A 230,686-nucleotide genomic window follows, 5' to 3' on the forward strand; every position below is an offset into this window, starting at 1 on the left:
CGTCGACTAGATTTCCGCCGGCTGGATCGTTGTCCGGACCTGCGCGGCTCTGCCCGCACCGGGGTTATCCACAGGGCGGAATCCAGTGTCAGCCCCACCGCCTAGACTTGTAGTCACCATGGATATGTTGTTTGACCCCTACGCTGACGGTCCGTTCAAGGCTGGTTCCCACGCCGGTGCCATCACCAAGTCGCGCCCCGAAACAGGGCTGATGACGCCCGCATTCGGCGGTGGCCCGGGTGAATCCGCGCCCCGCCCGGCAGCTGGCCCCGCCGCCGGACCGGCTGGCGGGAGCCCGGGAGAGGAGCACGCCCGGCACCAGCTCCCTGACGCCGGGGCGCTGCTGGCCGGCCTGAACCCGCAGCAGGAGGAAGCGGTCAAACACTCCGGCAGCGCACTGCTGATCGTGGCCGGAGCAGGCTCCGGGAAGACCCGTGTCCTCAGTAACCGGATCGCCTACCTGATTGCCACCAAGCGGGCCCACCACGGCGAGATCCTGGCCATTACGTTCACCAACAAGGCCGCCGCGGAAATGCGTGAACGCATCGAGGCCCTCGTGGGCGCCAGGGCCAAGGCCATGTGGATCTCCACGTTCCACTCATCCTGCGTCCGGATCCTGCGGCGCGAGGCCGCCAACGTCGGGCTGAACTCCAACTTCTCCATCTACGACTCCGCCGACTCCCTGCGGCTGATCACGCTGGTGGCCAAGAACCTGGACCTCGACCCCAAGAAGTTCGCGCCCAAAGCCATCCAGCACAAGATTTCCGCGCTCAAGAACGAACTGATCGACGACGACTCCTTCGCGTCCGCCGCCAACCACAGCGACCCGTTCGAAAGCGCCGTGGCCGACGTCTTCAAGGGCTACACGCAGCGGCTGCGCCAGGCCAACGCCATGGACTTCGATGACCTGATCGCGCAGACGGTCTACATGTTCCGGGCGTTCCCGGCGCTCGCGGATTCCTACCGGCGCCGGTTCCGGCATGTCCTGGTGGACGAATACCAGGACACCAACCATGCGCAGTATGCCCTGGTCCGGGAAATCGTCGGTGAGGGACCGGGGGCGGCGGAACTGACCGTCGTCGGCGACTCGGACCAGTCGATCTATGCGTTCCGCGGCGCGGACATCCGGAACATCGTGGAGTTCGAGAAGGACTACCCCGCCGCCCGTACCATCAAGCTGGAACAGAACTACCGCTCCACCCAGAACATCCTGAGCGCAGCCAACTCCGTGATCTCCCGCAACCCCAACCGCCCCGAGAAGCGGCTCTGGACCGCGGAGGGCGAAGGCCACAAGATCATCGGCTACGTGGGCGAGAACGAGCACGACGAAGCTCAGTTCATTGCCAAGGAAATCGACCGGCTCCAGGACGAGGACAACCTCCGCCCCGGCGACGTCGCCATCTTCTACCGCACCAACGCCCAGTCCCGTTCCATCGAGGACGTCCTGGTGCGGGTGGGGCTGCCGTACAAAGTGGTGGGCGGCACCAGGTTCTACGAGCGCAAGGAAATCAAGGACGCCCTGGCGTACCTGCGCGTGCTGGTCAACCCGGACGACGACGTCAACCTCCGCCGCGTCCTCAACGAACCCAAGCGCGGGATCGGGGACCGGGCCGAGGGTGCCGTGGCGGCCCTCGCCGAGCGGGAGCGTACGTCCTTCATGGCTGCGGCCCGCCGCGCCGACCAGGCGCCCGGCATGGCCACCCGCTCCGTCAACGCGGTGCTCGGCTTCGTGAAGCTCCTGGACGACCTCGCCGAGGTCGCCGCAGGTTCCGGCGCCGCGGCCGCGCTCGAGGCGGTGCTGGAACAGACCGGCTACCTCGCCACGCTGCGCTCCAGCAACGATCCGCAGGACGAGTCCCGGGTGGAGAACCTCGCCGAGCTTGTCGCCGTCGTCCGTGAATACGAGCGCGACAATCCCGAAGGATCCCTGGGTGCCTTCCTCGAGCAGGTGTCCCTGGTGGCAGACGCCGACCAGATCCCGGACGCCCCCGGCGCGGACATCGACGCCGCGGTGGCTGAGGCCAAGCGGCTGGGCGTGGTCACGCTTATGACGCTGCACACGGCCAAGGGCCTCGAATTCCCCGTGGTGTTCCTGACCGGCATGGAGCACGGGCTCTTCCCGCACCAGCGTTCCGCAACAGACCCCAAGGAACTGGCGGAGGAACGCCGGCTCGCCTACGTGGGACTGACGCGCGCCCGGAAGCGCCTCTACGTCACGCGCTCCGAGGTCCGCAACATGTGGGGGCAAAGCCAGTACAACCCGGCCAGCCAGTTCCTGGAGGAAATCCCCTCCGAACTCGTCGAATGGAAGCGCGAAGGCACCAGCCGGCAGGCCGGCGGCTGGGGCAGCGGCGCCGCCATCGGATCGAACCGGTACAGCGGATCCTTCTGGGGCGCCGGCACGGCCCGCGGAACCCGGGCCGATTCCTCCGCGGGCTTCAACGCCGACGTTCCGGCCGCCGTCGCCAAAAACCGCGTGCAGCCGCAGAAGGAAGTCATTGCGGTCAGCGTGGGGGACAAGGTCAACCACACCAGCTTCGGCAACGGCACCGTGCTCGCCGTCGAAGGCGCCGGGGACAAGACCGTCGCGAAGGTGAAGTTCGACATCGGCGAGAAGCGGCTGCTGCTCCGTTACGCCCCGCTGACCAAGATCGACGCCTGAGCGTGCCGGTAAGGCGCCTGGATCGCGTTGCTGCAGGCCGGGCCCTGCTGTTCTCGATGGCCCTGGTCCCGGTGGCCCTGTTGTCGATGACCCTGGCCGGCTGTTCGGTAACGGTCGCGGATCCGGAGTACACCCCTCCGCCGCCGCTCCCGGCCCTTGAGCAGCTCAAACAGGCGCCGCTCACAGACCCGGTGGGGTTTGCCGCAGGGGAAGACGTGCTGGCGTTTGTTACCGCGGACCGGAACGTGGTGTGCGCCCTGACCTCGGCCCGTGGGCCCCACCTGAATCTGCCCTACGAAACCAACAACTTCAGCGATTCCGACAACCAAAAACTGGCTACCGTGCCCGTGGCGCACTGCGAGCTCGCCGTGTATCCCGCACCGGCACCAGCGGACGTCCGTGACGACTGCTCGGGGACCGGACTCGGCTATCTGGGCGGCGTGGCACTCATGACGCCCAGCCGTGCCGGGTACGGTGAATGTCGGTCCGGCGTCACCCAGATGGAGGCCGAGTACGGTCCCAAGGGCACGCGCAACGGGCCCGTCTCCAAGTTTCCCGTCCTGCCCGAGGGCGGCAACCTCGAACGGAACGGCCTGCGGTGCTCCGCATACCGCTCCGGAGTGGCCTGCGGAAACGTCTCAGGCGGCGTCGGTTTCTTTATCAGCCGGGATCATTACGAACTCATCTCCGCGAACGGCAAAAACGTCCAAACGGCGGCCGCGAAGGCCTCAAAAACCCCGTAATCACGGGGTTTTTCTACGATCCATAGAATAGTGTCCTTACTCACAGAACAGGTAGTCTGGAACGGGCCGGTCCCTCCAAAGGACTAGAGTTCCCAAAGGAGCATTGCGCCGCGTGGCTCGTTTCCGGACCTGCCGCAGGGCGCGTTAATTCCGCAGCCCGGTCCGCACCTTTGGTGTTGTCCGGCTGTACAGAAACTACTTCGACGTAGAAGGACACAAACCGTGGACCTGTTTGAATATCAGGCGCGCGATATGTTCGAAGCGCACGGTGTACCCGTGCTCGCCGGCATCGTGGCGCACACCCCTGAAGAAGCAAAGGCAGCTGCCGAGAAGATCGGCGGCGTAACTGTCGTCAAGGCACAGGTTAAGGTCGGTGGCCGCGGCAAGGCCGGCGGCGTCAAGGTTGCCAAGTCCGCCGACGAGGCACTTGAGCACTCCACCAACATCCTGGGCATGGACATCAAGGGCCACACCGTCAACAAGGTGATGATCGCCCAGGGTGCGGACATCGCCGAGGAATACTACTTCTCCGTCCTTCTGGACCGGGCCAACCGCAACTACCTGGCCATGTGCTCGGTTGAAGGCGGCATGGAGATCGAGCAGCTCGCCGTTGAGCGGCCCGAGGCCCTGGCCAAGGTAGCCATCGACCCCGCCGTGGGCATCGACCAGGCCAAGGCTGATGAAATCGTCGCCGCCGCCGGCTTCGCTGAAGAACTGCGCGGCAAGGTCGCCGGCGTCATTCTGAAGCTCTGGGACGTCTTCAAGAAGGAAGACGCCACCCTCGTGGAGGTCAACCCGCTGGTCAAGACCGGTGCGGGTGAGATCGTTGCCCTCGACGGCAAGGTCACCCTCGACGAGAACGCCGAATTCCGCCACCCCAAGCACGCCCAGCTTGAGGACAAGGAATCCGCAGATCCGCTGGAGGCCAAGGCCAAGGCGCAGGACCTGAACTACGTCAAGCTGGACGGTGAAGTCGGCATCATCGGTAACGGTGCAGGCCTGGTCATGTCCACCCTGGACGTCGTCGCCTACGCCGGCGAGAACCACGGCAACGTCAAGCCCGCCAACTTCCTGGACATCGGCGGCGGAGCCTCCGCCGAGGTCATGGCCGCAGGCTTGGACGTCATCCTGGGTGATGAGCAGGTCAAGTCCGTGTTCGTCAACGTCTTCGGCGGCATCACCGCCTGTGACGCTGTTGCCAAGGGCATCGTGGGCGCGCTGGCCGAGCTGGGCCACTCCGCCAACAAGCCGCTGGTTGTCCGCCTCGACGGCAACAACGTCGAAGAAGGCCGCCGCATCCTCGCCGAGGCCAACCACCCGCTGGTTACCCTGGCCGCCACCATGGACGAGGGCGCCGACAAGGCCGCCGAGCTCGCCAACGCCCGCTGATCGAGCCTGTCGAGATCTAGGAAAGAAAACATGTCTATTTATCTGAACAAGGACTCCAAGGTCATCGTCCAGGGCATCACGGGCGGCGAGGGCACCAAGCACACCGCCCTCATGCTCAAGGCCGGCACCAACATCGTGGGCGGCGTCAACGCCCGCAAGGCCGGCACCACCGTCCTGCACGGCGAAAACGAGATCACCGTTTTCGGCACGGTCAAGGAAGCCATGGCAGAGACCGGCGCCGACGTCTCCATCGTCTTCGTCCCGCCGGCATTCACCAAGAACGCCGTTGTTGAAGCCATCGAGGCCGGCATCGGCCTGGTCGTCGTCATCACCGAAGGTGTGCCGGTTCAGGACTCCGCCGAGTTCTGGGCACTGGCACAGTCCAAGGTCGACGCCGACGGCAACCAGGTCACCCGCATCATCGGACCGAACTGCCCCGGCATCATCACCCCGGGTGAGGCCCTCGTTGGCATCACCCCGGCGAACATCACCGGCAAGGGCCCCATCGGCCTGGTGTCCAAGTCCGGCACGCTGACCTACCAGATGATGTACGAACTGCGCGACCTCGGCTTCTCCACCGCCATCGGCATCGGCGGTGACCCCATCATCGGCACCACCCACATCGACGCCCTGGCTGCGTTCGAGGCTGACCCGGAGACCAAGGCCATCGTGATGATCGGCGAAATCGGCGGCGACGCCGAAGAGCGTGCCGCCGACTTCATCAAGGCCAACGTCACCAAGCCGGTTGTCGGCTACGTGGCTGGTTTCACCGCGCCGGAAGGCAAGACCATGGGCCACGCAGGCGCCATCGTCTCCGGTTCCGCCGGTACCGCCCAGGCGAAGAAGGAAGCCCTCGAGGCTGCAGGCGTCAAGGTCGGCAAAACGCCGTCCGAGACCGCCAAGCTGCTGCGCGAAGTCTACGCAGCGCTCTAAGCACCACCTCAGGCAACGCGGGGTCACTCCCAGCCCAATCCACCCCCTGGATTGGGCGCAGGGTGACCCCGCGTTTCTTCGTTTAACCCTTGTCAGTCAGTGAGGCGAGGTCTATCGTGGTTATCAACCAGATGGTTGATAAACAATTAGGTTGATTATAGGGCCACGGCAATGACAGTGGACATGAGCAATGACGACGACGACCTCTTGGACGCGGCCTTCCTGGCCCTGTCGGATCCGGTGCGCCGCCAGCTTATCTCCCGGCTCAGCCGGGGACCCGCCACCGTCAATGAACTGGCCGAGCCCTTCGCGATCTCCAAGCAGGCGGTCTCGAAGCACATCCAGGTCCTCGAGCAGGCGCAGCTGGTCACGCGAAGCCGTGACGCGCAGCGCCGGCCCGTGCACCTGAACCCCGCACGGCTCGAAGCACTCACCGCGTGGATCGACCAGTACCGGCTGGTCCGCGAGGCGCAGTTCCGCAGTCTCGATGCCGTACTCCGTACCAACACCGCCCCACGCGGCAGTAGTCAAAAGGACAGACAATGAGCAACGCGCTGAAACTCACCGTTCCCGACGGCGTCCCGTTCATCGATTTCGAGCGTGAGTTCGATTTCCCGGTCGCTGAGGTGTTCCGTGCCCACAAAGAACCGGAGCTGATTACCCAGTGGCTGGGGCCGCGTGGAACCACTGTGGACATCGACCACTATGACTTCCGCAGCGGCGGCAGCTACCTGTACAACCACACTGGCCCCGATGGCGTGTCCTACGCCTTCAGTGGCATCTTCCACACCGTCCGGGAAAACGAGTTTGCCATCCAGACTTTTGAGTTCAGCGGCTACCCGGACATCGTCAGCATCGAATTCATGAACTTCGAGGATCTCGGCGGCGGCCGGTGCAGGCTTCGCGGCCATTCGGTCTATCCCACCATGGAGGCCCGCGACGGCATGGCCCAGTCGGGCATGGAAAGCGGCTTGAGCGACGGCTACGAGCGCCTCGAGGAGGTGCTGGCCAAGTAGGGCCTGCACCGCAACCAAATCGTCCGACGGCGGCCGGTGACCTTCATCTGAAGGTCACCGGCCGCCGTCGGCCATTTAAGCCAGGCCCGCACCCAAGTAGGTAGCAGCAGATGGCGTTCCCAGCGCTGAGAACCCCCTGTGCTGCTACCTACTTGGGCGGACGAACGCGAAAGTCTTGCGCGCCGCCGACGCTTTGATAGTATGTCAGGACAAACTATCAAAGGAGAACATATGCCGCTCGTACGAATCGACGTCCACTCGGGGCGCAGCCGGGACGAACTCAGCCGCCTCAGCCGGGGCATTCATGATGCCATCCTGGCCGAGTATGGCGTCCCGGAGCGCGACTACTTCCACATTGTCACCGAACATGCGCCGGGCCAGATTGTGGCGCAGGATGCGGGCCTTGGCTTTGAGCGCACCCGCGACGTCATCATGATCCAGATCTTTACCCAGGGCGGGCGCAGCCAGGAGGCGAAGCAGAGCCTCTTTGCGGCAGTGGCGGCGAAGCTGGCGGGGCTGGGGGTCGCCGGTGAGGACGTTTTCATCGGGTACGTCGAGAACACGGCGGGGGACTGGTCCTTTGGGTTCGGCCGCGCCCAATACGTTACCGGCGAGCTCGCCGTGCCGAAGAAATAAGTGCACAACAGCACCCCTGCCGGCCCGTGCCGGCAGCTCCGCAATGCCCCGGTTTGGGCCGAGTTCTGCTTGTTGTAAGTATGTCAGTACAAACCTTTGACAGGACATAAATTCTAGGGCACAGTAGTTCATGTGGTCCCGCTCACGGGGCCGCGGAACGCCGGAGCCTTGGCCGTTCGGCTGCTTAGAGGTTGAGATCCAAAAGAAAGGTCCACGATCACCGTGACCCACGAACTGCTCACGATCGGGCGAATCAGCGTTGATATCTACCCGAACGACATCGGGGTGGGACTGGAGGATGTCACGTCCTTCGGCAAGTACCTCGGCGGCTCGCCATCGAACGTTGCTGTTGCCGCCGCCCGCCATGGCCGCCGGACCGGCGTCATCACCCGCACCGGCGATGACCCGTTCGGGCAGTACCTGCACCGCGAACTGCAGAAGTTCGGCGTTGACGACTCCTTCGTCAGCCCGGTCCAGGGGCTCCAGACGCCGGCCACGTTCTGCGCGATCCAGCCGCCGCATGATTTCCCGCTGTACTTCTACGGCCGTTTCCCCACGGCGCCTGACCTGCAGATCAAGGCTGACGAGCTCGATACGGACGCCATCCGGAACGCACGGATCTTCTGGTCCACGGTGACCGGCCTGTGCCAGGAGCCGAGCCGCGAGGCGCACATCAAGGCCCACGAAGCACGGCCCCGCACCGGCCTGACGGAAGGCCAGTACACGATTCTGGACCTCGACTACCGCCCGATGTTCTGGGCCTCCGAGGAGGAAGCCCGCGAGCAGGTGGCCCGGATCCTGCCGCACGTCACGGTGGCCATCGGCAACGACCAGGAATGCTCCGTGGCTGTGGGCCCGGGGACCCCGGATGAACAGGCGGACCGCCTGCTGGACGCAGGCGTGGAAATCGCCGTCGTCAAGCTCGGCCCGGAAGGCGTGATGGCCAAGACCCGCACCGAGCGCGTGGTCTCCGCCCCCGTCCCGGTGGAGACCGTCAACGGCCTGGGTGCCGGCGACTCCTTCGGCGGCGCCTTCGTGCACGGGCTCCTGTCCGGCTGGCCGCTGGCCCAGGTCCTGGACTACGCGAACGCTGCCGGCGCCATTGTTGCCTCCCGGCTGTCCTGCGCGGATGCCATGCCCACCCCGTCCGAGGTCACCTCCCTGCTCGCCGAGCGCGGACGGCTTGTTCCCGGCACCCCCATCCCCGAAGGAGCGGCCCTGTGAGCCTCAACCCCGGCACCGCGACCCTCGCGGTGGATGACAACCCCCGCCGCTACGAGCACCTGAGCACCATCCGGCTCGAAGACCCGGACGCGGTGGCCCGGGCCGCCAAGGCCCGCCGCCGCCACCCGGGCCTGAAGTACGGCCGGCAGAACTTCATCGTCGCCGCCGACCATCCGGCCCGCGGAGCCCTCGCCGTCGGCAACGACCCGGTGGCCATGGCGGACCGCCGCCAGCTGTTGGACCGGCTGCAGATTGCACTGGCCAATCCGGCTGTGGACGGCGTCCTGGCGTCCCCGGACATCATGGATGACCTGCTGCTCCTGGGGGCGCTGGAGGGCAAGCTCGTGTTCGGTTCGATGAACCGCGGCGGCCTCACCGGCCTGGTCAACGAATTCGACGACCGGTTCACCGGCCACACCGCCGCCGCGCTGGAAGAACTGGGCGCGGACGGCGGCAAGATGCTCACCCGCATCTGCCTCGGCGACCCGGACACGGTCTCACTGCTGGAGGCCACGGCGAAGGCGATCGATTCGCTCGCCGAACGCAAGCTCATCGCCATGGTGGAGCCCTTCCTGTCCGTCCGGGAGAACGGCCGGGTCCGCAACGACCTGTCCCCGGACGCCGTCATCAAGTCCATCGCCATCGCCGAGGGCCTGGGGTCCACGAGCGCCTACACCTGGATGAAGCTGCCGGTCGTGGCCGAGATGGAACGCGTCATGGCCGCCACCACCATGCCCACCGTGCTGCTGGGCGGGGACCCGGCAGGCACCCAGGACGAGGTGTTCGCCACCTGGGGAGCAGCCCTCGCCCTCCCCGGCGTGCAGGGACTCACCGTCGGCCGGACCCTGCTGTACCCGCAGGACGGCGATGTTGCCGGAGCTGTCGCCGCGGCCGCTTCACTCCTCCACCACACCACATCAGCCCACACCGCAGAAGTATCGGAGTAAACGATGGGAACAGGAACCCGCCGGATGACCGTGGCGCAGGCCGTGGTCGAATACCTTTCCAAGCAGTACACCGTTGATTCCGTTGGCGGGGTCGATTTCCGCGAGCGGCTGATCCCGGGCACGTTCGGCATTTTCGGGCACGGCAACGTGGCCGGTGTGGGCCAGGCCCTGAAGCAGTACCAGGCCAAGGACCCGCGCATCATGCCGTACTACCAGGGCCGCAACGAGCAGGCCCAGGCGCACCAGGCCGTCGGTTACGCCCGCCACACCCGCCGCCGCCAGACATTCGCGATCAGCACCTCGATCGGCCCGGGCTCGTCCAACCTGCTCACCGGTGCCGCCCTGGCCACCACCAACCGGCTGCCGGTCCTGCTGCTGCCGTCCGACACGTTCGCCACCCGCGCCGCGGACCCGGTGCTGCAGCAGCTCGAACAGCCCTACGCCTACGACCTCACGGTCAACGACGCCTTCCGGCCGCTGTCCAAGTTCTTCGACCGGGTCACCCGCCCGGAACAGCTGTTCTCCGCGTTCCACCACGGCCTGCGCGTCCTCACGGACCCGGCCGAGACCGGCGCGGTGACCATCTCGCTGCCCCAGGACGTCCAGGCGGAAGCCTTCGACGTGCCCGAGGAATTCCTCGCCGAACGTGAATGGCGGATCCGCCGCCCCGAAGCCGACGACGACGACATCCGCCGCGCCGCCGAAGCCATCCGGGCCGCGAAGCGGCCCCTGATCATCGCCGGCGGCGGCGTCCTGTACGCCTACGCCAATGAGGAACTCGCTGCCTTTGCCGAGCTGACCGGCATCCCGGTGGGCAACACGCAGGCCGGCGTCGGCGTCCTGCCCTGGGACCACCAGTTCTCCCTCGGCGCCATCGGCTCCACGGGCACGACGGCGGCCAACGCCCTGGCAGCCGAAGCGGACCTGATCATCGGCATCGGCACCCGCTACGAGGACTTCACCACCGCGTCCCGGACCGCGTTCCAGAACCCGGACCTGAAGTTCATCAACATCAACGTCGCAGCGATCGACGCGTACAAGCACGGCACCTCGCTGCCGATCGTCGCCGACGCCCGCAAGGCGCTGGTCAAGCTCAACCAGGCCCTTGGCGGCTACCGCGTCGGCGCCGACCTGGAGCAGAAGATCGCCGCCGAGAAGCAGCGCTGGAACACCACGGTGGATACGGCCTTCGACACCCGGTTCAGCCCGCTGCCGGCGCAGAACGAGATCATCGGCGCCACCAACCGGGCCATGGACGCCTCCGACGTGGTCATCTGCGCCGCCGGTTCCCTGCCGGGTGACCTGCACAAGATGTGGCGGGTCCGCGACCCGTTCGGCTACCACGTCGAATACGCCTACTCCTGCATGGGCTACGAAATCCCCGGCGGGCTGGGCGTCAAGCGCGCAGCGCTTGCCGAGGCCGCCAAGGGCGGGACCCAGCGCGACGTCGTCGTCATGGTGGGGGACGGCTCCTACCTGATGATGCACACCGAACTGGTCACCGCCGTCGCCGAACGGATCAAACTGATCGTGGTCCTGATCCAGAACCACGGCTACGCCTCCATCGGTTCGCTGTCCGAATCGCTCGGCTCGCAGCGCTTCGGCACCCAGTACCGGGTGTTGGACGAGGAGCAGCACAGCTTCGACGAGGGCGAGACCCTCCCGGTAGACCTGGCCCTGAACGCCGAATCCCTGGGCGTGAAGGTGATCCGGATCGAGCCGGGGGAGAAGGCCATCGCCGAGCTCGAGCAGGCCATCCGCGACGCCAAGGCCGCCCCGGAACGCGGCGGCCCGATCGTGATCCACGTCGAATCCGACCCGCTGCTGGACGCACCGAGCTCCGAATCCTGGTGGGACGTGCCCGTCTCCGCCGTTTCCGAACTGGAATCCACCCAGCAGGCCTACCAGACCTACACCGGCCACAAGAACCGCCAGCGCAAGCTGCTCGGCTAACCTCCCTCAAAGCCAGCCCCAAAAGCCTCAGACCAAGGAAGTCATCTCTATGTCAACGACGACCGTCACCACCACCATCAACCACTTCATCAACGGTGCCGAAACCGCCGGCGAAGGCGACCGCACCCAGCCCGTCTACAACCCGGCCACCGGCCAGGTCACCGCCGAGCTGCGCCTGGCCAACCGCGCCGACCTGGACACCACCGTCGCCGCCGCCCGCGCCGCTGCCGACTCCTGGGGCGACATCTCCCTGGCCAAGCGCACCGCCGTGCTGTTCAAGTTCCGCGAACTCGTGGCTAACCACATCGATGAGCTTGCCGAGCTGATCACCGCCGAGCACGGCAAGGTCCTCTCCGACGCCAAGGGCGAGATCGGCCGCGGCCTGGAAGTCATCGAGTTCGCCTGCGGCATCCCGTCCCTGCTCAAGGGCGACTACTCCGATCAGGTCTCCACCGGCATCGACGTCTTCTCCTTCCGCGAACCCCTCGGCGTCGTCGCCGGCATCACCCCGTTCAACTTCCCCGTCATGGTGCCGCTGTGGATGGCCCCGATGGCGATCGCCACCGGCAACGCCTTCATCCTCAAGCCCTCCGAACGCGACCCCTCCGCCTCCCTGCTGCTGGCCAGGCTCTGGAAGGACGCCGGTCTGCCCGACGGTGTGTTCCAGGTCCTGCACGGCGACAAGGAAACCGTTGACGGGCTGCTGACCCACCCGGACGTGGACGGCATCTCCTTCGTGGGCTCCACCCCGATCGCCAAGTACGTCCACGAGACCGCCACCGCCCACGGCAAGCGCGTCCAGGCCCTGGGCGGGGCGAAGAACCACGCCATCATCCTGCCCGACGCCGACCTGGACAACGCCGCCGACCACCTCGCCGCCGCCGCGTTCGGCTCCGCCGGAGAACGCTGCATGGCCATCTCCGTCGCCGTCGCCGTCGGCGACGCCGCGGACCTGCTGGTCAAGAAGGTCGAAGAACGCGCCGTCGCCGTGAAGGTCAACAACGGCACCGTGTCCGGCGCCGAAATGGGCCCGGTCATCACGCCGGCGTCCAAGGAACGGATCGTACGGATCGTCACCGAGGCCGAAGCCGCGGGAGCTGCGATGGTCGTGGACGGCCGCGACCTCGTCGTTCCCGGCCACGAGGACGGCTTCTGGGTCGGGCCCACCGTCCTGGACCACGTCAAGACCGAAATGACCGCCTACAGCGAGGAAATCTTCGGACCCGTCCTCGTCGTCGTCCGCGTTGACACCCTGGAGGACGGCATCACGCTGATCAACTCCAACCCCTACGGCAACGGCACCGCCATCTTCACCTCCTCCGGCGCCGCCGCCCGCAAGTTCCAGCGCTCCGTCACGGTCGGCATGATCGGCATCAACGTGCCCCTGCCCGTCCCGGTCGCCTACCACTCCTTCGGCGGCTGGAAGGCCTCGCTCTTCGGCGACAAGCACATCTACGGCCCCGAAGGCGTCTCCTTCTACACCCGCGGCAAGGTGGTCACCAGCCGCTGGCCCGAACCAACCCACGCCTCCGGCGCCTCCTACAACTTCCCGTCCAACTAGCCCGCATTCCGCTGGTCGAGCTTGGTCCAACGCCCGCCGGGTTCCCTAGCCGAGCTTGCGAGGCTTGGGAACGGGTGGGGAGCGAGACCCATGGTTTCGACAAGCTCAACCAACAGAGAGAAAGACAACGCTGTCATGACTGAGAACAAGCTGATCATCGGCACCGCGCCCGACTCCTGGGGCGTGTGGTTTGCGGATGACCCCAAGCAGACCCCGTGGGAGCGCTTCCTGGACGAGGTGGCCGAATCCGGCTACAAGTGGATCGAGCTCGGCCCTTACGGCTACCTACCCAACGACCCCACCCGCCTCGCCGAGGAGCTCAAGCAGCGCGACCTGAAGGTCTGCGCGGGCACGGTCTTCACCGCGTTCCACCGCGGACTGGACCAGTGGGAGACGGCCTGGGAGCCGGCCCGCAAGGTCGCCGAACTGACAGCAGCCATGGGCGGCGAGCACATCGTGGTCATCCCCGCCATGTGGCGCGACGACGTCACCGGCGAGGCCGTGGAAAGCGGCCAGCTCACGGAGAAGGCGTGGAGCGACCTGTTCGCCGGCCACAACCGGCTCGGAAAGACGCTGCTCGAGGACTTCGGCCTGAAGCAGCAGTTCCACTCCCACGCTGATTCCCACGTCGGAGCCCAGGAAGACATTGAAACGCTCCTTGGAGCGACCGATCCGAAGTACCTCAGCCTCTGCCTGGACACCGGCCACGCGGAATACTGCGGCGCCTCCAGCCTGGAGCTCATCAAGAACTACCCGGACCGGATCGGGTACCTGCACCTGAAGCAGATCAACCCGGACGTCCTCAAGATGGTCAACGAGGAAAACATGACCTGGGCAGCGGCAAACCTGGCCGGCGTCATGACGGAACCGCCCAACGGCCTGCCGGACCTGCGTGCGGTCATTGAAGCAGTTGAGGCCCTCGACCGGCCGATCTTCGGCATCGTGGAACAGGACATGTACCCGGTGGCCTTCGACGTTCCGATGCCCATCGCCAAGCGCACCCGCAACTACCTGCTGTCATGCGGCTCCCGCACCGCGGTCAGCTAACCTCCCGCCCCGGCAATCCAAACCTAAGGAAAGAAAAATGACTGAAACCCTTCGCGTCGCCGTTATCGGCGCCGGCCGCATGGGCGCGGACCACATCCAGCGCCTCAGCAAGCGCATCCACGGCGCTGAAGTGGCCGCCGTCGTCGACGTTGACCTCGCCCGCGCCCAGGCCGCCATCGAAGGCATCCCCGGGGCCGTTGCCCTGGCCGACGCCGAAGAGGCGCTGAACAACGGCGACGTCAACGCCGTCCTCATCGCCACGCCCGGCTTCCTGCACGAGGAGATCCTGCTCAAGGCCATCGCCAAGGACATTCCCATCCTGTGCGAGAAGCCGCTCACGCCGGATGCCGAGTCGGCCTGGAAGATCGTCCAGGCCGAGGAGAAGCTGGGCCGCAAGCGCATCCAGGTGGGCTTCATGCGGCGCTTCGACGCCGAATACGCCGCCCTGGGCCAGGTCATCCGCGACGGCGAACTCGGCGAGCTCCTGATGCTGCACCACCAGCACCGCAACCCCACCACCCCGGCAGGCTTCACCAACGAGATGCTCATCAACGACTCCGTGGTCCACGAGTTCGACGCGATCCGCTTCTTCACGGGCGAGGAGATTACCTCGGTCCAGGTCCGCCTCGGCAAGGCCACGAGGAACGCACCGGCCGGACAGCACGATCCCCAGCACGTCCTGATCGAAACCGAATCCGGTGTCCTGGCCGACGTCGAAATCTACGTGAACGCGAAGTTCGGCTACGAAGTGGCCACCCAGGCCTCCTTCGAGGACGGCATCGTCAGCATCGGCGGCGACAGCGGCCCGTACCTCCGCAGCAACGGCCGCTGGGGCGGCAAGGTCACCCCCGGCTTCGAGGAGCGCTTCGGCGCCGCGTACGACGTCGAAATCCAGGCCTGGGTTGACGCCGCGCTCCGCGGCGAAATCGGCGGACCCACCGCCTGGGACGGCTACGCCACGGCAGCCTGCTGCGAGGCCGGCGTGGAAGCGCAGAAGAACGGCGAGAAGGTGGCCGTGAAGCTGAACGCCAAGCCGGCCCTCTACAGCTAGGCCCCGCCCTTGGAGTTTTGTCCAGATAATGCGCCTTCGAGGCCCTCAAGGTTGCATTATCTGGACAAAACTCCGCTCGTCACCCGACTCTTTCCACAATGGAGTGTTCCTCGTGAAAATCGCCCTCGATCCCACCCCCTTCCACCACAGCCACAGCCTGCTGGAGTTCCCCAAGGTGGTGGCGGACCTCGGCTACAAGTACATGCAGATGACGCCGCACCCGGATTTCATTCCCTTCTACAACCACCCCAAGGCCGACGACGAACTGGTGGGTCAGCTGAAGAAGGCGTGCACCGACGCAGGGATCGAAATCGCGTCCATCCTGCCGGTGCTCCGCTGGTCCGGCCCGGATGAGGACGCCCGTGAGGCAGCCGTGCGCTACTGGAAGCGCGCCATCCAGATCGCCGTTGACCTGGGCGTCAGCACCATGAACACCGAGTTCAGCGGCCGCCCGGAACTGGCAGAGGAATCCGAGCGCGCGTTCTACCGCTCCATGGAGGAACTGCTCCCCATCATCGAGCGCGAAGGCATCGACCTGCTCATCGACCCGCACCCGGACGACTTCGTGGAAGAGGGCCTTGCCGCGATCCGCGTCATCCGGGGACTGAACTCCAAGAACGTCGGCATGGTCTACGTGGCCTCCCACAGCTTCCACATGAAGAACTCGCCGCTGGACATCATGCGCGCGGCGGGGGACAAACTCCGCCTGGTCCACGTCGCCGACACCATGGACCACCACGCCTCCCACGGACTGCGCTACATCACCAACCCGCCGGGCAACGCCGTCCGGGTGCACCAGCACCTGAAGATCGGCGACGGCGACGTGAACTGGGATGAGTTCTTCGGCGGCCTGAAGGAAATCGGGTTCCTGGACCGGGACGACACCGTGATGGTGTCCAGCGTCTTCGCCGAAAACGAGAACGCCGAGGAGGTTTCCCGCTTCCAGCTGGACACCATGAAGCAGTACGTGCAGAAGGTCAGCGTATGACGGCGGCGCCTTCTGGGAAGGCTGACTTAAAACACAACAGGGCACTGCGCACCGTCACCATCATCTCCACCTTCGGGGGCCTGCTCTTCGGCTACGACACAGGCGTCATCAACGGTGCCCTGCCCTACATGCAGGAGGACCTGGGCCTGACCCCGCTGGCCGAGGGCATGGTGACGTCGTCGCTGCTGTTCGGCGCCGCTTTCGGTGCCCTGTTCGGCGGCAGGCTGGCGGACCGCAACGGCCGCCGCAAGATGATCATGGTCCTGGCCGTCATCTTCCTGATCGGCACGCTGTCCTGCACCCTGGCCCCCAGCACCGAGTTCATGGTGGCGGCCCGGTTCATTCTGGGCCTGGCCGTGGGTGGTGCATCCGTGACGGTGCCGGTGTACCTCGCGGAGGTGTCGCCGTCGGCCCGGCGCGGGCGGATCGTGACGCAGAACGAGCTCATGATCGTCACCGGCCAGCTGCTCGCCTTCATCTTCAACGCCTATCTTGGCAACACCTTCGGCGAGGCCGGGGGCATCTGGCGCTGGATGCTGGTGATCGCCACACTGCCGGCCGTCGCCCTGTGGATCGGCATGGCCTTCATGCCCGAAAGCCCCCGCTGGCTTGCCTCGATGGGCAGCTTCGGTGAGGCGCTCGGCGTGCTTCAGCGCATCCGCTCCAAGGCCGAGGCCACGGCAGAATTCGAAGAAGTCAAGGCCATGGCCGTGGAGGACTACAAGTCCAAGATGGGGTCCTGGAAGGACCTGCAGGTGCCCTGGCTGCGGCGGATCTTCTTCGTCGGCGTCGGCCTGGCAGTGATCCAGCAGATCACCGGCGTGAACTCGATCATGTATTACGGCACGCAGATCCTCGCGGATGCCGGCTTCGGCCGGGAAGCGGCACTGAGCGCGAACATTGCCAACGGTGTCATCTCCGTGCTGGCCACCTTCGCGGGAATCTGGCTCCTCGGCAAGGTGGGTCGCCGGCGGATGCTCATCACCGGCCAGATCGGAACCACCTCGGCCCTGCTGCTGATCGGCCTGTTCTCGCTGGTCCTGCCCGAGGGCACCGGCCGCGGCTACGTGATCCTGGCGCTGACCGTCACGTTCCTCGCCTTCCAGCAGGGAGCCATTTCACCGGTCACCTGGCTCATGCTCTCGGAGATCTTCCCCTTGAAGCTGCGCGGCCTGGGCATGGGCGCATCGGCGTTCGTGCTCTGGATCGTGAACTTCCTGATCGGCTTCGGCTTTCCGCAGCTGCTCGCGGCCATCGGCATCTCCAACACGTTCTTCGTGTTCGCCGTCCTGGGTGTCGGGGCGATCCTGTTCGCGGCGAAGTACATTCCCGAGACCAAGGACAAGAGCCTCGAGGACGTGGAGCACTTCTTCAAGCACCAGGCCGGCCTCTCAACCGAAGCTAAAACCGTCATCGAAGCGGGAACCCCTGCCGAAGCGGGAACCCCGGTCCACTAAAGCCCGTCCTGCTCCGGAGTTTCGTACAGATAATGCCCTCTCGAGGCCTTCGAGGGGGATTATCTGTACAAAAACTCCGGCGCCGGAAGGGCTCCCAGAACGCGGCTAGACGCCGGCGTGAAGGCGGGGGAGGGCGTCCACCAGGGGCGCCAGCTCCGGCACCTGCTGCGCCTCGGCCAGGGTCCGCTCCAGCGCTGCGTCGTGAACGGGCCGCGCTTCTGCCAGCAGCTTGCTCCCGCTGTCCGTGAGCTCGGTGTAGATGCCTCGGCGGTCGTCCGCGCACAGGATGCGGGTCAGCAGGCCGCGGTCCTCCAGCCGGTTCACCAGGCGGGTGGTCGCGCTGGCACTGAGGGCCGTGGCCCGCGCCAGCTGCTGCATGCGCATGTGCCACCCGTCCTGCCGGCTGAGCGCGTCCAGCACGGTGTATTCGACGACGGAGAGCCGGGGCTGCCCCTGCAGCGACCGTTCCAGCTCCGCCTCGATCAGCCCGTGCAGGGCCGCCAGGGTACGCCACCCCTGGGCGCGCACCTCCACGGCGTCGTCCTTGATGCCCATGGGCTCTCCTCCTTCAGTTCTCCGGCTCACTCGGAACAGAGCACGGAACAGATAGTTGCTTGCGCGCTATATCTTTATATGCAATATTTGCTTGTGCAACAAAATATAGCGCGCTTGCAACTATTAGCTTACGTCGCGCTCCCCATTCAGTACAGTTCCGAAGGAGCACATCCATGCCTGTTGGCCTGATAGCCCTAGCCCTCGGCGGGTTTGGCATCGGACTCACCGAATTCGTCATCATGGGGTTGCTTCCCGAAGTGGCCGCGGACTTCCGGGTGAGCGAAGCCTCCGCCGGCTGGTTCATCTCCGGCTATGCCCTCGCCGTCGTGGTGGGAGCGCTGGGGCTCACCGCTGCCGTCTCCCGCTTCCAGCGCAAGCCCGTGCTGGCCATGCTGCTGGTGCTTTTCATCGCCGGCAATCTGCTGTCCGCCATTGCCCCTGACTACTGGGCGATGATGGCTGGCCGGGTGGTTGCCGCCCTCGCGCACGGCGCCTTCTTCGGCATCGGGGCGGTGGTGGCTGCCGGCATGGTCCCGGCGACGAAGAAGGCCGCCGCCATCGCCATCATGTTCACCGGCCTCACGGCCGCCAATGTCCTCGGAGTTCCGCTCGGCACGCTGCTGGGGCAGGCGGCAGGGTGGCGTTCCACCTTCTGGGCCATTGCGGGCATCGGTGTGCTTGCGCTTGCCGGCATCCTGGCCCTGGTGCCCAAGGCGGGGAACGGTGACACCGCAAGCGGCGGCCTCCGCGGCGAGCTGCGCGCCTTCCGCTCCGGCCAGGTGTGGCTCTCCATCTTGGTGACCATCCTCGGCTACGGCGGAATGTTCGGCGCCTTCACCTACATCGCCTTCACCCTCACGGAGGTTTCCGGATTCGCCGCCTCCACCGTGCCGTGGCTGCTGATCGTCTTCGGCGTCGGCCTCTTTATCGGCAATACCCTCGGCGGCAGGGCGGCCGACCGCGACGTTGACCGCACCCTGCTGGCCGTGCTCGCGGTCCTCGTCGTGGTGCTGGTGGTTTTCGCCCTGAGCGCGGGCAATCAGGTGCCCACCATTGCCTCGTTGCTGCTCCTGGGCGGTTTTGGGTTCGCCACTGTGCCCGGTCTGCAGATGCGCGTCATGAAGTACGCGGCCAAGGCGCCCACGCTGGCGTCCGGAGCCAACATCGGCGCGTTCAATGTGGGCAACGCCCTGGGCGCCTGGCTCGGCGGCGTGACCATCTCCGCGGGCCTCGGGTACACCTCGCCCATCTGGGCAGGGGCGGCGATCACCCTGCTGGGCCTGGTGGTGATGGCGGGCGCTGCCGCCCGGGCCAAGGCAGCGGCCCGCCAGGTTCCGGTTCCAGACATAACCGCCGCGTCCCCGGCCGTTGCTTCCCAAACGGTTGCGTCCCAGACGGGCGCGGAGGCGGAAGCGGCCGGTTCAGTCCAGGCTGAACCGGCCGACGTTGGAGCCGTTTCCGTCCGTTAGCCGTGCGCCGCGCCCTCTGCCCCCCGCGCCGCGCGCGGCGGCAAACGGCGCCAATTCGGGAGAGCCCGCCTACTTCGTCCCGAACGGCAGCCGGGGGTCCAGGTTCTGGCTGTCCCAGGTCTGGCGGACCCAGCCGTGGTGGGGGTCATCGCTGATGAGCCAGTCGCGCACGCGGCCGGGTCCGGCCATGACGTTGAGGTAGTACATGTCATAGCCGGGCGCGGCCATGGCCGGGCCGTGCCAGCCGTAGGGGACCAGCACCACGTCGCCGGTGCGGACTTCGGCGGCAACATCGATGGGCCGGTGGTCGGAGGCGTAGACCCGCTGGTAGCCGATGGCGTCAGCATTCTCGCCCGGCCCGGTGGAGCGGGGAACGTTAGCCACCTGCGTCTCGAAGTAGTAGATTTCCTCGAGCCGGGTCTCGCCCTCCTTCTCCTCGTCATGTTTGTGGGGAGGGTAGGAGGACCAGTTGCCGGCGGGTGTGAGGACCTCGCAGACGATGAAGCGGTCGGCTTCGAGCGCGGCGGGGGTGCCGAAGTTGTGGACCTGGCGCGAGCAGTTTCCGGCTCCGCGCAGTTCCACCGGCGTCTCGGCCGCGGTGATCAGGCGGGTGGGGTACTGGACCTTGGCGGGCGCCGTCGCAATGGCAACCCGGCCGCCGTCGGACGACGTGACCGTGACCGCCTTGTCCGTTCCGGAGTACAGCACGTCGGTGGGGCCGCTGAAGACGCTGGCCCGGCCGGCAAGGGGGTAGTCCAGCCCGTCAACGGAGGCGGTGAACGCCCCGCTCAGCGGGATGACGATTCGTTCCTCAGCCGCAGGTGGAAGTTCGACGGCGGCGCCCGGCGCCAGCGTGGCCACCTTCAGTCCCGTGTGTTTCCAGCCTTCCACGGCAACTTTCGAGTCCGACGTTCCCAGTGAAACGTCCCAGCAGCCTTCGGCTGCACTGCCCAGGGGGTATACCCATTCGGCCATAAGTTCATGTTCCTTTCGGATGTGTGGTGGTCGGTCCGGGGCATGACAGCCCGGCGCAGAGGGCAGGCATAACGCCGCCCCTGCGCTGAAGGGGCCTCTGCGGGCCTGGCCCCGTGCGGCTCAGCGCTCGACTGCCCTAGCGCTGGACCAGTGTCATTTCGAAGCTGTAGGAGTCACCGCGGTAGACGTGGTGGCCGGTCTCGACGTTCCGCCCCGTGTCGTCGACGGCGGTGCGTTCCATGGTGACCAGGGCGGAGCCGGCCTCGGTCTCCAGGAGCGGAGCCTGGTAGTCGTTGGCCACCATCGCGCCGATCCGCTGTGTGGCCAGGCGGAAGTTGACGCCGCCGCTGCGCAGGATGCTGTACAGGCCCTGCCTCTTCAACAGGTCCTCGTCGATGTGCGTGATGTCGTCGCGCACCCAGTTCTCCATCAGGGCCAGCGGCTTGCCGCCCACCTTCCGGAGCCTGGTGAAGTGGTAGACCTTGGCCCCGGCGGCGAGGTGCAGGGCCTCCCGGGTGGCGGCGTCGGCCTCGACGTGCGCAAAGGTGAGCACCTCGGTGGTGGGCTTGCTGCCGTTGTTGGTCAGATCGTCGTACAGGCTGGACAGCTCGAGCGGGCGGCGGACCTGGCTCGACACCACCTGCGTGCCGACCCCCCGCTTGCGCACAAGGAGCCCCGAGCGGACCAGTTCGTCCATGGCCTTGCGCATGGTGGGGCGCGAGAGGTTCAACTGGGCGGCGAGATCGATCTCGTTCTCCAACCGGCTGCCGGGTTCCAGCAGGCCGGTGTGGATGGCAGCTTCAATGCCCTGGACGACCTGATGGTACAGCGGCACCGGCGACGAGCGGTCGATGCTGAGGTGTAGTTGGTTCGCCATTGAGTGCTCCCTTTGTGCTGCAGGGTCCTGCGTCCAGTATGTCAGTGCATGTCCGTTTGTTAGGACATACTCTGATTTTGATCATAGCAGGGAGCCGCGGGCAGTCAAGGAGTGCAGGCAGCCAAGGAGCGCGGTCGGTCAGGCGGCCGGCGGTCAGGGAGTGCGGCAGGCCTCCACGAACACCCGGAACGGGGCAAGCCGTTGCTCTTCGGTCAGTTCCAGGGCCTCCGGATGCCACTGCACCGATGCGACCCACCGATCGGGGTCCTCCAGCGCCTCCACCGTGCCGTCATCAGCCACGGCGGTTACCAGCAGCCCCGGCGCCACCCGGTCCACAGCCTGATGGTGGCCGGAAGCGATCTTGACCTCGACGCCGCCTGCCGGCTCTGGTGCGCCTGCATCACCCGCGGCCTCACCTGCGTCGGCGGGCGCCGTCTCGCCGGCCTCCGGATTTTGGACGGCGGCGTACATCTTCGCCACCTTGGATCCCGGGGTGATGGTCACCTCGTGCCAGACCCAGGGCCTGTTGGCCGCTGCCGGGATCTGGCGGTGCGGCACCGTACCCGGCGTCATATCCTGGACCAGCGTCCCTCCGTACAGGACATTAAGCAGCTGGTGCCCGCGGCAGATTCCCAGCACCGGCGTGCCGGCGTCGAGCGCGCGCCGCGCCACCGCGATGTCCAGCCGGTCCTGCTCCGCGTTGACGTCATAGAGGGAGGGTCCGGGCTCCTGGCCGTAGAGGCGCGGGTCAACGTCACCGCCGCCGGGAAGTACGACGCCGTCAAGCGCCTCGGGCGCGTCCGGCACCGTCTCGCCGTCGGAGGTTCCGTCGTCGGCCGTTCCACTGTTGCGGGTTCCACCGTTGGATGTGCCGCTGCCGGGGGCGGCACTGCCCGTCGTTCCGCTGGTGGGTGGGCCGGCCAGGCCGCGCTCCAGCGACTCGGGGGTGAGCAGTACCGGCTCCCCGCCGACATCGCGGATGAGGCTGACGATGCAGCCGAAGAGGCTGTTGGCCTTTGCCACCCGCGGGTCCGGATCCGCCGAGCCGCTTAGCCGGACGGGAATGCCGATCCGCGGCCGGCGCACATCGCCCGCAGCCGCATTCAGGGTCGCGTCTGGGGTCTGCCCTGGTCCTGAATTCCGCGTTGAATTCTGCATCCTCAAATTCTGCCCCATATCCGGGCGGTTTAGGCTGGGCCGATGAACAACCGCTATCTGGTGTCCCGGGACCGTTTCATCGCCGCAGCACCGGACCGCATCTTCGAGGTCCTGGCCACTCCCGCGCTGCACAGTGAAATCGACGGTTCGGGCACTGTCAGGGGTGCCCAGCCGAGGGGCCCGCGGCGCCTCGGTCCGGGCGCCAAGTTCGGGATGGAAATGAAGATCAGGCTAAATTACCGGATCCTCAACACCGTCACGGAGTTCGAGGAGGGCCACAGGATCGCCTGGCGCCACTTCTATGGGCATGTGTGGCGATACCTGTTGGAACCGGCCACGGACGGCAGCGGCGTGCCCGGAACGCTCGTGACCGAACAGTGGGATGCCCGCCAGGTCCGCGGCAAGTTCCTGCTTCGGCTTGCCGGCTATCTTGGCCGCCATCCGGAGAATATTGACAGGACGCTCGCCAAGCTGGACTCCTACGTTACGGGCGCCCGGGCCACAAGCTGACGCACTTTGTGCCGTTTTTACTGCGTCCGGCCCCGGTTTCGGTAGTGTTGGCAGCAAGAGGCAAGGCGAAAGTAGGGCAGTCGGTGGGGCGCAGGACACTTGTTGACGACCTCGTTGACGGTTTGCTGGACGACATACTCGGCGGCAGGCTGAAGCCGCATGATGCATTGCCGCCGGAAGCCGACATCGCCAAAGCCTATGACGTCAGTCGGCTAACCGCCCGGGAAGCGCTGAAGGCACTCCGGGCGCAGAACATCCTTTACGTCAAAGCGGGCCGCGGGACGTTCGTGAATCCGGCGGACAACTGGACCGGCCTCGACGCCATCATCAAGGCGGCCTCGCACGGCAACGCGGACGACCAAGTTTCCCGCGGGCTGATCGAAGTCCGGCGCATGGTGGAAACCGGCGCCGCCGCGCTCGCGGCCAGACGCCACACCCCCGAGCATGCCGAGGAGATGCGGGCGTCCATCGCGGACATGAAACGGTATCACCAGGCCGGAGACCTTGACGGGTTCGTGGCGGCGGACATCGCCTTCCACGACACCGTGCTGAGGGCGTCCGGCAACCCGTTTGTCCGCGCGCTCCTGGCCCAGCTGGGCCAGTCCCTCTACCGCGCCCGCCGCGAGACGTCGGCCATCGAGGAAATCCAGCGCCACGCCATCGCCTTCCATCAGCGCGTGCTGGAGAGCATCCTCACCGGCGACGCCGAGCTGGCCCGCAAGGCCATGGACGAGCACATGGACCAGACGTTCGAGGATTACGAACGTTACGTCCACGGCCAGCGCTCCTAGGCTCGGGCTCTTCCTGGGTCCGGACTTCTGCTGGGCGGGACTTTTTGTTGGGCCCTGGCTTGCCTGTTACAGCACCGACCCCTCAGCCCGCCTTTTTCACCGGTCCCCCTTTTCGTCTTGACGTAATGCTCGTCACCCTCCTATGCTTTTGGTCATGTTCTTCCGTCAGATGTCTGACATCAGATAAATAAGACATAATCACTGAAGACCGGACAGAACCCCCACAAAGACAAGCAGCGGATTCCCCCCGCGAAGCCGCAGGGCAGGGAACCGCCAGACAGAAGGTCGATGATGACTTCATTAACCACAAAGTCCTTCGGACTCGGCGAGCTTGGCGACCGCACGCTTCGCAAAGTCCGCCGCCGCGTTATGCCGCTGATCGTTCTCCTCTACTTCGTCGCGTACCTTGACCGCAACAACGTAGGGTTCGCCAAGCTGACCATGAGCGAGGACATCGGCCTGACGGCTGCGGCCTACGGCCTCGGCGCAGGAATCTTCTTCCTCGGCTACGCCCTCCTGGAGGTGCCCAGCAACGCCGGCATGTACAAGTTCGGCGCCCGTAAGTGGCTGGCCCGCATTCTTATCACCTGGGGTCTCTTCGCCACCGCGATGGCCCTGGTGAACGGCGAAACCACATACTTCATCATCCGGTTCCTGCTCGGCGCCGCCGAGGCCGGCTTCTTCCCCGCCATCCTCTTCTACCTGACCCTGTGGTTCCCGGCCGCACAGCGCGTCACCGTGCTGGGCATCTTCATCCTGGCCCAGCCCATCTCCAACGCCCTGGGTGCACCTGTTTCAGGCCTCCTGCTCCAGATGGACGGCATCCTTGGGCTGCAGGGCTGGCAGTGGCTGTACATCATCGAAGGCATCCCCGCCATCCTCCTTGGCGTGCTGACCCCAATCCTCATGACGGACCGCCCGCGGGACGCCAAGTGGCTCAACGCCGACGAGCGCGAATGGCTCGCCACCACCATGGACGCCGAACTGGCTGCCAAATCCAAGGGCGGCAGCCACAACTTCCTGGCCGGCCTCAAGGACAAGCGCACCATCGTCTACTCGGCCCTGTACTTTGGCCTGGTCTGCGGCATCTACGGCCTGGGCCTCTGGATGCCCACGATCGTTGCCGCCCTCGGCAAGTTCTCCACCGCCCAGGTCGGGTTCATCGTCCTCATTCCGTACGCCATTGCAGCAGTCTTCGTCTACTTCTGGAGCAAGCGTGCGGACAAGACGGGCAAGCGGGCCTGGCACAGCTCCGTCAGCATGGTGCTCGCGGGTGTGGGCCTGCTGTCCGCAGGCTACCTGCTCCAGGTCAACCCCATCCTGGCCCTGGTTGCCCTCACGGCCGCGGCAATGGGTATCTACGGCGCCATCGCCCCGTTCCTGTCCATGCCGTCCGCAGCGCTGACCGGCGCAGCAGCAGCCTCCGGCCTTGCCATGGTGAACTCGCTGGGTAACCTCGGCGGCTTCGTTGCCCCCTACGCCGTCGGCCTGTTCAACGACGCCACGGGCAGCAACCAAAGCGGCCTCCTGTTCCTCTCCTTCTGCCTGTGCGTCACAGCTGTTGCCACCTACCTCTACGCCCGCAAGCGCCCCGAAGGCGACGCAGCCCTGGACCCGGCAGTCGAGGCCGCCGCAGATGCCCCGGCCAGCCACTAAAGACCCATCCGAGAACACCCGAAGGAATACCCGCAATGAGCTCAATTACCCCTTTCCCCGCAGAGCGCACCGTGGTGCTGACCGGCGCTGCGTCCGCCCGCGGCATCGGCCGCGCAGCAGCTGACCGCATGGCCAGCGAAGGCTGGTCCATCGCGATCCTGGACATCAACGCCGAGGACGCGAAGGCCGCTGCCGCGGAGATCGGGTCCAACCGTGCCGTGAAGGCTATCGGTGTCGGCGCCGATGTCTCCGACGAAGCATCCGTGGACCGGGCGATCACCGAGATCGAAGCATCCCTGCCGCCGATCGTGGCACTTGCCAACCTGGCCGGCATCAGCTCCCCGACCCCCTTCATGGAAACCACGGTTGCCGAGTGGGACAAGGTCTTCGCCATCAACATGCGCGGCACGTTCGTTGTTTCCCAGCGGGTGCTCAAGGGCATGATCGAACGCAAGCTCGGACGCATCGTGAGCATCTCCTCCATCTCCGCCCAGCGCGGCGGCGGCACCTACTCCAAGGTGGCCTACAGCGCCTCCAAGGCCGGCATCATCGGCTTCACCCGCGCCCTGGCCCGTGAAGTCGGCGAGTTTGGCGTGACCGTGAACGCCATTGCACCGGGTCCGATCGACACCGACATCATGGGCGGCACGCTGAGCGAGGAGCGCAAGGCCCAGATGTCCGAAGGCATCATGATGGGCCGCGTCGGTACCCGCGAAGAAGTGGCTGCGCTGATCTCCTTCCTGCTGGGTGCGGACTCGGGCTACATCACCGCCGCTACCTACGACATCAACGGCGGCCTCCAGGTTTCCTAACCCGGTTCCTGAGCCGTTCCTGATTTATCCGAAGTGCCCCGCCGGGATTCCCGGCGGGGCACTTCCGGCGGAACACCGCATTAGGCTGGGCAGCATGAACCCCTCCGGCAGCCTGAACCCCGGCCCGCGCACCCTTGAGGTGGACAGCATCGCCAGGTTCGACCGGCTGGTAAGCGCCGGGGCCAGGGCGATGCACGGCTGGCACGCACAGTCGCTTGACCTTCGCGGCCGGGGTGCAGCCCTGGCAGCCCTGGACGCCGAGGGTGCGGTTTTCCTGGGCTGCACCTTCGACCCGGGCGTGGAGGCTTCCCTCCGCAGCCGGGGCGCGCTGATCTTCCCGCGGCTCACCGGCGTTCCTTTCAATCCTTACCGGGCAGGGCTCTACACCCCGCAGGAACTGTACGCAGGCATCGTCGATGAACCGTACGAGAAAACACCCGACGGTTTGGTCTACCAATGGAGCATGCGGCCGGGCCAGCGGAACCGCCTCGATTCCACCCTCGCGGCAGCCCTGCACGATCACGCCGTCGGCGATGCCCTGGAGGAATTTGTCCGTACCCTGAACAGCGGGGGCCGTTCCATCGTCGGGGTCATGGGCGGCCATGCCCTGCAGCGGGGGACCGGCGGCTTCGCCGCGGCCGCCATGCTGGGCCGGCTCCTGGCCCGCCGCGGCCACCTGGTGGCCACCGGCGGAGGCCCAGGGGCCATGGAGGCCGCGAATCTGGGTGCCTACCTCAGCATGGCCGGCGACGACGATTTCCACGGTGTGCTTCGAGAGCTCGCGGCCGTCCCCGGCTTCCGCCCCTCGGTGTCCGCGTGGGCACGTGCTGCGGCAGCCGCCGTCGAACGCTTTCCTGGCGGGACCGCGTCCCTCGGCATTCCCACCTGGTTTTACGGCCACGAACCGCCCAACTACTTTGCCACCCACATCGCCAAGTACTTTGCCAACGCGGTCCGCGAAGCCATCCTCCTGGAGGTCTGCAACGGTGGGATCGTGTTCCTGCCGGGTGCGGCGGGTACCGTGCAGGAGATCTTCCAGGATGCCTGCGAGAACTACTACGGCGCCCCGGAGACCATGACCCCCATGGTGCTGGTCGGCAGGGAGCACTGGGAGCAGCGGTTCCCGGCCTGGCCGATGCTGCAAAGCCTCGCCGCGGGCCGGGCAATGGAGCAGCGGATCTTCCTGGTGGACAGCGTGGATGAGGCGCTCGCGGTCCTCGGCGGATGAACGCGGTGGATGAACGGGCCGGATGAACGCGCCGGGTGCCTACAGGTCCTTGCGGCAGGGCGTCTTGCCGAGCTGATAGAGGCCGTTCAGGTCGCCGGCCGCGAGGCCGTCGGGGGCGCCGATCTCCGGATACATGAGCTGCACGGGGTCGTTGACATGCTCGAGCCCCATCACGTGGCCCAGTTCATGGAGGATGACGGCGGTGGCGTAGTCGGTGCCGTCGGGGCGTTCCAGTTCCGCGGCCATCTGCGGGGCATCCAGCTCCAGGCTGCCGGTGACATAGCTCTTGGGCCCGTTCCCGTAGCTGTAATGCGTGCTGCCGCCGGTGCCGATGACCTTGCCGCCCAGCTTGGGGGTCACGTCCGGCGTGGTCCAGCTGATGAGCAGGGGTGCCCAGCGCTCGCCGTAAGCGTCCGGCTGGTAGGGGGCACGCTGGTCCGAGGGCTGCTCGTCGGTGGCGCCGTCGTCAACAAACTGGATGCCGGTGGCCCTCGAGATGGCCTGGATTGCCAGCGGAACCAGTCCTGCTGCACCCTCCGGCGCAAGGCTGGCATTCACCACGTAATGCAACGGACGGCATGGCGAGTAGCCCACGGGGGAGCCGTCACTGTTCACGGCCAGAAACTTGTACGAGGTGCTGGGCTCCGGAGGTGGCTCCGGGTTGCCCAGGGGAGTGGCTGCCTCCTCGCGGCCCGGCGGCGGTGCGCCCATGGTACCGTCCGGGCCAACAGGCGCACCGGTCTGGGCTCCACCGGACCGTCCGTCCAGCCCGCGTTGCCCCGCCTGCCCGGCCGGATCCTGCCCGGCCGTATCTTGGCCGGAATCATCCTGCCGGGACGCGGACTGGTCCCCGGACCCGAGGCGGAAGTTCAGCACGCCCGCAAAGCGGGGGTCCCCGTACGCCATTCCGGCTGCCAGAAACGCCGCACAACCAAGGGCAGCAAGTACGATCAGGCGGCGGATAAACCTCGCCGCCGCGATAGCCGGACCTGAGTGGCGCGGCTGGTGCCGGCGCTGACTGTGACCGCGGTCTTGACCCTCCATTGCACCCCCTTTCACGGCATTCCGCTGCCGCGTCCCCTCCGCCGGCGAATCAGGCGTCAGGCACCCAAGCACCAGGCAAACAGGCCTACTTTACAGTTCAGCTCACCGGCCCACGAAACCTGCCGGGCTATCCCCGGCAATCAGGCGATGACAGCGCCAAACGCCATGCCCAGGAGGTACGTGACGCCGGCCGCTCCCAGGCCGATGGCGAGCTGCCGCAGTCCGCGGGTCAGCGGCGAGGTGCCGGACAGCAGGCCGACGGTGCCGCCGGTGGCCAGCAGCGCGATGCCCACCAGGACGGCCGCCACGATGAGGGCGCCGATCCCGGTCATGCCGAAAAGGAAGGGAATGATGGGCACGATGGCGCCGGAGGCGAAGAAGCAGAAGCTGGAGAGCGCGGCGCCCCAGGCAGTGCCCACGGCTTCGTGCTCGTCCTCAGCCTCGGGCAGTTCGGGATGGAGCGAGAGGCTTGGATCGCAGTCGCACGTGAAGAGGCCCATGCGCTCGGCCACTCGGTGTTCGGCCGCCTCGCGGGACATGCCGCGGGCCAGGTAGACCAGCAGAAGCTCGTTGTGTTCGATGTCCAGCTGGGGTGCCGCCACCAGCGTCACCTGCGTGGGGCGTGTAGCATCCAGAAGTTCGCGCTGCGAACGGACCGACACGAATTCGCCGGCGCCCATGGAGAACGCTCCGGCCAGGAGCCCGGAGATGCCGCTGAGCAGGACCACGCCGCTGCCAACGCCCGTGGCAGCCATGCCCATGACCAGCGCGAGGTTGCTCACCAGTCCGTCGTTTGCGCCGAAGACGGCGGCGCGGAACGTGCCGGCCAGCCGGTTGCGGCCGCGTGTTGCCAGGCCGCGGACCACTTCCTCGTGGATCTGCTCGTCGGCCGCCATGGCCGGAGTGGCAGACGGCTCCCTGGTGTAGGGGGAGCGGCCCTCGGCCCGCTGCGCCAGCGCGAGCACAAATACGGACCCGAAGTGCCGGGCGAGGAAGCCCAGAAGGCGGCTGCGCAGGGAAGCGTGCCGGGGCTTGCCCGCATGCTCACCCAGCAGCTTCAGCCAGTGCGCCTCGTGGCGGCCTTCGGCCTCGGCGAGGGCCAGAAGGATGGCGCGCTCTTCGCCGGAGCGGTTCTGGGCGAGGTCGCGGTAGACGGCGGCCTCCGCCCGCTCGTCGGCGAGGTACTGGCGCCAGCGCTTGATGTCCGCTGCGCTGGGTTCCGTGCGGGCTGCGCCGCCGCCGGATGCCACGGCGCCGGCTGCGGGACCATTGGTTGAGCCGGACGCGTTGCCGGGGGTGTGGGGATCAGATTTTGCGTGCTGAGACACGGGAACTCCTGAGTAGATGGGGCGTGATGCGGCCCCATTGCATCGCCCACTTTACCGCGTAATTCCGCGGTTTTTCGGCCGGTAACCCTTAGTCCTAAGTTTAGGGAAACCTCAATAACTGCGCCTTGACGGGGCAAAGCCGCCGGCCCGCCCGGACACCCTTGACCGCCTGCACCCGCGGTGATCTGATGAAAATGTGCCCCGCCGCCGGCGGGTACGGAAGTCCAACCACACGGAGGTCTGCCTGATGAACACCAACGGATCGCGCCCCGAGCCGGACACCCGCAACACCATCGAGTCCGATCCCGCCTACGACTTTGCCGAGGACGCGCCGGTGGACGAAGACTGGGACACGGAAGACGAATTCCTTGATTCCGAGGAAAGGGTTGTTCCCGCCAACCCCGAGGCAGTGGACGGTGACGAAAGGGTGGTTCCGCGGGATGCGGACGACGAGTTCCGTGCGGGCGAAGGCTATGAAGACTAAAGCGTCCGTTCCAGCACTGACGTCCGTTTAGTCCCTGGACCGTTCGCTCCCGCTCTAGCCCAATCTTCTTTAAACCACGACGGCGGTGCCTCCCCGCGCTGGGAGGCACCGCCGTCGTCGTGCGCTTTTTGCTAAACCTGCCGGCGGCAGGTGGCCGGCCAGCTCAGTGGACGCAAGGTCACCTGGCAGCGGCCGAAACCGGCACTTCCTCGGTTTCCCTGCCGGCCACGCGGCGGTACCAGCGGCCCATGACCGCGGGGTCCGTGGGCTTGGTCAGGAGCGACGCTGCGACGTAGACCACGGCGGAGGCGATCAGGCCGTAGTAAATCGGCTCGTTCGCAAAGATGCCCTCCAGCGGTTCCTTGGCGTTGATCTCCAGGAAGATCATGGTCCCGAGCGTCACCACGGAACCCACGGCCATGGACGCCGCGGCCGCGATGCCAGTTCCGCGCTTCCAGATGAGGCCGCCGAGGATGGCGACAAGGAGGCCGCCCACCAGGATGTCGTAGGCGATGGTGAGGGCCGCGACGACGTCTTTGGTGATGATGGCGATGAGGATGGCCACGATGCCCAGCCCGAGGACCCACATGCGGTTGGCCTTGACGTCGTGCTCGGGGTTGTCGGAGTCGTCGGTGTTGATGGTCTTGCCGAACCAGCCGGCGACGAACGGCAGCACATCCGCGCGGGCCACGGTGGCGGCGGCGATCAGGGCACCGGACGCGGTGGACATCATGGCCGCGACGGCGGCGGCGAGCACCAGGCCGCCGATGCCGATGGGCAGCAGGTTCTGGGCCACCTCGGCGTAGACAACGTCCTTGCCTTCGGTGGCGACGTCGATGTTCGGCAGCGCCACCCTTGCGCCGAGGCCGATCAGTGCGCCGGCCGCGCCGTAGAGGATGCAGTAGATGCCGGCGGTGGCACCTCCCCAGCGGGCAACCCGTGGCGTTTTGGCGGTGAACACGCGCTGCCAGATGTCCTGGCCGATCAGCAGGCCCAGGGTGTAGACGACGAAGTAGGTGATGATCGTCTGGATGCCGATACCGTCGATCTGGAAGAAGCTGGCGTCCACGCGGCTGCGGATGCCGTCCAGGCCGCCGGCTGCGTTGAGCGTGAAGGGCAGCATCAGGATGAAGATGCCCACGGTCTTGATGACGAACTGGACCTGGTCGGCGAGGGTGATGGACCACATGCCGCCGATGGTCGAGTACACCAGCACTATGGCGCCGCCGATGGCGATGGCGAGCGCGCGGTCCCAGCCGAACAGCACCACGAAGATGGTGGCGTAGGCGCCGGTGGAGGTGGCGCACAGCATCAGGGTGTAGGCGAGCATGATGATGCCGGAGGTCCGTGTGGCCTGGCTGCCGTAGCGCAGGGACAGCATCTGGGAGACCGTGTAGATCTTCAGCTTCTGGATGGTGCCGGCGAAGAGAAGGCTCAGCAGCAGGACACCGGCACCGATCGCCACGACGAGCCACATGCCGGAGATGCCGAACTTGTAGCCCAGGCCGACGCCGCCAACGGTGGAGGCGCCGCCCAGGACGACGGCGGCCATGGTCCCGGTGTAGAGGAACGGCCCCAGGCGGCGGCCGGCCACGAGGAAGTCGCTGTTGTTCTTGGTGCGGGACTTGCCCCACCAGCCGAAGGCCAGCATGGCGGCCAGGTAGACCACCACGATGGCGATATTGACGAAACTTGCGTCCATGATTTGGGGATCCTTGGAGCTTTGGCAGCTTGCGGGCCGATCCGGGGAACTGGCTGCCCGGAGGGTGCTGCATTAACGGAAAATCGGGGGGAACGCTGGGTTCCTTGCTGACGTCTCCTCGTGGGAGTTGTTTCACAAGCAACACTTGTTGCATGAAAGCGTAGGCTGTGATTCGAGTAACAGTCAAGACGCAAAGCTCTGCGGCGCGGTTTGCCCCGCGTCACAGAAGGGGCGGGCCGATAATATGTCTCCAATGATGGGGCCGGGCGGCCGGCCGTGAAAGGTTCGTAAATGAAGGCACTACCAGTTGAGCCGAGCAATGTTCCGGTTGCCATCGGTTCAAGAATCCGTGCCGCGCGCCAGTCCCAGCGGCTCACCATCGAGCAGGTCGCTGACGCCACCGGATTGACCAAGGGCTTCCTCAGCCGCGTGGAACGGGACCTGACCTCGCCGTCCGTGGCGTCCCTCGTTACCCTGTGCCAGGTTCTGTCGATCTCCATTGGCGACCTGTTTGCCGCTCCGGAAACCCATCTGACCAAGCGGGATGCCGGTCCCCGCATCTCCCTTGGCGGGGAGGGGATTGTGGAGCGGCTGCTGACCGCGCGGTCCGAGCGGCGCGTGCAGATCATCCAGGCCGTCATCGATCCGCGGGGCCGCGGCGAATCGGAACTGTATGCCGTTGACTGCGACGTCGACGTCCTGCATGTGATCAAGGGGACCATCAAGCTCATCCTCACTAATGAGGAATATGAACTGACCACCGGCGATACCGTCACCTTCCCCGGCCGGGAACCCCACACCTGGGTCAACCCGACCGATGAGCCCGTCGAGGTTCTCTGGGTCCTGGTGCCGGCTGCCAGCCGGTAGTGCTCCTTGAAACCCCGGCCCGGGCTGCCTGTTGGGTGGTCCGGGCTTTTTTGTGCCCCCATCGGGAGATTCTTGTAAACAGCCGGTGCACATTGGGCAACTTCGAGTGTATGATGGCTGTCACAACCCACCTCGACAAATCATCCTCGAAGGAGAGGCGTTCCTTTGGAAGAGCTGCGCATCGAGGCCAACGGCAACCTTGGCCCCATCGATTCATCCCGTATTCCCCGCTACGCCGGGGCGGCAACCTATGCCCGCCTGCCGCGCCTGGACCAGGTGGCCAAGTCCGACATCACCGTGGTGGGCGTGCCCTTTGATTCCGGCGTCTCCTACCGCCCCGGTGCCCGCTTCGGCGCGAACCACGTCCGCGAGGCCAGCCGGCTGCTCCGCCCGTACAACCCGGCCTGGGACGTCAGCCCGTTCGAGAACTGCCAGGTGGCCGACGCGGGTGACATGGCCGTGAACCCGTTCAACATCAACGAGGCCATCGAGACCATCCAGCAGAACGCCCTTGACCTGACGGCGGGCGGGAGCAAGCTGCTTACGCTGGGCGGTGACCACACCATCGCGCTGCCGCTCCTGCGCGCAGCAGCCGAGCGCGCCGGCGGTCCGATCGCCATGCTGCACTTCGACGCCCACCTGGACACCTGGGACACCTACTTCGGCGCGGAGTACACCCACGGCACGCCGTTCCGCCGCGCCGTGGAGGAGGGCATCCTGGACACGGAGGCCATCAGCCACATCGGTACCCGCGGCCCGCTGTACGGGAAGAAGGATCTCGACGACGACCACCGCTTCGGGTTCGGCATCGTCACCTCCGCGGACGTTTACTACCAGGGCGTCCTTGAGACTGTGGCCAAAGTCCGGGACCGGATCGGCGACCGTCCCCTGTACATCTCTGTGGACATCGACGTTTTGGACCCCGCGCACGCACCCGGAACCGGCACGCCTGAAGCCGGCGGCATCACCAGCCGTGAGCTGCTGGAGATCATCCGCGGCTTCCGCGGCATGAACCTGGTCGGCGCCGACGTCGTGGAAGTGGCCCCGGCCTACGACCATGCCGAGATCACCGGCGTGGCCGCCAGCCACGTTGCCTACGAACTCGTCACCCTCATGGCGGACAACACCATCGCGGGCGACCGCTTCGGTGCCGAGACCGGCTACGCCGCCCAGGCGCTGGGCCGCGAAGCCCGCCGTCCGGCAGGGTTCGCGGCAGCATCGCCGGCGCCGGCAGGCAATGGCGCCGTCCGTGCCGCTGTGGGGGAGTACTCCAAGTGACCGCCGTCGAGTCCGGCACGGCGCCTCCTCCCGCAGGGGCGGGCGCCGGGGCCGGTGTCCGCAACGGCGGGGACCTCGTCGTCGAGACCCTGGAGGCGCTGGGCGCGAAGACGGTGTTCGGCATCCCCGGCCAGCATGCGCTGGGCCTCTTCGACGCGATGGGCCGGGGCAATCTGAAGTTCGTGTCCTCCCGCGTGGAGAACAACAGCGCCTTCGCCGCCGACGGATACTCGCGGGCCACGGGGGAGGTGGGCGTGCTGTTCCTGTCCACTGGGCCGGGTGCGCTGACGTCGCTTGCCGGGCTCCAGGAAGCCTACGCCACGGGGGTTCCCATGGTGGTGGTTGCCAGCCAGATCCCGCTCGAGGGCCTGGGCGCCCGCCGGAAAGGCATGCTGCACCAGCTGGATGACCAGAAGGCGTCGGCCGCGAATGTCACCAAGAGCCAGCGCCTGATCCAGCACGCGTCCGGCATTCCGTCCGCCATCCAGGATGCCTGGACCGAGGCGATTTCCTCGCCGCAGGGCCCGGTCTGGCTCGAGGTCCCGCAGAACGTGCTGCTGGACCCGATCATGGTGCCGCCCGTGGAAGATGCGCTGGCCGAAGCGGCGGACAACCCGCCGCGCGTCGAGCTTGTCCGGGAAGCCGTGAACTGGCTGTCGGCGGCGAAGCGTCCCGCCATCATCGCCGGCGGCGGAACCCGCCGGGGCCGGGCGGAAAAGTCGCTGCTCTCGATAGCGGAAAAGCTCCGGGCTCCCGTCATCTGCACGCCCGGCGGCAACGGGGCCTTCCCGTGGAACCACGAATTGTCGCTGCAGTCGTGGATCGAGGACCGGCACATGACGGACCTCCTCGAGGACGCTGACGTCCTGGTGGTCATCGGCTCGTCACTTGGCGAGGTCACCTCCAATTACTTCACTTTTGAACCGCGCGGCAGGATCATCCAGATCGACGCCGAACCGCGCGTGCTGGAATCCAACCGGCCGGGTCTGGGGATCCGCGCCGACGCCGGCCAGGCCCTCGCAGCCCTCGACGCCTCGCTTACAGTGCCCGCCGATACCCTGCCCGACTGGCACGGAACCTCGCCGGAGGACCTCGTGCGGGAGTCGCTGCGCAAGGTGAAGGAGCGGCTGGAATCGCAGGACCTGGCGAAGGAACTGCAGTTTATGGCCGATATCCGCGAGGCTGTTCCGGCCGAGATGCAGACATTCTGGGACATGACCATCTCGGCCTACTGGGGCTGGAGCTGCTGGGACGCCCGCGAGGGCCAGTTCCATTCGGCACAGGGCGCCGGTGGCCTGGGCTATGGCTTCCCGGCAGCGATCGGCGGAGCCGTGGGCCTGGAGACCGTGGGCAAGTCCGTGGCTTCGGCCCGCGTGCTCGCTGTTTCCGGCGACGGCTCGGCCATGTACTCCATCGCCGAACTCGCCACCGCGAAGCAGCATAACGTGCCCGTCACCTGGCTGATCGTGGACGACGGCGGCTACGGCATCCTGCGCGAATACATGGTGGGCGCGTTCGGCAAGGCCACCGCCACTGAACTCGCCCGGCCGGACTTCGTGAAGCTGGCCGAGTCCTTCGGCGTTCCCGCCACCCGGGTGGCACCGGAAAACGTGGGGGACGCGCTCAAAGCGGGCTTTGCCGCGGACGGCCCGAACGTCGTCGTCGTCGAAACGCTCCTCAGGATGTTCGCCCCAACCCACCTGGAAAGCTAAGCGCGAACGCACACTTAAGCCCCATGCTTCCAGCGCGAACGCACAGTTAAGCACCCGCTCTCAGCGCGAACGCACACTTGCGGCCCCATTTCCACCCGGAATGGGGCCGCAAGTGTGCGTTCGCGCTGCTGCCTTTTAACCGGACCGGACGCCTGTCCGGATTGCTTAGTTTCCTAAAGCAACCTTTTATTGTTATAGTTGCCTAAGGCAAGCAATAAGGGGTTTTTCCATCATGGCAGTTGAGCCAAACACGGCAGCTGAACTCGTGCGGCAGATCTTCGACCTCCAGCGCGTCGTGCGGTGCGTGGCCGTCTCCAACTCGCGCGGCCTGGAGGCGGGAGTTGCGCTGCAGGGCGTCCTGCGCTTCGTGGGGGAGAGGGAATCCCGCGCCACGCACTTGGCCGCGCGGCTGGGTGTCAGTGCGCCCGTCCTCAGCCGGCACATCGCGGAGCTTGAGGAACTCGGGCTGGTCCGTCGCAGGCCGGACCCCGACGACGGCCGCGCGCAGCTGGTGGCCCTCACCGGCGCCGGCCGCGCGAAGCTCATCGAGATCGAGGAGCACCGCGTGGCCACGCTGCAGGGATTCCTGCAGGACTGGAGCCAGCAGGACGCCGAGGAGACGGCGAAAGTGCTCTCCAAACTTGCGGAATCCCTTCGGGAATCCGCCCGGGCAACGACGGCCGGCACCATCACCGCCACTACCCAACGCAAGGAGCAGTTCATTGGCTAGCCATGCTGCCGTCCCCGTGACGGCCACGTCACGCCCTTCGGCCCACCCGGCCCAGGCCCCCATGACGCACCGGCAGATCATGGAGGCCCTGACCGGGCTCCTGGCTGCCTTCTTCACCGCGATCCTCAGCAGCACCATCGTGGCCAACGCGCTGCCCACCATCATGTCCGAGCTCAAGGGCACGCAGACGGACTTCGCGTGGGTCATCACCGCAGCACTGCTGGCCAACGCGGCCACCACCCCGATCTGGGGCAAGCTCGCTGACCTGTTCGACAAGAAGGTCCTGGTCCAGCTCAGCATCGTGATCTTCGTGGCGGGATCGGTGATGGCCGGCCTGTCCCAGACCATCCCGCTGTTGCTGACGGCCCGCGTTGTCCAGGGCATCGCCATGGGCGGCCTGACTGCCCTGGCCCAGGCGATCATCGGCTCCATGATCCCGCCGCGCGACCGCGGAAAGTACTCCGGCTACATGGGCGCAGTCATGGCCGTCGGCACGGCCGGCGGGCCGCTGCTTGGCGGTTTCATCGTTGACAGCCCGCTGGGCTGGCGCTGGACGTTCTTCGTCTGCGTGCCGCTCGCCGTCGTCGCCCTCATCCTGCTGCAGATCACCCTCAAGATCCAGCGCGTCAAGCGGCCTGCAAAGATCGACTGGCTCGGCTCCATCCTCCTCACCACCGGCGTCAGCCTCCTCCTCATCTGGGTGTCGTTCGCGGGCAACCCCGACTACTACGACTGGTGGTCCTGGCAGTCGGCACTCATGGTGGGTGGCGGCGTCGTGCTGCTGGCTCTGCTCGTCGTGGTGGAATCCAAGGTTTCGCAGCCCATCATCCCGCTGAAGATCATTTCCGAGCGCACCACCGCTCTTGCCATCTGGGCCTCCGTGGCCGTGGGCGTGGCGATGTTCGGTTCCTCGACCTTCCTGGGCCAGTACTTCCAGGTGGCACGCGGCGCAACCCCCACCGAGGCGGGCCTCCTGACCCTGCCCATGATCGCCGGCAACCTGATCGGCTCCGTGTTTTCCGGCCAGCTGATCAGCCGCACCGGCAAGTGGAAGCGCTACCTGATTGCCGGGTCGGTCCTGCTGATTGGCGGGCTGGGCCTCGCCGGCACCATGGATCACACCACGGAACTGTGGCAGTCCGGCGTCTTCACAGCGATCCTGGGCCTCGGGCTCGGCATGCTTATGCAGAACCTCGTCCTGGCCGTACAGAACACTGTCAGCGCCAGCGACATCGGCACGGCCAGTGCTTCTGTGGCGTTCTTCCGCTCCGTGGGCGGCGCGATCGGCGTATCCGTGCTGGGAGCGGTCATGAGCAACCGGGTCACGGAACTGGCCACCCAGGGGCTGGCCGACGCCGGCATCCGGGCAGGCTCCGGCGCTTCCGGCGCCAGCCTGGACCTGGCCGACATGCCTGCCCCGGTCCGGGACATCATGCGGGCGGCCTACGGTGACGCCACCGCAGAGATCTTCCTGATTGCCGGCGCCATCGCGGTTGTTGCCCTTATCGCCGTGCTCCTGATCAAGGAACAGCCGCTGCGCCGGACCGTTGATATCCGCCCGGATGCTGCTCCCGATTCCGCACCTGCCTCCGGGCTGCGTGCCGCTGAATATTCCGACGACGACCTCGAGCGTGAGTTCGCCGAGGTACTGACCCGCCAACTGGCCGACGACGCCAACGGCGCCTACTCCGGCAGGCAGCGGCCGGCGGAACCCGTCCTGCCGATGAACGAACCGCCGGCGCGGGCCCGGACCATGCTGGCTGAGATGCACAACAGGCCCGCGGACCTGGTGCCGCTCATCCAGGAAACGCAGGGGCTCCTCGCGGAACAGCAGCTTCAGCTGGCCACGGCACTGAACGCCGTCGCCCGGCAGGCCGAGCAGCAGCGGATCATCGCGCAGGAGCAGGCCCGGGTCGCCGCCGAACTGAAGGCACTGAGCCGGCGGCTGGCCAAGGAACGGAAGCTCCAGAGCGCCGCCGCCCACTACATCGCCTCGCACGGCAAGCACCGCGGCGAATAGCCATCCCGCGAATGGAGTTTTGTACAGGTAATGGCCTAATGGCCGCAAAACTCCGGCCAGAGGCCAGTATCTGTACAAAAACTCCAGTCGCGCGGGCAGGGCGTACGACGGCGGCGATTGGCTTGGGGGCTTGAATGTCCGCTCGCGCTCGGGCTTGGGTGGACCGGCGTCGTCCGTTGGGATGATCTTCGCCCGCGACGTTTCGCATGGGCAACAGATTTCGTAGAGTTGGAAGGCTTGGGCTGTCAGACCCGTCTGCTATTACTTCTCTTAACTCATTCGCGCTCTCCCGAAGGATCCGTGAGCATGCTCGTCACCCTCATACGGCGTTACTCCAGACCGTACTTACCGTACATCCTGGCTGTCATCGCCTTCCAGCTGGCATCCACCATTGCGGCGCTCTACCTGCCCAGCCTCAACGCCCAGATCATTGACGAGGGCGTCTCCCGCGGCGACACCGATTTCATCTGGCGCACCGGGGCCGTCATGCTCCTCGTGGCCTTCCTCCAGGTGGGCACCGCCATCGCCGGCGTCTACTTCGGATCGAAGACTGCCATGGCGGTGGGCCGCGACCTCCGCCGCGGCGTTTTCCACAAGGTGACAAGCTTCTCGGCCAAGGACGTCAACGCGTTCGGTGCGCCCACCCTGATCACCCGCGGCACGAACGACGTCCAGCAGGTCCAGATGCTGGTGCTGATGGGCCTGAACTTCATGGTGTCCACGCCGATCATGTGCATCGGCGGCATCATCATGGCCCTGCGCGAGGACATCAACCTCTCGTGGCTGGTCTGGGTCTCGGTCCCCATCCTCATCGTGGTGGTCGGCTACATCGTGGTGCGCCTCATGCCGCTGTTCCGCTCCATGCAGAAGAAGATCGACCGCATCAACGAGGTCCTGCGCGAGCAGATCATCGGCATCCGCGTGGTCCGCGCCTTCGTGCGGGAACCGTACGAAACCGAGCGCTTCGGCCAGGCCAACAAGGAACTGACGGACGTGTCGCTGAAGATCGGCGCGCTGTTCGTCCTGATGTTCCCTGCGATCGGCATGATCCTGCACCTGTCCACCGCCGCCGTGCTCTGGTTCGGCGGCCAGCGGGTGGACTCCGGCGACATGCAGGTCGGCTCCCTGACAGCGTTCCTGCAGTACCTGCTGCAGATCCTCATCGCGGTGATGATGGGCACCTTCATGGCCATGATGATCCCGCGCGCGTCCGTCTGCGCGGACCGCATCGGCGAGGTGCTCGACGTTGAACCGACCATCCATGACCCCGAGCGGCCGGTCACCCCGGGACGGCTGGAGGGCGTGGTGGAGTACCGCAACGTCACGTTCGCCTACCCCGGAGCCGAGGCCCCGGTCTTGAGCAACATCAGCTTTACCGCCCGGCCCGGGGAGACCGTGGCCATCATCGGCTCCACCGGTGCCGGCAAAACCTCCCTGCTGTCGTTGCTGCCGCGGCTCTACGACGTGGCCGACGGCGAAGTGCTCCTCGACGGCGTCCCCGTCAGCCAGCTGGACCGGGCGGAAATCACCAGGCGCGTTGCCCTGGTTCCGCAGCGGCCCTACCTGTTCTCCGGAACCATTGAGCACAACCTCCGCTTTGGAAAGCCGGAGGCTACCGACGACGAACTCTGGGATGCGCTGCATGTGGCCCAGGGCGACGGTTTCGTGAAGGAAAAGAAAAACGGGCTCGCGTCCCGCATCGCCCAGGGCGGCACCAACGTCTCCGGCGGCCAGCGCCAGCGGCTCTGCATCGCCCGCGCCCTGGTCACCAGGCCCAAGGTCTACCTGTTCGACGACTCCTTCTCGGCGCTGGACGTCGCCACCGACGCCCGGCTGCGAGCGGCGCTAAGGCGCACCACCTCAGACGCCACCGTCATCATCGTTGCGCAGCGCATCTCCACCATCACGGAAGCGGACCAGATCCTGGTGCTGGACAACGGCAGGATCGTGGACCGCGGAACGCATGAGGAACTCCTCGAAACGTCGCCCACCTACCAGGAAATTGTTGAGTCCCAGCTGAGCGTGGAGGAAGTGGCATGAGCGCCGACAAGAAGGGCACCAGCCTGAACCCCGCTGAGAGCTCCACGGGTGCCCAGGCAGCAAACGAAGCCGCCGTTCTTGAGGACGACGACTTCGTCGAGGAGGAATACAAGCCGGGCGAAGCCGACGGTGGCATGTTCGGCGCAATGCCCGCCAAGAAGGCCCAGCAATTCTGGCCGTCCGCCAAGCGGCTCATGGGCCTGCTGAAACCGGAAGCCGCCGGCATCTACGTCGTCGTCGGCATGGTGATCGTTTCCGTGATCCTCAACGTCATTGCGCCCAAGGTGCTGGGCCAGGCCATGGACGTCATCTTCGGCGGTGTGGTGGGCAAACAGTTGCCCTCCGGTGTCAGCAAGGACCAGTTCGTCGAGGGGTTGCGGGCGCAGGGCCAGAACAACTTCGCGGACATGGTCTCCCGGATGGAGCTGGTGCCCGGAACCGGCATCGATTTCCAGAAGCTGACCGTCCTGATTTCGGCCGTGCTGCTGATGTACTTCGTGGCCAACATTTTCCTGTGGCTCCAAGGCTACGTCCTCAACAGGATCGTCATGAAGGTGATCCGGCAGCTCCGCGACGATACGGAAAAGAAGCTCAACCGGCTGCCGCTGAACTACTTCGACACCCGCCAGCGCGGTGACGTGCTCTCCCGGGTGACCAACGACGTCGACAACGTCCAGCAGGCACTGCAGCAGGCGTTCGCCCAGCTCATCAGCTCCCTGCTGACCGTGATCGGCATCGTCATCATGATGTTCATCGTCTCGTGGCAGCTGGCACTGATCGCCCTCATCGCCCTGCCGCTGTCCGGCGCCGCGGCCGGCATGATCGGCGCACGCAGCCAGAAGCTGTTCGCAGCGCAGTGGAAGAACACCGGTGAGCTGAACGGCCAGATCGAGGAGTCCTTCTCCGGGCATGACCTGGTGCGGGTCTTCGGCCGCGACGCCGACATGCTGGAGCGCTTCGAGGAGCGCAACGAGGCCCTGTACAAGGCCAGCTTCGGCGCGCAGTTCGTGTCCGGCATCATCTTCCCCGTGATGCAGTTCGTCTCCTACCTCAGCTACGTCGGCATCGCGGTCGTGGGCGGCCTGCGGGTCGCTTCGGGCAGCATGAGCCTGGGCGACGCCACCGCCTTCATCCAGTACTCGCGCGAGTTCACCCAGCCGCTGGGGCAGATGGCGGGCATGGCCAACATGCTGCAGTCCGGCGTGGCGTCCGCCGAGCGCGTGTTCGAGTTCCTGGACGCGGATGAGCAGGACGCCGAGACCGCCACGCAGCACCTGCCGGCCAAGACCGACGGCCATGTGGAGTTCCGGGACGCCACGTTCAGCTACACGCCGGACAAGCCGCTGATCGAAAACCTGTCCTTCACCGCGGAGCCGGGGCACACCGTGGCCATCGTCGGTCCCACCGGCGCTGGCAAGACCACCCTGGTGAACCTGGTCATGCGCTTCTACGAGCTCAACTCGGGTGCCATCACGCTCGACGGCGTGGACGTCACCCAGCTGAGCCGGGCCGAGCTGCGCTCCAAGGTGGGCATGGTGCTGCAGGACGCCTGGCTCTTCGGCGGCACCATCTACGACAACATCCGGTACGGCAAGCTGGACGCCACCGAGGACCAGGTCATGGCGGCGGCCAAGGCCACGTTCGTGGACCGCTTCGTCCGGGCGCTGCCCGACGGGTACGACACCGTCATCGACGAAGAAGGCAACAACGTCAGCGCCGGCGAAAAGCAGCTCATCACCATCGCCCGCGCCTTCGTGGCCAACCCGTCGCTGCTCATCCTGGACGAGGCCACCAGTTCGGTGGACACCCGCACCGAACTCCTGGTGCAGAAGGCCATGGCTGCGCTGCGCACGGACCGGACCAGCTTCGTCATCGCGCACCGCCTGTCGACGATCCGCGACGCCGACACCATCCTGGTCATGGAGAACGGCAAGATCGTGGAGCAGGGCAACCACCAGACCCTCCTTGCCGCCGAAGGCGCCTACTACCGGCTGTACATGTCGCAGTTCGCCGGCGCGGATGCGGAGGAAACGCCCGTGGACGATTCGACGGCGGTGCACAGCTGACCGGCGCGAACCCTGGAGGCCACCCAGAGCCCCGGCGCATAGAGGTACTCGTGCCCATGCGCTGGGGGGACATGGACGCCTACGGGCACATCAACAACGTGGAGATCGTCCGCATGCTGGAGGAGGCGCGCATCGCCGCCTTCGGCCCGCCCGCCGGTGCCGGGCTCCCCGGGATCGATCCACACGTGTCGCTGTTCAACGACGTTCCGCAAGGGACCATGGCACTGGTGGTGGACCACCGCATCCGGTACGTGAAGACCCTCGAATACCGCAACGTTCCGGCGGCGGTCCAGGTGTGGGTCGGCGCCGTCAAGGGTGCGAGCTTCGACATTCACTACCTTGTGCAGGACCCCGTAACTGGCGACGATTGTGTGAAGGCCTCAAGCCATTTGGCCTTCGTCGATGAAGCCACCGGAAGGGTACTTCGGCTGACTCCGAAGCAGAAGCAGCTGCTGGAGCCCTTCCAGGAGCGCAAGGAGCATTGACCGTGCGAACCAAGAACCGGAGAACGAAAAAAGCGGCCTGGAAGAAAAAGAAGTCCTGGAAGGAACTTCCGCCTGCTGCCCGCATCGGCATCATCGTGATCGGAGCCGCGCAGCTCGCTTTCCTCGCCGCGGCCCAGCGGGACCTTTCGCGCCGCCCCGCCGAGCAGATCCGCGGCTCGAAGATGTTCTGGCGGCTGGCCACCCTGGTCAACTTCATCGGCCCGGGTTGCTATTTCGCCTTCGGCCGGAAGCAGCTTCCGGCCGTTACCCAGAGGTAGCTTTGGCGCCGACCATGGTGCTGGCGTTCAGGTTAACCCTGTAAATTTGAACGCATGACCCCCGCCCCAAAGCCTGCCATGTCCCGCGCCCTCGGAATCTCCAAAGAGATCGAGGACGCGGCGTGGTTCGTGCTCGGCGCCGGGCTGCAGGGCAAGCCGTCGGCGCTGGACGGCCGCACGCAGACGTGGACGGCGGAGGCCGCGGCGGAACTGCTGGAACGGCTTGAGCGGGGAGTCGCGGACGCCAAGGCGCCCATGATGACCAACCTGCGGCACAACCTGGCGGACGCGTCCCCTTCAGCGAAGCAGCTGGCCGTGGAACTCCTCTTCCTGCAGTCCCTGCCGCTGGCGCACGAGGTGAAGTCGCTCAAGGTCAAGCGGGCCCGCGTCGCCGAGGCGGCGTCCTGGCTGGAGCCGCCGCTGGAGCTCCCGGAGGAGCTCTATAAGGGCATGACCGACCATGGCGTCATCCGGGACCGGACTGCCGAATTCAACTGGACCATTTGGGACCACCTGAAATGGCTTTGCCGGTTCGTCCAGCACGTCGACCGGCAGTCCACGGCCGAAATCGGCAAGGCACTGAAGGATCCGCTGGCTTTCCACCTGCTCGCGGCGGGAACCCCCGATGACCAGCCCGCCATCCGCCGCAGCATCGAATACCTCGCGTGGCCCAGCTACTTCGAGCCGGTGGTGGCGGACATCGAACGCCAGGAGATCCGGGACGCCTTCGCCTCCCTGGTAGGCGGGGCGAAGGGAGACAGCGAGGAGGAAATCACCGCTGATATCCGCCGCATCCGCCTGCACCTCGATGAGCAGGCCGGCCAGCGCATCGACTGGTATGCCCGGCAGCTGGTGAGCCAGTGGCGGAAGGTCGGGGACCCGGGCCGCCGCGCCTGGCTGCTGCGCACCCACCACGACAACGCCGAGCTCCTGGCTACCTGGCAGGCAGAGGAGAAGGTGACGCTCGACGTCGAACACCTCCGCCTGCTCGACGCCGGCGTTACCGCCGGGCTGGTCCAGCACGCCGTCGATGAGGACTACAAGCACCTCGGCTACGTGGAGCGGGAGGACACCAAGACCGCCGTCTTCGCCTTCCTGACCGTCATGAAGCCGGGGGACCTCGCGCTGTACCAGAACGCCGGAGCCGTTCGGATCGGCGTCGTGCTTGGGGAGCCCGACCACAACGGGGACAGCCGGCGGATGCGCCGCAAGGTGCGCTGGTTCGACGAAGCCCATGCCATGACTGACCTGCCGCGGCACATCCAGCGCCAGCTGGCCACCCCGGGCATCGTCGTCGACGTCACCCGGGTGGTGCAGGCGCTGCAAGCGCTGCTGCCCGCCGAGGCGGAGACCGAACCCGACGCCGACACGTCGCCGGCCACCGTCGCCCTCCCCGTGCTGGGCGGCTTCCGCCCGGTGACGCGGGAGTTCGCGGACTCCCTCCACATGGAGGTGGAGCCGCTGCAGGAGATCGCCGACCTGCTCGAGGAGAACCGGCAGCTGGTGCTGTACGGCCCGCCGGGAACCGGCAAGACCTACCTCGCCAAGCACCTCGCGGCTGAACTTGCGCAGGACAGCACCGACGAGCGGGTGAAGCTCGTCCAGTTCCACCCGTCCTATGCCTACGAGGACTTCTTCGAGGGGTACCGGCCGGACAAGACGGACGAGGGGCAGGTCTCCTTCAAGCTCGTGGCCGGCCCGCTGCGCCGGCTGGCGGAGGAGGCGGCGAAACCGGGCAACGAGTCCAAGCCGTACTTCCTGATCATCGACGAGATGAACCGCGCCAACCTCGCCAAGGTGTTCGGTGAGCTGTATTTCCTGCTGGAATACCGCGATGACCGGATCTACCTTCAGTACAGCCCCAACGAGCCGTTCACGCTCCCGGACAACCTGTACATCATCGGCACCATGAACACCGCGGACCGCTCCATCGCTATGATGGACGCCGCCATCCGCCGCCGTTTCGCGTTCATCGAGCTGCACCCCCAGACCGAGCCGGTGAAGGGGTCGCTGCTGAGGTTCCTGGAGGCGCGGCAGCTGGACACCACGCCCGCGTTGCTGCTGGATGCGCTCAACCAGGCCATCGACGAGTGGGACCGCGACCTCATGATCGGGCCGTCCTACTTCATGAAGAAGGCCGCGCAGACCCCCGCCGGCCTGCGCCGGATCTGGAAGTACGAGCTCATGCCGCTCCTGGAAGAGCACTACCACGGGCAGCTGAACCGGGCCCAGCTGGAAGAGCGCTTCGGGTTGGACCAGCTGCTGGGACGCCTTGCGGCTCGCTAGCCCCGCGGGCTCCGGTGTGACCGCCGGTTTCGCGACGGCGGCCGGTTCCGCTGCCGGCGCCGCGCGCCGCCCGGCGGGCTCCACACCGGCACGGCGGCACATCGTTCTGGACGAGCTCTCCGGCGGCACCGTGGAGAAGCTCGACCCGGACAGCGCCGCGTTCCTCAACTCCAGCGGCCTGGCCAAGGCGACGCCCATGGGCATGGGACTGTTCCGGATCGAACCCGTCGGCATGGTGGGGTCGGTGCGCACTCCGCTGGTGCAGCTGGACGTGCGGCCCAAGGACCGGCTCGGGCTGAGCCGGCTGCTTTTCCTGCTGAGCTACGCCGGGGATCAGGGCTTCCGCGACGATACCGTTGCGGCCGACGAAGATGCCGAGCTGTGGAGCGCCCTGGCGGCGTCACTGGTGCAGCTCGCCGAACGGGCACTGCAGCGCGGCGTCCTGCAGGGCTACGTCACTGTCGATGATTCGCTCCGGACGGTCAAGGGCCGCATCCGCATTTCGGACCAGATATCGCGCCGGCCCGGGATGCTCGTGCCCCTGGAGGTGTCCTACGACGAGTTCACCGAGGACATCCCGGAAAACCAGATCCTGCGTACCGCGCTGGACCGCATGTCCCGCGTCCCGGGAGTGCGCCCCGATGTGCTGAGCCGCCTGCGGCAGCTGAAGGGAAAGCTCGACGGCGTCACCCTCCTCCACGCCGGCGCTCCGCTTCCGCCGTGGCAGGCCAGCCGGATGAACCTCCGCTATCACGGTGCATTGAGGCTCTCCGAGGTGGTCCTGCGCAATGCGTCCGCCGAGGCGGGGGAGGGCAAGCAGCAGACGGCGTCGTTCGTCGTCGATATGGGCAAGGTCTTCGAGGACTTCGTCGGCGCGGCACTGCGCCGGGCCATGGCGGCCTTCCCCGGCGAGATGAGGCTGCAGTACAACGCGATGCTGAACGAGGCAGTCCGGGATTCGGACCGGCTGACTGTCCGCCCGGATGCCGTGCACCTGCTGGGCGGCCGGCCGGTGGTGGTGTACGACGCGCAGTACCGGGCCGGTACCGACCAGGGCGCCTCGCTTTCGGCAGACCACTTCCAGATGCTGGCCTACTGCACGGCTTTGCGCGTGCCCACGGCCTGGCTGGTCTACGCCGGGGCGGGGGAGGTGAAGCTGAGGCGGATCCTCAACACCGATATCGACATCGTGGAATTCCCCGTGGATCTTTCCCGTCCGCCGTCGGAGATCCTGGCTGCCGTGGCCGACCTTGCGAAGCAGTCCTGGGGAGAAGTGGTGCGCCAGGCGAGCCTCGGGCGCTAGTCCTGCGGCTCCTCCGGCTCCCCATACAGCTCGGCATGTAGTCCGTCATGGCGACCGCTCGATACATCGACTTCCGCTATATCAGGCCCCTGGATGGGCCAAGGTTTCGGCCAGCAGAAAATGCACTGACCTGTGAGAACGATCTCCCAAGACAGACAGGTCTGTCTTGCAGTTTGGGTTAGACTGTTTGTAATGGCAGAGGTACCCAGCTCCAAGCCGTGGAGCGCCGGGAGAGTGCCTTCCGGAGGGCTTCAGACTGGACCGCAGCCGGCCGCCACGCCGGGTGACCCCATTAGGTCGGGAAACCCGTTGCGCGGCGAGGAAATTGCGGTATCCGGTGCTGCTGGAATGCGCGAACGGATCGTTGACGCCTCCTATGACCTTTTCGCCAGCCGCGGTGTCCGGGACGTCGGCATCAACGAACTCATCAGCTGTTCCGGGGTCGCAAAGGCCACGTTCTACCGCCATTTCGCTTCCAAGGACGAGCTCGTGCTCGCGTTCCTGGAGAAGCGCGACCAGGTATGGACGGTCAACGCCATCATGGGGGAGGCGCGGCGCCGGGCGGACACTCCCGAGCAGCAGCTACTGGCCATCTTCGATGTCTTCTCCGACTGGTTCCACCGCACCGACTTTGAGGCCTGTTCCTTCATCAACGTGCTGCTGGAGATGGGCGCCTCGCATCCGCTGGGACGGGCCAGCATTGATTACCTCGCCAGGATCCGTGGTCACGTAAAGCAGCTCGCGGACGAGGCAGGGCTGCAGCGGACCGACGATTTCTCCCGCTCCTGGCACATCCTGATGAAGGGCTCGATCATCTCTGCCGCGGAGGGGGACCTTGAGGCAGCCCATCGGGCCCGCAGGCTGGCCGGCTGGCTGATTGAGGACCACCGGACGTAAGCCGACAACTCAGTTCTGCACCGGCACGGCGAACGTGAACGTGGTGCCTTTCCCCACTTCGCTGCGGAGTGAGACGCGGCCCCCGTGGGCTTCCACAATGGCCTTGCTGATGGAGAGCCCCAGCCCGACGCCGGGAATCGCTGAATTGCGGACGGCTGCGGACCGGAAGAACTTGGCAAAGACTTCCTCCTGGTCCTGCTGGCTCATTCCCATACCTGTATCGCTCACGCTGCACACCATGCGGCCATCCTCGGACCGCAGCGATACCACCACGTCGCCGCCGTCGGGCGAGTACTTGATGGCATTGGAGACGAGGTTGTCCAGCACCTGGGAGATGCGCGCGGCGTCGATGTGGGCCTCCAGCCTGTCCGGGGCATCGGCGCGCAGGTGGATGCCGGATTCCGCGGCCCGCGGCAGGGCGGCGGTGACGCTGGTGCGCACGAGCTCTGCCACGTTCACGGCCTCTGGCGTGACGAGCAGCTGGCCGTTGCGGCTGGACAGCAGGTCCGAGACCAGCGTGAGCAGCCGCTCCGAATTCCGCCGGATGATTTCCAGGGGGCCACGCTGGGAGTCCGTGAGATCGTCGTCGTCGTCCAACAGAAGCTCGACGTAACCAAGAATCGAAGTGAGTGGAGTCCGGAATTCGTGGGAGACGTTGGAGACGAAATCGTCCTTGGCGGCCAGGGCGTTCACCAGCTCGGTGACGTCGCTGAACACGATGACGGAGCCGGCGAAATTCCCGTCCTGGTCCTTCATGGGCCTCGCGCTGGTGGAGATCGCGCGCTGTTCGGCGCCCGCTCCGAGCCACACCAGGTAATCGGTGAATTCCTCGCCGAGGACCGCGCGCCGGACCGGCCGCTGGTCGGTGGGGACCAGCGTAGTCCGGTCGGCGGAAAACACCAGCAGCTGGGACTCGTTGGGGTCGTCGATGGTTGGCGGCGAAGCCAGCTGGTGGTGCTTGCGCTGCTTGCGGTTCATCAGGATGTCATGGCCCTCCGCATCCACGGCGAGGACGCCCAAATGAACCGTGTCTAGGACCGTGTTCAGGAGCCGTTCCTGGCGCTTGCTTCCGGTCAGCACGCCGCGGAGCTGGGAGTCCTTTTCTTCCAGGTCCCGCTGCTGCTCCTCGAGGTCCCGCTGTTGCCGGACCATGCTGAGCGTCATGACGGACACGGTGACGCCGATGCCCAGCATCATCACCGGCAGCAGGAAGGAGCGCGCCAGGTCCTGGCCGGAGACAGCGCCGCGGAGAAACAGCGGCACCCAGATGATCCCCAAGGGAGCGAAGAAGGACAGTGCCACCGCCGTTTTAGGGAACAGCCCGGAGGCGCAGAGCCAGATGACCGGAAAAAACGGCCATGACGCTTAGCCCTGTCAGGCTGTCCTGGCCGCCTTCCCTGCCCAGGCAGATCGACACCAGGTCCAGGAGGGGTATTACCAGGAAAGAGGGATAGGGCAACCGGTGCCACGGCACGGCAAAGCAAAGGATCAGTATTACTGCCTGTGACAGCAGAAAACTGATGAAAAGGGGATTGAGCAGCGTTTCGGGGAAGAACGCCAGAATAAGAAAAGCTGTGATTCCTGCCGTCACAGAAAGCGGCATTTGGCTCAGCATTACCCTGCCCCGCAGGGAGTACTCGTGGAAGGGCCGCCGGAAGAGCAGGATCCGGCCGGAGGAATCTTTCCAGGCGATACTGCTCATGGGCGATGGTCCATCCGGACGGGGCGTGAGAAACGCATAGGAGCAGGATATCCGCCGGGAGCTATACTGCAGACGGGGATGTAGCGGGCTGAGGGGGCTGCGATGGGTGATACACGCGTGGGACTGGTCATCGAGGATGATCACGATATTCGCGAATTGGTTCGTGTTGTTCTGACGCAGGCCGGTTTTGAGGTGCGTGCCGCAAGCAGCGGAGCCGAGGGCGTCCTGGCCGCCAGGGAACTGGACCCGGCGGTCATCACGCTCGACCTCGGACTGCCGGATATCGACGGCTTCGAGGTGGCCCGGCAGATCCGCCAGTTCTCCGATGCCTACATCGTCATGCTCACTGCCCGTGCGGAAGAGCTGGATACCCTGATCGGCCTTGAGTCGGGCGCGGACGATTACCTCACCAAGCCGTTCCGTCCGCGTGAGCTGCGTGCCCGCGTTGCGGCCATGATGCGGCGTCCGCGTTCGACGCCGGATCTCGCCGAGGAGGGCGGCTCACCTGCCGCCGCCGCGGACGAGGGGCGTAAGTACACCCACAACGGCCTCGACCTAAGCTACGACTCCCGGACCGTGGCAGTTGATGGCCAGGAGTTGAGCCTGACCCGCACCGAGTTCGACCTGCTGCATGCCCTGCTGGAGGCGGGCCGCATGGTCCGTACCAAAGCGGACCTGGTGCGCCGGTTGCGGGACGAACCGTACGACGTCGGAAGCTACATCAGCGAGGCGGACGAGCGGTCCGTTGAGGTGCACATGGGCAACCTGCGCAAGAAACTCGGCGATTCGGCACAGAACCCGCGCTGGCTGCAGACTGTCCGTGGCGTGGGATACCGGCTGGCTCCGGCTGAGAACTGAGCACTCCTAGTTTGGGTCAGCCCGCCGTGAGGAACAGCTCCAGCTGTTTCTCGACGGCGGACAGGTCCCTGAGTTCGCACTCCCAGACGGTGAGTACCTCCCAGCCGTCGTTTTCCAGTTGCCTGCGCTGGCTGGCATCGCGGTCCCGGGTGCGGGCGCGTTTCGTTTCCCAAAATTGGGCATTGGCCTTGGGCGCGTGCTGGCCCACCTTGCAGTCATGGAAATGCCAGAAGCAGCCATTGACGAAGATGACCTTGCGCCGTCCGGCGAAGACGAGATCCGGGTTGCCGGGCAGCTTGATGCCGCGCGAGGCGCCGTGCAGGCGGTACCGGTAGCCCTTGGCGTGCAGGAGGCTACGCACGAGCAGTTCGGGCTTGGTGTTCTTGCCCCGGATCCGGGACATGTTCCAGCTGCGCTGCTCAGGTGTCAGCCGGTCCGCCATATTTCCAGTCTAGGCCGGCAACCCTGCTAGAAATCGCGCTCCGGCTGTTCGCCAAACTGGAAGTGCCGGCCGCTCACGGATCCGGGATCGATCTCCACATAGAAGTCCTTCAGCGTGGGCACCCAGGACGAGAGCCCCAGCTCTTCGGCCTCGGCAATCTCCGCCGACTTGCTCAGGACGCGGGCCGTGCCGCGGAGCACCACCGACCACGCCTGGTCCGACATGATTCCGTCCGTCTCGAACAGGACCCTGTCGTTGATGGTCACCTGGGCGAGCTTGTTGCCGGGCGCTGTGCGGAAGTACAGCTTCCTCCGGCTCGTCACGTAGTTGACGGGGAAGATATCCGGCTCGCCCGCCACGGTGACCACCAAGCGGCCGTGCGTGGTGCCCTCCAGAAGCTGCCAGCACTGCCCTTCGTCGAGGACCAGGATGGGATCGCCGTCGGCGTGGTTGAACATCATGTGCTCCATTCTTCTACAGCTTGTAGAAAAACGACAGGGGTATGGACAGATTTTCCCAGCAAGCGCGGAGCTGCGACACGGGGCAAGGGAGCGTTTGACGGGCGCGTAAGACACTTTACACCGCTGTAATCCCGCCGGAATCGTGCTGTCGCACGGTGTGACTAGCGTCGGCAAGGACAAACCGGTGACGAAAGCGGATGCCTAATGACTAATGACCTGAAGGACAGCGAACTGTTGGATAGCCCGGGCGGCGGTGCCGCCGTCGGAGGTTCCGGCGTCGGACTGGATACCAAGCGGCCACGGGCGGCCGGTAACCCGGCGGCCGGTAACGCAGACGCCTTGAGCGCCACGAAGGAAAGCCTGGAGGATTACACGCTCAGGTTCGCGCCGCGTTCCTACCGCAAGTGGAGCGCCGGCGTGGTGGCGACGAGTGCGCTGGGAGGCATTGCCTACCTGGCTGATTTCTCGATCGGGGCGAATATCGGGATTGCCTACGGCACGGTGAATGCGATCCTCGGAATTGTGGTGGCCGCCGTAATTATCTTCGCGACGGGTTTTCCCCTCGCCTATTACGCAGCCCGGTACAACATCGACTTGGACCTGATTACCCGCGGCTCCGGATTCGGCTATTACGGCTCCGTGGTGACAAACGTGATCTTTGCAACCTTCACGTTCATCTTTTTTGCGCTTGAGGGGTCGATCATGGCGCAGGGCCTCGAGCTGGGGCTGGGAATTCCGCAATGGCTGGGTTACGCCGCGTCCACGATCATCATCATTCCGCTGGTCATTTACGGGATGAACACGCTCGCTAAACTCCAGGTCTGGACTACGCCGCTGTGGCTGCTCCTCATGGTGGTTCCGGTCGGCTACCTGCTGGTGACCCACCCCGGCAGCATCGATGACTTCTTCGCCTACACCGGGAATTCCGGTGCGGCGGGCACCAATCTGGCCTCGGTCATGCTTGCCGCAGGCGTCTGCCTGTCGCTGATGGCACAGATTGCGGAGCAGATCGACTACCTGCGATTCATGCCGCCCAAGACCGCCGACAACAAGGGTGCATGGTGGCGCGCCGTGATTCTCGCCGGACCGGGCTGGGTTCTGTTCGGTGCCATCAAGCAGATCGTGGGAATGTTCATCGCCGTCTACCTGATCGCCAAGCTGGATCCGGCGGCCTCGGCCACTGCGAATGAGCCGGTGCACCAGTTCCTCGGCGTCTACGAGGAGATGATGCCGGCGTGGCTCGCGATGAGCCTGGCCGTGGTGCTGGTGGTCATTTCCCAGATCAAGATCAACGTCACCAACGCCTACTCCGGCTCGCTGGCGTGGACCAACAGCTTCACCCGCGTGACCAAGACCTACCCGGGGCGCATGGTGTTCGTGGCGGTGAACCTGCTGATTGCTTTGATCCTAATGGAAGCCAACATGTTCGACTTCCTCAACACGATTCTGGGCTTCTATGCCAACTGCGCCATGGCCTGGGTGGTCACGGTGGCCTCGGACATCGCCATCAACAAATACCTGCTGAAGATCTCACCCAAGACCCCCGAATTCCGGCGCGGCATGCTGCACGCCGTGAACCCGGTTGGGTTTGTGTCCATGCTGGTTTCCGCCGGGGTGTCAATCGCGGTGTTCTTTGGTGCCTTTGGTTCCGGAATCCAGCCGTACTCGCCGATTTTCGCAGTGGGCCTGGCGCTCGTCCTGCCGCCGGTTCTGGCGGTCCTGACCAAGGGCAGGTACTACCTGCGCCGCACGGATGACGGCATCGAGCTGCCGATGTTCGACGCCGACGGGAACCCCAGCGACGCAAAATTGCTCTGCCACGTGACCGGGATTGAGTTCGAACGCCCGGACATGGTGCGCTCTGCCCAGGACGGGCCCGACGGCGAACCCCAGTATGTCTCGTCGCTCGCGTTGTCGACGGATAAGACGGGGGAGCTGGTACTGCCGGCGCAGCTGGTCCTTCCGGCTCAGCCCCTCCGTCCGGGGCAGCCCAGGGGGTAGTGCCGTGTAGGGCGTGAGCGACGCCACGATGACGGCGTCGTGATGGGGGACTGAAGAGGGCCCGGTGAGATTCTCACCGGGCCCGCTTTGTGTGGTCCTGTTGCCCTGTGCTTTCGGGAACTTGGGCTGTGGATAACTTTGAACCGAAAAGTGTGACCTCGGTTACCCTTTAACCATTGTTTGGACACAGATGTCTTGAAACCTATCCGGGGGGATTAGCGCATGACTTCTCGTACCTGCATTTCTGAACGCCTCCGTCTGCCTGTGATTTCCGCTGTCGCTGTGTCCGTCCTTGCGCTCGCCGGCTGCAGCGGTGGCGGAGATCCCCAGGCCGGTCCAACTGCCACTGCCGTCGCCTCGCCAGCTGCGTCTGGTTCCGGGGCGGCAGCCGCCACGCCTAGTGCAACCGCTACGCCCAAACCCGTCTACAAGCCGGCCGACGCGAAGGGGAGGGCGCAGAACGTGCCGGTGCCGGTCAAGCCAGCCCTAGCGGATAGGAACACGAAGGAGGGGCTGGAGGCGTTTGCCAAGTATTGGTACGCCTTGCTGAATTACGGCTTCGAGACGGGTGACTTGTCATCCTGGGCAAAGCTAACTTCGACTTCCTGTGAGTTTTGCAACCTGCTCCAAAACAGTGTCGCAGTCGGCTACAAGGAGGGACGTTGGCAGGCTGGCGGCCGCCTTTCCGCTCGGTCTGCCGAGGCGAGGTTCAAGCCGGGGGCGGCAAGTCAGCAGGTTGTAGTGCAGGTGATTCAGGAGAAAACGCACTACTACAAAGCAGATAAAAGCGTCGGAAGAAGTCCTGCTCCTGGCTCGAATACTGCTTCTGTGGTTGTAGCGAAATATGCCGATGGCCATTGGGCTGTTTCCGACCTCCACCTTATTCAGTAGCCGGTGACGAAATGAGCCTTAGGGCGACTATTTCCGTGACTCTTGCCGCCGCTCTAGCGTTTAGCCTGCAGCAGCAAGCTCATGCATTTGACGACGATTACGGCGGTTCCGTCGACTATGGTGAAGCAGGCATCATTGTAGGTGGTTGGGTACGCGACGAGGCGACAGATGAATTCCTTCCTGCCCCGCCTGGCTATGTCAGTAGCGACCCCAACCAATACAACGCTTTTCCACAATGCCAGGTGGACGATGGCAACTTGGCTATTGATTGCTTGGCAAAGCAGCGCGTGTGTCCAGCGAGAGCCGATGGGAAGCCCGGCGTGCCCGTGATCTGGAAGGTCGCCCCTCGGGAAATAGAGAATCCGACCTGGACCGACTGGCAAGGCAACGGTGGCGGACCGACGTGTCTCTACGACAGGAATCCCGAGGATCTTCTTCCCCGAATCGCCGCTCTCATCCAGAGGGCATTCGATAGGCTCCCCGTCACTCCGGGAACCTTAACCGCACAGCCCAGCCCGCATACTCTCCGTGGCGCGGAGACCAACTTCTACGCCAAGGCTACAGAGCAGGCATTCGACATCACCATCCTGGCCCAGAAGGTTCACATCATCGCCAAGCCCGTGCAATACCGCTGGGACTACGGCGACGGCAGGGCGCTCGGCCCCACGACCACCATGGGCGGCCCGCTCCCGCAGGACCGCTGGGGTGAGAAGACTCGGACCAGCCACGCCTACGCCGCGACCGGCGACTTCAACGTCGTCCTCACCACGTACTTCCAGGGAACCTACTCCGTGAACGGCGGGCCGGACCTGCCAATTCCCAACCAGGGTCAGTTCAGTTCTGCGCCTCAGACCGTTAGCGTGTGGCGCTCAGTCACTCGCAATTATGCCGACGACTGCAACACCAACCCGCAAGGTGAAGGCTGCCCTCGCGCTGCTCCGGGGAACCGCTAGAACTGCGCCGACCCCTACGCCCGCAGTTCCCGGTCCAACCGTGCCATTTTGGCCCGCAGCAATTGAAAGCGCGGATCAGCCGCCCCGACCACTTGCTCAACCACCGCAACAGCGGCGGAGTCGGCGGCGCCCATGTCCGTGGAGCACCATCGCAGGACCAGATCGGCTTCACCGCTGGCGCGCACCGAGGCGCCCACGGCCTCGTTGAGTTCATCGCGCATGAGTTCAATGGCGAAGTTGGCTGAACGGGTGAGCAGCTTCGCGGGATACAACGCCAGTGCGTCGGCCACGCGCCCCGCACGCAGGTGGGCGGCCACCATCGACGCGTCGGTCTCAACCTGCACCTCCGCGGTGAACCGGTACGGATTGGGTTCCACAACGTTCCCAAGTAACCGGCGGATCCGGTGCATCTCAGTCCGCACCGATGCGGCGGCACCGTCCTCGCCATACAGCTCGTACGCCAGTTCCTCAGCGCTCCAGCCATCGGACCGGGAGGCGAGCAACGCCAGGATTTCCGCACGGCGCAGGGTCAGCGTACGCGGCGCACCGCCGTCGACCTCTGCAGTGGGCCTGTCACCCAGTATCCGCAGGGTCAACGTATGGGGCGTGCGGCTGGTTTGTGCTGCCGGAACCAGGCCTCTCCGCTCCGGCACTGCACCGATCGTTGGCGCGCCCGTAGACTTCAGCAGTTCCTCGGCCAGCCGGACTCCGCACCGCACCATCCGCAGGCTGTCTGGCGTCACGGATTCGATCGGGCCGGAGACATCCAGGACGCCCAGGACGTCGTCCGTGAACGGATCCCGGATCGGTGCCGCGGTGCAGGCCCAGTCATGGTGCGTGCGAACGAGGTGCTCCGCGGAGAACAGCTGAGCCGGGGTGCCGGTGACCAGGGCCTCGCTGATCGCGTTGGTTCCCACTCCGGACTCGGACCAGTCGGCGCCTTCCACGAACTCCAGGGCATCCGCCTGCCTAAGAGCGTGACGGCTGCCGATCCGCCAAAGAACCTCGCCGAGGTGGTCCGTGACAATGAGGAGGTGCCGCCCATCCGTCGTCTCGTCGGCAATCAACTGGGACAGTGCTGGCATCACAGCTGCCAGGCGGTGGTCGGCACCCAGCCGACGGGCTTCGCTGACGTCGTGGCGGTGGACGGGCCGGTGCCGGTCGGGATCAATGCCAAGCGCCAGGGACCGCTGCCAAGAGCTCACGAGTGACGGGGCGATGTACGGATCTGGGTGTCCGGAAATGGTGGCTTCATGGGCCTGTCGGAGCGCCCGGGCGTACTCGAGGGGCGAAGTAAAGCGGAGGTCGCGTGCCTGGGCGGCAGCATCAGACTTCGGCATACGCGTCCTCTCAACTCGCCATTGAATCGTGCCCCGACCGCCCATCACAGGACGAAAAACGTGCAACCCGATTGTAACCCTCCACGGCTTTTACTTGTGATGCGGGTCACGGAGGCGGCGGGGTGGCTGCCCCCGCATCAGCAACGTGGCACCCGGCCCATAAACGGCCGGGTCATCAAAGGAAAGAGGAATCATGCCCGAGACACCAAACGGCATCGTCGCCGGCTGGCTGGAGCAGTTCGACGAGGCGCTGCGCACGAAGGACACCGACGCCGCGCTCGAGTTGTTCGAGGAAGAATCGTACTGGCGCGACTTCGTGTCCTTCACCTGGAACCTCAAGACGATGGAAGGCAAGGACAGCATCAGGCGAATGCTCGATGCCACCCTCGACGACGTCGGGCCGCATAACTGGGCGCTCGCCGAGGATGCCACCGGCGATGCGTCCAGCACCGAGGCCTGGGTGACATTCGAGACTGCGCAGGCCCGCGGCTACGCCCACATGCGCCTTCGCAGCGGCAAGTGCTGGACCCTGCTCACCACCATGCAGGAGCTCAAGGGATTCGAGGAGAAGAAAGGTCCCAACCGCGAGCAGGGCGTGGCCCACCGCATCGAGAAAGGCCGACGGTCCTGGCTTGAACTCAAGGAGGAGCAGGCTGCCAAGCTTGGCTACGAGGAGCAGCCCTACACTGTGATCATCGGCGGCGGCCAGGGCGGCATCGGACTTGGCGCACGGCTTCGCCGGCTTGGTGTTCCCACCATCATCATTGAGAAGAACGCGCGGCCGGGTGACTCGTGGCGAAACCGCTACAAGTCCCTGCACCTGCACGACCCCGTCTGGTACGACCACCTGCCGTACATGAAGTTCCCCGACGACTGGCCCGTCTTCGCTGCCAAGGACAAGATCGGCGACTGGCTGGAGTACTACACCCGGATCATGGAGCTCAACTACTGGTCCAGCACCGAATGCACCAACGCACGCCGGGATGAAGACCGGGGCGAGTGGGAAGTCAGCGTGGTCCGCGACGGCGAACCGGTTACCTTGCGCCCGAAGCAGCTCGTCTTCGCGCTGGGCGTTTCCGGTTATCCGAACGTTCCAAAGTTCGACGGCGCCGAGTCGTTCCTGGGGGAGCAGTACCACTCGTCCAAGCACCCGGGCGGCGGGGACTGGACGGGCAAGAAAGCTGTGGTGATCGGGTCCAACAACTCGGCGCACGACATCTGCGCCGACCTCTGGGAGCACGGTGCCGACGTCACCATGGTCCAGCGCTCCTCCACGCACATCGCCCGCAGCGAGTCGCTCATGGACCTTGCGCTCGGCGACCTCTATTCGGAGAAGGCGCTCGCCAACGGGGTGACCACTGAGAAGGCCGACCTCCTGTTCGCCTCGCTGCCGTACCGGATCCTGCCCGAGGCACAGATCCCGGTCTACCAGGAGATGGCGCGGCGCGACGCCGACTTCTACTCCGAGCTTGAGGCCGCCGGCTTCGACCTTGACTTCGGCGTGGACGGTTCCGGGCTCTTCCTGAAGTACCTGCGGCGCGGTTCCGGCTACTACATCGACGTCGGCGCCTCGCAGCTGATCATCGACGGCAGGGTGAAACTCGCCAACGGCCAGGTCGGCAAAATCACGGGCAACGCCGTCGTCCTCGATAACGGCACGGAGCTGGAAGCTGACGTGATCATCTACGCCACTGGCTACGGATCCATGAACGGCTGGCTTGCCGATCTGGTGTCGCCCGAGGTGGCGGACACGGTCGGAAAATGCTGGGGGTTCGGTTCTGACACACCCAAGGACCCGGGTCCGTGGGAAGGGGAGCTGCGCAACATGTGGAAGCCCACCAACGTGGAAAACCTCTGGATTCACGGCGGCAATCTTCACCAGAGCCGGCATTACTCCAGCTACCTCGCGCTGCAGCTCAAGGCACGCATGGAAGGCTTGCCCACCCCGGTGTACGAGCTGCAGCCCTCCCACCACACCCGCTAAGAGGAGTACGTCATGAAAGCGGCACGTTTTCACGGCCAGCGCGACATCCGGATCGAGGACGTTCCGGAGCCGGAGCTGCGCCCGGGCGCGGTCAAAATCGCCGTGGCCTGGTGCGGCATCTGCGGAACCGACCTGCATGAATTCCGGGGTTCATCGGCCTGGGCGGCGGCGGGGGTGGACTCAGCGAAAAAATCGTCGTCGACTCGCGCTGGGTCCATCCCGTGGGCTCCATTCCGCTGGAGGAAGCTGCGCTGATCGAGCCGCTGTCCGTGGCCTATCACGCAGTCAGCCGCAGCGGGCTGACTGCGGGGAACGTGGCCGTCGTCGGCGGTGCCGGGCCCATCGGCCTGCTGACATCGGCCGTGCTCAAGGGACTGGGCATCACAACGATCGTCACGGAACTGTCCGCCGCCCGGAAGGAGAAAGCGGCCTCTTCGGGCGTCGCCGACCACGTCATCGATCCGAGTCAGGAGGACGTCAAGGCACGTGTGCTGGAACTGACCGCGGGGGAGGGCGCCGATGCTGCCTTCGAGTGTGCCGGCGTCAATGCGGTGCTGGACAGCATGCTCGACTTGGTGCGGCCAGCGGGTGTTGTGGTCAATTGGACGATCTCGTGGACAAGGGATTCGACACCCTGATCAACCACAACGACACCGCGGTCAAAATCATCGTGCACCCCTAGGGAAGCGGGCCAGCCAGCAGACATGTCCGACGGCGGCACCCAACTGGGGTGCCGCCGTCGGCATGCCTGAGGTGCTTTGCGCAGTGGACTCGACCACACCCGGAATAGTTGCACACGCTAGGCAGTTGGAGCTGGTGAACCTGATGCATTCTGAAAGGAACTCCGCATGCTGTTTTCCCCGCTGACACTCGGCGAGCTCGAACTTTCCAACCGCCTCGTCATGGCCCCGCTGACCCGTCTTCGCAACGGCGTGGAAGGCGTCCCCGGACCCCTGGTCGTGGAGCATTACCGCCAGCGCGCGTCGCTTGGCCTGATCGTCAGCGAGGGAACCTACCCCAGCCCGGCCGGCCGCTCCTACCCGGGACAGCCCGGGCTGGTGACCCCCGAGCAGATCGCCGGCTGGAAGAAGGTTACCGACGCCGTCCACGCCGAGGGCGGCCGAATTTTCGCCCAGATCATGCACGGCGGCCGCGTCTCGCATGAGGACATCAACGGCGGCCACCGCGTCGTGGCTCCCAGCGCCATCGCCGTCGAAGGTGAAACGCGGACCTACAACGGCAAGCAAGCGCACCCCGTCCCGCACGAGCTCTCCATTGACGAGCTGCCTATTGTCCGGGAAGAGATCGTCACGGCGTCGCGCAATGCCATTGAGGCAGGGTTCGACGGCGTTGAGCTGCACTCCGCTAACGGTTACCTTCTCCACGAGTTCCTGGCGCCCAACACCAACGTCCGCACCGACAGCTACGGCGGTTCGCCCGAGAACCGCGCCCGCTTCGTCATTGAGACGGTGAACGCAGTCGTGGAGGCGCTCGGCGCCAACCGCGTCGGAATCCGCATCTCGCCCGAACACAACGTTCAGGGCATCGAAGAGACCGACGCCGCCGACGTCCGGGCAACTTACGAGGTGCTGGTCAACTCCATCGCCCCGCTGGACCTGGCTTACCTGAGCATCCTGCACGCCGACCCGACCGGCGATCTGGTGCAGGACCTGCGGTCACGCTTCAACGGCACGTTCCTGGTCAACACCGGCTTCGGCGTCATCACCACACGCGAGGAAGCGCTGGCGCTCGTGGCTGACGGCCACGCGGACGCCGTCGTCGTGGGCCGGCCCGCCATCGCCAACCCGGACCTCGCCCGCCGCTGGCGCGAAGGCCTGCCGCTGAACGAACCGGACCAGTCCACGTTCTACGGCGAGGGCGCGAAGGGTTACACCGACTACCCGGTGTACCAGCCCGCCTGACCCTCGCGCTGGTGCAGCACGCCTTTTGAACAGCCAAAGGAACCACCCGTTCGCCGGGTGGTTTCTTTGGCTTAACGGGGCGTTTTTTCTTGAGTGAATCTTGACCCTTTGACGCATGGAGTCCTGAGTTAGCCCCTGCATTGTTCTGTTCAGCAGGAAAACTACTCAGCATTTACCCGAAGGGTCTCATCATGAAGAACAGCGCACTGATCAAGGGAACCGCTGCCATCGCCGTTGGAGCTGCATTGCTGCTGGGCGGCGGCGGCACCCTGGCATCCTGGAATGCATCCGACACCCAAACCCCGGGCACCGTCGTCGCCGGTGACTTGGACGTGGTGGCCGACACTGGCGTCTGGACGGACCGCAACGGCGCCCCCGTCACCATCTCCACCTACAAGGTTGTCCCCGGTGACAAGCTGACCTACACCCAGGTCCTGAACGTGACCCTGACGGGCAACAAGATGGCTGCGAACGTCACCGCTACAGGCACCGGCGCGGTGAACGGATTCACCGCCGCCAACGTCGTCGTCACCGACCCCGTCCTGACCGTCGGCGGTACGGCGGTCAGCAACCCGCTGACCACCAGCGGCACGGTCACCGCCACGATCACCTTCGAATTCAAGTCCAGCACCACGGGCCGTTCAGATGTGACCAAGACCTACAACTTCGGCAACGTCTCCTTCGCCCTAAACCAGGTCACTCAGACGGGTCTGTCCTAAGCCGCTTCCGGCCGTCGCTCAGGGCGGCCGGAAGTCCAAACGTCGGCAGTTATCGAATGAGGGTCAGGAGGAGCCATGCGCATCCCGCGCCACCTGCGGGCCGCGGCGCTCGTCGCCGTGGCAGTGCTCCTGGGCCTCCTGACCGTTGAGGGCAGCTATGCACTCTGGTCTGCTGCTGCCTCCGCGGCACCCGGAACCGTGACATCAGCCTCTTTCGACGTGAACCTCTCGGGGCCCTCAACGCCGTCGACCAACATGACACTGGCAGGGGGACAGTCGGCAATCGTGGCGGTAAATCCGTCCGGTTCGCTGACGCCGGGAAGCGCTGTCTATTCCAACGTTTCGGTTACCAACAATTCCGACGCCGGAGGCCAATTCAACCTCAGCGTCGCCACGGGCCCGGCGGCAAAGAGCAATGTTGCGCCGGGTGATATGGCGCAATATCTCACTGTCAGTGCCAAGTTCGCGGCAAATGCAGCCGCCTGCGGCACAACGGCGTACACCAACATCGCTGCTGCCGGACTAGCACCGGTGGCCGTCGCAAAATTGGCCAGCACAACGCTGTGTTTCGAAGTCAAACTCGCCTCCAACGCTCCAGCCACCGTGAAAGGACAATCCGTGACCATCACGATTCCCCTCACCGCCACGCAGCTCTGCGGGGTGCCCAGTGGCTGCGCCTAGTATTCTTCCGACGTCGGAGGCCGCAGTGGCCGGTCCGGCTGACGGTCCGGATTCCGGCGTCACCGGCGGGGCCGGTTCGGCGACCGGCGGTTCCAAGGGCAGCGTCCGCGGCGGCCGCAGGGCTGTCCGGTGGCTCGTGGCGGCAGGCAGAACCGTCAACTTCGTGCTGCTGGTGGTCGCGGTGTTTGCTGCACTGGTGCTCATCCTGGTCCCCAAGGCCGCGGGGTCCCAGACCTACGCGGTGCTGACGAACTCGATGGCGCCCAAGTACTCGCCGGGCACCTACCTGGTGGTCAAGCCCACCGCTTTCAGCGAACTGAAGGCCGGGGATGTCATCACGTTTCAGCTGGAGTCGGGAAAACCCGCGGTGGAGTCTCACCGCATCATTGGCTTTGGAACCACGCAAACGGGGGAGAACACCCTCATCACCAAGGGTGACAACAACGACATCACCGATCCCAATCCCGTTCGCGAGCCGCAGGTGAAGGGCAAGCTCTTCTACGCCGTCCCGTATGTGGGCTACGTGGCCAACGCACTGGGGAACGCAGACCGCGGCCTCTGGATGTCGGTGGGTGCTGCCGGCCTCTTCGGGTACGGCGCCCTGCTCATCTTCCGGCACATCCGCAGCCGGCGCCGCGAAACGGGTGCAGCGGCATGAAAACCCCCGACGTCGTCCAGGCCAGGGTCCCCGGCACGATGCTGGCCCTGTTCGCCTTCATGCTGACGGTGCTGCTGGGCATCGGCGGCACGTCCGCGGTCGCACTGTGGCAACAGTCAGCAACGGCGACGGTGTTGGTCTCCGCTGCCGCCAACTGGGGTCCCCCGACAATAACCTTGGCCTGCACGCCCAGCACCAACGAAAAGACTGCGACTCTCGCGGTAAGTTCTGCCCAGACGCCTACGCTGCTCACAATTGCTGCACGCCAAGCCAACGGCACCTATAGCCCACTCGCCATCGAGTACCCCGCCGACCTCAACGCGCAGACGTTCACGTTGACCGAGACCTCGCCCATCGTCATTGCCAACGCCGGTGCCACCTCAATGACTGTCCGCGTGACCGGTACCTTCTCGGACGGTCAGAAAGCGACCGCGGAATGGACCCTGGGCATCGTCACCACCGGCGGGAAGGTCAAGTGCGCGCCGTAACGTCTGCCTGAACCTGCCAGCCTTCCCCGAGGCGTCCCTATAGGATCTGATCATGCAAAAAGCGTCCAACGGCACCCGCGCCGGCAGCCGGCCCGAGGATCCGACCGGGCGCAAGGCAGGCCGGACTGTCAGCCGCCAGGTCCTGGCCGACCACGTATACGAGGAGCTGCTGGCCTCGCTCATGGACGGCCGGCTGGAACCAGGGGCGGCCGTCAGCATCGACGGAACTGCCCGCGAGCTGGACGTTTCCCCGACCCCCGTCCGCGAAGCATTGGCCCGCCTGGAACACACCGGCATGGTCCGCAGGGTGGCGCTCAAGGGTTACCGCGTGGCGCCGGTGTTCACCCGGGAGGACTTTGCGGATCTCATGGAGGCCCGCCTCGCGATCGAGCCAGTCAACGCCCGGCTTGCCTGCGCGCGCCTGAACCCGCACCGTCTCGCCGAGCTTGAGCAAACAGTCACCGACCTGAAGTCGGCGCCGCGCGGCCCGTCCTTTGCTGAGTACAAGGACTACCTCGAGGCCGACGAGCGCTTCCATCAGCTGATTGCCCAGCAGACGGACAACCAGTTCCTCGTCGGCGCCTACGCTGCACTCGGGGGACAAGTCCAACGCTTCCGGCTTTTCGGGGGAGTGGGGATCACCGATGCCGAGAATGCCATCGCTGAGCACCAGTCCGTCCTGGACGCATTGTCCGGCGGCGATCCCGAGAAGGCCGAAGCCGCCATGGCAGCCCACATCCAGAAGGTCCGCGAGCGCGCCATGGCGGACGCTCCGGAGGAGTAGCGGCACTCGCGCAGTAGCGACGGCGCACCCCAAGTAGGTAGCAGCAGCGGGCGTTCCCAGCCGTGGGAACGCCCGCTGCTGCTACCCAGTTGGGGGAGGCGTAGCGTGGGAGGTGCAATGACTTCATGCCTCGAACGTGAGGCCCTTCACATGCCGACGGCATCCCTATAGGATCTTCGATGGTCGGTAATCACGGCTGGCGGCGAAGTAGGTGTGACCTTGACAACTCCATATAGATAGTAAATCCTATAGGAAACAGGATCCACGAGGGAGTGAACACCATGGCTTACACCGCCGACAACTGGCCCATCACCGCGGCACTGCTGCAGTTCCCGGGCGTCGACGCTCAGGGCACCCACATCAACGACGCTGACGCCTCCGCCTGGGCGGAGGTCTTCACGGAGGTCAAGGAAGCCGGCTTCGCCAACGCCGATCTCACCGACAGCTGGGTCCGTCCCGGCGATCTGAGCAAGCAGCGCCTCGCCGAGTTCAAGCAGACCGCGGACAGCGTCGGCATCGGCATCCCGGTCATCTCCGCCATCCGCCAGAGCGTGATCGAGGAGGGCAAATGGGAGGACAACCTGGCCTACAGCCACCGCACGATCGACGCCGCCGCTGAGCTCGGCTGCGAAGTGGTTTCCTTCGGCCTGCACCAGGCCATCACCCCGGAACAGCAGAAGCAGCTCTGGTTCTGGACCGTCGAAGGCTACAAGGACCCGGTCGGCGACAAGGAAGCCTGGAACAATGCCGTTGCCCGTTTTCAGGAACTTGGCCGCCACGCGGCAGAGGTGGGCGTCCTGCTCTCGCTCGAGATGTACGAGGACACCTACATCGGCACCGCGGACTCCTCCGTGCAGTTCGTCCAGGACATCGGCCTGTCCAACGTCGGCCTCAACCCCGATCTGGGCAACCTGATCCGCCTGCACCGGCCGATCGAGGACTGGCGGGAAATGGTTGCCAAGACCCTGCCGTACTCCAACTATTGGCACATGAAGAACTACATCCGTGACGAGGACGTGGCACGCGACATGTACGTTGGCATGCCTGCCCCCATGGAAAGCGGCCTGATCAACTACCGCGAGGCGTTCAAGGTTGCCCTCTCCGTGGGCTTCCAGGGCATCCTCTGCACCGAGCACTACGGCGGCGACGGCCTCTCCGTGACGGCCAGCAACCAGGATTACCTGCGCCGCCACGTGCTGCCCAAGAAGGAAGGCTACGCCCTCGGCCAGAGCCAGGTGGCGCAGGGCCGTCAGCAGCCCGCCGCCGTCGCCCACTAAGACAGCCCGGCAGAACCGACCAACCAACCCGGATTCAATGAGGAACCATGACCCAGATCTTCGACAATCCCGCTGATTTCGCAGACGAGGCGCTCGACGGCTTCGTGGCCGCCAACCGCGGGTACGTTGCCCGCGTGGACGGCGGCGTCGTCCGCTCCACCGAGATCCCCGCCGGCCAGGTGGCCCTCGTGGTGGGCGGCGGCTCGGGACACTACCCGGCCTTCGCCGGCCTGGTCGGGCCTGGCCTGGCCGCCGGGTCCGCGTGCGGCAACATGTTCGCCTCGCCGGCTGCCGGACAGGTTTACCGCGTGGCCAAGGCGGCAAACGCCGGGGGCGGCGTGCTGCTGAGCTACGGCAACTACGCCGGCGACGTCCTGCACTTCGGCCAGGCACAGCTTCGGCTCAACGCCGAAGGCATCGAGACGCGCACCGTGCTGGTCACGGATGACATCGCCAGCGCGCCGCTGGACCAGATCGAGAAGCGCCGCGGCATCGCCGGCGACCTGACGGTCTTCAAGATCGCAGGCGCCGCGGCCGAGGCCGGTCTGAGCCTGGACGAGGTGGAGCGGCTCGCCATCAAGACGAACTACCGTACGCGTTCGCTCGGCGTCGCCTTCGACGGGTGCACCCTTCCCGGCGCATCCGAGCCGCTGTTCCACGTCCCGGCCGGGCAGATGTCGCTGGGCCTGGGCATCCACGGCGAACCGGGCATCTCCGAGCACCCCATGCCCACCGCGTCCGAGCTCGCCGAGTTGCTGGTCTCCCGGCTCCTCGAGGACAAGCCGGACGACGCCGGCGACCGAGTGGTTGCCATCGTCAACGGCCTGGGCACGGTCAAGTACGACGAGCTGTTCCTCCTTTTCGGCAAGGTCGAAAAGCTCCTCAGCGCCGCCAACCTGACCGTCGTGGAACCGGAGTGCGGCGAACTCGTCACGAGCCTGGACATGTCCGGACTCTCGCTCACCCTGCTGTGGCTCGACGACGAACTCGAGCAGTTCTGGGCCGCGCCGGCCGACACCCCTGCCTTCCGCAAGGGCAACACAGCGCCGCGCGCCCGCCGCGAACTCTCCAGAGTCGAAGACACAGCCGCCGAGGAGACCGAAAAGGCAACCGCGGCGTCCGCTGACCTGGGCCGGCTGGCAGCCGCCGTCCTCGCCCAGGTGCGGGACGTCGTCGTCGAGCATGAAGCGGAACTCGGCGACCTGGACGCGATCGCCGGCGACGGCGACCACGGCATCGGCATGCGCCGCGGCGTTGATGCGGCCGCCGCGGCCGGCGAGCAGAAGGCAGCAGCCGGAACCTCGGTTGAACGCGTGCTCACCGCCGCCGGCGAGGCGTGGAGCGAGCGCGCCGGCGGAACGTCGGGGGCGCTGTGGGGTACCGCCGTGATGGCAGCCGGCCTCGCGCTCGGCAACCGCGATTCGTACGCCGCCGGGGACGCGGCCGCCGCCGTGTCCGCCTTCAGCAACGCCATCACCGAACTCGGCAAGGCAGAGCCGGGGGACAAGACCATGGTTGACGCCCTCGTGCCGTTCCGGGACGCGTTCAAAGAAGCGTTCGACGGCGGGGCCTCCCTGGCGGGTGCGCTCACCACCGCCGCTGCCGCGGCGAACGAAGCAGCCCGCCGGACCGCGGACCTGCGACCCCTCAAGGGCCGCGCCCGCCCGCTGGCTGAAAAGAGCCTTGGCCACCCGGACCCCGGCGCAGTCTCGTTCGGACTGATCGCCGAGCGCGTGGCCACTTACCTCGCATCTGATGCGGCCGCTTCCACACCGGCCGCGTCCCACATGGCCTCGACGGCCGGAAAAGGAGCAACGGAATGAGCAGCACAGAAGGCTGGCGCATTGTCATCGGCAACGATGAGGCCGGCGTTGAATACAAGGAAGCACTGAAGGCCCTGCTGGAGGCGGACCCCCGCGTTGCCTCCGTCGAGGACATTGGCGTCGCGGCCAACGACTCCACCGCGTACCCGCACCTGGCTGTGGCGGCCGCCCGCAAGGTGGCCGAAGGAGAAGCGGACCGCGCGCTCCTGATCTGCGGCACCGGCCTTGGCGTGGCCATCGCCGCCAACAAGGTCCCCGGCATCCGCGCCGTCACGGCGCACGACAGCTACTCCGTGGAACGCTCCGTCCTCAGCAACAACGCCCAGGTCCTCACCATGGGTCAGCGCGTCATTGGGCTGGAACTTGCCAAGAAGCTCGTGGGCGAATGGCTGGAGCACCGCTTCGATGAAAACTCCTCCTCCGCCGCCAAGGTGGAGGCCATCTGCTCCTACGAACCCGACTACACGAAGGCCGACTGAACATGACCGAAACACCCACCAGCTCACGCAAGTTTGCCGTCGTCGGATCCGGCTACATGGGCGGCGGCATCGCCCAGGTCCTCGCCCTCGGCGGGGCACGCGTTGCCCTCGCCGACGTATCCGCCGAGGTGGCACAGAAGAACTACGAGCGCCTGCTCACCGAGTCCGACCAGTTCGTGGCGGACGGCCTGTTTCCCGAGGGATCCACCGAGATCCTGAAGCAGAACCTCTGGGCCGCGAAGGACATCGAGGAAGCCGTGGCGGACGCCGACTTCATCGAGGAGGCGGTGCCCGAGGTCATCGCCATCAAGCACGAGACGCTGGCCCGCATCAGCGCCGCCGCCCGGCCGGACGCCATCATCGGCTCCAACACCTCCACGATCTCCATCGCCGAGCTCTCCCAGCCGGTCGCCAACCCGGAGCGCTTCCTTGGCGTGCACTTCTCCAACCCGTCGCCGTTCATCCCCGGCGTCGAGATCATCCCGCACGAGGGCACCTCCACCGAGACGGTTGCCGCTGTCCGCGACCTGGTCCACTCCGCCAACAAGCAGACGGCCGTGGTCAAGGACGTCACCGGCTTCGTGCTGAACCGCCTGCAGTACGCGCTCTTCCACGAGGCCGCGCAGCTGGTGGAGCAGGGCATCGCGACGGCGGAGGACGTGGACACCCTGGTCCGCACCACCTTCGGCTTCCGGCTGCCGTTCTTCGGCCCCTTCGCCATCGCCGACATGGCTGGCCTGGACGTCTACAACTTCTGCTACAAGTCGCTGCAGACCGACTTCCCGGAGCGCTTCGCCACACCGAAGATCCTCACGGACCTTGTGGAGGCAGGCAAGCTCGGCACCAAGACCGGCGCGGGCTTCCTGAATGTCCCGGCCGAGCGCACCCCCGAGCTGATCGCCTACCGCAACAAGGCCTACGTCGCCATGCAGAAGCTCATCGAGGAACTCGGCCCGGCCCCGATTAACTAATCTCCACCCGCAAGGACCGTGCCCGCAGCCGGGCATGGTCCCGCTGCGCCATGCCCAAAATTCAACGCTTAGGAGCACATCCATGAGTACCTTTCCGCCCGAGCGCACAGCCATTGTCACCGGTGCCGTCTCGGAGCGCGGCATCGGCCGGGCCACCGCCAACTACCTGGCAGAGCAGGGCTGGAACATCGGCATCATCGACCTCGACGACGCCCTCTGCCGGGCCACGGCCAAGGAGATCGCCAGCCAGTACGGCGTCAAGGCCCACGGCGTGGGCGCGAACGTCGCGGACGAGGCATCGGTCCGGGCAGCGATCGACTCCATCGAGGCGGAGCTGCCCCAGATCGTTGCCCTTGCCAACGTTGCCGGTGTCAGCTCGCCGGTCCCGTACCTGGAACTCGACGCCGCCGAATGGGACCGCGTGCTCAACATCAACCTCAACGGCGTCCACTACGCCACCCGCCGCGTCGCCGAATCCATGGCCAAGCACCGGATCGGCCGCATCGTGAACATCTCCTCCGTCTCCGCGCAGCGCGGCGGCGGGACGTTCTCCAAGACCCCGTACTCCGTGGCGAAGGCCGGCGTGATCGGCCTGACCCGTGCCACGGCCCGTGAACTGGGGGAGTACGACATCACCGTCAACGCCATCTCGCCCGGCCCCATCGACACCGACATCATGGGCGGCACCCTGAGCCAGGAACGCAAGGACGAACTGGTCAAGGACCTCGTGGTCAACAGGGTCGGTTCCACCCGCGACATCGCCGCAGCCATCGCCTTCCTCATCAGCGAGGACGCCGGATACATCTCCGGCCAGACGCTGAATGTGGATGGCGGCCTCTACATGCACTAGGAAGGACCGATCATGGCTTCCAACCGGAACACCCAGTCCACCCGGCGGGCAACCGCACAAGCGGGTCCCCGCGGGCATCAGCTCGTGGACCAGGGAACGCAAGATCTACCTGGCCATCGGCGTCCTCGCCAGCTTGGCGGGCGTGCTGCTCATCGCCTTTTCGCTCTGAGGTCTTTCCCGCTAGCCACCCTGATTTGCTCACTTTTACTCAAAGAGGAGTTTGAATGACTGTCACCAACCCATCCACCACGAAGGAGCTGCTGGACTCGCCGGTTCTCAAATCGGCCATTTCCAAGGCGTCCTTCCGGCTCATGCCGATGCTCGTCATCCTGTACGTCGTGGCCTTCCTGGACCGCACCAACGTGGGCTTCGCCGAGGCCGTACTCGAAGCGGACAAGGGCATCAGCGCCGGTGCCTACGCACTGGGCGCCGGCATCTTCTTCATCGGCTACGCCCTGTTCGAAATTCCCAGCAACCTGCTCCTGACCAGGTTCGGTGCCAAGGTGTGGCTGGCACGCATCGCCGTCACGTGGGGCATCGTCTCCGCCTGCTTCGCCTTCGTGCAGGACGAGACCTCCTTCGTGATCCTGAGGTTCCTGCTGGGCGTGACCGAGGCTGGCCTCTTCCCGGGCGTCATCATGTTCCTCGCCGCCTGGTTCCCGAACAAGGTCCGCGTCAAGATGTTCGCCATCTTCTACCTGGCACAGCCGTTCTCCCAGATGATGGGTGCCCCGCTGTCCGGCTGGCTGATCAACATCGGCGACCAGGTTCCCGGCGTCCAGGGCTGGCAGGTCATGTTCTTCGTCGAGGGCATGCTCGCCGTGCTGGCCGGCATCGCCGCCTTCTTCTTCCTGATCAACAGCCCGCAGGACGCCAAGTTCCTCAACAAGGGCGAGAAGAAGGCGTTGCTGGACGTCATGGCCCTTGAGGACAACGTCAAGGAAGAGTCCGGCCCCCGCGGCGTCCTCGCAGCCATGAAGAACGGCCGCGTCTGGTACTTCACGGTCATCTACTTCTGCCTCCAGATCGCCGTGTACGGCGTGACTTTCTACCTGCCCCAGCAGGTGTCCCAGCTGACCGGCCAGAAGGTGGGCCTCGCCGTCGGACTCATGGCTGCCATCCCGTGGTTCTTCGGCATCTTCGCCTGCTACTTCATCGGCAAGGCCGCCAACACCGTGATCCGCCGCCGCGTCTGGGGAACCGGCCTGTTCATCTCCACCGGCCTGTGCATCTTCGGCTCCGCCTGGGCCGGTGCCAACCACCTGCCCGCGCTGGGCATCGTGTTCATCACCCTCGCGGTGTGCAGCTTCCTCTCCATCGGCCCCATCGCCTGGTCGTATCCGACGGCGTTCCTCACCGGAACGGCCGCCGCGGCCGGCATTGGGCTCATCAACTCGCTGGGCAACCTGGGCGGCTTCGTGGCCCCGATCCTGCGGACCACCGTCAACCAGGTCACCGCCTCGGACACCGGCACCATGGGCGTCTACGCACTCGGTGTGCTGCCGTTCCTCGCCGCGGTCATGATGATCGGCACGCGGAAGTTCAAGAACAAGGCCGACGACCTGCTCGAAACCAGCGCCACCGGGAAGGCAGGCACTGCCCAAGAAGAAGTAGTGCTGGAAAAGTAGTCAGCAGCAAAGCACAGAAGCGCAGTATCACCGGCAGTTACTAACTCCAGCAAAGGCAGGAACCCCCGTGACCCAGCTCAGCCAGGCCATCAAGGACCCCGGCACGACTTTCGTCGGCGTCAGCACCAAGATGTACCTGGGCTACGGGGACACCCTGCGCTGGCTGGAGGAACTGCGGCAGCAGGTGGACGCCCGCCCGGCCCTTGCGGCCGGGCGGGTGGTTCCGTTCGTGATTCCCTCCTTCCCCATGCTTCCGGCCGCCGGGGACATCGTTGCCGGGTCGCCGCTGGTCCTGGGTGCCCAGAACTGCGGCTGGGCGGACGGCCCGTGGACGGGTGAGCTCTCTCCGTCGCTGCTTGCCGAGCTGGGCGTGGGACTCGTGGAGATCGGCCATGCCGAACGGCGGCGGCACTTCGGCGAGGACGACGCCATGATCGCGCTCAAGGTCAGGGCGGCCGACGGCGCCGGCGTCACCCCGCTGCTGTGCGTGGGGGAGGGGTCGCGCGGCACGGAGACCACCTCCAGTGCCGGAGCAGCCGACGCCGACAGTACTGCGGGCGCGGAAGGCGCCGCCCGGTTCGTGTACGGACAGATCGAGGGCGCGGTCGGCGGCGACTGGGGGCTCGCCGCCCGGCTCGTCATCGCCTATGAACCCGTCTGGGCCATCGGAGCAGCCGAGCCCGCCAGCGCGGGGTACGTGTCCGCCGTCGTGCGTATTCTGCGGGAGCTGCTCGGGGCCCACGGCCTGCAGGAGTTGCCGGTCATCTACGGCGGCTCGGCGAAACCTGGCCTGCTGCCCTCGCTGGAGGGGGTGTCGGGGCTGTTCCTTGGCCGGTTCGCGCACGACGCCGCGAACTTCGGAAAAGTGCTGGACGAAGCACTGTCGCTGTCGGGCGCGGAGCGCTCCTGACAGCGAGCACTAAAGGAAAGCCTCCCGGCCCGTCCCTTCGCTGAGCACGAGCTCGCCGTCCTCAATGGACACCAGGAGGCTCCGTGGCCTGCCGTGGAGCTTCATTTCCGCACTGAGATTGCGGCTGGTGACCTCAACCCCCACCGTTGCGCCTTTTGCCGGCAGTTCAACGGAGACTTCCTCGGCCATGCCCAAAAGCTCCCGGGTGGTGACTTCGCGGTCGTACCGGGCCTCCTTGCCGTTGACCGTGATGGCGACTTCATCATCGTTGAAGCCGTCCTGAAGAATGATGAGCAATTCCTGCATGATGCGCCGCCTAAGTCGATGACCTCCGCTGCATAAAGTCACTACATCACTTAAGGGCCGTTGTGGGTAGTGCGGTTTAGTCGGCCCTCAAACACTGGAACGTCCCCGATGCGGGTGTGTAGGGCAAAATGTTCTGGTGACCCAACAGCCGCAGCACCCCGCCACGCCCACGCCCAGCCCGGCCTCCGCCGCCGGGACAAAGCCGAAGGATATCCCCGCACCGGTGCCGGCAGGCGGCCACGGCGCGGACGATGTCGCAGCCCGAATAGCGGAACAGATCGCCGCCGAGCTCAGCGTAAAGGCATGGCAGGTGAAGGCGGCTGTAGACCTGCTCGACGGCGGGTCGACGGTTCCCTTTATCGCCCGCTACCGCAAGGAAGCCACCGGTACGCTCGACGACGGCCAGCTCCGCGAGCTCGACGAACGCCTGCGCTACCTCCGCGAACTGGAGGACCGCCGTCGGACTGTCCTGGAGGCGATTGCCGCACAGGGGAAGCTGACCCCGGAACTGCAGGCCGCCGTCGTGGCCGCCGACACGAAATCCCGGCTTGAAGACATCTACCTGCCCTTCAAGTCCAAGCGGCGCACCAAGGCGCAGATTGCCCGCGAGGCCGGGCTGGAACCGCTCGCCGACGCCCTGCTCAAGCGCCCGGAACTTGATCCCGAACGCGAGGCGGCCAAGTACCTGAACGCCGAGCACGCCGTCGACGACGCCGCCGCGGCGCTCGCCGGCGCCCGCGCCATCATCGTGGAGCGCGTGGCCCAGGACGCCGACCTTGCCGAGAACCTGCGCGAGCGGCTGTGGACGCAGGGCCGGATGGTGTCCCGGGTGAAGAAGGGCAAGGAATCCGAGGGGCAGAAGTTCGCGGACTACTTCGAGTTTTCGCAGGCACCGTCGGGAATGCCGTCGCACCGCGTGCTGGCGCTGCTACGCGGTGAGAAGGACGGGGTGCTGGAGCTGGACCTCACCGAAGCGGACCCGGCCGACGACGACGCCCTCGCCGCCGCGCGCACCCGTTACGAATCCGCCGTGGCCCGGTTCCTCGGGGTTGCCGACCGCGGCCGGCCCGCCGACTCATGGCTGCTCCAAACCGCCCAGGTGGCATGGCGCTCCCGGGTGCTTGCCCGGCTGACGGCCGACCTGCGGGGACGGATGTTCGCCGCCGCGGAAGACGAAGCCGTGCGCGTCTTCGCCGCCAACCTGCGCGACGTGCTGCTGGCGGCGCCTGCCGGAAACCGCTCCACCCTTGGCCTGGACCCCGGGCTGCGGACGGGCGTGAAGGTGGCTGTGGTCGACAAGACCGGCAAGGTGGTGGCCACGGACACCGTCTATCCGCACGCGCCGGCGCGCAAGTGGGACGAAGCCTTGGCGACGCTGACCCGTCTGGCGCGGCAGCACGCCGTCGAACTCGTGGCCATTGGCAACGGGACGGCGTCGCGTGAAACGGACAAGCTCGCGGCCGAACTGATCAAGCAGCTGTCCGCAGCTGCCGGCACCGGTGGCGCTTCCGGGGCGGCCGCAGCGCCGCAGAAGCTGGTCGTGTCCGAGGCGGGCGCGTCCGTGTACTCGGCGTCCGCCCTGGCCGCTGCCGAACTCCCCGGCATGGACGTGTCCCTGCGCGGCGCGGTGTCCATTGCCCGCAGGCTGCAGGATCCGCTGGCTGAGCTGGTGAAAATCGATCCGAAGTCGATCGGCGTGGGGCAGTACCAGCACGATGTCACGGCCGCGAAGCTGGACCGCAGCCTGGATGCCGTGGTGGAGGACTGCGTGAACGCGGTAGGCGTGGACGTGAACACGGCGTCGCCGGCGCTGCTGAGCCGGGTGGCCGGCGTCGGACCGCTGCTGAGTGAGAACATCGTGGCGCACCGCAACGAACACGGACCGTTCGCCAAGCGCAGCGAGCTGAAGAAGGTGCCACGGCTCGGAGCGAAGGCGTTCGAACAGTGCGCCGGATTCCTGCGGATCACCGGGGGAGCGGAGCCGCTGGACGCCTCCAGCGTGCACCCCGAGGCGTACTCGGTGGCCCGGAAAATCCTGACTGCCGCCGGCGCCTTTCGCGGGTCTGGCGTTTCCGGGGGCACCGGAGGGGCAGCCGCCGGTCTTGCTCCGCTGGCCGACGCCGGACGGCTGAACCCTGCCGATTTCGTCGATGGCACCTTCGGGCTCCCCACCGTGCGCGACATCATCGCCGAACTCGAGAAGCCGGGCCGCGATCCGCGTCCGGCGTTCAAGGCCGCGGCGTTCTCCGAGGGCATCGAGAAGATCTCCGACCTGAAACCTGGCATGGTCCTCGAAGGAACCGTCACCAACGTGGCTGCCTTTGGCGCGTTCGTGGATGTGGGGGTCCACCAGGACGGGCTGGTTCACGTGTCTGCGCTCGCGAACCGGTTCGTCGCCGACCCGCGCGAGGTGGTGAAGTCCGGACAGGTGGTCCGGGTGAAGGTGCTTGAGGCCGATCCGGAGCGGAAGCGTATCTCACTCACGCTAAGGCTCGACGACGAACCGGCCCCTTCCGGCGGCCGCTCAGCTGGCGGACGCGCCGGCGGCGACCGCGACCGGGAAGGCGGCCGCGGCGCCGAACGTTCGGCAGGCGGCAACCGCGACGGCGGCCGGACCCGGACGGCTACTCCTGGCCAGGCTGCCGGAAAGCCCGGGGCACGCCAGGGGAGTGATTCAGGCCAGGCTACGGCAGAGCGCAACAACGGAAGGCGACAGCCGAAGCAGTCCGGCCAGCGGCCAGCTCCAGCGGATACAGCCATGGCCGAAGCCCTGCGCCGGGCCGGCCTGGGTAAGTAGGCTCCCGGTCGCGGGCAGCCGTGTCGCTGGCCGTATCCCGGGCTGGGCGGACGCCGGTGACTACAGTAGCCCCTATGAGTTTTACGAGGCCGGAGACTTTTACCACCCGTCCTACGCTGCAGGGCACGTTCGGCATGTCCGCCACGACCCATTGGCTCGCTACCGGCACTGCGCAGGCAGTGCTGGAGCGGGGCGGCAACGCGTTCGACGCGGCCACGGCCGCCGCCTTCGTACTGCATGTGGTGGAACCGCACCTCAACGGGCCGGGCGGTGACATGACCGGCGTCTTCAGCACGGCGGAGGAACAAGGGAAACCAGTGGTCCTGATGGGCCAGGGCCCGGCTCCCGCGGGCGCGACGGTCCAACACTTCCGCGCCGAGGGCCTGGAACTGGTGCCAGGCTCAGGTGCACTGGCCGCGGCGGTTCCCGGAGCCGTCGACGCCTGGCTCCTGCTGCTGCGGGACCACGGAACGTGGGAACTGGCGGAAGTCCTGGATTTCGCCATCCGATATGCACGCGACGGCCACCCGGTCCTGGCACGCGTCTGCAGCACGATCTCGGCAGTTGCCGAACTGTTCCGGGAGTACTGGCCGACGTCTGCCGCCCTGTGGATGCCGGAGGGACGTATCCCGGTGGAGGGCGAACTGGTCCGGAATCCCGCCCTTGCCCGCACCCTCCAGAAACTGGTCCAGGCCGGTGCCGGCCTCGGCGAGGCATTCGCCGCGGAGCCGGCGCACAGCCGCGAGGAGCGTATCGACGCCGCCCGGAGGGAGTGGGGCGAGGGCTTTGTGGCCCGTGCCGTGGCCGAAAGCGTCCGTACGCCGCACCGGCACTCGTCCGGGACCAACCACCGCGGCGTCATGACGATGGCCGACATGGCCGGGTTCCGCGCGTCGTACGAGGAAGCGGCCAGCCTCGAGTTCCGCGGGTACACCATCGCCAAAACCGGACCGTGGGGGCAAGGGCCGGCTCTGCTGCAGACGCTCGCGATCCTGGCCGGCTTCGATGACGACCACCTCGACCCGTCCACCGAGCTCGGGGCACACACCATCCTGGAGGCCCAGAAGCTCGCACTGGCGGACCGTGAGGCCTACTACGGCGACGCGGATGTCCCGCTCGATTACCTGCTGTCAGAAGAGTACGCGGCGTCGCGCCGGGAGCTGATCACGGAAAATGCGTCGCTCGAGTTTCGTCCGGGCTCCGTTCCCGGACGTGAGCCGTACATGCCCACTCTTCGCACCGAGTATGTCCCTGCCGCGCTGTCGGATGGCGACGGAGGTGTTGGCGAACCGACGATCGGTGAACCCACGCTCGGTGAACCCGGTGTGGCGTCCAACGGGGAAACCCGCGGCGACACGTGCCACATCGATGTTGTGGACCGGTGGGGCAACATGGTTTCAGCCACGCCGTCCGGCGGTTGGCTGCAGTCCTCGCCCGCGATCCCTGAGCTCGGGTTTTGTCTGGGCACGCGGCTGCAGATGACGTGGCTTGAGCCAGGAACGCCGTCCACGCTGACGCCCGGCAAGCGGCCGCGGACCACGCTGACGCCGACACTGGTCCTGCGTGATGGCGCTGCTGTCTCCGCGCTCGGCTCGCCGGGGGGAGACCAGCAGGACCAGTGGCAGTTGCTGTACCTGTTGCGGACCATCGTCGGCGGGTACACGCCACAGCAGGCCATCGATGCGCCGGCGTTCCACACGACGTCGATGCCCGGGTCTTTCTGGCCGCGCACATGGGAGCCCGGCGGTGCCGTCGTCGAGGATCGATTGGGCGACGACGTCATCGCCGGACTCGAGCGGCGGGGACACCGGATCACCAGGGCAGGCGACTGGACGCTGGGACGGCTGTCCGCCGTCGTACGCGATCCCAGTACCGGCGTGCTGCAGGCTGCCGCGAACCCGCGGGGTGCGCAGGGATACGCGGCAGGCCGGTAGGAGCGGAATTTCAGTTCCGCTCACGTTCCCGTTGAGTAGGCAGCGAATATTCGTGCCCCGCGGGCCGCGGGGCGGGGTTTCTGGCGTGGCGGTTATCTGCAAGGCTGGGGGCATGAACTACTTCCTGGAGTACACGATTCCCGCTGCCCCCGACGACGCCGAATTCGAGTTTCCGCACGACGAGATTCGACCCGGGACCACGATCCCGCTTTCGGAGACCAATGCCGACGTAGTGCACACTCCCGAGCTGCCCGCCCGTACCGGAATCATCGGTGCCACCGTGCCCGAGGCGAAGCTCGAAGCCGAGCAGCTCATCACCCACAGCCGGGCGACGGAGGCGTCCCTGTATGAGGACCCCTCGAATTCGCTTCAGGCAGGCGTGGGCACTCTCGTAGCTACCTTCACGGAAGGCAGTGGCTGGCAGGACGCGTAGCAGCTGCAACGATAGATTCACCGGAAGCGCCTGGCCCAGACTTGAGGGGCCGGGCGCTTCTGCTTTTGGTGGTGCGAACTTGGTGAACCCGTACTGGCAGGTCACCGCATGCGTGGATCTGCCAAAATCGTGGCATCTTCCGGTTTTCGGTTCCGCTACACGTGTATCTCGGCAGGCTGGTGACACAAACCGACCTCGCGTCCGGGCGCTGCGGCGCCGCCCCGCTACCGGTTCATGTTTTGTGGTGGTGGTTTTGTCGGGGTTGTTGGCGGGGGTCGATGTGCGGTGGCGGGATGAACCAGGGGGTCCCGTTTTTGACGTGGATTTTCCACTGTTCTTTGTGGATTAAATGGTGGTGGTGGGTGCAGAGTAGGACGCCGTTGTAGGTGCTGGTGGTTCCGCCTTGTGACCAGTAGGTGATGTGGTGGGCTTCGCACCAGGGTGCGGGGATGGTGCAGTTGGGGAAGGCGCAGCCTTGGTCTCGGGCGTTGAGGGCCTTGCGGATGTGGGGCGGGAAGATGCGGGTGGTGCGGCCGACGTCGAGGATGCGTCCTTCGGAGCCGAGGAGGACGGGGATGATGTCGGCGTCGCAGGCGATCTTGCGGATGGTGGAGGCGGTGACGGGGCCGGTGTAGGTGAAGGTTCCGCTGCCGGTGGGTGTGCCGAAGAGCGGGGTTCCGGGCCAGTTGATGCCGGGCGGGATGCCAAACAATGCGGTTCCGGGCAGGGGTTCGGGATCGCTGGTCTGCCAGGCGTCTGTGCCGGTACCGGGCTCGGGCCTGGAGTCGCTGGTCTGCCAGGTGCTGTCTGTTGGCCGGGTGCGGGGGCGGTTTCTGTTGTAGCGGGGGCCTTGCGCGGCGGTGGTTTCGATGCTGTTGAGGAGGTCCTCGTAGGAAACGGTGACCATGACTTGGGGGCGGAGTCCTCCGGTGGTGTGCAGGGTGCCTGCGGCGAGGGCTGCTTTGCAGCCGCCGACGAGGCCGTCGAGGCGTTGTTGGGCGAGGGTGCGCCGGTCCAGGTCCGGGTCCGGGGTGGCGGCGTTGAATGCCGCGTCCAGGTCGGCTGGTGCTGCGCCGTTGCCGTTGCTGGTCCCACCGTCACCGCTGCTGCCGCTGCCGCCGACGGCGTCGTTGCCGTCGTCGGTATTCCCGCAGGTGGTGGTGTTGGGGGTGGTGGTGCGGGGGTTGGTGGCGGTGTTCATGACGGTGGTGAGGACTTCGTATTGGTCGGTGGTCGCGTGGATTTCGACGTGGTGGAGGCCGCCGCGTTTGCGGTGGAGGAAGACGCCTTGGCGGTGACGGAGGTTTTCTTCGCTGGGTTCGGTGCCGTCCTGGTCGAGGGCATCGATCCAGCGGTGGGCGATGCGGGTGAGGAAGTCGTGGTCGTTTTCGATCGCGGTTTGGGTCAGGTTGTGTTCCATCTGGGCGATCGCGGCGGGGTCGGGGATGTGGCGGACTTTGTCCAGGGCGGTGGTGATGATGGTTCCGGCGCGGGAGGCGATGATCCCGGCGGTGAGGGCGGCGGCGGTCTCACCGCGCTCGGGTGGCATGGGCCGGCCGGCGAGTCCGGTGCGGGGGAGGGTGGCGGACGCGAGGGCGAGGCGCCGGCGGGCTTCGGTGGTGCTGATCCGGAGCCGGGTGCGGAGGAACTCGACGGTGTTCCGGGATCCGTCATCGGCCGGGGACCAGGTCACCGGACGCGCAGGGACGGCAGCAGAATCGTTGGGCTGAGTGTCAGGAGCCGGGGCGGGTACGGGGTCATTGCCCCAGCCGGTGGTCCAGCCGGCCGCGCGGCTGGCGGTCCCGGCGGCGTCGATCGCCTCGGTCCGTGTCCGGTCCACCGCCGCGGCGGCAAGCAGCTGAATGTACTCCACGCGGCGGGAGAGCTCCTCGGTGAGCTCTGCGAAATCGGCCGCCTGAAGGAAGTTGGCCGCGGTAAGCTCCTCCGGCGCCAAAGTGGTGGCGGAGTCCAGCAGTGCCAGGCACGCCTCCAGATCAGGTGTTGCCACGGTTCGGGACGCCGGCTCAGCAGGTGCCACGGCGGCCGCTACCGAATTTGGCTTTCCGAAAGGCGGAGTGGCAGAACCGGAGCGGGCGGCAGCACCGCCGTCGGACGTCTCCCTCATAGGGGCGGCAGAACGGGAATCAGCCGAGGGGACACTGCGAAGCCCGCGGCCCCGGAGCAAACCAGCGGCACTCAGGCCGGGGACGTCCGTCCCGGCTGCGGTATCCGCTCGCTGCTCCCCAATGGCTTCCATAGGAAAACTATCTCAACGGGGTCTGACATTTTTAGGGGTGATGAGGGTCACCGCGGGCGAAAAGGGAAAAAGTTTCTAAAAAACTTTTAGACCCGGCCATTTCAGCCGGATCACTTCCAACGGCGACGCGTGTACTCAGGGGTGGCGGACTCCGACGCCGGCCAGAATGTCGCGGTACCCCTCCCGAAAGGATGGGTAATTGAATGAAAACCCTGTTTCCCGAAGCAGCGCGTTGCTGCACCGCTTGTTGCCACCCCGCGCGGCGCCCAGAGAACCCGTCGGCGGTACGTCCAACCCCAACTCAGCCGCCAGGAAACGCAGGACGTCGCCCAACTCGGCCGGATCGTTGTCCACCCCCAGATAGACCGGCGACGGCACAGCACTCATGGTGCACAGATGCACGATGGCACCCGCGGCGTCGTCGCGGTGGATGCGGTTGGTGTGGCGCGGTTGGTCCGGAATGACGGCGGCGCCAGTTCGAACCTGGTCGATGAGCCGCGTGCGGCCCGGCCCGTAAATTCCGCCAAGCCTGAGCACGACAGGTAAGGTTTCGGTTCCATCCAGCCGCTTCAGCAGGAGCTCCTCAGCCTCACGCATGATGCGGCCAGAGAATCCGCCGGGTTCCGGCGTCGTGTTCTCATCGATCCATCCGCCGCCGGCGTCACCGTACACGGCCGTGGACGAGACGAAAAGGACGCGTGCGGGCGTGACATGGTCGCGTTCGAGGGCGTCGAGCACATGCGCCACGCCGTCCAGGTACGCGCTTCGGTATGCCTCTTCGGTGGACGCGTCCGCAGCCACCGCAATGACGACGGCGGTGGTGTCCGCCGGGACAGGCGGCAGTTCCGCGGTGCTTAGGTTCGCGGCGGCGCCCTCGATCTCGGCGGGGAGCTTTTCCGGCGAGCGGCGCCAGCCCACCACCCGGTGCCCCGCTGCGGCGAGCCGCAGACCCGCCTCGGTGCCGAGGTCGCCGCAGCCGGCGAGAAGGATAGTCATCCGCGGGTTCCGAGCGCCGGTACGGGGAAGAAGACGCGGGGGTCCTGCAGCAGCGCCGGGTAGTCGAACTCCGACCGGTCGACGATGTCGGTGAGCTGGAAGTTGCGGCCGAAGCGCCCGTCGTCGAGGGTGATGGGACGGCCCACGACCATTCCGAGGGCGAACCTGCTGCCGCCGTCGAAAGGCACGGCCACCGGCGATTTGCCCGGAAGTGTTGAGAAGGCTGCCTCCTGGCGCTGCCTTTTCCGGGACGGCTTCTTGACCAGCGGCTTGGGGGCGGCCTTCCGGGCGACCTTGGCGGGGCGGCGCGAAGTTTCCTCGGCGTAGACGAACTGGTAGTCGTCTGCGGAATCCCCGCCGGCGCCCGAACCAGCCCCGGCACCAGACCCAGAATCCCCGCCGCCCGAAGCAACAGCGGAACCCTGCGCCGCCCGCCCCACGGCAGGAAGACCGACCTTGTCCAGCTTCTCGGGGTCGCCGTGCCCGACGTGCTCGCGAAGAATCCACAGAACGTCACCCTCCGGATCCTCCGGCAGGAACTCGTGCCTGGGCTCCGGCCAGACGTACTCCAGCCCGTGCTCGGTGCCGGGGAACACCTGTTCGTAGAAGTGCGGGTCCTTGCGGATCAGGTTGGAGCGGTGGCTCAGGTGGAACTCGGGGTCGCCGAGCCACGGCGGAAGCAGGATCTTGGCGGCATAGTCCGGGTGCGCGGCCTGGGGTGCGAACTCTCGGATGTTGTCCCGGGTGTTGTCGTCGAAGCCGCGCTTGGTCCATTCGTCCACCATGGCCAGGCCGTACATGGTGAGCGCAGGCACGTGCCCCATCCACATACGGATGGCGGGGTGTGACTGCCACCCGTATTCCGGGATAACCAGCGCACGGAGTGTCTGCAGCGCTTCTACGCGCTGCTTGCCGAGCCGGGGGGTGTCCAGCGCGGCCGCGCTTTGCCGGAAATCGGGATAGGGAAGGAAGGTTTGCATCCCTTCAGTCTGCCGTCCCTGGCGCCCTGTGCCAATTGAAGTGCCGGACGGCACAGCCAGCGGCCAAAATGGACGGCCGGGTGTTCACATAGTGGACCCGTGCATACGGAAGGTTGATTAATCCACTAAGATATCCGAAACCTCACCAGCGTCTGGAAGCCACCTCATGACTCTTACCTCTCCCACACCACTGTTCTCCGTCCCCGCGGAGGCGAATTCACACCCGTCACAGGAGCCTCAGCTGTTCGTTCCGAAGTACGGCCAAATGCTGGGTGCCGACGCGAACGGGATCCTCGTTCTCGACGAGTTTACTCTGGACCCGGCGGCTGCGCGCAAGGACCAGCACCGTTTCCGCGCCGCGCTTGCTTCCGTTGCGCTGACCCTACGCCGCCTTGTGGCCCTGCGCGTTTTCATTGCAGTGGTGGCCGTCGCCAACCTGCCGCTCTTCCTGATGTCGACCGGCTGGTGGATCTACGCCGTGTCGCTGGCCCTGGTGATCGGCGTCCACGCCGCCGTGAACTGGCTGAACAAGCACGAGCCGCGCGTCAAGCAGCGCCACGAGCTCGAGCTGCACCTGCACCGCGAGCGCAGCGACAACTACCGCAAGGTGCGCGACGCCGTGAAGTTCGTCGTCGACAGCCCCGCCCGCGTCAACGAGCACCTCTACCTCGAGCTGCTGCACGCCAAGCGGGTTGCCCTGCACCTCGCGTCCGGCACCGTTGCCCTCCTGGACACCAGCGACGACGCCGCCTGGAAGGTGCGCATCGTCCGGGAACTTCCCGCCGCGGCCTGAGGCCGAACACGGACGCTTCCAGCCCCTACGCTGTAGAGAATAAATAACGACGCCGGGCGTCCCCACTCAGGGGGCCGCCGGGCGTCGTTGTTTCTATAGACGACACAGCGACGCGGCAACGCCGGGACACAACAACGCCGGGCGGCCCCTCGAAAGGGACCGCCCGGCGTCGTGCTTCTTTAGGGCAGTGCCGCTAAAGCGGGCTGACCAAGCAGGTTAGGCAGGGAGCTGCAGAACCTGGCCCACGAACACGAGGTTCGGGTTGCTGATGGTGTCAGCGTTGGCGTCGGCGAGGTGCTGCCAGCCGCCGTGGATGCCAAGCTTGTCGGCGATCTTGCTCAGGGTGTCGCCATCCTGGACGGTGTACGTCTCGCCGCTCACCGCGATGGCAGCAGCGTGACGGGCCTGGGCGGGAGCCTGGGCCACTTCGGCCACCGGGGCCTGGGCAACCGGAGCGGTCTGTACGGGAGCCTGGACCGGTGCGGCCTGGACGGGTGCGGCCTGGACCGGCGCGCTCTGCGGCAGGATCTGCGGTGCAGGAGCCCCACCGCCACCATTCAGGCCGAGCTTGGCGGAGCAGGCGGGCCATGCGCCCCAACCCTGGCTGGCCTGGACCTTTTCGGCCACGGCGATCTGCTGGGCTCGGGAAGCGTTCTGGGGCGAGCCCGTTCCGCCGAAAGCGGCCCAGGTCTGCGGGGTGAACTGCAGGCCGCCCGAGAAGCCGTTGCCGGTGTTGGTGGACCAGTTGCCGCCGCTCTCACACTGGGCGAGGGCGTCCCAGGTGGAGCCGTTCGTGGCGGTGGGCGTTGCAGCGTTGGCGGCAGTGGCGGAGAGTGCCAGAGTTGCGGCGGAAACGGCGGCCAGGGTGACTCCACGGCGCGCGACAGTGCTGAGAGTGGACTTCTTCATGGGGGATGCTCCTGAGGCCACCCGCGCTCGGTCCGTCCCCGGACGTTATCGCGCTACTGCCCGCCCCTGACGAACTAGAGGTCATTTCGGTGTCCGCCGGCCGGGCAGTAACTGGTGGAGGCGGCACCGGGCATTCATGGGCCCGCGTGCGCGGGCATGTGTCCCACCCTAAAGGTGTTACGCGCCGTTATCAAATCGAGATCTTTATTGACCGTCAAGTAGTTAAGGGGCACTCCGGCCGAGCGCGGAAGCCAGGTACTGCGCCGTCCGGCTGTCGGCTGAACCGGCGACGGCGGCCGGCGTTCCGGAGGCAACGATCTTTCCGCCGGCATCCCCACCGGCCGGCCCGAGGTCGATCACCCAGTCCGCTTCTGCCACCACGTCCATTTCGTGCTCCACCACGACCACCGTGTTTCCCGCGTCAACGAGGCGGTGCAGCTGGGCCATGAGGAGCCGGACGTCGGCCGGATGCAGCCCGGTGGTGGGCTCGTCCAGCAGGTACAGGGTGTGGCCGCGGCGGGCCCGCTGCAGTTCGGTGGCGAGTTTGATGCGCTGGGCCTCGCCGCCGGAGAGTTCAGTGGCCGGCTGTCCGAGCCGCAGGTAGCCCAGCCCGACTTCCCGCAGCGTCTGCAGGCTGCGGGCGGCTGAGGGAACGTCCTGCAGGAATTCGGCGGCGGCGTCCACGGTCATGCCCAGGATCTCGGCCACGTTCTTGCCGCGGTAGGTGACTTCAAGGGTTTGCGGGTTGTAGCGGGAACCGCCGCATTCCGGGCAGGGGCCGTAGCTGCCGGGCAGGAACAGCAGTTCGACGGCGACGAATCCCTCACCCTGGCAGGTCTCGCAGCGCCCGCCGGCCACGTTGAAGGAGAAACGTCCGGCGCCGTATCCGCGGGACCGGGCTTCGTCCGTGGCTGCGAACTCCTTGCGCACGGCGTCGAACAGTCCGGTGTAGGTGGCCAGATTGGACCGGGGCGTGCGGCCGATCGGTTTCTGGTCCACCGTCACCAGCCGGTCCACGTGGTGCAGGCCGGTCACCGTTCCGACACTCAGCGGGGTGCCGGGATCGACGGCGTCAACGGGCTGGTCCTCGCCGGCGCCCGCAGTCCCGCCGCCCGCGATGCCCCCGAGTTCTGCGCCCGCGTCGCCGTGCAGTTCCGATCCAACCACCTCGGCCAGAACGTGGCTGACCAGCGTGGACTTGCCCGAACCGGAGACTCCGGTGACGGCGGTCAGCACCTGCAGCGGGAAGGACGCGTCGAGGCCGCGGAGGTTGTGGCGCGTGATGTCGTTCAGTTCCAGCCAAGCACCAGGTTGCCGACGGCGGCCGGTTCGCTCGCTGCTGCCGGGCTCGCTGCTAGCAGACCCGCCGGCGTCGCGGGCGCCGGTGTCAGATGCGCCCCTGGCACCGTCCGGCACGAGGAACGGACGCGTGACGGAGGCCTCCACACAGGCAAGACCGGCCACCGGGCCGCTGTAAAGTACCTCACCGCCGCACTCTCCTGCCCTCGGCCCCACGTCCACGAGCCAGTCGGCCCGGCGCACGATGTCCATGTTGTGCTCCACCACGAACACGGAGTTGCCCGACGACTTCAGCTGCTCGAGCACCGTCAGGAGGGGCTCGGCGTCGGCGGGGTGCAGCCCGGCCGACGGCTCGTCCAGCACGTACACGACGCCGAACAGACCCGAGCGGAGCTGGGTGGCGATCCGGAGGCGCTGCATTTCGCCAGGGGAGAGGGTGGGCGTCGACCGGCCGAGGGCGAGGTAGCCGAGCCCCAGATCCAGCAGGACCGTGATCCGCTGCAGGAGGTCGCGCGTGATGGCCACGGCCACCTCGTTGCTTTCGCCCGAGGACAGCTTGCGGGAGGCGGTGTTGGCGTCCTTCAGCTCGGTCGTCGGGCGGATGATGTCCGCCAGTTCGGCCATCGGCACTGCGTTGAGTTCGGCGATGGTCCTTCCGGCGAAGGTCACGGCCAAGGCCTCCGGCGTGAGTCCGCTGCCGCTGCACCGCCGGCAGGGGCCGGTTTCCATGAAGCGGAGCACCCGTTCGCGCATCGTGCTGCTCTTGGAATCCGCGAGCGTGTGCAGCACGTGGCTCTTGGCGCTCCAGAACTTGCCCTTGTACGGTTTGGCCACGCGGTCGCGCTGCGGGGTGATTTCCACGACCGGCTGCTCTTCGGTGAAAAGGATCCAGTCGCGGTCCTTCCTGGGCAGCTCTTGCCAGGGGGTGTCGACGTCGTAGCCCAGGTGGGTGAGGATGTCGCGCAGGTTCTTGCCCTGCCACGCCGTCGGCCAGGCGGCGATGGCCCCGTCCCGGATGCTCAGGGAGGGGTCCGGGACCAGGGAGGCTTCGCTCACGGTGTGCGCAACGCCAAGGCCGTGGCACTCGGGGCATGCCCCGGCGGCCGTGTTGGGCGAGAAGGCGTCCGAGTCCAGCGTGCCGGCACCGGCAGGGTAGCTGCCGGCGCGCGAGAACAGCATGCGGAGGGAGTTGGACAGCGTGGTCACCGTCCCCACCGTGGAACGGCTGCTCGGTGTCCCGCGGCGCTGTTGAAGCGCGACGGCGGGAGGCAGCCCGGTGATCATTTCCACCTTGGGATTGTGGCCCTGCTGGATGAGGCGACGGGCGTACGGCGCCACGGATTCGAAGTATCGGCGCTGGGCTTCGGCGTAGATCGTGCCGAATGCCAGCGAGGACTTGCCTGATCCCGAGACGCCGGTAAACGCGACGATGGCGTCGCGCGGGACGGCCACGTCCACGTTGCGAAGATTGTTCTCGCGGGCGCCCCGCACGCGGACGAAGCCGTCCGCGGAATGGTGGGCACCGATGGAGGGGGCGATTCCGGGGCCGGTTTCCAGGCTCCAGTCCAGATCGGCCAAGGGGGCAGCATACTCTTCAGTCCGCATCTGTTCGACTCTAGCGGTCATGGCCGGTCCGGGGACTATTCTGTCGGGGTGAACACTTACGACGCCGCCGCCGAACCGATCGATCCCGCTGCTCTTTCAGGTCAGACTGGGCCTTCAGATCAAACTGCGCTTTCAGATCAAGAGGAGCTGGTGGCGGCCCCGTCGCCGATGCCTTTGGCGGAGCTCCACCTTCACATCGAGGGGACGCTGGAGCCGGAAACTGATCTTTGCGCTCGCTGAACGGAACGGGATCGAGCTGCCGTACGCGAACCTGGACGAGCTGCGGAGCCGTTACGAGTTCACCGACCTGCAGTCCTTCCTAGACCTGTACTACGCCAACATGGCAGTGCTGCGGACGGAGCAGGACTTCGCGGACATGACCAGGGCCTATCTGGCGCGGGCTGCGGCGGCCGGGGTGCGGCATGCCGAAATCATGATGGATCCGCAGGCGCACCTCTCGCGCGGTGTCTCACTGGAGACGTGCGTCAACGGCGTGGCCTCAGTACTCGCCACCTCTGAGGAGGAGTTCGGCATTTCCACGCTGCTGATCGCCGCCTTCCTGCGCGATCTTTCAGAGGACTCGGCGCTCGAGGTCCTGGAGGGGCTTCTTGCGATGAACGCGCCGATCGCCGGCATCGGCCTGGATTCCGCAGAGGTGGGCAACCCGCCGTCGAAATTCACTCGGCTGTTTGCCCGGGCCGGCGAAGCAGGCCTCCGGAAGATTGCGCACGCGGGGGAGGAGGGCCCGCCGTCGTACATCGTGGAGGCGCTGGACGTACTGGGCGTGGAGCGGATCGACCACGGGATCCGGTGCATGGAGGATCCCGAACTCGTGGAGCGTCTCGTCGACGACCACGTGCCGCTGACGGTCTGTCCGCTGTCGAATGTCCGGCTCCGCGCCGTGGACATGCTGGCCGCCCATCCGCTGCCGGCGATGCTGGCCGCCGGGCTCAACGTCAGCGTGAACTCGGACGACCCGGCGTACTTCGGCGGCTACGTGGACAGCAACTTTGCCCAGCTCGAGTCGGTTCTGGGCCTGTCCGAATTCGACCGGGTCAGGCTGGCAGCGAACTCGATCAGGTCGTCCTTTGCCAGCGAGGAGCGGAAGCAGGAGCTGCTGGCCGAGCTGTCGGGCTAGGGTACGGGAGGGCCGCTCGTCGCCGGGGCGCCGGTCGTGGAACCGCTCGGAGTCGCCGCCGTCGCGCCATTCCGGGTGATCCACCAGCCCAGCGCCGCCATGACAAGACCGACCGGGATCCCGTAGGGCGGCAGTCCGGCGCTTTAGCCGAGGAAACCGGCGACGACGAATGCCACGCCGATCCACGCGGGGAACATGCCTGAGCGCCAGCCGGTGATGCCGAAGACCATCCAGCCCAGAGCGAAAAGCACGTAGCTGGAGAGCCCGATGAAGACCACCCAGTGCAGGGCGTTCGTGACCTGGAAGGGCGTCTGCCGCATCATCTCGATCCGGTCCAGGCTCCGGTCGGCAGCGAGCAGGCGCGCCACGTCCACTGCGGCAAAGACAAGGCCCGACACCAGGGCAATAGGACCAGCGGCTCTCGTTAGCGGTGAGGACATTTTTCCTCCTGGATGGATGGATTGCCGATTCCTGGGAGCGCCGGCGCCGTTCGCTCTGTGCCGATCACCCAGCGCCAATCACCCGCCGTCGTTCACATGGGACGCATGCCGAGCGGGAAACGCCCGACGGCGGTGGCCGAGCGGGGTGCCTTGCGCCACGCCCGGCGGTCCAGTACCACGGTGGCAAGAACCGTGAGGACCACCGCCAGGAAGTAAATCAGCTCGGCGCGGCCAGCGGCAGCGGCGGTGAAACCGAAGGAACCAACGGTGAAGGTGCCCTGGCTGTTGTGGAACAACGGTCTGCAGGTGCTCCAATTGTCCGCCCCGTCCGCATCGACGCGCCAGCAGGCAGGACCCAGGCAGGACCGTCCACCCCGGCAGCGGGCCAAATGCTTGCAGGCGTCTTCCATAACTGCTAGTCCTGTGAGGGAGGCAAAACGGCGGCGATGGAGCCGCGGACAGCAGTACCTGGACGATGCCGAGTCAAGGAGTGTGCAGCATGCCGCGCAAGAACCCAGACGTTGAAGAGGCGGACGAGAAGGACCTCGAGGTAGGCAAGCCGAAGGAGTGGGCCGCCGGCATACCGGGCGTCCTGCACTCGATGCAGCCAGCCATCAAGCATATGGGCCTGGGCAGGACAGAGAAGACGCTGCTGGCCCTGAACCAGAAGCACGGTTTCGACTGCATGAGCTGCGCCTGGCCGGACCCGGACCACCGGAAGACTTTTGAATTCTGCGAAAACGGGGCCAAGGCCGTCACCTGGGAAGCCACGCCGGTGGTGATTGAGTCGGACTTCTGGGCGGAGCACCCGGTCAGTGAGCTGCGCCAGAGAACTGAGTACTGGCTCGGGATGCAGGGCCGCCTGACGGAGCCGGTGTACAAGCCGGCAGGGGAGGACCATTACCGTCCCGTCAGCTGGGACGAGGCGTTCGGGATCCTGGGCCGAAAGCTCAACGGATTGGCCAGCCCGGACGAGGCCGCCTTCTACACGAGCGGCCGGACGTCGAACGAGGCCGCCTTCATCTACCAGCTGTTCGTCCGGGCCTTCGGCACTAACAACCTGCCGGACTGCTCCAACATGTGCCACGAATCGTCCGGCTGGGCTATGGGCCAGACCATCGGCATCGGCAAAGCCACCATCACCTACGGCGACTTCGCCAAGGCGCAGCTCATCATCATCATGGGGCAGAACCCGGGCACCAACCACCCGCGCATGCTCACGGCGCTCGAGGAGGCCAAGGAGGCGGGCGCGGAGATTGTGGCCGTCAATCCGCTGCCGGAAGCCGGGCTGCTGCGGTACAAGAACCCGCAAAAGGTCAAGGGCATCATCGGCCACGGCACCGACCTTGCAGACCAGTTCCTGCAGATCCGCGTGGGCGGCGACATGGCGCTGCTGCAGGCCATTTCGAAGCGGGTCCTCGACGCCGAGGCGAAGAACCCGGGGACCGTGCTGGACCATCAATTCCTCGAGGAGCACTGCGAGGGCCTGGACGAACTCAAGGCGCACCTCGACGGGCTGGATGATGAGACAGTCCTCGCGGCCACCGGGCTCCGCAGCGACGAAATTGACGAGCTGGCGGCCCGGTATCTGAAAGCCGACCGGGTCATCATCACGTGGGCCATGGGGATCACCCAGCACAAGAAGGCTGTGGCCACCATCAAGGAGATCATTAACCTTCTCCTGCTGCGCGGAAACATCGGCAAGCCGGGCGCCGGCGCGTCGCCGATCCGCGGGCACAGCAACGTGCAGGGGGACCGGACCATGGGCATCTGGGAGCAGATGCCGCCCGCCTTCCTCGACGCGCTCGGCAAGGAGTTCAGCTTCGACCCGCCGCGCGAGCACGGCGCTGACGCCGTGGAAACCATCCGCAGAATGCGCGACGGCGGGATCAAGGTTTTCGTGGCATTGGGCGGCAACCTGGTGGCTGCCATTTCGGACACGCACGCCGCCGAAGCGGCAATGGAGAACACCGACCTCACCGTCCAAATCTCCACGAAGCTGAACCGCTCGCACACGGTGACGGGCAGGGAAGCCCTCATCCTGCCCACCATGGGGCGCACGGAAATCGACCTCCAGGAGTCCGGTCCGCAGTTCGTTTCCGTCGAGGACACTGTTTGCGCCGTTCATCCCTCGGCGGGGCGGGTACAGCCTGTTGCGCCGAACCTGCTGTCGGAGGTGGCCATCGTCTGTCGGATCGCCCGGGAGACGGTGGCGGGGAAGTCCAGCGCGGACTGGGCAGGGTTCGAGAAAAACTATGACCTCATCCGCGAGCACATTTCCCACGTGGTGGCTGGCTGCGAGAACTACAACGACAAGATCCGGCAGGAAGGCGGCTTCGTCCTGCCCAACGGCCCCCGCGATTCGCGGACCTTCCCCACGCCCACCGGCAAGGCCATGCTGACGGTAAATCATTTGGAGAGCATCGATCGGCCGGCCGGCACGCTGATACTGCAGTCCGTCCGTTCGCATGACCAGTTCAACACCACCATCTACGGGCACAACGACCGCTACCGCGGCATCAAAAAGGGCCGCGACGTGGTGTTCGTGAGTCCCGAGGACATCGCCGAACTGGGCCTCAGTGACGGCCAGTTCGTGGATGTCCACGGCGTGTATGAGGACAACGTGGAGCGGGTGATGAGGAAGCTGCGCGTCGTTTCGTATCCCACGGCCAGCGGCTGCGCGGCCACCTATTACCCGGAGGCCAACGTGCTGGTGCCCCTGGACAGCGTCGCGGAGGGAAGCAACACGCCGGCGTCCAAAGCCGTGCTCGTACGGTTGGAGCCCAGCGCGGAGCCTGCGTAGCGCCCACCGCCTCCTGACCCCGTCCCGGAGCTGGGCTACTGTCCCGGAGCGGGCTACTGGGTGGTGCCGGGGCTACTGGGCGGTGCTTGACCAGCCTTCGCTGTCCGGGCCGCCTTCCGTGCCGTGCTCACACAGCCGCAGGGCGACGTCGGCCGCCGATTGCACCGCCTCCTGCGGCGACGCGCTGCTGCCGTGTGCCCGGAGTCCGGCTGCATAGCCGACCAGCAGCGCAGTGACAGGAACGGCCTGTCCGCTCACCGCTCGGGAAGACTCGTCGGCCAGGCGAGCGACCAGCTGGTGGTCCACGTTCAGATCGAGGATCTGCAGCGCCTGGATGAGCCGATGGCTCCACTGTTCGAGTTCCTGGTCCGTGTCGCCGATGCCGGCCGCTCCGGCGGAGGCGGTGCCGCCGTCGCCTTCGGTAATGCCTGTCATTGGACTCCCTTTCCTGCTCGTCTCTTGCTCGTTGGTGTAGGTGCTCCCCGGCGGATGCGCCGGGTTCTAAGTGTCTATCGAGGACATGTGCGGGTAGCGCGCCCCTGCCGCAGCGCCCGCCGGGGCAAGTTCATCAAGGCGGGCAAGGTCGCCGGCTGAAAGTTCGACGGCGGCCGCGCCCACGTTCTCGGCCAGGCGTTCGCGCTTTTTGGTGCCGGGAATAGGGACGATGTGATCGCCCTGCGCGAGCAGCCAGGCCAGAGCGAGCTGCGTCGGACTGCACTGCTTCTCATCTGCGAGTTCCTTGACCCGGTCCACCAGCTGCAGGTTTCGGGTGAAGTTTTCGCCCTGGAAACGGGGAGAGTGCCGCCGGAAATCATCTTGGGCAAAGTCGTCGGGGCTGCGCAGCTGGCCGGTGAGGAAGCCCCGGCCCAGGGGGCTGTAGGGGACGAAACCGATACCCAACTCCGCCAGCACGGGGAAGACCTTCGTCTCCGGCTCCCGTTCCCAGAGTGAATACTCGGTCTGCAGCGCGGTGATCGGATGGACGGCGTGCGCCCGGCGGATGGTGTCGGCGCTGGCTTCGGACAGCCCCAGATGCCGGACTTTGCCGGCCTCGACGAGCTCCGCCATTGCCCCGACGGTGTCCTCGATGGGGACGGTCTTATCCACCCGGTGCTGGTAGTAGAGGTCGATGTGGTCCACGCCGAGTCGCTGCAGGCTTGCGTCGCAGGCGGCACGGACGTAGTCGGGGCGGCCGTTGATGCCCACCCAGGAACCGTCTTCCCGCCGCTCGTTGCCGAACTTCGTTGCCAAGACCACATTGGAGCGCCGGCCCGCGATGGCCCTGCCCACCAGCAACTCGTTCGTGAACGGACCGTACATGTCTGCGGTGTCCAGTAGGGTTCCGCCGGCGTCCAGGAAGGCGTGGATGGTGGCGATGGACTCGCTGTCATCGCCGGTTCCATAGAACTCGCTCATGCCCATGCAGCCGAGGCCCAGGCTGGAGACGGAAAGTGAACCAAGTGTGCGGGATTCCATGGGGCTCTCCTCAGGTAGGTTGCGGGAGTGGCTCAGGGAGGTGCGGTGTAGTCGCCACTATAAGTCGATTCGCGGCATTTTTGCTCCACTTTTGCGGCGCCGAAACGCCGCCAGCCCCGGGTCTCCCGCATGCTGGCGCGGTTTTCCCGGTGGCTGGCGGTGGTGCCGTTTCATGAAGTGGTGCAGAAATGCGCTGCAACCTGACGCGCGGAGCGGCCAATAGCTACGGTGTGGGGCTGCCGCCGTTGACGTTCAGGGTCTCGCCGACCACGAAGCTTGATTCCGCCGATGCCAGGAACACGTAGGCCGGGGCGAGTTCGGCGGGCTGTCCGGCACGGCCCAAGGGAGTGTCCTTGCCGAACTCGGGCAGCGCTTCCTTGGGCTGGCCGCTGCTGACCTGCAGGGGCGTCCAGATGGGCCCGGGAGCCACGGCGTTGACGCGGATGCCCTTCGGCGCCAGCTGCTGTGCCAGTCCCTTCGTGAAGTTGTTGATGCTCGCCTTCGTCGTGGCGTAGTCCAGGAGCGTCGGAGATGGGTTGTAGGCCTGGATCGACGTGGTGTTGATGATCGTGGAGCCGGCGGGAAGGTGCGGCACCGCGGCCCTGGTGAGCCAGAACATGGCGTATACGTTGGTCTTCTGGGTGTGGTCGAACTGCTCGTCGGTGACGTCGCCGATGTCTTCCTGTGCCACCTGCTTTCCGGCGTTGTTCACGAGGAGGTCCAGTCCGCCCAGTTCCTGAAGCGCCGTGTCCACCAGCTTCTGGCAGGTTGCGGCGTCCTTGAGGTCTCCGGGCACCTTCACGGCCTTGCGGCCGGCCTTTTCGATCAGGTTCGCGATCTTGGCGGCGTCTTCCTCCTCCTCGGGGAGGTAGGAAAGTACGACGTCGGCCCCTTCCCGGGCGAAAGCGATCGCCGTCGCTGCGCCGATGCCTGAGTCCGCGCCCGTGACGATCGCCTTCCGGCCGTCGAGGCGTCCGGTGCCGCGGTAGGTGTCCTCGCCCAGGTCGGCCTTGGGTTCAAGCTTGGCGTCCAGGCCGGGCTCGGGCTGGTGCTGCTTGGGCGGCTCGATGTGCTCGTAAGCGGTGACAGGATTCTTGAACGTGTACTGGTCGGTCATGGTTCTCCTCCAGATGGTGTTGAACGCGGTCGGGTTCATCGTGCTCGGGGGCGTGCTGGCATCGGAGCAATGCTAAGCATGCTTACCGTCTACCCTAACGAGACGACGGCGGTGCCGCCAGTGGTGCCGCAATTCGGATTGCGGGGGGCAGGCATCCCGCTGCGAAGGGCGCGCGGCAGCCTCTTCCGCGGGCTGCATCAGCTCACTAGGCTGGCAGTCCCAGCCCCGGCGAGCGGTCGCCGGCGGCGGTCCTCATGAATGAATCCGGCATGCGGTAACCAATACGCGGTAACCAAGGAGAAGGCGATGGACAACCAGGACATTCTGCAGCGCATCCAGGCGCTGGTTGACGAAGAGCACCAACTCCGTGAGCCGGCGGCGTCGGGCCCGGCCAGCGGCTCCGGCGGGAACGGTTCCGACGAGGACGAGGATGCTCGGGGTGAACGCCGCGCCCGACTGCGGCAGGTGGAGGAGTCGCTGGACCAGTGCTGGGACTTGCTGCGCCAGCGGCGCGCGAAGGCGAAGGCCGGCGAAAATCCCAACGAGGCGGATGCCCGGCCCGTCAATGAGGTGGAAGGCTACGTGCAGTAAGTCGCCGGTAAGGCGGAAGGGGCGGCCGCCGCTGGCAGTCGCCCTTCCGTATTGCTGATCTGCGGCTAGCGCACTACTTACTGTTCCTGGCCGCTGTGCAGTCCGTCGTCGCTGCTGTCTGAGGAAGCCGTGTCGCCGGTGTCGTCGGAAAGGTCCATGTTGCCGCGGGCTTCCTCCATGGTGGGCCCGCCGGGCGGGACGCTGTAGCGCTGCGGGCGGATGCCGTGTGACTGTTCCTCGATGAGCGCCTGCTCCTCGCTGAAGCGGATGGCGTTGGCGTCGTCACCCGCATCGCCGGGAACGTCGTCGCGGAGCTTCGAAGGGTCCGGAACGATAAAGCCGTCTGCCTTGCTGCTGTGTTCACTCACTAAATTCATCCCTTCCGACTAGTGCCTCACTCTGTATCGTAAGCCTACTTTCTATTTTCGCCGCCAGGAAATGCGAGGGGTAAGCTAGTCCCCGCAAATCTCCAAAAACCGAGATTTCCGGCTCAGTTCCGGTGTAATCCCCGTCATAGTCGGTCACGACACACAATGTTTACCGAACAAAGTCGCCAGATTTGCCCAGTACTTGGCAAACTACTGGGGGAACAATCGCTCTGTAAGGGGAACCATGCGCAAGACTGCCGCCGAAAACACCAACATCCGCCTTAAGGCCGTGCTGGACGTTCTGGCAGAGGGGGTGTTGTCCGGTGAGTCGCAGAACGCCGGCGCCGTGCTGGCTGAAGCCCTCGTCCGGGTTCCGCTGAACGCCTACGAAGCTGAACTCCTCAGCGGCGGCATTCCCCGTGGCCACAAATCACTGACCACGGCTACGGCCAAGCTGGTAAAGGCTGGCTGGCTGGTCAAGGGACGCTCCGGCTGGACCATCACCGAGGACGGACAGCGCGCTACGGTTGCTTTCCCGGATGCGGCCAGCTTCTCGGCAGCGCTCGACGCCGGTACTCCGGTCCCTGCCGACACGCCCCTTCCGGTGGCCGCACCTGCCAAGCCGGCAGCCAAGAAAGCGCCCGCGAAGGCCGCTGCAGCCAAGGCAGAGAAGGCTCCGTCCAAGGCGGCGAAGGTCGTCGACAAGGCAGCCAAGCTGATCGAGGACGCAGTCGCTCCCGTAGCGAAGGCTGTGCTGAAGAAGGCAGAGGCAAACGGCGAAGCTCACACTCCCGCCGTCGAAAACTCCGCGGAAACCATCGACCAGCCCGCCGCCGTAGCTGTGGCCGGCGACTTCAACACCCTGCTGGGAGCGCCGGAGAACTGGGCACCGCAGTACGACGAAGCGCAGATGAAGCTGGACGAGCTGGACCAGCTGTGGAAGCTCTCGGCTGAAATTCCGGCCGGCTACTACACCTTCAAGATCGCCCTCAACCGTTCCTGGGAAGAGAACTACGGCGCATTCGGCGCGTTCGATGGCGCCAACCACGAACTGCACCACTCCGGCGGACAGCTCACCATCCGCTACGACCACAGGACACGGGACATCACCGTCAACTGACTCCATCGGCCGAAGCCCCGCTGCAGCACCATGCTGCCGCGGGGCTTTGCCGTTCAGAAGGTCGTCTTGGGACTTCAGACCCGGTTCGTTATTGATGGCAACACTTTGGATGCGGTGGTTACGGATCCCTTTCCTAGTCGATGGACTGAAGCCCAAAATGGGGAGCACATTCGCAACTCAAGGAGGAGCTTTGCGCTATTCAGTGACTTTGTCTGGGGCCGCCGTTCTGGCCGCCGTCGTCGCACTCGCCGGCTGCGGGGCGCCTGCCACGCCCGGCGGAGGAAGATCTGCGGCACCAACGACTTCAGTCTCTTCCTCTGCTGCAGCCTCCGGAACGGGAAGTGGCACTGCCACGGCAACTGACAGCCCGGCGTCGGCCACCGCCACGCCGTCCGCAACGTTGCCTGAGGGCTGGAAGACGTTCACGACGTCGGACGGCAAGTTGGCGTTCGACCTTCCGTCCGAGTGGGTCGTCAAGGACCCCGCCGGACAGACGCCGCAGGGCGGTGGCGTATTTGTGGAGATCCGGAACCCTGCAGGAAAGTCGATGGCCACCCTGCGCACCAACATGGTGGTGGGCGCGGAATGCATGAAGAAGCAGCCGTACGGCATGTACGACTCCGAACAGCTCCCGGCCTTGAAGCAGGCCGGCGGCACCCCGCGGTTCACGTTCGAGTCCCGGCAGGATGACACCGCAACCGACCCGGCGAAGATGACAATGCTGGCCTACGGCATCACCTCGGCGCCCGAACCAACCGGTCCCACGGCGTGCCCGATGGCCCACTTCTTCAGTTGGCCGCCAAGTGGCGCAATGTTCGGTGGCGTCTACGACCCCTTCGACACGACTCCCGGAAATCCGCCGAACGTGGACACACCGGAGGCGTACATGGAAACCCCGGAATATAAGAACATCCGCACCATGATCACCTCGCTCCGGCCCGCAGCCTAAGTCCGCGGGCCCAACCCCGTTTCCGCCGGCCGAGCCTGTCGAGACCACAGCCGCCGGCGCTACATTGGTTCCATGACTGAGTCGAAGGCAGCAGACCCTGACAGCGTCCGCCTCACCGCACGCGTCACGGGAATGGTCCAGGGTGTCGGCTTCCGCTACTGGACCGCACGCAAGGCCGACGAGCTGGGGCTGACGGGTTCGGTCAGGAACGACGACGACGGTTCGGTCGCAGTCGTCGCGGAAGGCCCGCAGCCCGACATCGTCGAATTCAGGCGTTGGCTGGGCTCATCCCAGGCGCCAGGCAGGGTGGCCCATGTGGACGAGAAGGTCTCCCCGGCCGAGGGCGGATTCAGGAGCTTTCAGGTCGTCGGCTGAGTTCACGTGCTGATTCACTCCCGGCTGAGTTCACCGGGGCTGAGCCCCAGGAAGGCCCCTAGCTCCTCAAATGCGAAGGGGCGCGAGGGCATGTAGTTCGTGAGCTCGGGGGAGCGGACGATCACGGCCCGCCACTGGCCCCGCGACACAGCCACGTTGATCCGGTTACGGTTGAGCAGGAATTCGGCTCCGCGGGGTGCCTCGGCAATGGCCGAGCACGCCATGGACACGAGCACCACGGGAGCCTCCTGCCCTTGGAATTTGTCCACGGTACCCACCCGCACGCCCGGCAGGCCATCCTGGTCCAGGGCATGCCGGATGGTCTGCACCTGGGCGTTGTATGCAGCCACCACCAGGATGTCCTTGGCTTCCAGCCGACGGATCGGCTCGTCCTTGCCCGGCGTCCACTTGAGCCCGATATGTTCGCGTGCCAGTCTGACGACCGCGGCTGCCTCTTCCGCCGAACTCGTGGTGTGGCCGGCATGCGGCACCAGGACGGTTTCCACGCCCGGCGGCACCCCGTCGAGATGGCGCAGGGATGCTGCCGGCGCGGACTCCAGCCTGCCGTCGTAGCTGAGCACCGACACCTTGCGGCACAGGTCGGGATGCATCCGCCAGGAATCGGCGAGGAAGTAGCCCAGCTCGGCAGGCAACGTGGCGTGCCCTGCCGACAGCCAGCCCAGCGCCGATTCATCGACTGGCTCCGGATGGGAGCCCTGGGTGACCTGCGGAAGCTGCTGCGGGTCGCCGAGCAGCAGAAGCCGCTTCGCGGACCGGGCCACAGCTAGGGTGTTGGCCAGTGAATACTGGCCGGCCTCGTCAATGACCAGCAGATCCAGTGACCCTGCCGGCACGCATTTGCCCGTCATGGTCCAGGCGGTTCCGCCAACCAGGCAACCGCCGTCGGCGCCCAAGAGCCTCGCGATGTCCTCGTCGGCGACGCAGGTCCACGGGACGTCGTGCGGTTGGGCCAGCCTTTTGGCCACGACTGCAGAGTCCACACCGGCCTTTGCAATGGCCGTGCAGAGCATGTTCTCGACGACGGCGTGGGACTGGGCGACTACGCCCACCTTCCAGCCGGCCTCCACGAGCCGGGCAATGACGTGGGAGCCGACGAACGTCTTGCCGGTCCCCGGAGGTCCCTGCACAGCGAGATAGGACCGGTCCAGGTGCTGCAGCGCCTGGGTGATGGCTGAGACGTAGTCGGCGTGGCCCGCTTCATCATTGCCGACGGCAGGCAGATTCGGGAGGCCGGCCAACCTGGGTGCTGTGCGCCGCAGGATGTCCACGCCGGGATGCTTGGGGAGTTCTGGCAGCGTGGAGCCGACAAGCTGCGCGAGCTCTGTCAGGGCCGCCTCGATGCTGACGGTGGGAATGGGACGGTCGTCCGTCAGCGCCATGGGCAGCTGGAAGTACGGCGGCACCTTGCCCGTGGACTTCTCCGTGATGGTGATGACGGTCCGGCCGGGCTGATCAGGAAGGTCCTCGACGGCCGCCACGAGCGTGCCGAAGATGCCGTCACGGGAGGGCGGCATGGCGGCTTCATGGCGTGCTGTCGCCGTGCCTGCCGACGAGCCGGTCGCACCCGTGACCGTGTCCGTGCTTGCGCCGGTGCTCCCGGCCGCCGTCCCCGCGCCTGCAGACCGGCCGGTCCCCGCACGCCTCGGTGTCCGCCCGCCGTCGACCTCGCCCAGGCCGTCGGGCAGGGGGTCCTCGAACATCCGGAACCAGGTGGAGCCGGGCTTGAATTCCGAGCCCTCGCTCATGATCCCGGTGAGCCGCAAGGTGCGGGACTCTGTCCGGGCCCGGGAGGTGGGCGGCGCCCAGTCCGAGACCACCTCGGCCGCTTCCACGATGAAGACGTTGCGCTGGTCCCGCCACCTGTCGACCTCGGATTCGAGGCGGTCGAAGTGCTCCCACCAGAACTGCTTGCGCTCCCGCCGGTGATAGCCGGTGGCCGCCGCGACCATGGCCACGGCCTGCTCGTCCGGCCCCAGCTCGCGGTGCTCCGGAATGGCGTTCAGGAAGGCGCGCAGGCTTGCTTCCTCCGGCGAAGGTTCCGCGTCCGGAACTGCCTCCGGCGGCGTTTGGGAGCCTGCCGCCGTCCCCGGACCGGCAGCAGCTGCCCTCGCACCGGCCGTCTCCACCCCGGGCATCCCCGCGCCGGCGTCGGCTACGCCGGCCGCGCCAGGAGCGGCAGGCGCACCGCCACGCAGCTGCAGCAGCCAGTCCCGCAGGCGCAGCGTGGAAAGGCAGTCGTACTGGTTATAGTCGGAAATGGAGGCCAGAATGGCGGCCGCCTCCGCCTGCGTCTCGGGGCCGGCGTCGCGCGCCTCGCAGTAGGCGGCGTAGGCGACCACCGAAGCCCCGGCGTCCTTGACGTCCCCGGAGCGCAGGTTGTCCCCCATATACAGGGGCTCGAGCTTCTTGATGGAGTACGAGGCTTCGGAAATCCGGAGTGAATGCCGGACCGTGGCATAGAGGTCTACGAGGAGCCCGTCCCGCAGCCATGAATCCACCACATCCTCGCCGGCAACGTGGTTTAGGGAGAGGTTGCGCAGGGCTGTTTTTTCGTAGGGCGCGTAGTGGTAGACGTGCATGTCCGGATACTGCGCGCGCCGTTCCTCCACGTAGGCGAGGAAGTCCAGGAACGCTTGCCGTTCGCCCGCACGCGAGTGAGCCCAGAACGGGCGGAAGACCGGTTCCTTGCCTGGCGGATCGGTGGGTCGCGGGGCCTCAATCACGCCGAACAGATACTCCAGGCCCCACTGGCCCGCGGGATCCTGCCAGAGCGGGTCGCCCTCGAAGTCGAAGAAGATGTCGCCGTCACTCGGGGCAGGAATGCCGCCCAACGCGTTGTCCGCCAGCACCCTGTACGTGACGGTGTGTGGCTGTCCCTCCTTCACGAAGGTGCGTGAGCCGTCGGCTGCCTCAAGCCCGGTCTGCATCCTGGCCTGGTCACGCAGGCGCCGCCGCGAACCCGTTGCTTGGTGCAGCGGCAGTTCGGCGAGGGCGTCGATGGTGGTGATGCCATCCGCGACGAGCTTCTTCCGCTGGACGGAGGTCATGCCGGCCACCATCAACAGGTCCCGGTGCCCGGCCACCTGCTTGGCGCAGTAGTCGCACCTGCCGCAGTAACTGACACCTGGCTGCTGCCACGCCACGGAGCCCTCGCCGTGACGGTGCGCAGCGGTGAGCTCGCGGAAGCGCGCCCGGCGCTCGCGGTACACCGGCAGCAGATCGTCCAGTGAGTGCGAGCTGCGCTCCATGTTTCCCAGCACCAGGGTGACGCGCGGGGCGGGTTCCAGTCCGAGGCCGATCAGCTGGTCGCCGTAGGCGGCGAGTTGCAGCAGGGCCCCTACCTTGGCATGGCGCGCCAGCTTGGTGTCCCAGACCGCGTACCGCTGCGCACCCCGGTCGCCGCCAGGCAAGGCAGGCTCCTCACACACGAGGAAGTCCGCGTAGCCAAGGAATTCGCCGTCGAAGAAGGTGGCCTGGAAGACGACGTCGGCCCCGACTCGGAGCACAGTGGCGGTTTCGCGCGCCTTTTCCGTCAGGTCGGCCCGGTCCGGAGTTCCACGTTCTATGCAGTAGACCCCGGTTCCGCGGGAGGCATCCCATGTGCCGTGGCGGTCGATGAGGGCGGCAAGCACTTTGTTCTCGTGGACGTCGCCGAGCTTGCCTGCCCGCGCCTGCATCTCGTCGGCGGGGAAATAGGCTTTGGGGGAGCGGCCCAGCTTCTCGTCCAGGATCCGGAGCGTGCGGTACTCGCATTCGCTGGCGGCCACGAGGTCGCTGGCTGAGAACACCAGATCGGCCGGGGCTCCCGGCGTGGTTGGGTCGAGCAGGAACATGGGGCCTCCCCATTGGCAGCCTCGCTCCGGGACGGTTCCCGGTGCGCTGATTTGAATCTAGCAAGAGGCTATGACAATCACGCCGCACAGGTTGGGAGCTGCGCCAATGGGGACCCTACATGCCTTCGCGGGTTAGGTGACGGGCTGCTTGCCGTTGTGCGAGTAGGTGAGGCAGTCGGCGTTGTCCGGGCCGGGACCAACGTGGACTTCCGATGCGTTGCACATGAGGTGGTCGTTATGGACGCATTCCGCCCGCTGGCACGCGCCGACGCCTGCGAGGACCTTCGGCAGGCCGCCGTGTGTGCCGGTGTCGATGAACGTGGCGCATGAGGCATGGTCTGTGGTGCCGCCGACCGTGATGGCCTCGGCGTTACATTCAGAGTGGTCGTTGAAGGAGCAGTTGGTGACGCTGCAATCGGCTACGTGCGTGCTCATTGGGTTCCTCCAGGATTCCGGACGCCCCGGCTGGGCGGCTCGCTGTTCCCAACGTAGGCCCGATGGGCCGGATCAAAAAGACCCAATAGTGTTGCGTAATTGACGTAATTGCGCGATCTGCTCCGTAGTCGCCCGGCATGGCTTAGCCGGAGCCCCATGGACCCTTTGCGGGTACCGTTCTAGACTGGCAGGACCCTCCACTTTTAGGCCCGACGGCGTCGTCCGGCCTTTCAACGGAAATGCCCTGGAGGGCGCATCACATCACTCAGGAATTCACCGCCGACCCTTCACGGGGAAGGGTCCGTGACGCCAGGAGGAAAGAGATGGAAGGGAACAAAGCCGTTGCCTACAAGGGACCCGGCAAGGTGGAAGTCATCGATATCGACTACCCCACATTTGAACTCAAGGACGGGCCGGGCGTAAATCCGGCCAACGTGGGGCGGCAGGTTCCCCACGGCGCAATCATCAAAACTGTGGCCACCAACATCTGCGGGTCGGACCAGCATATGGTCCGCGGCCGGACCACGGCGCCGCCGGACCTGGTGCTGGGCCACGAAATCACCGGTGAAGTGGTGGAGGTGGGGCCCGGCGTCGAATTTATCAAGGTCGGGGACATCTGCTCGGTGCCGTTCAATATTTCGTGCGGCCGGTGCCGGAACTGCAAGGAACGCAAAACAGGCATCTGCCTCAACGTGAACCCGGACCGCCCGGGCAGCGCCTACGGCTATGTGGACATGGGCGGCTGGGTGGGCGGCCAAGCCAATTATGTCCTGGTGCCGTACGCAGACTGGAACCTGCTCAAGTTCCCGGACAAGGACAAGGCCATGGAGAAGATCCTGGACCTGGCCATGCTCTCGGACATCTTCCCCACGGGCTTCCACGGCGCCGTGACGGCGGGGGCCGGGGTGGGCTCCACCGTATACGTCGCGGGGGCGGGTCCTGTTGGACTGGCAGCGGCGACGAGCGCACACCTGCTGGGTGCCGCCGTCGTAATTGTTGGCGACATGAACAGTGACCGACTGGCGCAGGCCCGCACTTTCGGATGCGAGACGGTGGACCTCACCAAGGGCGGCCCGGCCGAGCAGATCGAGCAGATCCTGGGGGTTCCCGAGGTGGACTGCGCCGTAGATGCCGTCGGGTTCGAAGCGAAGGGCCACGGCGAGGGCGCCAAGGAAGCGCCGGCCACCGTGCTGAATTCGCTGATGGACATCACTGCGGCCGGTGGAGCGCTTGGCATTCCCGGGCTGTACGTGACGGGTGATCCCGGCGGCATCGACGACGCCGCAAAGAAGGGTGCTCTGAGCCTGAGCCTCGGGACGGGCTGGGCGAAGTCGCTGAGCTTCACCACGGGTCAGTGTCCGGTGATGAAGTACAACCGGCAGTTGATGATGGCCATCCTCAACGACCGCGTGCAGATCGCCAAGAACGTCAACGCCAAGCCGATCCTGCTGGAGGACGCACCGAAGGGGTACGCCGAATTCGACGCCGGCGCCGCCACGAAGTACGTGCTGAACCCGAACGGATACCTCAGCTGACGTAGGGCAGCGATGCGGGGCCGCATGCAGTTTTCCACCCAAAGGTGGGGCAGCACGCGGCCCCCATTGCCGTCGTCGTGGAGTAGGGCCAGACTCATGGAAGGACCAAACGAGCCGCAGGAGGAGATCCATGAACAGCCAGCCTGACGAGACACCGCTCGAAGTGCCGGAGGCCGACGCGTTTGAGCAGCGCCAGCCGGCGGGCGGGGAGTCCGGGGACGAGGAACAACAGCAGCCGCTGCCCGAGGACGTTCCCGAGGCGGACGCGCTGGAGCAGCGGACCCCGCTACGGCCCAACGGCTCGCCCGCGGCCCCGGACCTCTCCGCCGAGGAAGCGGCCGAGGCTGACGCCATTGAGCAGTCCGCGGGCACGCCTGGCAGCGACGAGGACGACTACCCGTTCGCCGGGGAAGTGGAGCCGGAACAGGGCTGAGGAGCGGCCCGTCTGGCCGGGCTTCGGGCGGCGGCGGGTCCGGCTACCTGGTGCCAGTTACTTGGTTCCAGCCGCCATGCCGCCAGCCACAGTGCCGCCGCACTGGGCCAGGACCGAGGCCATCGCGGTGCGTTCGGCCTGGGTCACCCACAGCTTGTACTTCGCCTTGACCGAAATCTGCCGCGCGACGTACGGGCAGCGGTAGGCGCGGCTGGCGGGCAGCCAGGTGGCGGCGTCGCCGTCGGACTTCTGCTGGTTGGCGGGGCCGGAAGCGGCGAGCAGGTTGAGGGGATCGTTGGCGAACGCGGTCCGCTGTGCCTTGCTGAGGCGCTGGGCGCCCTTTTGCCACGCATCGCTGAGGGCAACGACGTGGTCGATCTGGACCGCGCTGCTGGTTTTGCTGCCGCGGGTGAAGGCGATGGTGGTGGCGGTGTACGGATCCGCGAGGGTGCCGGTCAGGACGATGCAGTTCTTCGTTCCCGGCTTGAAGGTGGTCTTGGTAAGATCCCGGGCCAGGATGTCGTTGCGGGTGTCGCAGCCGTTGTGGTCCGTGTCCGACCAGGCTGGCCCAAACTCCTCCCGGTCGTAGCCGGTTTTCGGGGCGCGGCCTTTGACAGGCAGGGTGGCGAGGAGGTCGGCTGCCTTGACGGCATACCCGGGTGCGTTTCCGGCTGATCCGCCGGGGACAGCGTCCGACGACGGCTGCCGGGTTGCGCTGATAACGCCGCCGCAGGCGGTGGTGGCCAGGATGACGGCGGCAAGGGCGCCGGCGGCAAACCAGTTCCTTCTGCGGGGTGGTGCTTTCTGCAAGGCGGTTTACTCCCGTGGCGCTGGTTGTGGATTCAACGATCGATCGTACTGGCCGGCGGGACGGGCCTGGCGGTGCCACGCGGGAGACGCACCCGAAACGCAGAGAGCCCCGCACTGCCTGACGGCTTTGCGGGGCTTCTCCTAGCGGCAGGACCACCCCGGATGGGGGATACGCGGTGGGCCTGCTCCAAGGTTAGAGAAGTTTCCTGAAAATTGGCTAGGAATGTGGGGGTTTCCAGGTCGGTTCGCTTGCCGGTCGAATGCCCTCCGATGAAGCTGCTCGTCCTTGACTTCACCGCCGGGCTAAACCAGTGTTGAAATCGCACTGACCAGCAGGTTTTTCCTTCAAAGGAGATGCGTCATGACTCTTCCCGCAGGCCTGACTCCCGGCATTTGGACACTCGATATGTCCCACAGTGAGATCGGCTTCAGCGTACGGCACGCCGGGATCAGCAAGGTCCGCGGGCGGTTCCGGGAAGCAACCGGCGAAGCCCACGTGCGGGACTCCCTGGCCGATTCTTCGCTGCATGCCACCGTCAGCACCGCAAGCTTCGATTCCGGCGATGCCAACCGTGACGCGCACGTGAAGGGGGAGGACTTCTTCGACGTCGCGAAGTACCCGGAGATGACCTTCAATGGCACCCACATCGACGGCGACGGCGAGGACTACACTCTGACGGGCGACCTCACCATCAAGGGCATCACCAAGCCGGTTGAGCTGGAGGTCGAATTCACCGGCGTGGCCGTCGATCCCTTCGGCTCCACGCGCGCAGGCTTCTCAGCCGAGGCAGACATCAGCCGCAAGGAGTTCGGCCTGACCTGGAACGCCGCCCTGGAAGCCGGCGGACTTCTAGTCAGCGACAAGGTGAAGATCAACCTCGAAGCGGCCCTGGTAAAGCAGAGCTAAGGCCGGTCGGCGGGTCGAGCTTGTCGACACCGAGGCCCTCGAGGGGCCTTAGGAAAGCCGGGCGATGCTGCGGCGGACTGGGCGTGATGCTGTGCCGTCCGAGAAGAGCTCGGGCGACGATGCCTGGATGCGTTTGACGTCCTCGAAGACGCCGCGGAGGTGGACCCGCAGGGAGCTGTCCGCTTCGCGGCGGTTGTTGGCTTCGAGCGCGTCCACCACGGCGGTGTGCTGTTCAATCAGCGTGGCCACGGGCCGGGTGTCGATCAGGCTGAGCCGGCGGGCGCGGTCCAGGTGCGCCTTGGCCGAGTTGACCGCTGTCCAGGCCGACTCGTGCCCCGCCAGACGGAGCAGTTCGCGGTGGAAGTCCTCGTCGAGGCGGAAGAACTCCTCGACGTCGCCGGCGGATTCCGCGTCCCGCTGCGCAGCCAGAATCTCTCGCAGCCCGGCGAGCCCTGCGGCGTCAACGACAGCATCCTTCAGAGAGGCACACTCGATGGCCTCGCGCACAAACTGGGCCTCAGCGACCCGTCCCAGATCAACGAGTGAGACGAACGAGCCGATCTGCGGGAAGACCTGCACCAGCCCTTCCTCGCGCAGCAGAATGAGGCTTTCGCGCACGGGCGTCCGGCTGACACCGAGCTCCTGGGCGAGCTCGTTCTCGGACAGCGGCTCGCCGGGAGGGAGCTGCAGGGAGATGATGCGACGCCGGAGCGTATCCAGTGTCTGGTCCCGCACGGAAAGCCGCGGGGACTGCCCTTTTTCGGGTTTGCCGGTTGCCATGCATCCAGTGTAGCCATCGTTGACAAACTAGAATGGTAGTGCTTGTATGGTAGTCAGCAAACGGCCGCAGGACAGCTCTTCTGTCCGCCAAACCGGCCACATCCAGGCAGAACTCTCCACCTCCCCTTCTTCATCGCCTGCAAAGGAGCAACTGATGACCGAGAGCATCGCACCGCCCACCGCCAAGACCGAAACGAGGACCACTAAGGACCTCGCGAAGGTCGCGGTCTCCGGCTGGCTGGGAACGGCCATGGAATTCATGGATTTCCAGCTCTACTCGCTGGCCGCGGCCATCGTCTTCAACAAGATCTTCTTCCCCGACGTCAGCCCGGTCATCGGCCTCATCGCAGCGATGGCAACCTACGGCGTTGGCTACGTGGCCCGCCTGGTCGGTGCCGTCTACTTCGGCCGCATGGGCGACAGGATCGGCCGCAAGAAGGTCCTCTTCATCACCATCGCGCTGATGGGTGCATCCACCACGCTCATCGGTGTCCTGCCCACCTACGCCATGGTCGGCATCTGGGCCCCCATCCTCCTCGTGGCACTGCGACTGATCCAGGGCTTCGGTGCTGGCGCGGAAATCGCCGGCGCCACCGTGATGCTGGCGGAATACGCTCCCGCCCGCCGCCGCGGCCTGATCTCCTCGCTCGTCTGCCTCGGCACCAACTCCGGCACGCTCGCAGCCTCCGCGCTCTGGGCCATCCTGGTGGCGGTACTCTCCGAGGATCAGCTGCTGACCTGGGGCTGGCGCCTGCCGTTCCTGGCAAGCTTCCTGCTGATGATCTTCGCCGTCTGGATCCGCCGCTCGCTCAAGGAGAGCCCGGTCTTCGAACAGCGTGAGGACGTCGTCGACGGCGTAGCAATCACCAAGCGCGACCTCGCCGCCGAAGCAAACACGAACGAAGCAGACCAGCCCAAGCACAAGACCCAGTCCACCAGCACGATCGAAGCCGCACTGCACCAGCGCAAGGGCAAGTCCTTCCTGATCGCCCTCGGCCTCCGCTTCGGACAGGCCGGCAACTCCGGCCTCATCCAGACCTTCCTCATCGGCTACCTGGCCACGGTCCTGCTCATGAACAAGTCCGTCGGCACCACGGCCATCATGATCGGCTCGATCATCGGCTTCGCCACCATCCCGCTGATCGGCATCCTGGGTGACCGCTTTGGCCGCCGGCCCCTGTACATGATCCTGAGCGCCACCACGGCCGTCTTCGCGATCCCCATGATGCTCATGGTCACCAGCGGCAACCCGACCCTCGTCACCATCGCCGTCGTCGCCGGCCTGAACCTGGGTGTGCTGAGCCTCTTCTCGATGGAGAGCGTCACCATGGCCGAGTTCTTCGGAGCCCGCACCCGCTTCACCCAGCTCGCCCTGGCCAAGGAGATCGGCGGCATCCTCGCCACGGCCATCGGCCCGATCCTCGCCGCCACACTGACCGCCGTCACCGGGCACTGGTGGCCGCTGGCCGCCATGCTCGTCGGCTACTCGCTGATCACGCTGGTCTCCGCAGCTGTTGGCCCCGAAGTCCGCGGCCGCGACCTGGTCCGCCTGGAAGACGCCGCATGAAAGCAGTAGTCGTCCACGGCGCGAACGACCTCCGCATAGACGAACGCCCCGAGCCCGTCGCGGGGCCGGGGGAGGTTGTCCTCGACGTCGAATGGGGCGGAATCTGCGGCTCCGACCTTTCCTACTGGCGCCACGGCGCCTCCGGGACCGCGCAGCTGAAGTCCCCGCTCGTCCTCGGCCACGAGGTGGCCGGCCGGATCGCCCAGCTGGGCGACGGCGTCGAAAACCTCGACGTCGGCCAGCCGGTCACCGTCCATCCCGCGGAACTGGTGGGGGACGGGATCTTGCCCGAGCGGCTCAGCGGCCGGACCAACCTGTACCCCCGGATCCGGTACTTCGGATCGGCAGCCTTCGATCCGCACACCGACGGCGGTTTCAGCGAACGGAAGCTGGTCCGCGCGTCGCAGATCCGTCCGCTTCCCGACGGCGTGGACACCCTTCGCGGGGCACTTGCTGAACCGCTCGCCGTCGCACTTCACGCGGTGGGGCGTGCCGGTTCGCTGGCGGGCCGGGACGTGCTGGTCAACGGCGCCGGGCCGATCGGATCCCTGGTGATCGCGGCCGCCAGGTACGCCGGGGCACGGACCGTCATCGCTACGGACATCAACGACGCCTCGCTCCGGATCGCAAAGGCCATGGGCGCGGACGACGTCCGCAACCTCTCGGACGGGGCAACGCTGCCGGAGGACGTGGAGCTCGTGTTCGAGGCGACCGGGATCCCCGCGGTACTGGGCGGCATCCTCCGGGCCACCGCCCGGGGAGGCACCATCGTCCAGGTGGGCAACCTGCCCGGCGCCCCCGCCCCGGCCGCACTCGGGGACCTCGTGACACGGGAAATCACGTGGATCGGCTCTTACCGGTTCGCTGACGAGATCACCGACGCGCTCAAGGCGATGTCCGAAGGCCTGGACGTTTCACCGGTCATCACCCATAAGTTCGGCATCGACCAGGCCGCGGAAGCCATGCGGGTCTCCGCGGACCCGGCTGCCGGCAGCAGCAAAGTCATGCTCCGCCTCTCCTGACCCAACTAAGTAGCAGCAGATGGCGTTCTGAGGGCTCATAACGCCATCTGCTGCGACCTACTTGCAATACTCGACACACAAAAGGACCCCACCAGTGAAGATCACCGACGCACGCGTAGTGGTTTCGTCGCCAGGACGGAATTACGTCACGCTCGTTATCGAAACCGAGGACGGGATTACCGGTATCGGCGACGCCACCCTCAACGGACGTGAACTGGCCGTGGCGTCCTACCTGTCCGAGCACCTCTGCCCGCTGCTGATCGGCCGTGATGCCCGCCGCATCGAGGACGCGTGGCAGTACTTCTACAAGGGTGCCTACTGGCGGCGTGGCCCGGTGACCATGACCGCGATCGCCGCTATCGACGTCGCACTTTGGGACATCAAGGGCAAAGCCGCCGGCATGCCGGTGTACGAGCTGCTTGGCGGTGCGGCCCGCGAGGGGGTCATGGTCTACGGCCATGCCAGCGGCTCCTCGCTGGAGGACCTCAGCGCCGACTTCCAGCACCACCTGGACCTCGGCTACAAGGCCATCCGCGCGCAGGCCGCTGTGCCGGGGCTGGAGAAGACCTACGGGATCGGGCCTGTGGACGGCAAGACGTATGAGCCCGCCAGCGGCAACATTCCGCAGGAGGACCTGTGGGAGACGACGGCGTACCTGGACTTCGCGCCGAAGATGATGGCGCACGTGCGGGAACAGTTCGGCTACGGCGTGCACGTCCTGCACGACGTCCACCACCGGCTGACACCCATTGAGGCCGGCCGGCTGGGTGCCTCGCTTGAACCGTTCCGCCCGTTCTGGATCGAGGACCCGACGCCGGCCGAGGACCAGTCCGCGTTCCGCCTGATCCGCCAGCACACCACCACGCCGATCGCCGTGGGCGAGGTGTTCAACTCGATCTGGGACTGCCAGCAGCTGATCACGGAACGCCTGATCGACTACATCCGCACGTCCGTCTCGCACGCCGGCGGCATCACGCACCTGCGCCGCATCTTCTCGCTGGCGGACCTGTACGGCGTCCGCTCGGGCTCGCACGGCGCCGGTGACCTCTCGCCGGTGTCCTTCGCCACGGCGCTGCACGTGGACATGAGCATCCCCAACTTCGGCGTCCAGGAATACATGGGCCACCGCGACCCCGCCAACGAGGTGTTCAAGACCTCCTACAGCTTCACCGACGGCTACATGCATCCCGGCGACGCCCCGGGCCTCGGCGTTCAGTTCGACGAGGAAGCGGCCGCCGCCTTCCCGTTCGACCCGAAGTACCTGCCCATCAACCGCCGCCTCGACGGGTCGGTGCATGACTGGTGAGTAACCCGACAGAAGCACAGCCGTTCGACGTCGTCGCCATGGGGGAGATCCTCCTTGAGGTGGCCACCGACGTCCCGTTCGGGCACGGCGTCCCGGCACAGCTGGGCATCTCCGGCGACGCCCTGAACGTCGCGGCGGCTGCCGCTGCGGCCGGTGCCCGCACCGCGCTGCTGGCAGTACTGCCCGACGACGACCTCGGCCAGGCGGTCGCCGCCCGGATCGCTGGACTCGGCATTTCCACCGAGCTCCTGAAGTTCCGTCCCGGCCAGCAGGGCGTGTACCTGGTGCACTGCGACCCGGACGGGCAGCGCGAGTTTTCCTACGCGCGCAGCGGCAGCGTCGGCTCAACACTGGGGCCGGACGATGTGGACCCGAACGTGTTCGCAGCTGCCGGCGCCGTAATTGCCGGGGGCATCGCCTGCGCCATCTCGGCCTCGTCCCGCGCCGCCGTCTTCAAGGCCGCCGAGGTTGCCAACCGCTTTGTCTTTGACCCGAACTACCGGCCGCGGCTCACTTCCGTGGAGGATGCGACGGCGGCCGTGGTTGAGCTGGCACCAAAGGCATTCCTGGTGACGCCTTCCTTCCCGGGCGAGACGTCAGCCCTGCTGGGCACGTCCTCGCCGCAGGAGGCCGCCGCGAACCTGCGCTCGCTCGGCACCGCCAACGTCGCCGTGACCTGCGGGGCCGAGGGAATCCAGCTGGAAAGCGACACCGAGTCGGCCTGGATCGAAGCCATTCCTGCACCTGCCGTGGTGGACCAGACCGGAGCGGGCGACGCCTTCGTGGGCACGCTGACCGCGCGGCTGGTGCTCGGCGACAGCCTCGCCGAAGCTGTCCGGCATGGGGCAGCGGCGGCCTCACTCGTGGTGGGCGGCAAGGGCGGCACCGGCTTCATCCCGAGCTTCGAGCAGACCCGCGCCCACGCCCTGGGGGCACAGACCATTGGGATACCCGAAGGAGAGCTGTCATCGCGCGCCTGAGCAGTGCCAACCTGAGCAGCACCGCCGGAAACGCGGCCACGTTCCCGGGCGCCGCGCTCCGGACGAACGGACTGAAGCCCGCCATCGTGCACCTGGGCCTCGGCGCCTTCGCCCGCGCCCACACCGCTGTCTTCACTGAGAACGCCATGCTGGCCAGCGGAGAAACCGGCTGGGGGATCACCGGCGTCACCCAGCGCTCGGACACCGTGGCCCGGCAGCTCGCCCCACAGGACGGACTGTTCACCGTGGCTGAACGGGGCGAGGGTGCGGCACCGCTGCGGGTGGTGTCCAGCATCGTGGACGCCATCTCGGGACGGGACAACCCGGTCGCCGTCATGGACCGGATCGCCGCGCCGGAAACGCTGATGGTCACGCTGACCGTCACGGAGAAGGGCTACCGGATCGACCCGCATACCGGATCCCTCAACCTGGAGGATGCGGAGGTCCGCGCAGACCTCGAGGGCCGTGCCCCGCTCACTGCCATCGGCCAGATCGCGCGTGGCCTGCAGCAGCGGTCGCGCACCGGGGCCGGGCCGCTCACGGTGGTCTCATGCGACAACCTTCCCGCGAACGGCGAACTGACCCGGACGCTGGTGCACGCCTTCGCCGCGGCCCTGCCGCCCGAGGAGTCGGAACCGCTGCTGGCCTGGCTGGACGCCAACGTCACGTTCCCCAGCACCATGGTGGACCGGATAGTGCCGGCCACGACGGCGGGTGACCTGGACGCCGTCGAACGTGAACTGGGACTGCGGGACGAGGCCGCGGTGGTGGCCGAACCGTTCATGCAGTGGGTCATCGAGGACAATTTCGCCGCGGGACGTCCGCGGTGGGAGGACGCCGGAGCGCTGTTCAGCAGCGACGTCGCGGCCTGGGAAGCGGCGAAGCTGCGGCTGCTGAATGCCAGCCACTCGCTGCTGGCGTATCTCGGTCTCGCCGCCGGCAAGGTGACCATCAGCGACTCCGTGGCCGAGGGGGCGTTCTTCACTGCCGCCCGGCGCATGCTGGCCGAGGACGTCCTGCCCACCATCACCCTCCCGGAGGGTCTCGACGCGGACGAGTACTGCGCCCAGGTGCTGACGCGGTTCGCCAACCCCGCCCTGGGCCACACCACGGCGAAGGTGGGCAGTGACGGTTCACAGAAGATCGGCCTGCGCCTGCTCAGCACCGTGCGCGGAAACCTCGACGCCGGACGGGAACCCCGGTGGGCAGCGCTCGCCGTTGCTGCGTGGATGCGGCACGTCGCCACCACGCCTGCGGACCGACTAAACGATCCGCTGGCCGCCGAACTCCATGCCGCGCTGCCGGCCTCGGGGGACGCGGCGGATGTGGTCCCGGCGCTGCTGGGCTGCCGCAGTGTCTTCGACGCCGAATTGGCCCAGAATCAGGGGTTCGCAGACCTCCTCATCCACTGGTACAGCATCATCGACACGCACGGGCTTGAAGGCCTGAGAAAAGAGATCAACCATGGCTGACGCCACCAGCGTTTTGCATGTTTCTCCGGTCATCCCTGTGGTGACCATCGAGGACCCGCAGCATGCGGTTCCGGTTGCCCGGGCCCTGGCCGACGGCGGCGTCCGGATCATCGAGCTCACCCTGCGGACCGACACGGCGCTCACCTCGCTGAAGGCCATCGCCAACGAGGTTCCGGACATCCTCGTGGGCGCCGGCACGATCCTCACTCCCGGCCAGGCCGACGCCGCCGTGGCCGCGGGTGCGCAGTTCCTGGTCAGCCCCGGGGTGACGCCGTCACTGCTGGAGCACATGCTCTCCCTCGAGGTGCCGGTGCTTCCGGGCGTGGCCACGGTGGGCGAGGTGATGGCGGTGCTGGAGCGCGGGCTGGACACCATGAAGTTCTTCCCGGCCGGTCCTGCCGGTGGCCCGTCGTACCTGGCGGCCATCGGGGCACCCGTCCCGCAGGTGACGTTCTGCCCGACCGGCGGCATCAGCCTGGCCACGGCGCCGGACTACCTCAAACTGCCCAACGTCCGCTGCGTCGGGGGAAGCTGGCTGACGCCGCGTGCCGCCGTCGAAAGCGGGGACTGGCAGCTGATCACCGAACTGGCCCGGGAAGCGGCAGTCCTGTCCTGATGAAAGTTGCCCCGTTTCTACTTGACCGTAGATCTGCCTTCGGGACGGGCGTAGAGTCGGGAAAGACCGGTCCTAAAACCGGTCGCAGCCTGAACAGACGCACAACCTAAGGAGTTCATCATGAACTTGGGCAACATGATCAGGAATGCCGCAGGACGTATTTCCGGCCGGACCACGCACGGAACAACCGGTGGGTACACGAGGGGCACCAGGCCCTACACCACGGGACGGCCCTCAGCCATGGGCCGTGGCCGCACCGCTGGAGGACTTGGGGACAAGATCCGCCACATGCTTCACAGGCACTGACACTGGAGCGCCTGCCGGGTCCTGACGTCCACGGCGAGGCAGCACTGTCCGCAGGGGAGGTTGCCGCGGTGAGCCGCGGGGCCTCCCTTGCTGCTGACTTCGACCGGGTCCCCCAAGGGGAGCGCAGGGCTGCTGGCCGCTCCCGGTGCCCGGGACCGCCGCCCCTCTAACCGTTCCTGGATGGAGGCTGGTCATAATTTGATAAGTATGCTTATGATATGTCTCCTCATGACGGCATGCAGATCCCGTTGGTGAGTTCAGGAAGGCCACAGCCAGGGCTGGTTGTTAGGGGAGTGCATGTCATCGGCAAAGATTTACGACGTGGTGGTTATCGGAGGAGGAGCAGCCGGCCTCAGCGCAGCTGTCACTCTTTGCAGGTCACTGCGTTCGGTCCTGGTCATCGACGCGGGCGAGCCAAGGAACGGCCGTTCCTCGGGGGTGCACGGCTTCCTCACGCATGAGGGAATGCCGCCTGATGAGCTTCTTGCCGCCGGCCGTGCGGAAGTGCGGGTGCACGGTGGCGAGATCCTGCACGGCCGAGCAATCTCCGCTCGGGACGAAGGGGGTGTCTTCACCACTGAGCTGCAGGACCGGCAGAATCTCCGTTCGCGGCGACTACTCATCTCTTCCGGCTTTGAGGATGAGCTGCCGGAGGTGCCCGGTATCAGGGAGCGGTGGGGCCGCGACGTGCTGCACTGCCCGTACTGCCACGGCTGGGAGATCCGCCACCGGGCGATAGGAGTACTTGCGACAGAACCTGCCGCTGTAAAGGAGGCGCTGCTTTTCCGGCAGTGGAGCGGGAACGTCACCTTCTTCCAGCACCTCTCGGGGGACTTGGGCGGTGGCGAACGCGAACAGCTTGAGGCCCGGTCGGTCCACATTGTCGAAGGCGCCGTAACGTCGCTGGAGTTAGCAGGAGACGCCCTCGCCGGAGTGCGCTTGGCATCCGGTCTGGTTGTCGCATGTGAATACCTCGTCGTGAGCCCCAAGGCCAAGACGGAGTCGCCGCTGCTGCAGTCCCTCGGGCTTCAGCAAACAGGCGCCGGGCAAGGTCAGCATGTGACCACGGACCCGGATGGATTAACTGCCGTTCAAGGCGTCTGGGCCGCCGGAAACATCTGCGACCCAACAGCGCAACTAATAACGGCAGCCTCGGCGGGGGTCAAGGCAGCCACGGCTATCAACGCCGATCTTGTCGACGAGGACACCCGGCGTGCAGTTGAAGCCGCCAGGCGAGCTCCCTTCCCGAGGGCGGCTCTGTCTTAGTCCTAGAGGTTTTACTTCTCGCCGGCGCGCTCGAGTGCCTGGTCGTGCTCGGCGTGGGCCTGGCGGATGAGGTTCATGAACTGGGTTTCGTTGCGAATGAGGCGCTTGTACTTCTCCGGAAGCTTCCTCAGTTCCTGCTCCTCATGGACCAGCTTGTCGAAGATCCGCTCGCGCTCGGCAATGTCCGTCTCGTAGTTGAGGTCCACGTACGTGGTGGCGTGCCGCTTGGCGCCGGAGACCATGGTCTTGGCCTTGCCCTTGGGGCTGAGCACGGAGCCGATGATGGTGACTGCGAGCACGCCGAGGATCACACTGAGTGAGGTGCCGGTGCTGATTTCGATGACGTTCACGTGCTGACCGTCGTTGATGAACGGCAGCGTGTTCTCGTGCAGGGCGTGCAGGATCAGCTTTACGCCGATGAAGCCGAGGATGGCGGCGAGGCCGTAGGAGAGGTAGATGAGCCGGTCGAGGAGCTCATCGATCAGGAAGAACAGCTGCCGGAGGCCCATGAGCGAGAACGCCGTGGCCGTGAAGACGATGAACACGTTCTGCGTCAGGCCGAAGATGGCCGGGATGGAGTCCAGCGCGAAGAGAATATCCGTTCCGCCGATGGCCACCATCACCAGGAGCATTGGGGTAAGGACTTTCTTCCCGTCCACCACGGTGAAGAGCTTGTCGCCGTCGTAATGCTCGGAGGCGGGCAGAAACTTCTTGGCGAGCCGGACCACGAGGGTTTCGCTGTCGTCGTCGTGATTTTCCGGTCTGAGCAGGTTGCCGGCCGTGACCAGAAGGATCAGCCCGAAGATGTAGAACACCCACGCGAAGCTGTTGATCAGCGCGGCGCCGAGGAAGATGAAGCCGGTCCGGGCGAGCAGCGAGAAGACGATGCCGAACAGGAGCACCTTCTGCTGGTCTTTGCGGGGGACCCTGAAGCTGGTCATGATGATCAGGAAGACGAACAGGTTGTCCACGGACAGCGCCTTCTCGGTCACATAGCCGGCAAAGTACTCGGTGCCCATCTTGGAGCCGCCGAAGAACCAGACGCCGAGGCCGAACCCCAAGGCCAGGCCAACGTAGATGGCGGACCACGTGGCGGATTCCCTGAGGGACGGGGTGTGCGCCTTGCGGACGTGGAAGAAGAAGTCGAAGGCCAGGAGTGCGACGATTCCGGCGATCGTGAGGGTCCAGACGATAGGGGAAACTTCCATGCTGCCTCTTTCCTGAATGCGATTCGGGCGGAGCGCTTGGAATCAACCCTACCCAGCCTTCCCAACTGGCTGGCAGTTGTTGTCATTCTGAGTGCCCAGAACGACAACTATTGCCCGTCAGTTGGGCGGGAGGGGACCTAGCCGGGGGAGGGGCCTAACCGGCGGCCGGCCTCAGCCGTACATCAGCGAGCCCGGCGTGGTGAGCTTTTCCCCGGTCTCCAGCCAGGTCTTCAGGCCGGAGAGGATCATGGGCCAGCCGCCGTAGAGCTGTTCGTTGGCGCCTTCGCGGAGCTGGTCGTGGGTGACGGTGAGGTGGCAGGAGTCGTCGCCGACGGGTTCGATTTCCCAGGTGACGCGGGAGGTGCCCTCGGCCTTGACGTCCTCGCCCCAGAGCGCGCGCATGGTCTGCACCAGTCGCCGCGGGGGATCGACCTCCAGGTTTTCGCCCTCACCCAGGAGTGCCCCGGCTTTGGGGTTGCCCATCTCGAAACGGGAGCCCGGCGTCCAGTCCGACTTCAGCGTGTTCCCGAACTGGTACTTGCTGCGGATGTCGCTGTCCGTGATGGCTTCCCAGAGCCGTTCCGGAGTGGTCTTGATGTAGATTTCGAAGATCTTTTCCATGGGACTTTCCAATCGGGTTTTGAGGTCGCTGAGCGCAGCGGCCCATGGTTCTGAATATTTACTCACCCAGCGGTCGTGGACGAGCCTGATGGGCACCGGATTGAGGAAGTGCAGTTTCTCGCGGCCGCGGCGCCGGGTCACCACGAGGCCGGCCTCTTCCAGGATCTTCAGGTGCTTCATGACGCCGAAACGGGTGATCTCGAACCGTGCCTCCAGTGCGCTGAGGGTCTGGCCGTCCTCGCGGAAGAGCGCGTCCAGCAGGTCCCTGCGGATGGGGTCGGCGAGGGCCTTGAATACGGCGTCCACACGGTCAGGATAGGTGACCATATGGTCACATGTCAACGGCCAGTGGCTTCCCTGGTTCGCCCAACTAGGTAGCAGGTCAGGGCGTTCCCAGCGCTGAGAACGCCCTGAGCTGCTACCTACTTGGGCCGGGGCGCAGACGGTGAGGCCCGACGGCGTCACCTCGCCAAAGTCAGCAGCTTCCCGTCGGTCACGGCCTGGCGGGAGAGGGTCTTGTAGCCCTCCTGCTCGAAGAGCACGGTGATCACGTCCTCCTCGTGCCGCATCACGATGCCCGAGCCCCATTCCTTGTGCACCACGGCGGCCTGGAGCGGGAACGGTTCCCCGCCCGCGGCGGCCGCGGCGCCGTCGTCGTAGTCCTCTTCGTAGGCGGAACCGTCGGCGCAGTTGTCACAGTTGCCGCACGGCTCGGTCAGGTCCTCACCGAAGTAGCCCAGCAGGAACTGGCGCCGGCAGGCGTCCGTCTCCGCGTAGCCGCGCGCCATCTCGATCCGCGAGCGGTCCACGCGCTGCCGCGCTTCGGCGAGTTCGACGGCGTGTTCCACCACCTTGGGCAGTTTGGCGCCGGGTTCCAGCCGGATTCCGCGCTTGAGGGCCTTCACGGACCGGGTCTCCTGCAATTCATTCAGCAGTCCGGTGAGCCGGCGGCCGGGGATGCCTGTCTGCTCGGCGAGTGCCTTTTGGGTGACCGGCCCGTCGGCGGCGCGCAGGGCGGTGAGGACTGCGAGCAGCGCGTCCTCGTCCGGCTTGTGGGTGCCGAAGAACTTGCGCAGGCCGAGGTCCTCGGGCCGGTAGTGCAGGACGGCGGAAGCGGGCTGCCCGTCGCGGCCGGAGCGTCCGATCTCCTGATAGTAGGCGTCCAGGGACTCGGGGATGTCGGCATGGATCACGAAGCGGACGTTGGGCTTGTCGATGCCCATGCCAAAGGCGGTGGTCGCCACCACGACGTCGAGTTCGTCGTCGAGGAACTGCTCGTGGACCTGGTCCCGCTCACTCTGCTTCCGGCCGGCGTGGTACGCGGCGGCGCGGAGCCCGTGCCCGGCGAGTTCGGCGGCATAGGTTTCGGTGTCTTTGCGGGTGGCGGCGTAGAGCAGGCCGGGGCCCTTGAGCGCGGCGTGAAGTTCGGCCGCTTGCTCCACGACCGCGCGGTCCTTGTCCCTGTCCTCGAGGTGGCGGACGACGTCGAGCCTGATGTTGGGTCGGTCGAAGCCGTGGACCAGCACCAGCGGGTCCAACATGTGCAGGCGCTGCTGGATCTCGTCGCGCACCGGGGGAGAAGCGGTGGCGGTGAGCGCGGCGACGGGCGGGTTGCCCAGCTGCCCGCGGACCTCACCGAGGCGGAGGTAGTCCGGGCGGAAGTCGTGGCCCCAGGAGGAGACACAGTGAGCCTCATCCACCACGAACAGCGCCACGTCCATGGCGGCCAGCCGCTCCACCGTCTCGGCCTTGGCCAGCTGCTCGGGGGCCAGGAAGAGGAACGCGGCGTCGCCGCGCTCGGCGGCCTCCCAGGCGTCCTCCACCTCGGAGTCCTTCCGGCCGGAGTTGATGGCGACGGCGGACTCCCCGCCCAGGTCCTCCAGCAGGCCGTCCAGCTGGTCCTCCTGCAGCGCAATCAACGGGGAAACGACGACGGCGGGACCGCGCCTTGCGCTGTTGGCGGCGGTGCCGTCGGGGTGCTCCACGCCGCCGTGGCCGGCGTGGATGAACAGGGCGGCCACCTGGTAGATGGCCGACTTGCCGTAGCCGGTGGGCATCACGGCGAGGACGTCCCGGCTTTGGACGAGGGCGCGCATGCCGGCGAGCTGGCCGTCGCGGAGGTGGGGGAGGCCGAGCCTGTCGGCGGCGATGCGGCGGAGGGTGGACTCGTCGGCTCTATCGGTGGCGGCTGTGTCGGCGGCGTCGGTCATGGTGGCAGCTCCATAGGGGGCGTTCCAGGGGCCGGGTGTCTTCAGCCGTGAATCCACCCTAGCCCCAGGCCCGCCCCGACGTCATGCTGCCCGACGGGTCAGCCGGCCCAGCTCGACGGGTCAGCGGGAATGGGCCTGTCGATCCGCGGCCGGGAACCGTGTGTGCGAGTGGAGTCTTACGGTTGCGTGGCCGTGCCTGGACTTGGGGATGATGATTTCCCCGTGGCCGCCACGGCTCATGTCGCGGATGAGGCCTGTTCCTGCAATTTCCCTGGTGTAGGAAATCCCGGCAACAGCAGCCTGCTTGGTGGGGTACGGGACTGAGGTCGCCACCAGAGTTCCAGTGCCATCCAGAAGCCTGACCCGGAAGCCGCCGTCCGGAGCATCGATGATTTCGAAGTGTCCAGCCATGAGAATTCCCTCCGTTCGTGCTGCCTTCCCTGGTATGTCCCCTAGGTACATTCTGGACCTTTCCTGCCCGGAAGGAACGCCCGGGTGCCCGTCGAATGTGAATCGCAGCAGTAGATGGCGGCAGCACAAAAAGCCGCCACCTAACGCCAAACTCCACACGACATCTTTGGAAGGCGTGCCGGATGTAAAACGGTCGTTATTGACCTGGAGGAAGAGGGAAGCCGGATGGAATGTTTACCCGGCTTCCCTCTTTCTGGTCTAGATCCCGCGTTCTAGCCCTCCTGGCCCTCGGCTACCGCGGGGCCCCGCAATGCGTGGGGCAGCCGAGCAGCATGGTTACTGGGTGCCGCCCCTAGGTTCGTCCTCGAGGTCCTTCGGTGCCGTGAGATCCATCTCGAGCAGCGGCACCACTTTGGACTTGGTGATGAAGCGGTGAGCCAGCCATAGAACAATGAAGACTGGCAACCCGATGTAGGAGGAAAGCACCTCCATGGTCCGTCCGGCAAGCACAGCCTCGTAGTTCTGTCCCGCGATCACCAGTATCAGCAGGGCGAAAGCCAGCAGTGGGCCTATGGGGAACAGGGATGCTTTGTAAGGCAGGTCGCTGACTTTGTTTCCCTGGGCCAGGAAGCCGCGCCTGAAACGGTAGTGGGAGACCGCGATTCCCGCCCAGACGATGAAGCCGCATAGGCCGGACATGTTGAGCAGCCAGGAGTAGGCTGCACCCTGGCCGACGATCGCGGAGAGGAACCCGAAGAGTCCCACGGCCGCGGTCGCCAGCAACGCCGCGATCGGCACACCACGCGCATTGGTTCGGCCGAAGATCTTCGGGGCCATGCCGTCGTGGGCCATGGCGTAAAGCATCCGGGTGGAGGCATATAGTCCGGAGTTGCCCGCGGACAGGATTGCGGTCAGGATCACGGCGTTCATCAAGGCCGCTGCGAAGGCGATTCCGGCGCGCGAGAAAACCAGGGCAAACGGCGATGCTGCAACATCGGACTCGCCGGAGGCCAGCAGGCTCGGATCGCTGAACGGGATCAGGCAGCCGATGATAAAGATGGCACCAATGTAGAAAAGCATGATGCGCCAGAAGACAGTGCGGATGGCCTTCGGCACTTCGCGACGCGGGTTCTTGGCTTCGCCTGCGGCGACTCCCACGAGCTCGGTGCCCTGGAAGGAGAACCCGGCAACCATGAAGACCGAGATGATCGAGACCCAACCCCCGTGGAAAACGTCATCGCGGTTTTCCCAGTTGCTCAGTCCCGGAGAGTCATCCCCGAGGATGCCGAAAATCATCAGCACACCGGCGATCAGGAAGAGCACCACTGCGCTGACCTTGATCAGGGAGAGCCAGAACTCCGACTCACCAAAGGACTTCGCCGAGAGGGCATTGAGCCCGGTCAACACCAGCAGGAAGATCCCGGCCCACACCCATCCTGGGACCCCCGGGAACCAGAAGTCCATGATGATTCCGGCTGCGACCAGCTCGGCGGCCACCGTGATGGCCCAGTTGAACCAATAGTTCCAGCCGATCGCGAAGCCAAAGGACGGGGAGACGAAACGGGTGGCAAAGGACTGGAAAGAACCGGCGACCGGAATTTTGGCCGACATCTCGCCCAGTGACTGCATCAACAGGAATACCATCAGCCCGACCAGCGCGTAGGCGGCCAACGCACCGCCGGGACCCGCTTGGGAAATGGTGCTGCCCGAGGCCACGAACAGCCCGGTACCGATCGCACCGCCGATAGCGATCATCTGCAGGTGGCGGTTGTTTAGCCCGCGCTTGAGGTCGTTGGTGGTTTCGCCGGAAGCGCGATCTGCCCGTATTGCAAGGGAGGACCCTTGTTGTGCTGTTTCTTCGGGTTTGATGTCTATGGAAGTTGCGCTTGGTGGTGTCATGCAACACCGCCAAGGGGTATCAATGCGAGCCGGGTCGGGTTCCCGGTGCCACCGGTGGCTCGACCGGTGCAGGCTTCTGCGACTGCTGTGTCGAGCAGGTGGGCCATAGCCCGATCACTTATTTGCGTGTGGGAGCCAAGTCCCATGGTGCCTCCGAAAAGGTAGCTGCGGTGGATTTGAGCCTTCCGGAGCCCCCGGTCCGGGAAGGATGGTGATCAAGCTAACACACGTGAAGGAAGCGACCTTTGGCGTGGTGAATGTTGCACGTCCGAGGGGTCAAGTCCTTACGAATAGGCGTGGGTTACGCGATCTGAGCGTAAGATTTGCTGATGTAACGTCGCCCGGTGAATAAGCAGCTCTGACGATCTGCTATGGCAGACGGCCTGCGTTGGGCGAATGGTGCCAGGGGTAAAAATGAGCCGTCCCGATCCTGCGGATTATTCAATCGTGATGCGCCGCCCTAAAGGCATCCGACCTTAAGGTCAGGCGCAGGCATAGCAGGCGGGAGACGGGCTTTAGCGAAAGCATTTCTTATGCATGAGGCAAGAATGCTTCACGCATGCTTACGCACTGCTAGCTTCTTCAGGAATCCCCTCAACGGAAGGAATGAGCATGTCTGTAATCGCGAGCCCGGAAGTGACAACCACCCGGGCAGAAGACCTCAAGGAGTTCCCGGCATGGCAGGCCCTGAAGGCAGCCGTCATCGGGCTGCAGCAGGTTCAAGTGCAGGACGGTTCCGTCCCGGAACCCGCTGACCATGACCGGGCCCGCCAGAATGTCGGCATCATTACTGATTCAATCAACGACCTGCGCCCCCACCTCCCCCACGACACGGACTACCTAGAACTGCTCGTGCAGGACTTCCAGCGGTGGGCGTCCGAGGGCTTCGTCGTACCGGATTTCCTCGACTCATTGGTGGCCTTCCACCCCGAGCAGTGGCGCATCGATGGGCTGCCGCACCTGGTTGTGTTCCCCATGTACACGCAGAACGGCAGCACTAACCGCTACTTCGAGGCCGTCCTCATCGAGGTCATTTGGCCTTCCTTCGTCGCTGAACTGGAGGCGGCAAACTACTCCAACAAGCTGTTCGTCCCCATCAGCTTTGTCGATTTCACGCCCGGCTATGACACGAACTCCGCAGTTCTCTTCCCCGAGAGCGTGGCGGTCCGGAGTACCCCGTCCTTCACGTGGGGAGGCATTTTCGCGGACCGCGAAGCCGCCCGGTTCCGTCGCGTCCTAAAATCTGCTGCCGACATCACTTCCCTGGACCTGCCCGCTGACGCCGCGGAATTCATCGACGACCAGCACCTCACGGAGAAGACCTTCGTGATGTGGGATCTGATCCATGACCGGACCCACATGCGCGGTGACCTGCCCTTTGACCCGTTCATGATCAAGCAACGGATGCCGTATTTCCTGTACTCCCTGGAGGAGCTCCGCTGTGACCTGACCGCCTTCCGTGAATCAGTCCTCATCGAGCGGGACGAAACGGCTTCTGAGGACGCCCGCAAGCACGCCAAGCTGGTCCAGTACGCCGTGATCTTCGACCGCATTTTCCGCTTCGCGATTACCGGGAACCGGGTCCGTAACTACGACGCCGTGGGCGGCCAATTGCTGTTCGCCTGGATGCACCAGCACCGGGTCCTGCACTGGACCGATGGAAAGTTGAGCATCGACTGGAAGGACGTCGCCGGCGTGGTCGTTGAGCTGGGTCTCCGCATTGAGGAACTCTACTGGCGTTCAATCGACCGGCCGAAGACCGCACACTGGCTGGCTGCCTACGAGCTCGTCTCGGAAACCCTCACCCCGCACCCGGCCTCCGTCTGGGCCAAGGGACCGGAGGCCCTTCCGCTCGACGGCCCTCCCCGGGGTCTGACGGACCAGATCCTTGATGACGAATTCCCTCTGTCGATGTTCTACGAGGCACTGGAGAAGAAGATGTCCCCGGTCATTGAATCAACTGCCGGGATCACCGGTAAGAGCCCTGTGAAGACTGAGGGCGAGGCGGGCGCATGAGCCAGGATCTCTCGGGGCGTACGGTCGTCGTCGCTGGTTCGACAAGCGCTGCCGGCGTCGCGGTAGTCCGCACCCTCTCGCAAGCAGGGGCACGCGTGGCCGCTGTGGACATTCTTGAGGACCGAGTGCAGGAGCTCTCGTCAGCGTACGACCACGTCACGGGCTATGTCTGCAACCTCGCGGACCTGCAAGCCGTGGAGGACTTGGCGGCGTCTGTCCGGAAAGATCTGGGTCCCGTGGACGGCCTTATCCATCTTGTAGGAGGGTGGCGAGGCGGTACCGGCATTGAAGGCCAGACGGACGAAGACTGGGACTTCCTGCACATGAGCGTCCTCACCACCCTGAGGAACACCAGCCGCGCATTTCACCATGACTTGGCTACCTCCCCTGTGGGTCGACTGGCCATCGTTTCCGCACAGTCCGCTTCCTCGCCGACAGCGGACGGCGCCGCATATGCCGCCGTCAAGTCCGCCGCCGAGGCATGGACCCTGGCCGTGGCCGACGGATTCCGGCACCTGCAGGGAGGAAACGAAGGCCCCCTCTCCGCTCAGCACTCAGCCGCCCTGGTCTTCGTCGTCAAGGCTCTGGTCGATGACCGGATGCGTGCAGCCCAGCCGGAACGGAAATTTCCGGGCTTCACCGATGTCAGTGTCCTTGCCGACGCTGTACAGCGGATCTTCTACCTGGACGCAGAACAGATCAACGGGCAGCGCTTGCCCCTCACGGCCGGCCACCCCGTGGGCGCACCGGCATGAGCGTCAGCGTTGATACCAAAGCAGGCGTCCCGCAGGTACTGGCGGGGCGCCTGCACGACCCGGCATACCGGGGCTTCGCCTCGGATAACTACGCCGGGGCTCACCCCGAAATCATCGAAGCAGTTCAGGCAGCCAACGAAGGGCACGTCACCGCATACGGCGAAGATGTCTACTCAGCAGCGCTTCAACAGGTCATCCAGTCCCACTTCGGGACGACTGCTACCGCATATCCCGTCTTCAATGGAACAGGGGCCAACGTCCTTGCCCTGCAAGCCCTGCTCCCGCGCTGGGGCGCTGTCATCTGCGCAGCAACAGCGCATATCAATACCGACGAAAACGGCGCCCCGGAACGGATTGGCGGGATAAAGCTCCTCCCGATCCCAACCCCGGATGGCAAACTCACCCCGGAATTGATCGACGCCGAAGCCTGGGGGTGGGGAGACGAGCACCGGGCGCAACCGCTGGTCGTATCGATCACCCAGCCCACGGAACTCGGCACCTGCTACACGCCGGAAGAAATCCAACGGATCGCTGAACACGTCCATGCGAAGGGAATGAAACTGCACCTGGACGGAGCAAGGCTGGCCAACGCTGCAGCACATCTCGGGCTTCCTTTTCAGGCATTCACCACCGACGTCGGTGTCGACGTCCTGTCTTTTGGCGGCACCAAAAACGGGCTGCTGTTCGGCGAAGCCGTTATCTGGCTCAACCCACAGTCTGACCCAGGCATGAGCTACCTGCGCAAGATGAACATGCAGCTTGCCTCAAAGATGCGTTTCGTCTCTGCGCAACTGGTCGCCCTGCTCACGGATGGGTTGTGGCTGCGGTCAGCCAGTCACGCCAACGAGATGGCTCAACGTCTCAGCGAAGGAATCGCGGCCATTGACGGCGTCTCGCTGACGCAAGCAACACAGTCCAATGGCGTCTTTGCAGTCCTCCCACCCGGGGCAGCCGCGAAAGTCCGGGAATCCTTCCGCTTCTATGACTGGGATCAAGCACGCGGGGAAGTACGGTGGATGTGCTCCTGGGACACCACCGAAACCGACGTCCAATCTCTCGTGGCTGCAGTTGAAGCTGCCGTAGGCTCCCCAGCTTCACAACGAAACGTCTAACCAAAAGAGCTTATTTACCGCCGCAATTCACAACCGTCGGATTCGGGGAATGCATTTGGCCGTTGAAGCGGCATTCGGGCGGGAGGACAATGCAACTGCCATACACAGCCACAAGCACTAGGAGCACGAGATGGCTGGCGGACAAGGACTGATTAAGCGCTTTTACGACGAGGTACTGACGGGCGGCAATCTGTCGCTTATCGACGAGATGGTGACGGACGACGTCGTCGATCACGAGGAGGGCTTCCCCGGCCAGCCCCCGGGCAAGGAGGGTGTGAAGTTCTATGTGAACGCCATCAGGACCGCGTTTCCGGACCTCGCGGTGAAGACATCCGAGCCGGCGCTCGCCGACGGGAACCTAGAGGCCGTCCACACCGTCCTCACGGGGACGCACCAGGGTGACTTCGCCGGGGTCCCGGCCACCGGCAACTCGGTGGAATTCTCGGGCATCGACATCATCCGCGTGCAGGACGGCAAGGTGGCCGAACACTGGGGATCGACCGACATGCTGAACCTGATGCAGCAGATCGGGGCAGTGCCAAAGTAGGGCAGGGAAAGCGACTCCAACAGAGAGCAAAAGTACGACGACGGCGGCCGGGGACCGTCGTCGTCGTGCGTCTTTCCGGCGCGTCTTCCGGGACGCGCCGTGGCGTCCCCGCACGCCCTCCGGAAGCCCTGTATTATCCCTTCTGGGGGCGGTGACGCCAAAGCGTCAAACTGGGGGACAGCAGCAGATGTGCAAGCCGTAAAGCCTTAAGCAAACGGGCTTTTTGAAGCCATGTGCCCGCTGTCAGACGACGTGTCATTCACCACAGGATTCCGTTCACGCGGCGTTCCTTCCGCAGGTGGATTTCCCGCTCGACCACCCTTGCGCACCACCCCCTTTCCGCACTGCCCACCCTCTTTCCTCACTCCGCCACCTCGGCGACCCCTGCCGTCGCCTGCCCTGAAAGGACCGCAATGAGCCACCCCGGCCCAACCCCGCCACCGCCGCCCTCCGACTACACCACCTACGGCGCGCCGCAGTATGCGAACGGGCAGTTGTTGGACGGGCAGAACGCTGGGCAGGCGTATCCGGGGCAGTACGGGGCCTTCTCGGGACAGTACGGGGCGGAACCGCAGAAGTCCTTCCTGGTCACCTGGCTGTTCTCGCTGCTCCTGGGCAGCCTGGGCGTGGACCGCTTCTACCTGGGCAAGATCGGCACGGGCATCGCCAAGCTGCTGACGCTGGGCGGCCTGGGCATCTGGTCGCTCGTGGACCTGATCGTCACACTGGCGGGGAAGCAGACGGACAAGAGCCGGCGGCCGCTGGCAGGATATGCGCAGCACAAGAAGGTGGCCGTTGTGGTCACGGTTGTCCTCTTGGTGGTCAACCTGGTGATCGGCGTGTTCAGCGGGATTGCTGCTGCCACTATTGTCCGGCAGGCCGCCACCCCGCCGATCATCTCGGCCGCACCTGTCACGCAGGAGAGCGCCGCCAGTTCCTCCGCGCAGCCGACAACCACTGAGGAAGCAGCTGCCGGGGAAGACCGGCCGCACCTTGAGGCCCAGACGCTGACGGGTACCGGCGACGACGTCAAGACGGTTGACCTCAAGGGGCTCCCGGCCGTGGTGACCTTCACCTGCAAAGCCTGCAGCGGCAACACCGTCTTGGAAACCAACGGCGCCGAGATACTGCTGGTCAACACCACCGGCGCCTACGCCGGTTCGCACCTCGTGGACACCAGCGCGGGTGCGCCCACCACCGAGTTCAACGTCAGCGCCGATTCCGCCTGGACGTTGAAAATCGAGGACATCGACAGCGTTCCCTCCTCCACGGGCAAGGTCAGCGGCACCGGCGACAAGGTCCTGTACTGGGACGTGGCCAGCGACAAGGCAACCATCACCAACAAGGGCGAAAGCAACTTCGTGGTGCAGGGCTTCGGCAGCGAGGTTCCCGAGCTCGCCGTCAACAAGATCGGCGACTACAGCGGCACCGTGAAGCTCACCCCCGGCTTCGTCCAGGTCAACTCCGACGGCGACTGGACTATCACGGCGAAGTAGCGTTCCTGCCTCCCACCGAAGGCCCCGCGGGACCCGGCAATATGCCCGGTACTGCGGGGCCTTTTGCGTCCGCTGTTTGAGCCTGTCGAAACCGGAGCCGCCGCCCGCTACAAGGTGACATGAGCCCCCCGCCCGCTGGGATGCGCCCTCAAGGTCGGCCAGTACGACGATAGTGTGTTTAACCCGCGGCGTTGGTCAGCGCGTCGGCGAGATCCCCTAGCGACGTGACCGTGTAGTCCGGTGTGGTGAAGTACGGAGGGTAGGGCGCGCCCGGGCGGTTGATCCAAGCGGTCCCGAGCCCGGCCCAACAGCGGGCCGCCCCCGAAGGGGCAGCCCGCCGTGCTGCCTGGGTCCGCAGGCCCAGACATTGCTAGTGGCGCGATCCCGTCAGTTACTTGGTCACGTGAACTACAACAGCCTTGCTGGTCGCCTGCGTAATGCCAGGGTTATCGATCGAGGTGACCGTCCAGTTGCTGAGCAGCAACACTGTCTTCCCGGTGTCCGAGTTGTCAAATTGAGATTAAACTTCAACAAAAATGAGCGGCTGGGCCGGCGCTGGCACTCGGCCGTCTGCACAATTGGCATTGGGAGACGTACCCGCTTGGATCGCCGCCGTTGGCGTCGACGTCGCAAATGCCCGAATACTCAAAGAATGCGTGGAGTTTCCTCTTTGGTACGTCAGAATGATCACGGCACATGGATTTTTTGGGGGATGCCGTCTTTCGACGTTGAGCTGCTGCCCTGAAGCCTTGGGCTGCATCATCACATTATCGAAAGGCACTATCGCCATGACCCAATCCAATAGTGAACAGCCGTGGGCGCCCTCTCAGGCCAACGCTCCGGAGACAGAGCAAACCCCAACCCCGGGGGCAAGCCAGCAGGCTTGGAATCCGTCTGCCGGCATCCCGGCGCCGGTGACGCCACCGGTTCCACTCAATCCGGCTCAGCCCCCGATGCCGGGGCAGCAGCAGAGCCTTCCGACCCCCGGCCAGTACCAGCAGCAGCCTCCGGCGACTGCTCAGTATCAGAACTACCCGCCCGCGCCGCCGCAGTACCAGGTGCCGGTGGCCCCGCAGCAGTTGCAGAGCCAGCAACCGCAAATGTCACAGCAACCTCCGATGCCGAATCCTGTCTATGCCTACCCTCAGCCGAAATCCAAGCTCGCCGCGGGGCTTCTGGGTATCTTCCTAGGCGGACTGGGTATCCACCGTTTTTATCTGGGATACACCACCATTGGCATCGTCCAGCTTCTCCTCACGGTGTTCCTAGGCGTCTTCACGTTCGGGCTCGTCGGTCTGTGGGGCTTCGTTGAGGGGATCATGATCCTCGCTGGCGCTAACTACTTTCGGCAGGACGCAAAGGGTATGCCGCTCCGGGACTGACCGGCGCGCCGACGACCGACCACCATTCGAGTATCAGGGGGAACACATTGTCCCAAATCATCCATGACCGGCAGGATCAGCTGGAGCAGATCAACGCCGGGCTGCTTCAGGGCGAAACCGTCTACGCCGTCTACGACTGCATCGGAGTCGGCACCGGCTTCGTCGGCATTACCAACATGCGAATCATCCTGCAGGACAAGAGCTTCGTGGGCAACAAGCTGGCCATCGTCTCTATCCCGTACAAGAACATCCGCTCCGTATCGATGCTGTCTAACAAATCGATGCTTGGACGCTTTGCTTCTTCATCAAGCATCGGCATCGACACCGGCGGCAGTGTCAAAGAGGCCGACTTCCGCGGCGATGACAAAGCGAAGCACGCGCACGACCTCATTCTCTGGAACATGTTGCAGTCAAGGTAGGCAGTCCCTCTAGAAGGCGGCCGGTTTCCACCGGCCGCCTTCTAATGGAGCGCCCGTGGTCCGGCCCGCCGGGGCGAACATTCCGTCCGCTATGTCGGCTGGCTCAGGATGCCGGGTAGACATGGACAATCATGATGTTGCTCCAACAGCTCTCTGCTATTACAGGTTTCGGAAGATGGATCAGGCCAGCGGAAAGATGCCGATGAACCGGAAGAGGAGCGCGGCAAAGACGGCGAAGAACGGTATCAGGCAGCCCAGCGTGGCTCTCGTCTGGGAAGAGATGTGGAAAGACTCGTTGGGGTTGGCCGGGTTGTAGGCAACCTCTAAAGGCGAACCCGGTACCGCCTGCTTGCCAAATGAATATTCGGATTCCCCTGTGAACGTCCTGCCATGCGGGTCGGAGAACTGGTACTTGGGCCAGAAGCGGCGGCTGTGCGTCATGTTGCCCGTGCCCCCGCTCCAGCCGGCCCGGCTGCCGGTCACGGTAGCCTGCACCCGGGGCCAATCGGCTGTCAGCTGCTGGTGCCGCCTGTCCTTCCTGACTACGTGAATGACTGAGTAGGCGGCACCGGCAACGAACAGCACCCAGATGGCGTACAGCACGATTTTCAAATGATCCCCCAAGGTTCACCAAGCAGTATGCCAGCTGACTCCGCCGTCGGCAGCTCCGTAACTGCCCTTTTGCGGCCGCAAAACGGCAGTTACGGAGCAACCGACGGAAGTTCTAGCCAGCCACCGGGTAAGCCTTCGGCAGCTTCAGTCCGCGCTCGTCCATGAGGGTGCGCAGGCGGGTGGGGTAGTCGGTGATGATGCCGTCCACGCCGAGGTCCATCAGGCGCGCCATGTCGGTGGTGGTGTTGACGGTCCACGGGATGACGGGCAGGCCGAACTCGTGTGCTTCGCCAATCATCTTCGGGGTAACGGAGGCGAAAGCGGGGGAGACGACGTCGTAGCCCTGTGCCTTGGCCGCCTTGGCGAGGGAGCCGTCGTAGTCGTCGATGTCGATGCCGCCGAGCTCGGGCGCCGCGCCGGGCTTGCCCACCTGCAGCCACGCGTCGCCGCTGGACAGGGCCACGACCGGCAGCTGCGGGGCAATCTTCTTCGTGTAGTTCAGCGTGGACCAGTCGAACGACTGCACTGTGGTGCGCCCGGACATGCCCGACATGTAGATCTCCGTGACTACGGCCTTGGTCAGCGCCACGGAACCCTCGCCGCCGGCCTGGCCGTCCTCCACCTTGGTCTCCACGTTGAAACGGACCTTCTTCGCATCGAGGCCGCGGACCAGCTGGAACACATCCTTGAGCTCGGCGATGCGGTTGCCCTCGATGACGTCCTGCTCCGGGTAGCCGGCCAGCTGCTTGAAACCGCAGTCCAAGGTCTTGATCTGCGGCAGCGACAGGTCCGCCACACGGTCGCCGACATACGGGAACTCGGCGTCACCCGGGGTGGCGGGAGCGGTATCCGCGCACTTGTTGGCCTGAATCGTGTCGTCGTGCCAGACGACGACCTTGCCGTCCTCGGTCAGGTGCGTGTCCAGCTCGAGCGTGCTCACGCCCAGCTTCAGCGAGCTCGCGAACGCGGCCAGCGATTCCTCGGTCCACTCGCCGCGGCCGCCGCGGTGAGCCTGCAGGTCGAAGGAGCCATTGCGCTCGTTCGTCTTGATAGCGGACTCGGCAGTTCCTGCCGCGTTCGACGACGGCGAGCCGGCATCCGCCGCCGGGACGGCGAGAGCGGGACCCGCCGTTGAGGCAATCGCTGTGGTGAAAAGCGCGACGGCGGCTGCTGCGGTCAGGACTTTGCGCATGGTTTTGGTTCCTCCCGGATGGCTGTGGCCGGCGCTGAGCCGCCGACCCGTTCACCCTAGGGAGGTCAAGTGGCGAACGGCATGCGGACAGGTGGCGGTGAGGTTAACGGCAGTGCCGGGACGCGTGGCAGGATCCAGCAGGCACATCTTCCATCAGAATGGAGGAAGGAAAGACAGGAGGCTCAACCATGACTGTCCTTGTTGCCTATGCGAGTGCCCTGGGTTCCACCCGGGAGATAGCCCAACACGTGGCCTCACGAATGGCGGTGGCCCTGGGCGAGGTCGAGTGCCGGTCCGTGGAGGAAGTCGAGTCTGTCGCCGGCTACGAGGCTGTGGTGATCGGTAGCGCAATCCACAATCAGGCGTGGCTGCCCCCGGCCTTGCAGTTCCTCACACAGCATGCGCCCGAGCTCGCCAAACGGCCCGTCTGGGCCTTCAGCGTGGGGATGTCCGACGGCCTGCCAAAGCTGTTCCGCCAGCGCGGCGCGGCACTGCAACAGCAACGTCTGGAGGAAACGCAGTTCCAGGAAGTTCAGCTTCGCGGCCACACTGTTTTTTCCGGCGTTTACCAGGCCAGCCAGTTATCGGCGCCGCTTCGGGGGCTGTTCCGGCTCGCCGGCGGCCGCTTCGGAGATTTGCGCGACTGGGCGGCTGTCCACGCGTGGACGGATCAGGTGACAGCGGAACTCGCGAAACCTGCTTCATCCGCACCTTCTGGCACTGACCCGGCATAGTTTCTCCAGGCCCGGCACCGTTTCGCCCGGCGTGCGCGCAGCCTACGGCAGCAAGGCGGTGACGAAGCCGCCCCGGGACTGGTCGGGGGTCGGCTGCTGCACGGGTGCCGGCCCGCCTGATCGGGCCAGGTCTGGTCCTGGAACGCCGGGTCTTGCCGCGTCGGGAGCGGCCAGCGACAGGACACGGCCATACATCGAACACAGCTCCTCAACGGTGTGTCCTGTGCAGCGCCAGCCCGCTGCTTCGAGCAGCTCCACCGGGTCCGGCGGATCGGCCCGCGCCAGCAGTTCGCTCATGGGCAGGCCCGTCTGCTCGCTGAACTCGCGCAGCTTGGCCTCGATGTCGTCAGTTTTGGGCAGGGCAACTGCCCGCTCAATTACCGCCCGCGAGCCTGGCGCTGACAACACCGCAACTTCGTCCAGCACTGCATGCTGGGCCGCAGCATCGAGGTACGGCAGCAGGCCTTCGAGGACCCAGGTGGTGGGCTGCGCCGGGTCAAAACCGGCAGCGAGGAGCCCTTCCCGCCACGGCACGGAAAGATCCGCAGCGAGGGTGATCAGTTCGCACTGAGGCTCCGCGGACAGCCGGCTCAGCACATGGGCCTTGAACTCCAGGACGTTGGCGCTGTCGACCTCAATGACCCTGGCGCCGTCCGGCCACGCCAGCCGGAAGGCCCGGGTATCGAGCCCCGCGCCGAGAACCACTGTCTGCGTGGCGGCAGGGTCGGACTGCAGGAAGTCGTCGATGAACCTGGTCCGCATGCCGATGTAAATGGAAGCAAGCAGGAGAGGCTGCTGCAGGGGAGGAGCCTCCGCCGGTTCAGCTGGCCACACCGTCGGCAGGTCCAGATGAGAGCGGGCGGCCACCACCAAAGCTGCAGCGAACCGATCCGCCACGAGCGCGTCTGCCCGCGACGTCTCGACGGCACGGCCCGCCGCCACGGCCAGGGCCGCCAGCGGTAGCCCCTGGTCCTCAAGTTCGGTACTGCGTCCTTGCTCTGTCACGCCTTACCCTCCCGTTCGCTGGTTCCCTTTCGGTGAGCCTACTCCGGGTGGCGCGTGTCAGAGCTGCGCGGCGCTGTCCCACCAGCCTTCCCACGCCACGGACGTGAGCTGGCCCTGGGGAAAATCGGTATTCGACCCGGCCTCTCCGAATGTTGAGTTCCCATCATTGGGCGAAGAATTGAAAAACAGGTTCAAGGTATTCCAAAGCATGGCTAATTCCTTTCAATTGACCTGCGGATGACCCTCTCTCAGGTAGGAATTAGCGTAGCCACGGCATGTTTCACGGCGTCGACCCAACGTTTCGTTTGTGTATCCATGTGCTCACACGGCAGCGCAGGACCTCTTCGTAGAACTGTCCGACGGGCGGCGGTTGGTCACGATCAGTGGCAGCAGGTCTGCGGGGGACGTGACAACGGCTGCCGCCTGCGACGCTTCCCCGGCGTCCCCGTAGCCCCAGAGCGCGAATATTGTCGGGATTCCATGTTGGGCGGCTCCGGCGATGTCGTAGCTCCGGTCTCCGATCATTACGGGACTGGAGATGTCTACACCTTCGGATTGAAGGCGGAGCAGCAATTCGGCGACGACTTCTGCCTTGCTCGCTCTTCCGTCGCGGTCAGACGCCCCGCAGATGTTGATGAAGTGGCCTTCGATTCCAAACCTTCGTGCGAGTCTTACCGCTTGGTCCTCCACCTTGGATGTGGCGACAGCCATCGGCATGCCGGCCGAGTGCAGGTGGTCAAGCAGTTCAATGATCCCGTCGTATGGGCTGGATTGTTCAGCGCCGTGGTCGGCGTATGCCTTGCGGTAGTGTTGGAGGGCCCTTTGGGCGGTTATGTCGTCCAACTGTGAGACTGTTCTGAAGGACTCGATCATCGGCGGGCCGACGAATTGGCGCAGCTTTTCCATCGCGGGGACCGGAGCGCCTACGGCTGCCAGGGCTCGGGCAGCACTTGCCGTAACGCCGGGTGCTGAATCCAGCAGCGTTCCGTCCATATCGAACAGGACGCAGCTAATGCCGGTGAGAGCTGGGCGATCTTGCTGCAGAAGTGTCATTTTTGAGTGCTTTCGGTCGTGGAATTGGTTCGGTTCTGGCTGTGCCGGGGAAATTTTGGTGTGAAGGGTAGGCATGGATCGAGTGAGTCTTGACCAGATAGACCAGAGGATTCTTGCGGAGCTAACGAAGAACGCTCGGATGAGCCACGCGGAGCTGGCGACCAAGGTCCTGCTGTCGAGGAATGCCGTGCGCCAACGGATCGAACGGATGGAACGGCAAGGGTATATCCAGGGGTACACCATCGTTGCCGGCCCGCCGGGGCAGGGGTCGGTGTCCGCCTTCCTGATGGTTTACAGGAAGGACCGGGTGCGGGGGTCGGACGTCATCACCGTACTGCGGTCGATTCCGGAAGTGGTTTTGTGTGATGTCGTGAGCGGTGACTTTGATCTGCTGGTGAGGGTCGAGGCCCGGTCGCTGGAGAGGGTTCAGGAGATCTGGGAGCAGATTGCGGCCATTCCCGGCGTCGCGGACACGGTGACGGCCATGACGCTGTCCAGTTACATCAGGCGGGCCCCCGGAGGTGCCCGCGCCACCGAGTGAAGCGATCAGTTCCTGATGCAGACGACCTTTGGCTGGGTCATCTCCTCATACGCGAAATGGACGCCCTCCCTGCCCATGCTTCCGTACTTGGCCCCGCCGAACGGCATGCCGTCGAAGCGGTAATCAGAGGAGTCGTTGATCATGACGCCGCCTGCTTCGAGCTGTTGGGCCGCGTCCATGGCCCTGGCCAGGGAGTCGGTGAAGATGCCCGCATGAAGACTGAACTCGATGGCGTTGGCGACTTCGATGGCCTCGTCGAATGTGCTGAACTGGCGGAACATGACCACGGGCCCGAAAACTTCCTGCTTCCACAGCCGGCTGTCCGTCGGGACCGCTTCCAGGACGGTCGGGTGAAGCACATTGCCGTCCGTGACATTGCCTGAAAGAAGGACAGCGCCGGCGCCGAGGGCCTCGTCCAGCTTGGTTTGGAGCTCATGCAGCGCAGCTGGGCTGATCATGGGCCCGACGTCCGTCCGTTCGTCGAAAGGATCTCCGGCAACCAACCTGGCCGTCGCCTCCAGGAAGCGCTGGCGGAACGCGCCGTACACCGGGGCGGCTATGAGAATCCGTTGCACCCCCACGCAGTTCTGGCCGGCGGCCCAAAATGCTCCGGAAACGCACGATTCCACTGCATTTTCGATGTCCGCATCGTCCAGGACGATCACGGGTGCGTTTCCGCCGAGATCCATGGACAGCTTCTTCAAGCCCGCCGTGCGGGCAATGCTTTCACCCGTGGAAAACCCCCCGGTGAAGGACACCATCCGTACGTCCCGGGACCCGATGATTGTTTCGGCCACTTCCCGGCCGCCGTGGACAAGTGTGAGTGCCTCCGGCGGGAGCCCTGAGCTCACGAGGGCGTCCGCGAGCAGCTGGGCTGACAGCGGCGTCAGCGCAGAGGGTTTGAGAATCACGGCGTTTCCTCCGGCGATTGCCGGGCCGATCTTGTGCGCCACCAGGTTGAGGGGGTCGTTGAACGGGGTGATCGCGGCAATGATGCCCAGTGGTTCGCGCGAATACCACCCGGTGCGGTCCTCTGAGCCTTCATAGGAGTCGAAGGGGATGACTTCGCCTGCGTTCCGGCGCGCTTCGGCAGCGGACAGACGGAGCGTGTTGACCGCGCGAAGCACTTCCTTCCGTGCCTGGCGGATCGTTTTCCCGGCCTCGGACACTATTGTTAGTGCGAACTCCTCGCTGCGCTGCTCGATCTCCGTTGCGGCACCGTCCAGGATCTTCCCGCGTGCGGCGCGGGACAGGGCCCGTGCCTTTCGGGCGCCGACGCGGGCCGTTTCGATCACGGCCTTGCCGGCGGTGGCTCCGGTCAGCGAAACCGCGCCGACCACCCTGCCGTCGTAGGGGCTCGTCACGTCACGGAACTGTGGCAGCGCGGTTTCTGTCGAACACACTGTGGATTCAGGCATTTGCGGATACCTCCGTCCTGGCTGCGTGCATGGCGATGATGTCAGAGAGCAGCGCATAGGCGGTCTCCACGCGCCCGGCTCCCGGTCCGGAGATGGTTACAGCGCCCAGAAGATCGGTCTCGAAGGACAGTGCATTGGTCGCGCCGGAAACCCCGGCCAGCCCATGATCAAGGGGGAGCGCTACAGGGGATACGCCTGCAGTCACGGACCCGTCCGGATTTCGTCGTGCCGCGCCGACGAGCTTCCAGCGGCGCCCCGCGCGGGCTGCCTTCCGAAGATCTTCCGGCGTCACTCTCGAAATCCCCTGCCGATGAACGTCCTTGAGCTCTATGCCGGCGTCCAGCAGTTCGTTGGCGAGGATGAGGACCTTGAGCTGAACGTCGTAGCCCTCGATGTCGGCTGCGGGGTTTGCTTCGGCGTAGCCGAGTTCCTGCGCATCCTTAAGGGCAGCGTCGAAGTCCATACCGTCTTCCATCCGCCCGAGCACATAGTTACTGGTGCCGTTGAGGATTCCTTCGAAGCCGTTCAGTTTCAGCCCCGCGAACATCTTCTTGGCCAGGCGGATGACGGGAGTGCCGCTCATGACGGCGCCCTCGAACTCGAAGTGCACGCCGTTCTGTTCGGCAAGGGAGCTCAGCTCGGCGCCGCGGAGGGCAACCGGGCCCTTGTTTGTGGTGCAGACGCTCTTGCCGGATTCGAGTGCCCAGCGCACATGTGAAACTGCCGGCTCGCCGTCGTCGGGATTGGTGAAGGTGGCCTCGCAGATAATGTCAGCTGGGCAGTTGCGGATCACGGCTTCGTTGTTGGTGTCGGCGGATCCGCCGTACGCTGCAAAGGTTTCATTGTCGCCGCCCAGTTTCAGGGCAACGGAGAGGTCCACGCCTTCAGGCTGGACCAGGGATCCGAGACGCAGGTCGGTGATGGCGACGACCCGAAGGCCGAAGCCCAGTTCGGAACGGAGTCTCTCACCACGGGTATTGATCAGTTCGGCCAGCGTCCTGTTGACGCCGCCGAAGCCGATCAGCGCAATGTCGTAGGTGGTCATGGTGCTCCTTCAGTCAGGTACATCGGTCCTCCAATGCTGACCGCATTCCATGTCCGTCAGCGCATGTGATTGTGACCAAAAAGCAGGGCGAACTGACCATCCGCCTGCCGATTCGGCATGTACGTCGGACGTAACTTACGTTCAACATAGACATGTAGAGATGTTCTTAATGACCAAAATCGCCTTTTCGTGTTACTTTCATCACTGTCGCTACTGCGCAGCTCGAGTCGGCTTGACCCACCCCGGGCCACATGCGCATCCTCCGCATCAGACCCGCCACTCACCTGGGAGACACCATGGAACCGTCATCACCTGTCCAGCTAGAACCACAGCCCACCATTCCGCCGTCGACCGATTCGGGGCTCCGGCGGTCCATGGGGGCACGGCATCTGGTCATGATCGCCATGGGTGGGGTGATCGGCTCCGGGCTTTTCCTGAGCTCGGGGTACACCATTTCCCAGGCCGGGCCGCTCGGGGCAGTCATCGCGTATCTCATTGGCGCCTTTGTTGTGTACCTCGTGATGGCCTGCCTCGGTGAACTCGCCATCGCTTATCCCGTCTCAGGGGCCTTCCACATCTACGCGGCGAGGTCGATCGGGCCGGCCACCGGGTTCACCACGGCCTGGCTCTACTGGCTCTGCTGGGCGGTGGCCATCGGATCGGAGTTCACTGCGTCCGGTCTCCTGATGCAGCGCTGGTTCCCGGGCGTTGACGTCTGGGTCTGGTGCGTCATCTTCGCCTCCGTCCTCTTCGGCCTCAATGCGGTTTCTTCGAAATTCTTCGGCGAATCCGAGTTCTGGTTTGCCATCGTCAAGGTCGGCGCCATCGTGGTCCTCATCGTTTTCGGCGGCGCGGCGCTGTTCGGCTTGCACCCGCTCAGCGAGGCGGCCAACCATCCCGCCATGTTTGAAAACTTCAACACTCCCGGCGGCCTCTTCCCCAACGGCTTCACAGGTGTCCTGGTCACTGCGCTTGCTGTGTTCTACGCCTTCTCCGGCTCAGAGCTCATCGGTGTGGCGGCGGGCGAAACCGCTGACCCGGCCACCAGCATCCCCAAAGCGATGCGCAGCACCGTCATCCGTCTCCTGATCTTCTTCGTCGGGGCAATCGCTGTCATCGCCGCCACCATCCCCTTCGAGCAGGTCGGGCTGGATGAAAGCCCGTTCGTGACGGTCTTCTCATCCATCGGCGTTCCTTATGCCGCCGACATCATGAACTTCGTCATCATCACCGCACTCCTTTCAGCCGGTAACAGCGGCCTCTTCTCCTGCGCACGGATGCTCTACTCCCTTGCCGACGAGGGGCACGCGCCCCGGGCGCTGAAGAAGCTGACCCGACGCGGCATCCCCATGACTGCACTCTCCGTCAGCATGCTCGGTGGCCTGGCATCCCTCATCAGCAGCGTCGTTGCACCTGAAACGGTATATCTGGCTCTCGTATCGGTGGCAGGTTTCGCCGTCGTCGGGGTCTGGATGTCAATCACCGCCTCGCATTTCTTCCACAGGAGATCCTTCGTCAAAAACGGCGGTGATGTCGCTGCGCTTCCCTACAAGGCCCCGCTGTTCCCGCTGGTGCCGATCCTGGCCTTCTCGCTCTGCCTCATCTCGCTCATCGGCATCGCCTATGACCCGAACCAGGTAGCAGCGCTCTATTTCGGATTCACTTTCGTTGGCGCCTGCTACGCGTTCTTTTACTTCAAGTACGGACGCAAGGCGCGCGCAAACCAGCCGTCCTGACGCCGTCACCAACCATCGTCCACGTAGCTTGGTGGCGGGAGACTTTCGTCCCCCGCCACCAAGCTCGGCGTTTAAGTCCCATGTCAGCAACACTCGCTGACCCCTACAGGGCGCGGGAGCAGGGAAAGCGCGTCCCGGCCGGCTGTGAGGACGTGTGAGAATAGGCGTAGTTACGAGGCGGAAGGGAGCATTGAGCATGGATTCTTCCTCGGAAGCGTCATCCATGGCCCAAGGCCTTCGGATAGTTCGGCTGGTCGCAGACCGGGAGAAGTGGGGAAGGCGGCTACTCGGCGTTTCCCAAATCGCATCCGAGCTGGAGATGGACCAAAGCCGTGTCTCCCGGTTGACCCAGGAATTGTGTGAGCTGGGACTGCTGGAACGCGTCGAACGCGGGCCATTCCGGACCGGGCCACGTTTTTTCAGCCTGGCTGCCGCTTTGAATACCGGTTGGGTCCGAGAATCAAAAACCGAACTTGAGGCTTTGGTGGCCACGTTCGGCCTTAGATCCAGACTTTCCGTCCGGGAGGGCTTCCGCGTCATTCTCCTGCGGACCTCCAGCAATGACGCGGTTCCCGGCAGCTTCGTGAAACCCGGCATGGTGACACCCGTGTGGTGCACCGGGTCCGGCCGGGCCCTGCTGTGGGACGAGGAGCAGCCAGCCGTTGAGGCCCTCCTTGCGGACGTCAACTTCATTGGAGTAGGCGGCCCGGGGGCGGCCCATTCGCCGCAGGAAGTCGTCGAATTGATGGACCGGGACCGGGCGCGGGGCTTCATTGTCGCGGAGGAAGAGTTCGAGCATGGGGTCTACGAACTGGCGGTTCCGGTCCGCACCGCCGACGGTTCCGTTCTCGCGGCGCTAAGCGTCCTGGGCAGTCGCGCCGAGATCACGTCCGACGCAGATGACGTAGCCAGGGCCCTGTGGGAAGCAGCCCAGCGGCTGGGGTCCTGCCAGGGCGGCACGCGGAACAACGCTGGCCGGAAGGGGCTTGCCAGCTAAGGCACGTTCTGCGGCAGGACCTGACCCAGCGTTGACTCAAGCCACCTTCCCCAGGACACTAGGGCCGTAGCGCAGGCCTCCAACCTCGGCTGCAGGCGAGTCTTGGCGCCAACGACCTGCAGCGCTGCCACCACGTCGCCCTTGAAGTCCCGAATCGGAACGGCCACGGAATACAGCCCGGGTTCGGCTTCCTCGTCGACGATGGAATATCCCCGCGCCCGGGCCGCGCGTAGTCGTGACAGGAAGTCCTCCGCGTCAAGGGGTGTATTGGGGCCATGACGCACGAAAGCGACGCCGGAGAAAAGGGTCCGGACCTCGTCGTCCGACGCTTCCCACAGCAGAGCCTGGCCGGCATCGCTGCAGTAGGCCGGATAGGGCCGGCCCAGCCATGAACCGATCATGTTGCTACTTGCCGGAACATGCTCACCGATGGTGACGGTGCTGTCTCCGCTCAGAATTCCAAGGAAGCATCCTTCATCAGTTTCACGGGCCAAGCCTGCCAGCGCGGTGGCGCCGTCGGTCTGCAACCGTTGTTCGGACAACAGCTGCGCGTCCGTCAGAAGCGACCAGTCGACGGTGTAGGTCCGGTGGTCTTTGCGGACCAGAAACCCCTCCTGCTGGGCCGTCCGCAAGCTGCGCGCTACCTGGCTGCGGTCCTTGCCCAGGTCGGTTGCTATGTCAGCGACCGTTCCGCCAGGCAGGCCTTCTGCGTTGCGGGAGCCCACCGCTAGGACAGCCATAATTCCCCGGCCCATGCTGGATGTCTTAGACATGGGTCCGATTCTAGTCACTGGAGGAACGCCTCCTAGTGGATGGCGAAGACCCGGGCAGGAAAACCGCTGCCCCGCAGGGGCTTGGGCCAGGTGGCAATGAGGGCAGCGCCCGCTTCCGGAAGTCCGTCCAGGTTCGCCATCAGCTCGATCTGCCACCGGTTCTGCGCCAGGACGTAGGTCTCCAGTGTGAAATCCTGGCGGGATGTGGCCAGTCCCGGGTCTGTGTCCGTCTGCTCATGACCGACGGCGGTAACCGACCGCTCCTCAATCAGGAAGGAGAGGACTTCCTGCGACCAGCCAGGTGTGTGGCTGATACCGTGATCGTCCCTGTTTGCCATTGCGGCAGCGTCAGGCCAACGGTCACTCCAACCTGTCCGCAATGCCACAAAGGCCCCGGGTGGGATGACACCATTGCGGTATTCCCAGGCCTGGACGTCCTCCATCTGGGGAGTGGCGTCCGCATTAGCGATGACGCGCCCGGTGATGTCCAGGACGACCAGCGGAAGGACCATCTCCTCCACCGGAATCTGGTCCAGAGTCCTTCCCCCTGAGATGAAATGCGAGGGAGGATCAACGTGGGTTCCCCATTGACCGATGATCGAGTAGCGGTGAGCGGTGAAACCGTCACCTTTCTCCAGATCGAAGACGGGCTCTCTGATTTCGTCGGGGAACGCTGGGAAGCGTGGCTGGCCGGGGTGGAAGGCGTGCGTCAGGTCAGTGAATGATCTGCCGGCAAGCAGCGTCTGCAGGCCGTCCCAGAGGGCGGCTGTGGTGACTTGAGTCATGACGTGGCCTGGCTTTCAACCAACGCCGGAAGGGCAGTGTTGGAGACGCCGATCGGCCCTGTCAGCTCAATGACGGGTACCTCCCAAGGGTGGATATCCACGATGTGCTGCAGGAAGCGTTCCACGGCACCGTCGTCGAGCGCAGCATCGAAATACGTCGTCAAGACCAGGGTCGGCGAAATTGTCTGCTGACCAACCTGCCCCAAAGTAGGGTTGGCACCTTCAGTGCAGGTGAACCCCTCGAAACCCAAACCGGATTCGAAGACATGCCGGTAGTTGCCAAAGTCCCCGAGGTCAGGGGATCCCGCGACAGCGTCGAGCAGGGCCGCAATGCCCTCTTCGTCTTTGAATGCTTCTGCGTCGCCGCTGGCGAGACGCGAGAAGGTTTCCGAAGCTACGGGCCAATGCACACGCAGCTTGCGTACTGCTTTCATTTCAATCTTCAAGGGAAGGCTCCAGATCGGTTCGTAACGTGTTTGCATGCCATCGTGGCACGGTGTGATGATCATTACAAGCATTGAAAGATGCTTATTATGAACATATTCATCGTGCTTGACGCGTGCACCCGGTGTCTCGTGCCGGACAGACATGGTGAACGAACCGCTTGGAGCCCAAACGATGCCCAGTAACACCAAGCTCTCCCGCATGCTGGATGCCGGAGTGAACCTGACCGTGGACGGCGCACTTGCCACCGAGCTGGAAGCGCACGGCTGCGATCTGGACGACCCCTTGTGGTCGGCTAAAGTCCTGCTGGAACAGCCGCAGCTCGTCAAGCGTGTGCACCGCGATTACTTCCGCGCGGGAGCCGCGGTCGCGATCACGGCGAGCTATCAGGCAACACCCCAGGGATTTGCGCGGCGCGGCATTGGCGAAGAAGAAGCCCTGGAGCTGGTGGCATTGAGTGTGCGCCTGGCCGACGAGGCCCGCAGCGAGCACCTAGCCGAAAACCGGGGTGCAGGCCCCCTGCTGATTGCAGGATCGGTCGGTCCGTACGGCGCATACCTATCCGATGGGTCGGAATACCGGGGAGACTACTTCCTCAGCCGAAACGAGTTCCTGGAGTTCCACCGGCCGCGAATTGCCGCGCTGGTGGACGCCGGAGCGGACTTTCTTGCCTGTGAGACACTGCCGTCCTTGCCGGAAGCCGAGGCGCTGGTGGCACTCATGAAAGAGTTCGACGTCGAAGGCTGGCTCTCCTTCACCCTGCGGGACGGAGGGCACATCAGCGACGGCACGCCGCTTGCTCAGGTGGCAAAGCTCAGCAGGGCGCAGTCCGTTGCGGCCATCGGCGTGAACTGTGTGCCGCTGGAGCTGGTTGCCCCATCCCTGGGCGCTCTGGGCAAAGCCACGGACGCGCCCCTGATCGCGTATCCAAATTCCGGCGAAAGCTATGACGCCGTCAGTAAAACATGGCGGCCGGTCACGGCCATTGCGGGACAGGGTAGTAGTCACGCCGCAAGCCTTGCGGAAGGAACTGCCCTGTGGCGTGAACTTGGTGCCCGGCTCATTGGCGGGTGCTGCCGAACGACCCCGGAGGATATAGCCGCCGTGGCCAGGCTGACAGAAAATCGCGGCGTCCGCTAATCGGCCACTTCACGGGACCGGCGGCGCCTGTGGTGCGTGGAATAGTGTTCGAACACTTCGGAGGAGGTGGTCCCGGCATGCCCGAACCGGCCGCGGAGAACTTTGGCGAGATCCTCCAACGCGGCCTCCAGCATCCGCCCGGCAAACTGGAGATCGGGGTGGTCGCTGGCCTTGGCTTCGGACGCGAGTTCCTGCGCATAGGTGACTGTGGCCGGCAGGGAACCCCTCTGCTCGACTTCCTGGAAATAGTACGTTTCGTGGAAGGCGAGCAGGTCGATGCTGACGGCGGCGACGCTGCCGGCCAGCGATTCGAGCAGCGCGGCGGCATGGCTTGCGTCCATTGAGAACGGGTCGCCCGGCGTTGCCGCTTCCCTGAACAGGTTCAGTTGGTGGGCAAGTGCCCGACGGCGGTTCAGGGCTGGGTACATCTGAAGAATCCAAGAAACCGTGGCTGTCAGCAGACCGAATCCCGTGACGGCCTGGGCGGCCGAGACGAGCCTCAGCAGAGGGTAGCCCGCCACGACTTCCCCGAACCCGACCGTGGAAAGAGTGACCATGGAGAGGTAGACCGCTTCGAGGAAATCCGCCTCCCGGGGGACCCGGTCACCGTAGATGAAACCCTCCGGGAGATGGGGGAGGTAGAGCAGCGCCCAGCCCAGGATGGCCATGGCGGCCCAGGCGAAGATGACAGCAGCCATGGCCACAGGAGCCGCGACGGAGGAGGCTCCTCCTCTGGATATACGGGAGAGACGCCAGCACCCGTGCATTATGGTCCTGCACACCGGGCCCGAGCCGTGCGGGTAAAGCAGTGTGTGGAAGACGTCGACGAGCATCAGCAGAATCAGCCCGGCTCCCGCCACCGTCCACAAGACGTCCCAGAAGTCCATGCCCCATCTTAGGATCAAGGCCGTCCCGGCAGGCTCGCCGCCCATCTACGCAAGCAGCTTGGCCACCAACTTCCCGCGGCCCCTCACGCCCACCTTCTCGAACGGTGTCTTGCGCTGGTCGCTTTGGTGTTCTGACAGCGTTCTGACAGCGCGTTCTGAGCAGGTGGACCGCCAGGGTTTCGGGCCAAGCAACAGCGTATTGACACGCATGCGGCACTGAGTATTCTCAGCGGTATCAGGACCCTTTCGCCCTGTTTTCCCAGTAGTTTCGGCGCGCGACCTCGCCGCTCCCGCCTGGCACCGGCGCCACCAAGGAGAGTCTTCAATGTCATGGGAAATGTCCGGAACGTATGTTGCGAACTGCAACTGCCAGCTGATTTGTCCGTGCCCGGTGGACAGCTCGCCCACGGGGCCCAACGGGGAATGCCGGGGCTCGGCGGTCTTCCACATCGCCAGCGGCCGCCTCGATAACACCGATCTTTCCGGCGTCGACTTCGCCTTCTGCAACCTGTTCCCGTCGAACCTGACCTCGGGCAACTGGAAGGTCGGCATCGTCCTGGACGACGGCATCTCCGACGGCCAGGCCTCGGCGCTGGAGCGCATCCTCCACGGTGACGAGGGCGGCCCGTTCGCCGACTTCGCCGCCCTCTATGGTCAGTGGCTCGGCGTCGAACGCGGAAGCGTCAGCTTCTCCGACGGGGACACGCCGTCGGCCTCGGTCACCGGGCACCTCAATGTGGCGTTCGAACCCCTTCCCGGTCCCGACGGGGGAGCCACCACGGTGAAGAACGCCATGTTCGGCTTCGCACCAGAGTTCAGGATCGGCAAGGGCGCGGGCGGCTCGGACCTCTTCGGACTCGACTACCAGGCGGTCTACGGGGAGACGGCGGACTTCACCTTCGCAAGCGAGATGGCCGAAGGTGGACCCAAAGGCCGCGCCTGAATCCCGGCAACACGTTCTGCGCGCCATCGATGCGCGCGAGGCCGGGCTGATTGCCGTGCTGCTCGTCCTCGCGGCGGTGGGCTGGGTGTTCACCGCCGAGCGGATGAGCGGGATGGACATGGGAGGCTGGACGGACCCGGGTCCGCTGGACTTCTTCCTCACCACCTGGGTGGTGATGCTGGCCGCCATGATGTTTCCCTCGGTGGCGCCCATGGTGACGGCCTACGCCAAGATCAACCGCCGGCGTCGGGAAACAGGGCGGTACGCGCCGCGGGGATCCACCGCGCTGTTCGTGGCCGGGTATCTCCTCTCCTGGACGGCGTTCGGGCTGGTGGCGTACGCCCTCTGCGAGGCGGCGGCGCAGCTGGTTCCCGGGGCGTTCGCGGCGGAGCCGGGAGGGCGCTACGCCGCGGCCGGGGTGATCCTGGCGGCCGCGGTGTACCAGTTGACGCCGGCCAAGAACGTCTGCCTCACCAAGTGCCGGACCCCGCTGGACTTCATCCTGCACCGCATGCGGACCGGGTACGCCGGGGCGCTGCGGATGGGAATGGAGCACGGTGCCTGGTGCGTTGGCTGCTGCTGGGCGCTCATGGTGGCGCTGTTTGCGTTGGGCGTGATGAGCGTCGGATGGATGGCGCTGGTGGGCGCGTTCATCGCCGTGGAGAAGATGCTGCCCTGGAAGCGGCTGGCCAACCGCTCGGTCTCGGCGGCGCTGGTGCTGATCGCAGTGGGAATCGCGCTGGTGCCCGGTGCGGCGCCAGGCATGACGATGTAGCCGCCGCAGTACCCCTTGCCTGGCCAGCCGCCATAGAGCATTAGTTCCGCGTCATTTCCTCCAGCAGTTCCAGCACGTGCCGGTAGTCCTTGCCGGTGGCCCGGGTCATGCCCAGTTCGCAGGTGCGGTTGCAGGAGGCGTGCGCCGACGCGCCCATTTCGGCAACTTCCTTGCCCTGCTTCCGGGTGGCGGAGGCCGTGAGCTCGGGATGCAGCATGCCGCGGTCCCCGGCGAAGGCGCAGCAGCCCCAGTTCTCCGGAACTTCCACCTTCTCTGCCACGGCCTGGGCAACGGCGGTCAGCGAACTGTTGATGCCCAGGCGGGTGGAGGAGCAGGTGGGGTGCAGCGCCAGGGAATCCAGCTTCTCGTGATCCGGCAGCTTGGGCAGGATGTGCTCGACGGCGAAGTCCACGGCATCCACGATCCGCAGCTCACGCTGCCCGGGCAGCGGAGTGTCCGATTCCACCGCCTGCCGCAGCCCTTCGGTGCACGAGGACGCGTCGCAGATGATGGCGAGTTCCCCGTCGCGGGTGGCCTGCCGCAGCGCCGCCAGGGTCTTCTCCCGCATGGTGGCCTGGCCGGCGGTCATGCCCTTGGAGGACCAGGGCGTTCCGCAGCACAGCCCGTCGATGCCGTCCGGGACCAGCAGTGTCACCCCGGCCCGCTCGCAGAGCTGCTCAAAGCTGTACTGGACGCCGCGTCCCGGAGAGGCGGCGCCGCCGGAACCGGCACCGGCGGCGCCCCCGGAACCGCCGCCACTAGAGCCGGCACCACCAGACCCGGCCGGCCCGAACATCGTCCCCACGCACGCCGGGAAGTAGACGGCGTCCGGTGCGCCATCCGGCGTCGGCCGCCTCCGAGCGGAACCGCCGCCTGGCAGTTCCGCCGAGTACAGCGGAACCGTGTCCGTCCCGAGGGCCGCGCGGGCCGCCTTGTTGGGCGGGACCACCGCCGCGGCGGGAAGCTTGTTCACCACCGTGAGCGCCAGGGATGCCCCGCGCGTGACCCAGCCCCAGTGCTTCGCCGCGGCGTTCCACACGCCGTTTTCCACCGGCCCGGCCTCGGACCGCCGGATCCGCTTCACCAGCAGGCCGGTGTTGATCTCCACAGGGCACGCGGTCTGGCACATGCCGTCAACGGCGCAGGTCTGCACCGATTCGTAGTCGTAGTCCTTCTCGAGCTGCCTGGCCAACGACGAGTCTCCGGCCAGCCGGGCGGACTCGATGGCCCGCAGCGTGACAATGCGCTGCCGCGGCGTGAGGGTCAGGTCCTTGCTGGGGCACACCGGCTCGCAGTAGCCGCAGGAGACGCAGGGGTCCACCTCCTCGGCCACCGGCGGCGCCGTCTTGATGTGCCGCAGGTGCGCCTGCGGGTCGTCGTCCATCAGCACGCCGGGGTTGAGCATCCCCGACGGGTCGAACAGCTCCTTGATCCGGCGCATCACCGCGTACAGCTCGTCGCCGTACTGCCGCCGCACATAGGGCGCCATGACCCGGCCCGTGCCGTGTTCGGCCTTGAGCGAGCCGCCTTCACCCAGGACCAGGTCCACCATGTCCTCCGTGAACGAGCTGTAGCGGTCCAGCTCCTGCTGGGTGGTGAAGCCGTCGGTGAGCATGAAGTGGACGTTGCCGTCCTTCGCGTGGCCGAAAATGACGCTGTTGGCGTAGCTGTATTTGTCGAACAGCCCGATCAGGTCCCGGCACGTGCGGCCCAGCACAGGCACCGGAACCACGATGTCCTCCAGCAGGGCCGTGGTTCCCTGCGGACGGGCTCCGGCCACCGAGGCGTAGAGGCCCTTGCGCAGGTGCCACAGCTGGGAGCGGGCGGAGGCGTCGCCGGTGAACTGCGCGGGGGCGGCCAACCCCAGGTCCGTGAGCATGCGCTCGCCGCGCTGCCGCAGCGCCGCCAGCTCGTCCGGCCGTACGGCCGAGTATTCCACCAGCAGTGCGGCGTGCTCCCGGACCGCAAGGTCCTGTACGACGGCGGGAGTCCCCTTGAGCGTCTGGCCCACCTTGAGGGACAGGGCATCCATGAGCTCCACCGTCGCCGCCCCGGATTCCACCAGGGCGGGCAATGCCTCGTTGGCTGTCTGCAGGTCGGGGAACACCAGCAGCCCCGTGGCCGCGTGCGTCAGCCGCGGAATCGTCCGGAAGACCGCTTCCGCCACGAAACCGAGCGTGCCTTCACTGCCGACGATCAGGTGGGCCATCATCTCCACCGGACTGCTGTAGTCCAGCAGGGAGTTCAGGCCGTAGCCCATGGTGTTCTTCATGGCGAACTGCTGCCGGATCCTGCCCACCGAACCGCTGTTGCCGCGCACCCGCCGGGCCAGTTCCGCCAGGCCCGCATAGAGGTCCGGTTCCAGCGTGCGCAGCTTGTGGTCCGCGTCCGGCGCGCCGGTGTCGATCACGGTGCCGGAGGGCAGCACCACGGTGAGGGATTCGAGCGTACGGTACGCGTTGTCCACCGTGCCGCAGTTCATGCCCGAGGAGTTGTTGGCCACCACGCCGCCCACGGTGCAGGCGGACTCGCTGGCGGGATCCGGGCCGAACTTGCGCCCGTAGGGCGCCAGCCGGGCATTCAGGGCACGCACCGTGACGCCGGGCTGGACGCGGACCCGGGCGCCGCCGTCGAGCACCTCAATGTTCCGGAAGTTGCGGCGCACGTCCACCAGGACGCCGTCGGACACGGCCTGTCCGCTGAGGCTGGTGCCGCCGGAGCGGAAGGTCAGCGGAACGCCCTGGGCGGAGCTGGCGCGGAGCAGGCGGCCCACCTCGTCCGCGTTGCCGGCCACCACCACTGCCTGCGGGATGAGCAGGAAATGGGAGGCGTCGTGCGCGTTGGCGTGGAGGTCGATGGGCCGGGTTTTTACCTGGGCGGGATCGGCGACGGCCTCATGGAGCCCGGCAAGTTGCAGTGTTGTCATCAGGGAACCATCCAGCCAAGTACGGGGGTGGACTGCAGGAGGATCAGGACGGTGATGAGGGCCAGCAGCCCGACGCTCCATCCGATCAGTTTACGGAACAGGGTCCCTTCGGAGCCGTCCAGTCCGACGGCGGCGGAGGCCACCGCGAGGTTCTGCAGTGAGAGCATCTTGCCCATGACGCCGGCGGAGGAGTTGGACGCCGCCATGAGCACCGGGGACAGCCCGGTCTGCTGGGCAGCGGTGGCCTGCATCTGCCCGAACAGGGAGTTGGAGGAGGTGTCGGAACCGGTCAGGGCGACGCCGATCCAGCCGATCAGCGGGGAGAGTACGGCGAAGAATCCGCCGGCGGAGGCCAGGGCGAACCCCAGGGTGGTGGTCTGGCCGGACAGGTTCATCACGAAGGACAGGGCAAGGACGGAGGTCACGGTGACGATGGTCCAGCGGAGCTGAACGAGGGTCTCGCGGTAGATCCGCCAGGCCTGGCCGGCCGTGATCTTGTAGAGGGCCATGGTGATCAGGCCGGAGAACAGCAGCAGCGTGCCGGTGGCCTTGAGGTGGTCGAGCTTGAACTTGGTGGCCGCCACCGGCTTGCCGGCGGAGTCGGCGACCTCCAGGCCCGGCCAGTGGAACGTCACGGTGCCCACCTGGTTCAGCCAGGTCTTGATGGGCGGGATCTGGGCGATGGAGAACACCGTGATGATGATCAGGTAGGGGGCGATGGCCATCCAGATGTGGCGCGGCTCGGGGCGGGTGCTGTCCGTTGGCAGCGAGGGGTCGGCGGGCACGGTGCTGCCGGCGGGGCCTGCGGAACCGCGGGAGGCCGGCGTCGTTCCTGTCGCGGATCCAACAGCGGCCCGGCTGACGTTCGCCTCGACGGGTACGGACGTCACGCCGCCGGCCATGCCAATGGTTTCCTTCGGCTTCCAGAACCGCAGCATCACCAGGACCGCGGTGACAGTGACGACGGCGGCCACCACGTCCGTCAGTTCCACGGCGAGGTAGTTGGAGGTGACGAACTGGGACACCGCGAAGGCAACGCCGGCCACCAGTGCCACGGGCCAGGCCTGCTTCACGCCGCGGCGCCCGTCCACGATGAACACGAGCAGGAGCGGCACGATCAGCGCGATGAAGGGGGTCTGCCGCCCGGCCATCGAGGACAGGTCGTGGAGCGGCAGGCCGGTGACGCCGTTGAGCGCAATGATCGGGGCCGCCATGGCGCCGAACGCGACGGGCGCCGTGTTGGCCAGCAGCGAGACGATCGCGGATTTCAGCGGTTTCATCCCGGCGGCCATCAGCATGGCCGCGGAAATGGCCACCGGGGCGCCGAAGCCGGCCAGGGATTCCAGCAGCGCCCCGAAGCAGAAGGCGATCAGGATCGAGAGGATGCGCAGGTCGTCGGAGATGGAGCGGATGGTGCGGCCCAGGGCCTCGAACCACGGGGTTGCGACGGTGAGCTTGTAGATCCACAGGGGCGTTGACCAGGATCCAGAGGATCGGGAAGAGGCCGTAGAAGATGCCGGCCGCGGTGGCGCTGAGGGCCTGGCCGAGGGGCATCTGCCAGCCAACGATGGCCAGGATCAGTGACACGGCGAGGCTGGCGATGGCGGCCTTGGGTGCCTTGACCCGGAAGACGCCCAGAAGGACAAAGAGCAGGACGAGCGGAAGCGCGGCGCAAAGGGCCGAGAGCAAGAGCGACCCGCCGATGGGGTCAAGGAGCTGCTGAAACATGAGATCTCCAGGATGTGTGAGGCGTCACAGCTTCGTGGCGCCCCTTGATTGTCTAACAAGTACACAAGTCGGTCAAGACTACTTTGGTGGCATGTCTGGCAAAATGAAGGAAGCCAGCCCCTCAAGGGACGTGTAGAAGACGTGGAGAAGCGGAGAGCCGTGAGCCGTGTTTCAGCTGTATCGATCGTCGAAGCGATCGCCTCGGACATCAGAGCCCGGGTCTTTTCCGGCGAGCTCCCGGCGCTGCACGCGCTGACGGAAACCGAGGTCGCGTCCTCCTACGACGTCGCCCGGCCCACAGCAAAAGCCGCGATCGAGAAGCTCGTGGCGGAGGGGCTGCTGGTCAGGGGAGTGCACAAAACCGCCCGCGTGGCCGACCTCGGCCCTGAATCCGTCCGCGACATTTACCTTGCACGGGCCTACCTGGAGAGCGAGGTGCTCCGGCGGCTGGCGTCCAGCCGGACCGTGCCGGACGAGGCCGTGCGGGCCAACCAGGACATCGCTGCCCTGAAGACGGGCGCGCCCCTTGACGTGGTGGAGCCGGACATGCGGTTCCACACCAGCCTGGTGGACGCCCTGGGCAACCAGCGCATCAGCAAGATGTACCTGTCGCTGGTGGGGGAGGTGCGGCTCTGCATGTCCCGGGTGCAGTCACTGCATCTGCTGGACACAAACCTCATCCAGGCGGAGCACCAGAAGCTCCTTGAACTGATCGGGGAGGGCAAGGGCGACGCCGCCGCGCGGCTCCTGGACGAACACCTCGGGCGTGCACGGGAACGGCTGGTCGCCGCCATGGGTGGGGAAGCGGGCCCGGAGGCGGACCTGCCGTCAAAGCTGACGGGGTAGAGGGCTGCGCCCCCACGAGCTGAGAAGGGCGAGGCCCGCGGCCACCGCCGCGCTGAGCACCACCGCGCCCAGCCAGAGCGAGACCGGCCAGCGGATCGCGTCCGTCACCGCGAACGCCACGAGCTGGCCCGTCCACAGCAGCGCCGCGATTCCTGCCGTGACCGCCGGCAGCCGCCTGCCCAGCCAGGCATCCGGAACCCGGGTCAGCAGCAGGTCGACGACGACGGCCGCCGCCGTCGTCCCTGCGGCTCCGGCGATCGACGTGGGGCGCAGGCCGATCATCAGTACCGGCAGCCAGGCCGCCGCCGCGACCAGCATAGTGACGATCCCGCGGGCGGGGCGCCTGGCGGCGGAGAGTGTGAAGAGGAACGGCGCGATGATCAGCGCCGTGGTCAGCAGGTAGCTCGCCAGGGTGGTGACCACCGGGAGCTCGGCCTGGATGCGGCCGGGTGTGCCCACCGGGATCGGGGTGAAGAGGGCCGTCGGCCCCGGCCGGACGAACGCGGAGACGTAGATGAGGAAGAACGCTCCCAGCCCGGTCATGAGAACGACGGCGAAAATCGCCGCCGGGGTCAAGGCAAAGTTTCCGCCGTGGCCGGCTGCCCCGTGGCCGATGGAGCCGTGGCCGACCGCGCGGTGTCCGGCTGGGCCGTGGCCGGCTGCGCCGGCGGCGCGGGCGCTGCGGACCGCGGTGCCCAGGATAAGGAACTGGCTGAAGCCGAGCAGCAGGTGGGTCGGGCTGACCAGGGCATCCAGCGAGACTTCAATGCCCAGGATTTCGTGCCACAGCAGGTCCAGGCCGCCGGCGACGGCGAACAGGACCACGCCCACGGCGGTCCCGCGGTAGCCAGGGGGAGCGGCCTGCAGCAGCGGCTGCCCGGGTGTCCGGTTACGCCAGATCACGGCGGCCGTCCAGGCCGCCGTCGAGAGCATGCCGGAGTAGAGGGCCGCGTGCCACGGCGTGAAGAACGTCTCCAGGCCGGGCAGGTTGATGTGCGCCCAGCCGTCGAGGAAAACGGCCAGCAGCAGCCACAGGCCCAGGAGTTCGGTGACCAGGTCCCGGCGTCCGTCAGTTCGGGTGTTGCGCGCAGTTTCGAGCATCGTTGCCCACCTCCACGGAATCTATCCGGTCACCGTGCCGAACCCGGTGGTGCCGAATCCGGCGCTGCCGATCCTGGATCTGCGACCATCCCCACCGATATACCGCTGGCAATCCTGCCGGCAGCCAACGGGATCACCTCGGGCGGTCCGCCCGGGCCTTGGTCGCTGTACCACTGGTCAGATGTCCCGCTGGTGCCGCCAAGGAACTTGACCGTGTAGTTGCCGGGCGGAAGTCCCGTCAGTTCGTAGAGTCCCTCGGGCCGCACCCGGGTTTCCCGCACCACCTTATGGTTTGCGTTGAATGCCTGCACGCTGATGAGGCTGTAGATGGTGCCGGACGGCGCCCCGATGCCTCCGATGATCGATGCCGGGCCCACCCCGGGGGTAAGGCCGGGTGGTGGAACGTAGACGGGCTTGTCGCGGCAGTTGTTTGTTTCCATTTCGTCGAGCTGGGTCATGAGTGCCGCGTATTCGGCAGGATCGACGCTCAGGTTCCAGCGGGTCTTAACCCACACCCATTCCGCGGCGTAGCCGCAGTGGGCTCCGGAGTATGGCGGCCACCAGTGGGCCGGGTCCGACGATCCCCGCTCCGCGTTCGTGGCGGCTGTCAGGACTCTCAAAGAAATGCTGTTGGACAGGTCATTGGCGAAGTCGCGGCGCTGCTTCGCGGTCCATGCCCACGCCCCGGAGTACCAGGCCTCTTCCAGCGGGACCATGTGGGCAACATCTACCTCGGCCGGGTCCACCAAAACGGTGACATCCCAGACGGACACCCACTGCGGGTAGAGCACGGTGCAGGGCGAGCCGAGCGTATGCTCGCTGGCGCCGTCGATTATTACCCTTTCGCGGGTGGTGCACCCGTCGGGTCCCACTATGGGGTACTCGAAGGCGGACTCATCGAATCGGGGACCTCCCGGCGCCTGCCGGACCAGGGTGTTCAGCAGCGCCTTGCCGTTGGCGTCTCCTTCGAATGGATACCCACCCGTCGGCGAAGCCACACTTTGGCTGGACCTTCCGCCTGCGGCGGGGAACTGCTCCGCGGGATTGGATGCCCCGCTACTGGAGAGGGCCAGAAGGCCGGCTGCCACCAACATTGTGCAGTGCTTCACAGCTTGCTTCATCGCAGTGCCCGACCCTTTGCACGTCATGGTTGTGCCCGGATCCTACTCCGCCACAGCAGGCTGCAACAGCCATTAATCATGGATGCACGGCACGAAGTTCCATGGAGTTCCTACGGCCGTCAATCCCGGCCATCTGCCGACTTTCCGCGGGCCGTTGTCAGTGCATGGAAGTGGGCCTACGCTGTGCGCCGTCGTTCCGGGCCCCGGGTCAGTAGGGCCAGGGTCAGTAGGGCCGTGGCCGGCCCGCCTTATTAGGTGGGATTCCCGACGGCGGGGGTCGGCGGCGCGGGCAGGTCCTGGACCCGCTGTCAGCGGCTGAGGATCTGCTCGCGCAGGATGTCCGCGTGCCCGCAGTGCTGGGCGAGCTCCCGCAGCATGTGCAGGTACACCCACCGCAGCGGGAGCGGGCCTCGGCGGTTGCCGCTGACCACGTCGTCGAGCTCCAGCCGGGACGCCGCCCGGCGCGAGGCCTCGCAGGCGTCGCGGTGGGCCTCTTGGATGCTGGTAATCGTGTCCCGGTCCTCAAGGATGAACGACTCATCCGGCGTGGCCGGGATGCCGATCTCCGCACGCGACCGGCACGTGATCGCTTCATCGAACCAGACCTTTTCCACGAAGGTCGCATGCTTGACCAGGCCCAGCAGCGTTGTCCGGGATGACACCAAAGAGCGGCGTGCCTGCTCCTCGGTCAGTCCGTCGAGGCAGGCATTGAGCAGGGCGCGGTGCTCGTCGAGGAAGGTGTCGAACTGGGCTCGGAGCGGCTGGCTGAAGACGGCCGGGACGAGCGTTGCGGGGAGGCTGGGCATGAGTGCAGTATGCCAAGGCCGACGTGCGGCGGCAACGGACGGCGCGCCGGTGTGCGGCAGCACCGCCGTCGTGAACTGGACCCGTACGGCCCGCACCATGGGCCGTGGGCCAGAGCGCGAACGTACACTTGAGGCCCACATCCGCGGGGCTTAAGTGTTCGTTCGCGCCGCCAGACCCATGAACATCGTGCGGTGCAGGATGTCCACGTGCTTGCGGGAGACCTCCACCGCGCTCTGAATGTCGCCCGCCCGGAGGGCCGCCACCAGGGCGACGTGGTCGCAGTTGGATTTGTGCAGCAGCTCGATGGGGTAGGGGATGAAGTAGGCATAGAGCTCGGCGAGCGTCTCGTGGTAAACCTCGACGGCGGTCCCCAGCCCTGACGCTGTGCCCACCAGCTGGTGGAACTGCTCGTCCGCCTGGTGGTAGTCCGACCAGTTGGCAGAAGAAGCCATGTCCCGGGTCAGCCGCTCGAGCTCGTCCAGCTGTTCCGGCGTGGCATTGACGGCCGCGTAGTGGGTCACCGCGCATTCGAACAGCAGCCGCCGGTCCACCAGCCGGTTTACCGCCTGCGACTCGGCCGGCGATGCCGTCAGCTCCGCCAGCACCTGACGCGGCGGATCGTCCGCCACGAAGGTCCCGCCGGCCCGGCCGCGGCGGCGGACCACCACGCCCTGGTCCGCCAGGCTCGCCAGCGCTCGCCGGGCAGTGATCGGGCTGACGGACAGGCCCAGCGCCACGTCCTCCTGGTCCGGCAGGCGCTCGCCGGGCTTCAGCAGTCCCAGCGAGATGGCCATGCCGATGCGCAGGCGCACGGCGTCGATGGCGCTCCGGCGGTCGATGCCGGCCAGCGCTCCCGCGCCGATGCCGGATGCATTGGTGCGCGAGGCGCCGGCGGGGGAGGCGGTGTCCTCCAACTGACGGGTCATATCCGCTACTTTACGGCCCATCCGCTGCCCCTTCCCATTATTGGATCATTCTGATCTAATATAGTGCAGATCACACCCCAACGCGGAGACAAACCCATGCAACGCATCCTTCCCCTCATAGCTGCCCAGGCCGCGCCCCGGCTCATCGGAGAACCCGTTTCGGCCTTCGCGGACGAGGTCAAAGCTGCCCTCGAAACCAAACCGGACAGCAAACTCGTCGTCTTCCCGGAGCTCCACCTCTTTGGCGACGGGACCCCGGACCGGCAGAGCACCGAAGCCCTGCAGGATTCGGCCGAGCCGCTGGGAGGACCGAGAGTGAAAGAGCTGAAGGAGCTCGCCGCGGACCTGGGCATCTGGCTGGTCCCGGGCAGCGTCTGCGAGCGCGGCCCGGAAGGCCAGCTGTTCAACACGCAGCTGGTGCTGTCCCCGGAAGGGGAGCTGGCCGGCTACTACCGGAAGATCTTCCCCTGGCGCCCGTTTGAACCGTACGATCCCGGCGACCGGTTCACCACCGTGGACCTGGCCGGCATCGGCAGGGTGGGCCTGAACATCTGCTACGACGCCTGGTACCCGGAGGTCTCCCGCCAGCTGGCCTGGATGGGCGCCGAGGTGATCCTCAACGTCGTGAAGACCACCACCCCTGACCGCCGGCAGGAGCTGGTGCTGGCCAAGGCGAACGCCATCGTGAACCAGGTGTTCGTGGTCAGCGTAAATTGCGCCGGCCCCACCGGCCAGGGAAAGAGCATCATCGTCGACCCCGAGGGCAACACCATTGCGGAGGCCGAGAACGACGCGCCGGTGCTGCTCACAGCGGACCTGGACCTGGCCGCCGTCGAACACGTCCGCACCCACGGGACGGAGAACCTCAACCGTCCCTGGTCCCAGTTCCGGGACGGCGAGGCCGCCGTCGAACTGCCCGTCTACCAGGGCCGGATCAATCCGCTGACCTGGACGCCCCCGTCCTTCAATGCCTAAGGAAAACCACGTGACAACACCAACTCTGACCCGCACGCTGAAGCTGCCCTCGCTGGTGCTGTTCGGCCTGGCGTACCTGACCCCGCTGATTGTCCTGGCCATCTTCGGCCTCATCGCCGAGACCACGGGCGGGGCGGCGCCGTCGGCCTACCTCGTGGCGATGGTGGCCATGCTGTTCACCGCGCACAGTTACGGCCGGATGGCGGTCGCCTACCCGGTGGCCGGCTCCGCGTACACCTACGTGCGCCGGTCCATCGATCCCCGGGTGGGCTTCCTGGTGGGCTGGGCGATCCTGCTGGACTACCTCTTCCTGCCCATGGTGATCTGGCTGATCGGCTCGTCCTACCTGAGCGCGCAGTTCCCGGGCGTGCCGATGTGGCTGTGGATCGTGGGCTTCATCCTCATCACCACGGTCCTGAACATCCTGGGCATCAAGGTGGCGGACAAGGCGAACTATGTGCTGATGGCGTTCCAGCTGCTGGTGATCGTGTTCTTCGTGGTGCTGGCCATCGGCAGCGTGGTGTCCACGTCCGGCGCCGGCGGACTGGCCAGCACCGAGCCGTTCTTCAACGGCACCTCCAGCTTCGCCACCATCTCCGCCGGCGCGGCTATCGCGGCGTACTCATTCCTCGGGTTCGACGCCGTCACCACCCTCACCGAGGAGACCGTGGACCCGCGCCGGAACGTGCCCCGGGCCATCATGCTCATCGCGCTGATCGGCGGCGGCATCTTCGTGGCCGTCTCCTACGTCACCCAGCTGGTGCACCCGGGCGGCGTGTTCGAGGACTCGGCGTCGGCGGCCAGCGCCATCGCGCTGCAGATCGGCGGGCAGCTCTTCGGGGCGGTGTTCCTCGCCGGGCTGGTGGTGGCGCAGTTCGCCTCCGGCCTGGCCGCGCAGGCCAGCGCGTCCCGCCTCATCTACGCCATGGGCCGCGACTCGGTTTTGCCCAAGGCGGTCTTCGGCCGGCTCAGCGCGAAGTTCCACACGCCCGTCGTGAACCTGATCGTCACCGGCATCGTCGGCCTCATCGCGATCTTCCTGGACGTGGCCACGTCCACGTCGTTCATCAACTTCGGTGCCTTCACCGCCTTCACGCTGGTCAACGCCTCCGTGGTGTTCCACTACCTGCGCCGGCGCCGTGCCGGGGAGCAGCTGAACGCCGTCTCCTACGTGGCGGTCCCGGCGGTGGGCGCCATCGTCTGCGCCTACCTGCTCTCCCAGCTGGACAGCAACGCCATTACGCTGGGACTGTCCTGGCTGGCGCTCGGCATCGTGGTCCTCGCGCTGATCACCCGCGGCTTCCGGGCCGCGCCGCCGGAGATGACGACGACGGAGAAGGCCACCGTCGAGGCCGCCGTCTAGGGTTTGGGGTTCTTCGGCTGACCTGGTTCTGATTGGAAGCTCGCAGGAGGTAACTGGTGTGAGGATTGCCTTGGGGCAGCTGGAGTCCGGCACGGACATCGAGGCCAACCAGGCCGCCATCGACCGGTTCGCCGCGTCGGCGGCCGGTGACGGGGCCGCGCTGGTGGCCTTCCCCGAGTACGCCACGTACGAGAAGAAGATCGTGGACGCCTCGTTCCCGGCCGTGGCCGAGCCGCTGGACGGCCCCATCTGCCGGGAACTCGCCGCCACCGCGTCCCGCCACGGAATCACGCTCGTGGCGGGAGTGGTGGAAACCTCTGACGAACCAGGCAAGGCCTACAACACTTTGGTGGCCTTCGGTCCTTCCGGTGCACGGCTGGCTGTGTACCGGAAGATCCACCTGTTCGACGCGCAGGGCTTCGGGGAGTCGACGTTCATCAAGCCGGGCCCCTCCACCGAGCCGGTGGTGTTCGAATCCGGGGGAGCGGTCTTCGGCCTCATGACCTGCTACGACCTTCGGTTCCCGGAACTGGCCAGATCGCTGGCCGACGCCGACGCGCAGGTCCTGCTGGTCTGCTCGTCCTGGGTGCCGGGCACGCACAAGACCGAGCAGTGGCTGGCTTTGAATGCGGCCCGGGCGATTGAAAACAGCGTCTACGTGGCAGGGGTGTGCCAGGCCCCGCCGGTCTCGGTGGGGCGCAGCCTGCTGGTGGATCCGATGGGGTATGTGGAGGCGGACCTCGGCCTGGAGCCCGGAGTTCGGGCGGTGGACGTTTCGCTTAGGACGGTGGCGCGGGTGAAGGAGCAGTTCCCGATGTTCCGGCAGCGGCGGCTGGGATAGGCGCGGACGGCAGCTATGCCGCTTTGATGGGTGTCTTGTCGCTGGAGGATGCCGCGGCCAGGTTTTCACGGGCAAGGAACGCCGAGAGTTCACCGATGGTGCTCATCAGCGGGGCGGGGAAGACGACCGTGGTGTTCTTGTCGACGCCGATTTCGACCAGGGACTGCAGGTTCCTTAGCTGCAGGGCCAGCGGGTGGGCCATCATGGTGTCGGAGGCGTCTCCGAGGGCCGCTGCGGCGATGGCTTCGCCTTCGGCGGCGATGATCTTCGCCCTCTTTTCGCGTTCGGCTTCAGCCTGGCGGGCCATGGCGCGCTTCATGCTTTCGGGCAGCTGGATGTCCTTGAGTTCCACCAAGGTGACTTCCACGCCCCATTCGACGGTGAGCACGTCGAGGATTTCACGGATGTCGACGTTGATCCGTCCGGTCTCGGACAGGGTCTGGTCAAGGGTGTGCTGGCCGACGACTTTCCGCAGGGTCGTCTGGGCGATCTGGTCGATGGCCGCGGCCACGTTTTCGATCGCGACGACGGACTTCACCGCGTCGACCACCCGGTAGTACGCAACCGCTGAAACGTCGACGCTCACGTTGTCCTGGGTGATAATGCCCTGGGACTGGATGGGCATGGTCACGATCCGCAGGCTCACCAGCGGCAGCCGATCGATGACAGGGATGATCAGCCGCAGGCCGGGATCCCTGACTCCGATGACCCTGCCGAGCCGGAAGAGCACGCCCTTCTCATATTGGCGCACGATCCGGATCGACATTTTCGCAACGATGAGCAGCAGTACGACGAGGACGATGACAACGACAAAGGTGGTGGGGTCCATCAGGATCCCCTCCTGGTCTTTTGAGCGGGACGTGCCGGTGCCGGATCCGGCGCCGTGACAGGTGTCCTTGCTTTATTTTCCCATGCAAAGGGTGCAAAAGAGGCTCTTGAATGTGTCTGCTGGACGATCGCGAGCTCGTGAGGCGGGCGCCCAGGAGGCTGACGCCGCTGCTGTGCGAGTGGCGTTCTCACAGCCTGTTCAAAGGGCCTTCTGTCGCTGCCTTCATGTTCGTGGGCAATGATCAATCAATGGGGCTTTGGAGACGGGGCTTCGTGCCCGGAATAGCAGGTTTGGCGGTCATTTTCCTAGGCGCGGCCAGCGCGTCCGGCATTGACCAGATGGCCAATGCCAAAATCCATGGTCCGACATCGGCCACTATGTCCGCCGTCGTGGCTGACGGTCAAACCTCGCTGCACCACTTGGTCCTGCGCGGCCTTGCCAAAGGGGCGCTTCCCGGTGGCTATCCCTACGATGAACCCCGGGATGAAAGGTCCGACGAAGACTATCAGGAAACTCTGCACCAGCACCGGCCATCGGTGAGCCCCTCGCAGTAAGAAAGTATCCGGTCCGAGCAGACTTCCATACCGCTGCGCATCCTCACTAATGCAGGATGGCGCTGATCTCGGCTTTGACCAACCGCTCTGCCAGTTGGCCAAGGTCCAGGTTCAGGACGGCTTTGAGGGCGCGCGCCATGTTCGGGGCTGCGGCAAGGAACTCGGCCAGGCCCGGGTCCGATTCCAAGTCCCGCCCGAGCTTGTCCCTAACCTCATCGGCAGTCCAATGGCTGTCGGTATGCTGACTGGTGAGTACTGTCCTAGCATTCATGGCCCTGTCCTTCCCCGCGCCCTGAGCCTTGGCTTTGATATAAGCGACTATGCCGGGCAGGGCTCAAGAAGCGGTCAAGCAACAGGCCAGATTAGCGCAGGATTTGTTCAGGTTTCATGGTGATCGCCGTGCGGTGGAACGAGGTTACGCAGATCCGCTCTTTCGGCCTCCCCACAAGATCCGCCTTCATTGAAGGGCTCTGCGGACGGCGATGGCTGTGAGGTCATCCGACCAGGAAGGCCGGGCGTGTAGGGCGGCCGCCACTGTCAGCCCGGTTCAACATGCTGGACCGTCGTTTTTGGCAGCCCTTGTGCGGCGACGGAACCGCAAATTCTGACGGAATTTTGTGACGGCACCTGCCATTGCTTGGCTGCCGGCCGGCGAGTAGGTTACAGGTACGCGCGCTTCTTCGTACCGCTACCTCAGGCACATTCACCGGTCTCTTCACTTGCACGGCATCACTGGTTCACCGTTCGGAAGGCGCGTTGCTATGGGGAATCCGTCCGTGTTTCTGGCTTCAGTCGGTTTAGGCCTCACTGCTGTTTTCGCCGCGGCGGGGTGCACCGCTCCAACAGCTAGCCCACCAGCCACGGAACAAGCGCGCGTTCTGCGCGCATCGCCACCGACGACGAACCTGGCCGCCCGGCTGCGGCTCAGATTGAGGAATTCGCTCGGCAGGTCAAAGAACTTTCCGGCGGTCAGCTCTTGATTGAACCGGTATGGAAGGCCGTGGGCGAGGATAAAGACGACTGGGATCAAGCGGTGGCACGCGGAGTCGTGGCCGGCGACTTCGACATGGGGCTGGTTCCAGCGCGGGCATGGGACACCGAAGGGGTGGATTCCTTTGCGGCACTTCACGCCCCCTTCCTCGTTACTTCGAAGACTCTGCTGTCCAAGGTCGCCGAACCTGCCATTGCTGACGAAATGCTGGCGGGTCTGGACAAGGTCGGTGTGTCCGGGCTGGCCCTTTTCCCGGAAGGCACGCGGCTGCTCTTCTCCTTTGGCAAACCGGTGCTGAAGCCAGCCGATCTTTCGGGCAAAACCGTACGCGCTCCGCGTTCGGAGACTACGTACGCTCTGCTGCATGCACTAGGAGCTACACCCGATGACCTTGTGGGCGAGCGCTTCCCCGAGGGCATTGCCGACGGGAAAGTTGTCGCGGCAGAATCGTCGTTCGTGGGAGCCGGGTCCTTGCCTGCGCCCACGACGGTGGCTGCTAACCTCGTGCTGTATTCAAAGCTGAACTCCCTGGTGGCCAACGCCAACGTTTTTCAGGGCCTAAGCGAGTCCCAGCGGCAGTCACTGAAGGACGCTGCGGCAGCCGCGCGCACGTGGGCAAGTGAAGCCATGACCTCGACAGCAGATGACGCCGCCGAATTCTGCTTGAACGGCGGGACCGTTACCAGGGCCACTAACGCGGACATCGCTGCCTTCAAGGCAGCAGGCGCCGCTGTCTACAACAAGCTCGAGGTGGACCCCGATACAAAAGCCCGCATCGCCAAGATCAGGGAGTTGGCCGCCGCCGACTCCGCACCTAGCAATGGCCCATCCTGCACTCCTGGAGGGTAGATCAACGAGAAATTCAGCCCTCAGATGCGCGGGGCTACCTTTCGGCGCTGTGCGACCAAGACGAAGGCACCGGATGCCAGAACGCCGGTCAAGGCGAACACGAGCATGCCGGTGAATGAACCGGCGCCCGATTGGATCAGCGCCCCGCTGACGATCGGGCCGATGGAGAAGCCGCTGCCGATCATCAGATTAGTGGTGTTCATGAGGTGTCCGCCGTTTGAGAGGTCGGACAGTGTGGACAGCAGGTAGGGCAGGATGAAAGTCCAGGCGAACTTGAAGATCACTGCGGCGATGGCGAAGCGGACGAGAGCCGGTGAGTCAAAAAGTAAGCCGATACTGAGCGCCATGCCTACGTAGCCGGCGATGAGGTAGATCCTCCGTCGGGGAGTGTCCCCGAGGGCCGTCGCCGTGAGGGCTGACAGGATCCCGGCGACGGTGGCTAGGGAAAGGATGAGGCTGCTAGCGGAAAGGTCGATTCCGGAGCCGGCGGAAATCTGGGCCATGAATGACCAGACGCCGCTCAGTGCGACATAGAACAGCAAGACTGCGGCCATTCCCGCTGCTGCTTTGAAGATCGGCACCCGCGACGGCGCTGACGTTGCCGCCGGGGAAGATGTTCGCAGCACTTCCCCGTCGATCCGGTTGACCACGAGGAGGCACAACACGGCCAGACCGGCGAGGGTCCAATAGATCGCTGCGACTCCTGCTCCGGCGAACAATGATGGGAAGACGGCCAATATCAGTGCGCCCATGGCCAATTGGAATACGACGAAAATTCCGAACGCGCGGCTGGGGTTCGATGTCTTTCCGCTGAGAGTCAGGATGATCACCGTGATAGAGCCGGCCGCGAGGCTGGTCACCACCCGGACGACGATCAGGAGTCCGAAATCGTCCAAAAGACCTGAAACAACGTTCCCTGCGATGACGACGGCAGTGAAGAGGTAGCTGGCTGTTCTCAGGTTCATCCGGCGCAGCCACAGATAAGCCGGCACTGTTGCCAGGCTGAAGGCGCCAAGTTCCAGCGAAAAGAGCGTCCCGACCTGGGACCGGGGACAAAGCGAACTGTTGGATCAGTTTGCCGGCGATCACTGGGGCAATCAGCAGCACGGTGTAAAGGACGGCACTGAAAACGGCGATATACGTGTACGTGCCCCTGTCGGAGGCGGTTACCCCCGGAGCGGCCTTTAAGGCAGTGGTCATGGTCATGTTCTTTCGGGCAGGACGAAGCGGCGCGGTGCCGCCGTCAGGGGGACGTGATGATGCCTGCGGGTCCGCAAGCCTAAGAACTGGGGACAAATGAAGCGGTCAGGCGCGCTGCGGGGCCAGTCGTCCGGATGCGCCCGTGGCGTGTTCCGAGCGCTCTGCGTCGAAGACTTTGCGGCCGGCGAACCAGGTCTGCCGCGAGGTTATGTGCGGAACGTCCTCGATGTCGATTTCGTACGGATTGTCGCTCAGGACAATGAAATCTGCGGATTTCCCTGGCGACAGGGATCCTGTGACGTCATCCACGCCCATTGCTTCGGCGCAATTGGTGGTGTAGATCCTGATGGCTTCTGGCAGGGTGATGGCCTGCTCGGGCCAGAGCGTGCCCGGGAATTCTCCGGTCGGGTCCTTGCGGGTCACGAGCCCGTAAATGCCTTCCCAGGCGTTTGGGGATACGCTGACCGGCCAATCCGAGCCTCCGGCGATGCGGGCGCCGGTGTCGAGCAGGGACCGGTTGGGCTGCATCTTTGAGGCCCTGTCGGCGGGAAGTACTGTGGCGATGGCTTCGGAGATGACTCCGGGAAACCACAGGGAGGGGGAGATGTCGGCGGTGACATCCAGCTCGGCGAAACGTTCGATGTCCTGTTCATGGACGAACTGGCCGTGAGCGATGTGGTATTTCGCGTCCGTATATCCGGCTCGGCGGACTTTAGCTACGGTATCCAGCACGAGCCGGACCGACGCGTCTCCGGTGCAGTGGATTTTGGCGGAGATGCCGCGTTCAGCCGTGCTCATCAGCCACCGCTCGAGTTCCGCCGGGGGCATAGTGGTGCCACCGCAGTGACACTCGGGGAAACCGACGCCTGAAAGGTACGGCTCGATGAAGGCAGCCGTTCCTGCCGGGGGTACGCCGTCCAGGAAGATCTTGATGAAGTCCGGGCGGTGATGTTCGGACCGCAGCCCGTCCCGGTGCGCAATTATGCCCTCGCCCAGCGGATTGGTGCCGAAGATGAAGTCGTTGGCCTGCATGGAGGTAACTACCCAAGCGTGCAGGTTTCCCGCGTCGTCGAGTTCCTTCAGCGCCTGCATTAGCTGGAGGGAGGCCGCGGCGTCCTGGAACCCTGTCACCCCGTAGGAGTGGAGGATCTCGATTCCGCGCGCAGCCGCTCGCGCCAGATCCTTTGTGGACGTTGGCCGTAGCCGGGCCAACGTCTGCTCCACCAAGACGCCTCCGGCCTCGATGAGGACACCCGTCACGCGACCAGATGCGTCCCGCATAATTTGACCGCCTTCGGGATCGGGTGTGCCGTCGCCGATGCCTGCCAGTTCCAGCGCCCGGGAGTTGGCCCACCGGTTGTGCTTGCTGTCATCCTTCAGCAGCGCTGGCCGTCCACCGGTGGCGGCATCAAAGCGGGCAAGAGCGTTTGCGGAATTCAATTCCGCCAGGAGCCCCGAACCCCAGCTTCCGCCGACCACCCAGTCATCCTGTGCCAGACGTTTCGCTTGGTCCGCCACGGCGTTGAGCAGCTCATCGAGTGTCCTGGTGGGAGGCTCATTCAATTCAAACAAGTCCATTTGGCCAGCAATCATGTGGTGGTTGTGCACATCCAGCAGGCCGGGCATCACATAGCCGCCGCCAAGATCGATGACGGTAGTTCCCGGACCGGCGGCGGCCTCAGCAGCCGCACCGAAGGAGTGCACCTTGCCGGCTTTGACCGCCAGTGACGCCACCCGGGTATGTGCATGGTCCAGTGTGTCGATAACCCCGTTGATCAGAAGAAGATCGGCCTGGTTGTTCATAGCATCAGTCCCTAACGGTGAGTTGATGGCACAACACTAGAGTGTTGGGAGTTCTTGGGTTTTGACTATCCGTGCACGGTTCTTGCGGAATCCTGCAGGCCAATCTCGCTGGAAGACACATCAAGCGGCTTGTGAGGAACCCATGGGCTGCGCGACCATCACGACCCGTGTTCGGGGAGCCGAAGTATCCCGAGTTGGCTCCGAAAGCACCGTGTGCGGAAGACTGTTGCCGTGAGCAACTCTCCCCGCACCGGCCTCGCCGTAGCCGGCCTCAGCCTGGGCACGTCCCTGAACCCGCTGAACTCCTCGATGATCGCCGTCGCCCTCGTGGTGCTGCGCGAGGACTTCCGGCTCGACGTCGCCACGGTCACCTGGGTGATCACCGCCTTCTACATCACCTCGGCCGCGGGCCAGCCGCTGATGGGGCGGCTCGCCGACCGGTTCGGGCCACGAAAGCTCTTCATGCTGGGCATGGGCCTGGTGATCGCGTCCTGCGCGCTGGCGCCCTTCTCGCCCAACTTCGTATTCGTCTGCATTGCCCGCGCGCTCATGGCGCTGGGGACGGCGACGGCGTACCCGAGCGCCGTCGTCATGGTCGGCACCCTGGCACGGCTGGCTGACACGAGCTCCACCCGGCCGCTGGGCCGGATCCAGATGGCCAACACCTCCGGGGCCGCCGTCGGCCCGGTGGTCGGCGGGCTGCTGGTAAGCCTGGTCGGCTGGGAGGCGCTGTTCCTGATCAACGTGCCGCTGGCGCTGGCTGCGCTGCTCATCGTGCGGAGGTTCGCGCCCGCCGATGAAGCGCGGGAGCACGGCAGCATCGGCACCCTGCTGCGTGACTCGGACATCCCCGGCATCCTCGCATTCACGGGAGGCATGGTGCTGCTGCTCATGGGCCTGCTGAACGCGCTGCCCGGCTTCCGCTGGTGGCTGCTGGGCGGAGCCATGGCACTGGCCGTCCTGTTCGCCTGGCGGGAGCTGACCTTCAAGCGACCGTTCCTGGACCTGCGGCTGCTCGGCAGGAACCGGCCGCTGCTGCTGGTGTACCTGGGCTTCACGGTGTTCAGCGGCGTCTATTACTTCGCGTTCTTCGGCCTGCCGCAGCTGCTGCAGGAGGCCGCGGGCTACAACCCCGGCCTGGTGGGTGTGCTGATGCTGCCGCTGGCGGCGATGTCCGTGGTCGTCACGCCGTTCGCCGTGAGGGGGATCGACCGGTTCGGCGTGCGGCGGGTGCTGATTGCCGGCGTCGTACTTTTGACCGTGGCGGCAGCGGCACTGTGGCTGCTGACGGCGTCGTTCGCCGTCCTGCTGGTGCTGGTGCTGACCGCCCTGATGGGTGTGCCGTACGGGTCGGTCAGCATCGCCTCGAACCAGGGCCTGTACCTGTCCGCGGCGCCGGAGGACAGGGGAGTGGCGGCCGGGATCTTCCAGACCTGCCGGTACGTCGGTGCCATCAGCGCCACGGTGATGATCGGCATCTTCTACGGCACCGGCGTCACCCAGGAGAACTGGGGCCGGATGGTGCTGGTGATGCTGGGGCTCTGCGTGGTGACGTTCGTGGTGTCGCTGCTGTGGCGGGAGCGGAAGGCGGCGTAGGGAGGACGACGGCGGCCCCGCCGCCGCTACGTTGCGCGGGATACCGTCATTCGGAACCGACGAACACGATCAAATTACGGCTTGGCCGTTACATGCGCCAGCGCGCGGCGCCGTTCACGCAGGATCGATAATCCGTATGCCGCGGCTCCCGGCGTCGCGAGCACGGCCAAGAATGCGACCGCGGGTTGGACGCGCGCGCCCTCGGCGAGAAGCAGATGAGCTGGTCCCTGCAGGGCGGCGCACGTACATCCCATCCAGAGCACGGTCCACAGGGCCCGCGCGCTCCCGGCGCCGGATGCCCTGATGTACGGTGCCACGAACGCCCCGAGCGCGAGCATGCCCGTGACGAGAAGACTTACCCGTTGGTCGAGTGATGCGAGCCCCTGCGGCCCGGTGTCCCCGGGACCGGCCGCGCCCCAGACCGTCATGGCCGCACCGAAGGGCAGCAGTCCGAGCGCGCCGACGGCCGCGGCCCAGCCACGCGCTCGCGGCGGAGGCCCGTCCAAGAGCACGCCCCAGCGGTCCAGCACATAGAACGCCAGGAGCGTCGTTAACGCCGCGGCGAGGATACAGAAACCGGTGTACACGAGGGCGAATGCCCATCCCGCGAGCCCGCCGTCATCGGCCGCCGTGGGAGGTGCGCCCGAGACCAGCTGCAGCAGGAGTCCCAGGGGCAAACCGATGAGGATCGGGACGAGCAGCCCTGTTGCACCACCGCCGAGAATCACCACAAGCCAGGCGGGGATGCCTCGACCCCATGGCCGGGTGAGGACGAACGCGAGGCCGATGGCGCTGAGTTCCATGGCTGCCGTGACGGCGTTGCCGACCATGAAGCGCGGACTGCTCATGGTCGCGACCGCCGCCTCGTCCTCCAGTCCGGTTGTGGCGCCGGCGATCCACGACACCTTGAGGGCAAGGTATGGCAGCGTCGCAAGCACTGCAGCCCAGAAGGCGATCCGGCGCGGGGCCGTCACTCTGCTGCCTCGAAACCCGCGGCGCGACCCACCGTCATCCGCGTTCGCCAGGCTCCCTCCCACTGCCGGGTCATCGCCGGATAGACGATGAGCAGGCGGAACGGCAGGATAGCCGCGAGGTACATGCGCCCGAACCATCCGTTGGGGCGGACGAGCACGGCCATCCGCAACTCCCACCCGCCGTCGCCCTCGGCCCATCCGAGATGCATGACTGCGTGCACCGTGCCGTTCGCGATCTCTCTCGCGGCTTCCCGGGGCAGCCGGTAGAGCGACGTGAAGGGGCTACCGGGCGGATCAGTCTCAGCGGTGCCCCGCAGATCCTCGGGCAGCCGGTCGCGGAGGGAGCTGACACGGGCGCCGAGGCCGTCCCGTTCGTTGTCCCACCCGAACAGTTTCCCCAGCCTCCAGCGCAGGGCGAAGAGGGCGTGGCTTAGACGCGATGAAGATCCCGGGCCGCCTGCGGCGCGGATCGCTGCGAGCATCACACCGAAGTCATCCGGCCCGGCACCGGGCGCCCGGTACGACCAGACGTCCTCGATTTCGAAGTCGGGCGCGATTTCGTGAATGCGCCACGGGAGGGCGCGGTGGGCGGTCCTAGGCAGTCGCGACATGGTCGCCTCCTCGAATCTATACGGAACCGTATAAGAGGTAGGATAACAGCGATATACGCTAGCGTACAGATCGAGAGGGCGGACGGATGGTCAATGCACGCACGCCGCGGGAAGCCTGGGTCAGGGCAGCCCTCGACGCGCTCACCGAAGGCGGCCCCGAGACCGTGCGGGTCGAAGTGCTCGCCAAGCGTCTGGGCGTGACGAAGGGCGGCTTCTATGGGTACTTTGATGGCCGCGCCCAACTCCTCTCCGAGACTCTTGACCTCTGGGAGCGCGAGGCCGCGCAGGCCGTCATCGATGAGGTCGAGCAGTCCCGGGGCGGCACGCAAGAGCGGCTCCACTCTCTCTTCGCGAGCGTGAAGGCGAGGGAGAACATTGCACGGGCCGAATTCTCCATCCGTGAGTGGGCGCGCCGTGACCCTGCCGTCGCCGCGCGCCTGCGTCGCGTGGACCGGGCGCGGCTCGATTACCTCCGCGAGCTGCACGTCGAACTCACGGGCGACCCTGCCGAGGCGGCCGCCCGCGCGGCGGTGATGATCGGCGTCTGGCTCGCAGGGCACTACATGCGGTTCGACACCGGAAACTTCGACCACGATGCCGTGCTGGAGCTTGTGTTCGAGCGAATGACCTCCGGAGCTCCCTGACAGGCAGATGATCTCGAAGGTTGTGGCGTTCAGCGGCGGTCCGCCGCTGGTGACTACCGCCGGTCGCCCTGGGCCGGTGCCGCCGGCGGCTGGCCGGAACCCTGCCCCGTTCCGCCTTGTGCGTCGCCGCCCTGTTCTAATCCACCCTGGCCCGTCCGGGCGTCCGCAGGTGCCTTGCCCTTTGCCCTCCCATTGTCGGAAACGTTCGCCCGGCCGGCCGGTGGTTGCGCTGCCTGTGACGGTGCGCCGGTCGCGCGGGAGGCGCCTGGCTCAGCCGGCTTTCCTCCGCCTGGCGGAACCGCGGAAGGAACCCCAGCGTCCCACGGAGTCTGCGCCGGGCGCCCGGCTGCCTCTCCTGACACCTGCCGTTCGCGAACGGAAGGCTCGGAAGCGGGAACCCTGGCCGGGGCCGGGGCGGCGGGTACTGCCGCCGTCGGCGTCGTCCAGCCAAGGGAAGGAACGACGGCGGGCGCAGGGTTGGGTGCCTCCGCCTGCGATGGCGGTGGCGGTGCCGGCGTGGTCGGTGCTGGGGGCGAGAAGGAGCGGACGATACTGTTGATGGTTCCTTCTGCCTGGCTGCGCAGCGTCTCGTTCCCGGCCGCAGCGCCGCCCGCAACGCCCAGAGAAGCCGCCACGGCCAACGATGTGAACACAGCGCGCTTCTTCCTCCAGTGCCGGCTGGACCAGTCGTCCAGCCGAACCGCTCCCGCTGCAAAGGGCTGACCCATCAAGGCGGCAACCTCAGCAGACGGCTCCGGAACTTGCGTCACCCGGAAGCTCCTCAACTGCAGCAGCACGGCACGCAGTTCAGCGTCGTCCGGAAAGCCGCCCTCGGCGAGCAGCGCGTCCACGCAGCGCTCGTCGTCGAGCCGCCACTCTTCCTGCCTTCTGTCGTCGCTGGTCATGATGCGCCTCTTCTGAGTGAGGGACGGAGTTTTCTGAGCCGGCACAGTGCCCGGCGCTGCAGCTGCTTGATGGCTCCCGGAGTTTTGCCCATGATTTCCGCGGTGGTCTCCAGGGACAGATCCGCGACCACCCGCAGGGCGATGACTTCCTGCTGGTCCGGCTGCAGCGTGCCGAGCAGTGCCTTGACATTCTCCGTGCTCTCGGCAGCCAGCAGCTGGTCCTCGGCGGAAGCGGCACAACGCGGGTCCGCCTCGGCGTCGTAATCGGTGATGTGCGGGGCCTTGAGGCGGCGCCGGTATTCGTCCACATAGCGAGCGTGCGCAATGGAAAAGACCAGGTTCTTGATCCCGTTCGTACCTCCGCGCACGCCCCCCAGCTGCGGGTAGAGTGCCAGGAACACCTCCTGGGTGGTGCCCTCTGGATCTTCCACCTCACGCGCGCGGAGGTAGCTCAGCACGGCCGGCGAGAACTCGCGGTACACAGCGCAAAAGACACCCTCGTCGGCCTGACGGGGCGTCGTCGCCTCATCCTTAAGCTTTTGCATCCGCCCCCCTGCGGCAGATGCCCGATGCCGGGCACCGTTCGGAGGTGGCGCCCAGGCCGGTATGAGCAGTTCGTCCCGGCCTGATCGCCGCTCCTGCTGACAGGTTACCGCTGACCGCGGCCGGCCGGTGCGTGCGAGTTATTGGACGGGTGGCCTGCACCGCCCTTGGCAGCCGGGGTACCACCCTTGGCAGCGGGGGTGCCGCCCTTGGCGGCGGCTGCTGCGCCCTGCTGCTCCTGCACCTGCTGCCCGGCCACCTGTTCCTCCGGAGCGTCGGCGGAGGTCCCCTCGGTGTCATCGTCCGCCGTGTCCCGCGGCGCCGTAACAGTGTCGCAGTAGGCGTCGACCTTGCCTTCGCCGCCGGCTGCCTTCACAAGTGCCGCGTATGCGGTGGATGTGGAGTTCAGGCCGCCGTGGGAGAAGGCGTTGCAGAGGCCAAAGGCCGCCGGGCCTGTGGCGTCAGGTCCAACCGGGGCTGATGTTGCGCTCGGCTCAGGCTCCGGATCCTCGGATTCTGTGGGCGACGGGCTCGGCGATTCGGTTTCCGTTGGTGTCGGGTCCGGGGAGTCGGTTTCGGTGGCTGTGGGACTGGGCTCGGCGGAGTCGGTTTCGGTGGCCGTGGGGGTGGGCTCCGGCGCCTCCGTTTCCGTGGCCGTGGGAGTGGGCGACGGCGATTCTGTCTTCGCGACCTGCGCTACGGGACCGTCGGGCGACGAGACGGCGAAGGCCGCCATCCCCGTCCCGCCGGCCACCAGGGCTCCGGCGGCGATCACGGTTGCTGCGAGCTTGTTTCCAGAAAAAGTGAAGAAAGACATGAGACCCTCCGTTGACGGATTTTCATGGATTGCGTTCAACTTTGCGGTTTCCCCCCGCACTCACTGGATCGTAATTTGAGTCACAAAGGTTACGGGTTTCGTCAAAGTTTTTTCCGCGCTGGAAAAACGGCCTCCGCACTCAGCGGAAGGAGGAGGAAGGCGGCGGTGATGACCGCCGTCGTAATGAGCAGTGAGCGGTCGCGCTATTGGGCGGAGCGCCGGTTGCGCGCCAGGCGCGCCAGCCGCCTGAAGGCCAAGACGAAGACCACCTCGATCAGCACCATCAGCCCGAGCATCAGCCAGTGCCCCTGGGTGATGAACACAACGGCGCCGGTGAGGACCAGCACGCTTCCCAGGATCAGGGCGTATACCGCGAACCCGAGGGCCACCTTTGCGCTGCGCACGCCGGTGCGGAAGCCAAAACCCTGTGGCAATCCGCCGGGCAGTCCCTGCACGCGGTCAGGCCCTGCGGGCGGGAGCCTATCGAACTCCTGCCACAGGTCCTCATCGTGATCCCGATCGGTCATGCTTCCATTATCCCGCGCAGTAAGGGCGGCCGCTGCTCCGGATGAATCGCTGCCACCATGGCACTGATCAACTCCGGGAGGTCCCCATTAGGCCCCGGTCATCACAGCGGCAGTAACCAGGCCAACTCCCACCGCTGACCACCACCGCCAGAACGCAGTTAGGGCGGCCGTTTCTGCCCCCGCGACCCACGGCTTCGTTAAAGCCCTGACGGCTTCCCAATGATCTACAGATGGCAGATCACTCGGGTCTTCTGGCAACGTCATCGATGTCCAGCAAGTCCCGTCCGGTACTGTTCACGCGTCATCCGTCGCCATGCTCAAGAAGGAGGCAATGTTGGCACATGTTCCACTCAAGAGTCACAGCCGTTTCTTCAGAGAGCGGCCAACCCCTTGTCCTACTCGATTCGGCGGAGTCTCGAAACCTCTGCGCCTCGTTTTGGGGGCAAGGGGCCCGGAAGAAGTGCATGCTAGTGGGGTCGGCAGAGGGTTCACAGGGACACCGCGTAGGCGAAGAATGGTTTGTAGGCCGATCGTCCCCGGTGGCATTGGCGCTGCGGAGGGCGTAAGGCAGCGGGCTCGGCGGAACCGCTGTGCGGTCCCGGCCCGCTCTATCGGCGCAGATTAGGAGCACATCATGCCGAGCGCTGCACGCGACATCATGAGCGGGGGCGTGGAATGCGTCCGCGAAAACGAAACCCTCGAACAGGCCGCCCGAAAGATGAAGGACCTGGACGTCGGCGCCCTACCGATCTGCGGTGAGGACAACCGCCTCAAGGGAATGCTCACCGACCGGGACATCGTCATCCGTTGCCTGGCCGAAGGCGGCGATCCGCGCACCGTGACCGCGCGGGAGTTCGGGGAGGGCAAGCCCGTCACAATAGGCGCCGACGACTCCATTGAGGAGGCGATCCGGACCATGCAGGAGCACAAGGTCCGCCGGCTGCCCGTTATTGACGGCCACGACCTCGTCGGGATCCTCAGCCAGGCAGACATCGCCCGGAACTACCCCGAAGACCGCGTCGGTGAGCTCGTCACGTTCATCTCCTTCTAGTCGCACCACCTGCCAAGACCCCGCCGAAGGCAACCGGACCGGTAAGCCTCACTGGGAATCGGCCATCACTAAACAAAGGAGAAAAGCGTGACTATCCCACCGCTTCCAGAACCCGAGCCGTTTCCGAAGGAACCGGGGCCGGCCGTCCCAGGATCACCGGACCCTACATCCCCGGCACCTGGCTCTCCTGACCCGACCTCTCCTGATCCCGGTCCTGTTCCTGGTCCATTGCCGGAGCCGGGCCCCCGACCGGAAGAGCCGGACCCCAGACGCAGATCCTAGAAGGACACTCCGCTTCAACACGATCAGCTCACACGTGGCACGATTGTGGGACAGCGGGGCCGGAACGGAAGCGGAAGCCGCGGATCCTGTGTATACGGATTGCCGCTGTCGACCGGTGGCAGCACCCCTTCAGCAGGAGGAGAGCATGCAAACAGTTGAAGAAACCATTGACGTCGCGGTCCCAGTGCGGACAGCGTATGACCAGTGGACCCAGTTCGAGTCTTTCCCCAATTTCATGTCCGGGGTGGACTCCGTCACCCAGCTCACTGACCGGACGAACCGCTGGGTGGTGAGCGTCGGCGGGGCGAAACGGGAATTCGATACCGAAATCATTGAACAACAGCCCGATGAACGGATTGCCTGGCGCAGCACCGACGGCCAGACGCACGCCGGCGCCGTGGTGTTCACGCCGCTGCAGTCCGGATCAACGCGTGTGTGGGTCCGTTTTGAATGGGCACCGGAAACCTTCACTGATACGGCCGGGGCCGCGCTGGGGTTCGACAACATGCAGGTCAGGGAGGACCTGCGCCGGTTCAAGGATTTCGTCGAAGCCAGAGGCACCGAAACCGGTGGCTGGCGCGGAGAGGTTCATTAGAACAACCACCCAAGAGACAGGACACGGGAGAAATGTGTGGCCGGGTCCGGCGCCCCGGGCGGAGGCGGACGGACCCGGCAGTCCTGCGCGAAGGTGCGTGAACACCTCCCTTCAAGGACAATCAAACTCTCGCCCAAGCACCTTGGAAAAACCTGATGAAGGTAGGGAATTATGTCGGCACGGCATACGTTGCATGTCCGACAACCCCTAGTTAGGAAAGAGATGCATCATAGTGGCAACTGATTATGATGAGCTCCGCAACGAGGTCAAGGAATCGCAGAACGACTCCCTTGAGGCCCTCAAGTCAGCCAACGCACCCGATCCCAACAGTGTGGTGCGTGAACTGGACGCAACGGATGACATGGACAGTGTCGGGATCCCCGGCGGAGAGTTTGTCGCCGAAGAATTAGTCGTCCAGATCGTTCCCCAACGTGACGACGAATTCACCTGCTACTCCTGCTTCCTGGTCCGTCACCGCTCCCAAATGGCGCGGGAAAAAGACGGCCACGCCTACTGCATCGAGTGCGAAGGATAAATTCAAGGACAGCGTGCCGGGTCAATTATCAGCGGCGATCTAGGGCGCTGCCTCCAAGGATCCCCCAGGCGCAAGCCGCCCTACTTGTCTCCTGTTACTCCAATGTGCCGCTCGCAAACCCACCGAGCCTGTCGCGAAGCGCGTCATACCAATCGCTGAGGGATCGGTCGACTGAGCCATCCCGTTTCTGGATGTACCGATCATCAAGACGGCCGGGACCTGATTGAAGGGTGGGGAGCACCCACTCCCGCGCCTTCTCCACCGCTTGAGCTGAGCCGTCCGTCCTCAGGTCCATCGCAAGCGACTCATACTCCCCAGCCAACTCGGGCAGCCGGACGAGCCGCAGTAACGTGGCGAAAGCCAGCATGTCCAGGGTCACGGCTGGATGTCGGTGGCCAGCGGATCGGTCCGCCTTGCACCGGAGGGATACCCCACCCACTCACCCCGCCCGTTCGGGAAGATGTTAATGGCCCGGTCGATACACTCGTACGCATCCCGCCGCGCATCTAGGTTCGGACCGAGAAGCTCAGCCAGCAGCTCAAGTGTGGTGAAGCGCCGATCATCCCCAAGCAGCTCATAAGTCGACTTGCGTCCCATGCCGAAGAGGCCAGACCGCTTCTGCTCGACGACCCTGAACCACTTCTCCTGATACCCCATGCTGGCCACAATAGCGGTGGCTGCGCGAACAGGAGTCACCTGGGCGCTTAAGCAGGGGCCAGCAACCCGGGGGAACGGACGACGGCGCAGCCCGGGCAGTGTGCGTAGGCTGCGGTTTTCGTTGTTGTACCAGTTGGGCAGTGGGAAGATGGTCGGAGAGTTGGGCCTCCACCAAACGGGGACGCCGGCAACTGGCGGCGCGTGCCCAGCCTGGAGACAGGGCGGTGACCGAGCCATGACCGAGCGACCCCTGCAGCAGCGGCGACTGCGCGTGTCCGACATCAACGTCGTCAACCACCGCACGCTGCGGAAGGCGCTCGGCGGGACCATCGTGGGCAACACGATGGAATGGTACGACGTCGGGGTGTTCGGCTATCTGATCACCACGATGGGGCCGGTGTTCCTGCCCGAGGCGGACCGGGCAGTGCAGAACCTGTTCCTGCTGGGAACGTTCGGCGCCACGTTCGTCGCGCGCCCCTTGGGAGGGATCTTCTTCGGCTGGCTCGGCGACAAGATCGGCCGCCAGAAGGTCCTGGCCATGACCCTGCTGCTGATGGCCGGGGCGACATTCGTCGTCGGCCTGCTTCCGGGGTACGCGGTGCTGGGCATCTGGGCCGCGGTGCTGCTGGTGATCACCAAGCTGATCCAGGGCTTTTCCACCGGCGGCGAGTACTCCGGCGCCACCACGTTCGTGTGCGAGCATTCGCCGGACCACCGCCGCGGCTTCTTTGTCAGTTTCCTGGACATGGGCAGCTACCTCGGCTTCGCGCTGGGGGCCGGGATGGTGTCGGCCCTCCAGCTGATCCTCGGGCAGGGACAGATGGAGGCCTGGGGCTGGCGCATCCCGTTCCTGGTCGCAGGCCCTCTGGGCATCGTGGCCATCTACTTCCGCATGAAGATCGAGGAGTCGCCCGCCTTCAAGGCCACGCAGGAGGCGGAAGCCGTAGCCGCCCAGCATCACGAGACCGATGACGAGCTCCGCCCCGTCGGCCCGGTGGGGATCTTCAAGGACCACTGGCGCCGCATCGTGCTGGCCATGATCCTGGTGGCCGCCGGCAACACCGTGGGCTATGCCCTCACGTCCTACATGCCGACTTACCTGACGACCAACAAGGGCTACGACGAGATCCACGGGACGCTGCTGACTGTTCCGGTGTTGGTGGTCATGTCCCTGTGCATCCCGCTGACGGGGCGGCTCTCGGACAGGATCGGGCGGCGGCCTGTGCTCTGGATCGGGGCTATCAGCACAGTGGTGTTTTCACTTCCCGCGTTTCTTCTGATCTCGATCGGAACCGTGCCGGCCACGCTCGCCGGGCTGGCCCTGGTCGCGTTTCCGGTGGCGTTCTTCGTGGCCATTCTCGCGTCGGCCCTGCCGGCGCTGTTCCCGACGGCCCACCGCTACTCCGCCATGGGCATCGCCTACAACTTCGCCGTGGCGATCTTCGGCGGCACCGCCCCGTTCATCATCGCCGCGCTCATCCAGGCGACCGGCAATGATCTGATGCCGGCGTTCTACCTCATGGCCACGTCGGCTATCGCCGCCGTCGCCATCTACTTCCTGCCGGAATCCGCGCAGCGGCACCTGCCCGGGTCCATGCCCAGCGTGGACTCGGACGAAGCCGCCCGCGAGCTGGTGGCGACGCAGGACCGGAACCCGCTGCTGGAGATGGACAGCCTGCCGTTCGACAGCAGCTACGAGGAGGCGAGGGCGTCGCACGGAGAACGCCCTGACAGGCCGACGGTGATGTGAGCAGGACGACTCATCAGACCCAAATCGGCATTAGCAATTCTGTTTCAGTTGAACATCTAGGCTGGATATCTCGTTCCAGAGTCAGAGCTCCTGCGGCTCACGAGACCGGCCACGCGTTCCGCTCTGTCGGCCCGGTGGGGATTTTCAGGGACCACTGGCGCAGCATCGTGCTGGCTTTCAACTGGACGGCCAGTCCGCGGCGCCAGGTCCGTCGAACAACGCGCTGGTGCTGCTCCGGGGGACCACCACGTGGACGGCGTTGCGCTGGACAGTGAAATCGGCCGACGTGCTGGTGGCGATCTCGCCGTCGAGGTTCACGGGCAGCGGCTGCTCGGTGACCAGCCGGACATGTCGGCTGGTCAGGTGGTACACCCGGTCGTGTTCGATGAAGCTTCCGTCCTTGAGCAACCGTGCGATCTTCACGTGCTCCCGGAGCGGCGCCGCCAGGATGGCGTAGATGTCCAGAGTGTGATCGTCTATCCCTGCGGTGGGTGAGACCGTGTTGCCGCCGCCGTAATGCCGGCCATTGCCGACGGCCACCTGAAGCAGGGTTTTCGAGCTCCATCGGCTCGTGGTCCCCCTCGGGAAACTCGAGACGGGCCCGGAACGCTTTGTGCCCGGCATAAGCCCGCAGGGTGGCAATGCCGTAGGCCAGCGGTCCGATGTACCGCTTCAGGCGTGGGCTGAGGGCTTCGGTAACAGCCACCGACAGGCCCACGGAAGCGACGTTGAGGAATGGCTCACCGTTCGCCCGGCCCAGGTCGATGTCCACCACCTTCCCGTCCGCGACGGCAGCGCACGCCTCGGACAGATTGTTGGGTATCTCCAGCGTGCGGGCGAAGTCGTTGGCGGTGCCCAGCGGAAGAACGCCGAGCACAACGTTGGTGCCGGCAACTCGCCCCGCGGCGTAGGACACGGTCCCGTCGCCGCCGCCGACAACCACCAGGTCGTGCCCGTCCGCAATCACTCGATCAAGCGTCCGGGCCAGATCGCCCCCGGACAGCACGTGGTGCACGGAGGAGATCGGCACGCCTGCCTTGCGCATCGTGTCCACCGCAAGTTCGTGCGCCGCCCCTCGGCGTGATCCGGCGTTGATCACCACGGCGGCAGAGCGGGCGTCCCGGGCAGCCTTCATGTGGGACATGTTAGGTGGTGGACCTGTGAATTCTCCTAGCCCGCCGCCCCGGCCAGTGCCGTCAGCGGCAGTCCCGCGTCCTCAAGTTCGGTACTGCGTCCTTGTTCTGTCACGCCTTACGGAACAGCCTCACCTTTGCGCAAAGCAGGAGTGCTGCGGCGGCGGCGGCTGTGACCGCGGAGCGATGTTTCTGCCGGGCCGCTGGTTAAGCGTCGGGATCGGCGTCACGTTTCGTCGGCCGATAGCCGGCAAGTTCGGCGCGGATGTCGCCCTCCTCGTGCCCGCCCTTCTTCTTGCCGAACGGCAGCACTTTGAGCAGCGGATGCACGATAGCCATGACGACGATGCCCCAGGCGAGTCCGATGACTGACGAACACAACGTGTTCACGAGCCAGGCCAGGAAGCCGCCCACCACCGCGATCCCCTCGAAGGGGTGCTCGAGGACATGGACCAGGTCATACGGACCGTGCCAGCCGAGGTCATAGGCCCCCTGCAGCATGATGTGGCCACCAACCCACAGCATTGCGATCGTTCCGATGAAGGTTATCCCGGCCAGCACGGCGGGCATCCCCTTGACGAGCAGCTCGCCGGAGCGCTTGGAGCCTGCGGAATCTTTAGCGGCCAGGTGCATCCCGATGTCGTCCATCTTGACGATGAGAGCGACGGCACCATACACGGCCACCGTAATCACGAGGGCCACGACCACCAGGATGATCGCCCGTGACAGCAAGGAATCCTGGGCCACCTCGTTCATCGAGATGACCATGATCTCGCAGGACAGGATGAAGTCGGTGGTGATGGCGCCCTTGATGACCTTGGCCTCGGCCTCCGGGCCGCGTTCAACCGCCGGCGCATCTTCCTCCGCGGTGTGGTGGCCACGGAGCTTGTGCCAGACCTTCTCGGCACCCTCGTAGCAAAGGTATGTGCCGCCCAGCATGAGGATGAACGGGATGGCCCATGGGACGAAGGCGCTGACGAGCAGCAGGGCCGGCAGGATGATCAGCAGTTTGTTCCGGAGCGAACCCCAAAAGATCCGCTTGATCATCGGCAGTTCGCGGGAGGGGTCCGCCCCGGACACGTACTGCGGGGTAACGGCGGCGTCATCGATTACCACGCCGGCGGCCTTGGCCCCCGCTTTGGCCGCTCCGGCAGCGACGTCGTCCACTGAGGCGGCCGCTATACGGGCAAGGGCTGCTACGTCATCCAGCAGGGCGACAAGACCGCCGCTCACAGATCGCCCCCGTGCTGCTCAAGGGTGGACGGCTGGGTGTGGCTGCCTATGTCGAGGCGTGTGATTGGCATGTTTGGAGTATATCGACGGCGGGCATTAGCTAGCCCGCCACCGCCGCCTTTGCGGCCTGCGAGGCCTGCATCCATTCGCTCAGCAGACGCTGATGGCTCGGAGAATGGCAGGCGGTCAAACCCTGCGTGAAGGTCTCGGACAATGACCGTCGCGTCGCCCAGGAGCCTTGTCCCTGTGTATCCCGCTCACAGGGCGCCTCTCGGACAGGATCGGCCGCCGCCCCGTGCTGTGGATCGGGGCTATCAGCACAGTGGTGTTTTCACTTCCCGCGTTTCTTCTGATCTCGATCGGAACCGTGCCAGCCACGCTCGCCGGGCTGGCCCTGGTCGCGTTTCCGGTGGCGTTCTTCGTGGCCATACTCGCGTCGGCGCTGCCGGCCCTGTTCCCCACCGCCCACCGCTACTCTGCTATGGGCATCGCCTACAACTTCGCCGTGGCGATTTTCGGCGGCACCGCCCCGTTCATCATCGCCGCGCTCATCCAGGCGACCGGCAACGACCTGATGCCGGCGTTCTACCTGATGGCAACGTCGGCCATCGCGGCGGTCGCCATCTACTTCCTCCCCGAATCCGCCCAGCGGCACCTGCCCGGCTCCATGCCCAGCGTGGACTCGGACGAAGCCGCCCGCGAGCTGGTGGCGACCCAGGACCGGAACCCGCTGCTGGAAATGGACAGCCTGCCGTTCGACAGCAGCTACGAGGAGGCGAGGGCGTCGCACGGAGAACGCCCTGACAGGCCGACGGTGATGTGACAAAGGCGCGTCGCGACGACGTCGAACACAGCGCCCGGGCGGTGCAGTCCGACTGTGGCGGACTCCCGTCCGCGGAGTTAGCAGACAGCCGTTGTTAGCGCGCGGAAGTAGGCCTACGCTGTGCGCACGGCCCCACTCCGGGACCGCTCCAGGACCCGCCGTAACGCGTGTCAGGCACGCCCTTGCTGCCCGTGTCCTGGACCATAACGGAACAGGAAAGACCATGACCAAGTATCTGTTTGAAGCGAACTACGTGGGTGAAGGAATCAAGGGGCTGATGCGGGAAGGCGGCTCCAAGCGGCGTGACGTGGTGGTGGACGCCCTCAAATCCGTTGGAGGATCGCTGGAGAGCTTCTACTTCGCTTTCGGGGACACCGACGTCCTGGGCGTCCTTGATATCCCGGATCAGGCCAACGCCGCGGCACTTTCGCTGACGATCAATTCGACGGGCGCCGTGAATCTGCGTCTGAAGCCGCTCATGACGCCGGAGGAAATCGACGACGCCGTCAAGAAGACGCCGACATACCGCGCCCCGGGGCAGTAGGGCGGGGGAGAGCACCGCCATCACCACCAGAACAACGCACAAAGGAAATCATCATGCTCACCGATTCAGACATCATGGCTGTCCTTCCCGCGAGGGACATCAACAGGGCGAAGGACTTTTACCGGGACAAGCTGGGGCTGGAACCTGCGGAGTCCCCGGAGGACGGCAGCCTGGTGTACCGTGGCGGCCACGGAACGGGCTTCCTCGTGTATCAGACAGAGAATGCGGGGACGGCGAAGAACACCCAAATGGGCTGGGTCACGGACAACCTGGAACGCGAAATGGAGGAGCTGCGGGGCCGCGGCGTCGTCTTTGAAGAGTACGACCAGCCCGGGTTGAAAACGGAGAACGGCGTTGCCACGGATGAATGGGGCAAGGCCGCCTGGTTCCTGGACAGCGAAGGGAACATCCTCAACATTTCCCAGCGCGCGTAACGGCTAGCTCGCAAGCGGGGCAACGCGCCCGCCCTGGACCTGCGCTTCGTCCTGCTGAGGCCGGGTGGCGGCCAGCCGCTTGGCCAGGTACTTGGCGTCCCGGCACACGCCGGGGAGGGTTTCCGATGCCGCCGCGAAGAGGAGATCCTGCCCCAGCAGGTACAGGCCCGGCAGTGCGTCCACAATCCCGCGGTGCTGCTGCTCCCGCCAGTCCGCGGGCAGCGCAGGAATATCCAGCCATGGATACGCCTCGGTGAAGCCGGTGCACCAGATGACGTTGGCCACCGGAAGGCTCCGGCCGTCGTCGAGCATTACCTCGCCCTGCCGGACTCCGGCGACCCGCGGCACCAGCTGGACGCCGGCGGCGCGGAGGTCCGCGGTCTTGGTGCGGATCAGCGGCCTGCCCATGCCGGCCAGCTTGGGCAGCACCTTCCGCCCCACCGGCGTGCCGGTGTTCAGCACGTGCATTCCGGCAAAGCGCACCAGGGGGATGAGGAACCGGGCCGCGGTCCGGCCGTGCCGGAACGGGATTTCGCCGGTCGTCCTGCCGGCCAGCCAGGTTTCGTGTGTGCGGCTGGTTTCCAGTGCGATCTCCGCCCCGGAGTTGCCGGCCCCCACCAGCAAAACCGGACCCGGCTTGAGCTGGGCCGGGTTCCTGTAGGTGTGGGAGTGGAGCTGGACGACGTCGGACGGCAGGTCCGCCGCGAAGCCCGGCGTCTTGGGCAGGTGGCAGGCGCCGGTGGCCAGGACCACGTTCGCCGCCGTCCAGCGCTGCGCCCCGTCGGTGATGTGGAACAGCTGGCCGTCGTGGGTCAGCCGGGTGACGGCCGTGCTGGGCCGGACCGGCAGGTGGAACCGGGAGGCATAGTCCTCCAGATAGTCCGCCTGCTCGTCCTTGGTGGTGAAGGCGAGTCGGTCGCCGGGGAAGGGCCGGCCGGGCAGGCCGTTGTACTTGGCGGGCGTGAACAGGCGCAGCGAATCCCAGCGGTTCCGCCACCCGTCGCCAACCCGGGTGCCGGCGTCGAGAATAACGAAGTTCCGGTGCTGCTGCGCCAGGTAGTAGCCCAGCGCCAGGCCGGCTTGTCCGGCGCCGATGATGGCGGTGTCGACGGCGGCAGTTCCGGCGGTGTCGCCGGCGTCAGTTGCTGGGGTGGTGTTCATGGTGGTGCCTCCTCGGTGATGCAGGTGCGGTTGGGTTGTTGTGAACGCTGAAGCGCAGGTACCAGATGAGCAGCAGCGCGGAGGCGGCGACGTAGAAGCAGTGCAGCAGCCAGATCGGCCCCAGCGGGAGGCTGAAGACGTAGACGGAGTGGACTGCGTTGGCGACGTTGCTCAGCGCGAGGTAGCCGAGGCTGTAGGAGTCGAGCTCCCTGGTGTGCAGGGCCTTGAGCAACATGGGCAGGTAGCTCATAGCGAAGAGGACGGTGGACACCATTCCTGCGAGCACTGAAACGTTCATGCCACTAACGCTATTTTCCGCCGTGCCGCAGCGAATCGGGCGAATCACCCATCTTTTTGGCGAGCTCTCGCGCGCGGGCAATGGGCAATTCTGTGCAGAGGGGAGGTCAGGCGAGTCCGTGCCGGTAGGCGTAGGCCGTGGCCCCGGACCTCGAGGTCAGGCCCAGCTTGGTGAAGATGTTGCTCAGGTGCCGGGCCACGGTTTTCTCGCTGATGAACAGCTCGGCGGCGATGTCCCGGTTGCTCAGTCCGTCGGCGACGAGCCGGATCACTTCGGTTTCGCGGGCGGTGAGTGGCCCGGCGTCGGGGGAGTGGCCGGCGTCGTACTTGGAGATTGGCAGCGGCTCTGCCCGGGCGCCCGGTGCACCCGGAACTGATCGCTCAGGCAGTGGCTGCTCCAGAGCCGAGAGCGCCGGTGCGGCGCCCAGCTCGGAAAATACCGCCCGGGCCGCCTCGCGCTCCAGCCGGGCGGATTCCTCGTCCCCGAGCGCGGCGCACAGGCTGGCCAGAAGGGCGCGGCAGCGGGCCGCTTCGAACGGCGCGTCGAGGCCGAGCCAGCGGGACCACGCGCGGCGCAGCAGCACCAGGGCAGCCTGCGGGTCGCCTTCGTGGAACAGGACGGCGGCCTCGGACTGCTCGGCGAGGGCGTGCAGCATGGGCATGTCGATCGAGGCGCAGAGCGAGGCCAGCTCCTCCATGGCGGAACGTGCCGCCGGTGCGTCGCCTGCGGCCAGTTCGATCTCTACCGTGGCGGCGAGCATCAGGCGCCGGTAGTCGGGGCCGGCGCCGTCCATGGCCTGCCGGAGCAGGGTCCGGGCCTGGTCCGGCCTGCCCTGGGCCAGGCGGAGGAGTGCCAGCCCGGGCTGCGGCGGGAAGCCGGTCTCCTGGGCGTTCAGGTAGGCGGCCTCGGCGGAGTCGAAGTCGCCCCGGAGCCGGTGGATGTCGGCCTCCTGGTAGAAGCCGCCGTAGGTGGCCATCCGGTCGCCCTGGAAGGCGAGGTCCTGCGCGGTTTTGGCCGCGTCGAGCGCCTCGGCCCAGGCGCCGTGCAGCCGGTACAGCTCGGCCCGGTGCATCTGGCACTGGCCGCTGAAGAACACGAGGTTCTGCTGCGCGTCGCACCACCGGTCCAGCGCGCGGGTCCACTCGTGGGCGCGGTGCAGGTCGAAGGCCAGGTGGCAGGTTTCGATCACTGCGCAGTAGATGATCCCGGCGGGGACGGGGGAGATCTCCCCGACGGTGACGGCCACCATGGCTTCGTCGAGCAGGGCCAGGCCGTCGTCGAGCTGGCCCAGCAGGATTTTTGCCTGGCCGAGGCCCAGCGTGCCGAGGGCCGCAGTGTCGGCGTCGCCATGTTCCCGGCCGAGGTCGGCGGCCCTGGTGAAGGCTTCCGCGGCGGCTGTGCCGTCGCCCTGGTAGAGGGCGTTCAGCCCGGTAGGGACGGAGAGCAGGCCCTCGAAGGGGCAGGGCTCAGTCAGGTCCTCGACGATCCGGCGGGCGCGGGCCAGCCAGCCGGCGCCTCGGGCCGGTTCGCCCAGCAGCATGAGGTTCATCCCGGTCCAGGCGGCGCAGCGGCCGGCGGCGGCGTAGTCGCCATCAGCGAGGTACTTCAGGTGCGCCCGGGCCAGGATGTCCACTCCCTCGGAGCCGCGGCCGGTGAGGATCACGGAGGTGGCCAGCTGTTCCAGGTCGGCGGCCGGAAGTTCGGCGTCCTGGTCGGCAGCGGTGTACTGCCCGACGGCGTCCGGCCAGCGCCGTTCGGCGTAGGCTTCCCGGCCCCGTGCGAGTGTGGACATCGCGGCTTCCGTTTCCGGTGGCGGGTCGGAGCCTGGGGCGCATGCCGGACCCGGCACCCTCGGATCCGGTGGTGGGCGCGGCCCGTCATCTGTTTTTCAGGCTACCGCCGGGGTTGAGACGGCGGCAAGGTGCGGGGGAGACCTGCGGTTGGCCGTTGGTACCGGTCCTGCCTCGGCCGTGTATGTTGTCGACATCTGCCGTCCGATGTCGACAGGCCACAGCGATGAGTGCGCGAGTTCTGCTTACTTGGGACCTAATGGAAGGCCGCGGCGAATCGGAAGTTGGCAGTCTTTGCTCAGTTGAGTGCTGGGACACCGCTTCCTTGAGGCCGGCTGTGACCAAACAGATTCTTTACGACCGGCGGGGAGGCGTGCTTCCGGCCGACCAGCGTGATCACGAGGGCGGCGACCACCGACACTAGGGGGACGGGGACGAGCATCCGACCGGCCCAGACCAGTGCTAGATGGTCAGCACGGTGAGGCCATGGGCGGTCGGCTACCGCCGAAACGGTCACACGCTGAAGCCTCCTAAGCCCGGCCGGCCGTGAGCGGCAACACGCACTCGGCGATGAAACGTTCAGCATCAGCCGTCAATGGCGTGCTGACGGGGCAAAATCGGGTCATAGACCCATGTGAGCCTAAGGCGCACTATCGACTGCACCTACTGAATCGATCGCATAGTAAAAACGCGTCAGATCTTCAATTTTCACGTGGTGCAGATGTTCATTCCGGCAAGTGGGCACCTGCAGGGTATCTTCTTTGGAGGTGCTCCAGCGTCTTCCAAAGGCCCGCGTTGAAGCTTTGTAATCGAGAGAAGGATGATATGAAGGTCGCCTCCCAGCTGCATGATGCACGAATCAACGCCAAAAATGTGCTCCTAGACATCACCATTGCGGAATATGAAGTGCTCGTGAAGGGCGTGCTCCAGAACAACGAGTTTCAGAGGAAAAGAGTTAGGTCCTCAAAGACGGTGTACTCACTTCTGCGCAGTGACCTCTTGATCGGCTGCGTGATTCCTCCGGTGGTTTTGGCTCTAAACTCTGACGTCACATTGACGGATTTTGCCAATGATGAAGAGTTGGCGGACACTATCCGGAATAATGCCGCAAGCCTTGTGATTCTAGATGGTCTCCAGCGAACGCACACAATAATTGATCTTCTCAACGACCTTCGCCGTGAGGGTGATGAAACGCAAATCAAAAAGGTCGAAGAATCTAAAATTCGCGTTGAGATATACATCGGTCTCAATCGGCTGGGCATCCTATACAGGATGCTTACCTTGAATACCGGGCAAACACCCATGTCCTTGAGACAACAGATCGAAATCCTTTACCTGGACTACATAGATACAAATGTTAACGGTGTGGAGCTGATCCGGGAAGCAGAAGGCAGAACGGCAAGCAAAATCAACCAGTTCAACTTCAAAGATGTGGTTGAAGGCTTCAATGCATATCTTGATCGCGATGAACTGCCTATTGATAAGGCAAACATACTAGAGAACATTAATAGTCTAGAAAAGCTTTCCAAAGAGAATAAATCGACCGAGCTCTTTGAGAAGTACCTCGAAGCCCTTAGCCTCTTGGTAGAGACGGTGGCCGATTTGTGCGAGGGCGCGGAGTTGTCAGTCGATTATCTCGAGCGAAATGCCTCTCCTTTTGGAAAGAATGTCACTCAAATATTCAAGCGACCCCAGGCTATGTCTGGCCTCGGCGCAGCTCTAGGAAAGCTTATAGACTTTGAGATTATCGGCAGTGTTGACGACGCTATCCTTTCAATTAAGAAGCTCGAAGTGGAAAGCGGCGATGAGTTTCTTGAGGAAATGAACAATTCGCTCGAATGGTTGAAGAACAATACCACTAAGATCGGTAATGCCCAGCGCACATTTTTTAGCTTTTACTTCAGGGATCTGCTTAACAGGGATTCCGATAGCTACGCTGACTTGCTCCGTGCCTCGAAGAGTGCACTTCGCAAATATCAATCCCAGAACCTGTAGGAGCAAGAGTGCGTAATGAGGGGGCCAGTGTCAGCCTGGAGTTGGTCAGCAATGGAGCCGTCGCTGAAGTGCTGGAATTCAATTGCACAGACCTCTTTGATGGCCGACTCCTGTCTACCCCATTGAAGCTTGATACCTCATTGAATGTCGAGAATTTCCAACTGCACTTTCTTGCCAAGAAAAGTGTCAATGAAAATGAAATACTTCCCGTACTTGACGCTTCGCAAAAGAAGGCGCGGATCGGGTGGTGTGTGCCGATTAACGCTCTGGCATCCGACGATCACGGCCGAGCCGAAGATCCACATTTTCTGAAATATGCATATGTGGCAATCCATCGTCTTTTTAGGGCTGACATGGAAGAATTCTTCACGAAGTCTCCAGATGCGCAGGACATGGTTGACAGAACGCTTCAGTTTTCCGACTTAATTCACTCTGATACGTGCTTGCTAGTAGTCAACCTGGATGCTATGCCTGCTCGGTCGTTCGACATCGATAGGTACATGCCGAGCCTGATAGCCAGAGGCTACGTTAAGCTCACTCACCGGACTCCCGACGATCTTGTCTGGACGGTGAAGTCACCTGAAGAGGCTCCCAGATCTCTGGTTGTTGAACCGGTCTCGAACGAGTTGACGGACGTGGAGTTGATAGGCAGCCTTCTCCATAACTCGGTGGCATATGAGGCGCATCCTGTTTTCTGCTTTTTCTATATTTATCAAGTTATTGAGCTCCTGATGGAGCACGTCTTTATGGCCGAACATGCCGCCATACTTGATGAGTACCGGCATTCCGTTAATGAGCTGTCAACGGCAAAAGAGGTGATGGAGAAGTTGAATCGCGTGACGTCCGAGAAGAAGCGGCTGACCCTGCTAATAAATGAGTACTCAAAAAGCCGATCTAATCTGGAGAACCTAAAGCAGTCATGCAATGATTTCCTTCTAAAGGAAGGCCGCGCTGGCGGTGGCGACTTTCAGTCATACTTTTATGGTATTAGAAACCATATATTTCATCAGCTGCGAGATCTGAAGGAGGAAAATGTCGAGCAGCTGGATTTGGTCGTGCGCGATTTTGTCGATTTTTTGCCTTCGCTACTGAGTACTTACAGAACGAGGCAATTTGTGGCTGCCGGTGCTTAGCGGTGCAGCGAAGGAATGCTTGAATGCCAGGAACGCGTTCACCCCGCGGACCACCGCGTTTAGAGCGGAGTCCAGGGGCCCTAGAAACTGCCCCACCATGGGCGTCCCGGAAAACGACGGAGCGCTCAGCGGCGCTTCCCCCTGCAGACCAGCGCGGATCACCGATATGGTTCAGGACGTAGATTCCGGCACCGGCGTTGAGGGCCGCGAAGAGCAGGACCGATCCAAGCGCAGTCCAAGGAAGCCTGCGAGGACGCCAAACACCGACCGCAAGCGCGAAGACGGTGGCGGCAACCCAAGAAAAGATGCTGAGTTCGTCATGGCTCATGCCGCTCAATGGATCCAAGAATTCCCGCCCCTTACAGTTGAAGTCAATGCTTGTTTTGTTCCCAGTGAACCTATCCAATCACCCCGGCTATGTCGCTGCAGTTAGTGGCGCAGACTGGTGAAGTCGGCAACTGGTAGGTGCATAGTTTCCGCAGGTGTAGCGAGTATCACGCCATGGCCAAGCGTCGGGGTAGACGCTTGGCAGCTGGTTTCGCCGCCGCCGGAGAACGACACCACCTCAGGGCCGGCTGCAGTTGTCGTCCGGGAGTGGTTGCATCCGTTGGACAGGCAGCAGGGCTTGGCGTCACTTCTGGCCCCCGACGCCCGAGGGGCCAGAACGCTTGGCATACTCACATGCGGGCGTTTCAACTCAACGGGGCGCCCGTCAACAGATGTGCTGGTCGCTGGGTTACCCTGTTGAGATGTCAGCAGGGTTCTCTAGAATCTGGCAACCTAGCTAGACACGCAACTGACTTGGAGGACTTGCCGTGCCCAAAGCTCCGATCGATGCTGTTGACGCTGTAGACATCGAGAACGCTGTAGACATCGAGAACGCTGTAGACGTCGACGACGCCAATGATGCAGACCGGAAGGTTGTAGAGAATGAGCGAGAGGAGCTGCGGAAGTTCATCACGGGGCTGAGCCCGAACGACATCAAGTCGGGCGAATGGTTCACCAAGCTCGCCGCGCAGGCCCTGAGCTCCTACACCAACAAGGTGAACTGGCAGTACTTCCAAGAGCGGTACGAGGGCGTGCCCGCTGACGCCATCGTGGACCAGCGGATCAAGATGGCGACTCGGTACGCCGCGCTCGAAGGTGGGCTCTCCGCCGGAGCCTACTCGGCGACCGTCATCGCCACACTAGGTAGCCTTGGTGGTTCCTCACCGGCGACTGTCCCGGCCGCTATCGGAACTGTCATGGTGGACGTCGCGTTCATCACCCAGCTCCAGCTTCGCCTCGCCTACGACATCGCCGTCCTCTATCGCGTCCCGCTCGACCTGTCCGACCCCGATGACATGTGGAAGCTCATCCGTGTGGCCTTCACCATCAAGAGCGGGGAAGTCGTAAGCCAAGGCGTGGTCAGGGCGGTACCAGCCATCATGCGGCCGCTGATCAAGCGCTTCTATTCCGGCGCGGTACTGTCCGCCGCGAGGGGGCTTCCCTTCGTCGGAAAATTCCTCCTGCAGCGCAGCGTCATCAAGATTGGCATCCCGCTCGTCGGCGTTCCACTCGCGGTGGTGCTGAACCGCTATACAACGCTGATCGCGGGGCGGCACGCGCGAGCCGTCTTCCGGAACGAGGCGCGGGTGATAGAACTCGCCGAGAAACTGAGCGAGCGGAGTCGGCAGCCGCAGCTCATGCTGTGGGTCGCGTGGCTCGTCATCATGGCGGACCACAAGATCTCCGACGACGAGGCCCTGTTGATGCGTCACTTGGTGAGGCTGGTCCGGGATAGGCATCAGGTGGTCGATGAGCAGCTCGCCCACCTCGTCGACATCGACCCCGCGGACGTGTGGCGACGCCTGGATGCCGAGCCGGGGGATCTAAGCGACATCCTCGACGTTGCAGACTGCGTGGCCTCTGTGGATGGTGCCATCAACGCGCGCGAGAAAGTAATCATCTCTGAGCTTGGAGACCGAGCCGGCCGAGTCTGATGCTGAAGCGCTGAAGTCCAAAGCGGCGCCAAATTCGCCAGGGCCCATCCGCCTGCAGCAGTTACAAAAATTGCTTAGCCGCTAGAGTTTTTTGTAACTGCAGCAGTTGTCGCTACCTGGGGATACATTGCACCCATGGCCAACGGTGTGAAGCCCGCAAAGAAACGTGAGAGTGTCCGCAGGTGCCCTGTTTGCGGCCAGGAAGCCTGGCGGATCGCCTACGGCATGGTGATGCCAGAGGCCATGTCCGAGCACCCGAAAACTGAGTTTGCCGGCTGCTGCCTGACCGAGGAAGTACGCATCTATCCCGCCACGGGCAAGGTTGAATCCGGGGTCCCGAAGTGGGCATGCCAGAACCCGGAATGCCGACACCGTTGGTGGTGACCGCTGGCGGAGCGTTTCCCATCAGGCCGCCGGGGCCATCCATAATCCGGCGACTGCAGTGCGGCCAGGCGCCGTGGTCATGCGAGTGATGTGGACGGACACGGGTCCTGCTTCAAGATCCAGTTTCGCGCTGGCTGTGGTTCCGCAGTCGAGGGCTAATTCGTGCGTCGTTCCTCCTCGTCGATCGGGCTGGAAGATAGTGAGCGATGCTTTGAGCACTCCCACGCATTCAGCGGTAACTGCGTAGCTTCCCTTTGGTATTCCTGGGGCCGACAATCGGAATCCGTCATTGCCCAGTCCGCCTGATCCACCCAAGACAAGACCGTCAGGCGGAAGGCCCAGGCGGCTGTCTAGTTGCGCCCCGTTTCTCGCCTGCACTTGGGCAGTAGTGGGATCGACCTTCGGCGCGGATGGGAGAACTGGAGGGGAGGTCATGGCTGACGGGGCCGCCTTTGGCACGGGCGGGGAAGCTGACGGGGCCGCCTTTGGCACGGGCGGGGAAGCTGACGGGGAGAGTACGGCTGATGGGACAGCCGGAGCCGGGCTGTCATCTTGGTACTCACATGCACCTAGTGCGATTCCGGAACTGGCCAAAACCAGCAACAGCGCGATAGCCCGCGACCAACGATTTCCCCCAAGTACTGCCATGCGCCAACCCTATCGGCATCTACGGCGGGTTCGCCTTGCTGGAGTGGGTCCGACGTTGAACCGGCACGCCCGCATGGAACAACACCGGTCAGGCTATTTCTGGCCGAGCAGCTGCAGGGCGGTCTCGTACTTGTCGGCAAGCCGCTGTCGGACTTCGGGTTCCAGACGCGCCGTCCGCTCTGGATCGGTATTATCTGCGATGTCAGCCAGTTTCACAGCCAGAGCAACGGGATATTCGCGAATGGCCCCATAGTATCCGTTACCCGTGTTGTCCTTGGTGCGGGTAAGCAGGACGACGGCGTCAATCACCTGGTTGCTGATACCGGCAGCCTCCAGATCTCTGGCCGTGATGCCGCAGTCTTCGATGACGTCGTGCAGCCACGCGGCAGCGACCTGCTTGGGATTAGTCAACCTAGCTGCCACGCGGCCGGGGTGCTCGATATATGGAACCCCGATCTTGTCCGTTTGGAACCGGTGCGCGATTGTCGCGATCGCCTTCGCTGCTGCGACCTCCGGGTTGGCTTCGTGATTTTCCATTTTTGAACCCTCTCCGGGCCGTCGGCCCGTTGACATCAACACCGGCAGGCTATCAACCGGGGCTGACATTCTCCGAAGGCCTATCACGGCCGGAAGAAATGTCAGTGGGGCCTCTGACAATGAAGCATCAGTTAGATAGAAAGGCACCGACATGCTGGATACGATCGCACGTCCTGAAACCGCACTGGAGCTAATGCTGGAGCTTCAGCCCGAGGAAGCGTTGGAGTGAAAAGCCCAGGTGAGGCAGCGGCACGCAGAGTGGCACGATGTGGAGTCGGCCTCCCAGTTGGTTACCCTCATCCAACTGGTTTCCCACGAAGGGGACTGGCTGGTGGTGCAAAGCAAGGGCCTCGATGAGCAGCACTTCGGGAGGTATGCCCAAGCCATGTACACCGGCGACGGGTACCAGGTAGAGGTTGCGGTCGTCAGCAGTGGAGTCACAAACATCTGGCGAATCGGACTGGGACTGTCGGCAGATGAAGCCGGGAACGAGCCACATGTAGGAGTCGCTCGGTCACAGAACCTGTGTTTGGCCGGAGCCTCGGAAGTGATGATGTCCTGGCTGAACGGCCACGGGCTGCCGCTGGGCTTCGGTGCAGCACTGCACGTATTCGGCTAGGCCGGCGAGCAAGAATGTGGAGCCGTGACGCAACCGTAGGAGACCTGCGGAGAGTCCACGAGGAGTCGAAGGGCAAACCCTACGTGTCCAGCCTTGACTGGATCGCCAGCGGCTCCTTCGTAGACCGGGGGCAGCGTGACGACGCACCGTTGTTCCCCCGGTCCGCGACCATCGAACCGACGGATGACGATGGCCCTGACTGATCGTCTCCTAGCCCGAGGTTACGGCCACCAGAGGCTCAACCTCGTAGACCTGTCCAAGAGCCGGGAAGTGGATCAGCGTTCGCAGCACCGGCTTGCCCGTAGCCGCGAGTACAGCATCCCGGTACGCGGCCATCTGGCCCAGGTACTCCTCCCGCACGTGGCCTTCAGGGGCGTTCCCCGGATACGTCTTGTGGTCGACGAGTACGAACCCGTCCGGCCCTTCCAGCAAAAGGTCGATCCAACCTTCCATGACCTGGTTGTCCGGCCGCCATCCGATGGCAGCTTCCCGATGCCGAGCCCAACCGGGGAACTGCGCGTCCAGATAGGACTCGAATCTTTCCCCGGCAGTGAGCAGCAGGGAAGAACCGATGGTGCCCTCCACCTGCCAGCGCGCAACTATCCGCTCCGCAAGATCCCGCCGTTGGACGGTGTCGAGCACCGAGAACTCGGTCCCCAGATAAGCGTGCACGGCGCTGCCGACTGCACCCCAATCGTCAGACCCATGCTCAGCAAGCCGGGAACCGAGCTCTGCGACGGCACGGACCGAGGCCTCGTGCCCGGCAGACTCCAGCGACGAAGCCGCGAACCGTGCGGGAGGGAAGACAACGCTCGACGGATCGGCAGGAACGTCGGAGAACCGGGGCGTCCAGTCGGAGGGTGAGAGCTCAGCGACTACAGGTCCCAAGTCCTCTACTCGCGCCGGCAGCGCCAGCCCGTCCGCGACGTAGATGGCACCGTCCGAGTTGTCATCGGCACCCGGCTTCCATCCCAACAGCGAGGGAACGCCAAGGTTGTTGAGAAGCTCTGGCGCAGGCTTCTTCCCGGTAAGCACGGTTGTTTCGACGGCGCGGGTCATGCCGACGTACATGAGCCGGGCCATGTTTCGACGCTCGCGTTCTTCGGCCCGGAGCGCGACGTCGCTGGTCGTTCCCCGAACATCCAGCTGAGAGCCGCCGTAAGGGAAGGGACTCGGCCAGAAGCGGATCCAGCGGCCGGCCAGTGGCTGCGCCAGGTCGAAGCCGCCGTCCTGCTCAACGGCTGCGCCGAAAGCGGCGAACCGAAGATCCTTGTCAAGGCCCTCCAGAACCACGACGGGCCACTCGAGTCCTTTGGCCTGGTGATACGTGAGTACGTTGACCACGTCAGTTCCGGCGTTATCGGCGGACCTCTGCTCCTCCGAACCGAAGAACGTGAGGAAGCCTCGCAGGGTAGCGGGTGAGCGCAAGGCGAGGCAGCGCTCGTAGTACGTCTTGATGACACCGCGGACGGCGTCCAGGTTCCTTAGCCGCGTGGCGGGGGAGGACCATCCGGCAATCAGCCGGGGCAGTCCGAGCGCGCCAACCACGGCTTCGAAAACCTCAGTGGGCGTAGCCGCCGCTGCCCGGGCACGTAGGGCATCGAGGGCTTTGAAAATCGGATCCGCATTCCACTTTTCGAGTACGGGGGCAGGATCGGCGGCCGACAGCAGTTCCTGCTGCCAGGTTGCGTTGGAGGAATGCGCGGGGTGCATGGCGACGATCTCGGCTAGAGCCACAGTGTCGTACCCGTCCGCCACGAACGCCAGCCCGGCGCGGGCCAGCTGCACTTCGCGGGAGTCCAGCAGCATCCGGGGATTACGGCTCGCGCGAATTCCTGATGCATGTAGTGCAGCGGACAACGACTCGACGTCGGCGTTGGACCGGGCCAGCACGGCCACGTTCCCGGGACTGAGCTCTGGCCGGCGGGCCAACAACGCGGCTACGCCGGCCGCCGTTGCCTTCAGCCGCTCGCCATCGTTGGATTGCGGCCGCGTCCACGCCTCGAGCGTGCCGCGGGACCAGTCAGAGTGTGCGTTCGGGAGCTCGAGGTGCACGGTATCGGCCGGCATGCCGTGCTGTTCAAAGACGGGCTCGAACACGGCGTTGCTTAGATCGACGACTGCTTGGTGGGAGCGCCACGTATGGGACAGCTGCTCCCGGTGGCGCACCTCCCTGACTACAGCTTCCATGAGCTCTGGGTCGGTGCCCCGGAACTCGTAGATGGCCTGCTTGGGATCCCCTACCCAGACGGCCTCGTCCACGAGCCGGCTGAGCTGCAGGAAGAGTTCAAGCTGCAGAGGGCTCGTGTCTTGGAACTCGTCTACGACGAGGAAGCGGATGCGCCCTGGGAAGGAGCGGCGGAAAGCATCGTTGTTTCGGGCAAGGCCCAGGACCAAGGTCTCCTGATCCACAAAGTCCATCAGGCCATGCAGCCGCTTGAAATCGGAGTAGGCCGTGAGGCACTCTTCAGCGCAGGCGAACAGGAGCCGGATGTACTGCTCGAGGTCGTCATGGAAGGCCGGGTTGGAGAGCAGGCCTTCCTTGATGGCTCCGGTGACGGGAGTGAAGAGTGCCTTGACGGCGGCCGGCGCTGCCGAGCCCACCACGCCGCGCCACGTCTCCCACGGGATGTCCTCCACCGCGCCCATGGTGGCAATCTTGTGAAGGATCTTCGGCACATGCTCGGTAAAGGTGGCCGAGCCCGTATCCACCTTCTTTCCGGCGGGAGTCTTGCTGTCCCTGGCCATGGTCTCGAGATCGGTCACCGTGGCGCGAAGAGCAGACAGCCACTGGGACCGGTCATCCGTAGCCGGTGCGTCGAGCAGCTCGCGCAGGCCGGTCCAAGAACGATCCGCACAGGCTGCCAAGTCGTCCGCTTCCAGCAGGTTGGTACGTGCAGCATCCACGATCGACCGCACGGTCTCCTGCCAGGTTTTCGCGTCCCTGGCCCCGTTGCCGTCTGTCCCCATGCGCCGCGCGATGGGCAGGATTCTCGGAGCGTGCTCGGCCAGGACTTCGTCCGTGGCGAGGTGGAAGATACTGGCGAGCTGCTCCTCGCCGATAACCTCAAGTGCAGGCGAGAGGCCTGCGTCGATGGCGTGCTCCTGCAGCAGCTGGCCGCAAACGCTGTTGACCGTGCCGATGAGGCTAGCGGGCAACTGCTGGGAGGCGAGCCGCAGCGCGGCGGCTGAATCGGCGTCGTCGGCCAGGTCAGCCTGCTCAAGGAGGCGGGCGGCGATCCGTTCACGCAGTTCTCCCGCGGCCTTCTTGGTGAATGTGGTGGCCATGACGGCTCCAGCCGGCAGGCCGGCGGCAATCTGATCGACAATCTTGCCTGTGAGCGTGAAAGTCTTTCCGGTGCCGGCACTCGCCGACACCATGGTGACGTTGTCCAGCAGGTTCACGAATAGTCCCCCTTGAGTCCGCAGAGCGTGCCGAAGTCGCAGTACCTGCAGTTCGGCTTCATGTGCAGGCGGCCGTTGGCTGCCGCAAGTGCGTCGGCGCCGGGTTCGCCCTCTGCCAGAGAGTTTGCTGCCGGCTCCGTTGCCGTTATCCGTCCGGCGAGCACCTCCTCGACGGTGAATTCGATCGCCCGAACAGCCTGCTGCCACAACCGCGCTGGATCCTGGCTGGCCTGGATGGCGGAACCGAATTCTGGGTGGGCTGAGGCGAAGCTGCCCTGCTTCAGCATGTAGTAGGCGGTGGGCGCGTCTGGCGGAAGCTCGCTGGGGCTGAGGGCCCACTGGTACAGCGCGAGCTGCAGGGCTTCGCCGCGCTGGACTTCCTCGCGGCGGTACTTGTCATTGTTGGACCACTTGAGATCCACGACGGTGGTGCGGCCGGAAGCGTCAATGCCCACCGCGTCTGCACGGCCTTTGACCTCCACCGTGTAGCTGTTTCCCCCCGCCGTAAAATGCAGGTCCTTGGCGAAGTCCTTCTCCATCTCCTGCAGCACGACGCCGCCGCGCTGCAGCTGCTCAAAAAAGGTCATGACGGTTGTTTCAATGGTGGCCTGCACACCGGCAAGTCGGCTCTTTTGGCCGGGAAGAAGTAGTTCCGAGGCGAGCTGAGGCAAAAGACGTTCGACGGCGGCGCTCACCTCGTCCTGATCGGGAACCACCCGGTGCTGGGCACGAAGCTGGTCCTGAAGTACCTCCACCACCTTGTGGGCGAAGATTCCGAGCATCTGGTTGTCCGAAGGGACGCTGGCGGCGGCGGGAACGCTCAGGTGCGATTTGTGCTTGAGCACCCAAGCCAGGGAGCAGCCCAAGAGTGTGGACAGCTGCGTGAAGGAGAGTCGTTCCGGGACGAGAGCGGGATTCGGGCCCAACTCATGGACGGCAGGCGGCGCGGCAGGGCGGTGCTGGGGGACAGCAACGAGCTGAATGCGGCGGTCTGCAAGTGCCCAGTGGCCGGTGGCGTCAATCAGCGCTTCAGGCTTATGCGTGAGCAGAGCGAGACGCTCGGAAAGCGACCCATCTATTTGACTGGGCTGAGCGGCGGTGAGTGCCTCCAGCAGCGGATTACCTTCCACTCGCTCGCCATCACGCTGCTCGATCTGCACAAGGAGCAGGTTCCTGGTCCGGCCGGCTGCTGCCAGAGTCTGGCTGACCTCGAGGGCGCTGAGTTCTTCCGGTGTTGGCAGGTGAACGCCGACTCGGGACAGGGTCTCGATGTCGTGTGCGTCCCAGCGTCGGGCGGATGAGATGCGGCTGCTCTGGAAACCCCACCACAGCACCTGGTCGACGTCGTCGGTCAACTCGGCCAAGTGCCCGAGGCGCAACCAGGGCGCGGCTTCTGCGCTCACGACCGTGCCCGTCGATGGGGTGATGACGGCCGAGATGATGCGACGAAGATCCCGGCGGGAGACACGGGGGAGTGGCGTCACCAGTCCCAGGATTCGTTGCAGCAGGGACGCTGTTGTCTTGGCGGCGTCGTCTTTGGAAGCGCGGGCACGCAACCGGCCGGCGAGCCATTCCGCCCGTTCAGCGAAATCTGTACCGCTTACGTCCTCGTCTTCGACGAGCACGCCGGTGCAAAAGAGCCTGTCCAGCGTGGCGGCGAGTTCGGGACCGAGCTGAGGGTCTGCGGCGATGGCGGAAATTGCTGCCTTCCACGCTTCGCCGCCGGTGCCAGGCTCTTGTTTCAAGGCCTCAAGGATATGCCGCGCGGCGGCCCGCCGCACGGGCGAGCCGGGCAGGGTGAGCAGCTCGCCGAGGAGCTGAACGTTCGGCGGTGACCAGATGACCTCGAAAAAGAGCGGAATCAGCTGGTCCTGGGGACGCCAGACGGAGGGGGAGCCGACGCCGATGGCGGGCAGGCCGTGCCCAGCCAGGAAATGATCGAGGAGGGACGTGCGGTCCGAGGAGACCACGGCAGTGCTCTGATTGTCTCCGGCAGCGAGCCAGCGGGCGCTGTTTTCCGCCGCTTCCCACTCCGTTTCGGCTGAGAGAACTGTGAGCCGTGGCTGGCTGTCCGCGGGCACTGCTTCGCTGACTCGGATTCCGCGGTCCCGGAGTTTTCCGATGATGTGCTGCCAAACTTTCGGGAAGCTCCGCTCGGGATGCTGGAGTATCAGCTCGTCGACGCCAAGCGGCAGGGGCGAATCGAGCGCCGTCACCAGCTCGGCAATGTCATCTGCCAAGGAGGGTGCAAGCGGGCTGGCTGCCGTTTCCGCTGCCGCCAGCGTCCGCAGCAGTGGAGACGGTTCAGGGGCGCCCGGCTCAGGCTCGGGAAGCGTCCCGTCCCACCCATTGGCAACGGCATCGTCGCGGGCAGCGAGCAGCTCCTGAGCTGTGGACCAAGGGTCAACCTCGAAGGACTCGTGGAACCATGCGCCGGGGGAGTCAACGGCCCGAAGCCGCTCCAGGTACTGGCTGACGCGCTCGGCGTGGCCGGTGTCCGGGCGGGTGATGCCCAGCCGTGTCTGCAGCAGCGCCGTAAAGTTCTTGCGTCCCACGCGGATGCGGTTGAGGCCTGGCTGGGTGTACGCCCACGGCGCACGGTCTAGGTGCCACCCGAACTCGATCTTCATTAATCCCCCATGCATTGACTGGTGGTCGTTTTTATCACGCTAGCGGGATGCACTGACACACAGGGTTTCTTTGTCACTGTCGCGCCTCCGCGAACCGGGGCGCCATGGACTCCATCTGCTCCATGACTAACTTGATCGCCTCGGGCTGCTTGTCCGGCGGGTACCCGAAGCGGACAAGGAGCCGCTTGATTGAGGACCGCAACTTGGCCCTAACGTCATCGCGTACCGTCCAGTCCGTCCGGATATCCCGGCGCATCACGGACACCAGTTCCCGGGCAATGTCCGCAAGTATGCCTTCGCCCTGGACCTCCACGGCTGACTCGTTCGAGGCCACGGCATCGTAGAACGCAAGCTCGTCCGAGTTAAGCGGGGGAGTGAAGTGCGCTCCGCGGTTGCCTTCGGCCGCAACTTCGCGCGCAAGCTCCACCAGCTCGGCAATGACCTCCGCCGAGGTCAGCTGCTGGTTGGTGTACTTCCTCATCAGCTCGGTGATGCGCTCGGAGAACGCCCGCTGGCGGATCACGTTGTTCCGCGTCGAAGCAGCAGACTCATCGGCAATGAGCTTCCGCAGCGCCTCAATCGCCAGCTGCGGATTACGTGCCTTCTGGGTCTTGGCAATGAACTCCGGCGTCAGATCATCCAATGAGGGCTTCGGCATGCCGGCTGCCTCGTAGATGTCCAGCACTTCGCCGGAAGACGTTGCCGACGCTATCAGGTTGCCGAGCAGCCGTTGGATCTCCTCAGGCACCGGCTCGCCGCTGGCCTGCCGGTCTGCGGCGTCGAATTTGGCCATGTACACCCGGGTCTCCTCGTAGACCTGGATCTCGGGTCGCAGTTCAGCAAGTGTCTCGGAGCCGGAACTCAGTGCCCACGCCCGCGACAGCTGGCCCGAGTGCCGGCGGTATTTGGATGCCAGCGTCTCCTCGCCGTCAGCCGGCCTGTTACCTGGTGTTTCCGGGCTTCGCAGGTAGTTGGCTGCACCCGTCGCAGCGCTGACGAAGGCTTTGGGGCCGCCGCGCATCAGCACCGCCTTCCAGTCGTACCCCGCGAGCAGTCCGCGCAGCGTTTCGACCAGGGACACAGTCAGTCCAACGGCCTCATCCACGTTCCGGCCGACCGGCTTGTTCGCCTGGTCATCCTTCGTGTACTCGCTGAGGGCCTGGGCCAGGTTCTCCGCGAGCGGAGCATAGGCCACCAGAAGCCCGTCCTTCTTACCGCGGAACGTGCGGTTCACCCGGGCAAGGGTCTGCATCAGCAGCGCGCCCTTCAGCGGCCGGTCCAAGTACAGGGTGTGCAGCGGCGGGGAGTCGTAGCCAGTGAGCATCATGTCTTTGACGATCACGAGCTCCAGCTCATCGTCGACATCCTTCAGGCGTTCTTTTACCTGTGCGTTCAACGAATCCCGGCGCACATGGTCGGAGACCGGCGGAACGTCGGTGGCATCGCCCGAGTACACAACCTTGATCTTGCCCTTCGAGAGGTCGTCTGAATGCCAGTCGGGCCGCAACTCCACGACCGCCGTGTACAGCTTCGCGCAGATCTCCCGCGTCCCGCCGACGATCATTGCCTTGCCCGGCGCCTCGATGAACTTGCCCATCTGGGCGCGCCGGTTCTCCCAGTGCGCCACGAGGTCTTCCGCCAGCGCAGCGATGCGCTGCGGGGCGCCGTACACAGCGTTGACCACAGCGACACTCGCTTCGAGGCGCGCCCGCTCTGTGTCGTCCAGGCCCAGGGTGACTTCGTCGGCTGCCTGGTCCAGGATCTCCTCGGTGACCTCGGATGCCAGGCCGACCTTGATCAGTCGCGGCTCGAAGTACACGGGAACCGTGGCGCCGTCCTCCACTGCCCGGGAGAGGTCGTAGATGTCGATGTACTCACCGAACACGTCCCGCGTGTTCTGGTCGTCGAACGAAATGGGCGTGCCTGTGAACGCGATCAGCGTCGCATGCGGCAGGGCGTCCCGCAGGTGCCGGGCGTAACCGTCAAGGTCGTCATAGTGGGACCGGTGTGCCTCATCCACCACCACGATGATGTTGCGGCGGTCGGACAGCAGCGGGTGCTCGGAGCCGGCGTCCTTTTCTGCCTTGCTGCGGCCAAACTTCTGCAGGGTGGTGAAGTAGATGCCGCCGGTGGTGCGGTTGCTCAGTTCCTCCCGCAGCTCGGAGCGCTTCCGGATTTGCTTGGGTGATTCGGCCAGCAGCAGGCTCCGGTCGAAGCCCTCGAACAGCTGTCCGTCGAGTTCGTTGCGGTCCGTGATTACCACGACGGTCGGGTTCTTCAGCTTGGGATGCCGTGCCACCAGGTTGGCGTAGAGCTCCATCTCCATGGACTTGCCTGAGCCTTGGGTGTGCCAAACGACGCCGGCCTTGCCGTTGCTTTCCACTGCCTGGACGGTGCTGCCCACGGCCTTGGTTACGGCGAAGTACTGGTGCGGCTTGGCGATGCGCTTCATGAGCCCGTCGGAGCCCTCGTCGAACGCCGTGAAGTTGCGGGTCAGCTGCAGGAAGCGCTCCTGGTTGTACAAACCGTTGAGGGCTGTCTCCAGCGCCGTGACGGCCACGCCGTCCTCCATGTAACCGGGAGCGACCGGCAGACCGTCGTCGTCCACGTTCCAGGGTGAGAAGTGGTTGAGGGGTGTGAACGGGGTGCCGTACTTGGCCTGGATACCGTCGGAGGCCAGCGTGAACACGCAGAATCTGAACGCCATGGGGAATTCCCGCAGGTACGTCTGCAGCTGGGCGTGCGCCGAGGCCACGTCGGCGGCGGCGCTGCCGGCCTTCTTCAGCTCGATGATGCTCACCGGCATACCGTTGCAGTACAGCACGACGTCGAAGCGGCGGTTGTAGTCGCCCTGCACCAGGGTGACCTGGTTGACGGCGAGCCAGTCGTTCTGGTCCGGATCCTGGCTCAGCAGGTGGATCGTTGGATTGGCTTCGTTGCCGTCCGAGTCGATGTAACTGAGCCGGTAACCGTCCACAAGGTAGTTGTGGATGCGATGGTTTTCGGTGATGGCATCGTTGGACTTGGGCGAGGCAATCTCGGCCAGGGCCTGCTGCAGGTACTCGGCGGGAACCTTCGGGTTGAATTTCTGCAGCGCTGCGAGCAACCGGGGACGGATCAGGAGTTCATCCCAGGTGTCCCGCTCGTCCGTGCCGGGGGCGATGGCCTGCCCGGACAGCGGCCTCCACCCGAGCGGCTCAGCCAGGAGCTCAAGGGCCATGCCCTCCCACTCGGCTTCGGAAAAGGCTACGGCTGGTGCTGCTGTCACGGTGGATCCCCCTATTGGGCCGGATGTCATTCTGAAATGTCCTGCGAGAGCTCGGCTTCGAGCTCGCGGATGCTGGGCAGGCTGGTGCTGCATTCCTCAGGCAGCGACTTGATCATGGTGTCCGTCCATTCGGCGACCCCGATTGGTGTTTTGTACCCCGGGAGCGCGTACTCGGCCACCACGTTGTTCTTCTCCTTGCACAGCAGGAGGCCGATGGTGGGCTTGTCGTCGGCGTGGGCCAAGAGGTCGTCAACGGCTGCCATGTACATGCCCAGCTGCCCGAGAAAACCGGGCTCAAACTTGGTCGCTTTGAGTTCGATGACCACGTAGCAGCGAAGCCTGAGGTGGTAAAACAACAGGTCAGCGAAGAACTCATCGCCGTTGATTTCAAGCCGGACCTGCTCGCCGACAAAGGCGAGCCTTGCCCCAGCTCCAACAGGAACTTCTCGACGTGCTGGATCAGCTGGTGTTCAAGTTCCCGTTCGTTGCGGCGGTCGGTCAGCGCCAGGAAATCAAACACATACGGGTCCTTGAGGGACTGCTGCGCAAGATCAGAGTCCGACGCCGGCATGGTCGCCGGGAAGTTGGTGACTGCCTGGCCTGAGCGCTCATGGAGCTTCGTCCCGATCTGGTGAGCCAGGACATTGCGCGACCAGCCATGATCTACGGCGGCCGCGGCGTACCACAGTCGTGTCGCCGGGTCGCTGAGCTTCTCCATCAGCATGATCTGATGGCTCCAGGGCAATGTTGCAACAGCCTGTTGCAACATTGCGGGATCCGGCCAGGCCTGTGCAAACGACTTCACGTAGCGCAGGTTCCGCGGCGAGAATCCCGTGGCGTCCGGAAATGCGGAGCGTACGTCCGCGGACAACCTAGTGACGACCTTGGCGCCCCAGCCCTCCTGAGTTTCGCGCTGGGCGAGCTCCCGACCGATGGCCCAGTAGGATGCCAGCAGTTCGCGGTTCGCGGCGGAAATTGCCTTCCACCGCCCGGTGCTGACCTGGCGCGTCACGGAGGCGAGCAGCTCCGGGTACCACGCCGGCATGGAACTGGCCGCCGGCGTGGCCGGAAACGACGCGTCTGTGGCATGCTTCCGCGCTCCCGGCTGGATCTCGCCCCCGTTCCCGCTCATACGCCAGCCTCCTCCAGGACCCGCTCGGCGTCTTTGACCCGCAGCTTGCCCGACATCAGCTGCGGGAGGAGGGTGTCACGAAGAGCGGCAAGAGTCCTATTTTCCTTGTCGAGGGAGAAAAGCTCCTCGCGCAGGGGCTCGGCCAGTTTCTCAAATGAATCACGCGCCGACTCTTCCGCAAGGGGAACGAGAGCCTCTTGGAATCTGTCAGCACGAACCGCGGGATAGGCGCTTCCTTCCGCCACCGTTTCCAGGTAGGACGTGAAGTCCGGACGGCGAGTGACTTCATAGAGGTAGGCCCACCCGACCGTCCGCGCCGAAATAACTGCCAGACCGGTGGAGCCGACCAGCATAGGGTCGTCAGAGAGGTTGAGGGCGTGCGACCTGCGATTCGGTCTAACGGTGGACCAAAGTGTGTCGCCCTTGCTGAGGACACGGCGTGCTCTTGACGGCGCATCGGTCCAATCCATAGCAGAGGGGAATTCGTATGACCCAACTCCGACCGCAGCGATGTCGACGTATCTGAGGTGGCCGCCGGGCGAAGGTTTCACCGTCGATCTATTTAGGTCTGCAATATCGCCGAGTCGAACCACTGGAGAATCGACGCCAATGATTGACTCGAATGTGGCGGCTAGTAGATTGTCCGCGGCATTGGCGAGTGCGGTATTGGCGGCGATCTTGTCGTCGAGCGCCCCTAGCACTTCGGCGATGCCCCGCTGTACGTCGATGGTCGGGAGCCGCAGCGGAACCCGTTCCAGTATTTTCTGATTGAGCGAGAGCATTGTTGAACCAGACGCATGCTGCAACAGCCACGACTTCACTTCCTCACTCTGAAACTGGTAGGCAACAAAGCGAGAGTCGACGCAAGAGGGAAGCCGAACGCGAATTCCATCAGAACCGAGAAACCAACCGCTCTCGGTCGCTTTGACCCAAGCGCTCCGATCTACCGCTCCCTTGCGGCCAAAAACAATGTCGCCTGTCTCCAAAAGATACTCCGGCAGGCGTTCAGTCACTTCTGCCGGCGCCTTAGGTGTGTCGCCCCGCAGATTAAGGGACCCATATCCGACCTCGCCAACAGAAATGATTGGGACTCCGTTTTCAGAGTACTCGCTGGCCTTGAGGGTAGTACCGAACGGGCCTGTTTTAATCGAGCCTCCAAATCCCTCAATTAGTTCGCCAAGAGTAGCAATATCGTTCACGACACCCTCCCTAGTTGCTCGCGTACAACGGCAGCAAGCCTCTCGGATTCCTCGAACTGTTCCAGCAGTTCCTTTGAAAGCCGGGCAATCTTGTCCTCGATCGGTTCGCCGTCGTCCTCCAGTTCTGCCGCCCCGACATACCGTCCCGGTGTCAGGGCGTAGTCCGCTGCCTTGATCTCCGCGAGGCTCGCCGAATAGCAGAAGCCGGCCTCGTCGTCGTACCTCAGGCCTGCCTCGGCCGCAGAAGCAGTCCCGCGCCAGGCGTGGTAGGTGTTGGCGATTTTAGCGATGTCCTCATCAGACAGTGCACGCTCGGCGCGGTCCACCATGTGGCCGAGGTTCCGCGCATCGACAAAGAGCACCTGGCCGCTCCTGTCTACTGAGCCTTTCTTGCCGGCGGTCTTGTCCTTGGTGAAGAACCAGGTGCACACCGGGATGCCGGTGCTGCGGAACAGCTGGGTGGGTAAGGCCACCATGCAGGAGACGAGGTCCGCTTCAACGAGCTGCGCGCGGATGTCCCCCTCGCCGCCGGAGTTGGAGGACATGGAGCCGTTTGCCATGACTACGCCAGCGCTGCCGCCCGGGGCGAGCTTGGAAATGATGTGCTGAATCCAGGCGTAGTTGGCGTTGTTGGCCGGAGGGACGCCGTACTTCCAGCGGGGATCCGACTCGGAGCGGGACCAGTCCTTGATGTTGAAGGGCGGGTTGGCCATGATGAAGTCCGCGCCATTGTTCCCGGTCAGCTCAGGATGCTGGTCGCGGGCGAAGGTGTCGCCCCAGCGGGAGGCGAGGTTGGCGTTGAGGCCGTGGATGGCGAGGTTCATCTTGGCCATCCGCCAGGTGCGCTCGTTGAGCTCCTGGCCGTAGACGGAGATGTCCGAGCCTTCCATGTTGTGGGCCTCGAGGAACTTCTCGGCTTGGACGAACATGCCGCCGGATCCGCAGCAGGGGTCGTAGACGCGGCCACGGTGCGGTTCCAGGACCTCTACCAGGACGCGCACGACGCCGGCGGGGGTGTAGAACTCGCCGCCGCGCTTGCCCTCGGCTTTGGCGAACTTCTCCAGGAAGTATTCGTAGACCTCGCCGAGCAGGTCCCGGGCTTTGCTGGCGCCTTGGCCCGTGAACCGTGCTGAGTTGAACAGGTCCAGCAGCTCGCCGAGGCGGCGCTGGTCCACGTTGTCCCGGTTGTAGATGCGGGGGAGTGTCGCGGCCAGTGACTTGTTGTCGGTCATGATGAGGTCCATCGCCTCGTCAATGAGCAGCCCGATTGACTTGGGGGCTGCGCCGTCTATCGCCGGCAGGCCCTTGGCGTTCTCCGCCAGGTAGCCCCACCGGGCCCGCTCGGAGACCCAGAACACGCCGCGCCCGGTGTATTCGTCCACGTCGTCGATCAGCTGGACGATCTGCTCCTCGTTGAGCCCGTCCGCCTCCAGCTCGGCAATGATCTGCTCACGGCGTTCGTCGAACGCGTCCGAGACATACTTCAGGAATACCAGCCCGAGGATCACGTCCTTGTACTGGGAGGCATCCATGGAGCCGCGCAGCTTGTCCGCGGCCTTCCAGAGCGTGTCCTTGAGTTCCTTCATGGTGGACGGGGCGAGGTCCACCTTCAATTTCGGGGGCATTATGCAGTTCCTTCTATTGGTGCGGCGTTTGGAGATGGGTGTGTCAGGGTGAGGCTTCCGCCCGCTACGCCGTCCGTAAACAGGGTAGCGAGTTCTTCCAGCCGTTCGAGGCGCCGATGGGCCTCAAGCTGTTCATGTTGCAGGCCGGCCAGGACCTGCATGAGGGGCTGCCGCTGGGCGTCCGGCGTTTGGCGCAGGCGCCAACTGTGCCGGGCTTTGTCGCCTGCGGGAAGACCGTTGATGTCCGCAGCCACAACGTCGGGCACCAGGCCACCGGGATCGCCGCTATCGATCCTCAGGATCCGGGCAGGGAAGACGACGACGTTGCCGCCCTCATGGTCGACCCTGGCGGCGGGCCGCGGGCTGGTGCAGAAGATGACGTCACCGGGCTCGGTGAGTCGTCCGTTGGGGCATGCAGCAGTGAAGTCCAGAAGGCTGATGAACCGTGGGTCCGCGGTGTGGGGCTCCTGTAATTCCTGCCGTCCAAGGACCTTTTTGCCCTCACTGGAGTTGAAGTTGCGCTCGTCCAACCGGTTGCCCTTGATATAGCGGAGGTTTCCGGCAGTGATCAGTTCCTGGACAGAAGCCGTGCCTGGCCGGTTGCCGTAAGGCGTGGGCTGAACGTCTGTGACAGCAGGCCTCCCGGACTGCTCCTGCGACAGATGTCGCGTAAGTTCCTCGATCCGCAGCGCTGCCTCTGCTCCGTCGGCTGCCGTCGGACGCTTGTTGGCCGAAGCTTCGACGAGGGAGCCTTTGCTCGCGAGCAGGACGCGGGTCTGCACCAGCCGGGCAAACCGGAAAGAGTGCGCACGAATGGTGGCACGATCTCCCATGGAGGCGACAGTGTCGCTGATCAGGTCCTGCCGCACATCCGGAGTCAACGATGTTGTGCTTAGGTCGGCGACCATGGTCCAGCGTTCGGCAAGGGGCACCTCCGCGTGGGACGGTCCCAGCACCCACAGGGCCCGCGGCTCCCGCGGCTTCGCTGGCAGGAGGCCAATCTGGAGCCTGATCACTGCACGGATCCTGCCGGAGCGCAGGAGGTCCGAGCGGAGCTGGCCCGCCTCGCCACTAAGCGGGTCGCACAGCAGCCGGGCCGGGGCGATCACCACGGCGCGCTGGCGGTCATCCATCTGGAGCACGGTGTTCTCGATGGCTTCGAGGATTTCTGTGGTGCCAAGTCCTGGTTCGCCGGGGGCGGGATACTGTGCCACATGGACTGCCGGCCCGTTGACCGAGAAGGCGCCCTGGGCGTCGACTTCCACGTGTTCGCTGTCGGCACCGTGAACCATAAGACGTCGTCGGGCAAGGCGTGACGGGCCGCCGTCGTGGTCCCCGATGAGCAGTGTCAGGGGCCGGGTCTCGCCGAACTGCTGGACGATGCGCAGCATCACGTCACTGCCGCCAGGCGTCGCATCGCAAAACGGCGGCGCATCCAGCGTTTGGGCCAGTTCCATGGCGGCCGATGCCACGAGATCCAGTGCCGGGTCGGTGAGGGCTGTGTCGGATTGTTCGCGCAGGCCTTCCCGGAACCGCTTCGACAGCAGCTTCTCGAAAGCAGCCGGTGCGCTGAAGGCACTGTCCGCGAGTCTGTCGGCGAAGCCGGCCAAAGCGGAAAGCTCAGTGCCCAGGGCTTCAAGCTCGGCGTAGAGGAAGAGGTCATCCGGGTCCGCTTCATCAGCGGCGTCAAGCAGTCCGTCCGTTGTGCGTGGGCTGAGTTCCTGACCGGTGATGACCTTCAGGGCGAGCAGCGAGGTCAGGCCGTTGAACATCCGGCGGCCGTCCTGCGCCTCTGCACTTGCCGGTGCTGTCATTCTGGCGAACGCGGCGGCGTCGTTCCGCGCCTCGGGGTTGTTGCCCCGGCCAGTTGTCTCCAGCCAGGCTGTGATCTCGCCGGCGTCGAAAAGCTCGACGCCGTTGACCTGTCCGGATGCTTCAGGGAACGGGAGCTGGCCGCCGCTGCTTCGTTTGCGCCACATAGAGACGACCGGCCGCTGGACCTTCGCCAGGGCAGCAATGTCCGCGAGCGTCATGTGCAAAGATCCGGCGGATGTGTCCATGGCTGCCCCCAATCGGTCGTGGTCGTTCGCCCAGCTTAGTGCGCTGCCCGGATATGGCTAGAACTTTGCTGATAAGGGGGGTTATCAGGCGTCAGCAGTTGTTGAGGCATCCCGGGCCCTAAGTTCATTTCTGCAGCCCAGGAAGGAACCTTTCGGAGCTGTGGCGGCGGCGGGGAACCACGCATGGGGGATGGGTATCCCGCCGCCAGTCCTTCTTCGATTGAGACCTTGGGGAGAAACCATGAAGACCGAAAACACCACGCCGGCGCCCGGCACCGATCACGCCGGAACAGCCCTTACTCCGGAGCCCAACCCCGATGGAGCGGGCAAATCTCAGCGCCGTGCTGGTCGCGGGAAGCGGGCTTTGGGCGTGCTCTTTGCCGGCGTCCTGCTGGCCGGCGGAACCGCATTTGGCACGACGCTTCCGGACCCCAAGTCCAGCGAGGCGTACCGGAGCGTGGCAGACGCCAAAGCGGGGGCCGAATCCGAGCGGGACTCGCTCCGTTCCGACTACGACTCACTCAAATCCGACTATGAGACTCTTCAGGCCGGCATCGCCGACAAGGAAGCGAAGGTCCAGGCCCGGGAGACCGAAGTCGGCAAAGCCGAGTCCGCTGTGAAGTCCGCAGAGGCAGCCGTCAAGAAACGCGAAGAGGCCGTGACAGCTGCCGAAAAGCAGAAAGCCGCCAACACGGTATCCGACGGGACATGGACCGTCGGCAATGACATCGCCGCCGGAACCTACCGGGCCACGGCCGACGTGGGGTCCAGCTGCTACTGGGGCATCTACGAGACCGGCAGCAACGGCAGCAACATCATCGAAAACGACCTCCCGGGCGGGGGCCGCCCATCGGTGGCTCTCGCCGCCGGCCAGGACTTCAAGTCCAGCCGGTGCGGCACCTGGACCAAGCAGTAACCGGCACTGCCGGGCCTCACCAATCTCCTGACTCATCACCTATGAAAGGCACCTCATGACGCACCTGAGTTTCGAACCCATCCCGCCGGCCGCGGCAGCACCCGCTGCAGCCAAGCGCCCCTTCTATAAGAAGAAACGCTTCGTGATTCCCACCGGATTTGTCCTGCTGAGCATCGTGCTTGGTTCCTGCGGCGGTGGAGGCAAGTCCAGCAGTGATGCTCCGGCGACGGCGCCTGCTGCCACCAGCTCATCGTCTCCGGCCGCTGCAGCCCCGGAGTCCGCCGGGACCACTTCCGCAGAGGCCGCAGCTGCCAGCCCCGTGCCCGCCGCAGAGACGCCCAAGGCACCCGCCGCTCCCACCGTGGGCAAGCCCTTCACCATGGATCTCGGTAACGCCGACGTCGCCCGGATCACGATCCTCTCGGCCGTCCGCAAGACCTCCGTGAATACGCAGTTCTCAACGCCGGCGAAAAACGGTTCGTACCTGCTCCTGGACGTGCTCTGGGAAACCTCGTCGGGGGAGACCAGCTCGAATCCGTTCTATTTCTCGGCCAAGGATGCTAACGGCCGCAAGGCCGACCAGAACCTGTTCGTGGACGACCAGCTCGGGTCCGGAAAAATCCTGCCCGGTGACAAGTCCCGGGGCTTCATTGCCTTCGACGTGGCACCGGGACCGGTGACGGTGATGATTTCCGATCCGCTGATGCAGGAAGCCGCCCGTATTCAGATTCCGGGTTAACTCTGCTCTTGAATTTGTTGTCCTCCCGTTACTTGAAACTGGAAGTTCCGGATCACCTGAGGGGGGTCCGTGCGGTTACGGTATGCGGAGGACTTAGGGCCCACTCCTTGCTTTGCACATTGAGTGGGCCCTCCGAGATGCTTGCGGATAGGAAGACTAGAACGGCTATGTCACGTGGAGACCAGAATCAGCGGTTCACCGAGCGCTACAGTGAACTGAAAGAGTTCATCGAGCAAACGGGGCGCCGTCCGCGCGCAGAGTCGAAGGATGCCGCGGAAGCGGCCCTGGGCCGTTGGACTACCGCACAGCAAACGCTAAGGAACGCCGGTCAACTCTCCGCAGACCGGCTGGAACTGCTTGAGGACCTTGGGGACGCGCTGGCGCCCCGGCAGACCTACGCTGACCGGATTGCGGAGCTCGCTGACTTCATCCGCGACAACGGAAGGCGCCCACTCTACGGATCCGCCAACGCTCCCGAACGCAGCCTGGCGGCATGGCTAAACTTTCAGGTCATCGCGCGAAACAAGGGAGAACTGTCGGCTGAGCGCTCAGACTTGCTCGAGCCCCTCGTCCCGTTGGACTCGACTCGAAGAATTCGACCTATCGCAGAGTGGGTCGCGGAGCTCATGGCATTCCACGACGAGCACGGACGGATGCCACTGAGCACCCGCGAAGAAGAGCGAGGCCTCGCGCTGTGGCTCATTAACAAGCGCATGTCATTCAAAGACGGGACCATGCCCCAGGACCAGATCGACGCCCTGAGCACGGTCCCCGGCGCGCTGGCTACTAGGAAGAACGTGGACCCCGACGTCAGGCTGTTGGAGGCCCAGGAATGGTGCGCCCAACACGGGTACATTCCGCGGACAAGTTTCACCGATACCGACGCGCTCTCTGCAGAAGAGGAGCAGGAGCGGACGATCGGGGCTTGGATGCGCAATCACGCCCGCGAAAGCGACCGCAGCTACGAGCCCAGCGCGTACTCAGAGCGCCGACAAAGCATCCTCGATCTCTACGACAAGTACCCCTCCCGGATGGAATTCAACGAGATTGTGACCAGGGAGAAGGTGCGGGCCGCTCTTGAGTGCGCTGATCACCTACCCTCAAGCACCGAAGACAGCCAAATCCACGGCTGGATAGCGAACGCACGCCGGCAACGCGCTGCAGGCACCGAGCTTCCTCCGGAAACACTGGAAGTGCTGGCACTCGCTGACAGTCTCAAACCTCATTCAGAGCACAAGCGTAATGCTCGTCTCGATGAATTGCGCGCCTTCGTCGAAGCTAATCGACGTATGCCTGGTTTTGCCAAGCTTGCGTCGAAGGAAGAAAAAAATCTCGCATTCTGGGTTAAGCGACGCCTCGATGGCTCCCGGACCACCGGAAGTGCCGACATCAATGAGCAAATCAATAAACTCGCCGCTGAGTGCGGCCGAATAGCGGCCGCCGCCGATGAAGTTAGGCCTGTCGAGAAGACACAGGCAAGTCGGGCCCGGGAGAGTGCGGAGGCCGCAAATGTTATGGCTGCGCTCAACGCGGCAGGCCACCTTCCGGGATCTGCATCCCCGATTTACTCTTGGTTGGCTAAGCACCGAAAGCTTCGGTCTGCAGGAACACTGATTTCCGATGAAGTAGCGCGCGTGCTTGCTTATGCAGACACGTTGAAGTCGGCCCGCGAAATCCGGCATGAGCGACGGCTCGTCGAGTATAAGGACTTCATAGCGAGGTGCGGCCGGCTGCCAGCTCCGGGCGGTGAGAAAGCAGAAGCATCGCTAGCAAATTGGGCTAGCGGCGTCCTGCGAGGAGTCGTGAACGCCGGACCCGACATTGAATCTGCGCTCTGCCGACTGGCAAGTGATTCAACTCGACAGACGGGCAGAGACCTTGGAGGAACCTCGAACGACTGGCGCCACGGCTGGGAGATGGTGCTGGATGCCTACGCCAGAGGGGAAAGGCTAGCCTCCCTGTACGAGGACGACGAACAACCGGAACGGTTCTTTGACCGGCTCCGAGAAACGATTACCGCAAAACACGAGCAAAGCAGGGCGGATGCCATTGCGGGTGAGATCAGTTCGCTACGTCAGCTGATTCAGGACGACATGGACCGCGGCCGGGTGCGCGGCCATCCCTCGCCAGAATTTATGCGCCGGGCAATGGCGCTGGACCACGGGTCCCATTGGCAGCATGACTTGGCAATCGATGTCTACCAAGAAATTTGCTGGGAGGCAGAGATCACGGCGGATTACCCCATGACGTGTTACTCCCCGTATCTTGACTATGGCATATTGGCGGTTTACGGCATGCTCAATGGCCTAACTGCCGACTCTGTACAGCCGGATTCACCGGACGAGGAAATCGTGGTGGAGGATCTTGAGCGCTTTCTGTCGGACTTCTCGGCCTCCTCACGACAGCGCACCGTCAAAGCGGTTCTGGGCGCCCTGAGGCAGTTGAGTCACGCCCCGGGCAGACAGCTCTATGCCGCAAAATACGACTGGGGCCGCGAACAGTTGAGGGAAACTTGCGAGGTACCCAGCTATCTGGATTGGCCTGCACCGGTGCAGACAGTGTCCCAGCTCCTAGGCAAAGGCTCCTGGAATGGCGCGATGGTAGCGATGGGGCTTCCTAAGATATTGCAGAGCCTCAATTGGCAGGGATCCGACTTCATTAGCGCTGCTGTCGAATTTGCAAAGACTTTGTCAGAACAGGAACATGCTCCTGCCACTGATTTTGCATACGACGACTGGGTAAAACTGCAAGTTGTGCGGGGAACGGAACGGCCGTCATTGCTTAGCATGCAGGCTGAATTCGGTACCGTAGAAGCCGCCTTGAGGTTGGTAGGTGGAAGCGTGGACTTAACTCACGAGGACACGGACGCCTTCGATGACGAGTGGCATCGAGTCCACGAATTGCTTGCAGAGACAGTATCCCGGCTACCTGCGGACGCTACGTTAGATGTTCGCGTCGTGGAAGAAGGCGAAGCCTTGGACGTACCACTGTTCGCGAGTGCGGCAATCACGGTGGACGGGGCCGATTGCTCACTCGCTTCGGCCTTGGTAGTCGGCACGGAGCACTGGCCCCAGGATGTCAAGCGCATGCTTGAACTGGGCTGGTCGTCAAGCGAAGATCGTCGTGACGTCTGGGTCAAAATGTCCGTCCCCCGCGCTGATGTTGCATCAACTCTCGTCTCGGGGCTGCGCGAGTGCCGGGGCGTTACTAAGCCCCAACAGCTCAGATGGTCCGATGAATCACGGGACGGGGAAACTCCCATGGATTACGGTATCGAGAACGCCTCCCACGGCGAGGGCCAAGATCCGGTGGCGGGCAGCAACCAAGACCTTCTGTGGGCGAATGCTGTGCAGGCCCTGACGGACGAACTGGTGTGGCTCAAAGACGACGACTTCCTGAGCATTGCATACAACGACGGAACCAGCCAAGATTGCGCTCCCTATGCCCAAGCGACCCCGGACGATTCAGGGCTATCGCTGGAACTCGTTTCCGAACAGTTCCTTTCTGCTGAAGTTTGGCCGCTGAACCCCGGCTTTCTCCTGGCTGCTGGCTGGAAAGCCCCATCGGACGAGAACCCGAATTGGCACATGGTCGACGTTCCTCGGGAATCTGCCGCCAAAAAGCTCCTAGACGGGCTTCGGCTCGGCAGAGAATGCCAGGACGCCGAACAACTCCGGTGGCATTTGGCAGTCTTTGCGCCCCAAGTGGACCGTCTTGATGACCTTGATGACGAAGAAGGGGACAAGGAGGCCCCTTCTCACATCGCCACACCCGATGGCGGCCATGACGACTCATTGCGAACGACCCAATCGCCTGAGAGTGAATGGCAGAACGAAAACATGAACGACATCATCGAGTTCCTAAAAGACCGCATCGCCGAGGACGAGCTTGAGGCCCAGCGGGTTGCCGAGCTCATTCCGGGGGAAGTTTACTGGAAGGCCTTCCTGATGGAAGCTTGGGCAGCGCACAGTGAGGGCGGCAGGGGCGCGGATAGGGCATTTAAGTACATGAGAAAACTTGGCCCAGACCACATCATGGCTCAATGTGAGGCGAAGCGGAAAATCATTGCTCAATTCGAACACATCGCACGCGGCTCCGAACCGAGCGGAGATCAACATTTGGAGAAATTGCTCTTCATTCTTGCCGAGCCCTATGCTGCGCACCATGGGTACCGCGAGCAATGGCGGCTATGAGTGCGGATCCTCTTCAGCAATCCCGGTCCAGCTGATTGCCCCGCTCTTCGGTCATGCGCTCGTTTATCGGAAACGGCAGCGGCCGCTGACCGGCGTGAATGAGACCGTGTTGTTGCCGACCGCGAAGGGGCTCACGACCGAGGGGATCGCGGCGCATTTCGCTGAGGTGTTCCGCGTCAGGGTCCCTGGCACGAACGCCCGCATCAGGGAAACTGTGATCGGCGAGATGACCGCGGGTATTCCGATTGGCGGACTAGGGCGCCGTCCAACCGAGTAGGTGTGTTTCGTGGGAGCCGACGTACCAGCGCCCGGTGACCCTTGAATGTCGAAATTCCCCGAGGAGTCCTATCCCCTTTGAAAGGACAAGGACCACGCGCTCATCATCTGCACGGAGGGGCGGCAAGTTGTCGCCTTCTTCACGTAGCGCCTCCCACCAGCCGCTGTATTCGTCGAGAGCGATGACGGCGCTGCTCCCGTTGATGAAGAGTGTTCGCGCGGGCGTTTGCCCGTCTAGCCGTCCGAGTTGCCACTGGATGTGAGTCTGCATGTGGAGTTGGCCCGCAAACTGCAATTGTCTGCGGCCGTATTCCGAGGATTCAAGGAAAGATCGGCCGGCCCTCGCGGACTCTTCAAGGTTTGTCTGTTCGTGGGTCAGGCCTTTGGCCAGTCTGTACCCGTCTCCGTAAGTCCAGAACCTGAGTGTGTCCTGCCCGACTGCATGCGCGAGAGCCCATTTGCCCCACTGCCGCTTGACTAGTTTCAGGACCGGATCCTCTGCAGGCATGCCCAAATTGATCCATCGAGCAATACCGACAGCAGGATTTATCCAAGAAAGGCAGCCGAACATCAACAGTGCCAGAGGGGCAAAATAGGCACATCTCGGCAAGACGTCGGCATCGAGGGGCGGCCGGGGTGGGAGGGTCCATGCCGCGTCCCAGCCCGCCAGACAGCCGTGAAGCTGGGCGACGCCGGTGACCCAGGGAGCATGATCGTGAATTCCGGCGGTCGGGGCAGGATGCCAGTCAAGGTTTTCGTTCGGTCGAAGCGAAAAAGGGACGGGCTCCTCCAGATCCGTGTCTAGGGACGCAGCAGCAGCGACCGTGCGCATGATCAGAAGTCGGGCAAGCCCGGACATAACGGTGAGTTCGCCAACTTTGGTCGGTAGAGAAGATGGCCTGGCCAGCAGCTCTAGATACTCAACGACTTGCCACAATGGCAGACATAAGACTTCTTGTTCCATCTCAGGGAAGTTGCGTGCGGCTAGCTTGGACAGGCTGGGAAGGTACTCTTCCACGCGCCGGGATGTGACTGGGGAAATTTCTGAGGACGCAAGGTCCTTGTCCCAAAGGACGGCGATCTTTTGTGCGATGCCGTTGAGAATGGTCTGCACATCGTCGTGTGGGTCGGCCCATTTGAAGTTCCACCTTAGGTGGTCACCGCACGCCGTCAGTGCATCTCTCCTCTTGGCATCGAGGCGAATCAATTTTGAAGCTACTTCGACCTCGCGTTGGGCCGTTGTCATATGGATTCGGATCACCTCTCACAGAGTCCTTACTAGTTGTGCCTGATTGAGCTCCAGAGGGAACCAGCAACGTCTGTCTCGCCGGGTTTCTGCCCGAGGTCGGCTAAGACCTGCATTCGATTGGCAAGGGAGGCGAAGATCGTAGACGAGGTGCCCGAGCCTGCCGGGAGCTTACTTCCATACCCAAGATCCTCGCCCTTGCATCTCGCTGTCACCAAGCGCGCCACGCCCTGCACCATCTCCTTGGGGTTGAAGCCAGCTGTTGTACGAGCGCCCCCTCGAATCGAGGAACTGATTGGAATTTCACATTGAATCTGCCGAAAGTATGTCCCTGCCGACCGACAAAAAGCTTTGGAACCCCTGCCGGGAGAGGTCCCCGCATGGTTGGAGAAGCCCTTGTTGTCATAAGTTGCCTACAGGTCGACGTCCGGCACCCACGCCTGCGCCTTCGACAGGGCCATCTTCAGTTCCCGGCCGCCGGCTTCCTCTAGCAGTGCACTCTCGCCCACCACTACCAGCAGGCTGCGCGCCCGCGACAGGCCGACGTACAGCTGCTCCGCCGCGCGTTCCATGTCCTTGAACCCGTTGACGCAGAGCACCACGACAGAACGCTCCAGCCCCTTGAACCCCAGCACGTGGCCATAGAACTCAGCTTCGGCGGCATGGAACTCGCGCCAGTAGTCAACGGTGGCGCCGCGTTCGTGGAACTCCAGATGAATGGGATGGCGGTCTTTCGTGGTAAGGAGGGCGATCTGGTTGTTCGCCCAACCTTCTCTAATGAGTGCATCTATGCAGTCCCCTGCCACGTCTAGGGTATGTTCGGTAGCGCACTCGACCCGCCGGACCGGCAGGCCTGTACCGCCCCGGGGCGTGAAGTGCTCACCGGCGAACGACTTGAACGTCTCGGCGATCTTCCGGGTGTTCCGCAGGTTTTCGTCGATTTGGATGGGAACAAAGGTGGCCGTCGGGCCAAAGGTGAGGTCCGCCGTCGTGCCTCCCCATCTTTTGTAGACGTCCTGGCGGTCGTCCATGAAGGCGTAAACTTCACTGTCCGTGGGATCCGTGGTGCAGGCGAGCAGTGCCTCCCACCACAGCGGGGCGAAGTCCTGCGCTTCATCGATGACGACGGCGTCCAGCCGCTCAAGCGGCTCAAGCCCGGCTCCCAGCTCCTTGAGCATGCGCGGCATCTCGACGTCGAAGTAGTCCTGACCTGAACCGTCCGGGACGCCCAGCCCGCGGACGTACTCGTGGAATTCGCCGGTGAAGACCGGTTGCTTGTGCCGCCAGCCGGACACCTCCCGCTGCAGGTATTGTCCGAGGCCCTTGTTGTAGCAGAAGAGACCGACGCGCTTGCCTTCGCGGCAGAGCCGCCGGGCCTTTTCCAAAGCGAGCCATGTCTTGCCGCTGCCCGCACCGCCCGTGAACCGCACGCGCCTGAGCGACCTGGTGGCCTGCAGGAGCACAGCCTGCCGCTCGGTCAGGTGATCCTGCTCGTCCTCGGCTTCCTGCGGATCCAAAGAGCCGGAGTCCGTGATGAGGTCACCGCTGAGGTGCCGCAGGATCCGGTCCACGAACGACGGAGCCAACGTGCTGGCTCCGCTGCCCTCGTGCTCGATGGCGCACCGGATCAGGTCGGCCGGCGACTTCATGTCCGTCTGGTCGAGGACCAGCGAGCGGGGACATCCGGCCATCTCCCAGTCCTTGGGGACGTCCGTGTAGGGAAGGCTGACCAGATAGGCGAAACGGCTGGTGAGTTTGGAACCCATGCGGCTCTCGAGCCAGTTCTTGAAGGCATGCTGGGAATTCTGGGACTGGGCCACCGGGCTCTGGATTTTGTGCTTGCCACCCTTGTCGGACTGGTACCACTGCCCGTTTTCGACGCCGACCTTGCCGCCTTTAACCTCGATGGCTGCCATGCCGACGCCCGGCCACAGGACCAGCAGGTCGATCTCATGCTCGGCCCGTCCATCGCGTACCTGGACGGAATGGGCAAGCACGCAGTCATCCGGCAGGCTCTTCCTCAGCGCCTCCCACACAGCGCGTTCGGCCGACTGGCCGTCACCGAACTCCGGCTCTTCCGGAATACACCTCACTGCTGCCCCCATGCCCAATAACGGCGAACGTTGCCGCAAAATATTTTGATCATCTTATGGTGCAGATCACGTTTCGGCGGACAACAAGCGTGAACGTTGCGTAGATGCTTCGGCTTTGCTGAGGAACTCGATGAATCGCGGGTTCGGCTGCGCGCCCGGCAGCACACGCTGAACGTCTTCCAGCGCTCGCAGAGGAGTCACGCCAGCCACCCGGGCGCCATACAGTGCCGCCACAGTAGGCGTTCGGGATTCCGCCCGCACGCAGTGCAGGAGGACGGTCTTGCCCTCTGAGCGGAAGCGTTCGACGGCGGCCGCCGCCTCCCGGAGCACGAAGTCCGGATCGGCGTTGGCGCCGGGATCGAACGAATCGATTACCCGGAACGAGGCGTGCTCAGCTGCGCCAACAGAGGGAACGTCTTCAATGCCCAGCCGGCACAGCGACACCACAGCGTCAATCCTCAGCTCGGCTACACGGGTGACGGAAGCAACGCCGCCCAGCCATACGCCGTCGTCGTGCGGGTGCCGGACCAGCGCATCGGTGCGGCCCCACATGCTGTAGTCGTGCGTCGCCGCCCGCGGCCAGGAATCAAGACGGCGGCCCTCGCCGCGGCCCAGCTCCATGCCGAGCGTCATCAGGTCGCGGGCACGCAGCCCCGGCCAGCCGTGCAGGTGCTGCCGCCACTCGAATGGCACCGCTGTGTAGCCGTAGGCGGCGCCGAGCAGCCCTCCGGCGATGGCAGCGACCGTGTCTGTGTCGCGGCCGCCCCTGACTGCTTCCTCCAAAGCCGCCCGGACATGCGCCGGACCATACGTGGAGACAGACGTGAAGTGGATGGCGCTCCAGGCTCCCTGGAATGCCTCCACCACCCAGCCGTTGCGGGCGAAGTCCCGCGGCCGGGACCGCTCAGCCGTCTCGATCCGCTCCAGCCAGACAGCGGCGCGCTCCGCGGGCAGCAAAGCAAGCCCGGACCGGACATCTAGTTCGCCCGTGAGGACCGCCTGCCGGATGGCTATGCACCACAGGCCGCAGGCCTCCTGAGCGTCGACATCGGTGTGGGTCAGGGCGCTGACCACCCCGGCCTGGGCCATGAGCTCATCAGGGCTGCGGTCCAGGTAGGCGAGAGCCAAGGGAGCGGTGCGCATCAGAGAGCCGTTGCCGGCGCTCCGGCCGGTGCGGGCGTGGAACTCGGCCGCAGCAGCTGTGAAGTCACCGGCGTCGGCCTCGCTCCTGCTGGCGGCAGCGGCCAGCCGCCGGGCAGCGGCGATGACGGAGCTAGTTTGCGCACCCACGTCCTTGGCGTCGGCGGCCCATTCGGTCCATGCCCGGACAACGGCGGTCAGCACGGCAGGGGAACCGGGCGCGGAGGGGGAGTCCACCACCGCCTCTGTGAGGGCGATGGCCATGGACGTGTCGTCGGTCCACTCGGCGGGGGCGAAGCCGAACGGACCGCCGCCCTTCATGCTCACCGGGGTGCCGTCGGGCAGCGGTGCACCGAATTCGTAGCCGGCGCCGAGGGCGTCGCCGGCGGCCAGTGTAACCAGGACGCCGGCGGCACGGTCGTTCTGCAGTGGGTTCAGTTTCATGCGATCTCCATCAGGGGGTGGTTGTTGTTCCAGCCGGTCAGGTGGGCCAGCTCGGGTTCCCGGTGGGGGAGTGCGACGGCGATCCCCGCCACCGCGAGCTGCCCGGTGGTCTGGGTGATGTTCCGGCTGCGCAGTGCGCCGTGGTTCCTGACCTCCAGCGCCGGCATGCCGCCGTCGAACGGTCCGAACTCCAGGGCCTGGACCGCGGCGGCGAAGTCGCGGGCGCGTTGGCCGGGCATCGGCCCGGAGGCCATCACGTGCGGCGGAAGGAGCTCCAGGTCGAGCAGCGCTGATTCGACCAGCTGGCGGTAGTGCCGGCGGAACAGCGTGTGGGTGCCGAAGACCTCCAGCAGGAGCGGCTGCGTACCGAGCCCGATCACCACGCCGCGCTGGCCCTCGATCGGGGCCGGGGCGTCGTCGGCGCCGAACCCGCGGTCCTTCCGGGGCTCGGCGGTGAACCGGTCCAGGTGCTCGAGCAGCGAGCTGGTGGCTGACCGGCCCCGGACGGCGTCGAAGCGGGCAACCCGGCTCCAGATGCGGCCCTGCCGGTCGACTCCGCCAGGGTCCGTCAGGCTGGTGGCGAGTTCGACCCGGACGTTCAGCGGGGCGCGGCGGGCCTGGCGACGGTGGCTGTGGGTGCCTTCCCAGCGGCCGGCCTCCACACAGTAGGCGTCAATGTCGCGGGTTTCGCCGGGCCGAGGACGACGTCCGGGCGCAGGTCCGGTGCTGCTGGCCGCCCTCGAGGAGCTCACCTTCGAGCAGGAGGGCCGGGCGCGGGCCGTTGTTGGTGACGGTGAGCCGGGCTACCTGTGGGCCGCTGGCCAGCTCGGCGACGGCGACATCGGCGTGGGTGGCGGTGCTGATGCCGAGCTCGCCCACGCCCGCCGTCCACACGGGAAAGATGCTGAGCGGGCCAAGCGCGGTGCCCGCCCCGACGTGCAGCTGTTGAACCTTCATGACGACCTCCAGAATCTTTAGCTCAGATCTGAGCTAATTGACTCCAGTATGCGCGCCTTGAATCTTTAGCGCAATACTGAGATAAATAATCCTGTGAAGACCCCTAAAGATGCCCCGCGTGCCTCCCTACTGAACTACCCGCGGCCGTCGGTGGCGGTGGACACCGCGGTCCTTACCGTCGCGGGCGGCAGCCTTTGTGTGCTCCTGGTGCGGCGGGGCGAGGGCCACCAGCATGGCAAGTGGGCGCTGCCCGGCAGCTTCCTGCGTGAGCGGGAGCGGCTGGCGGATGCGGTGCTGCGATCCCTGAGGGAAAAGGCCGGGATCTCGGGGCGCGTGCCCCGGCAGCTGCACGTCTTCGATGATCCGGCCCGGGACGACCGGGGCTGGGTGCTGTCCGTCGCGCACGTGGATGTTGTGCCGTTGGCTGGTTTGGAGGACGCGTTAACGTCCGACGGCGTTCGGCTGGCTGCCGTTTCCGGGGAGCCGGAGCTGATTGCCGGGCTGCCGTACGGCCATGCGGAGATGGTGGCCAAGGCGGTGGAGTCGGTGCGTGCCGCCTACGCGGAGGCGCCGGACCCTGGGGCGCTGCTGGATGAGCCTTTTACGCTGAAGGAGCTGCGGGACCTGCATGAGGTGGTCGCTGGCCGTGCGCTGATGCGGGATACCTTCCGGCGTTTCATGGAGCCGCAGTTGGCCGGGACTGGGCAGATGTCGGACGGGACGCGGGGGAGGCCGTCGCGGTTGTGGGTGCGGGCTGACAACTCTAGCGCGCCGCGTCCACGCGGCCGCCGGATTTCCGTAGTCTCATTCCATCCGTAGATTCCATGAACAAAAAGGGAAGAATGCCAAGTCGAGACTTTGAGGCTGATGTCGCCGTCAAAATCGCGCTCATGGAGCCGTCGGATATTGCCAAGCTCGGTGAACTCCTGGAGCTTGCGGTCCACGTTTCAGTCAAGCCACTCGACCAAGTTCCGAGCATCCTTGCGGATCTTCTCGTCGGTCAGCTCTCGCGTTTCATGAGGGACGTACTGGAATTGAGCTCCGATCATGACTCAGTGCTGGGCTGGGATTCCTCGGCCCCCGGATGCTCGAATCTACGGTCTGCTGACGCGGCGGTGGTTGTTGAGTGTCTGCTGGCCCTCACATCCAGTTCCGCGTCGGCCAAACCTGCGAAAATCAAGCCTGGCATCTTTTACCAAATGAAGATGCTCCTGCAACGCTTGTTCGAGCTTGTCAATTCGGTGCACGAAGAGCGAGAATTCAGCGATTTCGGCTGGCAATGGAACGACTTCAATGCGGGCTGGGAAAGTGCTGACTCCAACTGTGATTACGAGCTCTCGTTGGTCTGTAGGGCGCTGGGATCGCACGATGCAGACTGGCTGCCTCCGAAAGATCCGGCAGGGTCTGGACACATGCCGGATTTCATTACCTACTGGTTCTCCCTTTCGGCGGTGGTGCTGGGCCACTTGGCGTGGTCAAATCCGGCCCTCGGGATGGCCCGTTGGCTAAATTCCGGAATGCCTGGGGACGATGGCGTGCTTTCAGGGTTGAAGCGACTTTACGGAGCTGATGCGGCGGCTCTGATTCTCAATAGGAATGTGTCTGAGCTGGCGACCAAAATGATTCACGTCGTCCCAAACCACCTCGACCAGAGTGAGGACACCTTCGATCCTTCGGAAGCCCTAATCCACAGCCCCGCGCTTGTAAGCCGCATCAGTAGGAGTCGTCGATGGGCAGCGATGTTGTGTGGAGGCTCGGATCCGCTTCAATTGGCTGATCATTTAGAGTCTCTGCTCCTCATGCCGGGTCCGCGGGAGGTCCGGCTCTCGGGCGGTAGTGACGCTGTTTCCGTGCCGAATGTCCATCTGCTCCTGCCCAATTCCTCCGGGTGGAGTAAGTCATTACAGCGACATGGGGACAAGCTGCCCGTTCGTCCGGATGGGCGGTCTTGGCGAGTTGCCGTCACGTCAGCAACCCTCGGATACCTTGGCGAGTTCCGGCGTTCTCGAGAAACGGGCCTCTGGTTCGCCGGCAGACACGCTTCGCACATGCTGGGGAACTGACCCTAGCGGTAAGTCGGCGGCGTCCGCTTGGACGTATCCCGGCTATCCTGGCGAGATGAATCGCGTCTTTCCTGATGGGCCCGTTGTTGCAGGGCCACACCTGAGCACTCGTGAAGTTGCAATGATGATTGGGCGCCACCAAACCACAGCAACTGATTACGTACAACGGGGAGTGTTTCCGAACGTCTACCTGGATACGAGCAAGGGTGCTCGGGGTCACTTCAGAGTGCCCCACTCTGATGTTGTCCAATATCTCAACAGTCCATTGGTTTCGCTTGATTCCCGTGTGAGACAGGAAGCACAGGCCTGGTTGGCAGTCCGGACTAATGACGGTGAAGATGCCATTTCCTATTTGGACCTTGAAGACTTCGAATTCGAAGGTACGAGACTCCCATTAAAAGCAGACAGCGTGGGATCTGGAAACCCCGAATACTGGATGCGGCGCTATCCATCACGACAACCTTTCGGCGCCCCGGCCAGGAAAGGCCGTATGAGGACGAAGTCGGTTCGGACGGTATGCTGCGCTACAAATGGCAGGGCGATGATATCGATGCGGCTGACAATCGGGCGCTTCGCCGAGCCATGGGGGAGGGATTGCCCCTGATTTGGTTCTTCGGGATCGGGCCTGGCCTATATCAGCCAGTCTTCCCGGTCTTTCTCATTGCAGAGGAGACTGACAAGCAGCAATTCGTCGTTGACATTGACCCCCAGCGGGCATTCCTTGATAGCGACGTCAATCTCGACTCACCACTGGAAGTGGACGTCCTCAAACGCTATGGGACGCGGATTGCTCGAACCCGTCTGCACCAGCGACTTTTCCGCTCCACGGTGATCAACGCTTATGGAACGCGGTGTGCCATCTGCAACCTCAGGCATAAAGTGCTACTGGATGCTGCTCACATAATCCCTGACACTCACGAAGACGGTGTACCGACTGTTGTAAATGGCATGGCCATGTGCAAAATTCACCATGCCGCCTTTGACGCTAATATACTTGGCATTCGGCCCGACCTCGTAGTAGAGATTAGGACGGACATCCTAGCGGAGGTTGACGGACCAATGCTCAAACACGGGCTTCAGGATAGGCATCGACAGCCGTTGATGAGTGTTCCGTCGAAGCGCGCAGAGCGTCCCAGCCTATTGCTTTTGGAAACAGCCTACGCGCGATTTAGAGAGGCGTAAGACCCTCCAAGCCGCTCGAGTGCCACGAATTTCCTCCGACAGCTTGGCTGCGGGCTGCAGCGCACCTAAGAGAAAAATCCGACCTACAGTGCTGGAATCCACCGGTCAGCAGGACCTCAAGTCCACCTACCGTTCGAGCCAGCACTCTCAACGGGCGAAGGGGCTCTCCAGCGTTATTCGCTAGGCTTCCCGCGCCAGAGCTGCGGGCAGCGGACGACTGTGGACTACTACCAGCTCCAAGTTTGCCCTTGTCAGTGACGTGTACAGCCTTCCATCGGACCCAGAGTTGGCGCGGAAAGCAGCCGGCTCGACGACGCCGACTGCGTCGAATTCAAGGCCGCGGGCCTCTTCAGGGGTGAGGAAAGAGCATCTGTGAAGATGCTTGTCCGCCCAGGTCCATCTATCTTCTGCCGACCATCCCGAAATACGTGCTTCCTGCAGCACCTTGTCGATATGAGGAGTAATGACTGGCACCGTCCCGTCGGAGTGGTCCGTAGCCAGCCTCTGGCAATGTTCCAAGGCGATGGACTCGACGGTTCGCCGGATTGCGGCGGCATTGATAATCCTTGGTGGGATGCCTCGACCGAGGGGAGAAACCCTTCGGAGGCCAGCGGATTTTGGAAGTAGTGCCGCTGCGAAGTCAGCGATGGCCTGAGAAGTGCGGTAGCCGTCATTGATCACACGTTCATCCCGTCGCGTGGCGGAGATGCGGGCAGTGATGTCTGACCAAGACTTCACCTGCTAGGAATGACGCTGCTGCATGTCGCCGACTAGGGTCCAGGTGCCGACATTCATTTCCTCTAGAAGGCACCACTCGAAGAGGCTAAGGTCCTGCGCCTCGTCCACTATGACATGCTCAAAGAGGTCCCCAGGCTCGAGAAGTATCCGCATGTAGGCGAGGAGTGGCCACAGCAGCGGGTCCTTGGGGGGCGCCTTTGAAAGATTAGGGTAGCCCGCCGGCCTATTCCGGTACCTCCGAAGAGTGACTGTGGAGGTGCAGCCGCGTCACGAACTCCTCGTAAAGGCGCCCAAGTGCGTCCAGCCCCTGCCTACTCTCCACCCATCTGGTACTCGAAAGCCTGGCGGACCAAGCCGATGATGTAGCCGAGGTCGGTCTCCTCGTTCAGGCTGACCTCGGTTGGGCCATTGCCCCAGTGCCCCTTGTCGCTGACGTCCCAGGCAAGGCCCCGCTCGTCGCGGAGTGCCTCCAGTGGGATGTTAAGGCTCAACCTCAGCCGAGCCTTCTGCGGAACCACGTCGACGAAGTTAGTCTCAGCCTTAAAAGCGACGTATTGCTTCAAGAATTGCTGAGTGACGCCTGGGTCCAGGGCCACAACTTCCGCACTAAAGTTCTCAAACAGGGCTCGTCGCGGCTGCTTGAGCAGATGTGGGTGGTCTTCAATGGAGAAATCCGACTCTGCCCGTCTTTTTTGTAACTCCGTAATCGTTTGAGCTGGCAGTTCCGGCAGGGACCAGATCTTGAGCGCATCGTCTGCCAGCCGCGCGGCGCGTTTTTGGATCTCGCTGGCGTTCCAAAATTCGAGTTGCCCTAACCCCTTGTTGAGCCGGAGTGGGCTGTCTTTGAACCCTCCCTCCATGTCGCGCTTCTTTGCGAACGCGTGATCGGAGTACTCCGAGTTGTAGCCCGTGAGCGTGAGGTTTCCGAGCGTGTGCAGGTACGTCGATTGCACGTCCTGCCAGTCTTCCCCAAGAGACAATTGCCATTCAGCCGACAGGTTCTCGTTCTGCGGCATTATGTGCTCGATCGTGTAATCCTCGATCGTCACGCGCTCCTTGCGGCCGTAGTTCTCCAGCATGCGAAAAAAGTAAGAGCGCCGGCGAAAGTTGTACAGATCACTGGCCTTGAGGCCGGAAACGAACTCGGCGTCAGTCGGAAATCTGCGGTAGCTCTTGAAACCGAGAAAGTTTGCCTTAACGCTCTCGAGATACCGATCCTTGCGCACAGCTGAACTGAAGCCAGCAAAGGTCTTGTTCAGCGAGTTGGTCGGGATGCGGCAAACCGCGCGGCGGAAGATGTACGAGGTAACTAAATCAACGATCTGGAGCACGCCGTCGCAAGTCAAAGTTCCGAGCTCGTAGTCGGTGTAGACATCGAGCAGGAAGGGGTAGACGACATCAGCCTTGATCTGGTCCAGGTCCTTAAAGGCCCGCCACAAGGTCGGATCCGTCTCCTTGCCCAACGCCATTGCGCAGTAGCGGCGCGCGTACTGACGCAGCTCGATAACGAGAGACTCGATTGTTTCGTCCGCGCTTGTGAAAGCTGTCGCGTGATCCTTGAATGCGTCATAGATGCCGTCCAAGCGAGGTATCTCGCCGGTCTTATTGGTCAGGTAATGGCGGACGAATTCATCGAACTGACTCTCCTCAGCACCCATAAACTCGAGCTCCATCGGACGCCAATAGGCCGAGTAGACTTTCTCCTGCTGTTTGGGTGGCAGGTCCATGAGGACGTAGTTGCGAATCAGATCGGCTTGGGACAGCTTCTTGCCGGTCGAGTTCATGGCTTCAAAGACGAGCTGGGGGTTGTCCACCCCGCGCTCCAGCTTTACATCGACGACGACGAGTTTGTCGAGGCCGCGGCAGACGAGGGACAAATCGAGCTTCGGATCATCAAGCTTCCGCCGGAAGTAGGAATAGTTCTCGATGACGCGGGTGTCCGTGTCGTTGGCCGGCTCGGCTCCCTGTAGGATCGCGATCAACGCCGGCCTGTCGCTCTGGGACAAGATCAGCTTGAACTGACGTTCACCTTCTTCATCATCATTGAGTAGGTAGCGATTACGGATCTTTCGCGGAGAGAAACCGTCCCAGGGCTCCCGCTGACCGTCCGGTAGTGTCTCCAGCCGCTCAACCAGCGCTGCGAGGATCAGGGTTACAGTGGTGACCCGCTGCTGGCCATCGATGATCAGATCGGGTTCAGCAGAGGTGTTAGTGGCTTGATCCTTTGCGACGTAGACGATCGACCCCGTGAAATGTGACCCAAGTGCCGCAGTCGATCCCGCGCGCAGGATGTCTGCCCACAGCTGCGCGCACTCCGCTTCGTGCCAAGAGTAAAGGCGCTGGTAGATCGGCACTATGAACTGACTGCTCGCTTTCAGCAGCGTAAGTAGATGCGAGTCAACGGCCTTCACAGCTCTCCTTCATATTGGATTGTCACCACCTTATCGTCCGGGAAGAAGGTCGGGCCTTAAGGTCAGAGCAAGTATGGGTGGCTGTGCCTGCGACTAGTCGCAACGGTCGGGCATATGCTTTGACGGCTCGCGCCCGCCCGCTTTCTGCCGGACTAAATAAACGCCATGGCCTGCAAGCCCTATAAGCCCCGTCGCTTCCGGCGGGTTGATTCGTCCAGCGATGCAGCTGCCGCTAGAGTTTGAAGTCAGAGTTGTTCGTGAGTAGGAGATCGTCATTGGGGCCGTTCGATGACCGCGATATCGTCAGCGGCCATGTGCCCGGTGGCACGAACACCAGCCACACGCTTGCTGTCGGGCACCTCACGTCACTCCTCTCTGCAGTGCCCAAGGCCTCTGGTTTGGCCGACTACGAAACTGCAGCCGTTGAACACAACGTTCTCGGGCGGGCTACTACGGAGGGGCGTCGGCGGACGTTTCGATACTTGCGCGAACTGTACCTTCTCGATCCCAACCGAGTGATGTTCCGAGCGATGCGCGATTTGTGGGATGAAGATGAGCAGTCGCAGCCGCTCCTCGCCGGCTTGTCAGCCATGGCACGGGACAGCGTCTTCCGGGCGTCCGCTGCGGGACTCCTCGCGCTGAGTGAGGGAGCGGAAGCGACTGCTGGGATGCTCACAGGATTCGTAGAAGCCGCGTTCCCCCACGCATACAACGAAGCGACAGCGGCCAAAATCGGTCGAAACACCGCGTCGTCATGGACACAAACCGGGCATCTGCGCGGCCGGGCAAAGAAAACTCGTCAAACTGTTGAACCCCGCCCCGCTGCTCTGGCGTTCGCCCTCCTCCTTGGCCATCTGCAGGGAGCCAGAGGGCAGTCACTCTACGACACACAGTGGACAGCTTTTTTCGACGCTGGGGCGCGCGAAATTGAGGCCATTGCAGGAGTTGCCGGCCAGCGTGGGTATATTGAGCTACGCTCCGGGGGCGGGATTGTCGAAATCGGTTTCCGGCACCTTTTGAGACCGATGGAGGATCTGACCAATGAGTGACATCGACGCCCTTGTTGGTGCATATGAAAGATTCGTGGCTCTGCCGTGGTCACGGAACCTCGCGCCGGCTCAGCGAGTCTGGATGGTCGTTTACCCCCCGAGTGACGAGCGTCGCTTACGGGCACGGATCGCGGCGTTTGCCGTTGCTACCGCCAAGGCCCACAAGGCATGGTCCGTGGCGGATGTGACCAACAGTTTCGGAGACTGGATCGGTCGGAATCCCTATCGGGAGACCTACTTCAAAAACCCTGACAGACTTTCGGCGGCAGCGCTCCGGGACTTCGAAAGAGACCTCGTTGCCCAGGTGCGTACATCATTGACCGGCACCACCAATGACAGCGAGACGGTGGTCGCCGTCCTAGGCGTGGGGTCTTTGTTCCCCTTCACAAAAGTCAGCAAGTTCATTGAAGACCTCGCCCCAGAGGTGGCGGGGCGTCTGGTTGTCTTTTTCCCCGGTGAACGGGACGGCTCCAACTACCGATTACTCGAAGCCCGGGATGGCTGGAATTACCTTGCCACACCAATCACTGCAACAGAGGACATGTCGTGATGCTGAACAAAGAAATTTTCGTCGAGGACCCCACCAAAAAGAGCATCCCTAACCTCGGGGTGGCAAAGGTTGGGGAACCCACGGACGACGCCGGCTGGGCGGTTCTGGAGTACGAGCTGAAGAGCTTCGTCTGCGAGGGCGCGTACGCGCAGGGCCTGGACCGCATCCTGTCCTCATACGTCGGGCAGGCAGGATCTTCACAACCTGCAGCCTGGGTCAGCGGGTTCTATGGCAGTGGAAAGTCACATCTCGTAAGGGTTCTGGAGTACCTTTGGCGAGACCTGGAGCTTGCAGATGGTTCGACAGCGCGGGGGCTGGTTCGAACTCCTCAACCGGTAACTGACGTTTTGCGCGAGCTCAGCACTCTTGGAAACCGAAACGGGGGCCTCTGGTCGGCGGCGGGCACACTGGGTGCTGGAGCCGGTTCTGTGCGTCTCGGGTTTTTGTCGATCGTTTTGGGAGCGGCAGGTCTTCCGACGGACCTTGCCCCGGCCCGCTGTGTGATGTGGCTGCAGGATGAAGGGCTTTTTGAAGCCGTCCAGGCAGACATTGCCAGCCGAGGACTCGACTGGGAAATGGTTCTCGAGAACATGTACGTCTCTGAGCTGGGTGAGGCGATCCTGGCCGCGAAGCCCGGATGGGCAGCCGGTCCGGATATGGCCCGGGAACAGATCCACAACCAGTTTCCGCAGCCGGAAGACATATCCCTGTCGGAGACCATCAAGATCGTAGAACATGTGCTTCGCCAGGTGTCGGACACAGTCGGCAAGCTGCCGTGTGCCCTCGTCGTCCTTGACGAAATGCAGCAGTTCATAAACGAGGACCCAGACCGTGCCCAGCAGGTCCAGTTGCTTGTTGAGGCCTGCTCAAGCAGTTTCGACGGCCTCCTCATGATCGTTGCCACGGGACAGGCCGCCCTCCAGACTACTGCCGTCCTTCAAAAGCTGATCGACCGCTTCGCCATTCAAGTACAGCTCTCTGACACCGACGTCGACGCCGTTATTCGGGAGGTCGTTCTGCGGAAGCGACCTGAAAAAGTGTCCGCGCTGCAACTGGTCCTCGAGAATCAGGCAGGTGAAATTGACAGGCAGCTGGGCGGTGCGGTTATTGCGCCATCGGCTTCTGACGAAAAGTACCTTGTGCCTGACTATCCCCTGCTGCCGTCTCGTCGTCGTTTCTGGGAGCACGTCCTCCGTTCGGTTGACAAGGCGGGCAAGGCAGGTCAGCTTAGGTCCCAGTTGCGTGTTGTTCACGAAGCGAACAGGGTTGTGGCGGACTCTCCGGTCGGCACCGTTGTGCCTGCGGACTTCATTTACGATGAGAAGTCTGCTGACATGCTCCAGACCGGCGTACTGCTTCGGGAGATCGAACAGCTCATCAAGGGGGAGCGTTCGCAGGGGCCCGAAGGAGAGCTCCGGAGCCGTGTCCTGGCTCTTGTATTCCTGATTTCGCAGCTCTCCCGGGAAGGCTTTGCAGACACAGGTGTGCGGGCCACTGAGCAGCACATCGCCGATCTCCTGGTGGATGATCTGTCCGGTTCCGGACCTGGTTTACGTGCCCAAGTTCCAAAGGTACTCGAGCAGCTTCACGCTGAATCCAAGCTCCTCAAAGTTGACGAGGAGTACTTCCTGCAGACACAGGCAGGGCAGGAATGGGCTAAGGACTTCCGCAACCGCAGGGCTTCTTTCCTGAGTGACACGACCCGGGTCGCCCACGCGCGCGACAGTGCCTTCCGAGACGCAATGACGCGAGTTGTCCCCCGGTCACGGCAACATGGACTCAGTAAGACCCCACGAACCGTTGAAATAAGTTTCAGCGACGTAGAGCCGAAGGTTGACCTCAGCATTTGGGTCTGGGTCCGCACAGGTTGGGATCTAGCAGAAAAACAATTCATTGACCTGGCCAGCTCAGGAAGCACGGACTCGCCTCTTATTTTTGTTTACCTGCCCAAGGTCGACGCCGACGCCATGGTCGGTGCCTTGGCGGACTTGGCAGCGGCGGAGGAAACGTTGGCAACCAGGCCGCGTCCGAATACGGACGAGGGTGTATCCGCCCGCAAGGCCATGGAATCCACCCGGGAGATGGCTCGGCAGAAGGTGGCCGGGCACGTTTCCGATGTCCTTCGTCAGTCGACCGTGGCGCAGTCAGGAGGTAACCGAATTGCAGAATCGGACCTAAGTAAGGCTCTGACAACGGCCGTGGACAGGTCCATTGACCGTCTTTACCCCAAGTTCCGGGAAGGTGACCATACAGGCTGGGCAACCGTATGGGCGCGGGCGGTGGAAGGCAACGAAAACTGTTTAGAGGCGGTTAATCACAAGGGGTCAACTGCGTCGCACCCAGTCTGCAAAGCAATACTTTCCGCTGTCGGGCCCGCGGGGACATCCGGAAACGAACTCCGGAAAAAGTTTGAATCTCCAGAGTACGGCTGGCCGCGTGACGCAGTACATGCGGGCCTCGCGGCCCTCGTACTGGCTACCGAGCTAAACGCTGAGGAAAACGGTCTCCCGGTCTCCGCGCGACAGCTAAAGCCGAATGCCATCGGTAAACTGACTTTCCGCCGCGAAACGAAAGCCGTCCCGCTCAGCACACGGCTCGCCGTACAGCAGGTGCTCATCGAATCCGGAATTCCCGTGGAGAAGAACGAAGAGGCGGCCGCGTGTGCGCTGCTCCTACAACGGCTTAGCGACCTTGCGGGTGCGGCAGGCGGTACTGCACCGCTGCCGGCGCCGCCGTCGACGTCGTTTCTGGACCCGTTGAAGGGTCTCAAGGGAAATGAATTGATTTCAGCGGTGCACGACCACCGTGAAGCGATTCGGACCGCGGTGGCGGAATGGCGGGCCGCGGCAACGCTCAAGCAGGACAGGTTAGCTGACTTCTCCAAAGCCCAGCGTCTGGTAACCCATCTGCCTGATAGCGGCGATCACATTGCGCGCGAGTTGCGTTCAGTTCAGGACAACCGGCAGCTGCTCCAGTCACCTGATCCCGTCAGGCCCATCATTCTCGCTGCGGCCGATATGCTGCGCAATGCACTGAACGCCCAATTGTCCCGTTATAACCAGGCGGTAGCCACGGCACGAACGCACATTGCGGAGGATGAAAGCTGGGCTGTCCTCAGCGGTGGCCAACAGGAAGAACTGTTGTCGAAGTACGAAATGGCGACGGTGGAAACGCCTGCGCTCGGCACAGCAGATCAGGTATTGGCCGCTGTGGAAACCCGCCCCCTGAGCTCGTGGAATGACCGCATAGATGCAGTTGACGCCCAGCTGGGCCGATTGCGCCAGGCTGCCGCCAGGTTAGTTGAACCCACCGCATTCAAGATTACCCCGCCGAGTGCGACGCTCAAGTCTGAAGTTGAGGTCGAGACATACATTGAACACCTTCGCAAACAGATGCTGACTGAGCTCCAGCAGCACAAGTCGCTCATCGTCTAGGGAGTAAGTACATGTCGGTGTTGTCGGGTGTTTTGCGGAAGTTGCTTGAGCGTGCGGTGGTTGATGGGCGTGTGGTGGCTGAGGGTGGTGCTGCTGCTGCGTTGACGCGTTTGGGTGTGGGGTTGCGTGATGCGCCGGGGCATTTGAGTTTGGAGGAGCGGGCGCTTCGGAATGGTTTGCGGGCGCGGGCTCGTCAGCTGGGGGATCGTTTGGAGCTTTCCGGTGATCCTGGGGATGTGTGGGTGGCGTCGCCGTTGCTGGTGGGTGAAGTTGCGTATGAGCAGTGGCATCGGTTCCTATTTGCGCGGTTCCTGGAGATTAACGCTTTGTTGCGGCACCCGGAGTACGGTGTTCCGGTTTCTTTGGAAGATTGCCAGGAGCTGGCCGAGGGGCTGGGTGAGCCTGATGGTTGGTCGGTGGCGGCGCGTTTCGCGGCGGAGATTCTGCCGGGGATTTTCAAGCCGTCCGATCCTGCGGTGAAGGTGGGGCTGGCGCGGGAGGATTTGCTGGCGTTGGAGCGGGCTGTGACGGGCCTGCCGGCGGAGGTGTTTACGGCGGAGGATTCGCTGGGGTGGGTGTACCAGTTCTGGCAGTCCAAGGCCAAGGAAGCGGTGAACGACTCGGGCCGCAAGATCGGCGGTGCGGATCTGTCGCCGGTGACGCAGCTGTTCACCGAGGATTACATGGTGCGGTTCCTGTTAGAGAACTCGCTGGGTGCGTGGTGGGCGGGCCGGCATCCGGAGTCGTCTCTTCTGTCTGGGTTTGAGTTCCTGAGGTTCGCGGAGGACGGCACTCCCGCGGCGGGGACGTTTGAGGGCTGGCCGGAGACGGTTGCGGAGGTGACCGTGATGGATCCGTGCTGCGGGTCCGGGCATTTTTTGGTCGGGGCGTTCGGGATGTTGTGGCGGATGCGGGCGGAGGAAGAGGGTCTGTCTCCGGCGGCGGCGCAGGATGCGGTGCTGGCTGAGAATCTGTTTGGTCTGGAGCTGGATCCGCGCTGTACGCAGATTGCGATGTTTGCGTTGGCGCTGGAGGCATGGAAGCAGGGCGGTTTCCGGAAGCTTCCGGTGCCGCAGGTGGCGTGTTCTGGGATCCCGGCAAAGGCGCCGCTGGCGGACTGGACGAAGCTCGCCGAGGGCGATTACCAGCTCGAGGCTGCCCTGACCCGGCTGCACACGTTGTTCGCGGACGCGGACACCCTGGGTTCACTGATTGATCCGGTGCGGGCTTCGGAGCAGGCCGGGCTGGAATCCGTGGACTGGGCAGACATCGCGCCGCTGCTGGACCGGGCACTGACCTCGGAGGCTGCTTCCAGCGGCGACCCTGCGGCTGAGGTGTTCGGTGAGGCCGCCGCCGGGATCGCCCGCGCCGCAGACTACCTCTCCCGCAAATACACCCTCATCGCCACCAACCCGCCCTACCTCGGACGAGGAAAACAAGCGCCGCTCCTCAATAATTTCTTGGGGAACAGCTATCCGGAGGGCCGCGCTGACATAGCGGTGGCCTTTCTCCAGCGGTTTCGACAGCTAGGACAATGGAGCGTCGCCGTGACGCCGCAACATTGGACCTATCTGGGAGGGTATTCACGGTTTCGTGAATCTCTATTGAAACAACGGGGAATTCGTCATATATCGACGCTTGGTGCTAGAGCATTTGAGGCAATTGGGGGCGAAATAGTCACTGTTCTCTTAGCAATATTGTCCAACGACTGCTCCGATACTTTTACACTGGCTGATCACTCTGATCAGAGCGGACCTAGCTCCAAACGGTCTAGCTTGCAGGTTCGTCCATTTTCCCGAGTGAGTGTGCTCGACATGGCACAAAATCCGGATGCCAGGATCTTGATTCCCAGCGGAGATAGTATGCCGCTTCTTGCTTCCCGGGCTAGGAGCCATCAGGGCCTCATTACGGGCGATAACGCTTTGCACCTCCGATACCACTGGGAAGTAAGCAATCGTGGATGGCGTCCAGTAATTATTCCGCCAAGCATTACCAGCCTTTTCTCTGGACGGGAAATGGTTCTGTCATGGGATGACAAGCTGTCGGCGCCGGTGCGGGGGACGTTCGCGCGCCTCCAAGGAACGTCTGCGTGGGGACGGCCGGGGATTGCCGTCGCGCGGATGGGTGAGTTGAGGGCGACTCTGACCCGCGGTGAGCCTGTCATCGACAAAGCCGGTGCGGTGACGGTGGAGGACTTAACGAACCTAGCTGCGGTGTGGTGTTTTACTTCCAGTCATGAGTTCCGCACTGAAGTTCAACGTGTAGATGCGGCTCTTGCTGTCGCAAGCGGGAGCTTGGTTAAGGTGCCGTTTGATGTGGATTATTGGCGGGGTGTGGCGGAGGAGGAGTTTCCGGAGGGTTTGCCGGAGCCGTTTTCGGATGATGCGACGCAGTGGTTGTTCAAGGGGGTTCCTGCCGGTGCCCGGCAGCCGTTGCAGGTTGCGGTGGCGAGGCTGCTGGGGTTTTCGTGGCCTGATCAGGAACCGGACGTCGTCGATCCGCTGGTGGATGGGGACGGCATTGTGTGTCTGCCGGCCGTGTCAGGTGAACAGCCGGCGGCGGAGCGGGTACGTTCCGTGCTGGCGGCCTCGTACGGGGGTCAGTGGTCCAACGCGCGTCTGGATGAGCTGTTGGTTGAGGCAGGCGGGAAGTCTGGGGATCTGGCCGGTTGGCTGGCCGATGTGTTCTTCAAGGATCACTGCAAGGTCTTTTCGAACCGCCCGTTTATCTGGCATGTCTGGGATGGGCGCCGGGACGGGTTCTC

The 230,686-nt window shown here is 64.9% G+C and carries 192 protein-coding genes and 8 pseudogenes (2 of these 200 only partly in view); 120 read left to right on the top strand and 80 right to left on the bottom strand.

Annotated elements, in window-relative coordinates; all coding sequences use genetic code 11:
• From QF036_RS05765 to QF036_RS05840, 16 genes are all read left to right on the top strand, one after another.
• Window positions 1-10 carry the 3' portion of an inositol monophosphatase family protein gene (locus tag QF036_RS05765; RefSeq protein ID WP_307100013.1) on the top strand. 839 nt of this gene lie to the left of the window's left edge, so 10 of the gene's 849 nt are visible here — the last part of the coding sequence; its start codon lies off the left edge, out of view; its stop codon occupies window positions 8-10.
• A 114-nt stretch (window positions 11-124) separates the two neighbouring features.
• Entirely contained in the window at window positions 125-2,662 is a 2,538-nt protein-coding gene (gene pcrA / locus QF036_RS05770) for a DNA helicase PcrA (RefSeq protein ID WP_373460264.1), read from the top strand.
• 56 nt (window positions 2,663-2,718) lie between these two features.
• Window positions 2,719-3,405 carry a hypothetical protein gene (locus tag QF036_RS05775; RefSeq protein WP_307105790.1) on the top strand — a complete coding sequence of 229 codons (687 nt, stop codon included), beginning with the start codon at window positions 2,719-2,721 and terminating at the stop codon, window positions 3,403-3,405.
• 222 nt (window positions 3,406-3,627) lie between these two features.
• Window positions 3,628-4,794: an ADP-forming succinate--CoA ligase subunit beta gene (sucC, locus tag QF036_RS05780; protein WP_003804621.1), complete on the top strand. Its 1,167-nt coding sequence runs from the start codon at window positions 3,628-3,630 to the stop codon at window positions 4,792-4,794.
• Between the two features lie 30 nt (window positions 4,795-4,824).
• A complete protein-coding gene (sucD, locus tag QF036_RS05785) occupies window positions 4,825-5,727 on the top strand; it encodes a succinate--CoA ligase subunit alpha (protein WP_003804619.1) in 903 nt (300 codons plus the stop codon).
• Between the two features lie 183 nt (window positions 5,728-5,910).
• Window positions 5,911-6,273, top strand: coding sequence for an ArsR/SmtB family transcription factor (locus tag QF036_RS05790; protein ID WP_307100018.1), 363 nt, complete (start codon window positions 5,911-5,913; stop codon window positions 6,271-6,273).
• A complete protein-coding gene (locus tag QF036_RS05795) occupies window positions 6,270-6,743 on the top strand; it encodes an SRPBCC family protein (protein WP_307100020.1) in 474 nt (157 codons plus the stop codon). Before QF036_RS05790 ends, QF036_RS05795 begins: the two co-directional genes overlap by 4 nt.
• A gap of 231 nt (window positions 6,744-6,974) precedes the next feature.
• The gene (locus QF036_RS05800) at window positions 6,975-7,379 is read left to right on the top strand and encodes a tautomerase family protein (protein WP_307100021.1); all 405 of its coding nucleotides are present in this window, start codon (window positions 6,975-6,977) and stop codon (window positions 7,377-7,379) included.
• 222 nt (window positions 7,380-7,601) lie between these two features.
• Window positions 7,602-8,603: a 5-dehydro-2-deoxygluconokinase gene (gene iolC / locus QF036_RS05805; protein ID WP_307100023.1), complete on the top strand. Its 1,002-nt coding sequence runs from the start codon at window positions 7,602-7,604 to the stop codon at window positions 8,601-8,603.
• Window positions 8,600-9,550 carry a Cgl0159 family (beta/alpha)8-fold protein gene (locus QF036_RS05810; RefSeq protein ID WP_307100025.1) on the top strand — a complete coding sequence of 317 codons (951 nt, stop codon included), beginning with the start codon at window positions 8,600-8,602 and terminating at the stop codon, window positions 9,548-9,550. Before iolC ends, QF036_RS05810 begins: the two co-directional genes overlap by 4 nt.
• A 3-nt stretch (window positions 9,551-9,553) precedes the next feature.
• Window positions 9,554-11,503: a 3D-(3,5/4)-trihydroxycyclohexane-1,2-dione acylhydrolase (decyclizing) gene (iolD, locus tag QF036_RS05815; RefSeq protein WP_307100027.1), complete on the top strand. Its 1,950-nt coding sequence runs from the start codon at window positions 9,554-9,556 to the stop codon at window positions 11,501-11,503.
• A 49-nt stretch (window positions 11,504-11,552) separates the two neighbouring features.
• The gene (locus QF036_RS05820) at window positions 11,553-13,064 is read left to right on the top strand and encodes a CoA-acylating methylmalonate-semialdehyde dehydrogenase (protein ID WP_307100029.1); all 1,512 of its coding nucleotides are present in this window, start codon (window positions 11,553-11,555) and stop codon (window positions 13,062-13,064) included.
• Between the two features lie 135 nt (window positions 13,065-13,199).
• Complete coding sequence (locus QF036_RS05825; protein ID WP_307100031.1) at window positions 13,200-14,111, top strand: sugar phosphate isomerase/epimerase family protein; 912 nt, start codon at window positions 13,200-13,202, stop codon at window positions 14,109-14,111.
• Window positions 14,112-14,148: 37 nt separating this feature from the next.
• Window positions 14,149-15,162, top strand: a complete 1,014-nt coding sequence (locus QF036_RS05830; protein ID WP_307100033.1) for a Gfo/Idh/MocA family protein — start codon at window positions 14,149-14,151, stop codon at window positions 15,160-15,162.
• A 112-nt stretch (window positions 15,163-15,274) separates the two neighbouring features.
• On the top strand, window positions 15,275-16,150 hold the full coding sequence (locus QF036_RS05835; RefSeq protein WP_307100035.1) for a sugar phosphate isomerase/epimerase family protein: 876 nt from the start codon (window positions 15,275-15,277) through the stop codon (window positions 16,148-16,150).
• The gene (locus QF036_RS05840; protein WP_307100037.1) at window positions 16,147-17,607 is read left to right on the top strand and encodes a sugar porter family MFS transporter; all 1,461 of its coding nucleotides are present in this window, start codon (window positions 16,147-16,149) and stop codon (window positions 17,605-17,607) included. The genes QF036_RS05835 and QF036_RS05840 overlap by 4 nt, the downstream gene beginning before the upstream one ends.
• Before the next feature lie 105 nt (window positions 17,608-17,712).
• Here QF036_RS05840 and QF036_RS05845 read toward each other — a convergent pair whose 3' ends face one another.
• On the bottom strand, window positions 17,713-18,162 hold the full coding sequence (locus QF036_RS05845; protein ID WP_307100039.1) for a MarR family winged helix-turn-helix transcriptional regulator: 450 nt from the start codon (window positions 18,160-18,162) through the stop codon (window positions 17,713-17,715).
• Between the two features lie 173 nt (window positions 18,163-18,335).
• Here QF036_RS05845 and QF036_RS05850 point away from each other — a divergent pair, with 173 nt between their 5' ends.
• Window positions 18,336-19,631, top strand: coding sequence for an MFS transporter (locus QF036_RS05850; protein ID WP_307100041.1), 1,296 nt, complete (start codon window positions 18,336-18,338; stop codon window positions 19,629-19,631).
• Between the two features lie 69 nt (window positions 19,632-19,700).
• Here the strand turns inward: QF036_RS05850 and iolB are convergent, their stop codons facing one another.
• The 3 genes from iolB to QF036_RS05865 form a co-directional block, all read right to left on the bottom strand.
• Window positions 19,701-20,606 (bottom strand): 5-deoxy-glucuronate isomerase, encoded by a 906-nt coding sequence (gene iolB / locus QF036_RS05855; protein WP_307100043.1) that lies wholly within the window; start codon window positions 20,604-20,606, stop codon window positions 19,701-19,703.
• 136 nt (window positions 20,607-20,742) lie between these two features.
• Window positions 20,743-21,483, bottom strand: coding sequence for a GntR family transcriptional regulator (locus QF036_RS05860; protein WP_307100045.1), 741 nt, complete (start codon window positions 21,481-21,483; stop codon window positions 20,743-20,745).
• A gap of 153 nt (window positions 21,484-21,636) precedes the next feature.
• Window positions 21,637-22,641 carry a gamma-glutamyl-gamma-aminobutyrate hydrolase family protein gene (locus QF036_RS05865; protein ID WP_307100047.1) on the bottom strand — a complete coding sequence of 335 codons (1,005 nt, stop codon included), beginning with the start codon at window positions 22,639-22,641 and terminating at the stop codon, window positions 21,637-21,639.
• A 42-nt stretch (window positions 22,642-22,683) separates the two neighbouring features.
• Here QF036_RS05865 and QF036_RS05870 point away from each other — a divergent pair, with 42 nt between their 5' ends.
• The 5 genes from QF036_RS05870 (at window position 22,684) to QF036_RS05890 (ending at window position 27,638) form a co-directional block, all read left to right on the top strand.
• Entirely contained in the window at window positions 22,684-23,151 is a 468-nt protein-coding gene (locus tag QF036_RS05870) for an SRPBCC family protein (RefSeq protein WP_307100049.1), read from the top strand.
• Window positions 23,152-23,234: 83 nt separating this feature from the next.
• Window positions 23,235-23,942, top strand: coding sequence for a FadR/GntR family transcriptional regulator (locus tag QF036_RS05875; protein WP_307105792.1), 708 nt, complete (start codon window positions 23,235-23,237; stop codon window positions 23,940-23,942).
• 288 nt (window positions 23,943-24,230) lie between these two features.
• A complete protein-coding gene (locus QF036_RS05880; protein WP_373460094.1) occupies window positions 24,231-25,598 on the top strand; it encodes an MFS transporter in 1,368 nt (455 codons plus the stop codon).
• Window positions 25,599-25,633: 35 nt separating this feature from the next.
• Window positions 25,634-26,410, top strand: a complete 777-nt coding sequence (locus QF036_RS05885; RefSeq protein WP_307100050.1) for an SDR family NAD(P)-dependent oxidoreductase — start codon at window positions 25,634-25,636, stop codon at window positions 26,408-26,410.
• A 94-nt stretch (window positions 26,411-26,504) separates the two neighbouring features.
• Window positions 26,505-27,638: an LOG family protein gene (locus QF036_RS05890; RefSeq protein ID WP_307100052.1), complete on the top strand. Its 1,134-nt coding sequence runs from the start codon at window positions 26,505-26,507 to the stop codon at window positions 27,636-27,638.
• Between the two features lie 39 nt (window positions 27,639-27,677).
• Here QF036_RS05890 and QF036_RS05895 read toward each other — a convergent pair whose 3' ends face one another.
• On the bottom strand, window positions 27,678-28,682 hold the full coding sequence (locus tag QF036_RS05895) for a matrixin family metalloprotease (protein ID WP_307100054.1): 1,005 nt from the start codon (window positions 28,680-28,682) through the stop codon (window positions 27,678-27,680).
• Window positions 28,683-28,822: 140 nt separating this feature from the next.
• Window positions 28,823-30,010 (bottom strand): VIT1/CCC1 transporter family protein, encoded by a 1,188-nt coding sequence (locus QF036_RS05900; protein WP_307100056.1) that lies wholly within the window; start codon window positions 30,008-30,010, stop codon window positions 28,823-28,825.
• Between the two features lie 247 nt (window positions 30,011-30,257).
• On the opposite strand from QF036_RS05900, the gene QF036_RS05905 reads away from it, so the two are divergent.
• Window positions 30,258-30,494 (top strand): hypothetical protein, encoded by a 237-nt coding sequence (locus QF036_RS05905; RefSeq protein ID WP_307100058.1) that lies wholly within the window; start codon window positions 30,258-30,260, stop codon window positions 30,492-30,494.
• Window positions 30,495-30,672: 178 nt separating this feature from the next.
• Here QF036_RS05905 and QF036_RS05910 read toward each other — a convergent pair whose 3' ends face one another.
• Window positions 30,673-32,196 carry a sodium:solute symporter gene (locus QF036_RS05910; protein ID WP_307100059.1) on the bottom strand — a complete coding sequence of 508 codons (1,524 nt, stop codon included), beginning with the start codon at window positions 32,194-32,196 and terminating at the stop codon, window positions 30,673-30,675.
• A gap of 291 nt (window positions 32,197-32,487) precedes the next feature.
• Between QF036_RS05910 and QF036_RS05915 the strand changes: the two genes are divergently transcribed.
• The 12 genes from QF036_RS05915 (at window position 32,488) to QF036_RS05970 (ending at window position 48,158) form a co-directional block, all read left to right on the top strand.
• Window positions 32,488-33,063 (top strand): helix-turn-helix domain-containing protein, encoded by a 576-nt coding sequence (locus tag QF036_RS05915; RefSeq protein ID WP_003804566.1) that lies wholly within the window; start codon window positions 32,488-32,490, stop codon window positions 33,061-33,063.
• Window positions 33,064-33,228: 165 nt separating this feature from the next.
• Entirely contained in the window at window positions 33,229-34,341 is a 1,113-nt protein-coding gene (gene speB / locus QF036_RS05920) for an agmatinase (RefSeq protein WP_307100061.1), read from the top strand.
• Window positions 34,338-36,053, top strand: coding sequence for a thiamine pyrophosphate-binding protein (locus tag QF036_RS05925; protein WP_307100063.1), 1,716 nt, complete (start codon window positions 34,338-34,340; stop codon window positions 36,051-36,053). Before speB ends, QF036_RS05925 begins: the two co-directional genes overlap by 4 nt.
• Before the next feature lie 232 nt (window positions 36,054-36,285).
• Window positions 36,286-36,783, top strand: coding sequence for a MarR family winged helix-turn-helix transcriptional regulator (locus QF036_RS05930; RefSeq protein ID WP_307100065.1), 498 nt, complete (start codon window positions 36,286-36,288; stop codon window positions 36,781-36,783).
• A gap of 61 nt (window positions 36,784-36,844) precedes the next feature.
• Window positions 36,845-38,803: an MDR family MFS transporter gene (locus tag QF036_RS05935; protein WP_307105795.1), complete on the top strand. Its 1,959-nt coding sequence runs from the start codon at window positions 36,845-36,847 to the stop codon at window positions 38,801-38,803.
• 306 nt (window positions 38,804-39,109) lie between these two features.
• Complete coding sequence (locus tag QF036_RS05940; RefSeq protein ID WP_307105796.1) at window positions 39,110-40,843, top strand: ABC transporter ATP-binding protein; 1,734 nt, start codon at window positions 39,110-39,112, stop codon at window positions 40,841-40,843.
• Window positions 40,840-42,909, top strand: a complete 2,070-nt coding sequence (locus QF036_RS05945) for an ABC transporter ATP-binding protein (protein WP_307100066.1) — start codon at window positions 40,840-40,842, stop codon at window positions 42,907-42,909. Before QF036_RS05940 ends, QF036_RS05945 begins: the two co-directional genes overlap by 4 nt.
• Before the next feature lie 56 nt (window positions 42,910-42,965).
• A complete protein-coding gene (locus tag QF036_RS05950; protein WP_307100068.1) occupies window positions 42,966-43,394 on the top strand; it encodes an acyl-CoA thioesterase in 429 nt (142 codons plus the stop codon).
• Between the two features lie 2 nt (window positions 43,395-43,396).
• Entirely contained in the window at window positions 43,397-43,672 is a 276-nt protein-coding gene (locus tag QF036_RS05955) for a hypothetical protein (protein WP_307100071.1), read from the top strand.
• A gap of 54 nt (window positions 43,673-43,726) precedes the next feature.
• The gene (locus QF036_RS05960) at window positions 43,727-45,958 is read left to right on the top strand and encodes an McrB family protein (protein WP_307100073.1); all 2,232 of its coding nucleotides are present in this window, start codon (window positions 43,727-43,729) and stop codon (window positions 45,956-45,958) included.
• Between the two features lie 106 nt (window positions 45,959-46,064).
• On the top strand, window positions 46,065-47,261 hold the full coding sequence (locus QF036_RS05965; protein WP_373460267.1) for a 5-methylcytosine restriction system specificity protein McrC: 1,197 nt from the start codon (window positions 46,065-46,067) through the stop codon (window positions 47,259-47,261).
• 348 nt (window positions 47,262-47,609) lie between these two features.
• Window positions 47,610-48,158, top strand: a complete 549-nt coding sequence (locus QF036_RS05970) for a TetR/AcrR family transcriptional regulator (RefSeq protein ID WP_307105799.1) — start codon at window positions 47,610-47,612, stop codon at window positions 48,156-48,158.
• A 9-nt stretch (window positions 48,159-48,167) separates the two neighbouring features.
• On the opposite strand, the pseudogene QF036_RS05975 reads toward QF036_RS05970, so the two are convergent.
• Window positions 48,168-49,860: pseudogene (locus QF036_RS05975) on the bottom strand (sensor histidine kinase).
• A gap of 102 nt (window positions 49,861-49,962) precedes the next feature.
• On the opposite strand from QF036_RS05975, the gene QF036_RS05980 reads away from it, so the two are divergent.
• The gene (locus QF036_RS05980) at window positions 49,963-50,718 is read left to right on the top strand and encodes a response regulator transcription factor (protein WP_307100075.1); all 756 of its coding nucleotides are present in this window, start codon (window positions 49,963-49,965) and stop codon (window positions 50,716-50,718) included.
• Window positions 50,719-50,734: 16 nt separating this feature from the next.
• On the opposite strand, the gene QF036_RS05985 is transcribed toward QF036_RS05980, so the two are convergent.
• Window positions 50,735-51,160 (bottom strand): very short patch repair endonuclease, encoded by a 426-nt coding sequence (locus QF036_RS05985; RefSeq protein WP_307100077.1) that lies wholly within the window; start codon window positions 51,158-51,160, stop codon window positions 50,735-50,737.
• A gap of 26 nt (window positions 51,161-51,186) precedes the next feature.
• Window positions 51,187-51,621, bottom strand: coding sequence for a pyridoxamine 5'-phosphate oxidase family protein (locus QF036_RS05990; protein ID WP_307100079.1), 435 nt, complete (start codon window positions 51,619-51,621; stop codon window positions 51,187-51,189).
• Window positions 51,622-51,825: 204 nt separating this feature from the next.
• Between QF036_RS05990 and QF036_RS05995 the strand changes: the two genes are divergently transcribed.
• From QF036_RS05995 to QF036_RS06005, 3 genes are all read left to right on the top strand, one after another.
• Entirely contained in the window at window positions 51,826-53,622 is a 1,797-nt protein-coding gene (locus QF036_RS05995) for a purine-cytosine permease family protein (protein ID WP_307100082.1), read from the top strand.
• A 222-nt stretch (window positions 53,623-53,844) separates the two neighbouring features.
• On the top strand, window positions 53,845-54,513 hold the full coding sequence (locus QF036_RS06000) for a DUF6318 family protein (RefSeq protein WP_307100084.1): 669 nt from the start codon (window positions 53,845-53,847) through the stop codon (window positions 54,511-54,513).
• Window positions 54,514-54,548: 35 nt separating this feature from the next.
• On the top strand, window positions 54,549-55,466 hold the full coding sequence (locus tag QF036_RS06005; RefSeq protein WP_307100086.1) for a hypothetical protein: 918 nt from the start codon (window positions 54,549-54,551) through the stop codon (window positions 55,464-55,466).
• Window positions 55,467-55,480: 14 nt separating this feature from the next.
• Here the strand turns inward: QF036_RS06005 and QF036_RS06010 are convergent, their stop codons facing one another.
• Window positions 55,481-56,806 carry a GAF domain-containing protein gene (locus tag QF036_RS06010; protein WP_307100088.1) on the bottom strand — a complete coding sequence of 442 codons (1,326 nt, stop codon included), beginning with the start codon at window positions 56,804-56,806 and terminating at the stop codon, window positions 55,481-55,483.
• Window positions 56,807-56,999: 193 nt separating this feature from the next.
• Here QF036_RS06010 and QF036_RS06015 point away from each other — a divergent pair, with 193 nt between their 5' ends.
• From QF036_RS06015 to QF036_RS06085, 15 genes and pseudogenes are all read left to right on the top strand, one after another.
• On the top strand, window positions 57,000-58,790 hold the full coding sequence (locus QF036_RS06015) for an NAD(P)/FAD-dependent oxidoreductase (protein ID WP_307100090.1): 1,791 nt from the start codon (window positions 57,000-57,002) through the stop codon (window positions 58,788-58,790).
• 12 nt (window positions 58,791-58,802) lie between these two features.
• Window positions 58,803-59,472 (top strand): annotated as a pseudogene (locus QF036_RS06020) (zinc-binding dehydrogenase).
• Between the two features lie 166 nt (window positions 59,473-59,638).
• Complete coding sequence (locus QF036_RS06025; protein WP_307100092.1) at window positions 59,639-60,712, top strand: alkene reductase; 1,074 nt, start codon at window positions 59,639-59,641, stop codon at window positions 60,710-60,712.
• Window positions 60,713-60,903: 191 nt separating this feature from the next.
• The gene (locus QF036_RS06030) at window positions 60,904-61,431 is read left to right on the top strand and encodes an alternate-type signal peptide domain-containing protein (protein WP_307100094.1); all 528 of its coding nucleotides are present in this window, start codon (window positions 60,904-60,906) and stop codon (window positions 61,429-61,431) included.
• A gap of 75 nt (window positions 61,432-61,506) precedes the next feature.
• Window positions 61,507-62,112, top strand: a complete 606-nt coding sequence (locus QF036_RS06035) for a hypothetical protein (RefSeq protein WP_307100096.1) — start codon at window positions 61,507-61,509, stop codon at window positions 62,110-62,112.
• Window positions 62,099-62,770: a signal peptidase I gene (locus QF036_RS06040; RefSeq protein ID WP_307100098.1), complete on the top strand. Its 672-nt coding sequence runs from the start codon at window positions 62,099-62,101 to the stop codon at window positions 62,768-62,770. The genes QF036_RS06035 and QF036_RS06040 overlap by 14 nt, the downstream gene beginning before the upstream one ends.
• On the top strand, window positions 62,767-63,258 hold the full coding sequence (locus QF036_RS06045) for a hypothetical protein (RefSeq protein ID WP_307100100.1): 492 nt from the start codon (window positions 62,767-62,769) through the stop codon (window positions 63,256-63,258). The genes QF036_RS06040 and QF036_RS06045 overlap by 4 nt, the downstream gene beginning before the upstream one ends.
• 52 nt (window positions 63,259-63,310) lie before the next feature.
• The gene (locus tag QF036_RS06050; protein WP_307100102.1) at window positions 63,311-64,042 is read left to right on the top strand and encodes a GntR family transcriptional regulator; all 732 of its coding nucleotides are present in this window, start codon (window positions 63,311-63,313) and stop codon (window positions 64,040-64,042) included.
• Between the two features lie 281 nt (window positions 64,043-64,323).
• Window positions 64,324-65,319 (top strand): sugar phosphate isomerase/epimerase family protein, encoded by a 996-nt coding sequence (locus tag QF036_RS06055; RefSeq protein ID WP_307100104.1) that lies wholly within the window; start codon window positions 64,324-64,326, stop codon window positions 65,317-65,319.
• A gap of 47 nt (window positions 65,320-65,366) precedes the next feature.
• Window positions 65,367-67,142, top strand: coding sequence for a dihydroxyacetone kinase subunit DhaL (gene dhaL / locus QF036_RS06060; RefSeq protein WP_307100106.1), 1,776 nt, complete (start codon window positions 65,367-65,369; stop codon window positions 67,140-67,142).
• Window positions 67,139-67,621 carry a ribose-5-phosphate isomerase gene (locus tag QF036_RS06065; RefSeq protein ID WP_307100108.1) on the top strand — a complete coding sequence of 161 codons (483 nt, stop codon included), beginning with the start codon at window positions 67,139-67,141 and terminating at the stop codon, window positions 67,619-67,621. The genes dhaL and QF036_RS06065 overlap by 4 nt, the downstream gene beginning before the upstream one ends.
• Window positions 67,622-67,623: 2 nt before the next feature.
• The gene (locus QF036_RS06070; protein ID WP_307100109.1) at window positions 67,624-68,592 is read left to right on the top strand and encodes a 3-hydroxyacyl-CoA dehydrogenase family protein; all 969 of its coding nucleotides are present in this window, start codon (window positions 67,624-67,626) and stop codon (window positions 68,590-68,592) included.
• Between the two features lie 82 nt (window positions 68,593-68,674).
• On the top strand, window positions 68,675-69,442 hold the full coding sequence (locus tag QF036_RS06075; RefSeq protein ID WP_307100111.1) for an SDR family NAD(P)-dependent oxidoreductase: 768 nt from the start codon (window positions 68,675-68,677) through the stop codon (window positions 69,440-69,442).
• A gap of 224 nt (window positions 69,443-69,666) precedes the next feature.
• A complete protein-coding gene (locus QF036_RS06080; RefSeq protein ID WP_307100113.1) occupies window positions 69,667-71,070 on the top strand; it encodes an MFS transporter in 1,404 nt (467 codons plus the stop codon).
• A gap of 130 nt (window positions 71,071-71,200) precedes the next feature.
• A complete protein-coding gene (locus QF036_RS06085) occupies window positions 71,201-71,980 on the top strand; it encodes a triose-phosphate isomerase family protein (protein ID WP_307105801.1) in 780 nt (259 codons plus the stop codon).
• Between the two features lie 9 nt (window positions 71,981-71,989).
• Here QF036_RS06085 and QF036_RS06090 read toward each other — a convergent pair whose 3' ends face one another.
• Window positions 71,990-72,286: a hypothetical protein gene (locus QF036_RS06090; RefSeq protein ID WP_003804518.1), complete on the bottom strand. Its 297-nt coding sequence runs from the start codon at window positions 72,284-72,286 to the stop codon at window positions 71,990-71,992.
• A gap of 136 nt (window positions 72,287-72,422) precedes the next feature.
• Here QF036_RS06090 and QF036_RS06095 point away from each other — a divergent pair, with 136 nt between their 5' ends.
• From QF036_RS06095 to QF036_RS06105, 3 genes are all read left to right on the top strand, one after another.
• Window positions 72,423-75,083 carry a Tex family protein gene (locus QF036_RS06095; RefSeq protein WP_373460096.1) on the top strand — a complete coding sequence of 887 codons (2,661 nt, stop codon included), beginning with the start codon at window positions 72,423-72,425 and terminating at the stop codon, window positions 75,081-75,083.
• A gap of 74 nt (window positions 75,084-75,157) precedes the next feature.
• Window positions 75,158-77,017, top strand: coding sequence for a gamma-glutamyltransferase family protein (locus tag QF036_RS06100; protein ID WP_307100115.1), 1,860 nt, complete (start codon window positions 75,158-75,160; stop codon window positions 77,015-77,017).
• Between the two features lie 112 nt (window positions 77,018-77,129).
• Window positions 77,130-77,450, top strand: a complete 321-nt coding sequence (locus tag QF036_RS06105) for a hypothetical protein (RefSeq protein WP_307100118.1) — start codon at window positions 77,130-77,132, stop codon at window positions 77,448-77,450.
• A gap of 232 nt (window positions 77,451-77,682) precedes the next feature.
• Here QF036_RS06105 and QF036_RS06110 read toward each other — a convergent pair whose 3' ends face one another.
• The 3 genes from QF036_RS06110 to QF036_RS06120 form a co-directional block, all read right to left on the bottom strand.
• On the bottom strand, window positions 77,683-79,707 hold the full coding sequence (locus tag QF036_RS06110) for an HNH endonuclease signature motif containing protein (RefSeq protein ID WP_307100120.1): 2,025 nt from the start codon (window positions 79,705-79,707) through the stop codon (window positions 77,683-77,685).
• A gap of 135 nt (window positions 79,708-79,842) precedes the next feature.
• Window positions 79,843-80,703 carry an NAD-dependent epimerase/dehydratase family protein gene (locus tag QF036_RS06115; RefSeq protein WP_307100122.1) on the bottom strand — a complete coding sequence of 287 codons (861 nt, stop codon included), beginning with the start codon at window positions 80,701-80,703 and terminating at the stop codon, window positions 79,843-79,845.
• Window positions 80,700-81,683, bottom strand: coding sequence for an MSMEG_6728 family protein (locus tag QF036_RS06120; RefSeq protein WP_307100124.1), 984 nt, complete (start codon window positions 81,681-81,683; stop codon window positions 80,700-80,702). Before QF036_RS06120 ends, QF036_RS06115 begins: the two co-directional genes overlap by 4 nt.
• A gap of 166 nt (window positions 81,684-81,849) precedes the next feature.
• Between QF036_RS06120 and QF036_RS06125 the strand changes: the two genes are divergently transcribed.
• A complete protein-coding gene (locus tag QF036_RS06125; RefSeq protein ID WP_307100126.1) occupies window positions 81,850-82,476 on the top strand; it encodes a hypothetical protein in 627 nt (208 codons plus the stop codon).
• A 216-nt stretch (window positions 82,477-82,692) separates the two neighbouring features.
• Here the strand turns inward: QF036_RS06125 and QF036_RS06130 are convergent, their stop codons facing one another.
• Window positions 82,693-83,385: a LysM peptidoglycan-binding domain-containing protein gene (locus QF036_RS06130; RefSeq protein ID WP_307100128.1), complete on the bottom strand. Its 693-nt coding sequence runs from the start codon at window positions 83,383-83,385 to the stop codon at window positions 82,693-82,695.
• 222 nt (window positions 83,386-83,607) lie between these two features.
• Entirely contained in the window at window positions 83,608-86,289 is a 2,682-nt protein-coding gene (locus tag QF036_RS06135) for an excinuclease ABC subunit UvrA (protein ID WP_307100129.1), read from the bottom strand.
• Between the two features lie 168 nt (window positions 86,290-86,457).
• Here QF036_RS06135 and QF036_RS06140 point away from each other — a divergent pair.
• A pseudogene (locus tag QF036_RS06140) lies at window positions 86,458-87,427 on the top strand (adenosine deaminase).
• Between the two features lie 143 nt (window positions 87,428-87,570).
• On the opposite strand, the gene QF036_RS06145 reads toward QF036_RS06140, so the two are convergent.
• On the bottom strand, window positions 87,571-87,867 hold the full coding sequence (locus tag QF036_RS06145) for a hypothetical protein (protein WP_307100130.1): 297 nt from the start codon (window positions 87,865-87,867) through the stop codon (window positions 87,571-87,573).
• A gap of 92 nt (window positions 87,868-87,959) precedes the next feature.
• Entirely contained in the window at window positions 87,960-88,163 is a 204-nt protein-coding gene (locus tag QF036_RS06150; protein ID WP_307100132.1) for a hypothetical protein, read from the bottom strand.
• A 203-nt stretch (window positions 88,164-88,366) separates the two neighbouring features.
• Between QF036_RS06150 and QF036_RS06155 the strand changes: the two genes are divergently transcribed.
• Entirely contained in the window at window positions 88,367-90,670 is a 2,304-nt protein-coding gene (locus QF036_RS06155; protein WP_307100134.1) for an FdhF/YdeP family oxidoreductase, read from the top strand.
• 72 nt (window positions 90,671-90,742) lie between these two features.
• On the opposite strand, the gene QF036_RS06160 is transcribed toward QF036_RS06155, so the two are convergent.
• The 3 genes from QF036_RS06160 to QF036_RS06170 all read right to left on the bottom strand — a co-directional run bounded on the left by QF036_RS06160 (window position 90,743) and on the right by QF036_RS06170 (window position 93,263).
• Window positions 90,743-91,105: a DUF6457 domain-containing protein gene (locus QF036_RS06160; protein WP_307100136.1), complete on the bottom strand. Its 363-nt coding sequence runs from the start codon at window positions 91,103-91,105 to the stop codon at window positions 90,743-90,745.
• A 66-nt stretch (window positions 91,106-91,171) separates the two neighbouring features.
• Window positions 91,172-92,146, bottom strand: coding sequence for an aldo/keto reductase (locus QF036_RS06165; protein ID WP_307100138.1), 975 nt, complete (start codon window positions 92,144-92,146; stop codon window positions 91,172-91,174).
• 223 nt (window positions 92,147-92,369) lie between these two features.
• The gene (locus QF036_RS06170) at window positions 92,370-93,263 is read right to left on the bottom strand and encodes a glucose 1-dehydrogenase (protein ID WP_307100140.1); all 894 of its coding nucleotides are present in this window, start codon (window positions 93,261-93,263) and stop codon (window positions 92,370-92,372) included.
• A 306-nt stretch (window positions 93,264-93,569) separates the two neighbouring features.
• Between QF036_RS06170 and QF036_RS06175 the strand changes: the two genes are divergently transcribed.
• The gene (locus tag QF036_RS06175; protein WP_307100142.1) at window positions 93,570-93,854 is read left to right on the top strand and encodes a DUF2630 family protein; all 285 of its coding nucleotides are present in this window, start codon (window positions 93,570-93,572) and stop codon (window positions 93,852-93,854) included.
• A 77-nt stretch (window positions 93,855-93,931) separates the two neighbouring features.
• On the opposite strand, the gene QF036_RS06180 is transcribed toward QF036_RS06175, so the two are convergent.
• Window positions 93,932-94,231 (bottom strand): hypothetical protein, encoded by a 300-nt coding sequence (locus tag QF036_RS06180; RefSeq protein ID WP_307100143.1) that lies wholly within the window; start codon window positions 94,229-94,231, stop codon window positions 93,932-93,934.
• A 235-nt stretch (window positions 94,232-94,466) separates the two neighbouring features.
• Here QF036_RS06180 and QF036_RS06185 point away from each other — a divergent pair, with 235 nt between their 5' ends.
• The 3 genes from QF036_RS06185 (at window position 94,467) to QF036_RS06195 (ending at window position 96,666) form a co-directional block, all read left to right on the top strand.
• A complete protein-coding gene (locus QF036_RS06185; RefSeq protein ID WP_307100145.1) occupies window positions 94,467-95,342 on the top strand; it encodes a pullulanase X25 domain-containing protein in 876 nt (291 codons plus the stop codon).
• Between the two features lie 202 nt (window positions 95,343-95,544).
• A complete protein-coding gene (locus QF036_RS06190) occupies window positions 95,545-96,291 on the top strand; it encodes a hypothetical protein (protein WP_307100147.1) in 747 nt (248 codons plus the stop codon).
• A 72-nt stretch (window positions 96,292-96,363) separates the two neighbouring features.
• Window positions 96,364-96,666 carry an acylphosphatase gene (locus tag QF036_RS06195; RefSeq protein WP_307100149.1) on the top strand — a complete coding sequence of 101 codons (303 nt, stop codon included), beginning with the start codon at window positions 96,364-96,366 and terminating at the stop codon, window positions 96,664-96,666.
• Between the two features lie 14 nt (window positions 96,667-96,680).
• On the opposite strand, the gene QF036_RS06200 is transcribed toward QF036_RS06195, so the two are convergent.
• A complete protein-coding gene (locus QF036_RS06200; protein ID WP_307100151.1) occupies window positions 96,681-100,520 on the bottom strand; it encodes a TM0106 family RecB-like putative nuclease in 3,840 nt (1,279 codons plus the stop codon).
• 132 nt (window positions 100,521-100,652) lie between these two features.
• On the bottom strand, window positions 100,653-100,955 hold the full coding sequence (locus QF036_RS06205) for a DUF1540 domain-containing protein (protein ID WP_307100153.1): 303 nt from the start codon (window positions 100,953-100,955) through the stop codon (window positions 100,653-100,655).
• A gap of 323 nt (window positions 100,956-101,278) precedes the next feature.
• On the opposite strand from QF036_RS06205, the gene fdhA reads away from it, so the two are divergent.
• Together fdhA and QF036_RS06215 are read left to right on the top strand one after the other, a co-directional pair.
• Window positions 101,279-102,490 carry a formaldehyde dehydrogenase, glutathione-independent gene (gene fdhA, locus QF036_RS06210; protein WP_307100155.1) on the top strand — a complete coding sequence of 404 codons (1,212 nt, stop codon included), beginning with the start codon at window positions 101,279-101,281 and terminating at the stop codon, window positions 102,488-102,490.
• Window positions 102,491-102,620: 130 nt separating this feature from the next.
• Window positions 102,621-102,923 (top strand): hypothetical protein, encoded by a 303-nt coding sequence (locus QF036_RS06215; RefSeq protein WP_307100157.1) that lies wholly within the window; start codon window positions 102,621-102,623, stop codon window positions 102,921-102,923.
• Window positions 102,924-102,980: 57 nt separating this feature from the next.
• Here QF036_RS06215 and QF036_RS06220 read toward each other — a convergent pair whose 3' ends face one another.
• Window positions 102,981-103,733 (bottom strand): HNH endonuclease family protein, encoded by a 753-nt coding sequence (locus tag QF036_RS06220; RefSeq protein WP_307100159.1) that lies wholly within the window; start codon window positions 103,731-103,733, stop codon window positions 102,981-102,983.
• Window positions 103,734-104,094: 361 nt separating this feature from the next.
• Between QF036_RS06220 and QF036_RS06225 the strand changes: the two genes are divergently transcribed.
• On the top strand, window positions 104,095-104,640 hold the full coding sequence (locus QF036_RS06225) for a YceI family protein (RefSeq protein ID WP_307100161.1): 546 nt from the start codon (window positions 104,095-104,097) through the stop codon (window positions 104,638-104,640).
• Window positions 104,641-104,688: 48 nt separating this feature from the next.
• On the opposite strand, the gene QF036_RS06230 is transcribed toward QF036_RS06225, so the two are convergent.
• Window positions 104,689-105,420, bottom strand: a complete 732-nt coding sequence (locus QF036_RS06230) for a GntR family transcriptional regulator (RefSeq protein WP_307100163.1) — start codon at window positions 105,418-105,420, stop codon at window positions 104,689-104,691.
• A 154-nt stretch (window positions 105,421-105,574) separates the two neighbouring features.
• Here QF036_RS06230 and QF036_RS06235 point away from each other — a divergent pair, with 154 nt between their 5' ends.
• From QF036_RS06235 to QF036_RS06270, 8 genes are all read left to right on the top strand, one after another.
• Window positions 105,575-106,987, top strand: coding sequence for an MFS transporter (locus QF036_RS06235; protein WP_307100164.1), 1,413 nt, complete (start codon window positions 105,575-105,577; stop codon window positions 106,985-106,987).
• Window positions 106,984-108,009: an L-idonate 5-dehydrogenase gene (locus QF036_RS06240; RefSeq protein WP_307100166.1), complete on the top strand. Its 1,026-nt coding sequence runs from the start codon at window positions 106,984-106,986 to the stop codon at window positions 108,007-108,009. The genes QF036_RS06235 and QF036_RS06240 overlap by 4 nt, the downstream gene beginning before the upstream one ends.
• 94 nt (window positions 108,010-108,103) lie before the next feature.
• On the top strand, window positions 108,104-109,315 hold the full coding sequence (manD, locus tag QF036_RS06245; protein ID WP_307100168.1) for a D-mannonate dehydratase ManD: 1,212 nt from the start codon (window positions 108,104-108,106) through the stop codon (window positions 109,313-109,315).
• A 38-nt stretch (window positions 109,316-109,353) separates the two neighbouring features.
• Entirely contained in the window at window positions 109,354-110,295 is a 942-nt protein-coding gene (locus QF036_RS06250) for a PfkB family carbohydrate kinase (protein ID WP_307105804.1), read from the top strand.
• Window positions 110,296-110,381: 86 nt separating this feature from the next.
• Window positions 110,382-111,767 carry a mannitol dehydrogenase family protein gene (locus QF036_RS06255; protein WP_307100171.1) on the top strand — a complete coding sequence of 462 codons (1,386 nt, stop codon included), beginning with the start codon at window positions 110,382-110,384 and terminating at the stop codon, window positions 111,765-111,767.
• Window positions 111,760-112,383, top strand: a complete 624-nt coding sequence (gene eda, locus QF036_RS06260) for a bifunctional 4-hydroxy-2-oxoglutarate aldolase/2-dehydro-3-deoxy-phosphogluconate aldolase (RefSeq protein WP_307100172.1) — start codon at window positions 111,760-111,762, stop codon at window positions 112,381-112,383. The genes QF036_RS06255 and eda overlap by 8 nt, the downstream gene beginning before the upstream one ends.
• Before the next feature lie 120 nt (window positions 112,384-112,503).
• Window positions 112,504-112,689, top strand: coding sequence for a hypothetical protein (locus tag QF036_RS06265; RefSeq protein WP_307100174.1), 186 nt, complete (start codon window positions 112,504-112,506; stop codon window positions 112,687-112,689).
• A 297-nt stretch (window positions 112,690-112,986) separates the two neighbouring features.
• A complete protein-coding gene (locus QF036_RS06270; RefSeq protein WP_307100175.1) occupies window positions 112,987-113,955 on the top strand; it encodes an NAD(P)/FAD-dependent oxidoreductase in 969 nt (322 codons plus the stop codon).
• An 11-nt stretch (window positions 113,956-113,966) separates the two neighbouring features.
• Here the strand turns inward: QF036_RS06270 and QF036_RS06275 are convergent, their stop codons facing one another.
• The 5 genes from QF036_RS06275 to QF036_RS06295 form a co-directional block, all read right to left on the bottom strand.
• Window positions 113,967-115,163, bottom strand: a complete 1,197-nt coding sequence (locus tag QF036_RS06275) for a TerC family protein (RefSeq protein WP_307100177.1) — start codon at window positions 115,161-115,163, stop codon at window positions 113,967-113,969.
• Between the two features lie 171 nt (window positions 115,164-115,334).
• Window positions 115,335-116,090 carry an ArsR/SmtB family transcription factor gene (locus tag QF036_RS06280; protein WP_307100179.1) on the bottom strand — a complete coding sequence of 252 codons (756 nt, stop codon included), beginning with the start codon at window positions 116,088-116,090 and terminating at the stop codon, window positions 115,335-115,337.
• Window positions 116,091-116,245: 155 nt separating this feature from the next.
• Window positions 116,246-117,994: a RecQ family ATP-dependent DNA helicase gene (locus QF036_RS06285; RefSeq protein ID WP_307100180.1), complete on the bottom strand. Its 1,749-nt coding sequence runs from the start codon at window positions 117,992-117,994 to the stop codon at window positions 116,246-116,248.
• Window positions 117,995-118,114: 120 nt separating this feature from the next.
• Window positions 118,115-118,405: a YegP family protein gene (locus QF036_RS06290; RefSeq protein ID WP_307100182.1), complete on the bottom strand. Its 291-nt coding sequence runs from the start codon at window positions 118,403-118,405 to the stop codon at window positions 118,115-118,117.
• A 336-nt stretch (window positions 118,406-118,741) separates the two neighbouring features.
• Window positions 118,742-120,304: an amino acid permease gene (locus tag QF036_RS06295; RefSeq protein WP_307100184.1), complete on the bottom strand. Its 1,563-nt coding sequence runs from the start codon at window positions 120,302-120,304 to the stop codon at window positions 118,742-118,744.
• 612 nt (window positions 120,305-120,916) lie between these two features.
• Here QF036_RS06295 and QF036_RS06300 point away from each other — a divergent pair.
• From QF036_RS06300 to QF036_RS06330, 7 genes are all read left to right on the top strand, one after another.
• Window positions 120,917-122,320, top strand: coding sequence for a DUF6421 family protein (locus QF036_RS06300; protein WP_307100187.1), 1,404 nt, complete (start codon window positions 120,917-120,919; stop codon window positions 122,318-122,320).
• Complete coding sequence (locus tag QF036_RS06305; protein ID WP_307100188.1) at window positions 122,317-123,075, top strand: SDR family NAD(P)-dependent oxidoreductase; 759 nt, start codon at window positions 122,317-122,319, stop codon at window positions 123,073-123,075. Before QF036_RS06300 ends, QF036_RS06305 begins: the two co-directional genes overlap by 4 nt.
• The gene (locus tag QF036_RS06310; RefSeq protein WP_307100190.1) at window positions 123,072-124,187 is read left to right on the top strand and encodes a threonine aldolase family protein; all 1,116 of its coding nucleotides are present in this window, start codon (window positions 123,072-123,074) and stop codon (window positions 124,185-124,187) included. Before QF036_RS06305 ends, QF036_RS06310 begins: the two co-directional genes overlap by 4 nt.
• A 130-nt stretch (window positions 124,188-124,317) precedes the next feature.
• Window positions 124,318-124,734, top strand: a complete 417-nt coding sequence (locus QF036_RS06315) for an ester cyclase (RefSeq protein WP_307100192.1) — start codon at window positions 124,318-124,320, stop codon at window positions 124,732-124,734.
• A 413-nt stretch (window positions 124,735-125,147) separates the two neighbouring features.
• Entirely contained in the window at window positions 125,148-126,230 is a 1,083-nt protein-coding gene (locus QF036_RS06320; protein WP_307100193.1) for a TM2 domain-containing protein, read from the top strand.
• 788 nt (window positions 126,231-127,018) lie between these two features.
• Window positions 127,019-127,612 carry a TM2 domain-containing protein gene (locus QF036_RS06325; protein ID WP_307100195.1) on the top strand — a complete coding sequence of 198 codons (594 nt, stop codon included), beginning with the start codon at window positions 127,019-127,021 and terminating at the stop codon, window positions 127,610-127,612.
• A gap of 47 nt (window positions 127,613-127,659) precedes the next feature.
• Window positions 127,660-128,031 (top strand): PH domain-containing protein, encoded by a 372-nt coding sequence (locus QF036_RS06330; protein WP_307100196.1) that lies wholly within the window; start codon window positions 127,660-127,662, stop codon window positions 128,029-128,031.
• 180 nt (window positions 128,032-128,211) lie between these two features.
• Here the strand turns inward: QF036_RS06330 and QF036_RS06335 are convergent, their stop codons facing one another.
• Both QF036_RS06335 and QF036_RS06340 read right to left on the bottom strand, forming a co-directional pair.
• Window positions 128,212-128,634, bottom strand: coding sequence for a DUF3592 domain-containing protein (locus tag QF036_RS06335; protein ID WP_307105806.1), 423 nt, complete (start codon window positions 128,632-128,634; stop codon window positions 128,212-128,214).
• A 121-nt stretch (window positions 128,635-128,755) separates the two neighbouring features.
• Window positions 128,756-129,835: a glycerophosphodiester phosphodiesterase family protein gene (locus QF036_RS06340; RefSeq protein ID WP_307100198.1), complete on the bottom strand. Its 1,080-nt coding sequence runs from the start codon at window positions 129,833-129,835 to the stop codon at window positions 128,756-128,758.
• Window positions 129,836-130,023: 188 nt separating this feature from the next.
• Between QF036_RS06340 and QF036_RS06345 the strand changes: the two genes are divergently transcribed.
• Window positions 130,024-130,569, top strand: coding sequence for a flavodoxin domain-containing protein (locus tag QF036_RS06345; RefSeq protein WP_307100200.1), 546 nt, complete (start codon window positions 130,024-130,026; stop codon window positions 130,567-130,569).
• A gap of 42 nt (window positions 130,570-130,611) precedes the next feature.
• Here QF036_RS06345 and QF036_RS06350 read toward each other — a convergent pair whose 3' ends face one another.
• The 3 genes from QF036_RS06350 to QF036_RS06360 form a co-directional block, all read right to left on the bottom strand.
• Window positions 130,612-131,574 carry an SAM-dependent methyltransferase gene (locus QF036_RS06350; RefSeq protein WP_307100202.1) on the bottom strand — a complete coding sequence of 321 codons (963 nt, stop codon included), beginning with the start codon at window positions 131,572-131,574 and terminating at the stop codon, window positions 130,612-130,614.
• Between the two features lie 57 nt (window positions 131,575-131,631).
• Entirely contained in the window at window positions 131,632-131,784 is a 153-nt protein-coding gene (locus tag QF036_RS06355; RefSeq protein WP_307100205.1) for a hypothetical protein, read from the bottom strand.
• A gap of 111 nt (window positions 131,785-131,895) precedes the next feature.
• On the bottom strand, window positions 131,896-132,627 hold the full coding sequence (locus tag QF036_RS06360) for an HAD hydrolase-like protein (RefSeq protein ID WP_307100207.1): 732 nt from the start codon (window positions 132,625-132,627) through the stop codon (window positions 131,896-131,898).
• 73 nt (window positions 132,628-132,700) lie between these two features.
• On the opposite strand from QF036_RS06360, the gene QF036_RS06365 reads away from it, so the two are divergent.
• Window positions 132,701-133,168 carry an Lrp/AsnC family transcriptional regulator gene (locus tag QF036_RS06365; protein WP_307100209.1) on the top strand — a complete coding sequence of 156 codons (468 nt, stop codon included), beginning with the start codon at window positions 132,701-132,703 and terminating at the stop codon, window positions 133,166-133,168.
• Window positions 133,169-133,173: 5 nt separating this feature from the next.
• Here QF036_RS06365 and QF036_RS06370 read toward each other — a convergent pair whose 3' ends face one another.
• Window positions 133,174-134,586 carry an aldehyde dehydrogenase family protein gene (locus tag QF036_RS06370; RefSeq protein WP_307100211.1) on the bottom strand — a complete coding sequence of 471 codons (1,413 nt, stop codon included), beginning with the start codon at window positions 134,584-134,586 and terminating at the stop codon, window positions 133,174-133,176.
• The gene (locus QF036_RS06375) at window positions 134,579-135,631 is read right to left on the bottom strand and encodes a homoserine dehydrogenase (RefSeq protein ID WP_307100213.1); all 1,053 of its coding nucleotides are present in this window, start codon (window positions 135,629-135,631) and stop codon (window positions 134,579-134,581) included. Before QF036_RS06375 ends, QF036_RS06370 begins: the two co-directional genes overlap by 8 nt.
• A 296-nt stretch (window positions 135,632-135,927) precedes the next feature.
• Here QF036_RS06375 and QF036_RS06380 point away from each other — a divergent pair, with 296 nt between their 5' ends.
• Both QF036_RS06380 and QF036_RS06385 read left to right on the top strand, forming a co-directional pair.
• Window positions 135,928-137,367 (top strand): amino acid permease, encoded by a 1,440-nt coding sequence (locus tag QF036_RS06380; protein WP_307100216.1) that lies wholly within the window; start codon window positions 135,928-135,930, stop codon window positions 137,365-137,367.
• 196 nt (window positions 137,368-137,563) lie between these two features.
• Window positions 137,564-138,364 (top strand): IclR family transcriptional regulator, encoded by an 801-nt coding sequence (locus QF036_RS06385; RefSeq protein WP_307100217.1) that lies wholly within the window; start codon window positions 137,564-137,566, stop codon window positions 138,362-138,364.
• On the opposite strand, the gene QF036_RS06390 is transcribed toward QF036_RS06385, so the two are convergent.
• The 3 genes from QF036_RS06390 to QF036_RS06400 are packed head-to-tail and all read right to left on the bottom strand — an operon-like array spanning window position 138,361 to window position 140,440.
• On the bottom strand, window positions 138,361-139,137 hold the full coding sequence (locus QF036_RS06390) for an IclR family transcriptional regulator (protein WP_307100220.1): 777 nt from the start codon (window positions 139,135-139,137) through the stop codon (window positions 138,361-138,363). The genes QF036_RS06385 and QF036_RS06390 overlap by 4 nt on opposite strands.
• A gap of 32 nt (window positions 139,138-139,169) precedes the next feature.
• A complete protein-coding gene (locus QF036_RS06395) occupies window positions 139,170-139,922 on the bottom strand; it encodes a cyclase family protein (RefSeq protein WP_307100222.1) in 753 nt (250 codons plus the stop codon).
• On the bottom strand, window positions 139,919-140,440 hold the full coding sequence (locus QF036_RS06400; RefSeq protein ID WP_373460099.1) for a hypothetical protein: 522 nt from the start codon (window positions 140,438-140,440) through the stop codon (window positions 139,919-139,921). Before QF036_RS06400 ends, QF036_RS06395 begins: the two co-directional genes overlap by 4 nt.
• Before the next feature lie 100 nt (window positions 140,441-140,540).
• On the opposite strand from QF036_RS06400, the gene mmuM reads away from it, so the two are divergent.
• Complete coding sequence (mmuM, locus tag QF036_RS06405; RefSeq protein ID WP_307100225.1) at window positions 140,541-141,506, top strand: homocysteine S-methyltransferase; 966 nt, start codon at window positions 140,541-140,543, stop codon at window positions 141,504-141,506.
• Here mmuM and QF036_RS06410 read toward each other — a convergent pair.
• Window positions 141,503-142,393, bottom strand: coding sequence for a potassium channel family protein (locus QF036_RS06410; RefSeq protein ID WP_307100227.1), 891 nt, complete (start codon window positions 142,391-142,393; stop codon window positions 141,503-141,505). The genes mmuM and QF036_RS06410 overlap by 4 nt on opposite strands.
• A 325-nt stretch (window positions 142,394-142,718) precedes the next feature.
• Here QF036_RS06410 and QF036_RS06415 point away from each other — a divergent pair, with 325 nt between their 5' ends.
• Together QF036_RS06415 and QF036_RS06420 are read left to right on the top strand one after the other, a co-directional pair.
• Window positions 142,719-143,336, top strand: a complete 618-nt coding sequence (locus QF036_RS06415; RefSeq protein WP_307100229.1) for a DUF1326 domain-containing protein — start codon at window positions 142,719-142,721, stop codon at window positions 143,334-143,336.
• Window positions 143,314-144,111, top strand: coding sequence for a DUF2182 domain-containing protein (locus QF036_RS06420; protein WP_307100231.1), 798 nt, complete (start codon window positions 143,314-143,316; stop codon window positions 144,109-144,111). Before QF036_RS06415 ends, QF036_RS06420 begins: the two co-directional genes overlap by 23 nt.
• 40 nt (window positions 144,112-144,151) lie before the next feature.
• Here the strand turns inward: QF036_RS06420 and QF036_RS06425 are convergent, their stop codons facing one another.
• Together QF036_RS06425 and QF036_RS06430 are read right to left on the bottom strand one after the other, a co-directional pair.
• The gene (locus QF036_RS06425; RefSeq protein WP_307100232.1) at window positions 144,152-147,037 is read right to left on the bottom strand and encodes an FAD-binding and (Fe-S)-binding domain-containing protein; all 2,886 of its coding nucleotides are present in this window, start codon (window positions 147,035-147,037) and stop codon (window positions 144,152-144,154) included.
• A pseudogene (locus QF036_RS06430) lies at window positions 147,037-148,765 on the bottom strand (lactate permease LctP family transporter). The gene QF036_RS06425 and the pseudogene QF036_RS06430 overlap by 1 nt, the downstream one beginning before the upstream one ends.
• 159 nt (window positions 148,766-148,924) lie before the next feature.
• Between QF036_RS06430 and QF036_RS06440 the strand changes: the two are divergent.
• Window positions 148,925-149,611, top strand: coding sequence for a GntR family transcriptional regulator (locus QF036_RS06440; RefSeq protein WP_307100236.1), 687 nt, complete (start codon window positions 148,925-148,927; stop codon window positions 149,609-149,611).
• Here the strand turns inward: QF036_RS06440 and QF036_RS06445 are convergent.
• The 4 genes from QF036_RS06445 to QF036_RS06460 form a co-directional block, all read right to left on the bottom strand.
• A complete protein-coding gene (locus tag QF036_RS06445) occupies window positions 149,594-150,712 on the bottom strand; it encodes a hypothetical protein (protein WP_307100238.1) in 1,119 nt (372 codons plus the stop codon). The genes QF036_RS06440 and QF036_RS06445 overlap by 18 nt on opposite strands.
• A 29-nt stretch (window positions 150,713-150,741) precedes the next feature.
• On the bottom strand, window positions 150,742-151,710 hold the full coding sequence (locus QF036_RS06450) for a GmrSD restriction endonuclease domain-containing protein (RefSeq protein ID WP_307100240.1): 969 nt from the start codon (window positions 151,708-151,710) through the stop codon (window positions 150,742-150,744).
• Between the two features lie 431 nt (window positions 151,711-152,141).
• Entirely contained in the window at window positions 152,142-152,639 is a 498-nt protein-coding gene (locus QF036_RS06455) for a DinB family protein (RefSeq protein WP_307100241.1), read from the bottom strand.
• 150 nt (window positions 152,640-152,789) lie between these two features.
• On the bottom strand, window positions 152,790-153,566 hold the full coding sequence (locus tag QF036_RS06460) for a FadR/GntR family transcriptional regulator (RefSeq protein ID WP_307100243.1): 777 nt from the start codon (window positions 153,564-153,566) through the stop codon (window positions 152,790-152,792).
• A gap of 96 nt (window positions 153,567-153,662) precedes the next feature.
• Here QF036_RS06460 and QF036_RS06465 point away from each other — a divergent pair, with 96 nt between their 5' ends.
• The 3 genes from QF036_RS06465 to QF036_RS06475 are packed head-to-tail and all read left to right on the top strand — an operon-like array spanning window position 153,663 to window position 156,745.
• A complete protein-coding gene (locus QF036_RS06465; RefSeq protein WP_307100245.1) occupies window positions 153,663-154,541 on the top strand; it encodes a carbon-nitrogen hydrolase family protein in 879 nt (292 codons plus the stop codon).
• Window positions 154,542-154,551: 10 nt separating this feature from the next.
• Window positions 154,552-155,904, top strand: coding sequence for an APC family permease (locus QF036_RS06470; RefSeq protein ID WP_307100246.1), 1,353 nt, complete (start codon window positions 154,552-154,554; stop codon window positions 155,902-155,904).
• Between the two features lie 58 nt (window positions 155,905-155,962).
• On the top strand, window positions 155,963-156,745 hold the full coding sequence (locus tag QF036_RS06475) for a carbon-nitrogen hydrolase family protein (RefSeq protein WP_307100248.1): 783 nt from the start codon (window positions 155,963-155,965) through the stop codon (window positions 156,743-156,745).
• Window positions 156,746-156,758: 13 nt separating this feature from the next.
• On the opposite strand, the gene QF036_RS06480 is transcribed toward QF036_RS06475, so the two are convergent.
• A complete protein-coding gene (locus QF036_RS06480; RefSeq protein ID WP_307100249.1) occupies window positions 156,759-157,574 on the bottom strand; it encodes a slipin family protein in 816 nt (271 codons plus the stop codon).
• 110 nt (window positions 157,575-157,684) lie between these two features.
• Between QF036_RS06480 and QF036_RS06485 the strand changes: the two genes are divergently transcribed.
• Entirely contained in the window at window positions 157,685-158,128 is a 444-nt protein-coding gene (locus QF036_RS06485; RefSeq protein WP_307100251.1) for a hypothetical protein, read from the top strand.
• 46 nt (window positions 158,129-158,174) lie between these two features.
• Here the strand turns inward: QF036_RS06485 and QF036_RS06490 are convergent, their stop codons facing one another.
• Window positions 158,175-158,399: a hypothetical protein gene (locus QF036_RS06490; protein WP_307100253.1), complete on the bottom strand. Its 225-nt coding sequence runs from the start codon at window positions 158,397-158,399 to the stop codon at window positions 158,175-158,177.
• 615 nt (window positions 158,400-159,014) lie between these two features.
• On the opposite strand from QF036_RS06490, the gene QF036_RS06495 reads away from it, so the two are divergent.
• Window positions 159,015-159,968, top strand: coding sequence for a TRAP transporter substrate-binding protein (locus tag QF036_RS06495; RefSeq protein ID WP_307105811.1), 954 nt, complete (start codon window positions 159,015-159,017; stop codon window positions 159,966-159,968).
• A 20-nt stretch (window positions 159,969-159,988) separates the two neighbouring features.
• On the opposite strand, the gene QF036_RS06500 is transcribed toward QF036_RS06495, so the two are convergent.
• Both QF036_RS06500 and QF036_RS06505 read right to left on the bottom strand, forming a co-directional pair.
• The gene (locus tag QF036_RS06500; RefSeq protein WP_307100255.1) at window positions 159,989-160,960 is read right to left on the bottom strand and encodes an MFS transporter; all 972 of its coding nucleotides are present in this window, start codon (window positions 160,958-160,960) and stop codon (window positions 159,989-159,991) included.
• A 313-nt stretch (window positions 160,961-161,273) separates the two neighbouring features.
• Window positions 161,274-162,971 carry an amidohydrolase gene (locus QF036_RS06505; protein ID WP_307100257.1) on the bottom strand — a complete coding sequence of 566 codons (1,698 nt, stop codon included), beginning with the start codon at window positions 162,969-162,971 and terminating at the stop codon, window positions 161,274-161,276.
• 231 nt (window positions 162,972-163,202) lie between these two features.
• Between QF036_RS06505 and QF036_RS06510 the strand changes: the two genes are divergently transcribed.
• Entirely contained in the window at window positions 163,203-164,567 is a 1,365-nt protein-coding gene (locus QF036_RS06510; protein ID WP_307100259.1) for an MFS transporter, read from the top strand.
• Window positions 164,568-164,641: 74 nt separating this feature from the next.
• On the opposite strand, the gene QF036_RS06515 is transcribed toward QF036_RS06510, so the two are convergent.
• A complete protein-coding gene (locus tag QF036_RS06515; RefSeq protein ID WP_307100261.1) occupies window positions 164,642-165,541 on the bottom strand; it encodes a hypothetical protein in 900 nt (299 codons plus the stop codon).
• Window positions 165,538-166,152, bottom strand: a complete 615-nt coding sequence (locus QF036_RS06520) for a DUF2867 domain-containing protein (RefSeq protein WP_307100263.1) — start codon at window positions 166,150-166,152, stop codon at window positions 165,538-165,540. The genes QF036_RS06515 and QF036_RS06520 overlap by 4 nt, the downstream gene beginning before the upstream one ends.
• A gap of 86 nt (window positions 166,153-166,238) precedes the next feature.
• On the opposite strand from QF036_RS06520, the gene QF036_RS06525 reads away from it, so the two are divergent.
• Window positions 166,239-166,796, top strand: coding sequence for a TetR/AcrR family transcriptional regulator (locus tag QF036_RS06525; protein WP_307100265.1), 558 nt, complete (start codon window positions 166,239-166,241; stop codon window positions 166,794-166,796).
• Window positions 166,797-166,849: 53 nt separating this feature from the next.
• Here QF036_RS06525 and QF036_RS06530 read toward each other — a convergent pair whose 3' ends face one another.
• The 4 genes from QF036_RS06530 to QF036_RS06545 all read right to left on the bottom strand — a co-directional run bounded on the left by QF036_RS06530 (window position 166,850) and on the right by QF036_RS06545 (window position 169,588).
• Window positions 166,850-167,701 (bottom strand): hypothetical protein, encoded by an 852-nt coding sequence (locus QF036_RS06530; RefSeq protein ID WP_307100267.1) that lies wholly within the window; start codon window positions 167,699-167,701, stop codon window positions 166,850-166,852.
• A complete protein-coding gene (locus QF036_RS06535; RefSeq protein WP_307100269.1) occupies window positions 167,698-168,246 on the bottom strand; it encodes an RNA polymerase sigma factor in 549 nt (182 codons plus the stop codon). The genes QF036_RS06530 and QF036_RS06535 overlap by 4 nt, the downstream gene beginning before the upstream one ends.
• A gap of 104 nt (window positions 168,247-168,350) precedes the next feature.
• The gene (locus QF036_RS06540) at window positions 168,351-169,061 is read right to left on the bottom strand and encodes a hypothetical protein (RefSeq protein WP_307100271.1); all 711 of its coding nucleotides are present in this window, start codon (window positions 169,059-169,061) and stop codon (window positions 168,351-168,353) included.
• Window positions 169,062-169,264: 203 nt separating this feature from the next.
• On the bottom strand, window positions 169,265-169,588 hold the full coding sequence (locus QF036_RS06545) for a hypothetical protein (protein ID WP_307100273.1): 324 nt from the start codon (window positions 169,586-169,588) through the stop codon (window positions 169,265-169,267).
• A 634-nt stretch (window positions 169,589-170,222) separates the two neighbouring features.
• Between QF036_RS06545 and QF036_RS06550 the strand changes: the two genes are divergently transcribed.
• The 3 genes from QF036_RS06550 (at window position 170,223) to QF036_RS06560 (ending at window position 172,051) form a co-directional block, all read left to right on the top strand.
• Window positions 170,223-170,639 carry a CBS domain-containing protein gene (locus QF036_RS06550; protein WP_307100275.1) on the top strand — a complete coding sequence of 139 codons (417 nt, stop codon included), beginning with the start codon at window positions 170,223-170,225 and terminating at the stop codon, window positions 170,637-170,639.
• 427 nt (window positions 170,640-171,066) lie between these two features.
• The gene (locus QF036_RS06555; RefSeq protein WP_307100276.1) at window positions 171,067-171,516 is read left to right on the top strand and encodes an SRPBCC family protein; all 450 of its coding nucleotides are present in this window, start codon (window positions 171,067-171,069) and stop codon (window positions 171,514-171,516) included.
• Between the two features lie 232 nt (window positions 171,517-171,748).
• On the top strand, window positions 171,749-172,051 hold the full coding sequence (locus QF036_RS06560) for a DUF4193 domain-containing protein (protein WP_307100279.1): 303 nt from the start codon (window positions 171,749-171,751) through the stop codon (window positions 172,049-172,051).
• A gap of 375 nt (window positions 172,052-172,426) precedes the next feature.
• On the opposite strand, the gene QF036_RS06565 is transcribed toward QF036_RS06560, so the two are convergent.
• A complete protein-coding gene (locus tag QF036_RS06565; RefSeq protein WP_307100281.1) occupies window positions 172,427-172,708 on the bottom strand; it encodes a hypothetical protein in 282 nt (93 codons plus the stop codon).
• 235 nt (window positions 172,709-172,943) lie between these two features.
• Here QF036_RS06565 and QF036_RS06570 point away from each other — a divergent pair, with 235 nt between their 5' ends.
• Window positions 172,944-174,458, top strand: a complete 1,515-nt coding sequence (locus QF036_RS06570; protein WP_307100284.1) for an MFS transporter — start codon at window positions 172,944-172,946, stop codon at window positions 174,456-174,458.
• 177 nt (window positions 174,459-174,635) lie between these two features.
• On the opposite strand, the pseudogene QF036_RS06575 reads toward QF036_RS06570, so the two are convergent.
• Window positions 174,636-175,593, bottom strand: a pseudogene (locus QF036_RS06575) (lipid kinase).
• A gap of 205 nt (window positions 175,594-175,798) precedes the next feature.
• Window positions 175,799-176,824, bottom strand: coding sequence for a DUF808 domain-containing protein (locus QF036_RS06580; RefSeq protein WP_307100287.1), 1,026 nt, complete (start codon window positions 176,822-176,824; stop codon window positions 175,799-175,801).
• A gap of 238 nt (window positions 176,825-177,062) precedes the next feature.
• Here QF036_RS06580 and QF036_RS06585 point away from each other — a divergent pair.
• The 3 genes and pseudogenes from QF036_RS06585 to QF036_RS06595 all read left to right on the top strand — a co-directional run.
• Window positions 177,063-177,647, top strand: a pseudogene (locus QF036_RS06585) (MFS transporter); the annotation flags it as partial.
• 223 nt (window positions 177,648-177,870) lie between these two features.
• Window positions 177,871-178,191 carry a GYD domain-containing protein gene (locus tag QF036_RS06590; protein WP_307100289.1) on the top strand — a complete coding sequence of 107 codons (321 nt, stop codon included), beginning with the start codon at window positions 177,871-177,873 and terminating at the stop codon, window positions 178,189-178,191.
• A 53-nt stretch (window positions 178,192-178,244) separates the two neighbouring features.
• Complete coding sequence (locus QF036_RS06595) at window positions 178,245-178,625, top strand: VOC family protein (protein ID WP_307100291.1); 381 nt, start codon at window positions 178,245-178,247, stop codon at window positions 178,623-178,625.
• A 3-nt stretch (window positions 178,626-178,628) separates the two neighbouring features.
• On the opposite strand, the gene QF036_RS06600 is transcribed toward QF036_RS06595, so the two are convergent.
• From QF036_RS06600 to QF036_RS06610, 3 genes are all read right to left on the bottom strand, one after another.
• Window positions 178,629-179,786 (bottom strand): flavin-containing monooxygenase, encoded by a 1,158-nt coding sequence (locus tag QF036_RS06600; protein ID WP_307100293.1) that lies wholly within the window; start codon window positions 179,784-179,786, stop codon window positions 178,629-178,631.
• On the bottom strand, window positions 179,764-180,084 hold the full coding sequence (locus QF036_RS06605) for a hypothetical protein (RefSeq protein ID WP_307100296.1): 321 nt from the start codon (window positions 180,082-180,084) through the stop codon (window positions 179,764-179,766). The genes QF036_RS06600 and QF036_RS06605 overlap by 23 nt, the downstream gene beginning before the upstream one ends.
• A 106-nt stretch (window positions 180,085-180,190) precedes the next feature.
• Window positions 180,191-181,876: a helix-turn-helix transcriptional regulator gene (locus QF036_RS06610; protein WP_307100297.1), complete on the bottom strand. Its 1,686-nt coding sequence runs from the start codon at window positions 181,874-181,876 to the stop codon at window positions 180,191-180,193.
• 823 nt (window positions 181,877-182,699) lie between these two features.
• Here QF036_RS06610 and QF036_RS06615 point away from each other — a divergent pair.
• From QF036_RS06615 to QF036_RS06625, 3 genes are all read left to right on the top strand, one after another.
• The gene (locus tag QF036_RS06615; RefSeq protein ID WP_307100298.1) at window positions 182,700-183,869 is read left to right on the top strand and encodes a hypothetical protein; all 1,170 of its coding nucleotides are present in this window, start codon (window positions 182,700-182,702) and stop codon (window positions 183,867-183,869) included.
• An 8-nt stretch (window positions 183,870-183,877) separates the two neighbouring features.
• A complete protein-coding gene (locus QF036_RS06620; protein WP_307100300.1) occupies window positions 183,878-185,002 on the top strand; it encodes a hypothetical protein in 1,125 nt (374 codons plus the stop codon).
• Between the two features lie 815 nt (window positions 185,003-185,817).
• A complete protein-coding gene (locus tag QF036_RS06625; RefSeq protein WP_307100302.1) occupies window positions 185,818-186,984 on the top strand; it encodes a hypothetical protein in 1,167 nt (388 codons plus the stop codon).
• Window positions 186,985-188,109: 1,125 nt separating this feature from the next.
• Here QF036_RS06625 and QF036_RS06630 read toward each other — a convergent pair.
• Window positions 188,110-188,553 (bottom strand): phosphohydrolase, encoded by a 444-nt coding sequence (locus tag QF036_RS06630; protein ID WP_307100304.1) that lies wholly within the window; start codon window positions 188,551-188,553, stop codon window positions 188,110-188,112.
• Between the two features lie 268 nt (window positions 188,554-188,821).
• On the opposite strand from QF036_RS06630, the gene QF036_RS06635 reads away from it, so the two are divergent.
• A complete protein-coding gene (locus QF036_RS06635; protein ID WP_307100306.1) occupies window positions 188,822-189,172 on the top strand; it encodes a hypothetical protein in 351 nt (116 codons plus the stop codon).
• A 210-nt stretch (window positions 189,173-189,382) separates the two neighbouring features.
• On the opposite strand, the gene QF036_RS06640 is transcribed toward QF036_RS06635, so the two are convergent.
• From QF036_RS06640 to QF036_RS06655, 4 genes and pseudogenes are all read right to left on the bottom strand, one after another.
• A complete protein-coding gene (locus QF036_RS06640; protein WP_307100307.1) occupies window positions 189,383-192,577 on the bottom strand; it encodes a UvrD-helicase domain-containing protein in 3,195 nt (1,064 codons plus the stop codon).
• Window positions 192,574-195,207: a PD-(D/E)XK nuclease family protein gene (locus QF036_RS06645; protein ID WP_307100309.1), complete on the bottom strand. Its 2,634-nt coding sequence runs from the start codon at window positions 195,205-195,207 to the stop codon at window positions 192,574-192,576. Before QF036_RS06645 ends, QF036_RS06640 begins: the two co-directional genes overlap by 4 nt.
• A gap of 73 nt (window positions 195,208-195,280) precedes the next feature.
• Window positions 195,281-198,505, bottom strand: coding sequence for a type I restriction endonuclease subunit R (locus tag QF036_RS06650; protein WP_307100311.1), 3,225 nt, complete (start codon window positions 198,503-198,505; stop codon window positions 195,281-195,283).
• Window positions 198,502-198,983: pseudogene (locus tag QF036_RS06655) on the bottom strand (PDDEXK nuclease domain-containing protein). The gene QF036_RS06650 and the pseudogene QF036_RS06655 overlap by 4 nt, the downstream one beginning before the upstream one ends.
• Between QF036_RS06655 and QF036_RS25230 the strand changes: the two are divergent.
• Window positions 198,897-199,079 carry a hypothetical protein gene (locus tag QF036_RS25230; protein WP_373460316.1) on the top strand — a complete coding sequence of 61 codons (183 nt, stop codon included), beginning with the start codon at window positions 198,897-198,899 and terminating at the stop codon, window positions 199,077-199,079. The pseudogene QF036_RS06655 and the gene QF036_RS25230 sit on opposite strands and share 87 nt — an antisense overlap.
• A gap of 60 nt (window positions 199,080-199,139) precedes the next feature.
• Here the strand turns inward: QF036_RS25230 and QF036_RS06660 are convergent.
• The 4 genes and pseudogenes from QF036_RS06660 to QF036_RS06675 form a co-directional block, all read right to left on the bottom strand.
• A pseudogene (locus QF036_RS06660) lies at window positions 199,140-199,607 on the bottom strand (DUF1016 N-terminal domain-containing protein); the annotation flags it as partial.
• Window positions 199,604-200,806: a restriction endonuclease subunit S gene (locus QF036_RS06665; RefSeq protein ID WP_307100312.1), complete on the bottom strand. Its 1,203-nt coding sequence runs from the start codon at window positions 200,804-200,806 to the stop codon at window positions 199,604-199,606. The pseudogene QF036_RS06660 and the gene QF036_RS06665, both read right to left, overlap by 4 nt.
• Window positions 200,803-202,431: a class I SAM-dependent DNA methyltransferase gene (locus tag QF036_RS06670; protein ID WP_307100314.1), complete on the bottom strand. Its 1,629-nt coding sequence runs from the start codon at window positions 202,429-202,431 to the stop codon at window positions 200,803-200,805. The genes QF036_RS06665 and QF036_RS06670 overlap by 4 nt, the downstream gene beginning before the upstream one ends.
• Complete coding sequence (locus QF036_RS06675; RefSeq protein WP_307100316.1) at window positions 202,431-204,464, bottom strand: hypothetical protein; 2,034 nt, start codon at window positions 204,462-204,464, stop codon at window positions 202,431-202,433. The genes QF036_RS06670 and QF036_RS06675 overlap by 1 nt, the downstream gene beginning before the upstream one ends.
• Window positions 204,465-204,732: 268 nt before the next feature.
• On the opposite strand from QF036_RS06675, the gene QF036_RS06680 reads away from it, so the two are divergent.
• From QF036_RS06680 to QF036_RS06695, 4 genes are all read left to right on the top strand, one after another.
• Window positions 204,733-205,407, top strand: a complete 675-nt coding sequence (locus QF036_RS06680) for a hypothetical protein (RefSeq protein WP_307100318.1) — start codon at window positions 204,733-204,735, stop codon at window positions 205,405-205,407.
• A gap of 55 nt (window positions 205,408-205,462) precedes the next feature.
• Window positions 205,463-206,146 (top strand): hypothetical protein, encoded by a 684-nt coding sequence (locus QF036_RS06685; protein ID WP_307100319.1) that lies wholly within the window; start codon window positions 205,463-205,465, stop codon window positions 206,144-206,146.
• A gap of 167 nt (window positions 206,147-206,313) precedes the next feature.
• The gene (locus tag QF036_RS06690) at window positions 206,314-210,339 is read left to right on the top strand and encodes a DUF6221 family protein (protein WP_307100320.1); all 4,026 of its coding nucleotides are present in this window, start codon (window positions 206,314-206,316) and stop codon (window positions 210,337-210,339) included.
• A complete protein-coding gene (locus QF036_RS06695) occupies window positions 210,311-210,616 on the top strand; it encodes a hypothetical protein (RefSeq protein ID WP_307100323.1) in 306 nt (101 codons plus the stop codon). Before QF036_RS06690 ends, QF036_RS06695 begins: the two co-directional genes overlap by 29 nt.
• On the opposite strand, the gene QF036_RS06700 is transcribed toward QF036_RS06695, so the two are convergent.
• The 5 genes from QF036_RS06700 to QF036_RS06720 all read right to left on the bottom strand — a co-directional run bounded on the left by QF036_RS06700 (window position 210,593) and on the right by QF036_RS06720 (window position 216,495).
• A complete protein-coding gene (locus QF036_RS06700) occupies window positions 210,593-211,861 on the bottom strand; it encodes a hypothetical protein (protein ID WP_307100325.1) in 1,269 nt (422 codons plus the stop codon). The genes QF036_RS06695 and QF036_RS06700 overlap by 24 nt on opposite strands.
• 413 nt (window positions 211,862-212,274) lie before the next feature.
• Window positions 212,275-213,954, bottom strand: coding sequence for an NERD domain-containing protein (locus QF036_RS06705; RefSeq protein WP_307100327.1), 1,680 nt, complete (start codon window positions 213,952-213,954; stop codon window positions 212,275-212,277).
• 66 nt (window positions 213,955-214,020) lie between these two features.
• Window positions 214,021-215,538, bottom strand: coding sequence for an ADP-ribosylglycohydrolase family protein (locus QF036_RS06710; protein WP_307100328.1), 1,518 nt, complete (start codon window positions 215,536-215,538; stop codon window positions 214,021-214,023).
• Window positions 215,535-216,200, bottom strand: coding sequence for an ARPP-1 family domain-containing protein (locus tag QF036_RS06715; RefSeq protein WP_307100330.1), 666 nt, complete (start codon window positions 216,198-216,200; stop codon window positions 215,535-215,537). The genes QF036_RS06710 and QF036_RS06715 overlap by 4 nt, the downstream gene beginning before the upstream one ends.
• 10 nt (window positions 216,201-216,210) lie before the next feature.
• The gene (locus QF036_RS06720) at window positions 216,211-216,495 is read right to left on the bottom strand and encodes an ARPP-1 family domain-containing protein (protein WP_307100332.1); all 285 of its coding nucleotides are present in this window, start codon (window positions 216,493-216,495) and stop codon (window positions 216,211-216,213) included.
• A gap of 93 nt (window positions 216,496-216,588) precedes the next feature.
• On the opposite strand from QF036_RS06720, the gene QF036_RS06725 reads away from it, so the two are divergent.
• The 3 genes from QF036_RS06725 (at window position 216,589) to QF036_RS06735 (ending at window position 219,740) form a co-directional block, all read left to right on the top strand.
• On the top strand, window positions 216,589-217,314 hold the full coding sequence (locus QF036_RS06725; protein WP_307100334.1) for an NUDIX hydrolase: 726 nt from the start codon (window positions 216,589-216,591) through the stop codon (window positions 217,312-217,314).
• A 5-nt stretch (window positions 217,315-217,319) separates the two neighbouring features.
• The gene (locus QF036_RS06730; RefSeq protein ID WP_307100336.1) at window positions 217,320-218,558 is read left to right on the top strand and encodes a hypothetical protein; all 1,239 of its coding nucleotides are present in this window, start codon (window positions 217,320-217,322) and stop codon (window positions 218,556-218,558) included.
• Between the two features lie 516 nt (window positions 218,559-219,074).
• Window positions 219,075-219,740, top strand: coding sequence for an HNH endonuclease (locus QF036_RS06735; protein ID WP_307100338.1), 666 nt, complete (start codon window positions 219,075-219,077; stop codon window positions 219,738-219,740).
• Between the two features lie 1,049 nt (window positions 219,741-220,789).
• On the opposite strand, the gene QF036_RS06740 is transcribed toward QF036_RS06735, so the two are convergent.
• Complete coding sequence (locus tag QF036_RS06740) at window positions 220,790-222,889, bottom strand: DUF262 and DUF1524 domain-containing protein (RefSeq protein ID WP_307100340.1); 2,100 nt, start codon at window positions 222,887-222,889, stop codon at window positions 220,790-220,792.
• Between the two features lie 275 nt (window positions 222,890-223,164).
• Here QF036_RS06740 and QF036_RS06745 point away from each other — a divergent pair, with 275 nt between their 5' ends.
• The 4 genes in view from QF036_RS06745 to QF036_RS06760 are tightly spaced (at most 11 nt apart) and all read left to right on the top strand, a layout consistent with a single transcriptional unit that may run on beyond the window.
• Window positions 223,165-223,938, top strand: a complete 774-nt coding sequence (locus QF036_RS06745; RefSeq protein ID WP_307100342.1) for a hypothetical protein — start codon at window positions 223,165-223,167, stop codon at window positions 223,936-223,938.
• The gene (locus QF036_RS06750; RefSeq protein ID WP_307100344.1) at window positions 223,931-224,488 is read left to right on the top strand and encodes a BREX protein BrxB domain-containing protein; all 558 of its coding nucleotides are present in this window, start codon (window positions 223,931-223,933) and stop codon (window positions 224,486-224,488) included. The genes QF036_RS06745 and QF036_RS06750 overlap by 8 nt, the downstream gene beginning before the upstream one ends.
• Complete coding sequence (gene brxC / locus QF036_RS06755) at window positions 224,488-227,922, top strand: BREX system P-loop protein BrxC (RefSeq protein ID WP_307105815.1); 3,435 nt, start codon at window positions 224,488-224,490, stop codon at window positions 227,920-227,922. The genes QF036_RS06750 and brxC overlap by 1 nt, the downstream gene beginning before the upstream one ends.
• Window positions 227,923-227,933: 11 nt before the next feature.
• Window positions 227,934-230,686: the 5' portion of an Eco57I restriction-modification methylase domain-containing protein gene (locus tag QF036_RS06760; RefSeq protein ID WP_307100347.1), read on the top strand. It continues 427 nt past the right edge of the window; the window shows 2,753 of its 3,180 coding nt (coding positions 1-2,753); it begins with the start codon at window positions 227,934-227,936; its stop codon lies off the right edge, out of view.

The sequence above is a fragment of the Arthrobacter globiformis genome, assembly GCF_030817195.1.
Taxonomy (GTDB): Bacteria; Actinomycetota; Actinomycetes; order Actinomycetales; family Micrococcaceae; genus Arthrobacter; species Arthrobacter globiformis_D.

Coding starts and splice junctions, on each gene's coding strand:
- pcrA (WP_373460264.1), top strand. CDS start 125: ATGTTGTTTGACCCCTACGCTGACGGTCCGTTCAAGGCTGGTTCCCAC.
- QF036_RS05775 (WP_307105790.1), top strand. CDS start 2,719: ATGGCCCTGGTCCCGGTGGCCCTGTTGTCGATGACCCTGGCCGGCTGT.
- sucD (WP_003804619.1), top strand. CDS start 4,825: ATGTCTATTTATCTGAACAAGGACTCCAAGGTCATCGTCCAGGGCATC.
- QF036_RS05790 (WP_307100018.1), top strand. CDS start 5,911: ATGAGCAATGACGACGACGACCTCTTGGACGCGGCCTTCCTGGCCCTG.
- QF036_RS05795 (WP_307100020.1), top strand. CDS start 6,270: ATGAGCAACGCGCTGAAACTCACCGTTCCCGACGGCGTCCCGTTCATC.
- QF036_RS05800 (WP_307100021.1), top strand. CDS start 6,975: ATGCCGCTCGTACGAATCGACGTCCACTCGGGGCGCAGCCGGGACGAA.
- iolD (WP_307100027.1), top strand. CDS start 9,554: ATGGGAACAGGAACCCGCCGGATGACCGTGGCGCAGGCCGTGGTCGAA.
- QF036_RS05820 (WP_307100029.1), top strand. CDS start 11,553: ATGTCAACGACGACCGTCACCACCACCATCAACCACTTCATCAACGGT.
- QF036_RS05825 (WP_307100031.1), top strand. CDS start 13,200: ATGACTGAGAACAAGCTGATCATCGGCACCGCGCCCGACTCCTGGGGC.
- QF036_RS05830 (WP_307100033.1), top strand. CDS start 14,149: ATGACTGAAACCCTTCGCGTCGCCGTTATCGGCGCCGGCCGCATGGGC.
- QF036_RS05840 (WP_307100037.1), top strand. CDS start 16,147: ATGACGGCGGCGCCTTCTGGGAAGGCTGACTTAAAACACAACAGGGCA.
- QF036_RS05845 (WP_307100039.1), bottom strand. CDS start 18,162: ATGGGCATCAAGGACGACGCCGTGGAGGTGCGCGCCCAGGGGTGGCGT.
- QF036_RS05850 (WP_307100041.1), top strand. CDS start 18,336: ATGCCTGTTGGCCTGATAGCCCTAGCCCTCGGCGGGTTTGGCATCGGA.
- iolB (WP_307100043.1), bottom strand. CDS start 20,606: ATGGCCGAATGGGTATACCCCCTGGGCAGTGCAGCCGAAGGCTGCTGG.
- QF036_RS05860 (WP_307100045.1), bottom strand. CDS start 21,483: ATGGCGAACCAACTACACCTCAGCATCGACCGCTCGTCGCCGGTGCCG.
- QF036_RS05865 (WP_307100047.1), bottom strand. CDS start 22,641: ATGCAGAATTCAACGCGGAATTCAGGACCAGGGCAGACCCCAGACGCG.
- QF036_RS05870 (WP_307100049.1), top strand. CDS start 22,684: ATGAACAACCGCTATCTGGTGTCCCGGGACCGTTTCATCGCCGCAGCA.
- QF036_RS05880 (WP_373460094.1), top strand. CDS start 24,231: ATGATGACTTCATTAACCACAAAGTCCTTCGGACTCGGCGAGCTTGGC.
- QF036_RS05885 (WP_307100050.1), top strand. CDS start 25,634: ATGAGCTCAATTACCCCTTTCCCCGCAGAGCGCACCGTGGTGCTGACC.
- QF036_RS05890 (WP_307100052.1), top strand. CDS start 26,505: ATGAACCCCTCCGGCAGCCTGAACCCCGGCCCGCGCACCCTTGAGGTG.
- QF036_RS05895 (WP_307100054.1), bottom strand. CDS start 28,682: ATGGAGGGTCAAGACCGCGGTCACAGTCAGCGCCGGCACCAGCCGCGC.
- QF036_RS05905 (WP_307100058.1), top strand. CDS start 30,258: ATGAACACCAACGGATCGCGCCCCGAGCCGGACACCCGCAACACCATC.
- QF036_RS05910 (WP_307100059.1), bottom strand. CDS start 32,196: ATGGACGCAAGTTTCGTCAATATCGCCATCGTGGTGGTCTACCTGGCC.
- QF036_RS05915 (WP_003804566.1), top strand. CDS start 32,488: ATGAAGGCACTACCAGTTGAGCCGAGCAATGTTCCGGTTGCCATCGGT.
- QF036_RS05930 (WP_307100065.1), top strand. CDS start 36,286: ATGGCAGTTGAGCCAAACACGGCAGCTGAACTCGTGCGGCAGATCTTC.
- QF036_RS05935 (WP_307105795.1), top strand. CDS start 36,845: ATGACGCACCGGCAGATCATGGAGGCCCTGACCGGGCTCCTGGCTGCC.
- QF036_RS05940 (WP_307105796.1), top strand. CDS start 39,110: ATGCTCGTCACCCTCATACGGCGTTACTCCAGACCGTACTTACCGTAC.
- QF036_RS05945 (WP_307100066.1), top strand. CDS start 40,840: ATGAGCGCCGACAAGAAGGGCACCAGCCTGAACCCCGCTGAGAGCTCC.
- QF036_RS05950 (WP_307100068.1), top strand. CDS start 42,966: ATGCGCTGGGGGGACATGGACGCCTACGGGCACATCAACAACGTGGAG.
- QF036_RS05960 (WP_307100073.1), top strand. CDS start 43,727: ATGACCCCCGCCCCAAAGCCTGCCATGTCCCGCGCCCTCGGAATCTCC.
- QF036_RS05970 (WP_307105799.1), top strand. CDS start 47,610: ATGCGCGAACGGATCGTTGACGCCTCCTATGACCTTTTCGCCAGCCGC.
- QF036_RS05980 (WP_307100075.1), top strand. CDS start 49,963: ATGGGTGATACACGCGTGGGACTGGTCATCGAGGATGATCACGATATT.
- QF036_RS05985 (WP_307100077.1), bottom strand. CDS start 51,160: ATGGCGGACCGGCTGACACCTGAGCAGCGCAGCTGGAACATGTCCCGG.
- QF036_RS05990 (WP_307100079.1), bottom strand. CDS start 51,621: ATGATGTTCAACCACGCCGACGGCGATCCCATCCTGGTCCTCGACGAA.
- QF036_RS05995 (WP_307100082.1), top strand. CDS start 51,826: ATGACTAATGACCTGAAGGACAGCGAACTGTTGGATAGCCCGGGCGGC.
- QF036_RS06000 (WP_307100084.1), top strand. CDS start 53,845: ATGACTTCTCGTACCTGCATTTCTGAACGCCTCCGTCTGCCTGTGATT.
- QF036_RS06010 (WP_307100088.1), bottom strand. CDS start 56,806: ATGCCGAAGTCTGATGCTGCCGCCCAGGCACGCGACCTCCGCTTTACT.
- QF036_RS06015 (WP_307100090.1), top strand. CDS start 57,000: ATGCCCGAGACACCAAACGGCATCGTCGCCGGCTGGCTGGAGCAGTTC.
- QF036_RS06025 (WP_307100092.1), top strand. CDS start 59,639: ATGCTGTTTTCCCCGCTGACACTCGGCGAGCTCGAACTTTCCAACCGC.
- QF036_RS06030 (WP_307100094.1), top strand. CDS start 60,904: ATGAAGAACAGCGCACTGATCAAGGGAACCGCTGCCATCGCCGTTGGA.
- QF036_RS06035 (WP_307100096.1), top strand. CDS start 61,507: ATGCGCATCCCGCGCCACCTGCGGGCCGCGGCGCTCGTCGCCGTGGCA.
- QF036_RS06045 (WP_307100100.1), top strand. CDS start 62,767: ATGAAAACCCCCGACGTCGTCCAGGCCAGGGTCCCCGGCACGATGCTG.
- QF036_RS06050 (WP_307100102.1), top strand. CDS start 63,311: ATGCAAAAAGCGTCCAACGGCACCCGCGCCGGCAGCCGGCCCGAGGAT.
- QF036_RS06055 (WP_307100104.1), top strand. CDS start 64,324: ATGGCTTACACCGCCGACAACTGGCCCATCACCGCGGCACTGCTGCAG.
- dhaL (WP_307100106.1), top strand. CDS start 65,367: ATGACCCAGATCTTCGACAATCCCGCTGATTTCGCAGACGAGGCGCTC.
- QF036_RS06065 (WP_307100108.1), top strand. CDS start 67,139: ATGAGCAGCACAGAAGGCTGGCGCATTGTCATCGGCAACGATGAGGCC.
- QF036_RS06070 (WP_307100109.1), top strand. CDS start 67,624: ATGACCGAAACACCCACCAGCTCACGCAAGTTTGCCGTCGTCGGATCC.
- QF036_RS06075 (WP_307100111.1), top strand. CDS start 68,675: ATGAGTACCTTTCCGCCCGAGCGCACAGCCATTGTCACCGGTGCCGTC.
- QF036_RS06080 (WP_307100113.1), top strand. CDS start 69,667: ATGACTGTCACCAACCCATCCACCACGAAGGAGCTGCTGGACTCGCCG.
- QF036_RS06085 (WP_307105801.1), top strand. CDS start 71,201: ATGTACCTGGGCTACGGGGACACCCTGCGCTGGCTGGAGGAACTGCGG.
- QF036_RS06090 (WP_003804518.1), bottom strand. CDS start 72,286: ATGCAGGAATTGCTCATCATTCTTCAGGACGGCTTCAACGATGATGAA.
- QF036_RS06100 (WP_307100115.1), top strand. CDS start 75,158: ATGAGTTTTACGAGGCCGGAGACTTTTACCACCCGTCCTACGCTGCAG.
- QF036_RS06105 (WP_307100118.1), top strand. CDS start 77,130: ATGAACTACTTCCTGGAGTACACGATTCCCGCTGCCCCCGACGACGCC.
- QF036_RS06110 (WP_307100120.1), bottom strand. CDS start 79,707: ATGGAAGCCATTGGGGAGCAGCGAGCGGATACCGCAGCCGGGACGGAC.
- QF036_RS06115 (WP_307100122.1), bottom strand. CDS start 80,703: ATGACTATCCTTCTCGCCGGCTGCGGCGACCTCGGCACCGAGGCGGGT.
- QF036_RS06120 (WP_307100124.1), bottom strand. CDS start 81,683: ATGCAAACCTTCCTTCCCTATCCCGATTTCCGGCAAAGCGCGGCCGCG.
- QF036_RS06125 (WP_307100126.1), top strand. CDS start 81,850: ATGACTCTTACCTCTCCCACACCACTGTTCTCCGTCCCCGCGGAGGCG.
- QF036_RS06130 (WP_307100128.1), bottom strand. CDS start 83,385: ATGAAGAAGTCCACTCTCAGCACTGTCGCGCGCCGTGGAGTCACCCTG.
- QF036_RS06135 (WP_307100129.1), bottom strand. CDS start 86,289: ATGCGGACTGAAGAGTATGCTGCCCCCTTGGCCGATCTGGACTGGAGC.
- QF036_RS06145 (WP_307100130.1), bottom strand. CDS start 87,867: ATGTCCTCACCGCTAACGAGAGCCGCTGGTCCTATTGCCCTGGTGTCG.
- QF036_RS06155 (WP_307100134.1), top strand. CDS start 88,367: ATGCCGCGCAAGAACCCAGACGTTGAAGAGGCGGACGAGAAGGACCTC.
- QF036_RS06160 (WP_307100136.1), bottom strand. CDS start 91,105: ATGACAGGCATTACCGAAGGCGACGGCGGCACCGCCTCCGCCGGAGCG.
- QF036_RS06165 (WP_307100138.1), bottom strand. CDS start 92,146: ATGGAATCCCGCACACTTGGTTCACTTTCCGTCTCCAGCCTGGGCCTC.
- QF036_RS06170 (WP_307100140.1), bottom strand. CDS start 93,263: ATGACCGACCAGTACACGTTCAAGAATCCTGTCACCGCTTACGAGCAC.
- QF036_RS06175 (WP_307100142.1), top strand. CDS start 93,570: ATGGACAACCAGGACATTCTGCAGCGCATCCAGGCGCTGGTTGACGAA.
- QF036_RS06180 (WP_307100143.1), bottom strand. CDS start 94,231: ATGAATTTAGTGAGTGAACACAGCAGCAAGGCAGACGGCTTTATCGTT.
- QF036_RS06185 (WP_307100145.1), top strand. CDS start 94,467: ATGCGCAAGACTGCCGCCGAAAACACCAACATCCGCCTTAAGGCCGTG.
- QF036_RS06195 (WP_307100149.1), top strand. CDS start 96,364: ATGACTGAGTCGAAGGCAGCAGACCCTGACAGCGTCCGCCTCACCGCA.
- QF036_RS06200 (WP_307100151.1), bottom strand. CDS start 100,520: ATGTTCCTGCTCGACCCAACCACGCCGGGAGCCCCGGCCGATCTGGTG.
- QF036_RS06205 (WP_307100153.1), bottom strand. CDS start 100,955: ATGAGCACGCACGTAGCCGATTGCAGCGTCACCAACTGCTCCTTCAAC.
- fdhA (WP_307100155.1), top strand. CDS start 101,279: ATGGAAGGGAACAAAGCCGTTGCCTACAAGGGACCCGGCAAGGTGGAA.
- QF036_RS06215 (WP_307100157.1), top strand. CDS start 102,621: ATGAACAGCCAGCCTGACGAGACACCGCTCGAAGTGCCGGAGGCCGAC.
- QF036_RS06225 (WP_307100161.1), top strand. CDS start 104,095: ATGACTCTTCCCGCAGGCCTGACTCCCGGCATTTGGACACTCGATATG.
- QF036_RS06230 (WP_307100163.1), bottom strand. CDS start 105,420: ATGGCAACCGGCAAACCCGAAAAAGGGCAGTCCCCGCGGCTTTCCGTG.
- QF036_RS06235 (WP_307100164.1), top strand. CDS start 105,575: ATGACCGAGAGCATCGCACCGCCCACCGCCAAGACCGAAACGAGGACC.
- QF036_RS06240 (WP_307100166.1), top strand. CDS start 106,984: ATGAAAGCAGTAGTCGTCCACGGCGCGAACGACCTCCGCATAGACGAA.
- QF036_RS06250 (WP_307105804.1), top strand. CDS start 109,354: ATGGGGGAGATCCTCCTTGAGGTGGCCACCGACGTCCCGTTCGGGCAC.
- eda (WP_307100172.1), top strand. CDS start 111,760: ATGGCTGACGCCACCAGCGTTTTGCATGTTTCTCCGGTCATCCCTGTG.
- QF036_RS06265 (WP_307100174.1), top strand. CDS start 112,504: ATGAACTTGGGCAACATGATCAGGAATGCCGCAGGACGTATTTCCGGC.
- QF036_RS06270 (WP_307100175.1), top strand. CDS start 112,987: ATGTCATCGGCAAAGATTTACGACGTGGTGGTTATCGGAGGAGGAGCA.
- QF036_RS06275 (WP_307100177.1), bottom strand. CDS start 115,163: ATGGAAGTTTCCCCTATCGTCTGGACCCTCACGATCGCCGGAATCGTC.
- QF036_RS06285 (WP_307100180.1), bottom strand. CDS start 117,994: ATGACCGACGCCGCCGACACAGCCGCCACCGATAGAGCCGACGAGTCC.
- QF036_RS06290 (WP_307100182.1), bottom strand. CDS start 118,405: ATGGCTGGACACTTCGAAATCATCGATGCTCCGGACGGCGGCTTCCGG.
- QF036_RS06295 (WP_307100184.1), bottom strand. CDS start 120,304: ATGACACCACCAAGCGCAACTTCCATAGACATCAAACCCGAAGAAACA.
- QF036_RS06300 (WP_307100187.1), top strand. CDS start 120,917: ATGTCTGTAATCGCGAGCCCGGAAGTGACAACCACCCGGGCAGAAGAC.
- QF036_RS06305 (WP_307100188.1), top strand. CDS start 122,317: ATGAGCCAGGATCTCTCGGGGCGTACGGTCGTCGTCGCTGGTTCGACA.
- QF036_RS06310 (WP_307100190.1), top strand. CDS start 123,072: ATGAGCGTCAGCGTTGATACCAAAGCAGGCGTCCCGCAGGTACTGGCG.
- QF036_RS06315 (WP_307100192.1), top strand. CDS start 124,318: ATGGCTGGCGGACAAGGACTGATTAAGCGCTTTTACGACGAGGTACTG.
- QF036_RS06320 (WP_307100193.1), top strand. CDS start 125,148: ATGAGCCACCCCGGCCCAACCCCGCCACCGCCGCCCTCCGACTACACC.
- QF036_RS06325 (WP_307100195.1), top strand. CDS start 127,019: ATGACCCAATCCAATAGTGAACAGCCGTGGGCGCCCTCTCAGGCCAAC.
- QF036_RS06340 (WP_307100198.1), bottom strand. CDS start 129,835: ATGCGCAAAGTCCTGACCGCAGCAGCCGCCGTCGCGCTTTTCACCACA.
- QF036_RS06345 (WP_307100200.1), top strand. CDS start 130,024: ATGACTGTCCTTGTTGCCTATGCGAGTGCCCTGGGTTCCACCCGGGAG.
- QF036_RS06355 (WP_307100205.1), bottom strand. CDS start 131,784: ATGCTTTGGAATACCTTGAACCTGTTTTTCAATTCTTCGCCCAATGAT.
- QF036_RS06360 (WP_307100207.1), bottom strand. CDS start 132,627: ATGACACTTCTGCAGCAAGATCGCCCAGCTCTCACCGGCATTAGCTGC.
- QF036_RS06365 (WP_307100209.1), top strand. CDS start 132,701: ATGGATCGAGTGAGTCTTGACCAGATAGACCAGAGGATTCTTGCGGAG.
- QF036_RS06370 (WP_307100211.1), bottom strand. CDS start 134,586: ATGCCTGAATCCACAGTGTGTTCGACAGAAACCGCGCTGCCACAGTTC.
- QF036_RS06375 (WP_307100213.1), bottom strand. CDS start 135,631: ATGACCACCTACGACATTGCGCTGATCGGCTTCGGCGGCGTCAACAGG.
- QF036_RS06380 (WP_307100216.1), top strand. CDS start 135,928: ATGGAACCGTCATCACCTGTCCAGCTAGAACCACAGCCCACCATTCCG.
- QF036_RS06385 (WP_307100217.1), top strand. CDS start 137,564: ATGGATTCTTCCTCGGAAGCGTCATCCATGGCCCAAGGCCTTCGGATA.
- QF036_RS06390 (WP_307100220.1), bottom strand. CDS start 139,137: ATGTCTAAGACATCCAGCATGGGCCGGGGAATTATGGCTGTCCTAGCG.
- QF036_RS06395 (WP_307100222.1), bottom strand. CDS start 139,922: ATGACTCAAGTCACCACAGCCGCCCTCTGGGACGGCCTGCAGACGCTG.
- QF036_RS06400 (WP_373460099.1), bottom strand. CDS start 140,440: ATGCTTGTAATGATCATCACACCGTGCCACGATGGCATGCAAACACGT.
- mmuM (WP_307100225.1), top strand. CDS start 140,541: ATGCCCAGTAACACCAAGCTCTCCCGCATGCTGGATGCCGGAGTGAAC.
- QF036_RS06410 (WP_307100227.1), bottom strand. CDS start 142,393: ATGGACTTCTGGGACGTCTTGTGGACGGTGGCGGGAGCCGGGCTGATT.
- QF036_RS06415 (WP_307100229.1), top strand. CDS start 142,719: ATGTCATGGGAAATGTCCGGAACGTATGTTGCGAACTGCAACTGCCAG.
- QF036_RS06425 (WP_307100232.1), bottom strand. CDS start 147,037: ATGACAACACTGCAACTTGCCGGGCTCCATGAGGCCGTCGCCGATCCC.
- QF036_RS06445 (WP_307100238.1), bottom strand. CDS start 150,712: ATGCTCGAAACTGCGCGCAACACCCGAACTGACGGACGCCGGGACCTG.
- QF036_RS06455 (WP_307100241.1), bottom strand. CDS start 152,639: ATGCCCAGCCTCCCCGCAACGCTCGTCCCGGCCGTCTTCAGCCAGCCG.
- QF036_RS06460 (WP_307100243.1), bottom strand. CDS start 153,566: ATGACCCGTCAGTTGGAGGACACCGCCTCCCCCGCCGGCGCCTCGCGC.
- QF036_RS06465 (WP_307100245.1), top strand. CDS start 153,663: ATGCAACGCATCCTTCCCCTCATAGCTGCCCAGGCCGCGCCCCGGCTC.
- QF036_RS06480 (WP_307100249.1), bottom strand. CDS start 157,574: ATGGACCCCACCACCTTTGTCGTTGTCATCGTCCTCGTCGTACTGCTG.
- QF036_RS06485 (WP_307100251.1), top strand. CDS start 157,685: ATGTGTCTGCTGGACGATCGCGAGCTCGTGAGGCGGGCGCCCAGGAGG.
- QF036_RS06490 (WP_307100253.1), bottom strand. CDS start 158,399: ATGAATGCTAGGACAGTACTCACCAGTCAGCATACCGACAGCCATTGG.
- QF036_RS06505 (WP_307100257.1), bottom strand. CDS start 162,971: ATGAACAACCAGGCCGATCTTCTTCTGATCAACGGGGTTATCGACACA.
- QF036_RS06520 (WP_307100263.1), bottom strand. CDS start 166,152: ATGTCGCGACTGCCTAGGACCGCCCACCGCGCCCTCCCGTGGCGCATT.
- QF036_RS06525 (WP_307100265.1), top strand. CDS start 166,239: ATGGTCAATGCACGCACGCCGCGGGAAGCCTGGGTCAGGGCAGCCCTC.
- QF036_RS06530 (WP_307100267.1), bottom strand. CDS start 167,701: ATGACCAGCGACGACAGAAGGCAGGAAGAGTGGCGGCTCGACGACGAG.
- QF036_RS06535 (WP_307100269.1), bottom strand. CDS start 168,246: ATGCAAAAGCTTAAGGATGAGGCGACGACGCCCCGTCAGGCCGACGAG.
- QF036_RS06540 (WP_307100271.1), bottom strand. CDS start 169,061: ATGTCTTTCTTCACTTTTTCTGGAAACAAGCTCGCAGCAACCGTGATC.
- QF036_RS06545 (WP_307100273.1), bottom strand. CDS start 169,588: ATGACCGATCGGGATCACGATGAGGACCTGTGGCAGGAGTTCGATAGG.
- QF036_RS06550 (WP_307100275.1), top strand. CDS start 170,223: ATGCCGAGCGCTGCACGCGACATCATGAGCGGGGGCGTGGAATGCGTC.
- QF036_RS06555 (WP_307100276.1), top strand. CDS start 171,067: ATGCAAACAGTTGAAGAAACCATTGACGTCGCGGTCCCAGTGCGGACA.
- QF036_RS06565 (WP_307100281.1), bottom strand. CDS start 172,708: ATGGGGTATCAGGAGAAGTGGTTCAGGGTCGTCGAGCAGAAGCGGTCT.
- QF036_RS06570 (WP_307100284.1), top strand. CDS start 172,944: ATGACCGAGCGACCCCTGCAGCAGCGGCGACTGCGCGTGTCCGACATC.
- QF036_RS06590 (WP_307100289.1), top strand. CDS start 177,871: ATGACCAAGTATCTGTTTGAAGCGAACTACGTGGGTGAAGGAATCAAG.
- QF036_RS06595 (WP_307100291.1), top strand. CDS start 178,245: ATGCTCACCGATTCAGACATCATGGCTGTCCTTCCCGCGAGGGACATC.
- QF036_RS06600 (WP_307100293.1), bottom strand. CDS start 179,786: ATGAACACCACCCCAGCAACTGACGCCGGCGACACCGCCGGAACTGCC.
- QF036_RS06605 (WP_307100296.1), bottom strand. CDS start 180,084: ATGAACGTTTCAGTGCTCGCAGGAATGGTGTCCACCGTCCTCTTCGCT.
- QF036_RS06610 (WP_307100297.1), bottom strand. CDS start 181,876: ATGTCCACACTCGCACGGGGCCGGGAAGCCTACGCCGAACGGCGCTGG.
- QF036_RS06615 (WP_307100298.1), top strand. CDS start 182,700: ATGAAGGTCGCCTCCCAGCTGCATGATGCACGAATCAACGCCAAAAAT.
- QF036_RS06630 (WP_307100304.1), bottom strand. CDS start 188,553: ATGGAAAATCACGAAGCCAACCCGGAGGTCGCAGCAGCGAAGGCGATC.
- QF036_RS06645 (WP_307100309.1), bottom strand. CDS start 195,207: ATGAAGATCGAGTTCGGGTGGCACCTAGACCGTGCGCCGTGGGCGTAC.
- QF036_RS06650 (WP_307100311.1), bottom strand. CDS start 198,505: ATGACATCCGGCCCAATAGGGGGATCCACCGTGACAGCAGCACCAGCC.
- QF036_RS06670 (WP_307100314.1), bottom strand. CDS start 202,431: ATGCCCCCGAAATTGAAGGTGGACCTCGCCCCGTCCACCATGAAGGAA.
- QF036_RS06675 (WP_307100316.1), bottom strand. CDS start 204,464: ATGACGCTCGCGGACATTGCTGCCCTGGCGAAGGTCCAGCGGCCGGTC.
- QF036_RS06680 (WP_307100318.1), top strand. CDS start 204,733: ATGAAGACCGAAAACACCACGCCGGCGCCCGGCACCGATCACGCCGGA.
- QF036_RS06685 (WP_307100319.1), top strand. CDS start 205,463: ATGACGCACCTGAGTTTCGAACCCATCCCGCCGGCCGCGGCAGCACCC.
- QF036_RS06690 (WP_307100320.1), top strand. CDS start 206,314: ATGTCACGTGGAGACCAGAATCAGCGGTTCACCGAGCGCTACAGTGAA.
- QF036_RS06695 (WP_307100323.1), top strand. CDS start 210,311: ATGGGTACCGCGAGCAATGGCGGCTATGAGTGCGGATCCTCTTCAGCA.
- QF036_RS06700 (WP_307100325.1), bottom strand. CDS start 211,861: ATGACAACGGCCCAACGCGAGGTCGAAGTAGCTTCAAAATTGATTCGC.
- QF036_RS06710 (WP_307100328.1), bottom strand. CDS start 215,538: ATGAAACTGAACCCACTGCAGAACGACCGTGCCGCCGGCGTCCTGGTT.
- QF036_RS06720 (WP_307100332.1), bottom strand. CDS start 216,495: ATGAAGGTTCAACAGCTGCACGTCGGGGCGGGCACCGCGCTTGGCCCG.
- QF036_RS06730 (WP_307100336.1), top strand. CDS start 217,320: ATGAACAAAAAGGGAAGAATGCCAAGTCGAGACTTTGAGGCTGATGTC.
- QF036_RS06735 (WP_307100338.1), top strand. CDS start 219,075: ATGCTGCGCTACAAATGGCAGGGCGATGATATCGATGCGGCTGACAAT.
- QF036_RS06750 (WP_307100344.1), top strand. CDS start 223,931: ATGAGTGACATCGACGCCCTTGTTGGTGCATATGAAAGATTCGTGGCT.
- brxC (WP_307105815.1), top strand. CDS start 224,488: ATGCTGAACAAAGAAATTTTCGTCGAGGACCCCACCAAAAAGAGCATC.